This window comes from Thalassospira sp. (assembly GCF_048059015.1).
Classification (GTDB): Bacteria; Pseudomonadota; Alphaproteobacteria; order Rhodospirillales; family Thalassospiraceae; genus Thalassospira.
On the sequence record NZ_JBLLNT010000007.1, the window covers coordinates 57,672 to 252,668 of the forward strand.

179 protein-coding genes, 2 tRNA genes, 1 other RNA gene and 4 pseudogenes (1 of these 186 cut by a window edge) are annotated in these 194,997 nt (G+C 53.6%); 98 read left to right on the forward strand and 88 right to left on the reverse strand.

Annotation, left to right across the window (positions count from 1 at the left end; genetic code table 11):
• On the forward strand, positions 1-239 hold the 3' portion of the coding sequence (locus tag ACMZ66_RS11090) for a RidA family protein (protein ID WP_416937267.1). 226 nt of this gene lie to the left of the window's left edge; 239 of the gene's 465 nt are visible here — the last part of the coding sequence; the start codon falls outside the window, past its left edge; it ends in the stop codon at positions 237-239.
• 137 nt (positions 240-376) lie between these two features.
• Positions 377-1,285: an NAD-dependent epimerase/dehydratase family protein gene (locus ACMZ66_RS11095; protein WP_416937268.1), complete on the forward strand. Its 909-nt coding sequence runs from the start codon at positions 377-379 to the stop codon at positions 1,283-1,285.
• Between the two features lie 5 nt (positions 1,286-1,290).
• Here the strand turns inward: ACMZ66_RS11095 and ACMZ66_RS11100 are convergent, their stop codons facing one another.
• On the reverse strand, positions 1,291-1,617 hold the full coding sequence (locus tag ACMZ66_RS11100) for a DMT family transporter (protein ID WP_416937269.1): 327 nt from the start codon (positions 1,615-1,617) through the stop codon (positions 1,291-1,293).
• A 304-nt stretch (positions 1,618-1,921) separates the two neighbouring features.
• Between ACMZ66_RS11100 and ACMZ66_RS11105 the strand changes: the two genes are divergently transcribed.
• Positions 1,922-3,112 (forward strand): FAD-dependent oxidoreductase, encoded by a 1,191-nt coding sequence (locus ACMZ66_RS11105; protein WP_416937270.1) that lies wholly within the window; start codon positions 1,922-1,924, stop codon positions 3,110-3,112.
• An 82-nt stretch (positions 3,113-3,194) separates the two neighbouring features.
• Here the strand turns inward: ACMZ66_RS11105 and ACMZ66_RS11110 are convergent, their stop codons facing one another.
• The gene (locus ACMZ66_RS11110; RefSeq protein ID WP_416937271.1) at positions 3,195-4,583 is read right to left on the reverse strand and encodes an ATP-binding protein; all 1,389 of its coding nucleotides are present in this window, start codon (positions 4,581-4,583) and stop codon (positions 3,195-3,197) included.
• Positions 4,583-5,242, reverse strand: coding sequence for a response regulator (locus ACMZ66_RS11115; protein WP_416937272.1), 660 nt, complete (start codon positions 5,240-5,242; stop codon positions 4,583-4,585). Before ACMZ66_RS11115 ends, ACMZ66_RS11110 begins: the two co-directional genes overlap by 1 nt.
• A 206-nt stretch (positions 5,243-5,448) precedes the next feature.
• On the opposite strand from ACMZ66_RS11115, the gene ACMZ66_RS11120 reads away from it, so the two are divergent.
• A complete protein-coding gene (locus ACMZ66_RS11120) occupies positions 5,449-5,763 on the forward strand; it encodes a PepSY domain-containing protein (RefSeq protein WP_416937273.1) in 315 nt (104 codons plus the stop codon).
• An 80-nt stretch (positions 5,764-5,843) separates the two neighbouring features.
• A complete protein-coding gene (locus tag ACMZ66_RS11125) occupies positions 5,844-6,377 on the forward strand; it encodes a cytochrome b/b6 domain-containing protein (RefSeq protein WP_416937274.1) in 534 nt (177 codons plus the stop codon).
• Between the two features lie 100 nt (positions 6,378-6,477).
• On the opposite strand, the gene ACMZ66_RS11130 is transcribed toward ACMZ66_RS11125, so the two are convergent.
• The 3 genes from ACMZ66_RS11130 to ACMZ66_RS11140 form a co-directional block, all read right to left on the reverse strand.
• Positions 6,478-7,026, reverse strand: coding sequence for a sugar O-acetyltransferase (locus ACMZ66_RS11130; protein WP_416937275.1), 549 nt, complete (start codon positions 7,024-7,026; stop codon positions 6,478-6,480).
• Positions 7,027-7,126: 100 nt separating this feature from the next.
• Positions 7,127-8,203 (reverse strand): patatin-like phospholipase family protein, encoded by a 1,077-nt coding sequence (locus ACMZ66_RS11135; RefSeq protein WP_416937276.1) that lies wholly within the window; start codon positions 8,201-8,203, stop codon positions 7,127-7,129.
• 148 nt (positions 8,204-8,351) lie between these two features.
• Positions 8,352-9,320 (reverse strand): alpha/beta hydrolase family protein, encoded by a 969-nt coding sequence (locus ACMZ66_RS11140; protein WP_416937277.1) that lies wholly within the window; start codon positions 9,318-9,320, stop codon positions 8,352-8,354.
• A 166-nt stretch (positions 9,321-9,486) separates the two neighbouring features.
• Here ACMZ66_RS11140 and ACMZ66_RS11145 point away from each other — a divergent pair, with 166 nt between their 5' ends.
• Positions 9,487-10,071, forward strand: a complete 585-nt coding sequence (locus ACMZ66_RS11145; protein WP_416937278.1) for a TetR/AcrR family transcriptional regulator — start codon at positions 9,487-9,489, stop codon at positions 10,069-10,071.
• 32 nt (positions 10,072-10,103) lie between these two features.
• Here the strand turns inward: ACMZ66_RS11145 and ACMZ66_RS11150 are convergent, their stop codons facing one another.
• Positions 10,104-11,060, reverse strand: a complete 957-nt coding sequence (locus ACMZ66_RS11150; RefSeq protein ID WP_416937279.1) for a LysR family transcriptional regulator — start codon at positions 11,058-11,060, stop codon at positions 10,104-10,106.
• A 147-nt stretch (positions 11,061-11,207) separates the two neighbouring features.
• Here ACMZ66_RS11150 and ACMZ66_RS11155 point away from each other — a divergent pair, with 147 nt between their 5' ends.
• On the forward strand, positions 11,208-14,243 hold the full coding sequence (locus ACMZ66_RS11155; protein ID WP_416937280.1) for an FAD-binding and (Fe-S)-binding domain-containing protein: 3,036 nt from the start codon (positions 11,208-11,210) through the stop codon (positions 14,241-14,243).
• Positions 14,244-14,246: 3 nt separating this feature from the next.
• Here ACMZ66_RS11155 and ACMZ66_RS11160 read toward each other — a convergent pair whose 3' ends face one another.
• The 4 genes and pseudogenes from ACMZ66_RS11160 to ACMZ66_RS11175 all read right to left on the reverse strand — a co-directional run bounded on the left by ACMZ66_RS11160 (position 14,247) and on the right by ACMZ66_RS11175 (position 17,955).
• The gene (locus ACMZ66_RS11160; protein WP_416937281.1) at positions 14,247-14,696 is read right to left on the reverse strand and encodes a hypothetical protein; all 450 of its coding nucleotides are present in this window, start codon (positions 14,694-14,696) and stop codon (positions 14,247-14,249) included.
• Positions 14,680-15,669 (reverse strand): hypothetical protein, encoded by a 990-nt coding sequence (locus tag ACMZ66_RS11165; RefSeq protein ID WP_416937282.1) that lies wholly within the window; start codon positions 15,667-15,669, stop codon positions 14,680-14,682. Before ACMZ66_RS11165 ends, ACMZ66_RS11160 begins: the two co-directional genes overlap by 17 nt.
• Positions 15,670-15,839: 170 nt before the next feature.
• Positions 15,840-16,610, reverse strand: a pseudogene (locus ACMZ66_RS11170) (hypothetical protein); the annotation flags it as partial.
• A 457-nt stretch (positions 16,611-17,067) separates the two neighbouring features.
• Positions 17,068-17,955, reverse strand: a complete 888-nt coding sequence (locus ACMZ66_RS11175) for a LysR family transcriptional regulator (RefSeq protein ID WP_416937283.1) — start codon at positions 17,953-17,955, stop codon at positions 17,068-17,070.
• 119 nt (positions 17,956-18,074) lie between these two features.
• Here ACMZ66_RS11175 and ACMZ66_RS11180 point away from each other — a divergent pair, with 119 nt between their 5' ends.
• Complete coding sequence (locus tag ACMZ66_RS11180) at positions 18,075-19,379, forward strand: aspartate aminotransferase family protein (RefSeq protein WP_416937284.1); 1,305 nt, start codon at positions 18,075-18,077, stop codon at positions 19,377-19,379.
• A gap of 78 nt (positions 19,380-19,457) precedes the next feature.
• Entirely contained in the window at positions 19,458-19,766 is a 309-nt protein-coding gene (locus ACMZ66_RS11185) for a Dabb family protein (protein ID WP_416937285.1), read from the forward strand.
• Between the two features lie 59 nt (positions 19,767-19,825).
• Here the strand turns inward: ACMZ66_RS11185 and ACMZ66_RS11190 are convergent.
• Positions 19,826-19,902: transfer RNA gene (locus ACMZ66_RS11190), tRNA-Val, on the reverse strand.
• Between the two features lie 16 nt (positions 19,903-19,918).
• Positions 19,919-19,995, reverse strand: a tRNA-Val gene (locus ACMZ66_RS11195).
• Between the two features lie 224 nt (positions 19,996-20,219).
• On the opposite strand from ACMZ66_RS11195, the gene ACMZ66_RS11200 reads away from it, so the two are divergent.
• Positions 20,220-21,086, forward strand: a complete 867-nt coding sequence (locus ACMZ66_RS11200; protein ID WP_416937286.1) for an N-formylglutamate amidohydrolase — start codon at positions 20,220-20,222, stop codon at positions 21,084-21,086.
• The gene (locus ACMZ66_RS11205) at positions 21,086-21,661 is read left to right on the forward strand and encodes a GNAT family N-acetyltransferase (protein ID WP_416937287.1); all 576 of its coding nucleotides are present in this window, start codon (positions 21,086-21,088) and stop codon (positions 21,659-21,661) included. Before ACMZ66_RS11200 ends, ACMZ66_RS11205 begins: the two co-directional genes overlap by 1 nt.
• Before the next feature lie 718 nt (positions 21,662-22,379).
• On the opposite strand, the gene ACMZ66_RS11210 is transcribed toward ACMZ66_RS11205, so the two are convergent.
• From ACMZ66_RS11210 to dgcN, 3 genes are all read right to left on the reverse strand, one after another.
• Entirely contained in the window at positions 22,380-23,582 is a 1,203-nt protein-coding gene (locus ACMZ66_RS11210; protein ID WP_416937288.1) for a diguanylate cyclase, read from the reverse strand.
• 370 nt (positions 23,583-23,952) lie between these two features.
• On the reverse strand, positions 23,953-24,933 hold the full coding sequence (dgcA, locus tag ACMZ66_RS11215; protein WP_416937289.1) for an N-acetyl-D-Glu racemase DgcA: 981 nt from the start codon (positions 24,931-24,933) through the stop codon (positions 23,953-23,955).
• A gap of 1 nt (position 24,934) precedes the next feature.
• A complete protein-coding gene (dgcN, locus tag ACMZ66_RS11220; RefSeq protein ID WP_416937290.1) occupies positions 24,935-25,939 on the reverse strand; it encodes an N-acetyltransferase DgcN in 1,005 nt (334 codons plus the stop codon).
• A 270-nt stretch (positions 25,940-26,209) separates the two neighbouring features.
• Between dgcN and ACMZ66_RS11225 the strand changes: the two genes are divergently transcribed.
• The 5 genes from ACMZ66_RS11225 to ACMZ66_RS11245 all read left to right on the forward strand — a co-directional run bounded on the left by ACMZ66_RS11225 (position 26,210) and on the right by ACMZ66_RS11245 (position 32,224).
• Positions 26,210-27,559 carry a glutamine synthetase family protein gene (locus ACMZ66_RS11225; protein WP_416937291.1) on the forward strand — a complete coding sequence of 450 codons (1,350 nt, stop codon included), beginning with the start codon at positions 26,210-26,212 and terminating at the stop codon, positions 27,557-27,559.
• A gap of 215 nt (positions 27,560-27,774) precedes the next feature.
• On the forward strand, positions 27,775-28,899 hold the full coding sequence (locus ACMZ66_RS11230; RefSeq protein WP_416937292.1) for a polyamine ABC transporter substrate-binding protein: 1,125 nt from the start codon (positions 27,775-27,777) through the stop codon (positions 28,897-28,899).
• Between the two features lie 396 nt (positions 28,900-29,295).
• Positions 29,296-30,462 carry an ABC transporter ATP-binding protein gene (locus tag ACMZ66_RS11235; protein ID WP_416937293.1) on the forward strand — a complete coding sequence of 389 codons (1,167 nt, stop codon included), beginning with the start codon at positions 29,296-29,298 and terminating at the stop codon, positions 30,460-30,462.
• Positions 30,459-31,388, forward strand: a complete 930-nt coding sequence (locus ACMZ66_RS11240; protein WP_416937294.1) for an ABC transporter permease subunit — start codon at positions 30,459-30,461, stop codon at positions 31,386-31,388. The genes ACMZ66_RS11235 and ACMZ66_RS11240 overlap by 4 nt, the downstream gene beginning before the upstream one ends.
• Complete coding sequence (locus ACMZ66_RS11245) at positions 31,385-32,224, forward strand: ABC transporter permease subunit (RefSeq protein ID WP_416937295.1); 840 nt, start codon at positions 31,385-31,387, stop codon at positions 32,222-32,224. Before ACMZ66_RS11240 ends, ACMZ66_RS11245 begins: the two co-directional genes overlap by 4 nt.
• An 87-nt stretch (positions 32,225-32,311) precedes the next feature.
• Here the strand turns inward: ACMZ66_RS11245 and ACMZ66_RS11250 are convergent, their stop codons facing one another.
• On the reverse strand, positions 32,312-33,031 hold the full coding sequence (locus ACMZ66_RS11250; RefSeq protein WP_416937296.1) for a TetR family transcriptional regulator: 720 nt from the start codon (positions 33,029-33,031) through the stop codon (positions 32,312-32,314).
• Positions 33,032-33,312: 281 nt separating this feature from the next.
• Positions 33,313-33,771 carry an Lrp/AsnC family transcriptional regulator gene (locus ACMZ66_RS11255; protein WP_416937297.1) on the reverse strand — a complete coding sequence of 153 codons (459 nt, stop codon included), beginning with the start codon at positions 33,769-33,771 and terminating at the stop codon, positions 33,313-33,315.
• A 203-nt stretch (positions 33,772-33,974) separates the two neighbouring features.
• Between ACMZ66_RS11255 and ald the strand changes: the two genes are divergently transcribed.
• On the forward strand, positions 33,975-35,090 hold the full coding sequence (ald, locus tag ACMZ66_RS11260; RefSeq protein ID WP_416937298.1) for an alanine dehydrogenase: 1,116 nt from the start codon (positions 33,975-33,977) through the stop codon (positions 35,088-35,090).
• A 70-nt stretch (positions 35,091-35,160) separates the two neighbouring features.
• Here the strand turns inward: ald and ilvD are convergent, their stop codons facing one another.
• The gene (gene ilvD / locus ACMZ66_RS11265) at positions 35,161-37,014 is read right to left on the reverse strand and encodes a dihydroxy-acid dehydratase (RefSeq protein WP_416937299.1); all 1,854 of its coding nucleotides are present in this window, start codon (positions 37,012-37,014) and stop codon (positions 35,161-35,163) included.
• Positions 37,015-37,524: 510 nt separating this feature from the next.
• Between ilvD and ACMZ66_RS11270 the strand changes: the two genes are divergently transcribed.
• Positions 37,525-39,597 carry a tetratricopeptide repeat protein gene (locus tag ACMZ66_RS11270; protein ID WP_416937300.1) on the forward strand — a complete coding sequence of 691 codons (2,073 nt, stop codon included), beginning with the start codon at positions 37,525-37,527 and terminating at the stop codon, positions 39,595-39,597.
• Between the two features lie 27 nt (positions 39,598-39,624).
• Here ACMZ66_RS11270 and ACMZ66_RS11275 read toward each other — a convergent pair whose 3' ends face one another.
• Complete coding sequence (locus ACMZ66_RS11275; protein WP_416937301.1) at positions 39,625-40,266, reverse strand: D-glycero-alpha-D-manno-heptose-1,7-bisphosphate 7-phosphatase; 642 nt, start codon at positions 40,264-40,266, stop codon at positions 39,625-39,627.
• Positions 40,267-40,458: 192 nt separating this feature from the next.
• Here ACMZ66_RS11275 and ACMZ66_RS11280 point away from each other — a divergent pair, with 192 nt between their 5' ends.
• Entirely contained in the window at positions 40,459-41,334 is an 876-nt protein-coding gene (locus ACMZ66_RS11280; protein ID WP_416937302.1) for an AEC family transporter, read from the forward strand.
• Between the two features lie 19 nt (positions 41,335-41,353).
• On the opposite strand, the gene ACMZ66_RS11285 is transcribed toward ACMZ66_RS11280, so the two are convergent.
• The 4 genes from ACMZ66_RS11285 to glmM form a co-directional block, all read right to left on the reverse strand.
• A complete protein-coding gene (locus tag ACMZ66_RS11285; protein WP_416937303.1) occupies positions 41,354-41,704 on the reverse strand; it encodes a hypothetical protein in 351 nt (116 codons plus the stop codon).
• A gap of 9 nt (positions 41,705-41,713) precedes the next feature.
• On the reverse strand, positions 41,714-42,256 hold the full coding sequence (locus tag ACMZ66_RS11290) for a DinB family protein (RefSeq protein WP_416937304.1): 543 nt from the start codon (positions 42,254-42,256) through the stop codon (positions 41,714-41,716).
• A 121-nt stretch (positions 42,257-42,377) separates the two neighbouring features.
• A complete protein-coding gene (gene thiD, locus ACMZ66_RS11295) occupies positions 42,378-43,103 on the reverse strand; it encodes a bifunctional hydroxymethylpyrimidine kinase/phosphomethylpyrimidine kinase (RefSeq protein WP_416937305.1) in 726 nt (241 codons plus the stop codon).
• Between the two features lie 12 nt (positions 43,104-43,115).
• Positions 43,116-44,465, reverse strand: a complete 1,350-nt coding sequence (gene glmM, locus ACMZ66_RS11300; RefSeq protein WP_416937306.1) for a phosphoglucosamine mutase — start codon at positions 44,463-44,465, stop codon at positions 43,116-43,118.
• Positions 44,466-44,719: 254 nt separating this feature from the next.
• Between glmM and ACMZ66_RS11305 the strand changes: the two genes are divergently transcribed.
• Positions 44,720-46,738, forward strand: coding sequence for an ATP-binding protein (locus ACMZ66_RS11305; protein ID WP_416937307.1), 2,019 nt, complete (start codon positions 44,720-44,722; stop codon positions 46,736-46,738).
• A gap of 2 nt (positions 46,739-46,740) precedes the next feature.
• Positions 46,741-48,738: a 7TM-DISM domain-containing protein gene (locus ACMZ66_RS11310; protein WP_416937308.1), complete on the forward strand. Its 1,998-nt coding sequence runs from the start codon at positions 46,741-46,743 to the stop codon at positions 48,736-48,738.
• A 4-nt stretch (positions 48,739-48,742) separates the two neighbouring features.
• Here the strand turns inward: ACMZ66_RS11310 and ACMZ66_RS11315 are convergent, their stop codons facing one another.
• From ACMZ66_RS11315 to ACMZ66_RS11385, 15 genes and pseudogenes are all read right to left on the reverse strand, one after another.
• Positions 48,743-49,576, reverse strand: coding sequence for a response regulator transcription factor (locus ACMZ66_RS11315; protein WP_416937309.1), 834 nt, complete (start codon positions 49,574-49,576; stop codon positions 48,743-48,745).
• Positions 49,577-49,805: 229 nt separating this feature from the next.
• Positions 49,806-50,921 carry a dihydropteroate synthase gene (folP, locus tag ACMZ66_RS11320; RefSeq protein ID WP_416937310.1) on the reverse strand — a complete coding sequence of 372 codons (1,116 nt, stop codon included), beginning with the start codon at positions 50,919-50,921 and terminating at the stop codon, positions 49,806-49,808.
• Positions 50,922-50,934: 13 nt separating this feature from the next.
• Positions 50,935-52,878, reverse strand: a complete 1,944-nt coding sequence (gene ftsH / locus ACMZ66_RS11325; protein ID WP_416937311.1) for an ATP-dependent zinc metalloprotease FtsH — start codon at positions 52,876-52,878, stop codon at positions 50,935-50,937.
• Between the two features lie 85 nt (positions 52,879-52,963).
• Positions 52,964-54,334, reverse strand: coding sequence for a tRNA lysidine(34) synthetase TilS (gene tilS, locus ACMZ66_RS11330; RefSeq protein WP_416937312.1), 1,371 nt, complete (start codon positions 54,332-54,334; stop codon positions 52,964-52,966).
• 104 nt (positions 54,335-54,438) lie between these two features.
• Positions 54,439-55,554: a tol-pal system protein YbgF gene (gene ybgF, locus ACMZ66_RS11335; RefSeq protein WP_416937313.1), complete on the reverse strand. Its 1,116-nt coding sequence runs from the start codon at positions 55,552-55,554 to the stop codon at positions 54,439-54,441.
• A 154-nt stretch (positions 55,555-55,708) separates the two neighbouring features.
• On the reverse strand, positions 55,709-56,203 hold the full coding sequence (gene pal / locus ACMZ66_RS11340) for a peptidoglycan-associated lipoprotein Pal (protein ID WP_416937314.1): 495 nt from the start codon (positions 56,201-56,203) through the stop codon (positions 55,709-55,711).
• A 129-nt stretch (positions 56,204-56,332) separates the two neighbouring features.
• Positions 56,333-57,703 (reverse strand): Tol-Pal system beta propeller repeat protein TolB, encoded by a 1,371-nt coding sequence (gene tolB, locus ACMZ66_RS11345; RefSeq protein ID WP_416937315.1) that lies wholly within the window; start codon positions 57,701-57,703, stop codon positions 56,333-56,335.
• A 63-nt stretch (positions 57,704-57,766) separates the two neighbouring features.
• Positions 57,767-58,729, reverse strand: a complete 963-nt coding sequence (locus ACMZ66_RS11350; RefSeq protein ID WP_416937316.1) for an energy transducer TonB — start codon at positions 58,727-58,729, stop codon at positions 57,767-57,769.
• A gap of 6 nt (positions 58,730-58,735) precedes the next feature.
• Entirely contained in the window at positions 58,736-59,191 is a 456-nt protein-coding gene (gene tolR / locus ACMZ66_RS11355) for a protein TolR (RefSeq protein ID WP_416937317.1), read from the reverse strand.
• A gap of 2 nt (positions 59,192-59,193) precedes the next feature.
• A complete protein-coding gene (tolQ, locus tag ACMZ66_RS11360; protein ID WP_416937318.1) occupies positions 59,194-59,925 on the reverse strand; it encodes a protein TolQ in 732 nt (243 codons plus the stop codon).
• 7 nt (positions 59,926-59,932) lie between these two features.
• On the reverse strand, positions 59,933-60,394 hold the full coding sequence (locus ACMZ66_RS11365; protein ID WP_416937319.1) for a YbgC/FadM family acyl-CoA thioesterase: 462 nt from the start codon (positions 60,392-60,394) through the stop codon (positions 59,933-59,935).
• Positions 60,394-61,467 (reverse strand): Holliday junction branch migration DNA helicase RuvB, encoded by a 1,074-nt coding sequence (ruvB, locus tag ACMZ66_RS11370; RefSeq protein ID WP_416937320.1) that lies wholly within the window; start codon positions 61,465-61,467, stop codon positions 60,394-60,396. The genes ACMZ66_RS11365 and ruvB overlap by 1 nt, the downstream gene beginning before the upstream one ends.
• Positions 61,464-62,159 carry a Holliday junction branch migration protein RuvA gene (ruvA, locus tag ACMZ66_RS11375; RefSeq protein WP_416937321.1) on the reverse strand — a complete coding sequence of 232 codons (696 nt, stop codon included), beginning with the start codon at positions 62,157-62,159 and terminating at the stop codon, positions 61,464-61,466. Before ruvA ends, ruvB begins: the two co-directional genes overlap by 4 nt.
• Positions 62,156-62,686 carry a crossover junction endodeoxyribonuclease RuvC gene (gene ruvC / locus ACMZ66_RS11380; RefSeq protein WP_416937322.1) on the reverse strand — a complete coding sequence of 177 codons (531 nt, stop codon included), beginning with the start codon at positions 62,684-62,686 and terminating at the stop codon, positions 62,156-62,158. Before ruvC ends, ruvA begins: the two co-directional genes overlap by 4 nt.
• 92 nt (positions 62,687-62,778) lie before the next feature.
• Positions 62,779-63,526 (reverse strand): annotated as a pseudogene (locus ACMZ66_RS11385) (YebC/PmpR family DNA-binding transcriptional regulator).
• Positions 63,527-64,012: 486 nt separating this feature from the next.
• Between ACMZ66_RS11385 and ACMZ66_RS11390 the strand changes: the two are divergent.
• The 3 genes from ACMZ66_RS11390 to ACMZ66_RS11400 all read left to right on the forward strand — a co-directional run bounded on the left by ACMZ66_RS11390 (position 64,013) and on the right by ACMZ66_RS11400 (position 71,367).
• The gene (locus tag ACMZ66_RS11390) at positions 64,013-65,971 is read left to right on the forward strand and encodes a methyl-accepting chemotaxis protein (protein WP_416937323.1); all 1,959 of its coding nucleotides are present in this window, start codon (positions 64,013-64,015) and stop codon (positions 65,969-65,971) included.
• Between the two features lie 589 nt (positions 65,972-66,560).
• Positions 66,561-68,783, forward strand: a complete 2,223-nt coding sequence (locus ACMZ66_RS11395) for a methyl-accepting chemotaxis protein (RefSeq protein ID WP_416937324.1) — start codon at positions 66,561-66,563, stop codon at positions 68,781-68,783.
• A gap of 361 nt (positions 68,784-69,144) precedes the next feature.
• Positions 69,145-71,367: a methyl-accepting chemotaxis protein gene (locus tag ACMZ66_RS11400; protein WP_416937325.1), complete on the forward strand. Its 2,223-nt coding sequence runs from the start codon at positions 69,145-69,147 to the stop codon at positions 71,365-71,367.
• Between the two features lie 72 nt (positions 71,368-71,439).
• On the opposite strand, the gene ACMZ66_RS11405 is transcribed toward ACMZ66_RS11400, so the two are convergent.
• The 4 genes from ACMZ66_RS11405 to ACMZ66_RS11420 form a co-directional block, all read right to left on the reverse strand.
• A complete protein-coding gene (locus ACMZ66_RS11405) occupies positions 71,440-72,255 on the reverse strand; it encodes a TIGR00282 family metallophosphoesterase (RefSeq protein ID WP_416937326.1) in 816 nt (271 codons plus the stop codon).
• A gap of 123 nt (positions 72,256-72,378) precedes the next feature.
• Positions 72,379-72,539: non-coding RNA, 6S RNA (ssrS, locus tag ACMZ66_RS11410), on the reverse strand.
• A gap of 168 nt (positions 72,540-72,707) precedes the next feature.
• Positions 72,708-73,046, reverse strand: coding sequence for a cell division protein ZapA (locus tag ACMZ66_RS11415; RefSeq protein ID WP_416937327.1), 339 nt, complete (start codon positions 73,044-73,046; stop codon positions 72,708-72,710).
• Between the two features lie 3 nt (positions 73,047-73,049).
• On the reverse strand, positions 73,050-73,316 hold the full coding sequence (locus ACMZ66_RS11420; RefSeq protein ID WP_416937328.1) for a hypothetical protein: 267 nt from the start codon (positions 73,314-73,316) through the stop codon (positions 73,050-73,052).
• Between the two features lie 412 nt (positions 73,317-73,728).
• On the opposite strand from ACMZ66_RS11420, the gene tkt reads away from it, so the two are divergent.
• From tkt to ACMZ66_RS11475, 11 genes are all read left to right on the forward strand, one after another.
• Complete coding sequence (gene tkt / locus ACMZ66_RS11425) at positions 73,729-75,711, forward strand: transketolase (protein WP_416937329.1); 1,983 nt, start codon at positions 73,729-73,731, stop codon at positions 75,709-75,711.
• Between the two features lie 113 nt (positions 75,712-75,824).
• Positions 75,825-76,832, forward strand: coding sequence for a type I glyceraldehyde-3-phosphate dehydrogenase (gene gap / locus ACMZ66_RS11430; RefSeq protein ID WP_416937330.1), 1,008 nt, complete (start codon positions 75,825-75,827; stop codon positions 76,830-76,832).
• Between the two features lie 119 nt (positions 76,833-76,951).
• Positions 76,952-77,674: a spermidine synthase gene (locus ACMZ66_RS11435; RefSeq protein ID WP_416937331.1), complete on the forward strand. Its 723-nt coding sequence runs from the start codon at positions 76,952-76,954 to the stop codon at positions 77,672-77,674.
• A 12-nt stretch (positions 77,675-77,686) separates the two neighbouring features.
• Positions 77,687-78,121 (forward strand): hypothetical protein, encoded by a 435-nt coding sequence (locus ACMZ66_RS11440; RefSeq protein ID WP_416937332.1) that lies wholly within the window; start codon positions 77,687-77,689, stop codon positions 78,119-78,121.
• 63 nt (positions 78,122-78,184) lie between these two features.
• Positions 78,185-78,826 carry a thiamine phosphate synthase gene (gene thiE / locus ACMZ66_RS11445; protein WP_416937333.1) on the forward strand — a complete coding sequence of 214 codons (642 nt, stop codon included), beginning with the start codon at positions 78,185-78,187 and terminating at the stop codon, positions 78,824-78,826.
• A 197-nt stretch (positions 78,827-79,023) separates the two neighbouring features.
• On the forward strand, positions 79,024-79,590 hold the full coding sequence (gene efp, locus ACMZ66_RS11450; RefSeq protein ID WP_416937334.1) for an elongation factor P: 567 nt from the start codon (positions 79,024-79,026) through the stop codon (positions 79,588-79,590).
• A 56-nt stretch (positions 79,591-79,646) separates the two neighbouring features.
• A complete protein-coding gene (locus ACMZ66_RS11455) occupies positions 79,647-80,456 on the forward strand; it encodes an inositol monophosphatase family protein (protein WP_416937335.1) in 810 nt (269 codons plus the stop codon).
• Positions 80,457-80,721: 265 nt separating this feature from the next.
• Positions 80,722-81,939, forward strand: coding sequence for an OmpA family protein (locus ACMZ66_RS11460; protein ID WP_416937336.1), 1,218 nt, complete (start codon positions 80,722-80,724; stop codon positions 81,937-81,939).
• A 12-nt stretch (positions 81,940-81,951) separates the two neighbouring features.
• On the forward strand, positions 81,952-83,136 hold the full coding sequence (locus ACMZ66_RS11465) for a flagellar motor protein MotA (protein WP_416937337.1): 1,185 nt from the start codon (positions 81,952-81,954) through the stop codon (positions 83,134-83,136).
• A 4-nt stretch (positions 83,137-83,140) separates the two neighbouring features.
• Positions 83,141-84,304, forward strand: coding sequence for a peptidoglycan -binding protein (locus tag ACMZ66_RS11470; RefSeq protein ID WP_416937338.1), 1,164 nt, complete (start codon positions 83,141-83,143; stop codon positions 84,302-84,304).
• 142 nt (positions 84,305-84,446) lie between these two features.
• On the forward strand, positions 84,447-85,622 hold the full coding sequence (locus ACMZ66_RS11475; protein ID WP_416937339.1) for a benzoate/H(+) symporter BenE family transporter: 1,176 nt from the start codon (positions 84,447-84,449) through the stop codon (positions 85,620-85,622).
• A gap of 58 nt (positions 85,623-85,680) precedes the next feature.
• On the opposite strand, the gene ACMZ66_RS11480 is transcribed toward ACMZ66_RS11475, so the two are convergent.
• The 4 genes from ACMZ66_RS11480 to ACMZ66_RS11495 all read right to left on the reverse strand — a co-directional run bounded on the left by ACMZ66_RS11480 (position 85,681) and on the right by ACMZ66_RS11495 (position 89,825).
• A complete protein-coding gene (locus ACMZ66_RS11480) occupies positions 85,681-87,489 on the reverse strand; it encodes a SulP family inorganic anion transporter (RefSeq protein ID WP_416937340.1) in 1,809 nt (602 codons plus the stop codon).
• Between the two features lie 12 nt (positions 87,490-87,501).
• Entirely contained in the window at positions 87,502-88,365 is an 864-nt protein-coding gene (locus ACMZ66_RS11485) for an MBL fold metallo-hydrolase (protein ID WP_416937445.1), read from the reverse strand.
• Positions 88,366-88,567: 202 nt separating this feature from the next.
• The gene (locus ACMZ66_RS11490) at positions 88,568-89,230 is read right to left on the reverse strand and encodes a Crp/Fnr family transcriptional regulator (RefSeq protein ID WP_416937341.1); all 663 of its coding nucleotides are present in this window, start codon (positions 89,228-89,230) and stop codon (positions 88,568-88,570) included.
• Positions 89,231-89,381: 151 nt separating this feature from the next.
• Positions 89,382-89,825 carry a VOC family protein gene (locus tag ACMZ66_RS11495; RefSeq protein ID WP_416937342.1) on the reverse strand — a complete coding sequence of 148 codons (444 nt, stop codon included), beginning with the start codon at positions 89,823-89,825 and terminating at the stop codon, positions 89,382-89,384.
• Positions 89,826-90,222: 397 nt separating this feature from the next.
• Here ACMZ66_RS11495 and ACMZ66_RS11500 point away from each other — a divergent pair, with 397 nt between their 5' ends.
• Positions 90,223-93,705: an indolepyruvate ferredoxin oxidoreductase family protein gene (locus ACMZ66_RS11500; RefSeq protein WP_416937343.1), complete on the forward strand. Its 3,483-nt coding sequence runs from the start codon at positions 90,223-90,225 to the stop codon at positions 93,703-93,705.
• A 68-nt stretch (positions 93,706-93,773) separates the two neighbouring features.
• On the opposite strand, the gene ACMZ66_RS11505 is transcribed toward ACMZ66_RS11500, so the two are convergent.
• Positions 93,774-94,214 carry an MmcB family DNA repair protein gene (locus ACMZ66_RS11505; protein WP_416937344.1) on the reverse strand — a complete coding sequence of 147 codons (441 nt, stop codon included), beginning with the start codon at positions 94,212-94,214 and terminating at the stop codon, positions 93,774-93,776.
• 106 nt (positions 94,215-94,320) lie between these two features.
• Here ACMZ66_RS11505 and ACMZ66_RS11510 point away from each other — a divergent pair, with 106 nt between their 5' ends.
• From ACMZ66_RS11510 to ACMZ66_RS11520, 3 genes are read left to right on the forward strand one after another with little or no spacing between them, the layout of a single operon-like run.
• Entirely contained in the window at positions 94,321-95,754 is a 1,434-nt protein-coding gene (locus tag ACMZ66_RS11510; RefSeq protein WP_416937345.1) for a hypothetical protein, read from the forward strand.
• Positions 95,693-96,736, forward strand: coding sequence for a glycosyltransferase (locus tag ACMZ66_RS11515; RefSeq protein WP_416937346.1), 1,044 nt, complete (start codon positions 95,693-95,695; stop codon positions 96,734-96,736). Before ACMZ66_RS11510 ends, ACMZ66_RS11515 begins: the two co-directional genes overlap by 62 nt.
• Positions 96,733-97,131: a GtrA family protein gene (locus ACMZ66_RS11520; protein ID WP_416937347.1), complete on the forward strand. Its 399-nt coding sequence runs from the start codon at positions 96,733-96,735 to the stop codon at positions 97,129-97,131. The genes ACMZ66_RS11515 and ACMZ66_RS11520 overlap by 4 nt, the downstream gene beginning before the upstream one ends.
• Before the next feature lie 51 nt (positions 97,132-97,182).
• Here the strand turns inward: ACMZ66_RS11520 and ACMZ66_RS11525 are convergent, their stop codons facing one another.
• From ACMZ66_RS11525 to ACMZ66_RS11535, 3 genes are all read right to left on the reverse strand, one after another.
• Positions 97,183-97,428 (reverse strand): DUF2312 domain-containing protein, encoded by a 246-nt coding sequence (locus ACMZ66_RS11525; protein ID WP_007090950.1) that lies wholly within the window; start codon positions 97,426-97,428, stop codon positions 97,183-97,185.
• Between the two features lie 101 nt (positions 97,429-97,529).
• Positions 97,530-98,699 carry a carboxylate-amine ligase gene (locus ACMZ66_RS11530; protein ID WP_416937348.1) on the reverse strand — a complete coding sequence of 390 codons (1,170 nt, stop codon included), beginning with the start codon at positions 98,697-98,699 and terminating at the stop codon, positions 97,530-97,532.
• Position 98,700: 1 nt separating this feature from the next.
• Positions 98,701-99,501, reverse strand: coding sequence for an N-formylglutamate amidohydrolase (locus tag ACMZ66_RS11535; RefSeq protein ID WP_416937349.1), 801 nt, complete (start codon positions 99,499-99,501; stop codon positions 98,701-98,703).
• 263 nt (positions 99,502-99,764) lie between these two features.
• Between ACMZ66_RS11535 and ACMZ66_RS11540 the strand changes: the two genes are divergently transcribed.
• Both ACMZ66_RS11540 and ACMZ66_RS11545 read left to right on the forward strand, forming a co-directional pair.
• Entirely contained in the window at positions 99,765-100,514 is a 750-nt protein-coding gene (locus ACMZ66_RS11540) for a FadR/GntR family transcriptional regulator (protein WP_416937350.1), read from the forward strand.
• A 50-nt stretch (positions 100,515-100,564) separates the two neighbouring features.
• A complete protein-coding gene (locus tag ACMZ66_RS11545) occupies positions 100,565-101,827 on the forward strand; it encodes a glycerate kinase type-2 family protein (protein WP_416937351.1) in 1,263 nt (420 codons plus the stop codon).
• A 33-nt stretch (positions 101,828-101,860) separates the two neighbouring features.
• On the opposite strand, the gene otnI is transcribed toward ACMZ66_RS11545, so the two are convergent.
• Both otnI and gcvA read right to left on the reverse strand, forming a co-directional pair.
• Positions 101,861-102,652 (reverse strand): 2-oxo-tetronate isomerase, encoded by a 792-nt coding sequence (gene otnI, locus ACMZ66_RS11550; protein ID WP_416937352.1) that lies wholly within the window; start codon positions 102,650-102,652, stop codon positions 101,861-101,863.
• A 64-nt stretch (positions 102,653-102,716) separates the two neighbouring features.
• The gene (gcvA, locus tag ACMZ66_RS11555; RefSeq protein ID WP_416937353.1) at positions 102,717-103,625 is read right to left on the reverse strand and encodes a transcriptional regulator GcvA; all 909 of its coding nucleotides are present in this window, start codon (positions 103,623-103,625) and stop codon (positions 102,717-102,719) included.
• A 123-nt stretch (positions 103,626-103,748) separates the two neighbouring features.
• Between gcvA and ACMZ66_RS11560 the strand changes: the two genes are divergently transcribed.
• Positions 103,749-104,438: an FMN-dependent NADH-azoreductase gene (locus tag ACMZ66_RS11560; RefSeq protein WP_416937354.1), complete on the forward strand. Its 690-nt coding sequence runs from the start codon at positions 103,749-103,751 to the stop codon at positions 104,436-104,438.
• A gap of 49 nt (positions 104,439-104,487) precedes the next feature.
• On the opposite strand, the gene ACMZ66_RS11565 is transcribed toward ACMZ66_RS11560, so the two are convergent.
• On the reverse strand, positions 104,488-105,402 hold the full coding sequence (locus ACMZ66_RS11565) for a LysR family transcriptional regulator (protein WP_416937355.1): 915 nt from the start codon (positions 105,400-105,402) through the stop codon (positions 104,488-104,490).
• A 95-nt stretch (positions 105,403-105,497) separates the two neighbouring features.
• On the opposite strand from ACMZ66_RS11565, the gene ACMZ66_RS11570 reads away from it, so the two are divergent.
• From ACMZ66_RS11570 to hemN, 3 genes are all read left to right on the forward strand, one after another.
• Positions 105,498-106,514, forward strand: a complete 1,017-nt coding sequence (locus ACMZ66_RS11570; RefSeq protein WP_416937356.1) for an NAD-dependent epimerase/dehydratase family protein — start codon at positions 105,498-105,500, stop codon at positions 106,512-106,514.
• A gap of 69 nt (positions 106,515-106,583) precedes the next feature.
• Positions 106,584-107,012 carry an HIT family protein gene (locus ACMZ66_RS11575; protein ID WP_416937357.1) on the forward strand — a complete coding sequence of 143 codons (429 nt, stop codon included), beginning with the start codon at positions 106,584-106,586 and terminating at the stop codon, positions 107,010-107,012.
• Between the two features lie 92 nt (positions 107,013-107,104).
• A complete protein-coding gene (gene hemN, locus ACMZ66_RS11580; RefSeq protein WP_416937358.1) occupies positions 107,105-108,547 on the forward strand; it encodes an oxygen-independent coproporphyrinogen III oxidase in 1,443 nt (480 codons plus the stop codon).
• On the opposite strand, the gene ACMZ66_RS11585 is transcribed toward hemN, so the two are convergent.
• Together ACMZ66_RS11585 and ACMZ66_RS11590 are read right to left on the reverse strand one after the other, a co-directional pair.
• The gene (locus ACMZ66_RS11585) at positions 108,513-109,337 is read right to left on the reverse strand and encodes an aldo/keto reductase (RefSeq protein ID WP_416937359.1); all 825 of its coding nucleotides are present in this window, start codon (positions 109,335-109,337) and stop codon (positions 108,513-108,515) included. The two genes, hemN and ACMZ66_RS11585, sit on opposite strands and share 35 nt — an antisense overlap.
• Before the next feature lie 91 nt (positions 109,338-109,428).
• On the reverse strand, positions 109,429-110,613 hold the full coding sequence (locus ACMZ66_RS11590; RefSeq protein ID WP_416937360.1) for an MFS transporter: 1,185 nt from the start codon (positions 110,611-110,613) through the stop codon (positions 109,429-109,431).
• 147 nt (positions 110,614-110,760) lie between these two features.
• Here ACMZ66_RS11590 and ACMZ66_RS11595 point away from each other — a divergent pair, with 147 nt between their 5' ends.
• A complete protein-coding gene (locus tag ACMZ66_RS11595) occupies positions 110,761-111,330 on the forward strand; it encodes a LysR family transcriptional regulator (protein WP_416937361.1) in 570 nt (189 codons plus the stop codon).
• Positions 111,290-111,676: a LysR substrate-binding domain-containing protein gene (locus ACMZ66_RS11600; RefSeq protein WP_416937362.1), complete on the forward strand. Its 387-nt coding sequence runs from the start codon at positions 111,290-111,292 to the stop codon at positions 111,674-111,676. Before ACMZ66_RS11595 ends, ACMZ66_RS11600 begins: the two co-directional genes overlap by 41 nt.
• Positions 111,677-111,683: 7 nt before the next feature.
• Here the strand turns inward: ACMZ66_RS11600 and ACMZ66_RS11605 are convergent, their stop codons facing one another.
• Together ACMZ66_RS11605 and ACMZ66_RS11610 are read right to left on the reverse strand one after the other, a co-directional pair.
• On the reverse strand, positions 111,684-112,634 hold the full coding sequence (locus tag ACMZ66_RS11605; RefSeq protein WP_416937363.1) for an EamA family transporter: 951 nt from the start codon (positions 112,632-112,634) through the stop codon (positions 111,684-111,686).
• A gap of 66 nt (positions 112,635-112,700) precedes the next feature.
• Positions 112,701-113,708, reverse strand: a complete 1,008-nt coding sequence (locus tag ACMZ66_RS11610; protein WP_416937364.1) for a mitochondrial fission ELM1 family protein — start codon at positions 113,706-113,708, stop codon at positions 112,701-112,703.
• Between the two features lie 350 nt (positions 113,709-114,058).
• Here ACMZ66_RS11610 and ACMZ66_RS11615 point away from each other — a divergent pair, with 350 nt between their 5' ends.
• The 7 genes from ACMZ66_RS11615 to ACMZ66_RS11645 all read left to right on the forward strand — a co-directional run bounded on the left by ACMZ66_RS11615 (position 114,059) and on the right by ACMZ66_RS11645 (position 122,920).
• The gene (locus ACMZ66_RS11615) at positions 114,059-115,996 is read left to right on the forward strand and encodes a sensor histidine kinase (RefSeq protein ID WP_416937365.1); all 1,938 of its coding nucleotides are present in this window, start codon (positions 114,059-114,061) and stop codon (positions 115,994-115,996) included.
• A 47-nt stretch (positions 115,997-116,043) separates the two neighbouring features.
• Entirely contained in the window at positions 116,044-117,426 is a 1,383-nt protein-coding gene (locus tag ACMZ66_RS11620) for a sigma-54-dependent transcriptional regulator (protein ID WP_416937366.1), read from the forward strand.
• A gap of 286 nt (positions 117,427-117,712) precedes the next feature.
• Positions 117,713-118,702 (forward strand): TRAP transporter substrate-binding protein, encoded by a 990-nt coding sequence (locus ACMZ66_RS11625; RefSeq protein WP_416937367.1) that lies wholly within the window; start codon positions 117,713-117,715, stop codon positions 118,700-118,702.
• 43 nt (positions 118,703-118,745) lie between these two features.
• A complete protein-coding gene (locus tag ACMZ66_RS11630; RefSeq protein ID WP_416937368.1) occupies positions 118,746-119,327 on the forward strand; it encodes a TRAP transporter small permease in 582 nt (193 codons plus the stop codon).
• A 22-nt stretch (positions 119,328-119,349) separates the two neighbouring features.
• Positions 119,350-120,759 carry a TRAP transporter large permease gene (locus ACMZ66_RS11635; RefSeq protein WP_416937369.1) on the forward strand — a complete coding sequence of 470 codons (1,410 nt, stop codon included), beginning with the start codon at positions 119,350-119,352 and terminating at the stop codon, positions 120,757-120,759.
• 372 nt (positions 120,760-121,131) lie between these two features.
• On the forward strand, positions 121,132-122,385 hold the full coding sequence (locus tag ACMZ66_RS11640; protein ID WP_416937370.1) for a multidrug effflux MFS transporter: 1,254 nt from the start codon (positions 121,132-121,134) through the stop codon (positions 122,383-122,385).
• 25 nt (positions 122,386-122,410) lie between these two features.
• The gene (locus ACMZ66_RS11645; RefSeq protein ID WP_416937371.1) at positions 122,411-122,920 is read left to right on the forward strand and encodes a DinB family protein; all 510 of its coding nucleotides are present in this window, start codon (positions 122,411-122,413) and stop codon (positions 122,918-122,920) included.
• A 9-nt stretch (positions 122,921-122,929) separates the two neighbouring features.
• On the opposite strand, the gene ACMZ66_RS11650 is transcribed toward ACMZ66_RS11645, so the two are convergent.
• Both ACMZ66_RS11650 and ACMZ66_RS11655 read right to left on the reverse strand, forming a co-directional pair.
• Positions 122,930-123,715 (reverse strand): enoyl-CoA hydratase/isomerase family protein, encoded by a 786-nt coding sequence (locus ACMZ66_RS11650; protein WP_416937372.1) that lies wholly within the window; start codon positions 123,713-123,715, stop codon positions 122,930-122,932.
• 93 nt (positions 123,716-123,808) lie between these two features.
• Complete coding sequence (locus ACMZ66_RS11655) at positions 123,809-124,522, reverse strand: YoaK family protein (protein ID WP_416937373.1); 714 nt, start codon at positions 124,520-124,522, stop codon at positions 123,809-123,811.
• Between the two features lie 223 nt (positions 124,523-124,745).
• Here ACMZ66_RS11655 and ACMZ66_RS11660 point away from each other — a divergent pair, with 223 nt between their 5' ends.
• The 7 genes from ACMZ66_RS11660 to ACMZ66_RS11690 all read left to right on the forward strand — a co-directional run bounded on the left by ACMZ66_RS11660 (position 124,746) and on the right by ACMZ66_RS11690 (position 132,018).
• Positions 124,746-125,435: an orotate phosphoribosyltransferase gene (locus ACMZ66_RS11660; protein ID WP_416937374.1), complete on the forward strand. Its 690-nt coding sequence runs from the start codon at positions 124,746-124,748 to the stop codon at positions 125,433-125,435.
• Positions 125,436-125,670: 235 nt separating this feature from the next.
• A complete protein-coding gene (locus ACMZ66_RS11665) occupies positions 125,671-126,276 on the forward strand; it encodes a hypothetical protein (protein WP_416937375.1) in 606 nt (201 codons plus the stop codon).
• 163 nt (positions 126,277-126,439) lie between these two features.
• Positions 126,440-127,282: a universal stress protein gene (locus ACMZ66_RS11670; RefSeq protein WP_416937376.1), complete on the forward strand. Its 843-nt coding sequence runs from the start codon at positions 126,440-126,442 to the stop codon at positions 127,280-127,282.
• Between the two features lie 192 nt (positions 127,283-127,474).
• A complete protein-coding gene (locus ACMZ66_RS11675; protein WP_416937377.1) occupies positions 127,475-128,866 on the forward strand; it encodes an aspartate aminotransferase family protein in 1,392 nt (463 codons plus the stop codon).
• 568 nt (positions 128,867-129,434) lie between these two features.
• The gene (hemA, locus tag ACMZ66_RS11680) at positions 129,435-130,652 is read left to right on the forward strand and encodes a 5-aminolevulinate synthase (protein ID WP_416937378.1); all 1,218 of its coding nucleotides are present in this window, start codon (positions 129,435-129,437) and stop codon (positions 130,650-130,652) included.
• A gap of 265 nt (positions 130,653-130,917) precedes the next feature.
• The gene (locus ACMZ66_RS11685) at positions 130,918-131,439 is read left to right on the forward strand and encodes a hypothetical protein (protein ID WP_416937379.1); all 522 of its coding nucleotides are present in this window, start codon (positions 130,918-130,920) and stop codon (positions 131,437-131,439) included.
• 72 nt (positions 131,440-131,511) lie between these two features.
• Positions 131,512-132,018 carry a GNAT family N-acetyltransferase gene (locus ACMZ66_RS11690; RefSeq protein ID WP_416937380.1) on the forward strand — a complete coding sequence of 169 codons (507 nt, stop codon included), beginning with the start codon at positions 131,512-131,514 and terminating at the stop codon, positions 132,016-132,018.
• Positions 132,019-132,075: 57 nt separating this feature from the next.
• On the opposite strand, the gene ACMZ66_RS11695 is transcribed toward ACMZ66_RS11690, so the two are convergent.
• Positions 132,076-132,819 carry an SDR family NAD(P)-dependent oxidoreductase gene (locus ACMZ66_RS11695; protein WP_416937381.1) on the reverse strand — a complete coding sequence of 248 codons (744 nt, stop codon included), beginning with the start codon at positions 132,817-132,819 and terminating at the stop codon, positions 132,076-132,078.
• Between the two features lie 200 nt (positions 132,820-133,019).
• On the opposite strand from ACMZ66_RS11695, the gene ACMZ66_RS11700 reads away from it, so the two are divergent.
• A complete protein-coding gene (locus ACMZ66_RS11700) occupies positions 133,020-133,709 on the forward strand; it encodes an SOS response-associated peptidase (protein WP_416937382.1) in 690 nt (229 codons plus the stop codon).
• Between the two features lie 28 nt (positions 133,710-133,737).
• Here the strand turns inward: ACMZ66_RS11700 and ACMZ66_RS11705 are convergent, their stop codons facing one another.
• From ACMZ66_RS11705 to ACMZ66_RS11715, 3 genes are all read right to left on the reverse strand, one after another.
• Positions 133,738-133,923 carry a hypothetical protein gene (locus ACMZ66_RS11705; protein WP_416937383.1) on the reverse strand — a complete coding sequence of 62 codons (186 nt, stop codon included), beginning with the start codon at positions 133,921-133,923 and terminating at the stop codon, positions 133,738-133,740.
• 206 nt (positions 133,924-134,129) lie between these two features.
• Positions 134,130-134,309 carry a universal stress protein gene (locus ACMZ66_RS11710; RefSeq protein ID WP_416937384.1) on the reverse strand — a complete coding sequence of 60 codons (180 nt, stop codon included), beginning with the start codon at positions 134,307-134,309 and terminating at the stop codon, positions 134,130-134,132.
• Positions 134,302-134,988: a universal stress protein gene (locus tag ACMZ66_RS11715; protein ID WP_416937385.1), complete on the reverse strand. Its 687-nt coding sequence runs from the start codon at positions 134,986-134,988 to the stop codon at positions 134,302-134,304. Before ACMZ66_RS11715 ends, ACMZ66_RS11710 begins: the two co-directional genes overlap by 8 nt.
• A gap of 326 nt (positions 134,989-135,314) precedes the next feature.
• Here ACMZ66_RS11715 and ACMZ66_RS11720 point away from each other — a divergent pair, with 326 nt between their 5' ends.
• On the forward strand, positions 135,315-135,623 hold the full coding sequence (locus tag ACMZ66_RS11720) for an ArsR/SmtB family transcription factor (protein WP_416937386.1): 309 nt from the start codon (positions 135,315-135,317) through the stop codon (positions 135,621-135,623).
• An 86-nt stretch (positions 135,624-135,709) separates the two neighbouring features.
• Here the strand turns inward: ACMZ66_RS11720 and pdxH are convergent, their stop codons facing one another.
• Complete coding sequence (gene pdxH, locus ACMZ66_RS11725) at positions 135,710-136,330, reverse strand: pyridoxamine 5'-phosphate oxidase (protein ID WP_416937387.1); 621 nt, start codon at positions 136,328-136,330, stop codon at positions 135,710-135,712.
• A 147-nt stretch (positions 136,331-136,477) separates the two neighbouring features.
• Between pdxH and ACMZ66_RS11730 the strand changes: the two genes are divergently transcribed.
• The 3 genes from ACMZ66_RS11730 (at position 136,478) to ACMZ66_RS11740 (ending at position 139,594) form a co-directional block, all read left to right on the forward strand.
• Positions 136,478-136,954: an RT0821/Lpp0805 family surface protein gene (locus ACMZ66_RS11730; RefSeq protein ID WP_416937388.1), complete on the forward strand. Its 477-nt coding sequence runs from the start codon at positions 136,478-136,480 to the stop codon at positions 136,952-136,954.
• 181 nt (positions 136,955-137,135) lie between these two features.
• Complete coding sequence (locus ACMZ66_RS11735) at positions 137,136-138,068, forward strand: DnaJ C-terminal domain-containing protein (protein WP_416937389.1); 933 nt, start codon at positions 137,136-137,138, stop codon at positions 138,066-138,068.
• A 191-nt stretch (positions 138,069-138,259) separates the two neighbouring features.
• Positions 138,260-139,594, forward strand: a complete 1,335-nt coding sequence (locus tag ACMZ66_RS11740; protein ID WP_416937390.1) for a mechanosensitive ion channel family protein — start codon at positions 138,260-138,262, stop codon at positions 139,592-139,594.
• A 73-nt stretch (positions 139,595-139,667) separates the two neighbouring features.
• Here ACMZ66_RS11740 and ACMZ66_RS11745 read toward each other — a convergent pair whose 3' ends face one another.
• On the reverse strand, positions 139,668-141,026 hold the full coding sequence (locus ACMZ66_RS11745; protein WP_416937391.1) for a YihY family inner membrane protein: 1,359 nt from the start codon (positions 141,024-141,026) through the stop codon (positions 139,668-139,670).
• A gap of 202 nt (positions 141,027-141,228) precedes the next feature.
• Between ACMZ66_RS11745 and fabI the strand changes: the two genes are divergently transcribed.
• The 6 genes from fabI (at position 141,229) to ACMZ66_RS11775 (ending at position 146,406) form a co-directional block, all read left to right on the forward strand.
• On the forward strand, positions 141,229-142,059 hold the full coding sequence (gene fabI / locus ACMZ66_RS11750; protein ID WP_416937392.1) for an enoyl-ACP reductase FabI: 831 nt from the start codon (positions 141,229-141,231) through the stop codon (positions 142,057-142,059).
• An 83-nt stretch (positions 142,060-142,142) separates the two neighbouring features.
• Entirely contained in the window at positions 142,143-143,246 is a 1,104-nt protein-coding gene (aroC, locus tag ACMZ66_RS11755; RefSeq protein WP_416937393.1) for a chorismate synthase, read from the forward strand.
• Positions 143,247-143,300: 54 nt separating this feature from the next.
• Entirely contained in the window at positions 143,301-144,365 is a 1,065-nt protein-coding gene (locus tag ACMZ66_RS11760) for a hypothetical protein (protein ID WP_416937394.1), read from the forward strand.
• A 144-nt stretch (positions 144,366-144,509) separates the two neighbouring features.
• On the forward strand, positions 144,510-145,124 hold the full coding sequence (locus ACMZ66_RS11765) for an intradiol ring-cleavage dioxygenase (RefSeq protein ID WP_416937395.1): 615 nt from the start codon (positions 144,510-144,512) through the stop codon (positions 145,122-145,124).
• Between the two features lie 167 nt (positions 145,125-145,291).
• On the forward strand, positions 145,292-145,894 hold the full coding sequence (locus ACMZ66_RS11770; RefSeq protein WP_416937396.1) for a TetR/AcrR family transcriptional regulator: 603 nt from the start codon (positions 145,292-145,294) through the stop codon (positions 145,892-145,894).
• A 44-nt stretch (positions 145,895-145,938) separates the two neighbouring features.
• Entirely contained in the window at positions 145,939-146,406 is a 468-nt protein-coding gene (locus tag ACMZ66_RS11775) for a DUF2269 family protein (protein ID WP_416937397.1), read from the forward strand.
• Here the strand turns inward: ACMZ66_RS11775 and ACMZ66_RS11780 are convergent.
• Positions 146,390-147,382, reverse strand: a complete 993-nt coding sequence (locus ACMZ66_RS11780) for a DMT family transporter (RefSeq protein ID WP_416937398.1) — start codon at positions 147,380-147,382, stop codon at positions 146,390-146,392. The two genes, ACMZ66_RS11775 and ACMZ66_RS11780, sit on opposite strands and share 17 nt — an antisense overlap.
• A gap of 149 nt (positions 147,383-147,531) precedes the next feature.
• Between ACMZ66_RS11780 and ACMZ66_RS11785 the strand changes: the two genes are divergently transcribed.
• The gene (locus ACMZ66_RS11785; RefSeq protein WP_416937399.1) at positions 147,532-148,398 is read left to right on the forward strand and encodes a LysR substrate-binding domain-containing protein; all 867 of its coding nucleotides are present in this window, start codon (positions 147,532-147,534) and stop codon (positions 148,396-148,398) included.
• Positions 148,399-148,499: 101 nt separating this feature from the next.
• Positions 148,500-148,928: a GlcG/HbpS family heme-binding protein gene (locus ACMZ66_RS11790; protein WP_416937400.1), complete on the forward strand. Its 429-nt coding sequence runs from the start codon at positions 148,500-148,502 to the stop codon at positions 148,926-148,928.
• Between the two features lie 33 nt (positions 148,929-148,961).
• Here ACMZ66_RS11790 and ACMZ66_RS11795 read toward each other — a convergent pair whose 3' ends face one another.
• Both ACMZ66_RS11795 and ACMZ66_RS11800 read right to left on the reverse strand, forming a co-directional pair.
• Positions 148,962-149,702 (reverse strand): TlyA family RNA methyltransferase, encoded by a 741-nt coding sequence (locus ACMZ66_RS11795; RefSeq protein ID WP_416937401.1) that lies wholly within the window; start codon positions 149,700-149,702, stop codon positions 148,962-148,964.
• Positions 149,703-149,768: 66 nt separating this feature from the next.
• Entirely contained in the window at positions 149,769-150,446 is a 678-nt protein-coding gene (locus tag ACMZ66_RS11800) for a GntR family transcriptional regulator (RefSeq protein WP_416937402.1), read from the reverse strand.
• Positions 150,447-150,763: 317 nt separating this feature from the next.
• Here ACMZ66_RS11800 and dctP point away from each other — a divergent pair, with 317 nt between their 5' ends.
• The 7 genes and pseudogenes from dctP (at position 150,764) to ACMZ66_RS11835 (ending at position 158,602) form a co-directional block, all read left to right on the forward strand.
• A complete protein-coding gene (gene dctP, locus ACMZ66_RS11805; protein WP_416937403.1) occupies positions 150,764-151,771 on the forward strand; it encodes a TRAP transporter substrate-binding protein DctP in 1,008 nt (335 codons plus the stop codon).
• Between the two features lie 81 nt (positions 151,772-151,852).
• Positions 151,853-152,551: a TRAP transporter small permease gene (locus ACMZ66_RS11810; protein ID WP_416937404.1), complete on the forward strand. Its 699-nt coding sequence runs from the start codon at positions 151,853-151,855 to the stop codon at positions 152,549-152,551.
• Positions 152,552-152,563: 12 nt separating this feature from the next.
• Positions 152,564-153,881 (forward strand): annotated as a pseudogene (locus ACMZ66_RS11815) (TRAP transporter large permease).
• Entirely contained in the window at positions 153,881-155,197 is a 1,317-nt protein-coding gene (locus tag ACMZ66_RS11820; protein WP_416937405.1) for a malonyl-CoA decarboxylase, read from the forward strand. The pseudogene ACMZ66_RS11815 and the gene ACMZ66_RS11820 overlap by 1 nt, the downstream one beginning before the upstream one ends.
• Before the next feature lie 12 nt (positions 155,198-155,209).
• Complete coding sequence (locus tag ACMZ66_RS11825) at positions 155,210-156,733, forward strand: malonate--CoA ligase (protein WP_416937406.1); 1,524 nt, start codon at positions 155,210-155,212, stop codon at positions 156,731-156,733.
• A 254-nt stretch (positions 156,734-156,987) separates the two neighbouring features.
• On the forward strand, positions 156,988-157,683 hold the full coding sequence (locus ACMZ66_RS11830) for a YkgJ family cysteine cluster protein (RefSeq protein ID WP_416937407.1): 696 nt from the start codon (positions 156,988-156,990) through the stop codon (positions 157,681-157,683).
• 136 nt (positions 157,684-157,819) lie between these two features.
• Positions 157,820-158,602 carry a glucose 1-dehydrogenase gene (locus tag ACMZ66_RS11835; protein WP_416937408.1) on the forward strand — a complete coding sequence of 261 codons (783 nt, stop codon included), beginning with the start codon at positions 157,820-157,822 and terminating at the stop codon, positions 158,600-158,602.
• Between the two features lie 72 nt (positions 158,603-158,674).
• Here ACMZ66_RS11835 and dxs read toward each other — a convergent pair whose 3' ends face one another.
• The 5 genes from dxs to ACMZ66_RS11860 all read right to left on the reverse strand — a co-directional run bounded on the left by dxs (position 158,675) and on the right by ACMZ66_RS11860 (position 163,935).
• Positions 158,675-160,594: a 1-deoxy-D-xylulose-5-phosphate synthase gene (dxs, locus tag ACMZ66_RS11840; RefSeq protein ID WP_416937409.1), complete on the reverse strand. Its 1,920-nt coding sequence runs from the start codon at positions 160,592-160,594 to the stop codon at positions 158,675-158,677.
• A 101-nt stretch (positions 160,595-160,695) separates the two neighbouring features.
• Positions 160,696-161,664, reverse strand: coding sequence for an alpha/beta hydrolase family protein (locus ACMZ66_RS11845; protein ID WP_416937410.1), 969 nt, complete (start codon positions 161,662-161,664; stop codon positions 160,696-160,698).
• Positions 161,665-161,687: 23 nt separating this feature from the next.
• On the reverse strand, positions 161,688-162,584 hold the full coding sequence (locus ACMZ66_RS11850; RefSeq protein WP_416937411.1) for a polyprenyl synthetase family protein: 897 nt from the start codon (positions 162,582-162,584) through the stop codon (positions 161,688-161,690).
• Positions 162,585-162,595: 11 nt separating this feature from the next.
• Positions 162,596-162,859 carry an exodeoxyribonuclease VII small subunit gene (locus ACMZ66_RS11855; protein ID WP_416937412.1) on the reverse strand — a complete coding sequence of 88 codons (264 nt, stop codon included), beginning with the start codon at positions 162,857-162,859 and terminating at the stop codon, positions 162,596-162,598.
• A 146-nt stretch (positions 162,860-163,005) separates the two neighbouring features.
• Positions 163,006-163,935 (reverse strand): histone deacetylase family protein, encoded by a 930-nt coding sequence (locus ACMZ66_RS11860; protein ID WP_416937413.1) that lies wholly within the window; start codon positions 163,933-163,935, stop codon positions 163,006-163,008.
• A 686-nt stretch (positions 163,936-164,621) separates the two neighbouring features.
• Between ACMZ66_RS11860 and ACMZ66_RS11865 the strand changes: the two genes are divergently transcribed.
• Positions 164,622-164,936, forward strand: coding sequence for an ArsR/SmtB family transcription factor (locus ACMZ66_RS11865; protein WP_416937414.1), 315 nt, complete (start codon positions 164,622-164,624; stop codon positions 164,934-164,936).
• An 82-nt stretch (positions 164,937-165,018) separates the two neighbouring features.
• On the opposite strand, the gene ACMZ66_RS11870 is transcribed toward ACMZ66_RS11865, so the two are convergent.
• Complete coding sequence (locus ACMZ66_RS11870) at positions 165,019-165,867, reverse strand: EipB family protein (RefSeq protein ID WP_416937415.1); 849 nt, start codon at positions 165,865-165,867, stop codon at positions 165,019-165,021.
• Between the two features lie 3 nt (positions 165,868-165,870).
• The gene (locus ACMZ66_RS11875; protein ID WP_416937416.1) at positions 165,871-166,836 is read right to left on the reverse strand and encodes an SPOR domain-containing protein; all 966 of its coding nucleotides are present in this window, start codon (positions 166,834-166,836) and stop codon (positions 165,871-165,873) included.
• Between the two features lie 218 nt (positions 166,837-167,054).
• On the opposite strand from ACMZ66_RS11875, the gene ACMZ66_RS11880 reads away from it, so the two are divergent.
• Positions 167,055-168,224 carry a linear amide C-N hydrolase gene (locus tag ACMZ66_RS11880; protein ID WP_416937417.1) on the forward strand — a complete coding sequence of 390 codons (1,170 nt, stop codon included), beginning with the start codon at positions 167,055-167,057 and terminating at the stop codon, positions 168,222-168,224.
• 67 nt (positions 168,225-168,291) lie between these two features.
• On the opposite strand, the gene aspS is transcribed toward ACMZ66_RS11880, so the two are convergent.
• Together aspS and ACMZ66_RS11890 are read right to left on the reverse strand one after the other, a co-directional pair.
• Complete coding sequence (gene aspS, locus ACMZ66_RS11885; RefSeq protein WP_416937418.1) at positions 168,292-170,079, reverse strand: aspartate--tRNA ligase; 1,788 nt, start codon at positions 170,077-170,079, stop codon at positions 168,292-168,294.
• Between the two features lie 227 nt (positions 170,080-170,306).
• A complete protein-coding gene (locus ACMZ66_RS11890; RefSeq protein WP_416937419.1) occupies positions 170,307-170,843 on the reverse strand; it encodes a SixA phosphatase family protein in 537 nt (178 codons plus the stop codon).
• A 243-nt stretch (positions 170,844-171,086) separates the two neighbouring features.
• On the opposite strand from ACMZ66_RS11890, the gene ACMZ66_RS11895 reads away from it, so the two are divergent.
• From ACMZ66_RS11895 to ACMZ66_RS11945, 11 genes are all read left to right on the forward strand, one after another.
• Positions 171,087-173,189: an RNA degradosome polyphosphate kinase gene (locus tag ACMZ66_RS11895; protein WP_416937420.1), complete on the forward strand. Its 2,103-nt coding sequence runs from the start codon at positions 171,087-171,089 to the stop codon at positions 173,187-173,189.
• 45 nt (positions 173,190-173,234) lie between these two features.
• A complete protein-coding gene (ppx, locus tag ACMZ66_RS11900) occupies positions 173,235-174,713 on the forward strand; it encodes an exopolyphosphatase (RefSeq protein WP_416937421.1) in 1,479 nt (492 codons plus the stop codon).
• A 185-nt stretch (positions 174,714-174,898) separates the two neighbouring features.
• A complete protein-coding gene (locus ACMZ66_RS11905) occupies positions 174,899-176,167 on the forward strand; it encodes a DUF1835 domain-containing protein (protein ID WP_416937422.1) in 1,269 nt (422 codons plus the stop codon).
• Positions 176,168-176,318: 151 nt separating this feature from the next.
• Positions 176,319-177,212 carry a glycosyltransferase family 2 protein gene (locus ACMZ66_RS11910; RefSeq protein WP_416937423.1) on the forward strand — a complete coding sequence of 298 codons (894 nt, stop codon included), beginning with the start codon at positions 176,319-176,321 and terminating at the stop codon, positions 177,210-177,212.
• Between the two features lie 41 nt (positions 177,213-177,253).
• Positions 177,254-178,024: a glucose-1-phosphate cytidylyltransferase gene (rfbF, locus tag ACMZ66_RS11915; RefSeq protein WP_416937424.1), complete on the forward strand. Its 771-nt coding sequence runs from the start codon at positions 177,254-177,256 to the stop codon at positions 178,022-178,024.
• On the forward strand, positions 178,009-178,869 hold the full coding sequence (gene rfbG, locus ACMZ66_RS11920) for a CDP-glucose 4,6-dehydratase (RefSeq protein ID WP_416937425.1): 861 nt from the start codon (positions 178,009-178,011) through the stop codon (positions 178,867-178,869). Before rfbF ends, rfbG begins: the two co-directional genes overlap by 16 nt.
• Positions 178,860-179,111, forward strand: coding sequence for a hypothetical protein (locus tag ACMZ66_RS11925; RefSeq protein ID WP_416937426.1), 252 nt, complete (start codon positions 178,860-178,862; stop codon positions 179,109-179,111). The genes rfbG and ACMZ66_RS11925 overlap by 10 nt, the downstream gene beginning before the upstream one ends.
• On the forward strand, positions 179,111-180,343 hold the full coding sequence (locus ACMZ66_RS11930) for a methyltransferase domain-containing protein (protein ID WP_416937427.1): 1,233 nt from the start codon (positions 179,111-179,113) through the stop codon (positions 180,341-180,343). Before ACMZ66_RS11925 ends, ACMZ66_RS11930 begins: the two co-directional genes overlap by 1 nt.
• Positions 180,340-180,876, forward strand: a complete 537-nt coding sequence (gene rfbC, locus ACMZ66_RS11935; RefSeq protein WP_416937428.1) for a dTDP-4-dehydrorhamnose 3,5-epimerase — start codon at positions 180,340-180,342, stop codon at positions 180,874-180,876. The genes ACMZ66_RS11930 and rfbC overlap by 4 nt, the downstream gene beginning before the upstream one ends.
• Positions 180,873-181,775, forward strand: a complete 903-nt coding sequence (locus ACMZ66_RS11940) for an NAD-dependent epimerase/dehydratase family protein (RefSeq protein WP_416937429.1) — start codon at positions 180,873-180,875, stop codon at positions 181,773-181,775. The genes rfbC and ACMZ66_RS11940 overlap by 4 nt, the downstream gene beginning before the upstream one ends.
• A complete protein-coding gene (locus tag ACMZ66_RS11945) occupies positions 181,765-182,340 on the forward strand; it encodes a CatB-related O-acetyltransferase (RefSeq protein ID WP_416937430.1) in 576 nt (191 codons plus the stop codon). Before ACMZ66_RS11940 ends, ACMZ66_RS11945 begins: the two co-directional genes overlap by 11 nt.
• Here ACMZ66_RS11945 and ACMZ66_RS11950 read toward each other — a convergent pair.
• The gene (locus tag ACMZ66_RS11950) at positions 182,337-183,260 is read right to left on the reverse strand and encodes a LysR family transcriptional regulator (protein WP_416937431.1); all 924 of its coding nucleotides are present in this window, start codon (positions 183,258-183,260) and stop codon (positions 182,337-182,339) included. The two genes, ACMZ66_RS11945 and ACMZ66_RS11950, sit on opposite strands and share 4 nt — an antisense overlap.
• Before the next feature lie 103 nt (positions 183,261-183,363).
• Between ACMZ66_RS11950 and ACMZ66_RS11955 the strand changes: the two genes are divergently transcribed.
• Positions 183,364-184,230: an SDR family oxidoreductase gene (locus tag ACMZ66_RS11955; protein ID WP_416937432.1), complete on the forward strand. Its 867-nt coding sequence runs from the start codon at positions 183,364-183,366 to the stop codon at positions 184,228-184,230.
• Between the two features lie 291 nt (positions 184,231-184,521).
• Here ACMZ66_RS11955 and ACMZ66_RS11960 read toward each other — a convergent pair whose 3' ends face one another.
• Positions 184,522-184,986, reverse strand: coding sequence for a DUF1348 family protein (locus tag ACMZ66_RS11960; RefSeq protein WP_416937433.1), 465 nt, complete (start codon positions 184,984-184,986; stop codon positions 184,522-184,524).
• 98 nt (positions 184,987-185,084) lie between these two features.
• Complete coding sequence (locus ACMZ66_RS11965) at positions 185,085-185,633, reverse strand: carboxymuconolactone decarboxylase family protein (protein ID WP_416937434.1); 549 nt, start codon at positions 185,631-185,633, stop codon at positions 185,085-185,087.
• A 177-nt stretch (positions 185,634-185,810) separates the two neighbouring features.
• Here ACMZ66_RS11965 and ACMZ66_RS11970 point away from each other — a divergent pair, with 177 nt between their 5' ends.
• Positions 185,811-186,386 carry a TetR/AcrR family transcriptional regulator gene (locus ACMZ66_RS11970; protein ID WP_416937435.1) on the forward strand — a complete coding sequence of 192 codons (576 nt, stop codon included), beginning with the start codon at positions 185,811-185,813 and terminating at the stop codon, positions 186,384-186,386.
• 67 nt (positions 186,387-186,453) lie between these two features.
• On the opposite strand, the pseudogene rnd reads toward ACMZ66_RS11970, so the two are convergent.
• The 7 genes and pseudogenes from rnd to ACMZ66_RS12005 form a co-directional block, all read right to left on the reverse strand.
• Positions 186,454-187,618: pseudogene (gene rnd / locus ACMZ66_RS11975) on the reverse strand (ribonuclease D).
• A 103-nt stretch (positions 187,619-187,721) separates the two neighbouring features.
• Entirely contained in the window at positions 187,722-188,801 is a 1,080-nt protein-coding gene (locus ACMZ66_RS11980; protein WP_416937436.1) for a succinylglutamate desuccinylase/aspartoacylase family protein, read from the reverse strand.
• 4 nt (positions 188,802-188,805) lie between these two features.
• Complete coding sequence (rimK, locus tag ACMZ66_RS11985) at positions 188,806-189,711, reverse strand: 30S ribosomal protein S6--L-glutamate ligase (protein ID WP_416937437.1); 906 nt, start codon at positions 189,709-189,711, stop codon at positions 188,806-188,808.
• 137 nt (positions 189,712-189,848) lie between these two features.
• Positions 189,849-190,349, reverse strand: a complete 501-nt coding sequence (locus ACMZ66_RS11990; protein ID WP_416937438.1) for an ATP-dependent zinc protease — start codon at positions 190,347-190,349, stop codon at positions 189,849-189,851.
• Positions 190,350-190,432: 83 nt separating this feature from the next.
• On the reverse strand, positions 190,433-191,224 hold the full coding sequence (locus tag ACMZ66_RS11995; protein ID WP_416937439.1) for an HdaA/DnaA family protein: 792 nt from the start codon (positions 191,222-191,224) through the stop codon (positions 190,433-190,435).
• Positions 191,225-191,231: 7 nt separating this feature from the next.
• Positions 191,232-192,329: an AI-2E family transporter gene (locus tag ACMZ66_RS12000; protein WP_416937440.1), complete on the reverse strand. Its 1,098-nt coding sequence runs from the start codon at positions 192,327-192,329 to the stop codon at positions 191,232-191,234.
• A 64-nt stretch (positions 192,330-192,393) separates the two neighbouring features.
• On the reverse strand, positions 192,394-193,518 hold the full coding sequence (locus ACMZ66_RS12005) for a DUF2066 domain-containing protein (RefSeq protein WP_416937441.1): 1,125 nt from the start codon (positions 193,516-193,518) through the stop codon (positions 192,394-192,396).
• A gap of 51 nt (positions 193,519-193,569) precedes the next feature.
• Here ACMZ66_RS12005 and ACMZ66_RS12010 point away from each other — a divergent pair, with 51 nt between their 5' ends.
• The gene (locus ACMZ66_RS12010) at positions 193,570-193,896 is read left to right on the forward strand and encodes a hypothetical protein (protein ID WP_416937442.1); all 327 of its coding nucleotides are present in this window, start codon (positions 193,570-193,572) and stop codon (positions 193,894-193,896) included.
• A complete protein-coding gene (gene purM, locus ACMZ66_RS12015; protein WP_416937443.1) occupies positions 193,883-194,956 on the forward strand; it encodes a phosphoribosylformylglycinamidine cyclo-ligase in 1,074 nt (357 codons plus the stop codon). The genes ACMZ66_RS12010 and purM overlap by 14 nt, the downstream gene beginning before the upstream one ends.
• Positions 194,957-194,997 lie beyond the last annotated feature (41 nt).

Here is a 194,997-nt window from a genome sequence, read left to right on the forward strand (position 1 = left end):
TCGCGCAGCTGAAATCTGCCATCGGTGATCTTGATAAGGTGACCCGCGTTGTCAAATTGAACGCGTTTGTGAACTCAGCCCCGGAATTCACCGATCAGCCGAAAGTCGTTAATGGCGCATCTGATACCATGGTTGAAGTCTTCGGCGAAGTTGGCAAGCACGCCCGTTCTGCGGTTGGCGTTGCGTCCCTTCCGCTGGGTGTTGCGGTTGAGATTGACGGCATCTTCGAGTTCGCCTGATCATCGACAAACCAAAAATTCAAAGCCGGGCAATCGCCCGGCTTTTTTATTGCCCAATTATCACATGATCACGCTTGACCTGAACTGCGGTTGAGGTTGGATAACCATACGCATTAAATTCGATTTGGAGAAAACAGATGCGTGTATTTGTCACTGGCGGCACCGGTCTAATTGGTGCGGCAATTGTTCAAAACCTGATCAGCCATGGCTATCAGGTTCTTGGCCTTGCACGGTCGCCCGCCAGTCAGAACCGCCTTGAAGAATTGGGTGCCAAAGCCTTCATCGGCGATATCACAACACCCGATTTTTGGTGTGATGACCTGCCCGACATCGATGCGGTCATTCACGCGGCATGTGACTTTTCCGATCAGAAGGCCAAGATCGACTGTAATCTTCTTGATCACTTGATCCCGGCCCTTCATCGCATGTCCGGCAAAACCAGGATCATCTATACCGGCGGCACCTGGTTATTTCCGAAATCCGCGTCAGGCGGCTTCATCTCCGAAGACAATGCCCTTGATCCGCTGCCCGAATTCAGCTGGATGCGTGATGGGATTGCCCGCGTCATGGGTGATGATCAACTCCATAGCGTGGTTGTTCATCCAGCCTGCGTTTATGGCGGAGATCACAACAGTCACACAGGCCTTTTGGCGCGCGACATTGAAACGGCGCAGACTGAAAATCGGGTGTCGGTGATCGGTGGGGATAACATCACCCTTCCAATGATCCATGCCGATGATCTGGCTGATCTTTATCGGTTGGCGCTCGAACGTGCCGAGACCAGTTCAAGCTATCTTGGCGTTGGCATCAATGGGGTGACCAACAGGCAGGTGTCCGAATTGATTGCCAAGCGATTTGGCCGTGAGAACTGCGAAATCACGAGGGTATCAGTTGAAGCTACGATGAAAGAACTTGGCGACTGGGCCCTTGGTCTTGCCCATCATCAGGTCATGAGCAGTGCGAAGGCGACCCATGAGTTGGGTTGGCAGGCAAAACACACCGATATATCAGCCGATATCAGGTCCCTTTCACCCGCCAAGAGTTAACGCCATTAACTTTCTGTGCTGATGGCCTTGAGGCCAACGACACCGCCAATGATCATCAGCAGGAAAACAGCCTTAAGTGCTGTCATCGGTTCTTTAAGGAACAACCAGCCGATGATCGCGACTGTTGCTGTACCAAGGCCCGCCCACACCGCATAGGCCGTGCCAACCGGGATGATGCGAAGCGTCAGCGACAAGACCCAGAAGCTTAGTCCATAGACGCTTAAGCTCAGCAGCGTGAAACGCCAGTCCGAGAAACCATTGGAAAATTTAAGCGAAATGGTCCCGATAACCTCAAGGCTGATGGCAACCATGAGATACACCCACGCAAGCATGGCGATATCCTTGTTCTGAAGTTGGTGGCGCAAGGTTCTGGATCATGGATCGGACCTTAACCCGTTCAAAATGGCTGATTTTGATTTATGGGGCAATCCCCACGTCCGCATGGCCGATGCCCAGCCCTTTCATGATCCAGTCGCGCAAGATTGAAATTGGTCGGCAACAAATTCTCGCGCGTCTAATCTGGATCAATCCGAATTGCAAAACCGTTGCGTATAGTTCCCCAACAAGGCACATTGCCCGACATCAAATGCGGGCGGTAAACTCGGCATTTAAGCGTGAAGACAGGAAAGAACAGTCATGATCGAAACCGATATTCTCATTGCAGGTGGCGGGATCGCCGGAATGAGTGCTGCGGCCCGCTTTGCAGCAGACGGCCACAAGATCGTGATAGTTGATCCGGCCCCTGCCGATATTGGCGAAGGAACCGATCTGCGCACCACGGCATTTTTGGAGCCGGGGATTGAGACGCTTAAGAAAGCTGGCGTTTGGGATGCGATCAAACCAACCGGTGCGGAATTGCGCGTCATGCGGATTGTCGATGCCGGTGGCGCAGAACGCACCCCGCGCGAAACGGCGGACTTTGATGGTGCAGAAACATCCCAAGGCTTCTTTGGCTGGAACGTATCGAACAAGGCAGCGCGCGTATCCCTGATGGCAAAGCTGGCCAAGCTTGATAATGTCGACTTCCGGTTTTCAACCACCGTTACCGGGTTCAAAAACACAGCACGATATGCCGATGTGACATTGTCTGATGATGAAACCGTGCGGGCAAAAGTTGTGATCGCCGCCGATGGGCGCAATTCATCGCTTCGCGACATGGCTGGCATCAAGCATAAATGCTGGGCTTATGATCAAAGTGCGATTGTCTTTGTCGTCACCCACGATAAGCCGCATGACAATATCTCGACCGAAATTCATCGTACGGGTGGCCCGCTGACACTGGTGCCGATGCCCGATCTTGATGGCAAGCCCTGCTCATCCGTTGTCTGGATGACGCCAGCCAAACGCGCAGATGAGCTCAACGCCATGAGTGACAATGCCCTGTCGGCTGAAATCACGCACGACACCATGAACCTGTTCGGCCCGCTTACCGTCGCATCCCCGCGCGCGGTTTGGCCGATGATTGCCCAAGTCCCCAATCGCCTTATTGCCGCCCGCCTTGCCCTGATCGCCGAGGCGGCCCATGTTGTGCCGCCAATTGGCGCACAGGGGCTTAACATGAGCCTGCATGACATCGAAACACTGGCGGAATTGATGGCCAAGGCAAAGCTGCATGGCGAGGATATTGGTGCGACCCCGCTTTTGAAATCCTATGAACGCCGTCAGTTGCCCAAAACAGTCATGCGGGTTGGTGGTATTGATCTTCTGAACCGCGCATCAATGCTGGAACCAAAGCCACTGCGTGATCTGCGCTATGCAGGGCTTTCGGCAATCAACCGCATCAGCCCGCTTCGCAAACTTGCGATCAAGGTTGGCGTAGGCAAGTAAGCCTGCTGAAATCAGACCCAGACATAAAGAAAAGGCCCCGAAACATCGCTCGGGGCCTTTGTCGTTTTTGCTGCAATATGTCCTAGCTTTGATGCAGTTTAAGTTCTGCGACAAAGCCATCCGGCTTACCCGGCCTTGGTGAAAACAGGCCAAGCTCACCATTGGTGTTGCGCACAATCGCCTCAACAATCGCAAGACCAAGCCCCGATCCATCCGCCTTGCTGTTGGACCGCTTGAAGCGTGCCTTAAGCTCGGACAGGTCTTCGGGCGTTACGGGCGCGCCGCCATTCGAAACGCGGATCGTGTCACTACCGATAATCGTGATCTCGACCGGTTCGTCCTCGCCACCATGTTTCAGCGCATTTTCAATCAGGTTCCGCACGCAGATCGCAAAGGCGTCATGATCGATATTGGCTTCAAGCATTTCGGCGGTGTTTGGATCAAAACTGATCAAGCCACTACCGACACTGGCACGTTTCAGATCATCAATCACCAGTCCAAGTGTCGCGCCGAGTTTCTGATTTTCACCGGTCGGGCTGGTGCCAACACCGGCCTCGGCACGGGCCAATTGCAAAAGCTTTTCCGACAGGCGCGACAGACGTTTAAGTGATGCTTCGGTCTGGCTCGCGCGTTTGCGGCCTTCATGATCCTCGGGCAGCTCAAGAACCAGACGCTGGGTCTGCGCCAAGGCGGCGGCAATTGGCGTGCGCAGTTCATGCGCGCTGTTGGCGGTAAAGGTTCGCTCGACACTTAAGGCCGCTTCAAGCTTGCTCATCAGGCGGTTTACCGCCGTAACGATGGTGCTGATTTCTTCGATCGCCTCGTCTTGTTCAATCGGCTTAAGATTACCTTCACCACGCATTTCGATTTCATCGCGCACCTGACGCACGGGCGTCAATGCGCGTGACACACCGTAAACGATCGCAAGGATCGTGACCGGGATCAAAAAGATCAACGGAGTGAATTGCGACAAGACGGTCTCAAGGATTGCTTCATTGCGATGGCCAGTTGTTTCCGCCACCTGCATGAACAGCCCCCCATCATTGGTCGCACTGGTATAGACGCGCATGTTGTTCGCATCCGAGAAGCCCGGCTCAAGCGGCGCATCAAACGGCTCAACCGATGCGTTTTGCGAACGCAGCAAAACATCCCCGTCCGCATTGCGCAGCTGATAGAGCATGAAGTCGCCAATTGCGTCATCATCATCGTCATCTTCTTCAAGGACGATTTCAAATGCCGGTTCCGGCATGATCAGGATTTCACCTGGCACCTGATGATTATAAAGATAATCAAGAACCAGTGTTGCCGTCCGGCGCGATGTTTCCACCAGCGCGGTATCTGCCCCTTCTTCCATCTCATGATGGACGGTATATGCACCAAACCCTGCACCAACGATCCAGAACAGCACGACGATCATCGTAAGCTGCTTGGTCAGGCGGAACTGAAGGCTGTTTTGTTGTTTGATATTCATTATGCCTCAACCCGATAGCCGACACCGCGCACGGTCTTAATTATATCCTTGCCAAGCTTGCGACGCAGACGGCTTACATAGACTTCAACCGTGTTGCTTTCGATCTCGGCCCCAAATTCATAAAGCGCTTCTTCAAGCTGACGTTTTGAAAGCGTCTGACCGGGCCTTTTTACCATCTGATCAAACAGCGCCCATTCACGCGATGTCAGGTCGGTCTGAACCCCGTCAATAAGGATCACGCGCCCGGCAAGATCAACTTCAATCCCGCCAGCCAATTCGACAAACGGGTTGGGATTGCCGCTATAGCGGCGCGAAACCGCGGCTAAACGTGCAGAAAGCTCATTAAGGTCAAACGGTTTGACAAGATAATCATCGGCACCGGCATTAAGGCCTTCGATACGGTCTGAAATCTGGTCCTGGGCGGTCAGGATGATGCAAGGTGTTGCCGAACCTTTGCGTCTGAGATCGCGCAAAAGATCAAGTCCCTTGCCATCTGGCAGGTTCAGATCAAGCAGCAACACATCATAGTTTGTGCCGCGCATCATGATCTCTGCATCGATCACGCCTTCGCTGTGATCCACCGCCTCCCCATCGGCCAGCAGGTGGTCCTTGATGGCATCGGCCAGCATTACCTCATCTTCGACCAGAAGAATTCGCACTGTTCCCTCACTTGTCCCATTCGCACGAAGCGATCTGAGTATCCCTTCAACCTGACATCCACCTGAACGGTCATGTTCGCGCCATTCAGTTAGGCGTCAGGAAACAGGCGCAATCTCTGCCTCGTTCGACGCACTCCACGTCACCACGGACGGCGTGATTTCAACCGCGCTGTTTGTGCCACTGCTACTTATGAAGGAACCGAGCCATGAAAAGAACTGTTTTCCCCTACGCAATCGTCGGCGCAGTTGCCATCACCATGCTGGCTGGCACATCTGTTGCGCTTTATTCCACCGGCGCACTTGCCGATGACGATTATTGCAATGTTCCGTCTGCTGACTGGAAAACCACCGACGAGCTCAAGGCAAAGCTGACCGCCGAAGGTTGGGACGTTCGCAAGATCAAGGAAGATGATGGCTGCTTTGAAGCATATGCCATCACGGCAGACGGCAAGAAGGTCGAAGCCTATTTCAATCCGGCGACCTTTGAACTCGCGAAGCTTGAAGAAGAAGACGACGATTAATTGCCCATCCCGGTTCCCTGGCGGCGAGCAGATTGACCTCCCGCCAGAACCGACTTCTACCCTGACAAGGAGTTTTCACCATGCAAGTCAAAGTATGGGACCCGTTCGTTCGCCTGTTTCACTGGGGACTGGCAGCCAGTTTCGTTATTGCCTGGATCACCGCTGATGAATGGGACAGCTTGCATCACTGGGCGGGCTATGCCGCTGCCAGTCTGATTGCGCTGCGCCTTGTCTGGGGTCTGATTGGCACACATTACTCCCGCTTTAGCCAGTTCATCAAAGGGCCAAGCGCCACGGTCCACTATCTGAGTGATATCGCCAAGGGCCGCGAAAGCCGTTATGTCGGGCACAATCCAGCCGGTGCTGCAATGATCGTCATGCTGCTGCTTGCGATGTCGGGCTGTGCCTTTACCGGTTGGCTTTACACGACTGACGCCTTCTGGGGATCAGACTGGGTGGAAGAAACCCATGAGTTATTGGCCAATGGCCTGCTGGCACTTGTGCTGCTTCATGTCGGCGGTGTGTTGCTTGCAAGTGTTCGCCATCATGAAAACTTGATCCGCTCCATGATTACCGGCCGCAAACGCCGTCCCTATCCGAATGACATCTCCTGATACCTGACACCCTCATCTATGTGGGTCTCCACCCACAACTTGCGGCGGCCGTTTTCTACCCCTAACGGCCGCCGTCTTTTTTGGGCTCAGAAATTCTTGATCAGATAGGCCGTGCCGGATTGCCAACAACTGTGGCACCCGCCGCAACATCCTTGGTCACAACCGATCCGGCGCCAATGATTGCGTTATCACCAACACTGATTCCAGGTAGAATAATCGCCCCACCGCCAATCCAGACATTCTCGCCAATCGTCACGGGCTTTGCGATTTCAAGATGCTGCTTGCGAAGCTCCGGATCTCGATGATGATCGGCACAGTAGATCTGCACATTCGGGCCCAGCATCGAATGCGGACCGATATGAACCGGTGCCGTATCAAGGATCACGCAGCCGACATTCAAAAACACGTCTTCTGCCAGATGGATGTTAAAGCCATAGGCACAATGAAACCGTGCTTCGATCCGGACATCTTCCGCGCATTCCGCAAACAACGCACGCAAGGACGGGCCGATATTGCCCCGTTCGGACGGATAGAGATGGCTGTGTTCGTGGGTGGCTTCGAGTGCGCGGCGGCGCATAACAGTCAAGTCGGGATCAAGGCAGCTATACCATTCCCCGCTTTGCATTTTTTCAAGTTCGGTTCTGGACATTTCTGGAGGCGCTTTGCTGTTTGTTCTTATCGGACGCTGGCAAAATCTTACGCCCTTGCCCTCCGATACGCAATCCAGCCAAACGTCAAATCAGCGGTGCTTAAGTGTAATCGGGTGCAAACAAATCCAGATCGAGCGACGGCCGGACGCCAATATCGCCGCGATGTTTTTTTAAGAAATTACCAGCCGCATCACGCCCCATATCACGTAACATGTTCATGAAGTCCCATTCCGCATTCAGCTTGGATGTGTGATCCAGCTCCAGCATCGCTTCGCTGGCGATACAATGCATACGCATCGCGCCCCATTTACTCGCTTCGCAGACATGTTCCGGGGCATCCTTGCGCAGGATCGATATCATCCGAAGTTCTTTCATCAGGCTGCTGTTAAACGATACTTCGTTCAATCGATTGGCAATGTCGCGCGATGATTTGGGAACACCGGATCGCTTGACCGGATTGATCTGCACCAGAACCGTATCATCCGCCCCGCATTCCCGTACAAGCGGGCCAAGGCTAGGATTGCCGGAATATCCGCCATCCCAATAGGGCACACCATCAATCTCGATCGCCTTATAGATCGTTGGCAAACAGGCCGATGCCAACAACACATCCACTGTGATGTCGGGATTACGAAACACTCGACCCTGCCCGGTTTCAACATTTGTCGCCGTGATGAAAAGCTTGGCCGGGCTTTCATTCAGCGCCCTGAAATCCACAACGTCATTAAGGATCGCGGCCAACGGATTATCGCCAGCCGGGTTAAGGTCATAAGGCGAGAACATCTTGGCACTCATGTCCAGCCACATGTAGGCCAGCGAGTTTTCCAGCGACCAGTTGCCAAACAGGATATCAATCGGGCTTCGTTGCAATGGGCTAAACCGCGCGGCATCCGAAACCGCGCGCCAGAAAACCTCAAGATCCTCACGCGCCTGATCATAGCCGCCCTTGGCAAAACCCGACGTCACCACCGCCGCATTCATCGCGCCGGCAGACGTGCCCGAAATCGCCTCAATCGTTATTTCCTCATCCTCAAGCAAGCGATCGAGAACACCCCAGGTAAACGCACCATGTGATCCGCCGCCCTGAAGGGCGAGGCTGATATGTTTGCGCGGTTTTTTGGAAGCACTGCTGCTTTTAGATTTGGTGGTTGTGGTTTTCTTCCCGCTCTCGGTCATGCCATCTCCTGCTGCGCATTGAACTTGCGGGCCGAAACCATCCTACATTAATGACCCTACCTTGATGATATGTCGTGTCTTTTGCGATTTACCAGTTTGGAAAGATTAAAAGACACGCCCAACACCACGCATTGCCCGTCAGAAGCGTTTACTTGCTTTGCACATGGGCAAGCTCATTGGCATGACTTCTCAATGCTGCGCAGGCAAGGTCCCAAGCCGGATCCCCGGCATACAGGGCAGATCGAAGGTAAGCCCATGTCATGCGCTGCGTGATCGCCAGACGGTCAGGATCTTCGTCATCGGTCTCCTTCGCGTCAAATCCGGCGATGCCGCCAAGCCCGTGCTTGCCACCAACCAAGGTCAGCAGATATTGCGCACCTGGTGCGCAATGAAACGGGTCGGTATGCCAGGCTGCACCGCGCGTGGTTAGATGTGGATTATCATCGCAGTCACCGGCCACGACCAATGTCGGAAGTGTCATATGTGCGAAATCAGGGTTGAGTGCTGTGTAATTCTGACGCGCATGTTCGCTCAGACTATCACCACCATTACCCGGTGCTGCCAGCAGCACGCCCGCCTTAATTCGCGGCTCGATTAAACTGACATCTCGCGCATTTGGGTCGGCAGTATCGGTCAAACGCGCACCAAGCAACATCCCGACAGTCTGCCCGCCCAATGAATGCCCGATGGCTGCAACACTGTCGTGATCCAGACGCCCGTCAAGGATCGGGCTGCTTTTCTCAATATCAGAAAGATGATCGAGGATGAATTTGAAGTCCTCAACACGGGATCGCCAGAAAAAAGGTGCGCCCTCTGCATCCGGGCCAAATCCGGCTGCTTTCGAATTCCCATGCGTCGGCTGAATGACGGCAAAACCATGTTGGGCATAAAAGTTCGCAAGCGGCGTGTAGCCATTCATCGAAGAGATGTAAAGCGACGGCCCATGCCCATGCGACAGGAATATGATCGGCAAATCGCGACCTTGCGCTGGCACCGTAATGCGCATTTCAAGCGGACGGGGGCGGCCGGGAACTTGAAAAACCACAGGACTGACAGAAATGGTTGAAACCGCATCATTAACCGGAATGAACCGTGCCTTGGTGATCAGATCATTCATGAGACACCCTTTTCGGATTGGAGAAAGCCATTGCCTCGTCTATGCTTAGATAAACGGAACGTTGATCCATATAAATGGAACATTGTTCCGTTTATCAAGTGCAATTTTGTGAGCAATGGATCTCAATCACTCCGTTCCTCAGTAAATCAGATGGAATATCAAAGGGATGCCTGAGAACATTCAGAGCAAAAAAAAGCACATCCGTGCGGATGCCGCGCGGAACGAAGACGCCATCCTCGAAGCTGCCAAGACAGTTTTTGCAGAATCCGGCGTAGACGCACCTGTGCGCGAAATTGCGAAAATGGCGGGTGTTGGCATCGGCACACTTTATCGCCGTTTTCCTGCCCGCAGTGATTTGGTGGTCGCCGTTTTCAAGCGTGAGGTCGATGCTTGTGCCGCAACGGCCAAAACCTTTGCCGCCCAATACAAACCGGCTGACGCCCTGTCACAGTGGTTGCACCGATATTCCCAATTCATTGTCACGAAAAAGGGATTGGCTGCCGCCCTGCATTCCGGTGACCCGGCCTTTGCCCCCCTTCCCGACTATTTCCGCGCCAAGTTCGAACCAACCCTGCAGGCTTTGCTGGCAAAGGCTGTCTCTGCCGGTGACGTTCGCGGCGATATCGACGCCTATGACCTGTTGCGCGCGATCGGCAATCTGGCAAGTGCGGGTGGCCCTGATGGGGCTGAGCACACTCGACGCATGTTGTCTCTTCTGATTGACGGCCTCCGCGTTACGACACCGACTTAAACCGGTCACAGCACTTGCCACCTCCCCCCTTTTCAATGCCAGGTAATGGCCGCAGGAAGATCAAGCATCGGCGCATCGCGCAGAACATCGGCCAAAAACATCTGGGCAATCGGCGACAGACTTTTGCTTTTACGCGTGATGATGCCGATATGGCGTTTGCGGATGGGTTCACAGAGCGGCACGAATGAAAGGCCGTTGGGGATCGTCATGTCCGACACGCGCGCGGCCAATTCCGGCAGGACTGTAATCCCGACCCCTTGGGCGACCATTGCCGCCAAGGTAATGGTGTTGGATGTCTCGACAATCGGGCGGAGTGCCCCGCCCGTTTCGAGCGCCCCCTCTGCCCCCAAAAGGGATGGTTGCGCGATCATGGCACCGGTGCCGGATTCTGGTCCGAGCCCAACAAAATCCTGTCCCGAAAGGTCCGCCCATTTAACCTTCTTGCGCTTGGCAAAATCATGATCGGATCGACACAGCACTCCGAACCGATCTGAAAACAACGGGCTGAACTGGATATCGGGCAAGGCCTGCCATTCCCCGGCAATGCCAAAGTCGGCTCCGTTGTTCGCCACCGCTTCATGCACTTCACCGGCATTCATTTCATCCAGGCGCAGGCGCGCATCGGGATGGTCCGCGACAAAGCGCGAAATAATTGATGGCAGAATGCGGGTCAGGACTGAGGGTGCCGCGGCAATATTGATCTTGCCACCCACCCCTTTTGATAATGCATCAAGATCGCCAAGGGCCTCTTCAAAATCACCGATCAGTCGGCGGGCGACCGGTAAAAAGCGCTCCCCCGTCGCGGTCAAGGATACCTGCCGCGTGGTGCGATCAAAAAGGGCTGTACCCGTTACATCCTCAAACTGGCGGATGGTGGCGGTCAGGCTGGGTGGGGTTACGCCAAGCACCCCGGCCGCAGCCGTAAACGACCCGTGATCGGCGATGGCCACAAAGGCCCGCATATGGCGTAAACTGACCGAGGACAGCATGGGTTTTCAATCACCATCATTATTCATCCATAACAAATAATAATTCAGAATTTTCAATTTGTATATGCAATCACATTCAGGTCAAATAGCGCAAAACCGCCATATACCGGCCAAAAGTGCCGGACCAGGACGAGAGAGAGACCAAAGATGCCTTCGACTTCGAGCGTGATTTCAAAACTGCCGCGCCTGACCCCGGACAGATCGCTGGACAGTTTGACGCTAAGCTTCCTCAAAACCCTTGAGGCAGAAGGCAAATTTAGCGGCGAAATCCATGCCGATTTCCCGACCCGTTTGATCCATGCCACCGATAACAGTGTCTATCAGGTGATGCCGACGGCTGTTTTGCAGCCCAAAACGCGCGAAGACATCAATGTCGTGATGGAAATGGCGGGGCGCGAGAAATTTAGCGACGTCAAAATCACCCCGCGTGGTGGCGGCACCGGCACCAATGGTCAATCACTGAACAACACCATCATTCTTGATACCTCCAAGCATCTGAACCGCATCCTTGGCTTTGATGCGGAAAAGGGCCTTGTTCATGTTGAACCGGGCGTGGTGCTGGATCAGCTTAATGCCTGGCTGAAGCCACATGGCTATTTCTTCCCGCCTGCCGTTTCGACCGCAAGCCGCGCCACCGTAGGGGGCATGATCGGATCGGATAGTTCCGGCAAGGGATCGCGCATTTACGGTAAAACCAGCCACTATATTCATGACATGACCACGGTTCTGATCGATGGCACGGATTTCAATACCCGTGCGATGACGGCAGATGAGGCCAAGGACATCATGGCGCGCGATGACCGGACCGGGAAACTCTATCGCACAATCCATGATGAAATTGCCCCGCGCCGCGATCAGATCAACGCGACCTTCCCGGAGATGAACCGGGGTCTGACGGGCTATAACCTTAAGGAGGCGGTGTCGGATACAGGCGATATGAACCTTTCGTTCCTGATCGCCGGATCGGAAGGCAGCCTTGGCATGGTCAAGGAAATCACCTTCCGCGTTATTCCACTTCCCAAGCACAAGGCGATCACGGTTGTCCGTTATGACAGCTTTGACAGTGCCCTTCGCCATGTTGGCGCACTCGTGCAATTTGATCCGGTCGCGATTGAAAGCATCGATGACAAGGTCATGAAACTGGCCGAGCAGGATGAAAGCTGGCACATGCTGGGCAAGTTGCTGGGAACCGAAAACAGCAGCACACCCACGCGCGGTTTTAACGTGGTTGAGTTCGTTGGCGAAACCGCCGATGAGGTGAGCGCAAAGCAGGAAGAACTGCGCGCTTACCTTGATGCCAATCCGAATGCGGATTACGCGCCGATTGGCTTTGTGCAGGCAACTGACCCTACGCAGATCGCAGCAATCTGGTCGATCCGGGCGAAATCGGTTGGCCTTCTTGGCAATCTTGAAGGCAAACGCCGCGCAACACCGTTTGTTGAAGACACCGCCGTTCCGCCGGAAAACCTTGCCGATTTCATCGCCGAGTTTCGCGCGTTACTCGACAAGGAAGGCCTTGATTACGGCATGTTTGGCCATGTTGATGTCGGCTGCCTGCATGTCCGCCCGCTTCTGGACATGATGGATGAAGAAGACGAGGCCCGCATTCGCCGGGTATCGGATGCGGTTGCCGATGTTACCAAACGCTATAACGGCCTGATCTGGGGCGAACATGGCAAGGGATTTCGCGGTGAATATTCCCCGATCTATTTTGGGCCGGAGCTTTACGATGTTCTGCGCCGCATCAAAGAGGCGTTTGATCCCGAAGGGCAGCTTAACCCCGGCAAGATCGCATCGCCCTATTCCAAAAACATGCCGATCACGGCGATTGACGAGGCGCCGATGCGTGGTCAGCTCGATCGTCAGATCGAAGATGCTTTGCGTGATGAATATCTCAATGCTTCGCGCTGTAACGGGAATGGGGCCTGCTTTAACTGGGATCTGATGGATGCGATGTGCCCGTCCTATAAGGTCACACGATCGCGCGTGCATTCGCCCAAGGGGCGTGCCGGTATGCTGCGCGAATGGATCCGCCAGATTTCGGTCGGCACCGATCCGATGAACCAGGATCTGGCTGTGGTCAATGCCCGCGATTTTTCCCATGATGTCTATAAATCCATGGCCGGTTGCCTGTCCTGCAAGGCATGTGCGGGACAATGTCCGGTCAAGGTCGATATCCCGGAAATGAAATCGCGTTTCCTTGAAACCTATCACACGCGCTACAAACGGCCGGTGAAGGATTACGTGATCGCCAAGCTGGAATATCTGGCCCCACTTATGGCAATGGCACCTAGCCTGTTTAACGCGCTGCAATCCATCCCGCCGATGCCATGGGTTTTCAAACGCTTCATTGGCCTGACGGACTTGCCGAAACTTCACACCCAAAGCCTGAAAGCGGCCTTACGCGCACGTGGCATTGGCAAATTCAAGCAATCCGATCTTGATGCGCTGAGTGCTGATGAAAAGGCCAAGTCGGTGATCATCGTCCAGGATTGCTTCACGACCCATTACGACACAGATGTGTTTCTTGCCCATGTTGATCTGGCCCAACGCCTTGGCTACCGCGTTTTCGTGCCGCCCTATCGTGCCAACGGCAAGGCCATGCATGTCAAAGGCTTCTTGAAGAAGTTTGATTATCAGGCCAAACAAAACGACATCGTTTATGGCCGCATTGCGAAGTCCGGCGTTGCCATGGTCGGGATCGAGGCCAGCGTCACCCTGACCTATCGCCAAGAATACGCCCAGCGCCTTTCAGACCGCCCGGATTACCGCGTGCATCTGTTCCATGAATGGCTGGCGGCTGAGCTTTCCGAGGGCCGTGTGACCGCCCCGAAACTTGACGCCACCAATGCATCGGCAAACCTGTTCCCCCATTGCACGGAAAAGACCTCGATCCCGGATGTTGGCGTGAAATGGCAGAAAATCTTTGACGCGTTCGGATTAAAACTCACGACTGAGAAAACCGGATGTTGTGGGATGGCCGGCGTCTATGGCCACGAAACCCGCCATCAGGAAACCTCGCGCGAGCTTTATGATCTGAGCTGGAAAAAGAAGGTCGATGCGACGGGGGCCGAGAACATGCTGGTGACCGGCTATTCGTGTCGCTGTCAGGTCAAACGCTATGAAGGGGTTAAGCCGCAGCATCCGGTGGAGTATTTGTCGAAAGCGATCAGAAAGCAATGAGCGTTACGCGCACTTTGGAGCTAAGGCTGTTTGAAAGTAAGACAACTCTGGACCGCTCGCATTCAAACGCTTGAAGAATTGTGGAGGCTGGAATGCTCCTACTTTGGACCGAATTGACGATAGAGAGAGGCTTGATCCGAGAGGAAATACATCTTCGAAAACAATTGCATAGCCCTTGGCCGCACCAGAAAAATACTCTTTAAACTCACGCTCACTAACGCCACTGACGTCAGAAAACTCCTCCCAAATTCCATCCGGACTTGCAGCAGCAACACGTTCAACTACTCCAAGCGCACAAACTTCACCTTTTGGAAGCTTGCTGTATATCCAAACGTGCGTTCCTGGCACAAGATTGAGGGCTTTACGGCGCAACTCTACTCTTTTTTCTCCCCGAAGCATTCGACGTACATATCGGTCTTCAACTGAGATAAGAATGTTATCGGTTCGCGCCATTCAATCCCCCTGCAGAAACTACTTTGAGTAGCTCGTTATGACTAATACGAGTTGCAGTCACAAACCGCGCACCGTTATTGCATCCAAGCTTACATAGCTTACTGTATGGCACGATATCGTTAAATTTCACTATACTGCTGCACATCAAGGTTAGCTTGCGAGCACTTTTCCCAATGCTCTTAAGTTCCGAGTACCTCACCACACCAAATCTGTTTGTTTCAACAGCAATCTGTGCAGAAGTTAGCTCTCTCACCTGTGTCGCATTCGCGATAGCAACTGCGCTACTTCTCCCATTTCCAGCAGAAAACTCATAAAAAATTATCACGCTATTGGGCTGAATAGTCTTGTTCGGCTTACAGTAATAAACGCGTGAACTATAAATCGATGCCGAATGCTCACCCAACAAAGAAAATTGATCAGAAGTGCCAAGAAGCTCATCCGCATAAGTTCTTCGGATTGGTACGATGACGCCATCTCGATCTGGCAACAGAAGAATTAGTGGAGACAAAAGCGCCTCAAGCTCAGCAAGGGAAACCTGCTTTCTCTTATCTTCAGCGTCGCGGTACTCAATGATCTGAATTGGACTTTCATACTTCGGTGGCTGATCTGGTAGTTTTATCTTTGCTAGAGCGATTAAATCAGCTCTAAATTCAGGCCAAAGCTTATTTGTGATGACTTTGCCATACGCGATTTTATGGAAGACTGTTCTAGAGATTCTATGTTCGTCGTCAGGGCGAAAACCCAGTGAAAGAACGACTTCTCGTGTTTTGGCATGCCCTACAGGTATTTCCAGCTCGACAATGGCTGGCGCAACCCGAGATAAGTTTTCACACAGCTTTCCCAGTAGGCCATCAACTACAGTTTTTGTATTTCCTGAGGTTTCACTTGCAACCAACTTGACTAATGTGGCAGGTCGCCCTCGCCGCTCAGTTTTCCAGGTCATCATTGCGACAAGATTATCGCCTTCTTTCACTGCTTGACAGTACGCTCCCGCAAGTCCCGCCCACCCCTTTAGCAAGACCGAACGCAGTTCGTCACTTAACAAGACTATATCAAAGAAACTCTCTACTTCCGCCTTCGTAACAGTTTTAGCATCAACGATAGAGATGTCGACAGTAGTGATCTCGTCTGAACGAAACTCTTTTACGCGATTATGTTCATCATCATAGCTCTCAGCAAAATCGCTGAACTCAAAACGTCCAAGTGATAATTTTCCAGAAGGCGATCTCGCGCTCTCAGAATTGCTTTCTCACTAGTGATAAAGCCGTTAGCAGCGTGAATAATACATAGTGATAAATGTCGAAGATCAGAAATATCCTGCTTGGTTAAAGCTGCAGATCGGGCACGATCTGGAAAAACTACCCTTGCAAGCTCCTTCTGAAGGACTTCCAGCTTCTTTAAATCGTCTTTATCCTTCACATCCGGAATTGTAGAAAACAAGCTGCATAGTTCCAGCATGGTATCATCGTTTGGATTGTAGCTTGTGCGCAAAAGCTCTTTCGAAAATTCATCTGTCAAAGCAGCCTGAAATTCATGATTTAGTGCGGCTTTGAGAACTTCCCTTGCCTCTTTCTCGCGAGGACGCTTCTTGCTGAAATCGAAAAGAACGTTCAAGTCTATTGCATAAAGAGGCGTTGCTCCCGAAAAAGCACTTTTCAACCCAAGACTTGGGACCGGAGCTTGACGTTGATCTCCCATTAGATCGAATAAGTTAGGAGTATCTAGGTCTCGTACTTTCGTTAGGATAGTACGCTTACGAACCTTACCTCCTCGATCTGATCGAACTGTTTGGAAACCAGAGCTTTCGTAAAACTTGTTTGCAGTAACGAGATCCGCAGCCACTCGAGCCGTAATACTCAGATACCCTCTGTTTTCCGCCCAAGACACAAGAGTACTAATCAAAGATTTTCCGACACCTAAATGGCGACTTTAGCCACGCAATAGGTTTGCATAACTCGGGCATAAGGGAAAACGCCTCCGAACATCAAGTGGCCGAGGTAGGCTCCACTGGGGGAAACAGCTACTAATAGTTTTCCCTGCTCTGCTGCTTGTTGGTATGCAACTTCGGGCAAAAAACCTAGTGCAGACCTCTCAGTATCAGCCGCTTCCTGGCAATCGGTCACAAACTTAAATACGTCGACAGCCCTTGATAGAACTGAGAACCCAATACCCAACAGAGCCCCCCCCTCCTTAATTCAACACCTACTAATTCGTATAATATTGAGCAGGCCAACCACACAAGCACTAGTTAAAGTAGAACTTCATTTTTCTCACTAGAGGCTAAATTGACAATTCGTTTAGCGTTTGCCTAAAACCGCAACCAAAGAGAAGTCCGAGAGCGAGCTCATTGAGGCGAAATGCACGCAACTCCTTACAAAAACGGCAGCATGTTTTTCACGTGGTCGGTAAAGGCAATGATGGCAGGGCTGTCGCTCCCCTCACCACGCAAAACCTTAAGACCAAGCCGAGGCAAAATCGGCAAAGGTGCTTTGAGGATGAACAGGTCATTGGGCACTGCCTTTTGCATCATGACACTGATAGCAAGACCTGATCGTGCCACCGCGATCAAGCCGGTCAGGCTGCTACTGGCATATGCAATCTTATAAGGTATACCCGCCGCGTCCATCGCATCACAAGCGGCCCTGTGATCAAGTGCGTTGGAAGCTGGCAGGGCCAGCGGGATGGGCGATGGACCTGTGGCACTATCCCCCGCATCCATTTTGAAATCATGCAGATCAAGGGTTGGTTTGCTGCCGACCCAGGCGAGTTGTTCGGTTCGCACGAGGTCGGTCTCGGCATTCGGGTCCGCCACCGAGACCAATGCCAGATCGATCTGACGGGCACGCAGCATTTTATGCAGTTCGGGCGTCGGCGCCGACACCACCTTGATCTCGACATCCGGATAGATCGTCCCGAAGCTTTTAAGCAGTGCCGGGAAAAACGCGATCAGGTAATCCTCCGGGCAGCCAAACACCATGGATCCACGAAGCCCCTTGTCGGAGAAGGCAAAAACGGCCTCGTCATGCAGTTTTAAAATTCGTTCGGCATAACCAAGGAACCGTTCACCACTTCCGGTCAGGGTAACGCCACTGCCACTGCGGTGAAACAGCGTCTGGCCAAGGGTCTCTTCCAGACGCTGGATCTGCATGGTGACGGTCGATTGCGTGCGACCGACCTGAATGGCGGTGGCGCTTAACGTGCCGGAATGGGCCGCGCGGACGAAGGTTGTCAGGGTTTTGAGATCAAGCAATGTCTGCATGGCGTGCCCGCATTATCAATATTTCCGATACCAGAATACAAGAACTATCAATTTTACGAAAATCCCGCCAGCCGATAAGCTTTGCTCATCAAACGGCACATGCTTGCAGGGAGCTTTTCATGTCACACAACACTGATCCAAAATTCTGGGATGCTGCGAAAAAACATCTGATCCGCTATGGCGGCACGTTTGAGCCTGCCATAATCGAACGTGCAAAGGGTTCGTTTGTGTATGACGCCGACGGGCGCGCGATCCTTGATTTCACATCCGGTCAGATGAGTGCGGTTTTGGGGCATGGCCACCCAAAAATCGTCGAGACCGTGCAGCGCCAGGTCGAAACCGTCGCCCATCTGTTTAGCGGTATGCTGACCCGCCCGGTGGTGACATTGGCTGAGCGGCTGGCCGCCCTTGCGCCAGGACTTGATCGTGTGCTTTTGCTGTCGACCGGGGCTGAAAGCAACGAGGCCGCCATTCGCATGGCAAAGCTTGTGACGGGCAAGCATGAGATCGTCGCATTTTCCAAAAGCTGGCACGGCATGACGGGTGTTGCGGCATCGGCAACCTATAGTGCAGGGCGCAAGGGATATGGGCCGGCCGCCGTCGGGTCGCTAGCCATTCCGGCGCCCAATGCGTTTCGTCCGCGTTTCAAGAATGCCGACGGGTCGCTTGACTGGCAGACGGAACTTGATGACGCCTTTAACCTGATTGACGCACAGTCGACCGGCAATCTGGCGGCGTTCGTTGCCGAACCAATCCTATCGAGCGGCGGGATGTTGGAGCTTCCCAAAGGGTACCTCGTAGCCCTTAAGCAGAAGTGCCAGGAACGCGGGATGCTTTTGATTTTGGACGAAGCACAAACCGGGATTGGCCGCACAGGCACCATGTTTGCCTTTGAACGCGACGGGGTGACACCCGACATTCTTACGCTTTCAAAAACCATCGGTGCCGGCTTGCCGCTTTCGGCCGTGATGACTACGCCGGAAATCGAAGATGCCGCCCATGAAAAAGGCTTCCTGTTCTATACGACCCATGTATCCGATCCCCTACCCGCTGCGGTTGGTGTTACGGTTCTTGATGTGGTCGCGGAAGAAAACCTCGTCGCACGGGCGGGCACCATGGGTAAGAAGCTGTTTGATGGCTTGTCGGGCCTGAAGGACCAATATAGCTGCATTGGCGATGTTCGTGGTCGCGGATTAATGCTGGGCATGGAGATCGTCAAGGATGGCGGTGCATCCGACCATGAATTGGGTGCTGCGATTGCCGCCGAGGCCTTCAAACGCGGGCTTAGCATGAATATCGTCAAGCTTCCGGGCATGGGTGGCGTGTTCCGCATTGCCCCACCGTTGACGATTAGCGAAGAAGAACTTGATCAGGGTATTTCGATCATCAAAGACAGCATTGCGGCAAGCATCAAGTCCGCCTGATCAGGCTTGAAAACATTGACAGAACGGGTCGATCAAAGGTGATATCGGGCTTTGCCCCAATCATCACAAAGGTCCCCCATGATCCGCCACATCGTTCTGGTCAAATTCCAATCTGGCGTCAAACAGGATGAAATCAACAGCCTGTTTGACGCCCTTTCTGATTTAGGTACCCTCATGCCCGGCATGCGCCGGTTTGATGGCGGGATATCGGTCAGCCCGGAAAACCTTGAACAAGGTTTCCGTCACGGGTTCTGCATTGATTTTGATGACGAAGCCGCACGAGATGCCTATCTCGAACATCCCGAACACAAGAAACTCGGTGGGCAGCTGGTTGGCTTGGCCGAGGGCGGATTGGCAGGCTTGATCGTCGTTGATCTGGCAATGTAGCCAAACCTTGGGGCCAGGAAACACAAAACCCCGTGAGCGGACCGCTTACGGGGTGGGAATGGTGGGCCTAACAAAACTCGAACTTGTGACCTCTCGCATGTCAAGCGAACGCTCTAACCAACTGAGCTATAGGCCCCTATGGGTGGGAAAGATGGTGGGCCTAACAAGACTCGAACTTGTGACCTCTCGCATGTCAAGCGAACGCTCTAACCAACTGAGCTATAGGCCCGCAAATCCATCTTTCAAATGACCGCCTCTTTCGCTGTGAAAGGATTGGTCAGCGCCGTTTGCGTCGGCGAGGCGGTATTTAGCCCAAGGCAGACAAAGGTGCAACCCCAGAAATGGTTTTTTGACAAAAAATCTTCATCAATTCTGCTCCAATTACCATATGCTAGAGAAAGGATCGCGGGATAATCAACACACCGTCATCAGGGATGGACATTACGAAAGACAATGAACCAGTTGCCTTCGGAAATCACCTCAACCGGCCCAGCTACTGTTATCCTGCCACCACGGCAAACTCTGCCCGTGGTGTTTGCATCACCACATTCCGGCCGCCAATACCCCCAGGACCTGATCGAAAGCGCGCGCATTGGTTCGTTTGAACTGCGCGCATCAGAGGATGCCTTTGTCGATCAGCTGTTTACCGCCGCCCCGAAATTGGGTGCGCCATTGCTGTGCGCGACATTCCCGCGCGCCTATGTGGATGTAAACCGCGCAGCGATGGAACTTGATCCGCGCATGTTTGACGGCGAACTGCCGCGCGATGCGGAGGTCAATTCGATGCGGGCCCTTTCTGGGCTTGGATCGATCCCGCGCGTCGTTAGTGGCGGGGTTGAGATCTACAAGAGCCGCCTGCCCGTCGAAGAAGCGTTCGAGCGAATTGACACCTATTACCGGCCCTATCACAGCGCGCTTCAGAAATTGATCGACCAGACGCGCGATGAATTTGGCTACTGCATTCTTATTGATTGCCATTCCATGCCCGGTGATTCGTGCGACAGCACAAAAAACCGCGTTGATCTGGTGCTTGGCGATTGCTATGGAAGTTCGTGCCACCCGTCACTGACGCGGTTTGTGGATGACTGTGTTCGCGAAATGGGCTTTGCCCCCTCGCATAATGATCCATATGCCGGGGGTTACTGCACACGCCATTACGGTCGCCCGCAAGAACATGTGCACAGCCTTCAGATCGAGCTTTCCCGCTCGTTATATATGGACGAAGCCACGATCACCCCGCATCGCGGATTTGACGTCCTGCGTGACCAGATGACCAATCTGATCGCGCGCTTCCATGATCTCGACGGGAACCCGTTTTAATGACCGATACCGATACCAGTGAAGTCCTCCACGATCTGGTGATCCGTGATGCCGAACCAGAAGACTTCGAACGCATCACCGAAATCTATGGCCATCACGTCCTTCATGGCTTGGCCTCGTTCGAAGAACGCGCCCCGGAAATCGCCGAGCTGACGTCGCGCTGGCAGCATGTCCGTGAACGCGGTCTGCCCTATCTGGTGGCTGATGTTGATGGCCGTGTCGAGGGCTTTGCCTATGCCGGTGCATATCGTACGCGCCCGGCCTATCGCTTCACGGTCGAAGACACGATTTACATCGCCCCGGATGTTGTCGGCAAAGGTGCCGGTCGAGCCCTCTTGTCGGAACTGATCAAACGCTGCACAGCATTGGGATACCGTCAGATGGTTGCCGTTATTGGTGATAGTGCCAATGTCGCCTCCATCGGCCTGCATGCGCGCCTAGGCTTCCGGGTTGCTGGCACCCTTCAGTCGGCGGGCTTTAAGCTTGGCCGCTGGGTCGATAGCGTGATCATGCAGCGCGGGCTTGGTGATGGTGACAGCAATGAACCGCAAGGCAATCCGACACGCGAGAAATAGCTGACTGTCCAATAGTCATCTCAAATATCAAAGGCGCGGTCACAAGACTGCGCCTTTTGTATTTACAAAGCATCTGTTTCGCGGCAAATCCCCGGAACTCAGCGACTTACTTGGACAATCGCATACCGCCCTTATGGATAGCACAACACATATCCCTATCGGCGATTGATTTGCACCGCACCATTTCCCCAAAACCATAAACATCCATTATGATCAGGCGCGGAGCATATGCTCAAATCGCGTTAAATGGCTGAATTTAGGCAAAAAGAAGGCCGCCTGTGACAGCGGCCCAAGTCTAGGGAGGAAACGTCCAAGAAACGAGCGACAAGTCGCTCGCCGGAATGCACTGCGTCCTACCGCAGCGCACAAATGGAGATTACCCATTTGATGGGGGGGATGCAATAGCTTTTTGACTATTTTTTCGCCAAAAAATTTACTGCATCTTTTTTCATCACAATTTCATGACAATGACGCTGAATCGCCCTCATTTTTCTCAGATCTAGGCTATTTTTTGATCATCGAAGAAAAACGAATTTTCAGGACCGAACGAAAACTCGCCGCGAATCCGAGCGAATCAATCGCACCCCATGCGTGCTAAACGTGCCTGAGTCGCCGCTCAGATGCGATGTCGCAAAGTTATGCACGTCAGGAAGGATAAAATTCAGAGGATTGAAGCGCGCCAAGCAGACATCACCTACGTCGCCTGGCGGCAAAAGAATTAGTTTACGCTTTGATCTGCAGATTGGACCTTGGATGCCGCACAAGGTGCAACCGATTTACGCGCAGGATGACGACGCCCAGAAAGACCGGCCGCGACCATGTCCTCGTGGTCACGACGCTTCTTGGCCTCATACATGCGCCGGTCCGCCAGATCGATCAGGTTATGTGGCAAGGCTATGGCATCGGCAATGCGCTCAGACAGGCCCACACTGGCCTTTTGCACCTGACCATTTTCAAGCGCTGCCAATCCGGGCGCCATCACACGATCAAGCACCTCGGCAGCCTTGACCATATCAAGCTCGGGCAGCAGGACAAGGAACTCCTCCCCGCCCCAGCGCACCACCAGATCTGACCGACGGAATCGATTGATCAGACTTTCACCAACTTCGGTCAGGATGCGGTCACCGTAATCATGCCCGTAACGGTCATTGATCTGCTTGAAATCATCCAAATCAATGAAGGCCACCGTAAAAGGCGCCTTCTTGCGCATGGCGCCATCGAAGCTGACCTTGATCATCTCCATGCCAAAAGCCCGCGTGTAGCAGCCTGTCAGTGGATCGATGGCGATCTCGTGGGCCGCCGTCACAGTACGATAGAGCTGCACCAGGGCCGAGAAGATTGCAAGCGGCACAAGGACAGCCAAAATCATTTCAAGCGGGATCAGTCCGGTCTCAAGCCCGCCCTGAAGGCCAATGACCATAAGCCCGACAATCGGAAGCGCAAGCACACCTGCCTCGGCCAAGGTTACCGGCATGATCGCAATCATGACGACCAGGCCTAGCACCAGGAAGCTGTGCGATGAATGCATTCGATCTGTCGCCAGCGGATCATTACCGCCAAACACGCACAAAAGCGCACTGGCAACAATCAACATCAACATCGGCAAATAAGGGAATCGCCGACGCCAGCGGCTACTTACCGCGCGATTGGCGATCACGGCCGCTGCCACGCCTGCAACAAGCAAGCGCATCATAAAGGTCTGGGACGACCACATTTCGACATGGAAAGAACCATCCCAGAATGGGACAGCAAACATCAGAACAAGAACGAAAAGACCGGCGAAGCGTGCGGAAAGCTGGATCGACTCCTTGCGCCTCAGATGCAGAAGTTCTGCATGTCTGGGCGTATAGAAGAAGTCGCGATAGCAGCACCGCAATACACCCGCAGTGCGCTTACTATCTCTGAGGGGACCAGACAGCACGCAGATCAGCTCCAACATCAATCTTTTCAGGAGCCTACTTGCCCCAGCGTTATGGAGCATCATGGTTCCCTTATTTAACCAAAGATACAACTATCCATTAGAGGTGGAAACAGCCGGAAATCCACCACAACAGCCACGCCGCGCCCCCAAAACCAATGCAACCAATTGAAATATATGCGAAAAATTAACCATTTTTCACAATTGGGCAAAACTTAAAAATTTGAACTTTTTTCAAAGCGCAATCACGACCTGACCAATTCTGGGTTAAAGCCCACAAATGCAAAACGGCGCGCCGGGGTTCGGCGCGCCGTTTCATCATTTCTGCAATCTGATCAGACCCAAAGGTTTGTCAGAGAACTCAAAGCTACGATCAGCCCCACAATTCGCGATCAGGCAATCCCATCACACCATTAGTGAAGCGAAGCGCATGATCGCGGTCCTTGGCCATCCAGATCGGACCATCCAAATCGACAATCCGCGACATAGCACCCGTGATCATCGCAGGCGCCATCGCAAGCGAGGTACCCACCATGCAGCCGGTCATGATCTGCATTCCGGCCTTGGACGCGGCTTCGGCCAGCTCCAAGGCACCGGTGAGGCCACCGGTCTTATCAAGCTTGATATTGATCATGTCATACAGATTGGCCAGACGTGGAATGTCGGCGACCGTATGAATTGATTCGTCCGCACACAGAAGAACCGGGCAATCGATATCGATCAAACCATCATCCTGACCGGCAGGAAGCGGCTGTTCGATCATCTCGACACCAAGCCCGTCAAGTTCGGCACCAATATCGTCAAGCAGATCAAGCGACCAGGCCTCATTGGCATCGACAATGATGCGTGCCCTAGGCGAACCTTCACGCACCGCACGAACCGACTCCAGAACGTTTTCGCCATTCAGCTTAACCTTCAGAAGCGGCGCATGCGCGATCTTGGCTGCTGCAATCCGCATATTGTCTGGCGTATCAATGCTGAGCGTCTCGGCCGTCACAAGGCCTTCTGGTGCCTTATGACCGATCATTTCCCAGACACGACGACCAGAACGCTTGGCCTCCAGATCCCAGTAGGCACAGTCGACAGCATTACGCGCCGCACCTGCCTTCATGGCATCCTGAAGCTCCTTGCGGGTCATGCCGCGTGCAAGGGCATCGGACTGCGCATTGATATCGGCAATAACACCATCAACGGTCTCGCCGTACCGGGCGTAGGGAACGCATTCCCCGTACCCGGTATGCTCGCCATCCGTCAGGGTCACCTTGACCACATGTGCCTCGGTCCGTGCCCCGCGCGAGATTTTAAAAACCTGCGCCAGAGGAAAGACTTCGGAAATCACACTTAGCTTTGGCAACTCAGATCTCCTGGAGTTTGTCGACGATCGACACAACGCCGGTACGAACCGGGTCAACTGCCGGCAGACCGAATTCTTCTTCGATCTCGGCCAGAAGTTTGGTCGCGGCCGCGTCATCAAGCGCTTTGGTGTTGATCGCAAAACCGACAACCTTGCAATCCGGGTTGGTCAGCTTGGCATGCATCAGGTTCACTTCCATGCAGGTCTTGAGATCCGGAAGTTTGTAGCCCGGAAGACCACGCATATGCGCACGGGTCGGCTCATGACAAATCACAAGCGCATCCGCCTGCGAGCCGTGGATCAGCCCCATCGTCACACCAGAGAAGGATGCATGGAACAGGCTGCCCTGACCTTCGATCACGTCCCAATGATCTGCATCATTGGCCGGAGCAATGGTTTCAACGGCACCGGAAATAAAGTCGGAAATCACCGCATCGACCGAGATACCCTCGCCCGCGATGAAAATGCCGGTCTGGCCGGTGGCACGGAAGTCAGACTTCATGCCGCGCTTTTTCATTTCCGCGTCAATCGCAAGGGTGGTGTACATCTTGCCGACCGAGCAATCGGTGCCAACAGCAAGAACACGCTTACCGGAACGCTTTTCACCGTTACCAACCGGGACTTTGCCGTCAAAATGACGAACGTCAAACAGGCTGACACCTTTGGCAGCAGCAGCTTCGACCAGTTCAGGGATCGTTGAAAGACGGGTGTGAAGGCCGTTGGCGATGTCCATGCCCGCATCAATTGCAGCAAGAAGCGTTTCCATCCAAGCCGGGCCAATGATGCCGCCACGGTTGGCAACACCAAGAACCAGTGTCTTGACACCAGCTGCCTTTGCTTCGGCAATCGACATTTCGGTCAAACCGAGATCCGCTTGACAACCCGGCAGGCTCAGCTGTCCAACGCACCATTCCGGGCGCCATTGTTTGATGCCAATTGCGGTTTTTGCGGCCAGTTCGTCCGGCGCGTCACCAAGAAACATAAGATAGGGATGTGCGATTTTCATATTACCTCCTTGACCAGCGTCCAAACGCTGCCCTTATAATCTGGAGCGACTATAGCGCAATATGGTGGACCCGTTCCAGATATATGAATTGATATCTTCGACGATATCACCAATATTTCGACTATAATTCGAAAAACAAGATCAATAATAAAATTAAATACAAAACTCTTTGAAGACCAACATCCTTTCTTGTGAAATTTGTCGGGAATGGCCCGAAAAACGCAAGAAAATGCAATTTTGAAGGACTGGCGTGAAAGCGCCCGACTACACATGAGCACCGATCTCAAGAAGTGGCTATCTGAGCGAAAAATCGAAGAAGTCGAATGCATTGTACCGGACATGTCAGGGGTGGCCCGGGGCAAGGTTCTGCCAACGCAGAAATTCCTGAAGGGATTGGAGGCCCAAAGCCTTGCTATCCCGGAGGCCATTTTCTGCCTGACTGTGACTGGCGGATACCCCGAAGAAACCGATGCATTCCTTGATCCGGCGGAAAAAGACGTTGCCATGGTTCCCGATCCGGAAACCGTGCGCGTTGTTCCCTGGTACGAGGAGCCGACAGCACAGATCATCTGCGACTGCTATCACTTCTCTGGCGAGGAAGTTTCCACCTCGCCGCGCGGAGTCCTCAAGCGCGTTCTCAAGGCTTTTGAAGACCGCGGCATGAAGCCCGTGATTGCGCCGGAACTTGAATTCTATCTGGTTGCCAAGAACACCGACCCGGATAACCCGCTGGAGCCGCCAATTGGCCGTTCCGGACGTCCGGAACGCGCATCCAACGCGTTTGGGATCGACGCAATCAACGAATTCGACCCGTTGATCGAAGACCTTTATGACTATTGCGAGGCCATGGATATCGACGCCGATACCATGAGCCACGAGTCTGGCCCCGCCCAGCTTGAAATGAACTTCAACCATGGTGACCCGCTTGAACTGGCCGATCAGGCCTTCCTGTTCAAGCGCACGCTGCGCGAAACAGCACTCAAGCACGGAGTCTATGGGACATTCATGGCAAAGCCGATGGGCAACCTGCCCGGAAGTTCCATGCATATTCACCAGAGTCTTCTGAACATCGACACCGGCAAGAACCTGTTTGCCGATGACGACGGCGAAAACTCCAAGCTGTTCCTGAACTATATTGGTGGCCTGCAGCGTTACCTTCCGGCAGCCATGCCGCTCCTGGCACCGAACATGAACAGCTATCGCCGACTGCAACCGTGGTCCGATGCACCGATCAACATGCATTGGTCCCTTGATAACCGCACGGTTGGCCTGCGCCAGCCAAACGGCCCGCCCGCAGCACGTCGTATCGAAAACCGTCTGCCGGGTGCCGATGCAAACCCGTATCTGGCGGTTGCGGCGTCACTTGCTTGTGGTCTTTTGGGTATCTTAGAGGAAGTCGAACCGACGGCACCGATCGAAGGATCGGGTTATGACCGGGCGCATTCCCTGCCCCGCCATATCCACGAGGCACTGGCCAAATTCCAGCGTTGCAAACCGCTTAAAGAACTTCTCGGCGAAGAGTTCGCAGCAGCGGTTATCGCTGTGAAGGAAGCGGAATGGGATGCATACCAGACCGTGATCAGCGCGTGGGAACGTGAGCATCTTCTGCTCAACGTCTAAATACCTATGATCGAATTTTGCGCCGGGAGACGTAACCCGGCGCAAGATTCTTGCATCACTGATGCCTAATTTTTCACTTGATGCGAAAAATGCACAAATTTCCATCTTGTGTTTGACAATATCCTGATGCATTCGAAGGATATTAGGGACTGTGGGCAAACTAAAAAACACGGCCCCGAACTTTTCAAACGCTGCCACATGGGAGGCTCAGCGAAATGAAATCTCTTCTTAAATCTTCAAGCCTTGTTGTGCTTGCAACCTTCGGCCTTGCCGGTGCGGCGCATGCAGAAGGTGTCCTGAACATCTACAACTGGTCGGACTATATTGGCGAAGAAACCATCGCCAACTTCGAAAAAGAGACCGGCATCAAGGTCAACTACGACGTCTATGACAGCAACCAGGTTGTCGAAGCAAAGCTTCTGGCTGGCAATTCAGGTTATGACATCGTTGTTCCGACCCTGGCCGATGCCGAACGTCTGATCCGCGCGAAAATCTTCCAGCCGATCGACAAGTCGAAACTGTCGAACTACGGCAATCTTGATCCGGTCATCCTGCAGCAGCAGGCAAAGTACGACCCGGACAACACCTATGCTGTTCCGTATTTCTGGGGTACGAACGGCTTTGGCTACAACGTCGCGAAGGTCCAGGAAGTTCTGGGCGATGACGCGCCGGTCGATAGCTGGGCGATGATCTTTGATCCGAAATATGCGGAACCGCTGTCGAAATGCGGCCTTTCCCTGCTGGACGATCCGGGCGAAATCGTACCGCTCGTGAACTTCTATCTCGGCAATGTGCCGGATGGCGCACCGACCAGCGAGTCGATTGAAAGTGCCTTTGCCGAGCTCGATAAAATTCGTCCGCACGTGACCTATTTCCACAGCTCGCAATACATCAACGACCTGGCAAACGGTAACACCTGTATTTCTGTTGGTTGGTCGGGCGATGTCGGCATGGCAGCGCTTCGTGCTGAAGAAGCTGGCAACGGCAACGAGATCAAGTATGTCATTCCGAAGGAAGGCACCCTGATCTGGTTCGATGCCATGATGATCCCGGAAGATGCTCCGAACCCGGAACTGGCACACAAGTTCATCGATTACGTTCTGCGTGCTGATGTAGAAGCAGACATCGCAAACTATGTTGCCTATGCAACTCCGAACCTTGCAGCCATGGAAATGGTTGACGAAGCACTCCTGAACGATCCGGGCATCTACCCGCCGCAGGAAGTTAAAGAACGTCTTCGTTCCAAGGTCAACCGGATTCACGCCTTCTGCGTACCCGTACCCGTATGTGGACGAAACTCAAAACCGGTCAGTAAGAAATCATCCCAATTGATCTCGTGATCATCGGGTTTTCAGACCAGCAAGGGCGCGATTACGATCGCGCCCTTTTGCGTTACTGGCACACACCAGCAGAACAAAGACGCCATGGCTTGTGACTCGCAATAAGACCTGTAATCAACATCACATGCCTTGGCGAAAACCCGACCCGCACCGTTATCGAATAATGCACATTTTCTGAACACCCAAAGGTCATTTTCTGCCGTTTTCGGTGGCAAAAACTAATTGTTGTTCAAAATATCGCACACCCCTCTTTACAGATTGTAGAATTGCTTCATCCTGTTAATCAGAACGAACCGACCTATCAGCACAGGCGCAACAAACAACGATTGCGCAGCAGGTCATCAGGGACTGTCGTCTGATCTATTTCGGTTCATCGTGACATTGACAAAGGGGAGAATGCTGGTGCCAGAGGCGGTTTTGGATCGCGCGCATGAGGACGTGCACAAGACGCAACCTTGGAACAATCCAGACGCGGTTCCCTATATCCGCTTCGAGAATGTGACCAAGAAATTCGGCGACTTCTATGCCGTTGATGATGTTTCCCTTGATATTTATCGCCACGAACTTTTTGCCCTTCTGGGTGGTTCGGGCTGCGGGAAAACAACATTGCTGCGCATGCTCGCCGGGTTCGAAGAACCCACATCCGGTAAAATCTATATCGACGGGATCGATATGGCAGGTGTTCCGGCCTATGAGCGCCCAACCAACATGATGTTCCAGTCCTATGCCCTCTTCCCGCATATGAGTGTTGAGCAAAACGTTGCTTTCGGTCTTGTTCAAGACGGCGTTTCCCGACGAGAAATCAAGGAACTGGTCGCCGAGATGCTGGGCCTGGTTCAAATGAGCAAGTTTGCCAAACGCAAACCTCATCAGCTTTCCGGTGGTCAGCGTCAGCGTGTTGCCCTTGCCCGCTCCCTGATCAAACGCCCGAAGGTGTTGTTGCTTGATGAGCCGCTGGGCGCACTTGATAAAAAGCTTCGTGAACAAACCCAGTTCGAGCTGGTCAATATTCAGGAAAAGGTCGGCACCACCTTTGTCATGGTAACCCATGACCAGGAAGAAGCCATGACCATGGCATCGCGCATTGCGGTGATGAATGAAGGTGTCATCAATCAGACCGGCACACCGTTCGAACTTTATGAATATCCCAACAGCCGCTATACCGCGAACTTCCTTGGCCAGGTCAATCTGATCGAAGGTGTTCTGGTCGATGACGACGAAAAATACGCAGTCATCAAATCCGATGAAGCCGATTGCGATATTTACATCGATCACGCTGTTCAGGGCCATCGCGGCATGACTTTCTGGGCCGCCATCCGTCCGGAACGCCTGCGCATTACCAAAGAAGCCCCCGAAGACAGCAAATATAACTGCGTATCGGGCAAGGTTGAGGAGATCGGATATCTTGGTGGTATCTCGACCTATCACGTGCGCCTTGCCAGCGGTAAACGCATCAAGGTGACAGAGCCGAACTCAACCCGACAGATCGAACCACGCTACACGTGGGAAGACAGTGTTTGGGTATCGTGGGAGGCCGGGGCTGCTTCGGTTCTGAACAAATGAGCAGTGACAAGTTAAGCCTAAAGCAAAAATTTGATCGCTGGATGATCAAACATGGCCGTGTTCTGGTCATTGGCATCCCGTATTTCTGGCTCTTTTTGTTTTTCCTCGTGCCATTCCTGATCGTTCTCAAGATCAGTTTTTCCATGGCCGAGTATGCTCAACCACCCTATACCTCGTTGTTTGAGTGGATTGATGAAGGCATTACGATAACTCTGAACTTCGGGAACTATTTGTTCCTGTTATCTGACAGCCTTTATGCCACCGCCTATTTGAATTCGATCCGGATCGCGGCGATTTCGACCGTCATCACCCTTCTGATCGGCTACCCGATGGCCTACGGCATTGCCCGTGCTCGTGGCTCGATCAGAAGCGTTTTGTTGATGTTGGTGATCCTGCCGTTCTGGACCAGCTTCCTGATCCGCGTTTATGCCTGGATCGGCATTCTCGACCGTGAAGGACTGATCAATGCCTTCCTGCTTTGGACCGGGATCATTTCCGAACCGCTGATCATGCGCCAGACCGAATTCGCGGTATATGTCGGCATTGTTTACACCTACCTGCCCTTCATGATCCTGCCGCTTTATTCGACACTTGAGAAGATGGATGTCAGCCTGATTGAAGCGGCCCTCGACCTTGGTTGCAAACCATGGCAAGCCTTCGTCAAGGTGACCCTTCCGCTGTCTCTTCCGGGGATTTTGGCGGGCTCGCTTCTGGTCTTTATTCCGGCTGTTGGTGAATTCGTCATTCCGGAACTTCTGGGTGGTCCGAACACATTGATGATTGGCCGGACATTGTGGAACGAATTCTTTGCCAACCGTGACTGGCCAATTGCATCAAGTGTTGCGATTGCCATGTTGCTGTTCCTTGTTGTTCCAATCATGTGGTTCCAGCACATCCAGTCCAAGCAGGAGGAAGGCAACCAATGAGCAACAAACGTTCAACCTTCCTGATTTCTGCCCTCGTATTTGGCTTTGCGTTCCTGTATGTGCCGATCCTGCTTGTCATGATCTACTCGTTTAACGAGGGCAAGCTGGTCACCGTTTGGGCCGGTTTTTCGACCAAATGGTATGTGTCGTTGTTTTCCAATGACGGCATGATTGATGCAGCATGGAACAGCCTGCGCATTGGCGTGATGTCGGCGACGCTGGCACTTGCATTGGGCACCCCTGCCGGACTTGTGATGTCTCGCTTTGGCCGGTTCAAGGGACGCACCCTGTTTTCGGGCATGATCGCAGCACCGCTTGTGATGCCAGAAGTCATCACCGGTCTGTCCTTGCTGCTCTTGTTTGTAACCCTTGAACAAATGGTTGGCTGGCCTGCAGGCCGTGGCATTTCGACCATCACCATTGCCCACACGACCTTCTGTGCGGCCTATGTTGCGGTTGTCGTGCAGTCACGTCTATCAGGCATGGATATCTCGGTCGAAGAAGCGGCTATGGATCTGGGTGCAAAACCGGCAAAGATCTTCTTTGTCATCACGCTTCCAATGATCCTTCCGGCCCTTCTGGCCGGCTGGCTTCTGTCCTTCACGCTGTCACTCGATGACCTTGTGATTGCAAGCTTTGTCGCAGGTCCTGGCTCAACGACCCTTCCGATGAAGGTCTTCTCATCTGTAAGACTTGGTGTCTCGCCAGAGATCAATGCGCTTGCCACCCTGATCATTTTGGCAGTGTCACTTATGATCGTGATCGCCAGCATCTTGATCCTGCGTTCGGAACGGATGCGCAACCGCGCATCCGCCGAGGCGGAAACACAACACTGATCAGCGCGAGCAACTGATACCAATAAAAAAACAGCGCCGGACATATCATCCGGCGCTGTTTTTATTTCGAAAAACTCAATCGATTGATCAGCTTTCGCCGCACTCGCCCGCTGCAACACGGCGCATCATTTCACGGCATTTCATGCCGGGTGCCGATACCTGCCAATAATGTACAACGGCCTCTTCGGCAGCGTCTTCGAAATCAATAATCAGATTGTTGAGCGCGTTCTGTTCCATCAGCTTTTTGACGCGATCAGGTAGCTGCGACATCTGCCACAGGCCAATCACAAGCGCATAGGATGACCGCATAAGCTTACTGGCATCATCAGGCGTGATTTCATAAAGCTCGGCCAAGGCATCGGCAGTACGTTTGACCATGGATGCCAGAAAACGGCGCTGGCCGACGACCATTTCGTCATCAGACCCGGATTCCAACACGCCTTGTGCTAGCGATGCGAGATACAGAAACTTCTCATTTTTCACCAGATACTGAACGAACTCACGCGCCACACGGGTTGAATCCCGCTCTTCTGGACGACGCAGTGCTTCCTGATCGATGATATCGAGATTATTCTCAAACCAGCCCTTCTGAAAGTGGCGCAGCACTTCGAGAAACAGTGCCTCTTTGCTTGAGAAATAAAGATAAAGCGTGCCTTTGGCGAGATTGGCTTTACGCGCGACCTCGGCAGCCGACGGCAACGTTCCATCGCCTTCCAAATACAGTTCACGTGCAGCATCAAGGATATCAGCACGTCGCTTTAATTTTTGCTCGTGGCTACGCGCACGAACAAGGTTCTCTTGTTCCATAAATTAACTTTCCCCCAGCGTTTTTCCCCACGCATATTATTGCATGTTAATTCACCTAAAAGTCAAATCGCTGCGGCAATTTAAATAGACAAAATTTATGACACCTTGAAAAAACAGACATTTTCCCTGTCAAACCCACATTGCAATAGATGAATAACGGTCACATACGCTCAACCGAAAAAAGCCATTCCGAACAAATTGCGCGAATCTGTACAGTTTCGACGCCGATTCGCGCTTCGCCGAAACCACGGCAAAGCCAATGGCCATCCCGTCGCGCAGGATCAAACAGGCAATTCCGTCGTGCGTTTGACTTCGCGCAGCGTAATGACCGTCTGCACACGCTCAACACCGGGCAGTTGGGTCAGAACTTCGCTGTGGATGCGCTCATAGTCAGCAGTGTCGCTATAGACGACATGCACCAGATAATCGCTTTGCCCGGCAAGCAGATAACATTCGACAACTTCGGGAACTTTTTGAATTTCCTTCTCGAACGTCTCCAAAGCTTCGCGGGTCTGGCGGGTAATCGCGATATTAACAAACGCATTGCCAGGCTTGCCAATACGAGCCGGGTTCAGAAGCATGGTATAATGGTCAATAAAACCGGCTTCTTCGAGCAAGCGCACGCGACGCAAACACGCCGATGCTGAAAGGTTCACCTTTTCGGCAAGCTCAGCGTTGCTGATGCGGCCATCTTTTTGCAGCAATCGCAATATCATGCGATCACGTTCGTCCATCTGCATTCGAATAATCCTCCGAGATCAAGCTATTTCTTTTGAATTATCTAGCAATGATACCATCAATCCGCCCTTGAATTGAAGATTAATTGCCCAATTTTTAGGGTATCATGCACAAACAATAAGAAAATGGGCACGAACTGCCCGGGAATCACCGGAAAACACCGGTAGATGTCCCGATAGCCACCACCTTCGTCGGGAGAAACGAAATGCTGATTGGTGTTCCAAAGGAAATTAAAAACCACGAATATCGTGTCGGACTGACCCCAAGCTCGGTCCGTGAACTTGTTGCCCATGGGCACAAGGTCAAAATCGAAACCATGGCCGGTGCGGGCATCGGCTGTGCGGATGAAGATTATATCGCCGCAGGTGCGGAAATCACCGATACCGCTGCCAACATCTTCGCCACCGCTGAAATGGTTGTAAAGGTCAAGGAACCGCAGAAGGTTGAATATGAACAGCTGCGCGAAGGCCAACTTCTGTTCACTTACCTCCACCTGGCCCCGGATCCCGATCAGACCGCAGGTCTGGTAAAATCGGGCGTGACCGCAATTGCCTATGAAACCGTAACGGACCGCAATGGTGGCTTGCCGCTTCTGGCACCAATGTCAGAAGTTGCTGGTCGCATGGCACCGCAGGTTGGCGCAGCCGCACTCCAGAAGGCCAATGGCGGCCGTGGCATGCTTTTGGGTGGTGTACCCGGTGTCGCCCCGGCAAGGGTTGTTGTCATTGGCGGCGGCGTTGTTGGAACCAATGCGGCGCGCATTGCTGCTGGCATGGGCGCAGACGTCACCATTCTTGATAAGAATGTCAAACGCCTGACCTATCTTGATGACGTGTTTGGCCCGCGCATCAAAACCCAGTACGCCACCATCGATGACACCGAAGCACTGGTCTACGAAGCAGACATGGTTGTTGGTGCTGTCTTGATCCCGGGTGCTGCAGCCCCGAAACTGATCCGCAAGGAACAGCTTTCCAAGATGAAGCCGGGCTCTGTCATCGTTGATGTCGCTATTGATCAGGGCGGTTGCTTTGAAACGTCAAAGGCCACCACCCATGCCGATCCGACCTATATCGTTGATGATGTTGTGCATTACTGCGTTGCCAACATGCCAGGTGCTGTTGCGCGCACATCAACCTTCGCATTGAACAACGCCACCCTGCCCTTCGCCTTGGCACTGGCCAACAAGGGCTGGCAGCAGGCCTGCAAGGATGACGAACATCTTGCAGCGGGCCTCAATGTTCACAATGGCAAGATCACCTATAAGGCCGTTGCCGACGCATTGGGTTATGACCATCTGCCACTGGCGAGTGCTCTTTCCTAAGCGCTGCACATGACTAAACAAAAAGGGCGCCGAATGGCGCCCTTTTCTTTTTTGTGTCTGATCGGGTTGATCAGAATTCAACCTGCGTCACATCACGCACAGCACCTTGGTCCGCACTGGTTGCCATGGCGGCATAGGCGCGCAGGGCAGTTGAGACTTTGCGTTTGCGCGGCTTGGCCGGACGCCAGGCTTCCGGGCCCTTGGCTTCCATCGCCTGACGGCGTGCAGCAAGGGTTGCGTCATCAACCGCGATTTTGATCGAACGGTTCGGGATGTCGATTTCGATCATGTCACCCGGCTCGACCAGTGCGATGTCGCCACCAGAAGCAGCTTCGGGCGAAACGTGACCGATCGAAAGACCAGACGTACCGCCAGAGAAGCGACCATCAGTGATCAGCGCGCAAGCCTTTCCAAGTCCCATCGATTTCAGATAGCTGGTCGGATAGAGCATTTCCTGCATACCCGGGCCACCTTTCGGGCCTTCGTAACGGATAACGACAACGTCGCCTTCCTTGACTTCACCGCCAAGAACCTTGGCAACGGCTTCGTCCTGGCTTTCGCAAATCACGGCCGGACCGGTGAATTTCAGGATGCTTGCATCCACGCCACCGGTCTTAACCACGCAGCCATTGGCCGCAAGGTTGCCAAACAGAACCGCAAGACCACCATCCTGACTGTAGGCGTGCTTGATATCACGGATGCAGCCTTCTTTTTCGTCAAGATCAAGATCGTCCCAATAACGCTCCTGGCTAAATGCCGTTTGCGACGGGACGCCACCTGGCATCGCACGGAAGAATTTGTGCACAGCTTCGTTATTGGTGCGTTTGATGTCCCACTTCTCAAGGGCATCGGCCATCGTTTTTGTATGTACGGTCGATACATCCGTGTGCAGCAGACCAGCACGGTCCAGCTCGCCCAGAATACGCATGATACCGCCCGCACGATGGACATCTTCCATGTGGAACATCGGGTGGTTCGGTGCGACTTTGGACAGATACGGAATCTTGCGCGACAGGCGATCCATGTCAGCCATGGTGAAGTCTACTTCGGCTTCCTTGGCGATGGCAAGCAAGTGCAGAACCGTATTGGTCGAACCGCCCATTGCGATATCAAGCGCCATGGCGTTCTCAAACGCCTTAAAGGTCGCGATACCGCGCGGGGTCGCACCTTCGTCTTCTTCTTCGTAATAACGACGTGCGAGCTTGACCGACGTGCGTGCCGCTTCAAGGAACAACTCCTTACGCGCAGCATGGGTCGCCAGCACCGAGCCATTGCCCGGAAGCGCTAGGCCAAGCGCCTCAGCCAGGCAGTTCATTGAGTTGGCAGTGAACATGCCAGAGCATGAACCACAAGTCGGGCATGCGGAACGTTCAACGGTTTTGACCTGCTCGTCCGAGATGTTCGGATCAGCCGCCTGAACCATCGCATCAACCAGATCAAGGTGATGCTCTTTGCCATCCAGAATGACTTTACCGGCTTCCATCGGGCCACCGGACACAAAGACCGCCGGAATGTTCAGGCGCATTGCCGCCATCAACATACCCGGGGTAATCTTGTCGCAGTTGGAAATGCACACCATCGCATCGGCGCAATGGGCATTGACCATATATTCAACGGAATCGGCAATGATTTCGCGCGATGGCAAGCTATAGAGCATGCCGTCATGGCCCATCGCAATGCCGTCATCGACTGCGATGGTGTTAAATTCCTTGGCGACACCGCCAGCGGCCTCAATCTCGCGTGCGACCATCTGACCGAGGTCTTTAAGATGCACGTGACCGGGCACAAATTGGGTGAAGCTGTTAACGACCGCGATGATCGGCTTGTCGAAGTCTTCATCTGTCATACCAGTGGCGCGCCAAAGGCCGCGCGCACCGGCCATGTTACGGCCATGGGTTGTTGTACGAGACCGATATTCCGGCATGGAAGGAACCTCTCTTCTTCGCGGGGTAGTGTTTCTTTAATATAGTGGCGTTCTAGCACAGTATTCGCGCCGGTTGACAGTTTTTTGCCTGAAAATTTCACCACATTCCATCATACGGTACGATTGCTACCCGATGGTTGTTCAACGTGCTGTTTGATGAAGTAGTGTTAGCGCTAACACCACGCACCCGAAAAAAGTGATCAACTTCACAGATTTCAGTGAGTCCCGTGCGGGAACCTACCCCAAATACCAAAAATACTATTCCCTTGGATAGGCGACCTTAGCCCGTACTGCTCATATCTTAATAGGTGATTATCGCCGCCAGGCGATTCTCCCACTCCCATTCTCGCCCCGGACCCTTCCAGGTTCGGGGTTTTTTTTATCCCAATTCCGGGATGTTGCAGATCAAAGCGCAACTGCATGCTTTAAAGGTCACGCCGAACCCTTTAATGTCAGGGGGCATTTACCGGTTAGCGGCCAAAAGACTTTACGGCGGAGAAACGCACATCCATGTCCGACGAACTCAAGACACTGTTGCGACGCGGACTGAGTGCGCATGAGGGCAACCGCCCTGAAGAGGCCGAGAAGATATACCGTCAGGCGCTTGATATCGCGCCGGGTAATGCCGAGGCAGAACATCTTCTGGCAACACTTCTGACCGGGCTTGGCCGCCATGGTGAGGCCATTGATCTTTTTGAAAGCTGCTTGGCAAGCTTTGGCGCCAACCCTGCTGCGCGCTGCAACTATGCCATCGCACTTGAAAGCTCGGGCCAGATCGACAAGGCGATTGATCAGTTCAAACAAGCGATCAGCTATCATGGCGATTTCCCCACCGCCCTTTATCATCTTGCCCGCCTTGAAATGCCGCGCGGGCATTTGGGTCAGGCCGTTGATCTTTTGGGACGATTGCTGGGCCTTAAACCCGACCACTATGAAGGCCTTCTTTTGTTTGGCAATGCGCTTCATGCACTGGGCCAAGAAGAAGCCGCCCTTAAGTCACTTGAGCACGCAGCAGAAGCCGCAGGCATTTCCCCGGAACTGATTTGCCGCGTCGGAACTGCATTGCTGCGCTTGGGCTATCCCAAACCTGCACAGGGACTTTATCAGCGCGCGCTTAGTATCGATGCCAAGTTCGTTCCGGGCCTGCGGGGTCTTGGTCAATCATTGGCTCATCAGGGGGCCTATGCCAAAGCCATCGCCCTTTTGAAAACCGCACGGCAGTTCACCAAGGATACCGACGATATCGATCTGGTGATGGCCGACATCACACTTAAATGCGGTGATGTTACCCAAACCATCGAAATTCTTGAAGCCGTTCTAAAAGCCAATCCGGGTAATGCGACCGCAGATGCATTGTTGCTCAGGACTACGGCCAAGCTTGTCGCGACAGATGCAGCAAGCCATGCCAAGGCTGCCAAAACCTGGGCCAAGGAACATATGCCGATCGCGGCAAAGCCCGCCTTTGTCAATATCCGGCAATCTGACAAACGATTGCGCATCGGCTGGATATCACCGTTCTTTTGCGAACATCCGTCCTTTGGGTTGCTGTCACAATTGGCACGGCATCTGAACCGTCACGAGGTTGAACTGTTTTTATATTCAGCCACCCCGCGACCGGATGATGTGACGCGTTCTTGGCAAGTCATGGCAGATGGTTGGCGCGAAGTATTTGGTCAGGACCCGATGCAAATTGCGGATCGCATCCGCAAGGACAAGGTCGATATCTTGATTGATCTGTGCGGGGTGCACCCCACCCAACAAATCGAAGTCTTTGCCCTTCATGCAGCGCCCGTTCAGGCAAGCTTTTCTGCCACCACCACAGGCATCAGCCAGATCGATTATCTGATCGGGCATAAGGATGTGTTTGGCGGAAAGCTCTCGAGCAACAAGATGCTGTCAGAACAACCGCAAAAACTGGCCATTGGTCCCTATGTTCCGGAACTGCCCGATGGCGGCATGCCCGTCAGCACTCTACCCGCCGCATTTGGCGAAGACATCATTCGGTTTGGCTGCATTGATAAGCTCGCCAATATCAGTGACGAGACGCTTAACTGCTTTGCCAGAATATTGAATAAAGTCGCAAACAGCCGGATCGTCATTCAGGATGATGTTCTGGAAGATTCCTACGCCGCCAAAACGTTTCTGGATCGCACCCGGCAAGCCGGGATTAAGCGCGATCGCCTTGATCTGGCGGGCAAGGTCAAACCCGAAGACCGCACAGCACTATTTGCGCAAATTGATATCGGCCTTGCACCGTTTCCGGCCATCAGCCTTGAGAATTACTACGAGATGCTTTGGCACGGCATTCCATTCATATCGCTAGCGTACGACATGCCAAGCTCCCGACAGGGTTTGGCACTGCTTGATGATATCGGACTTGAGGCACTCTGTGCTGAAACCGAAAAGGGTTATGTCGATAAATGCATCATGCTGAGTTCGGATCTTAAGGCACTGGCCAGCATCCGCGAAAACATGCGCGACCGCATCATCAGCAGCAAGGCCTTTCATGGCCCGGCCGTCGCGCGCGAGTTCGAAGAAGCCTGTCGCGAGATGTGGCAGAACTGGTGCCTGTCAAAGGCGTAACCAACCCAAATCACCATCTAGATTGGATCAGTTCGCGATCATCGATCCCAAAATATGATCGACGGCGGCAGCAAGATCATCGGCAATGAAATCGGCTTCTTGCGCGTCCGGTAGTTGAGTTTCCTTTGCGCCGTGCCCGGTACGGACCATGATCGCCCGCGTTCCAGCGGCATGCCCGGCACGGATATCATTTATGCGGTCGCCGACCAGAACACTCTCGGACAACGTGATCGCAAATTCATCGGCCGCGGCCAACAACATACCTGCCTCAGGCTTACGGCATGTGCTGTCGCGGCGATAGGCACCCTCCCCATCCGGATGATACGGCGAATAATAGATCCCCTGAACCGATGCCTTTTCGCGCGCCAACAAACCAGCCATTGCCTGATGAATTTCAAACAGTCCGTCTTCGGTAAGGTATCCGCGCGCGACCGCTGACTGATTGGTTACGACGATCACCGGGATGCCCGCCTCGTTAAGGCGGCGAATGGCGCTTGCCGTACCCGCAATCAATTTCAGCTCGTCGACATGCGACAGATAATGGACTTCTTCATTGATCACACCATCACGATCAAGGAACACAGCCGGTCTCGGCGAACGGCGATCGCGAAATCTTGGTGCTGGATCAATAAGATGTCGTTTGACGGTATCGGTGGGCTGCGCAGTCATGGACGGCCTTTATGCGGTATCAGATTGTGCCAACAATGTTGCATATCCATGCAATATGACAAGGCGATTGGAAAAACAAACCTGCATTCCGCAGCGCGAAAAACAAATTGGTATTACCATTATTCACTTGCAGGGGGGATAGCTAACGTGACAATTTCGTCCCCAAGGGAATAATCAAGGAACAAATATCCAATGTTTGCCGATATTTTTGCAATTCTGGCGCCGGTCTTTGTCACCACTGGACTGGGCTATTTCTGGGCCCGTGCCGGCAAACATTTTGATACCAACCTTGTCACATCCATCGTTACCTATTTTGCAACACCGTGCCTGACCTTTGCCGCACTTGCGACGGTTGAGCTCGGTGGTGATACGCTGATTTTGATGGGCACCGCGGCCCTTGCTGCCAACGTCATCTTTGCCCTGATCGGTTGGCCGGTGCTTAAGGTGTTTAACCTGTCACCGCGCACTTATCTGCAATCTCTGACTTGGCCGAATGTCGGCAATGTGGGCCTGCCTCTTTGTATGCTGGCATATGGCCAGGAAGGCTTGGCACTTTCTGTGGCGTTCTTTGCAGCTTACGTCGTCTTGCAGCTGACCATTGGTGTTGCCTTTGTATCTGGCAGCTTCTCTTTGAAGTCACTTGCCAAGATGCCGATCATTCCCGCAACCCTGATTGCCACCGCATTCCTAGCCACCGATACCGAAGTACCAGCATGGCTTTACAACACCACCAACCTGATCGGCCAGCTGACCATTCCGCTGATGCTGTTCACGCTTGGTGTGTCACTGGCCAAACTGCGCCCGGTTAGCCTTGCACGTAGTACTGCCCTTAGCATTCTTCGTCTTGGCATGGGCTTTGGCGTTGGCTTGGGCCTGTCGGAAGTGATGGGGCTTGAGGGCATGGAACGCGGTGTTGTGATCTTGCAATGTTCGATGCCGGTTGCTGTGTTCTGCTATTTGTTTGCGCAGCTTTACAACCGCGAACCAGAAGAAGTAGCAGGCGTTGTTATCAGCTCAAGCTTCCTTGCGGCCATCGCCCTGCCAGCACTTCTTTGGTACGTGCTTTAACGCTGCCGTGTGGGCCAGCTTATTTGACGATCAGTCGATAGTTGCCTTCCGGATCATCGTCATTGACCGGATAGAAGCCCACCGCACATTCAAAGCTTCCTTTTTCAAGGTTGGGATCGCCGCGTTCTGCCGCCATCGCCAAAACATGCTCGCGGCATGCGGTCAAATCGGCAAAGATCGCATCGGAAATTTCGATCTTGTTGGGTTTGGTGATGTCAGGCGTATAGACCGCTGTCACCTTTTCCCACGGCGCAGCATCACCTGACCAAAGCGCATTGGCGATATAACGTTCCGGACTTCCGTAACTGACCGCTGCCAGAACAGCAATCCCGCCAGCAAGCGCAGCACGGCGCAGCATTCTTTTATTCATGTGTGTCCCTTACGCCCCTTTGCCGCCCAGGGCTGAAAAATCAACCCTTGGAAACGGAGCATCATATTCAAGATGGTAGTCATCAAGTGGCGGCGGTGACTGGCTTGTATTGGCCAAATGCGCATGCACCTGCCCGCGTTGATGGGTTTGATAAACAAACAGGTGCGACAAAATATCGGCAACCGTTTCAAAGCTTGTCTGTTTGTCTTTTCGTTCCAGTTCGACGGCGCGAATGGCATCTTTTTCATCGATCTGATCGCAAAACGACATCAGCTTTAAATCCTGATCACGCTGCGCATTGGCCAGTTTCCTGATATCGGCAAACGGCATGTCGTTGGCAAGGCAATCAAGTCCCCTGCCACCACACACCATCGCATCCAGATAATACCAATCCACCGTCAGGATGTGGTTCAGGATCTCAAGGATCGTCGATGAAAAGGCCGCTCGCCTGATCGTGAGTTCGTCAGAAGTCAGTTTCTGGCAAACGTCATACAGTCGTTGGTTTGACGCCGCTTTGTTGCGCGCCTGATGGAAAAAAGAAGTGCCCGGCATACCGCAAGTGTCCCAACTTTTAGCGCCCGTGACATTCCGTTGATCACATCAACCGGTCACAGGATGCGCATGGTTTAGCGGACCGTTTCCTTTGCCGTAATTTGGTGCGGTTCGGATGGCTTCACGGACATATGCCCGCGCACGGGCAACAGAAGTCACTCAACCCCATGCCCTGTGCCAGCCCGGTTGCAATCGAACTTGCAAGCGAGCAGCCCGTACCATGATTATTCTCGGACGGAATGCGCGAACCTTCAAAGCCCTCTACATCACCGTCACAGCGCCACAAGATATCGACGATTTTGTCACCCTCGGCGTGACCACCTTTTATCAAAACAGCCTCAGCACCAAGCTCGCCAATTTTGTGCGCCGCAGCAATCATATCACCTTCGCTGGTGATTTTCATGCCTGACAGTACTTCTGCTTCGGGAATATTTGGTGTCAGCACCGTCGCAAGCGGGATCATCTGTTCAATCAATGCCGTTACAGCATCTTCCTGAAGTAGCCTTGAACCGCTTTGAGAAACCATCACAGGGTCAACAACAACTGGAATACCGTTTGCTTTCTGTTTGATAAATTCCGCCACAGCGTTGATTACAGGCACAGAATGCAGCATGCCCGTTTTAATGGAATCAGCACCGATATCGTCAATTGTAACGGTCGCCTGATGGACGATCATTTCCGGATCGATGCCCAAAACGTCAAAGACTCCGGTGGTATTTTGTACCGTCAAAGCCGTAATCGCAGTTGCAGCATAACCACCAAGCGCGGTCACCGATTTGATATCGGCCTGAATACCTGCTCCGCCCGAACAATCGGACCCGGCAATGATCAAGACACGACCCTTCATAATCTACCTTCCTTAGCCTGCAACTGCGGTGATTTCAGCGACAATACCGTCAACGATCTGTTCGACTTTTACCGCGTCATCGCCTTCGGCCATCACGCGGATCAACGGCTCGGTCCCTGATTTACGGATCAGAACACGGCCATCGCCGTTAAACGCCTTCTCTGCGGTTGAGATAGCCTCGATAACGCTGCTTTCTGATAGCGGGTCGGCCCCCGCCGCATAGCGCACGTTTTTAAGAATCTGGGGCAGCGGTTCGAACACGCGGCTCATTTCCGACACGCGACCTTCACGGCTGGCAAGAACTGCCAGCACCTGAAGCGCTGCCAGAAGGCCATCACCGGTCGATGCAAAGTCAGACAGAACAATATGTCCGGACTGCTCGCCACCAACGTTACAATCAAGGGCGCGCATCTGTTCAACCACATAGCGGTCACCGACCTTGGTACGGATCAGACGAACATCATTGCGTTCCAGATAACGTTCCAGACCAAGGTTGGACATAACCGTTGCGACAAGCGCATTGCCGCGCAACTGACCGGTCCGTTTCCAATGGGTCGTCACAAGGCCCATCAGCTGATCACCATCAATCAGCTGGCCTTTTTCATCACACATCTGAACACGGTCGGCATCACCATCAAGCGCGATCCCCACATCGGCCTTTTCGGCCAGCACGCGGTCACACATTGTTTTGGTGTAGGTCGAGCCACATTTGTCATTAATGTTCAGACCATTGGGGCTGGTACCAATTTCGATAACGTCAGCACCCAATTCACGCAGAACCTTGGGGGCGACGGAATAACCCGCACCATGCGCGCAATCGAGAACGATGCGAAGCCCTTCAAGCGTAACCGATCCCGGAAGCGATGATTTAACCGCCTCAATATAACGGCCCGGTGCGTCATCAATACGTTTTGCACGGCCCAATGCATTGGCTGGAACCAGTTTGCTGGAAAGATCGCTTTCCATCAGGTTTTCGATTTCAAGCTCGACCTCGTCAGACAGCTTGAAGCCATCCGGACCAAAAAGCTTGATCCCGTTATCCTGAAACGGATTGTGCGAGGCAGAGATCATCACACCAATATCAGCGCGCATGGATTTGGTCAGCATGGCGACGGCCGGGGTCGGCATCGGACCGACCAGCATCACATCCATCCCCATCGAGGTAAAACCAGACACCAATGCCGGCTCAAGCATATAACCCGAAAGACGGGTATCCTTGCCGATCACGACCTTATGACGGTGATTGCCGCGTGTGAAATAATGTCCGGCGGCCATACCGACTTTAAGGGCGACTTCAGCGGTCATCGGTGCTGTGTTTGCCGTTCCGCGAATGCCATCAGTGCCAAAATATTTGCGGCTCATGTTCCATGTCTCTGTCTGCAGCGCGGGCTTGCTTGCCCGGTAATTGAATTCTGACTGCCGGTTATATCAAAGTGGTGCAGCAATACTACCGGCAAGTGGGCATTTTAGCGTCTTTAAGACAACCAATCCGTTAACGAGATTACATGCCTTCATGCTGATAAAAGCAATGACCTGCTTTGGAAAAACCGCTATCACAATCAGACGTCGTTTAAAGGATTAGTACCGGGGTAACTTTGCACAAAATCCGCCCACAAATGGCACTGATTTTGGTGTTGGCAGTGATCACTGGCGGGCTTTGGGCTCTGTACCCTGCCAAAGCACTTGCCCTTGACGATCAGGCACACTTTGTTATCAGTGGTTCTGGACCGCGAAACGACATTGATCTGGCCTATTTCCTGACCCGTCTGACCACCGATCGCAACCTGATCATCCCCGCTGATCTGATCAACATTCCCGAAAGCGAGTTCGAGGAAGTCCTTGGCTCCAGGGGACCTGGCTATACCGACAAGACGATCTGGTACCGTGCACCGTTTTTTGTTGAAACCCGTAACAGCCCGGACGGCGGTATGGCGTTTCTTGAAATGGGTGCGGCCTATCTTAACGACATTACCCTTGCCATCGTTTCAAGCGATACCGGACAGACCGTTTGGCGCGACCGGGTCGGTGATCACATACCGTCAAGTCCTGAGCAGATTGTCAGCCTGTATCATACCGCCCAATGGCCGCAGCTTGCGCCGGGGCACTATTGGCTAACCATCGGGGTCAAAACCAACAGTGCGCACGTGTTTGAGGCCCGTCTCCTGACAGAAGAAAGTGTCATCGCCAATACCGGCAGTAACAGCTACATCAAAGGGGTCTACCTTGGCATCCTGCTGGTGGCATTTGGCATCTACCTGACCTTCGGTGTGCTATCGCGTGATAAAGCTGTCTGTTGGTACGCGATTTACATTGTTGCACTTTTCTTGGTCAATCTTGGCGTCTCCGGTTATGCGCAATTGATATTCAAATCACTCTGGCCACTTGCCAGCGATGCCATCACAGGGGCCGGATCGGCACTTTCAATCGGAAGCAGCCTGATCATGTGGGGCTATCTCATCCGGTTGGATGTGTATTTCCCGAGAGTGTTCGGCGCAATAGCCGGCTTTGCGGCACTTACGATACTTGGTTTCGTCACGTCGACATCTGATTGGTATATTCTCTATGCCAAGATGTTCTTCGTCCCAAGTATCATCGTGCTGGTCATACTTCTCACATTTCTCGTCTATATCGGCTACCGCGAGCGTCAGCTTTTTGCGCACAGCTACTTGATGGTCGCACTTGGCCTCCCCACCATTGGCGCAATTGTAAATTTGATGATGTTAATTGGTGTGATGCCGATCAATGCATTCACCAAAAACATCTATTCAGTAAGTTCCACTTTTCATCTGGTGATGATCGCAATTGCCATGGGGTTTCGAACCTTCCGATTGGCAAAAACTCGCGTCGAAGCCTTTGCCACCAGTCAGCGCGCAACGCAGCTTGCTGGTGAGCAACGCGCCTTTATCACGATGCTTTCGCACGAGTTCCGCACACCTTTAGCGATCATTCAGCGCTCAGCGGAAATTCTTGGACTGCATCTGCGCGGCGAACCCGAAACAATCCATAGCCGTCTGACCACTATCCGCAGCAATGCCGGACAGTTGTCCGGGCTTGTCGATGCGTTTCTGACCAAGGAAACGCTTGATAGCGCAACCTTCACCACCTCGCGCGAACCCGTCGCCATTGATCAATTCCTGAGCGATCTGATTGCCCGACGAAACCGCGAAGTTCAGGAACAGAATGTCAATCTGATCAATTCCGAATTCGCCGTCGTTGATATCGACCGCATTCTGCTGGAACGCGCGATCGTCAACCTAATCGAAAATGCGCGTAAATATGCACCGGGGGCCCCGGTTTGGGTCGCATGCAATCGTTCGGCCAATGGGTTTGTCTATATTCGTGTGGTTGATGAAGGCCCCGGTATCCCGTCCGAGGATCTGAGCAAGGTTTTAAACGCGTTTTATCGCGGCAAAGAATCATCTGTGACCCAGGGTGTGGGCCTTGGCCTGCATATCACCAATCGCATCATCCTGGCCCATGGCGGCACAATGGCAATCAGCGTGGGGGAGCGTGGCGGTACCACCGTACTGCTCAAGCTTCCCTATAATCTTGATGAAACGGTTCTCAGCACGAATGAAGCACATCTGCGCGCGTTAAGCGGATTGCGCGGCAAGTCCAAAGATGGGGATCGCTAGACATGCTTTTCCCCATTTCATGCAGGCAAGCCATTCACGACATCCTTCGCCCCGCACGGTTATTCTGTGCCGTGCTGTTGGTGACGTTGCTTGCCTTCAACCAGTTAACCAACCCCGCACATGGCCAAACCGCGCAAAGCCCAACGACACTGCGGCTGTCTGGTGAACTGGAAAGCCAGATTAATATCACCCCGTTTATCGCATCGTTTGTTGATACATCGCGCGAAATGGGGCTGACCAATATTCGCGCCCTGCCCGATAGCAGCTTTACCCATACCGATGCCATTCCATCGTTTGGCTATACCAACGACATCATCTGGCACCTTGTTGATTTCGAAGTCGAAGCGGACCTGACCAAGAACCACCTTCTTGAAATTCAGCCAACCTATCTGAATTTCATTGATGTGTTCCTTTATCGTGATGAAGCACCCGAACCCTTCTGGCGCACTAACCTTGGCGATAACGTGCCGACCAGTTTGCGCGACTTCAATGGGGGAACCCATGTGACCGCCCTGCCATTGTTGTCATCTGGCAAATACCGGATCTATATCCGGGTGGAAAGCAACAGCACCAATTTCATTCAGGCAAAGCTTTGGCCGACAAAAGAGCTTATTTCGTCACTCACGGTTCGAAATCTTGCGACCAATGTATTCTTCGGCCTGATTGTGACGCTTGGCATTGCCTACTTCACGCTTGGCCTGATTGCCCGTGATGCAGTCGTTGTCATCTATGGCATTTGGGTTGTCACCGTCGGGGCCGTTGTTGCGATTGTAAATGGATTGGCCCTAAGCGAGCTCCAACCTGAAACACCTTGGCTGAATGACTTTTTGCTTGGTGAAAGCAATGTGATTTCTCACGCGGCGACAGCTTTCCTTTGGTTATACATTGCGGGCATAAAACCCCGCCATCCTTGGTTATTCAAAGCAGGTTGCGCATACGTCGTCCTGATACTGTTTTTTACGGTCGGCTCGACAAACGGCCTTTATACTGTGTTTGGCTCCTACATTGTGCCAAGCCATTCACTGTTCATGGCCAGCATGTGCCTGTTCCTTGTCGCGCGCTTGTTTGAGGATGTCAGAAACTGGCTGATATGGTCCTATCTGATTGTGCTGGCCTTCCCAACCACGTCTGCCATTGCCTTACAGCTCGCCCATTCGGGGATCATCGCGGTCACCCCCATGCGACTGGCCATGCATCAGTTCACCCTGTTGTTCCATATCATCGGCATGGGTATCCTTATGGCAGTCCGCCTGTCGCATATGGATAAAGAACGCCTTTCGATCTCCCAGCAGGCAGAAGAAACAACCAACCTTGTTGAAGAACAGCGCAAGCTGATCTCGATGCTGTCCCACGAGTTCCGCACGCCGCTGGCTGTCATTCAACGGTCCGCCGAGATGTTGATGCTGCGCCTAAAGGATCACGCCGGGGACGTTCAGGAACGCCTGATACGTATCCAGTTGCAGGCACGAAAGCTTGCACGGCTGGTTGATATTTTCCTGAGTAAAGATGGCATTGAAAACCAGGAGTTCTCGCTTGCGCGCGAACTGGTGTTGCTCAACGACTTCATGGAAGATTTCGTTGCCCATACCTCGCGCGAGGGGGCTGAAATCAAACTGACCTGCCATGACACAGAAACGTTTGAGGCCTATATCGACGAAACCCTGATCGGCCTTGCGATCACCAATCTGATCGAAACATCACGCCGCTTCGCTCATGGTGAGCCGATCCATATCGAACTTTACCGCCATACCAGTTGGCTGGTCGAAATTGCCATTCCCTGCCAGGGTAAAGAACTTGATGATGACGAGATCCGCCTGATCGGCGATGCGCTGTTCCGTCGTGATATGGAAGCCAAATCTCTGCGCAGTGCCCTTGGCCTGCATATCTCACAGCGCATTGTTGATGCGCATGGCGGATCGATCAAACTGCGGGATCGCGGCATTCATGGGATTGAGCTTTGCCTGCTGCTTCCATGCGAAGAAACAACGGTCGAACGATAAGAAATCAGGACGCTTCGACGCTGCCAGCCACCACAGCAGATGAGGTAAAGGCATAGCCACGGCCATAGGCCGTACGCACCGGCAATTCTTCGCCAATTTCTTTCATGATCTTCTGTCGTACGCGACGAATGGCGGTATCAAGGTTGCGGCAGTTTTCCGCCGTGTCGGCCTTGCCCAATGCTTCAACGATTTCCGGGCGGGTCAGCCAGGCACCATTGGCTTCGATCAGAAGCTTGATGATGGTGCGTTCGGTTGCGGTCAGGCTTGCTTCATCGCCCGCTGGATTGCGAAGCGTCCAGTTGAGCATATCAAGCACCCAGCTATCTTCCGGGATCACTTGTGGTTCTGGGCCTGCTGCGATGTCGACATCATTGCGTGACGAACGTCGCAGCAATGGCTGCAAGGCAGCCTCAATCACGGAAAGCGGACTGTCTTTGGTCAGATAAACATCGGCACCGGACTTATAGCCGGTCAGGTGATTATCCATCCCCGACAACGACGTCAGCATCATGATCCCGCAATCAATGTTCTGACGAACATGCTTTGCCAGCTCATAGCCGTCCGCGTCGGGCAACATGATATCAAGGATAACCGCATCTGGTTTCTGTTCGTTCAGCGCACGGTAAAACGCCGCACCGGTTTCACAACCGATAACGTCAAACCCACACATTTCGAGATACTCACACAGATCCTTGTTCAGATCCGTGTTGTCCTCGACGACAAAAACACAATGCGCCATATCATCCCGGCCGGATGGAGCACGCCCGATTTCTCGTCGTGCCAGGCCGCCAATACCGTTCATACAAAGACCTTCGCGTTTGCTTTTTACCAACCACAAATCGTGACTTTTCCGCCACTTGTATTTGTTCAATTACTGGTATGTGTCTCTCGCGCAGTTTCTGCAAGCTCCAACCGCAGAAGGTCAGAAAATGCCAAATTCCGGACAAGAAAAAAGCAAGACTGGAACTCGTCTAAAGTGGCCCTTTACAACGGGTTACATGTCTTGCTTTTAATCAAAGCAGCAGAAATGACAAGCTATACGGCTAGTATGGCCAGCACCTCTTCAACTATACGATGGACGTAGAACTGGCGATAGAAATGGCCTGAACCGTTTCTGGAACGTCATGCACACGGATCATCTGAACCCCGTGTCGCCATCCATTCACAGCTGATGCAATCGATCCACCCAGCCGCTGTTTCGGATCGGCTTTCGGATCAATCTTGCCAATGAAGGATTTACGTGACGTTCCAAGCAGGATCGGACAACCAAGCCCGTGGAAGATCGCCAGACGCGACAGAAGTTCGAGGTTGTGCGACAGCGTCTTGCCAAAACCGATGCCCGGATCAATGCAAATACGATCGCGTGAGATACCTGCACGTTCGCAACTTTCGATGCGATCGAGCAAGTAGTCATAGATATCAAGCACCGCGCAATCATACTGCGGGTCGGCCTGCATCGTGCCCGGCTCACCCTGCATATGCATCAACATCACCGGCTTGCCAGACGCGGCGGCGACTTCCATTGACCGTTCGTCACCCTCAAGACCCGTGACGTCGTTGATAATCGCGGCACCAGCTTCGACAGCGGCTTCCATAACCGATGCATGACGGGTATCGATCGAAATGACATGACCTTCAGCTGCCAGTTCACGAATAACCGGCACAACACGTGCGATCTCATCGGCCTCGGATACGTCTTCGGCACCCGGGCGGGTCAATTCACCACCGATATCAAGGATCGATGCACCGGCCTCTATCATCGCTCGACCGCGTGCAACTGCCGCATCGGTCGTGTTATAGTCCCCACCGTCCGAGAAGCTGTCAGGGGTCACATTGATGATGCCCATCACATGGCAGGACGCCATATCAAGGCCTGCAAACTCCGGACGCTTGGCCATCAGGCGATCAAGCACAGCATTGATCTCGTCCACGCGTCCGCTGTTTTGAACCCACCCTTCAAGGGCGAGCAACGGCAGGATCATGCTTTCGGCCCCGCCACCTTCACGGCGACGGATGATCTCAAGTGCTGAAAACCCGCGGCGTGATCCGGCCAGCGGGAGCGTATTGGGATCATCGGCATGGTCGATGAAACCCGTAGGTGCGTAATAAAGCGGTCCATCAAAATCGGCAAAGCCCCGCACATCGGCGGGGCTTCGCAGGACCGATCTTTTGATCTCGTCCATCAGTCTCTTTCGTTTAGCTGCCCGGCTGCGGTTCCGGGGACAGATCCCCGCCACCTTCACCCGGGTTTTCCTTGCGGGCGCCACCGGTGCTTGGCACCGTGGAACGACGTCCGCCACCTGCATCCTTGCCGCCACCAGAAGAATGTCCCGGACGGCTGATTTCCTCGCCGCGCAGCAGTGCGTCGATTTCCTTGCCTGACAGGGTTTCATATTCCAGAAGACCTTTGGCAAGCTTGTGCAGGTCATCAAGATGTTCGGTCAGAACGCGCTTGGCGAATTCATAAGCCTCGTCGGAATAACGACGGACTTCTTCATCAATGAGTTGCGCGGTTTTTTCCGAAACATTCTTGTGCTGGGCAACGCTGTGACCAAGGAACACTTCTTCCTGGTTATCAACATATTTGACGTTACCAAGCTTGTCGGAGAAGCCCCACTCGGTCACCATCTTGCGCGCATACTGGGTCACCATATTGATGTCCGAAGAAGCACCCGTGGTGACCTTGTCCTTGCCAAAGATGATTTCCTCGGCAACGCGGCCCCCCATGGCAACAGCCAGATCCGAGATCAGCTGTTCATAGGATTTGGAAACCTGATCACGTTCCGGTAGACGCATGACCATACCCAGTGCGCGACCGCGCGGGATAATGGTCGCCTTATGGATCGGATCAGACGCCGGGGTATGAAGGGCTACCAGTGCGTGACCACCTTCGTGATACGCTGTCAGCTTCTTCTCGTCGTCGGTCATGATCATGGAACGGCGTTCTGCGCCCATCATCACCTTGTCCTTGGCGTTCTCGAAATCGGCCATGGTGACGACACGCTTGCCAAGACGGGCAGCAAGAAGGGCTGCTTCGTTGACAAGGTTTGCCAGATCGGCACCCGAGAAGCCCGGTGTACCACGTGCAACAGTTCGCAGATCAACATCCGGACCCAGCGGAACTTTGCGCGCGTGAACACCAAGAATGTGCTCACGGCCTTCAAGATCCGGGTTCGGTACAACCACCTGACGGTCAAAACGACCAGGACGAAGCAACGCCGGATCCAGAACGTCCGGACGGTTGGTTGCAGCAACAAGGATGACACCTTCGTTTGCTTCAAAGCCATCCATCTCGACCAAGAGCTGGTTGAGCGTCTGTTCGCGTTCGTCGTTACCGCCGCCAAGACCGGCACCACGATGACGACCAACTGCATCAATCTCATCGATGAAGATGATGCAAGGTGCATTCTTCTTGCCCTGTTCGAACATGTCACGCACACGCGATGCACCGACACCAACAAACATCTCGACAAAGTCAGAACCCGAAATGGTGAAGAACGGTACGTTTGCTTCGCCGGCAATCGCACGGGCCAGAAGCGTCTTACCAGTACCCGGAGGACCAACAAGCAGCATGCCTTTGGGGATTTTGCCGCCAAGACGCTGGAATTTCTGCGGGTCGCGCAGGAAGTCGACGACTTCTTCAAGCTCGCCCTTGGCTTCTTCGATGCCTGCAACGTCTTCAAACGTTACGCGACCGGACTTTTCGGTCAGCATTTTGGCCTTGGATTTGCCAAAGCCCATGGCTTTGCCGCCACCGCCCTGCATCTGGCGCATGAAGAAGATCCACACACCGATAATCAGAAGCATCGGGAACCAGCTGATCAGCGCGCTCATCAGCGGCGACAGGCTTTCTTCCGGCTGTGCGATGATGCGCACGCCCTTGTCATTCAGACGTTCGACAAGGTTCGGATAATCCGGGGTGTAAACATTAACAGAGCGACCATCGCGCGTTTCTGCAATCAGGGTGTTGCCCTGGATGGTGACTTCCGAAATCTGGCCGGTATCAACTTCGGCCAGGAAGTCCGAGAACGCCAGCGACGACTGGCCGGACCGTCCTGAGGGCGACTGGAACAGGTTAAACAAAGCCACCAAAAGGATGGCGATGATAACCCACAGTGCGAGATTTTTTCCCATATTCATTCCAAGCTACTGGTCGCAATTTATGTGTGCCGTGACGCAAAACTTCCTGCGCAAGGCTTGATCATCAAATAGTCACAAGCCCTGCTTACGCAAGTAGGCTGTCGGGTTTCTTCGGCAATTTGAAGCCACATTCCCATAAAGGTACGCGCGGCGCAAACTGCCATCGCCCGCCAATTGCAATTTGCCCCCTGCCCAGAGGCCGCTCACAATCGGCGGCGGATAATACGTCGGAAAGCACCGAAACCTCAAGCCCGCCAACGGATCGCAAGCCTTCTTTATCGTAGAGAGACGGCATTGATGCAAGGGCTGCGCGCGGTAAATTACCAATAAATGGCACTATTTCGCGCAATGCCGTCCGAAATGCTTTCGTGTGAAACACATCACAAAGCCCAAGCGGACCAATCCAAAGCACCTCGTCACCAGAAACATGACCGCCATCAGGATGCCATTCGAACCGGTTATCCCAATAAAAACAGCTGCTTTCTGGCATGCTTCCCAGCTCAACCCGCATTGGCGCCTGATCCATCCGCCCCAGTTCGCGATAAACACAAATGGCGCCCTTGCGCCCATGCAGAATGCAGCCACCCAGACTGATCCGGGCAGTCGCATTGTTGGTCAATCGCGCCAGTGCATCCGACAATCGATCAAGTGCTGGCATATAGCCTGCCCCGCCGACCGTTCGCACCACCTGCCCCAGCGCGTAGATGGCACCATCCGATGGCACATCAGCCACAAGGAAAGAATCACGTCTGATTAGTGCGACACCATTTGTATGCAGGGTTACAGACTTGGCCAGAAGATCGCCGATCTCGCACTCAAGCCTGAGGCGAACGTCGATTGCAGCAGCATTTTCGATTGCAGACGCAGTACTCTCGGAAATCTTTTTGCGCGTACGAACACGTTCGAACTTTTCATTGATGTTGGAAGGGTCTTCAATCCACGCCTGTCCGCGTGATTGAAGCGTTGCCACCAAGTCGCTTTTGGAAACAGACAAAAGTGGCCGCAGAACACGCCCATAACGCAAATAACGCCGGGCCGACATCCCCGCCTGCCCCAGTCCGCCCGCTCCACGCGCGGCGCGCATAGCAATCGTTTCATCCTGATCACCCGCATGATGGGCAATCAGCAGATGTAAGACGCCATTGGCTGCCATGAAAGCATCCAAGATGTCATAGCGGGCATTGCGTGCCTGCTCCTGAACTGCACCGGTCGGCTTTTCCCCGATCCATGGCAGGATGGCATGATCAATCCCGTATTTGCCAAGTTCTTGGCCAACCCATTTCGCTTCTTCAGCAGATGCAGCACGCAATCCATGATCGACGGTCGCGGCAATGACGCGGCCCTCTCTGTCTTGGCACCAATCATGGGCAAGTAGTGCCAAGGCCATGCTGTCTGCACCGCCGGAAACACCGACCAGCAGTTTTGGCGCCGCCTCAAACGGTGCGAACGCAGCCATCAGTTGTTCAAAGACAACGGCGTCCAATGGAGTTCCATTGGACGCCGTGTGTAATGTGGTCGATGAAGTGACGTTATCCGTCATGACATGCCTGTGGTTTGGCCCTATTGGGCGCAACCGCGACTTTTGCGTTCCTGACGCGCGCGGTCGAGAACAACATTCGACGCATTCGGGAAATTATCAATCAAATGACCGAATGCCGTGCAGGCATCTTCATTCTTGCCAAGATTTGCCAGCGACATACCAAGCTTCAGAAGGTTATCCGGTGCCTTGGTGCTATCGGGGTAAGTCTGGAAGCCTTCGGTAAAGGCGATGGCGGCATTTTCAAACTGGCCACGAACATAATAGGTCTCGCCCAACCAATATTGTGCGTTACCCGCCAGTGGATCATTCGGATGGCTTGAAACAAAACTGCTCAGCGCCTGTTCGGCAGCCGGGAAATCCTGTTTGCGCAACAAACCAAATGCTTCGCGATACTGTTCTTCGGGCGTGCCAGAAGCAACCGCTGCGGTCTGGGTCGGCGCTGCAGATGACGTTGCGGCTGCACCAGACGGAATCTGCGGCGGCTGGCCCTCGCTTTCGATCACACCAAACAGTTTGGTGCCACGATCATTCAGCGCCTCGCCGGAATTAGCACCACCTGCTGGCGCGGTCGCGGCGATATTGCCGGTCGGTGCGCTCTCGCCACTTGCTTGCGCCTGGGGTGCGCCCATTCCTGAAACGGCACCGCCTTCAAGCTGCCCAAGACGGAAATCGATGTCAGCAACCAAACGTTCAAGACGTTCTTCCATCTTGCGAATTCGGAAATCAAATTGTTCAAGCTGACCGGTAAGCTGGGTCGCAGACCGTTGCAGATCATTGATCTGAACCTGCTGACGTGCGGCAGCCGGGCTTGAAGCATCGGCACCGGATGGTGCCGCCGAGGCAGCCGTGCCCGCAGCACCGGTACCCTCGCGGTAAACATAGCGCTGCAGAAGATCAAGATCCTTGCGCAGCTGTTCGACCTGACGGGTCGTGTTGGCATCTTGTGCATGAACGGGCATAGACCCAAGCGAAGTCATCGCAAATACGGTTCCGATGGCAAACGCAAACAGAACTTTCCGGCCTTTGCGCAAAGTTACGGCCCCTTTTTCGCCAAGACGCGCCGTGCCGGTCTGGCAGGCATGGCTGGTTGCAGATGCAACAGTTTGCGGTTCAGTGGCGGGTCGAACTCGGATCATTGTCGGGTCCTTTGTCGTCAATGCAATCAGTGATGGGTCACTATGAACAAGACACCATGTCACTTTCAAACATTTTCAGGCGGCAAAAATAAGGCGCCTGCCCCAAACGGGACAGGCGCCTTTATATTCAAGTCAGGCTTTCACCTGCACGCGCTTAACGGATAACCGATACAGCGCGGCGGTTTTTCGCCCAGCTTTCGTCGTCATGGCCAAGAGCAACCGGGCGCTCTTTACCATAAGAAATGGTTTCGACGCGCGACGGGTCGATGCCCAGAGCGATCAGGTAATCTTTAACCGAGTTCGCACGGCGTTCGCCGAGTGCAAGGTTGTATTCACGGGTGCCGCGTTCGTCGGCATGGCCTTCAACAACAACTTTGTACTGCGGGTATTTCTTCAGCCAAGCGGCCTGCAGTTCGAGGGTGCGGCGAGCTTCACCGGCCAGATCGTATTTATCGAAGCCAAAGAAGACGCGGTCACCAACGTTTACAGCGAACCACTCAGGGCTGCTTTCGGACAACGAGGTGCTGGTGGACGGCTGGTTTACAGTCGATACACCTTCGCCACCAGTGGTTGCCGAGCTATCAGGTGCAGTTTCACATGCAGCCAGAAGAGCGGCAGCAGCAAAAACGCTGAGAATACGAAGTTTCATTTAAGTTTTCCCCTTAACACCGGACGCATTCGCCCGAGGTTGGTGTTTTCCATGTCTCGCGACACCGAAAATGCCCGCGATTAAAGCGAATCGCATTCAGTGCTTCGCGATGACTATACTCTTGAGATATCAGGGAATCAAGGGCGACCATGCCGGATCCGACCCATCCGCAGGTGTAACGATCTCTCGCTCGTTATAACCTGTCAGATCTATCGAATACAGACGATAGCGATCCTTGGTCCCGTCCCTGGACGGGTGCTGGCGGTGATACATCAACACTCTTCCGTTCGGAGCCCATGTTGGTCCCTCAACGAGGAACCCTTCGGCCAACAGCCTTTCTCCACTGCCGTCTGGCCGCATGACACCGATATAGAACCGACCTCCTTGCGATTTGGTGAATGCGATCAGGTCTCCGCGTGGCGACCAGACCGGCGTGGCATAAAGTCCACCACCGAAACTGATGCGCTGCACGCCGCCACCGTCGGCATTCATCACATAAATTTGCTGAGACCCGCTGCGATCGGAGTTGAAAGCAACGCGAGACCCATCTGGCGAGTAAGAAGGCGAGGTATCTACAGCGGGATGACGCGTAAGTTGTTTCTTTTCACGCGTGCGCAGGTCCAGTTCATAGATTTCACTGTTCCCGTCAAGCGCTTGCGACATCACAACCGAGTTCCCGTCTGGCGCGAATCGGGGCGCAAACGTCATCCCCGGAAAATCACCCAGCAATTCCAACTCGCCAGTATCAATATCCAAAACATAAACACGTGGCTTGTCGTTGAAATACGACATGTAAACCACTTCCTGTGCCGTCGGCGAGAAGCGCGGGTTCAGCACAAGGAACCGTCCGTCCGACAGGAACCGATGGTTTGCACCATCCTGATCCATAATCGCCAAACGTTTTACGCGTTTGTCGGCCGGGCCGGATTCAGAAACATAAACAATCCGCGTATCGAAATATCCGGTTTCGCCTGTGATGCGCTTATAGATCTCGTCTGCGATCTTATGCGCAATCCGGCGCCAGTTATTGGGCTGTGTGCGATAGGCAACACCAGACATCTGGGTTTCTGCCAACACATCCCAAAGACGGAATTCGACGCGAAGCAATCCATTTGGTTCCGTAACAACGCGTCCATTGACCAATGCCTGGGCATTGATGGCGCGCCATTCGGCGAAGTTCGGGTTTACCGCCAGCGAAGCCGCACTCTGGATGAATGCTTTTTCATTGATCGGTGAAAACAGCCCCGAACGTTCAAGGTCTGCGGCAATCACCTGGGTCAGGTTCTGGCCAATTTCAGTCTCGGCAACGCCCTCACCCGGGAAACGGGTAACGGCGATCGGCATCGGTTTATGTTCACCCCGGGTAATATCAATCCGGAGTTCCGCCTTTGCCGGCGAAATGAATCCGACATTCAGGCCAGCGACAACGGCAAGGGCACACAGTGTCGCAACACCGCTTCTTACCCAAAATCGTTTTCGTGCGTTGGTCTTGATCGTCATCCTGCCTCGCTATTTTCCACGCGTGTTCAAGAACTTATCATAGATTCTATTGTTAGTCAGACTCTAAAGGCCCAGCATTTCACGCATGTCAAAATTGAACGTGAATGTGCGCCACATTTCATATTTATCCAGCGGCAGTTTTAGAGGACTGCATTGCGGATTTAGCACAGCTCGCAGTGCACTTTCTGCAATTGTACGGCGCGATGCATCACCCTGAATGTCGTTCAGGTTGCTGATCCGCGCCTGCCGGACGGTTCCGTCCGGGTTGGCACTGACGTGAATCTCAACAGCAAAGCTGCCTGCTTCCTTCGCGCCCGCCGGCGGGCTCCAGCATTTTTCAATCTGACGTTTGACCGCATCAAGCTCGCTCATGGTCAGATTGGCGTCCAGTCTGGTCGCAACGACCTCGCTGGCGTTTTCCTCCGGTGCTTCGTCCGGTTGCGGTTCAGGCGTGCTTTCTGCCGTCTCCTTTAACTTACTTACGTCCTTAAGAACGCTCATAAGGTCGCGTTTCTTCGGCTCTTCCTTCTTCGGTTCCGGCTTTTTGACCGGTTCCGGTTTCGGCGGCGTCGGTTTGCTTACCGGTTTCACAGCCGCAAGTTCGGTCGGTTGTGGCTCCGGCTTGGGCTCTGGTTCCTTTTTCACCTCGGGCGTTGGGACCGGTTCCGGTTTAGGAACTGGTTTTGGCTCGGGCTTGGGTTCCGGCTTGGGTTCTGGTTTCGGCTCAGGCTTGGGCTCCGGTTTTGGTTCGGGCTTCGGCTCTGGCTTGGGTTCTGGTTTCGGCTCGGGTTTTGGCTCTGGCTTGGGTTCCGGCTTGGGCGTCGGCTTTGGCTTCGGTTCCTCTTTGGGTTCCGGTTTTGGCAAAGCCTTGGTCGGGGCCGCGGAAAATTCATCCACGGTCACGACTTCAACCGAAATGGACTGCAGATCAAGCGGCGTTTCTTCAAACAGGTCGGGCAATCCCAACCATGCCACCAGAAACAGCACCAGATGCAAACCAAGCGATATGAGAGCGTAGCGAAACATCTTTCGTTACGAACCCTTTGCCGGCAATTCGGCAATCAGCGCCACCTTGGTGAAACCGGCGTCCTTGATCAGGCCCATGACTTCCATCACCCGGCCATAATCAATTGCCTTGTCACCGCGCACGAAAATGCGGGTGTCGGCCTTATTGTCGGTAATCGCACCGAGCTTTTCAGTAAGCGTATCCTGTGCGATTTCGCTATCCATGATATAGATCGTGCCTTCGCGTGATACCGATACAACAAGCGGCTCATCCTGTCCGGTCATCGGGGCAGCACTTGTTTCTGGCAGATCCACCTCAACGCCAACCGTCATCAGCGGGGCAGCGACCATGAAGATCACAAGCAGCACCAGCATGACGTCAACCATTGGCGTGACGTTGATGTCACTCATGGCAGCGCGACGACCACTCCGACGCCCGCGACGGCGACCTCCGCCAGATCGTGATGCGAGTTGAGCACCCATAATCAATCTCTCGTATCGTCAAGTTGGCGCGAGAGGATCGAGCTGAACTCGTCCACGAAAGCTTCCAGACGGTTGTTGTAGCGGTTCAAATCACTGGAAATCTTGTTATAGGCAACAACAGCCGGGATAGCCGCAACAAGGCCCATCGCCGTTGCAAACAGTGCCTCGGCAATGCCAGGTGCAACAACCGCAAGGGATGTATTTTTGGAAGCTGCGATCGACTGGAACGACACCATGATGCCCCAGACGGTCCCAAACAGACCGACGAACGGCGCGGTCGAACCGACAGATGCCAGGAACGTCATGTAACGTTCAACACGGTCCATCTCACGACCCAGCGTGATTTCCATGGATTTTTCAAGACGCTGCTGCATGCGGGCGCGCATCGTGTCGCCATGAACGCCACGTGCGTTCGAACGGCGCCATTCGCGCATGGCCGATACAAATATCGCCGACATCGGATCGCGCGGTTGATCTGCGATGCGATCATAAAGGTCTTCAAGTGATCCGCCCGACCAGAAAGCTTCTTCAAAGGTGGCAGCCTGTGCGCGCAACTTGCGAAGGCGCAAAATCTTTTCAATTACGATGGCCCATACCCAGACAGAAGCCAGCAAAAGCCCGATCATCACCGTTTTGACGACCAGTCCAGCCTGCATGAAAAGTCCCCACAGAGACATGTCATGCGCCATGACCGACTGCCCCAGCGTTACCGCGTCGACCACTTGATTTTCCATATTCTCTTTAGTCCTTGTTCACATCCAGATAGTGACTAAACACCGTTCGTAGTTCTTCAGGCAGTCTTTGTGCCCGAAGTTCTTCAAGCGACATGCAAGCGAGATATATCTCGATTACCACCAGCTCCTGACCGTCCCGCATTACCTTTTGCTCGAAACCAAGTGATGCGCCCCCAAGCTTAATCACCCTGCTTTCAACGGTAAGACGGTCTTCCAACTGAGCCGCTCGACGAAAATCGACGGTACAGTGTCTAACGGCTATGGCAACTTTGTGGCGTTCTGCAACAATTCGATTGGTAAAGCCTAACAGGTTAAGCATCGCTGAACGCGCGCGCTCGGCAAAAGCCAGATAATTGGCGTGATAGACGATCCCGCCAGCATCCGTATCCTCATAATATACGACCAAAGGATATATGTGCTTTTTGCCATCTAGACGGCCCAGCAAGGCGTCGTGATCGGTTTGCGACATCAAGAATCGCTCCCCGATGATCCGTTAGCCTGACTGTCAAACAGGTCGGTCATCGGTACCCCACCCGCTTCGCGCGGCGGTGTCAGCCCCAGATGGCGGAAGCCTTTTACGCCCAACATGCGCCCACGCGGGGTGCGCTGGATCAGCCCCTGCTGAAGCAGATACGGCTCAATCACGTCTTCGATGGTATCGCGTTCTTCGGAAAGCGCGGCGGCAAGCGTATCGACGCCAACCGGACCACCGCCATAGTTTCCAGCGATACAATTAAGGTAACGGCGATCCTGGCTATCAAGGCCAAGATTATCAACCTCAAGCCGGGTCAATGCCGCATCGGCAATGAACTTATCGACCGGGGATTTTTCCGCAACGGCAGCAAAGTCACGTACACGGCGCAACAAACGTCCGGCGATACGCGGCGTACCACGCGACCGACGGGCAATTTCCATTGCCCCTTCTTCGGTCATGTCGAAATTAAGCAAGCGCGCACCGCGCGAAACAATGCTGACCAGTTCTTCCGGTTCATAAAAACGCAGACGCAGCGGAATACCAAAACGATCACGAAGCGGCGTTGTCAGAAGACCCGAACGCGTTGTCGCCCCAACCAAGGTAAAGGGCGGCAAGTCAATGCGCACAGAACGCGCAGCCGGACCTTCACCAATGATCAGATCAAGCTGGAAGTCTTCCATCGCCGGATAGAGAATTTCTTCGACTGCCGGGTTCAAACGATGGATTTCATCGATGAACAAGACATCGCGCGGCTGAAGGTTCGTCAAAAGGGCTGCAAGATCACCGGCCTTGGCAATCACCGGCCCCGATGTTGCGCGGAACCCGACACCAAGTTCACTTGCGACAATCTGCGACAACGTGGTTTTACCCAAGCCCGGCGGACCAAAGAACAGGACATGGTCCATCGCTTCTTCGCGTGCTCGGGCCGCTTTGATAAAGACATCAAGGTTTTCGCGCACTTCTTTCTGGCCGGTGAAATCATCCAACCGGCGCGGACGCAGCGATCCATCCTGATGGTCTTCTTCGCGACGCTCCCCACTGAGCAGGCGATCTTCTTCTTCGCTCACGCGCTAAGCTCCTTTAGTCCCAGACGGATCAGGGTATCGATCGATTTATCATCACCAGCCAGCTGGGCCGCCTTGCCCACCGCGCCAAAGGCCTCGGATCGGCCATAGCCCAGATTGACCAGTGCCGATACGGCGTCTGACATTATGACGCTATCATCTACAACCGGTTCAGCCGGGGCTGTGTCGACACTCACATCAGAAGCCGCTTTTGCCGATTTCTTTGTTTTTGTGGCGGGTGCAGCAGCATCTGCTGCCGGGGCTGCGGGTGCTGCAACCGGACCAAGATTAAGTTTGGCGGCCTTGTTTTTAAGCTCGCTAACGATACGGGTTGCGACTTTCGGGCCAATGCCCGGCGCACGACAAAGGGCCGTTGTGTCCTGGGCTGCCAATGCACGCAGCAAGTCGGTCGGACTAAGTACTGACAGCAATGCCAAGGCAACCTTGGCGCCAACGCCCTGGACCGTGGTCAGAAGCGTGAACCATTGCTTTTCAGCATTATCCGCAAAACCAAACAGGTGAATGTGATCTTCGCGCACATGGGTTTCGATCATCAACCCGGCGTCACCACCCTTTTGCGGCAGCATCGAAAGTGTACGGCGCGATGCGAAAACCAGATAACCGACACCATTCACATCAATGATGACGCTGTCTTCGCCGATGAAATCGACAATTCCACGCAGTTTCGCGATCACCTGTATCTTCTCCCGTTTCCTGTTGGTTTCGCAGCCAAGCTGTTGGCAAGCGACCGGTTCCCGGCATGTTGCGCGTGACAGATCGCAACCGCAAGCGCATCGGCTGCATCCGCACCGGCAATTTTGCATCCCGGAAGCAGGGTCGAAACCATCATCTCAACCTGTTGCTTGGCGGCGTGACCGGCACCCACCACAGTCTTTTTGACGGCATTGGGTGTATATTCCGTTACCGGAATACCATTGCGGGCAGGTGCCAGAAGCGCAACGCCACGTGCCTGTCCAAGTTTAAGGGTAGATACCGGGTTTTTATTTACAAAGGTTTCTTCGACCGCGGCTTCGTCCGGGGTCCAGATCTCGATCACTTCGATCAGACCGGTATGAAGCTGATCAAGGCGTTCGGCCAGGGTCAGTGTTTGGGTGGATGTGACAATACCGTTGGCCACATGGCGCATACGGTTGTCTTCGAGGTCGATTACGCCCCAGCCCGTTCGTTGAAGTCCGGGATCAATCCCGAGCACTCTGACCACAGCGTCACCCTATAATTCGGATATTCCAGAAACCAGATACAAAACACCCGCCATTCAAAAGCGAAAGGCGGGTGTAATCAAGATTAATAGTCTTAGTTGTCGAGGCCAGCGACGATTTCGTCGGTCCAGGCAACGTTGGTCCAGACATTCTGGACATCATCGTTGTCTTCAAGCACATCAACAAGCTTCATGATGCTCTGTGCCTGCTCGACATTGATCTCGGCTTCGGTAACCGCACGGAAGACCATTTTGGCGCTTTCCGGATCGCCGAACTTTTCACCAAGCGCTTCACGAACAGCGTTCAGGTCTTCAAGTTCGGTATCAACAACATGGCTGTTTTCATCCGAACTCAACGTTTGACGCCCCTGCTTCAAGCGCTGCTTCAAAGATTTCGTCTGCATTGGCAGCATCTGCCGGATAGACGATCTCGCCAAGACGGTTGAACATGAAGCCAACCGAACCGGTTTCGCCAAGGTTACCACCGCTTTTAGCAAAGGCAGCACGAACTTCCGAAGCGGTACGGTTACGGTTATCGGTCAGTGCTTCGACGATAACGGCGACACCTGCGGTGCCATAACCTTCGTAACGGACTTCTTCGTAGTTATCGCCCTCGCCTGCACCGGTCGCCTTTTTGATGGCGCGTTCGATGTTGTCCTTGGGCATGTTCTGACCACGTGCGGCAACGATGGCTGCGCGCAGACGCGGGTTGCTGTCAATGTCTTCGCTGATTTTGGCCGCAACGGTAATCTCGCGGGCAAGCTTGGTGAAGATCTTGGCGCGCTTTTTATCCTGCGCACCTTTGCGGTGCATGATGTTCTTAAATTGGGAATGGCCGGCCATAACCTAAAACCTGTATTCATTGAACTCGATGTGGAACGGTATCGGGTGATACCACGCCGGTCATGCGGGAGTTCCCTGTCAGACCAGCCCGTTCGCACAGATGCAGACCGGCTTCGTCAGATCTGCGATAAGTGCGAACGAAAATTTCGACCGCTCCTATAGCCTGTTTACCTTTGAAGGTCCAGCCAAGCTTAGCAGAGCAATAAAATCACCGACCTATACTGTAATAAGAACCGGCCAACCCTAAATGCTTCCAAGGAGCAATTTTCGTTCATTTTGAGGTCGAAATTCGGTTAGATGTTGCAGAGGCTCGGATATTCTTTCATTAATACTACAGTCGCTACCCAATTAAACTAAAGAACAACACTCTCAGGGGTCCAACGTACCGTCCAATAAAAAATCAGGTCATCGATACCAGACGGTCGGAACAGCTTGAATGGACAAAGAAGCCATTTGAGTTCAGTCAGGAAACAAAGGTTAGATAGAATGGGAACTAAATTCGGGGTCCAAAGCAAACTTTTGATTTCATTTGCTTTGGTTGGATTGATGGCGGTTATTGCCGCTGTCGTCGGTGCTGTGTCTTTCAATAAATTCGGTGATGCCCTTACCACGATTACCGAAGAAAAACTTCCACCTATTGCTGCTGCACAAGCACTTGCTACCGGCAGTGCTGAAATTGTTGCAATCGCACCGCGTATTGTTGCGTCAGCCAATCCGGAAGAAGAAAACGCAATTAACGATGAACTCGCAGTTCGTCTGGAAGAACTTGTCGCCAAGATCGCCGAGATCGAAGCAACCGGCTTCATGCCCGAAGTCATTGCAAGCATCAATGACAACCGCGCATTGCTGGCTGACAACCTCGCCCAGCTTCACGCTGTGACGCAGGAACGCTTCCAGATCACGGATGAAAAATCCGAAAAACTGACAGAATTCCAGAACCTGGCGAAGCGTTATGCTGATACGCTCAAGCCGGTTCTGTCATACACCCAGAACGATATTTCGCAGGGCGGCCAATACGCTGCTTCCTTCAAGGAAGACACTTCGCGTCAATACAGCGAAGACAAGGCCAAGATCCTCGAGGCGTTCCAGAAATTTTCTGACGCCATCGAAACCCGCACCCCGATCCTTGAGATCGAACGTCTGGGCTCGGCTGCGTCAAACATGATCATTTCGAGCACCACCGAAACGCAGGCCGTGCGTCTGTCGATCATTCCGGTGCGTATTCGTGGCACTTATGCCGACGCACTTTCCAAACTGGACTCGATTGGCAACGATCGCCTCAAGGCGTTCTATGTTGATCTGATCGAAAACATGCAGAAGCTCTCGGTTGGCGATGGCAGCCTTCCGGATCTGCGTAAGCGTGAGCTTGAAGCAACCGAGCAAAGCCAGGCACTGGTTGTGCAGAGTGGCGAATATGCCAATGCCATGCGTAACAGCGTTGCCGAACTGGTTGCGGGTCTGAATGAAGAAGTCAACGAAGCTGCGGCACAGGCCAAAGTGGTCGAGAAACAAAGCCTGACCGCCCTGTTCGTTGTGGCTGCGGCTGCAATCGTGATCTCGCTTCTGATCTATGTGCTGTATGTTCGCGGCAACGTTCTGCGCCGTCTTGGCGGTCTGCAGAAAACCATGGTTCAGCTTGCGGATGGCAATCTTGATGTCGTCGTCCCGTCCAAGGGCAATGACGAAATCAGCGCCATGGGCCGTGCCGTTGATGTCTTTAAGGACAACGCGCTTAAGGTTCAGGCCATGCAGGCCGAAGAAGAACGCCTTAACCGTGAACGTAACGAAGCCCTTCGTGACGAGCTTCTTGGTCTGGCTGATACCCTGCAGAACGAAGTTGAAAGTGCAGTGAATGAAATCGCTGCCCTTGGTAACCAGCTTCAGGGTGTTTCGGGTCAGATGACCTCAAGTGCGGAACTTGTTTCGGGTCAGACCGAAGAAGTTGCCAACTCGGCACAGGAAGCAACCGGTAACGTTGAAACCGTTGCTGCTGCGACCGAACAGCTTTCGGCATCGAATGCCGAAATCAATCGTCAGATGGCGGAATCAACCCGCATTTCGAGCGAAGCTTCGACCCGTGCACAGGAAACCAACGACCTTGTCGTTAGCCTGTCGCAGTCTGCTGATCGTATCGGCGAAGTCATCGCGTTGATTACCGACATTGCCGAACAGACCAACTTGCTGGCTCTGAACGCAACGATCGAAGCCGCACGTGCAGGCGATGCTGGCAAGGGCTTTGCGGTTGTTGCCGCCGAGGTCAAAAACCTTGCCAACCAGACCGAAAAAGCGACCGAGGAAATCTCGGGTCAGATTGCCGGTATTCAGAAAGCAACCGGTGAGTTTGTTAACGCGATTGGTGACATTGGCCGCATCATTGAAAACATCAATGAAATTGCCACCACCATTTCGGCTGCAGTTGAAGAACAGGGTGCCGCAACTGACTAGATCACGCGTAACGTTCGCGGTGCGGCTGATCGTACCCGTTCGGTATCCGCATCGATCACGGAAGTTGCCAGCGAAACCGGCAAGACAGGCGAACTGTCCGGTCAGGTCTTTGCAACCGCGCAGAATGCTTCCGAGAAGGTCGAAAACCTTCGTTCCCGGATTAATGGCATTCTCGATGATCTGCGCAAACAGGCGCACGATCGCGCGGCTTCCTGATCCATCTCACGATCTAAATCCTGACTGCAAAGGCCCGCCATCTGGCGGGCCTTTTTTCGTCTGCCTATCCCCGCATCAAACCACCCACTCGGCACAGTTGCACGCCGATAGAAAACACAAATACCGCGTAATGCAACCTATGGTAATTTAATACTACAAAAGTTCGTTCTGAGTTTGTGCAATCTATGTTATAGGGGCGCTAACTATAACATATAAGCCACTTTTTTCGGTGATGCCGCCCCACAACCTGGCAGACCGGAACTCCCCAAAAGCGGCACTACCGGGAAGCTACATCTGAGAGACCCGCAGAAACGTGCACCGATGCAGGAATGCGTCAGCACTCGACTTATTCGTCTATGGGGTAACATGAACTATGGGACATCTACTTAAACGCGGCACCTCCCCGTCGTCGTCACAAACAACAAAAACAAGTGGACTTGGGGTTCGCGAAAAACTGGCCGGTGCGTTCTTTCTGGTCGGTCTGATTGCCGTACTGGCAGCATCAGTATCGGTATTTTCATTCAGCAAATTTGGCGGACAGCTCGACAAGATTGCCTATGAGCAGCTTCCACCAATGTTCACGGCACAACAGCTTGCAACGGAAAGCGTCAAGGTTGTCGCATCCGCCCCGCGGATCGTAGCCGCCACGACCCTTGAAGAAGAACAGGTCGTCAAGATCGAGCTTGATATGCTCCTTGATAGCCTGCGTGAGAAGCTTGCCCTTCTGGCAAGTTCGGGTCTGCCGTCAGCATCGCTGTCGCATATCGAAACCAACGGTAAAAATCTGGCTGACAATCTTGAGACACTGCATCAAACGACGATCTCGCGTTTCGAGGCCGCGGCAAAACTGACCGAAAGCCTGGCAAAGTTTCAGCAACTCGATAACCGCTTTGCTTCGATGCTAAAGCCGCTTTTGTCCATGTCACAAAACCAGATTTCCGGCATTGCAGCACAGGTCGAAGACATCCGCAAAAGCGCCGGCTACCTGACGCAGGATGAACTGACCCATAGCAATGATCTTTTGATCAAGCTTGATCAAACCATCGCGGATCGCGCACCAATTTCTGAACTGTCCAAGCTGGGTGGCGAGATGACCAATATCTTGTTATCGGCCGCATCCACCAGCGACGAAACCCGCCTTAAAATCGTAAGCGTTCAGGTCAATGGGAAGATCAACGAGATCGAAACCCTGATCAAAGGTCTTGAGAACAAAAAGCTTCAGGCCTTCTATGCCGATCTGATTGCTGAAATCAAAACGCTTGCGGTTGGTGATCAAAGCATCCCGTCCCAACGCATGGCTGAACTGGCCCTTGTTCGTGATCAGGCAGCAGCAGTTGTCGCCAGTGCCGAGTTTGCCACCGCCATGGAAAATGGCGTGAATGCGTTGGTCGAGGCATTGCAAACTGGTGTCGATCGATCTGCCGGTGCAGCCAAAACACTGAACAATCAAAGCACCTATGTGATGTATGCAGTGGGGGCTGCTGCAATCCTGATCCCGCTTTTGATTTTTGTGGTGTATGTGCGTGGCAATCTCCTGCGCCGCCTTGCCGGATTGCAAAAAACCATGGTGTCACTGGCCCAAGGCGATCTTGAAGTTGATGTTCCGTCACAAGGCGTTGATGAAATCTCGGCCATGGGTCGCGCGGTTGACGTGTTTAAGGAAAACGCGATCAAGGTCCGTGACATGCAGGCCGAAGAAGAACGCCTGAACCGTGAACGCAACGAAGCATTGCGCGATGAATTGCTAAGCCTTGCCGATACGTTGCAGGGCGAAGTTGAAACAGCGGTAAACGAAATCGCTGCCCTCGGCGAACAGCTTCAGGGGGTTTCGGGTCAAATGTCGGAAAGTGCTGAGCTGGTATCTGGTCAAAGTGATGAGGTTTCCAAATCTGCCCAAGAAGCCACCGGCAATGTCGAAACCGTTGCCGCCGCGACCGAGCAACTTTCAAGCTCGAACGCGGAAATCAATCGTCAAATGGCAGAAACCACGCGTATCTCCAACGAAGCCGCACAGCGTGCCCAACACACCAATGAGCTGGTCCATAGCCTGTCGCAATCTGCTGGTCGTATCGGGGAAGTCATCGCACTTATCACCGATATTGCCGAACAGACCAACCTGCTTGCACTGAACGCCACCATCGAGGCCGCCCGTGCCGGTGATGCAGGCAAAGGCTTTGCTGTGGTTGCGGCCGAGGTCAAAAACCTTGCCAATCAGACAGAAAAGGCGACCGAGGAAATCGCCGGTCAGATTTCCGGTATCCAGAAGGCAACCGGTGAGTCTGTAACCGCAATCGGCGAGATCGGTGCGATCATTGATAACCTCAATGAAATCGCCACCACCATCTCGGCCGCGGTTGAGGAACAGGGTGCCGCAACCGATGAAATCACGCGCAATGTGCGTGGTGCGGCGGATCGTACCCGCGCGGTATCCTCGTCGATTACCGAGATCGCCAATGAGACCGGCCGTACTGGCCAGCTCTCTGGCGAAGTTCTGACGACGTCACGGACAGCATCGCAAAAGGTCAGCGAGATGCGCACGCGTATTTCAGCCATCCTTGATGATTTGCGCCAGCAGGCGCGTGACAGGGCTGCGTAAACCGCCCTGCTCTATATTCCTGCCAAAGGCCCGCCAGTTTGACTGGTGGGCCTTTTTCTTGATGGTTGCGGAATGCCCATCCCCTGAAATGGCGCATATCTTCGTGGCAAACGACGCAAACCGACTATACCCGCACAGGCCACCGCCGGAAAATCCATGATTGTCGTGCGGTTCCTGTGCTATAGATGACCATAAGAACAATAACACAAGCCCCATCTCAACTTTGTCTGTCCGAATTCAGGGCGGCAGGCAAAATCCCCAAAGAGGCTTGAACGGGATACGACGTCCGGACGACGCGACTAACAGCGTCGGCACGATGATGTGTCGGTGCTCGGTTCTTTGGTCTACGGGGTACCTAAAAATGGCTTTAAAACTAAAGCGCGGCGTTAAGCCGTCATCGTCGAAAAAATCGACGAAATCTGGGATTGGTGTTCGTGGGAAATTGGCTGGCGCATTCTTTCTTGTAGGATTGATCGCAATCCTTGCAGCGGCTGTTTCCGTCTTTTCATTCACAAAATTTGGTAATGAGCTTGGCAAGATCGCCTATGAGCAGTTGCCACCAATGTTCGCGGCCCAACAGCTTGCCGCAAACAGCGCAAAGATCGTTGCATCAGCACCACGATTTGTTGCGACCTCAAAGGTTGAAGAAGAACAGGTTGTCAAAGCCGAAGTCGATGAACTTCTGGCCAAGTTGAACGAGAACCTTGAAGCTCTTCGCCAGGCGGGACTGCCCGAAGAAACACTGGCTTTGGTTGAAACCAACACGCAAAGCCTTGCCGAAAGTCTCGAAGAACTTCACGAAACCACGATTGAACGGTTTGAAGTTGCAGCAGAACTTTCAGACTCCCTAAGTCAGTTCCAACAGGTTTCTGGCCGCTTCAATTCCATGATCCAACCGATCCTGTCTGCGTCACAGACCAAAATTACCGGTGTGACCGCCCAAGTTCAGGAACTGCGCAACGCGGGTGATGCTCTTACCCCGGAACAACAGGCCTCCACCAAGGATCTTCTGTTTCAGCTTGAAGAGCTGATGGCATCCCAGGCGCCTATCCTTGCCCTTTCCAATAGTGGGGCAGAGATTTCCAACACCGTTCTGTCGGCCGCCTCATCAGATGACCGCATGCAGCTTCGCATCATGGGTGTTCAGGTGCGCGGCGCGGTTGGTGTTGTTGGCAACACCGTGAACGAGCTTGAGAACGCAAAGCTCAAGAAATTCTATGATGGCTTGCTGGGCGATATCAAAAAGCTCGCCATGGGCCGCAACAGCATCCCGTCATTGCGCTCCAAGGAACTCAAACTGGCCGACGAGCAGCTTGAGATCGTCGAAGAAAGTGCTGAATTCGCCGCCGCAATGGAAGGTGTAGTTACCGAAATCGTTGAATCCCTGCAAACCGGGGTCAACACATCGGCCGATGCTGCAAATACGCTTACCAAGCAAAGCTCGGTCGTGATGTATGGGGTTGGCGGTGCAGCCATCGTCATCCCGCTTCTGATCTTTGTTATTTATGTTCGTGGTAATCTGCTGCGTCGTTTGGCTGGCCTTCAGAAATCAATGGTCGCCCTTGCCGGTGGTGATCTTGATGCTGCTGTCCCATCTGCTGGCAATGACGAGATTTCCGCCATGGGCCGTGCGGTTGATGTGTTTAAGGAAAATGCGATCAAAGTCCGCGACATGCAGGCCGAAGAAGAACGCCTTAACCGTGAACGCAACGAAGCACTACGTGACGAGTTGCTAAGCCTTGCCGACACCCTTCAAAGCGAAGTCGAAACCGCGGTCAATGAAATCGCATCGCTGGGCGATCAACTTCAAGGCGTGTCTGGTCAAATGACTGAAAGCGCAGAACTGGTTTCGGGTCAAACCGAAGAAGTCGCCAATTCGGCCCAGGAAGCTACCGGCAATGTCGAAACCGTGGCGTCTGCGACCGAGCAACTTTCAAGCTCGAACGCAGAAATTAACCGTCAGATGGCGGAAACCACGCGTATCTCAAACGAAGCCGCACAGCGGGCCCAGCACACCAACGAGCTGGTCCATAGCCTGTCGCAATCTGCTGGTCGTATCGGTGAAGTCATCGCACTGATCACCGACATTGCCGAGCAGACCAACCTTCTGGCACTGAACGCCACCATCGAGGCGGCCCGCGCCGGTGATGCCGGCAAAGGCTTTGCCGTTGTTGCGGCCGAGGTCAAAAACCTTGCCAATCAGACCGAAAAGGCGACCGAGGAAATCTCGGGACAGATTTCTGACATCCAGAAGGCAACAGGTGAATCAGTAAGTGCGATTGGTGAAATCGGATCGATCATTGATAGCCTCAATGAAATCGCGACCACCATTTCGGCTGCGGTCGAGGAACAAGGTGCCGCAACCGATGAAATCACGCGCAATGTGCGTGGGGCGGCGGATCGTACCCGTGCGGTATCGGCATCGATTACCGAGGTCGCCAATGAAACCGGCCGAACTGGTCAGTTGTCTGGCGAAGTTCTGACGACATCGCGCGCGGCATCAGAAAAGGTAAGCGAAATGCGCACCCGTATTTCCGCCATCCTTGATGATCTGCGCCAACAGGCACGTGACAGGGCAGCCTGATCGCCCGACCCGATCTGAAACGACAAAGGCCCGCCAATTGGCGGGCCTTTTTGCATCGTAACACCTGATCAATTAGGCGCTTGGCCAGCTGCCCTTAAGACGACCACCGATGCGTACCGATTCAATACGCTTGGCAAGGCCGGTCTTGTCATCAGTTTCCACAAAGACACCGCATACCGTTGCCGGACCATCTGCTGGCTCAAACCGGCCGGACGGCATCTTGGTCAGGAATTTGCGGACCGAGTTTTCCTTTTTCATGCCGATCACGGAATCAAAGTCACCGCACATGCCAACATCGGTCTGATATCCGGTGCCATTCGGCAGTATCTGCGCATCCGCGGTCGGAACGTGGGTATGCGTGCCCAAAACAAGCGATGCACGACCGTCGCAATGATGGCCAAACGCCATTTTCTCTGACGTGGTTTCGGCGTGGAAATCGATGATGATCGCATCGACATTCTTGCCAAGCTTGTGTTTGGAGAAAAGCTTGTCCGCACCTTGGAACGGGCAAGACAGCGGGTCCATAAACAGACGCCCCATCATATTGATGACGCAGACTTTTTTGCCCGACCTGGTTTTGAAAACGTAATCGCCATTGCCCGGCGTGCCATCAGGAAAGTTCCAGGGACGCAGCAATTTGTCGTCTTCATCGATATAGGCGATGATTTCGCGCTGATCCCAGACATGGTTGCCTGTCGTCAGGACATCTGCGCCCGCGTCATAGAATTCCTTGCAGATTTTCGCAGTGACACCGAAACCATGCGCAGAGTTTTCAACATTCACCACAGCGATATCAACAGACAAACGATCGCGGAGCATCGGCAATGCTTCAAGTGCCGCCTTGCGACCGGTTTGGCCCAGAACGTCGCCAAGATGAAGTAAACGCATATTCTTTCCTGTGTCTTTTTACATACCTCGATATGCAGGCATGGCTTTACGAATGCACCCTGATCCGGGACGCACCGCATACTGCATTACGCAAAGGAGAAGGGATTTGTTCAAATAAGATAAGCGGGAGCCACCACTGCCGTTGGCCATTTGGTAATTCCTCGTGACCTGCAGGTGCAGGTGGGCGCCGTATAACTAGACCACGGCCTAGCAAGGGACAGCTCCCTAGAGAAATAAGCATCGGCCCCGGGAATTAGCGGACCTGACGAACAGGGCAGCCCCCTTCAATGCTGGGTCCTTGATCGCCGCGAACGGCGCATCGCAAACTGTCAGCGACCGGAACTTAGTCCCGGCATGTGTGAATTTCAAGTAGATTGCACGTAAAGAAGGCCCGCAAACAGCAGCCATGCATTGAAGGAATGCGCCGCAGGTGCTTACAAAAATCTGCCTGATCAGTTCTTGGCGAGTTTCTCAGCCAGGAACTCGACGCGATCGGCCATGCTTTCGATATTTTCTGCCAAGGCATCGCTTTCAGCAGCGGAAAGACTGCCAGCTTCCTTGATCTGGCCCTGACGATCTTCAAGCTTCTCCTGTGCTGTGCCCAGTTCATCAGCAATCAGAAGGCTCGTCATTACCAGCAAACGCTGTTCGCCAATCTGGCCAACCGCACCGGCAATTTCCTTGACCCGTTCGTCGACATAGCTTGCAAGCGCGTGAATGCGTTCTTCCTGCCCGTCGTCGCAGGCGATGTCATAGCTGCGCCCGTTAATGCGAATGGATACCTGTGCCATGGGTTATGCCTGCTTCTTTACCGGTTCATCTTCAAGGACGAGCTTGAGCTGATCCACAGCACCATCAAGACGCCGCGATACGGTTTCTGTCGTCTCGGTCAAACGGTCATAATCGGCACGCATTGCGGCAAGCTGACCACGAAGGGCTTCAACTTCCTCGGTATCGGACGCGCTGTTCTGGCTTTTCTGTTCGATTGCCGACTCCGCAACCATTTCCAGACGTTCCAATGCTGCTTTCAGCCGTTCACTTGCTTGGTGCAACCGCGACATGAACCATTTCCCGAAATTGTCGTTTTTACCCGATACGCCCAGATCAAATTGATCTGTAACGAATCACCTTACAGGCCAATAAGCCCATCGAAGATGTCATGATCATGGCTGATTTAACATCGCCCATTCTGATCAACAACAGTTTTGCCCGAAGCGCGCATAAATCCACGCGGTTTATTAATCGAGCTAACCTTATGAAAACATAGAAGCCCCAAGGCACCAAGGTCAACATGACCTGCACCAGCCATGCGCAAACGGAACATCTGTTAGCTTGATTCCGGGTAACAGGCGTAGTTTTTCGACAGAAGCGGTTGACGTATGCCCCCCGTAAGGGCATCTTCCGCGCGAATTCCGTTATATATGGAAAAGTGTTTTCATCGCCCGACCGCGAAACCCCCAGGAACCGCATCACATGACGACGCAAGTAGAACACAACCGCATGGCCAATGCCATCCGCTTCCTCTCGGCCGACGCTGTCGAGAAAGCCAAATCCGGTCACCCGGGCATGCCGATGGGCATGGCAGATGTTGCGACTGTTCTTTATACCAAATTCTTGAAATTCGATCCGAAGCACCCGAACTGGCCGGACCGCGACCGTTTCATCCTGTCCGCAGGTCACGGTTCGATGCTTCTTTATTCACTGCTGCACCTGACCGGTTACGCAGACTTCGATCTTGATCAGATCAAGAATTTCCGTCAGATGGGCTTCCGCACTGCGGGTCACCCTGAATTCGGTCACGGCGAAGGCATCGAAACCACCACTGGCCCGCTGGGTCAGGGTATTGCAACCTCGGTTGGTTTTGCCCTTGGCGAGCGCATCATGAATGCCCGTTTTGGCAATGATGTTGTTGACCACTTCACCTACGTGATTGCTGGCGACGGCTGCCTGATGGAAGGCATCTCGCAGGAAGCCATTTCGATGGCTGGTCACATGAAACTGTCGAAACTCGTCGTTCTGTTCGATGACAACGGCATTTCGATTGATGGCCCGACCTCGCTTTCGACCTCTGAAGACCACACCAAGCGCTTTGAAGCAGCTGGTTGGGACGTTCAGGAAATCGACGGCCACGATCCGGTCGCGATTGAAGCAGCGATTGCCAAAGCGAAAACCACCAACACCCCGTCGATGATCGCTTGCAAAACCCAGATCGGTTTTGGCGCACCGACCAAAGCTGGCACCTCGGCAACGCACGGTGCTGCACTTGGTACCGAAGAACTTGCTGGCATGCGCAAGAAACTCGAATGGGACAACGAACCGTTCGACATCCCGGCTGACATCCGTGACGCATGGCTTGCAGCTGGCGCACGTGGCGCTGACGACTTCAATGCTTGGGGCGCTCGTTTTGACGGTCTCGAAGCTGGTCTGAAAGACGAGTTCGAACGTCGCGTCGAAGGCAAGCTTCCGGAAAACTGGATCGAAGCTTTCAACGACTACAAAAAGCAGATCACCGAAGACAAGCCGAAGGTCGCAACCCGTAAGGCGTCCGAGAACGTTCTTGAAGTTCTGACCAAAGCGATCCCGGAAATGATCGGCGGCTCTGCCGACCTGACCGGTTCGAACAACACCAAGACCAGCTCGCAGGCGCCAATCACCGCAGCAGGCGGCTACGAAGGTGCTTACATTTACTACGGTATCCGCGAGCACGGCATGGCAGCAGCCATGAACGGCCTGGCGCTGCATGGTGGTGTTCTGCCATATGGCGGCACCTTCCTGGTCTTTACCGATTATTGCCGTCCGTCGATCCGTCTTTCGGCTCTGATGAACCAGCGCGTTGTTTACGTCATGACCCATGATTCCATCGGTCTTGGCGAAGACGGCCCGACCCATCAGCCGGTCGAACATGTCGCATCGCTGCGCGCAATGCCGAACGTGACCGTGATCCGTCCGGCCGATGCGGTTGAAACCGCAGAAGCATGGGCAATGTCGATCACCAACGAAAGCGGCCCGACCGTTCTGGCCCTTACCCGTCAGAACCTTCCGGTTCTGCGTACCGAATATCGTGAAGACAACCTTGTCGCACGCGGCGGTTACGTGATTTCCGATTGCGATGGTGATCGTCAGGTCACCCTGATCGCAACCGGTTCGGAAGTCGAGATCGCAGTTGACGCACAGGCAAAGCTGAAAGCAGACGGCATCAATGCTGCTGTTGTTTCGCTGCCGAGCTGGGAACTGTTTGACGCTCAGTCGCCGGAATACCGCAAAGAAGTTCTGGGCAGCGCACCGCGCGTTGCCATCGAAGCGCTTTCGGTCTTCGGTTGGGAAAAATATGTTGGCGATAACGGCAAAGTTATCGGCATGCACGGTTTTGGTGCTTCGGCACCTGCCCCGGTTCTTTACGAGCATTTCGGCATCACTGCTGACGCGCTGGTTAAAGCAGCCAAGGAACTGGTTTAATTTACAGGGCCGGATCGGTAACATGCCGATCCGGCCTTTTTTCTATGGGTTTGAAACCCTAAGCCGTGATTGATACTCCCCAGGTACCAATCATTATAATTTTGGAGGGATGAATGGCTATTCGCGTAGCGATTAATGGTTTTGGTCGTATCGGCCGTCTGGTTCTGCGTTCTATCGTTGAAAGCGGTCGCACCGACGTTGAAGTTGTTGCCATCAACGACCTGGGTAACGTCAACACCAATGCGCATCTTCTGAAATACGATTCCGTTCATGGCGTTCTGGCCAATGACGTCAAAGCCGAAGGCGACGATCTGGTCATTGACGGCAAAGCAATCAAAGTTTGCTCCGAGCGTGACCCGGCGAACCTGCCGTGGGCAGCTCTGAACGTTGATATCGCATTCGAGTGCACCGGTATCTTCCTTGACGAAGCGGGCGCAGGCAAACACCTGACTGCCGGCGCAAAGCGCGTTCTGATTTCTGCCCCCGCAAAGGGCGACATCAAAACCGTTGTTTACGGTGTTAACTCTGACACCCTGACCGCTGACGATGTCATCGTTTCGAACGCATCCTGCACCACCAACTGCCTTGCACCGGTTGCAGACGTTCTGAACAAAACCGTTGGTATCACCAAAGGCTTCATGACCACCGTTCACGCCTTCACCGGCGACCAGAACACCGTGGACAGCCTGCATTCTGACCTGCGTCGTGCACGTTCGGCATCGCTTTCGATGATCCCGACCTCGACCGGTGCAGCAAAGGCTGTTGGCCTGGTTCTTCCGGAACTCAAAGGCAAACTCGACGGTACCGCAATCCGCGTCCCGACCCCGAACGTCTCGATGGTCGATCTGACCTTCGTTGCTGGTCGTGACACCACCGTTGAAGAAGTCAACGCAGCAATCAAAGAAGCAGCAAACGGCCCGCTCAAAGGCGTTCTTGGCGTTTGCGAAGCACCGCTGGTTTCGGTTGACTTCAACCACAACCCGAACAGCTCGACCTTCGATGCGACCCAGACCCAGGTTATGGACGGCAACTTCGTTCGTATCCTGTCTTGGTATGACAACGAGTGGGGCTTCTCCAACCGTATGAGCGACACCGCTGTCGCTATGGCGAAGTTCCTCTAAGCATCGCTTGGATCTGAATTTGAGAAGTGCCCGAAGTTCTGCTTCGGGCACTTTTCTTTTGTCTATCTTTCGGTCACTGTTGAGCCACCAACACATCAAGACAAACAGGAGCCCGACCCGTGAGCCTTCTTTTCAAGGAACTTGATTATCGCCCGACACCGATGGGAGTTTTAAGCCTGCGCCGCCGGCGCGAGCTGAGCCTTGATATCGATGTCTACGAGATCAAGCTTGATGAAGAATACCTGATGTCGAGCCTGTTTACCGACGCCGAGATCGCCCTGTCCGACCTTGGACTGGCAGAACTTGATCGCGACAACCTTGACGTGGTCGTTGGCGGCTTGGGGCTTGGCTACACCGCCAAGGCGGCACTGGACAATCCCAAGACGGGTAAGCTCACCGTGCTTGATACCCTGCCCGAAGTCATCGAATGGCATCAGCAAGGGTTGCTTCCGCTGGGCGAACAGCTGTCAAATGACCCGCGTTGCCATCTTGTGCATGGTGATTTCTTCGGCGCGTCATTGTCTGATACGCCGGGCATGTCGCCAAGTGCCCCCAATGTTAAGCACGATGCTATCCTGCTTGATGTTGATCATTCACCATCAAACGTCCTGCATGACGATCACAAGAAGCTCTATACCAAAGACGGCTTGAAGAAGCTTGCAGCTCACCTTGTGCCGGACGGTATCTTTGCGCTGTGGTCGACCGAATTGCCCGAACCGTGGTTTGAGGAAAACCTGGCATCTGCCTTTGCGGAAATCCGGGCTGATGTCATCACATTCAAGCATCCCCTGATTGACCGCGAAGATATCAACACGGTCTATGTCGCCCGAACCCATTCGTAATCGGGCAATTCCATGACGCAATCCCACCCGATCATCCGCATTCACGGTATCAAAGGCGCACAATCCGCCTGCCGGGTTCTGGGCGATCGTCGGTTTGACCTGCTGTCACCGGAACATGCCGGAATGACACATGGGGCGCAGTGGCTCACCGATCTGGTCCGGATCACCCGCGCCGAATTTTCCGACGCACAGTTTGCCGCCATCCTTGATTGCCGCGGCCGTGTTTCAAGTGCCCTTGCCGCGATTGAAAACGGGTTGGACGGTATCATTGTTGATGCCTTGCCCCGCGATCAGCGTGAACGCCTTGGTGATATGGCACGACAGATGAATTGCCAGGTCATGACAGAAGCGCCATCTGCCAATACGGTTTATGGGATGGATGACCATCGCCTCCCCGACCACGAACTTGACCGCAGGCTTTTGGCGCAGCTTGGCAACTGGTCCTAGGCAATTGCCAAAACCTCCGTCAGGGTTTACATAACACGCAGGAAATCATCAGGAATTATCATCGTGAACTCTGACGAACTTGCCGGTCTTTATCTTCTGACCCCGCCGAAAATCGAACTCGCAACCTTTGGCAACAAGCTGAAGTCGGTTCTTGATACCGGTGCGGTTGATTGCCTGCAATTGCGCTTGAAAGACGTCAGCGACGATGAAATCCGCAAGGCCATCGACGTCATTCTGCCGATGTGCAGTGAACGCGATATTCCCCTGATCCTCAATGACCGACCCGACATTGCCAAGAAATCTGGCTGCGACGGCGTTCATGTTGGCGAAGAAGATGCAAGCTACGACGAAGCGCGCGCGATCATGGGCGAAGAACATATCGTTGGTGTGTCCTGCTATGACAGTCGTCATCGCGCGATGATCCTTGGTGACAAGGGTGCGGATTATGTCGCCTTTGGCGCGTTCTATCCGACCGAAACCAAAGAAGCCAAAACCAGCGTTACGCCCGAAATTCTTGAAATCTGGACGACCTTTACCACGGTCCCATGTGTTGCCATTGGCGGCATCACGGCTGAAAATGTCGCCCCGATCGTTTTGGCTGGTGCGGACTTCGTTGCGGTGACGGGTGGTGTCTGGAACCATCCCGATGGCCCCGAAGCCGGGGCAAAGGCGATCAAGGCTGCGATTGCAGCGTGCGATATCTGATCGACGGATTGATCCGAATATCCTTGACTGACAAGTGCTTGGTCCAAGCCATGCGGGAATGACGGGGTGATATGCGTATCAACCCTGATCAATCTGCTTGCAGCAAAAACGCCAAGCTGGTAGTTAACGCTCCTTAAATGGGGCAAGTGCCCCCTCTTTGCATTGTGAATCTGTGATCTGAAAGAACGGTTGGTGCCATGAAAATCAACGGCAACGAAATCCGTCCGGGTAACCTTATCGAACATAAAGGTGCCCTGTGGCGTGCAGTAAAATGCCAGGCTGTTAAGCCGGGTAAAGGCGGTGCTTTTAACCAGGTTGAACTCAAAGACATTCGTACCGGCACCAAGCTGAACGAACGTTTCCGTGCTTCGGAAACCGTCGAAAAGGTTCGCCTCGAGCAGAAAGAATACAGCTATCTGTTCTCCGATGGTGACATGATCACCTTCATGGACATCGAAACCTACGACCAGATCACAGTAAATTCCGACCTTGTTGGCGAACCGGCTGTTTATCTTCAGGATGGTATGGTTGTGACCATTGAATCCTTCGAAGGCGAGCCGCTTGGCGTGACCCTGCCGGAACATGTTGTGTTCCAGATCGTCGAAGCAGATGCCGTCGTCAAAGGTCAGACCCAGTCTTCTTCTTTCAAACCGGCTGTTCTTGAAAACGGTGTTCGTGTGATGGTGCCCCCGCATATTGAATCGGGTACGCGCATTGTCGTGAACACTGTTGAAGGCACCTATCTTGAGCGTGCCAAGGACTAAGGGCTGCCAAGCAGCCCTCTGGTTTTCTTTTTAATTCCAATACCGGGAGATATGCCGTGCGAGGCGCCGCCCGTCGTTCTGCGAATATCAACGTTATGTACAAGGCTGTTGAAAAAGCAGCCTATGGACTGAAACGCGACTTCGGTGAAGTCGAAAACCTTCAGGTTTCGATGAAAGGCCCGGCAGATTTCGTATCTGCTGCCGATCACCGTGCCGAGAAACGCCTGCGTGAAGAGCTTGAGCGTGCCCGTCCGGGCTATGGCTTCCTTCTTGAAGAAGGTGGCGAGGTCAAGGGTACTGATCCGGAACATCGTTGGATCATCGATCCGCTCGATGGCACCACCAACTTCCTGCATGGCATCCCGCATTTTGCCATTTCTGTTGCCCTTCAGAAGGGTACGGAAATCATTGCGGCGATGGTCTATGACGTTGCCAAGGACGAATGCTTCTGGGCCGAAAAAGGCCTTGGCGCGTTCCTTGACAACCGTCGTCTGCGCGTTTCGGGCCGTCGTCGTTTGAACGAATGTGTTCTGGCGTGTGGCGTTCCCCATATCGGTCACGGCGACCATGCATCGTTTGAAAAGCAGCTTCACACGGTCATGGACCGTTGCGCAGGTGTGCGTCGCATGGGCGCAGCTTCGCTTGATCTGGCATATGTTGCAGCAGGTCGTTACGACGGTTACTGGGAAGAGCACCTCAATGCGTGGGATATCGCAGCAGGTCTACTGATCATTACCGAAGCTGGCGGCTATGTCCGTGACGCCAAAGGCGGTACCAACATGCTTGGCACCGGCAGCGTCGTTGCAGCCAACGACTATATCCAGCCGGTTCTGGCCAAAACGCTTAAAAAGGCAATCGCGGACTAACCTACCGCTTTTGTTACTGTTTTTTGAAAGGGGCGCTTCGGAAATTACCGAAGCGCCCCTTTTGCTTTATCGGTCAAAGCGGTTGTCCATTACCTGTCTCTAAGCTATGGTGTTGCGTGCTGAGTGACCCGATAGTGGAACACCAGCCAACAGGGGTGGCATTCGGAAAGTTTGCGGGTGCCTAACGATCGACACAAAACTGTGTGAAAGAGAAAAACGTTATAAAACGCTTTCAAACACAGGGTATTAAGGGGCCTGCGATTTGATGAAGGGGTATTCCAAGATTTCGGTGCTTGCGATGACGGCTGCGCTGGGAACCACAGTGTTCTTTGGCGGCACGGCATCCGCACAGATGTACTCCCCCGTCTCGGTTGACGATAGCGTTCAGGTAAATTGGGACGTCGCAGACGGTTTTGGCGGTCAGCCAACCGTTCCGCAATATCTGTCACCCAGCGTTTCGCGCGAACATATCGTGATGCCCGGTGGCGATCTGATCTACCCGGAAACCAAACCAAGATCCGAATTTCTTGCAGCTGAGCAGTTCGCTGCTGCTGGAAGCTCAGACGGGTTTGATGGTGGATATGAAACCGTTGTGATTGATGGCGCCGGAAGCGGTGCCGCCTTCCCGACCAAATCAGAATTTTACGGTGTACCGGGTGTAAGCCCGCGCGAGACGGCGGCAATGGATGATGGCGCAAACCAGACCATCGCCCTTCGCCAGCCAGAGCCGACTTCGGCCCCGCGCAGCAAACCTGCCGCACCGACCATGTCTTCAAGTAGTGCCGCACCTGAAAGTGCGCCGACGCCCTTGACCAAACCGGCACCTGCGCCGGTTGTCGCGCAGGCAGAACCGACCCCGACACCAGCACCCGCCCCGGCAACCGAAACCGCCGAAGTGGTTGAAACGCCAAAAGCACCGGTGGTTCAGGCCGAAGAAAACACCGCCCCGGCAGCACCTGCTGCGCCAGCGGTTGCGCCGATCGCTTCTTCGAATGAAGTTCCGCCTGCTCCGGCCCCGGCACCAGATACCACGCAGCCAGCAACCAGCATGGCCGCCAATGCCCCGGTCGCACCGGCCCCTGCTGCGCCCGCAGCAACACCGGCACCGGCGGCTGAAGAAGCAGCAATTCCGCCATCGACCAGTGCATCTGAACCGATGCCATCGCTTGGTGCGGATGAATACAGCCTTGCCTTTGGCGCAGACAGCTTCGAGCTCAGCGACAATGCCCGTCGTCAGCTTGATCAGGTGATCGCCGCCATGGGCCGCGATGACAGCCTGCGTATTCAGCTTCAGGCCTATGCACAGGGTGATGGCGCAAACGCATCAAAAGCACGTCGTTTGTCGCTTTCGCGTGCGCTTCAGGTTCGTTCCTATCTGATCGACCAAGGTGTGCGTTCCACACGCATTGATGTTCGGGCTCTTGGCTCGAATGTTCCGTCCGGCCCGGCAGATCGCGTCGATATCAAAACCGTTCAACGCTAGGATTAATCCGTCATGAGCAGTAATTCGGCAAATGGCGTAGGGACATCCCTGCCCATTACCAAACCAGGAAGTTATCTGACACGTATGGCAATCTTCGTTGCCATCATTGCCGGGGTTGGCGCCCTGCTGTTCCCGGCCCTGTCTGATGCCTTTATGGCCAATGCTGTTCTCAATGGCCTGATCCTTGGCGTGTTCGTTGTTGGTGTGATTTACACCTTCCGCATGGCTGCCAGCCTGTCACCGGAAGTCACCTGGATCGAAGATTTCCGTCGTTCGCGTCCGGGTCTGACGTCGCAAGTTCCACCGAAGCTTCTGGCACCGATGGCCAGCATGATGGCCGAACAGCGCCGCGATCGCCCGCAGCTTTCGACCACATCGACCCGTACCATTCTGGACTCGATCCGTTCGCGTTTGGATGAAAGCCGCGAATTGTCGCGCTATGTGGTTGGGCTTTTGGTGTTCCTTGGTCTGCTCGGTACCTTCTGGGGCCTGCTTCAGACCGTGAACTCGGTCGCCAACGTCATTGGCAACGTCAATGTCGGCAGTGGCTCGAACATGGATCTATGGTTCTCCGAGCTTAAAGAAGGCCTGTCCGAACCACTGAGCGGCATGGGTACGGCATTCTCGTCCTCGCTGTTTGGTCTTGCAGGCTCGCTTGCCCTTGGCCTTCTCGACATGCAGGCAGGACAGGCGCAGAACCGGTTCTTTAACGATCTTGAAGAATGGCTTTCAAGCTTTACCCGTCTTGGTTCGGGCAGCGCGCTTTCTGATGGTGAACAGTCGGTTCCGGCATATCTTTCGGCCCTGATCGAGCAAATGGCGGACAATATGGAAGGGTTGCAAAACTCTATCCAGCGTTCGGAAAGCTCGCAGATCAAATCGCACAACACGTTGATTGATCTGGCGGACAAGCTTTCGACCCTGACCGATCAGATGAAGGCCGAACAGCAATTGATGGTCAAGCTGGCCGAAAACCAGATGCATCTGAAGCCGGTCCTTGATCAGTTGGCTGACTCCATGAAAATGGGCAGCTTTGGCATTGATGATAACACCCGTGCGCATATCCGTTCGCTTGACAATACGCTGGGCCGTATTGGCGAAGAACTGACCATGGGCCGCCAGCAATCGACACAGGAAATCAGAAGCGAGATCAAGCTTCTCGCCCGTACCATCGCCGCCATCGCCGAGGAGGGCTGATCGCATGATCGGGCTTTCGCGCCGTCGTAACCGCGATGTAAATACTTGGCCGGGCTTTGTTGATGCGCTGGCAACGCTTTTGATGGTGATCATCTTTCTTCTGATGATCTTCGTCATAGCGCAGGTCTATCTGGGTGCGGCTCTGTCAGGTCGTGATGAAGCGCTGAGCGATTTGACCGCGCAGGTCAACGAACTCACCAATCTTCTCTCGCTTGAGCGTGGCAATAACCAGCGTATGGAACTTGAGCTGACCCAGCTCACGACCGAGCTTTCCAATACCGCTGATCAACGCGATGAGCTTAAAAACCGTGCAGCCGCATTGGCAACCCAACTTGCCAATGCGGAACTCTCGGCCGAGGAAATCGAAAAGCGCCTTCTTGCCGCGCTGGCTTCACTTGAAGACAAAGAAGCCGAGCTGTCCCAGCTGCAAACCAGCAGCGATGAAAAGATCGCCGATCAGGATACCCGCATCGAAGAGCTTTCTGCCCTTCTGGCATCCCGAGCTGCTGAACTTGAAGAGCAGAAAAATCTGAGCGATGAGGCAAAGGCACAGGTCGCAGCCCTTAATCAGCAGATGCTGGCCCTTCGCCAACAGCTCGCCCGGATTGAAGCTGCCCTTGAAGCATCCGAACGCGAGAACGAAGAAAAAAGTGCGCAGATCGTCAATCTTGGTAACCGCCTGAATGCGGCACTTGCCACCAAGGTCGCCGAGCTGCAGCGTTATCGTTCCGAGTTCTTTGGGCGCCTGCGCGAAGTGCTTGGTGATCGTCAGGACATACGCGTTGTTGGTGATCGCTTTGTCTTCCAGTCCGAAGTTCTGTTTGGCTCTGGTTCAGCCGACCTTGGCCTTGAAGGTCAGGAACAATTGGCGAAACTGGGTGAAACCCTGACTGCAATCGCATCGGAAATTCCCGATGACATCGATTGGGTGATGCGCGTTGATGGTCACACCGACAAGGTTCCGATCAGAAACCTGCAATTCGCGTCGAACTGGGAACTGTCCGCCGCGCGTGCAATTTCAGTGGTCAAGTTCCTGATTGATCAGGGTGTTCCGCCCAATCGTTTGGTTGCAGCAGGCTTTGGTGAGTACCAGCCGCTTGACAACCGCGATGACGAAATCGCTTATCGCCGCAACCGGCGTATCGAGTTCAAGATCACCGAACGCTGATCAAATAGTGATATCTCTTCAAAGCCCCGCTAGCTCACGCCTGCGGGGCTTTTCCTTTTTGCTGGTTCAATCAAGGACTTCGGGCTAGGGTCGCTTCGTCGCCACCGCGATTTCCATTAAAAACATCACGTTCGGAGCTCCCATGCTGCGCGATATTTCGCCCCAAAGCATCTTCATGGGCCTGTTGGCAGGCTTTGTCGGGACAGCAAGTTCCTTTGCCGTTGTATTGCAAGGACTGACATCCGTTGGCGCTAGCCCGGAACAGGCGGCATCGGGCCTTATGGCGCTATCGGTTTCCATGGGGCTTTGTGCGATTGTCCTATCGCTTAAAACCAAAATGCCAATCAGTATTGCCTGGTCCACGCCGGGTGCTGCGTTGCTCGCCACATCAGGTCCGATTGAGGGTGGATTTGGCGTTGCTGTTGGGGCCTTCATTGTTTGCGCGGCACTGATCATTATCAGTGGCGTTTGGCGCCCATTGGGGCGTGCGGTTGCAGCCATCCCTGCCCCGCTTGCCAATGCGATGCTGGCGGGTGTGCTGTTGGGATTGTGTCTGGCACCAGTGAAAGCCGTTGCCTTTGACCCGATCCTTGGTTTGCCGATTGCGATTGCCTGGCTGGTGGTTGGGCGGTTTAACCGTCTGCTTGCGGTGCCAGCCGCCCTTCTGGCGTTTATTGCGGTTCTGATCTTTGGCGTTGATTTTCCGGACGGTGCGTTGGCCGACCTTGGCAGTTCCATCGCCCCACCCGTTGAATTCGTGATGCCCTCCTTCACGCTGGCAGGTTTGATTGGCATTGCCTTGCCGCTGTTCATTGTGACGATGGCATCCCAAAACATTCCCGGCACAGCAGTGCTCCGCGCCAATGATTATGACACGCCGCCAAGCCCGCTCTTTACCTGGACCGGTGTATTCTCGCTCTTGTCCGCGCCATTTGGCGGGCATGCGGTAAACCTTGCTGCGATTACCGCTGCACTCTGTGCAGGCAAGGACGCCCATCCTGATCCTTCGAAACGCTATTGGGCCGCCATTTCAAGCGGGGTTTTCTATATCGTCTTTGGATTGTTGGCAGGCCTTGTCACCGCCTTTATCAGCTTGGCACCGGGCATCCTGATCGAAGCAGTTGCCGGTCTTGCCCTGATCGGTGCTTTTGCCGGATCCGCGGTTGCCGCGTTTAAAGAAGAAGACGCGCGCGAAGCAGCCGCCGTCACCTTTATCGTCACTGCAGCAGGATTGACCTTTTACGGGATATCCGGGGCGTTCTGGGGATTGCTGGCTGGCGGGTTGATCTATGTTTTGACCCACCTTCGAAATCGCTGAGCAAAACAGAAACAAAAAGGCCGGAAAATCCCGGCCTTTCTTTTGATTGGTACTAAGTTTAGCTGGCCTTTGTTTCGGCGGTATCAGGCGCATCCTCGACCGATAAAGAAACAGCCGGGACTTTGAGCAATTCCGTCATCGCATCATATTGCGACAGGAACACCTTACCTGTCAGATCATCAAGGAAGTGCGCACATTTCAAACGATCCATCACCGGCCCCTTGACCTCGGACAGGTGCAAGGCAATGCCCATTTCATCAAGCCGATGATTGATCGCTTCAAGCGATTTAAGCGCACTTAGATCAATCTCGTTAATCGCCGAACACATCAAAATGACGTGCCTAAGTTCCGTTTCACCTACCACCCGATCGAGCACGTAATCCTCAAGAAAACGGGCATTGGCGAAATAGAGGCTTTCATCAATCCGGATGGTCAGAACACTTGGGTCCGTAATCACCTTATGGCGTTTGATATTACGGAAATGCTGTGTGCTGGGCACCAGGCCGACTTCGGCGATATGCGGGCGCGACGTACGATACAGGAACAACCCAATCGACAGGATCACGCCCGACGTCACCCCGACCTCCACCCCGAAGCCAAGCGTTAAAAGCACCGTTGCCGATACTGCAACAAAGTCAGCCTTTGAATAGCGCCAACTGGTTTTCAGGATGCTAAAATCGACCAGTGAAAGCACAGCAACGATAATCGTCGCGGCCAATGTCGCCTTTGGCAGGAAATAGACCAACGGCGTTAGGGCAATCGCGGCAATCGCAAGTCCGATGGCGGTAAATGCCCCGGCCGCAGGTGTCTGCGCCCCCGCATCAAAATTCACCACCGAACGGGCAAATCCGCCCGTCACCGGATACCCACCGGTGAAGGCTGCACCAAGGTTTGCTGCTCCCAACCCGATCAATTCCTGATCCGGGTTAATCCGCTGACGACGTTTTGCTGCCAATGTCTGGGCGACAGAGATCGATTTAACAAAGCCGATTACGGAAATAAGGATGGCTGGCACCAAAAGATCAGAAATCAAACTGACCGAGAAATCCGGCATGGTCAGGGGCGGCAAGCTTTGCGGTACGTCACCAACAATCTTCACCCCACCATCGGCAAGGCCCAGTCCCCAAACAACAAGGGTCGTTGCAATAACCGCGGCAACCGGCCCCGCCTTTGTAATGACATCGGCCATGCGCGGACCAACACCAATCGCACGCAAGGCGGGCTTAAGCCCCTTTCGCACCCAAAACAGAAACCCGGTGGCAAGCACACCAATAGCAAGTGTCGTCATGTTGGTTTCAGGCACATGCGCAATCAATGATGACACAATTTCCCAAAGATTATGCCCACCGGCATCAACACCCAGAATGTGTTTGAGCTGACTTGCGGCAATCAGAATGCCCGATGCGGTAATGAAGCCGGCAATCACGGGATGCGACAGGAAATTGGCCAAAAAGCCAAGCCTGAACACGCCCATCGCCAAAAGGATCGCACCAGACAACGCCGCCAGTGTCAGGGCCGCCACCGCATAGCCCATCGTGCCAGTTTCAGCGACATTGCCAATGGCCGCAGCCGTCATCAGCGACACAACCGCAACCGGTCCAACCGCCAAGGCCCGACTTGTGCCAAAAATCGCATAAAGAATAATCGGCACGATCGAGGCATATAACCCAGCCTCTGGCGGCAGTCCGGCCAAAAGCGCATAGGCCAAGGATTGCGGGATCAACATGATCGTTACAATGATCGCAGCAACCATATCGTTGCCAAAGGCCGTGCGATCATAACTGCGTCCCCAATCAAGGATCGGCACATAGCGACGGACGCGCTTCCAGGTCAGACTTGATGATTTCGGGTCAATATGAACAGTCATCTGACAGCTCCATCAAAGCCCGTTCAACGGCACTTTGAGCATCGGTCGCCCGCTTTCATCGCGTGGCAATTTCCCCGCACGCATATTGACTTGCAATGACGGCAGGATCAGACGCGGCATATCAAGCTGTGCATCGCGTTCGGTACGAAAGGCAATGAACTCGTCGCGCGATTTGCCTGCACCAACGTGAATGTTGGCCTGGCGTTCTTCACCAACTGTCGTTTCCCATTTAATGTCCCGCCCGTTTGGTGCGTAATCGTGACACATGAACAGGCGCATATCGTCTGGAAGTGTGAGGACTTTCTGGATGCTGTCATAAAGCACCCCAGCATCCCCACCGGGGAAATCTGCGCGTGCCGACCCGCCATCTGGCATAAACAGCGTATCACCGACAAAAGCCGCATCGCCCATGACATGCACCATGCACGCTGGCGTATGGCCCGGTGTAAACATGGCAAAGCAGGTCATCTCGCCAACCTGATAGCAATCACCGTCTTCGAACAGTTTATCGAATTGGCTGCCGTCACGCTGGAACTCGGTTCCTTCGTTGAAAATCTTGCCAAAGGTTTCCTGAACAATCTTGATGTTCGCGCCAATGCCAAGCTTCCCGCCAAGCTTTTCCTGAATATAGGGTGCCGCAGAAAGGTGATCGGCATGAACATGGGTTTCAATGATCCATTGAAGATCAAGCCCGCGCTCGGAAATGTCGGCAATAATCGCATCGGCATGATCAAGGCTGATCCGTCCGGCGGCATAGTCGATATCCATCACAGAATCCACGACGGCGCACGCATCGCTTTTCGGGTCTTTGACCACATAGCTGATGGTGTTGGTCGCCTTGTCAAAGAAGGCGCGAACATAGGGGCTCACCGACATATTTACCGGATATGAGGACATGTTAACTCCTGCGCTTCGGCGCGGCACATAGCGCGCAATTTTTCACTGTTAAGGAGAGTTTAAAGCAGGCGCCGTAACCGCGTCTGTGACCAAGTCACCAAACAAGGACCCTTTTATTTTAACATCATAATTTTATGGACTTGAAGACACACACTGCCCTGTGTAAGGCTCAGATTGGAATTTAGTTCTCCGCCAATCCCTGAATTGCTCCGCGATCAAGAATGCGGATAACCCCGCGCGCAAGCTCGATCCAACCGCGACGCTGAAACTCCGAAAGCTGTCTGGAAACCACTTCGCGTGCCGTACCAAGCTCGACCGCAAGCTTCTGATGCGTTGCCTGAATGCTCTCTTCGGACGCTGAAAGCTCAATAATTTTTTGCGCCAAGCGGATGTCGAGCCTGCGGAAAGCAATTTCTTCGACCACGGTGAACAGGTCGGTCATCCGCCGGGAATAAGCCGTGAAGACGAACTGACGAAACTCTGATGAGTCCGCTACCATCCTGTCAAAGACTTCACGTGGAATTGCCACCGCACGAAGACCGGTTTCAGCAATCCCCTCGGCCGAATAATCCTCATAGGCCATCAGACATGCGGTTGTCAGAACACAGCTTTCACCGGCATGCACCCGATACAAAACAATCTCGCGGCCTTCTTCCGATGTTTTCTGAACCCGCACAGTCCCGCTTAACAGCAACAAAAGTTGTTCTGGCGGTTTACCCGGTCCGAAAATAACAGTGTCCGCCGGGATATCAATCACCTTGCTCTGGGCGTGCAAATAGTCACGGATGTTCTGGGGCAGTCGTGAAAGACCCGGAAACTGCATGATCCAGTCTGACTGCGTCATCCGTTACTCCTGATGGTTTGAATTCAATGCATTAAATCTACAAGAACCTGATGTGTTTTGAAATGCCTATCACATTCATCCAGGCCGATTTACCCCACAAAAACCAAAAGCCCCGATCCATCGACCGGGGCTTTGACACAAACGTTTTTGATTACGATTTGGCGGGCGGAATGTTCAGGTTGCCCGTGGCATCAATTTCCCAGAACGGGTTAAACGCCACTTCCCACGCATGTCCGTCCGGGTCTCGGAAATAGCCGGAATACCCGCCCCAGAAAACCTTCTCTGCGGCTTTCTGTATTTTCGCACCGGCCTTTTCGGCCTCCGCCATCACTTGATCGACTTCCTCTTCGCTGCGCGCGTTATAGGCCAATGTCAGTCCGGCAAAAGTCGCACCATTATCGTCATCGAACTGTCCGTCTTTGATCAGATCTTTGCGGCCAAACAGCCCCAAAGCCAAACCATTGGACAATTGATAAAACACGACCTGGCCTTCGACCATTTCGGTCATCTGCCAGCCAAGGCCCTGTTCATAAAAACGGCGTGAACGATCCAGATCGGCCACACCCAAAGTAATCAGCGAAACACGCTGTTCCATAATTTGCTCCTGCTCAGATCAGAGCACCCAAAACCCGACCAACCGTAACACGTTGTTTTTTAGGTTCCGAGCACAGACTCGACCGTCATTGAAATATCGCACCGCAACACCGACGCAATTATATTGCGCGCAAATTGGTACCGGAATAAGTAAATAATAAGTTGACCCAACGTCAACCGATGCAATCAGGCGTTTTACACTTTGCGATGCGAGTTCGTTTTGAAAAAAGGTCAGCATTCATTACCATTCTAATGTCCGATCACGGCCCCGCAGCCACCATCGGACGAAATAGATACAGGTCATACCGAAACGCTGCAGCAACCCCCATATCAATAAATGCAGTGCATACGGCCCAAATTGACCCCGCATTTCAGAGAGATCCCGAGGGAGACCGGTCATGGCACAATTGGCGGCAATTAGTCTGGACGACAAATATACCCTTGAAGAAGGTCGGGTTTACCTGACAGGTATTCAGGCACTGGTTCGCCTGCCCCTGATGCAGCGCCAGCTTGACGCACGCGCAGGGCTCAACACAGCCGGTTGCATTTCAGGCTATCGCGGATCGCCGCTTGGCGGACTGGATCAACAGCTTTGGCGCGCCAAGAAATTCCTGACCAAACAGCAGATCGAATTTCAGGCTGGTGTAAACGAAGACCTTGCCGCCACCGTCGTTTGGGGCAGCCAGCAGGTCAATATGTATAAAGACGCCAAATATGATGGCGTCTTTGGCATGTGGTACGGCAAGGGACCGGGTGTTGACCGGTCCGGTGACGTTTTCAAACACGCCAACCACGCCGGTACGTCCCAGCATGGTGGTGTTCTGGTCTTGGCCGGTGATGACCATTCTTGCAAATCATCGACCCTTCCCCACCAGACTGAATATGCCTTTATTGATGCGCAGATCCCGGTTCTGAACCCGTCAGGTGTGCAAGACATCCTTGATTTCGGTATCCACGGCTGGGCCATGAGCCGCTATTCCGGGTGCTGGGTCGCGATGAAGACCATTGCCGAAACCGTTGAAAGCTCGGCCGCGGTTGATGTTGCCCCCGATCGCATCACGCCAATCATTCCGGCCGATTTCGCCATGCCCGAAGGCGGCCTGCATATCCGCTGGCCCGATACGCCCAAGGAACAAGAACATCGCCTGATGAAATACAAGCTATATGCCGCACTGGCATATGCACGGGCGAACAAGCTGAATAAAACCGTGATCGATAGCCCGAATGCACGTCTTGGCATCATCACCACGGGTAAGGCCTATCTTGATGTTATGCAGGCCTTTGATGACCTTGGCATTTCCGAGGAAGACGCCGCAAAAATCGGTATCAAGGTTCTGAAAGTTGGCATGAGCTGGCCGCTTAACCGTGATGACGTGCGCGAATTCGCCATGGGGCTCGAGGAAATCATCGTCGTTGAAGAAAAACGCGCGGTGATGGAAAACCAGGTCAAGGAACAGCTTTACAACTGGCGCGAAGATGTCCGCCCCACGGTCATTGGCAAATTCGATGAAAAAGGCGAATGGATCCTGCCATCCATGGATGAACTGACCCCGGCACGGATTGCCGTGGTTTTGGCTGAACGCATCAAACGTTTCTATGACAGCCCGGCCATCCATGAACGCCTTGACTGGCTTGCCGAAAAAGAAAAAGAAATCGCCGAGCCACGCCCGGATGTCGCGCGCATTCCGTGGTTCTGCCCGGGCTGCCCGCATAATAGCTCGACCAAGGTGCCAGAAGGCAGCCGCGCCATGGCCGGTATTGGTTGCCATTACATGGTCAACTGGATGGACCGTTCGACCGAAACCTTTACTCATATGGGCGGCGAAGGTGTCACCTGGATCGGTCAGGCACCGTTTACCAACGAAAAGCACGTCTTCCAGAACCTTGGTGATGGCACCTATTACCATTCCGGTTCGTTGGCCGTGCGTGCCGCCGTCGCGTCGGGTGTGAACATCACCTATAAAATTCTGTTTAACGATGCGGTCGCCATGACGGGTGGCCAGCCGGTTGACGGACCGCTGACCGTGCCGCAGATCACGCGCCAGATGTTTGACGAAGGTGCCAAACGCATCATCGTTCTGTCTGATGAACCTGATAAATACCCGATGGGTGCGGACTTTGCGCCGGGTGTTGATATCCGCCATCGTGACGAGCTTGAAAACACCCAGAAAGAACTGCGTGAGATTGAAGGCGTCACGATCCTGATCTTTGATCAGACCTGTGCGGCGGAAAAACGCCGTCGTCGTAAACGCAAACTGATGGTTGATCCGCCCAAGCGCGTCTTCATCAACGATCTTGTCTGCGAAGGTTGTGGCGATTGCGGTGAAAAATCAAACTGCCTTGCCGTGGTTCCGGTTGAAACCGAATTTGGCCGCAAGCGCGCAATTGATCAGTCTGCATGTAACAAGGACTTCTCCTGTCTGAACGGCTTCTGCCCAAGCTTTGTCACCATCGAAGGTGGCTCCTTGCGCAAGCCCGAAGCCGCCGCCAAAGGCGACAATAGCGGCGATGCCGTTTTTGCCAGCCTGCCGCGCCCGGCCTTGCCCGACATTGACGAACCTTGGTCGGTTCTGATCACGGGTGTTGGTGGTACCGGTGTTGTCACGATTGGTGCCCTTCTTGGTATGGCAGCCCATATCGAAGGCAAGGGTATTGTTGGACTTGATATGGCGGGTCTTGCGCAAAAAGGTGGTGCTGTTGTCAGCCACATCCGTTTTGCCAATGACCAGAACAAGCTCCATGCCGCACGTATCCCGGCGGGCGAAGCCAATGTGGTTCTGGGGTGTGACCTTTTGGTTGCGGCAAGCTTCGAAGGTCTGGCCAAGATGCGCCGGAACTTTACCCAGGCCGTGATCAATACCCATGAAACCGTGACGGGTGCCTTTACCCGCAATCCTGACTTCCAGCTCAAAACCAACGAGCATATGAAGGTCATCAATGATGCCTGTGGTTCGGATGCGGTGCATTTCGTTGAAGGAAGCGATATCGCAACCCGCCTGATGGGTAACTCGATCGCGACCAACCTGTTTATGCTGGGCGTTGCTTGGCAGCGTGGCCTGATCCCGATCACCGAAGAAGCATTGATGCAGGCGATCGAACTTAATGGGGTTGCTGTCGATATGAACAAGCAGTCCTTCTATTGGGGCCGCCTGTTCGCGCACGATCCGAAACGCGTGATTGATGTGGTTGGTCCGAACGAGACCGAAGCTCATCCGATCGCAACCGAGCTTTCCGAGATCGTCGCAAAACGCCGTGCCTTCCTGACCGATTATCAGAATGCGGCTTATGCGGAACGTTTCACCCAGCTTGTTGATCAGGTTGCCGCTGCTGAAAAACGTCTTGGTGGCGATGATGATCTGGCCCGTACAGTTGCGAAATACTACTTCAAACTCCTTGCCTATAAGGACGAGTATGAAGTGGCCCGTCTCTATACGGACCCGGCATTCCTCAAGAAGGTCGCAAAGAACTTTACGGGCGATTACAAAATCCACTTCCACCTTGCCCCGCCGGCAATTGCCGACAAGGATCCAGAAAACGGCCAACTCAAGAAATCGGTCTATGGCCCGTGGATGATGAATGCGTTCCGAATGCTCGCGAAATTCAAGTTCCTGCGTGGCACCAAACTTGATCCGTTTGGCCGCACCCATGAACGCAAAATGGAGCGCCAACTGATTGCCGATTACGAGAAACTCGTGACCGAAGTGATCGACGGCCTCAATGCGGACAATGCCCGCATCGCCAATGCCTTGCTCGCCCTGCCCGAGCAGATCCGTGGCTATGGCCATGTGAAGGACGGCAATATCGACAAGGTCAAAAAGCGCGAGCTTGAACTGATCGAACAGTTCCGCAATCCGCCAGAACATCTCAAAGCTGCCGAATAATCTCGACAGCACAAAACAAAAAGGCCCCGCCAAAACGCGGGGCCTTTTTCATAGCGCGACAAAGTACATCACGAAACAAAGATGGCATCCCCGGAATTTCCAGCCAATCGCGAAGCCGCCGTTTGCCCAAACGAAATCAGAAGCTTCTTACGCCGCGCTGCTGACAGCTTTCGTTCTTCACACGGACGAATAATCGCCGCCTCAAACCGGTCCGCGACAAACAAGCCAACATCAACCGGGATCAGTTCCTTGGGAAACTGCATCGGCACCGCAAAAAAGAACCGATCACAATAATCGAGATAGCTTTCCCACTTATGGTCAGCTTTGAAATCCTCAACCGACGACTTCACCTCAACCGCCCAAAGCTCCCCTTTAGCGCCAAGCGCCAAAACATCCAGCCGTCGCCCGCTAGCAAGACGCAGCTCCGTTAGGCATGCCATCTTATGATGAAACAACAAACGGCAAACGCCATCGGTAACTTCAGATGTAATCTCGGGGCGGGAAACCATGAATTCTGCTCATCACAATAAATGTCGGGTTCTCAACACTAAAAAATTTACCTCCAAATTCAATGCCATTATGCTGCGCCCACAGAATTTTGGGGGTAGATGACTAATGCTGCGCAACATCCTTGCGACATTAAAGCCACTTGGAAAATCACAGATTTTCTGGTGCACACTCGGTGCAATAATCTGTCTTATTTGGATGGGAACACTTCGGCCTGCGCAACATCCCGATTATGCTGACGCGCGACAATACATCGGTATCGCTGTCAATTTGGCAAAGTTTGGCACCGTTAACGAGAACATCAATTCCACGCAGGATACCATAGCTCCCTCGATTTCTAGAGAACCCGGTTATCCTCTACTGCTATCTCAAATCCTCAAGTTAAACGGCAGTATTTCTCAGATCACTGGTGATTGTCTGATAGAAAAAGGCTGTGGGCTAGAACCTTACGTATTGGGCAAGTGGACCAACCGAATACTGATCGTTGCAGCTGGCTTTGCGATGTTTTTTGCCGTCCGTGGCATTACCGGCAGTCCGTTCGCCGCAGTTATGGGTGGCATGCACATTTGGCTGAACCATCAAGCACACAAGAATCATGACTACATGATTTCTGATCCATTGGCCTTGTTCCTTGCAAGCCTGCTTGTGATGACCGTTGTATGGGCTTGGAAGAAACAAAACCCACTGGCATGGATTTTCCCGGGCGCTACATTCGTGTGGCTTGCCTTTACCAAAGCGATCTACATTTACTTCCTCCCGGTTGCTCTGATCGTAGGCTTCCTGCTCGTTATCCTCAGTAAATCGGCATGGCGCTCATCGCTCTCGAAACTGGCTGTTTTCTTGATAATTGCGACGACGCCCATTGCGTTGTGGATGGATCGTAACCACGACATCACCGGCCGCTATCAGTTCACTGATAGTCGAGGCGGCATTGCGCTTAGCACGCGTGTCGTCTTTAATGAAATGGACTTAGTCGATTATCTTGCAGCCTTCACATATTGGACCCGTGGCGCAGGTGACGGTTGGGCAGAAGATCTGTTTCCTGCCGAAGTCGTCAAGCCATTTGGCTGGTATGAAGAAGATGGATACTATCTTCGAGGGCAACTGGGCTTTGGCAAGCGTGCCAACGAGATCGTCGCGACAGAAGGACTAAGCAGTGTTGAGGCATCCGACAAAGCAGAGCAAGAGCTCAAAGACGCAATTTTGTCTCACCCAATCAAACACCTTGTTACGACCTTGCCGTTGACATACCGCGGCATTTGGATTGACGAATTCGCTGTAATTACATTTCCCGCATTTATAGCCTTGCTAGTTTATGCGTTACGGCGCAGGCAGGCACTGCTGATAGCTGTGCTATTGCCATCATTGTTCTCGTTGGTGTTCTACGCAGCATTTAGCTTAAACTTGGCACGCTACCAAATGACGGCACTGCCAGGCTTTGCAATTGCCTTTGCATTTTTTGCACTTTGGGCTCGCGAACGTGTACGGGATTGGCGAGAAAAACGTCGACCAACTGCGGCCGAGGGGAACGACAATGTCTGATCACCAGTCAAACGACATCTATGAAAGCGCGCGGATCGCGATTTTGCTTCCTTGCTATAACGAAGGCAAAGCGATCACGCATGTGATTGCCTCGTTCCGAGAAATCATCCCGTCCGCGCAAATTGTCGTAATCGATAATGCATCAACGGATGACACCGCAGAAAAGGCACTGTCGGTTGGCGCGACCGTAATAGGAGAAACACTTCCGGGTAAAGGGAACGCTGTACGGCGAGGCTTTTCGGAAGTAGAGGCTGACATCTATGTGATGGCGGACGGAGATGGCACATACGACGCCACAGCCCTGCCCCAACTTATCAATAAACTCGTTACTGATCGCCTTGATATGGTTGTCGGTACGCGTGCGGAAAAAGAACAGGCAGCCTATCGAAGCGGACATCGCATGGGCAATCGCCTATTCAACACCGTATTCGCCAAGCTATTTGGTGAGCGGTTTACCGATATTTTCTCAGGGTATCGGGTGTTTTCACGACGCTTCGTCAAAACCTTCCCGGCAATTTCGACGGGGTTTGAGATCGAGACCGAGATTTCCGTCCACGCCATTATGCTCCGTGCACCTGTTGCGGAAATTCCGACATCTTACGGAGCTCGTCACGAAGGCACCGAAAGCAAACTTCGGACATACCGGGACGGTGCACGTATCCTGTCCCGCATCCTTTTATTCACAGCAACCCACAAACCATTTGTATTTTACGGTTTGGTCGCAGCATTCCTTTCTGTCTTCTCCGTACTGCTCGGTTTGCCTTTGGTCATTGAGTATCTTGAAACCGGCTTGGTCACACGTCTTCCTACTGCGATTTTGACAGTCGGCGTGATGCTTGCCGGAATACTTAGCTTCATGACAGGACTGATCCTGTCAAATACTGGCATTGGGCAATGGGAAGTTAAAAGGCTTGCCTATTTGCTGCATGCAGATCAATTGAAAACCCTGCGCTTAGAATTAAAAGCAGAGAGCAACAAGTGATCAACAGGTCATTACTTAGAAAAGGGGCTCGTTTCATTGCCGTTGGAGTGGTTGGATTTGCCACCGATGCAGGACTACTATGGATCACAACAACCCAAGCAAATATCGACCCTTACAGCGCGAGACTGATGTCGTTCTCATCAGCCTTGATCATCACCTGGATCCTAAACAGCTCCATAACGTTTGAGGCCAGCAAAACGAACAAAAGAAGGCAGTTCAATTCATACCTAACTGTGCAAGTGTTATCGTTTGGTTTGAACTATTCTATTTACAGTGGGATTGTGTGGTTAAACTGGTCAGCTCCGCTTGTCGCCCTTGTAGTTGCAGCACTTGTTTCGATGGTTTTTAGCTTCTGCGCCATGAACCTCTGGGTATTCAGAGATACTGCGCAATAAAAAAGGGCCCCGATGGGGCCCTTAAATCTATTGAAGTCCACTCAAAGCAGATCAGCTCATGCCAAGGGCACGCTTGTAGACTTCAAGAATTTCTTCCTGTTCGGTGCGCTCGTGGTCTTCCATTTTACGCAGACGGATGATCTGGCGCAGGATTTTCACGTCGTAACCAAGGGCCTTGGCTTCGCCATAGACTTCCTTGATGTCAGCCATCAGGTTGGCTTTTTCTTCTTCAAGGCGTTCGATACGCTCGACATAACTCGCAAGCTGATCGGCTGCGATACCACCGACTTCGGTCATCAATTCTTCTCCGATGATGGATTGCACAGCGGATATCCGGTGCGCGAAAATTTTAAATGCGGCGCGACGATACTCAATGCACTTCGCGCTGACAAGTGCCGTTACGACGCAGAACTTGATCCGGGCAATGTTTGATCAATCAGCATATCGGCCACCGCTACCAACGCATCCTGCGTGTTGGCACCGGTTTCGATCGCAGCGTTGAAAACTTCACGCTGGCGACGTGCGCTGGTGCCGCGATGAACAATCGTGCGGGCATGTTCGACTTCGGCAACGCAATCAAAGAACTCCGCATCCGGTCGGATCAGCTCAAGGATTTCTTCGACCAGGTCGGCATAAGGCATGATCTCGCCCCGGCCAAAATCAATCAGTCCGGCCTTGTCCCCCGCATCACTGCCATAACGACACGCCCGCCAGCGGTTTTCACGCACCAGCATGTTCGAATAGATCCGCCAACGTTGATTATTGCGGCGCAGACGATACAGCATCCGCATCACGCAACGCGTAATCGACGCCACACAAATGGCATCTTCAAGATCGGTGCAGACATCGGCAATCCGCATTTCAAGCGTCGGCCAACGATCACTCGGTCGCAAATCCCACCATAGCTTTGTGCCGTCTTCGATTACGCCAGCATTGATCAGCATATCGACATGACGACGATATTCAGCCCAGGAACCGAACACTTCAGGCAACCCGGTACGCGGCAAGTTATCAAACACAGATAGACGGAATGTCTGAAGCCCGGTGTCCCTGCCCCGCCAGAATGGGGAGCTGGTGGTAAGTGCCAGAAGATGCGGCAAGAAATAGCTCGCCTGTGCCATCAACTCGATCCGAAGATCATCATCCTCGATGCCGATATGCACATGCATGCCACAGATCAGAAGACGGTCCACGACGGTGCGCAAATCGCGCGCAATCGTGTTGTAACGTTCGCCGTCAGTATGTTTTTGATTGTCCCACTGCGCAAACGGGTGGGTCGATGCCGCGAGCAACGCCATGTCATATTTCGCCGCTACCTCTGACAGGCTGGTGCGCATATGAATAAGCTGCTCGCGTGCTTCTGAGGCCGAGTTGCAGACCTTGCTGCCGGTTTCGATCTGACAGCGCATGAACTCGCTGGAAACCTGATCGCCCAGCTTGGCCTTGGCGTCTTTAAGAAACTCGGGGGGCGGGTCCTTTGCAAGATCGCGGCTTTGGCGATCAACCAGCCAGAATTCTTCTTCTATGCCGATGGAAAATCCCGGCTCTTGCGCGCTGGCCCCTGCCAAATCAGTCTCTCCTGATCTTGTAAAGGTTTGGGTCGGCAAGAATGTCGACAAAGGCATCACCAAGGATCTTTGCCCATTTCTCGCAACCTTCATCAGTATCAATCAGATCCTGACGGATTTCAATCGACACACAGGGCAAACCACCGGCTTCACCGTGATGATCGATGGTGTAATCGGCCATATGCTGACCCGAATAAGGTTCGTTATCACCAATGGTCAAATCCGGGTTCTGTTCACGCAATTTGGCCAGAAGCGGCACCGGAATACGATCATCCTGATCCCAAAGAATGCCGATCTCCCACGGGCGTTCAAAGCCCTGGAATACCGGGGTGAAGCTGTGGATCGCGATCAAGGCCGGGACGATTTTATGGGCATGGAAATTCGCAATGCGTTCTTCGATTGCGCCGTGATAGGGCAGGAAAATCTCGCGAATACGTTTCATATGCTCCGTCGGCGAGACGTTCTTGTTGCCCGGAACAACGGTTTGATCGGCAATTTCGGGCATGCCGGTCGGGTCCCAAAGTTGACGGTTGCAGTCAATGACAAGGCGTGAATAGCCGCCCAGAACCGCCGGGCAATCAAACCGTTCAACCAGAATTTCGGTGACCTTGCGCGCGCCAATGTCCCAGCCGATATGACGTTTGCGCTCTTCCTCGGGCAGGCCAAGGGTGCCAAGGTTTTTCGGAATGGTGCGTGACGCATGATCACAAACAAAAAGCGAATGCCCCTTGCCTTCTTCGTTCAAAACTTCAAACGGGGCGGGATCATCTTGGCCCAACAAGGGCCCTGCCTGGTTACGCACGCGTATTCTCCTGAAATTCGGTGGTGTTGGTGACGGCGGGTATGGCCGAATGCGCGAACTGGTCATTTGTAGAACAGATGCAGCAATTTCGGCTTCTGTTGAACTATCAATTTATCTGCAATTAGACAAGATTGCCCTGCAATAAGCGCGAACTTGATGCATCACGCTTTGCGTATGGGTCAAACATCCCGTAAACTGGTATGACCATTATCGGGTTTCACCCGCAGCCTTGGCACAGAAAGAACGATTGGAGACAACCCAACATGCCGTCTGCCAAATCACTCTCGGCACAAGAGATCGAAGACGCCAAACGTCCCAAGCGCATTGCCGATCAGGTTGCCGACCAAATTCTTGAAAAGATTTCAGACGGAATATTCCTGCCCGGTGATCGCCTGCCTGGTGAACGCCAGCTTGCCGAAAGCATGAAGGTCAGTCGGGTTTCTGTACGCGCGGCCCTGCAAAAGCTTAAAACGCGCGGATACCTGCGCGCGGTTCAAGGCGGCGGCACCGAAATCCTGTCATCTACCGGGATTGATATGGATACCGCGATGACCGATCTGGTGCGCGATTCGATCAACAACCTGCGCGATCTTCAGGAAATCCGCTGCACGCTTGAAACCTGGGCGGCACGTCGGGCCGCAATTAATGCCAGTGACGAAGATATCAAACTTCTGCGCCTTGCCTTCCGTCAGGCGCATGATCCGCGACGTGCGGCAAAATACCGCGCGGATGATGACCATCGACTGCATATGATGATCGGCCGTGCGACCGGTTCGATCATCTATTACCACGTCATGAAAATGCTCCATGACGTGTTGCAAGCAGCCCTTACCGAAATCCGGTTCAATTCCATGACCGGTCCATCGTTTGATCGCATGGTGCAAGACCACCACCGCGACATCATCGAAGCAATTGCCGCACGTGATCCGGATGCCGCCGAAAAGGCAATGTCCAATCACCTTCAGGCGGTCCTCGACTTCTTTAAAACGGCCTCAGACAAACAGGCGACGTAATCGCCAAATCATAACGGCCGAGACCATAAATACATTCAGGGAAACCCAACATGACGACCTCGCGCGAGAAACTTTTGGCCTTGATGGATGCCGCCCTTAAGGCAGCAGACCCCGGGGTTCAAATCCCGCAAAACATGCCAAAACCGCCCAAGGGCAAAACCATTGTCATTGGCGCAGGCAAGGCATCGGCCAATATGGCGCGTGCGTTCGAACAAGCATGGCAAGGAGATCTCGAAGGTCTGGTAGTCACCCGCTATGGCCATGCCGTACCGTGCGAAAAGATCGAAATCGTCGAAGCATCCCACCCGGTTCCGGATGCCGCGGGCGAACAGGCCGCCAAACGCATCCTTGAAATCGTTAAAACCGCCGGCCCCGATGATCTTGTGGTTTGCATGATTTCCGGTGGGGGTTCAGCCCTTTTGGCCCTGCCCGGTCCGGGACTGACACTGGATGACAAGCAGGCCATCAACAAGGCCCTGCTGCGCAGTGGTGCGACGATTTCGGAAATGAACTGTGTGCGCAAACATCTTTCTGCGATCAAGGGCGGCCGACTGGCAAAGGCCGCGGCCCCCGCGCGTATGGTGACCTATCTGGTGTCCGATGTGCCCGGTGATGATCCGGCAATCATTGCGTCCGGTCCGACGGTTGCCGATCCGACCACGGGTCTGGAAGCACTTGAGATCATCCGTCACTATCAAATCGATATCCCACAGGCCGCCGAAGACCTTTTGCGCAGCACGGCAGATGAGACGGTAAAGCCTGACGATGCCTGCTTTGACGGACACGAAACCATTATGTTATCGCGCCCGCAAGACAGCCTTGAGGCCGCCGCATCCGTTGCCCGCAACATGGGTCTGACCCCGGTCATTCTGGGCGATGCCATCGAAGGCGAATCACGCGAAGTCGCCATCATGCATGCCGGGATCGCCCATCAGGTTGCCAATCATGGGCAACCTGCGCCCAAGCCCTGTGTGTTGTTATCGGGCGGGGAAACCACCGTCACGGTCCGTGGCAAAGGTGGCCGTGGCGGCCGCAATAGTGAGTTTCTTTTGGGCTTGTTGTTGCAGCTTCGAGATCAACCGGGCTTTAGCGCGCTTGCAATTGATACTGACGGCATTGATGGCAGCGAAGACAATGCCGGAGCCATCATTGATGGTACGAGCTGGGGCAAGGCTCAGAAACTTGGCATCGATCTTCGCGAATATCTTGCCAATAACGACGCCTATAGCGCCTTTGCCCGCATAGACGATCTCCTGATCACCGGGCCGACGTTGACCAATGTGAATGATTTCCGCGCGATCCTGATCGAGTAGAACGTACGTTTCGAGGTAAGAAAACCGACGGGCTTAGGCACCGGGTTTTGGCATCCAAGGCCGAACCCAGCCAAGCCCGTCTTCGGTTTTGCCATGCGGCTTGTATTCGCAGCCAATCCATCCCTCATATCCTATGCGATCGAGCATATAGAACAGGAATGGGTAATTGAGCTCGCCACTGTCGGGTTCATGACGGCCCGGTGCGCCGGCAACCTGTACATGGGCAATGCTATCAAGATGCTTGTCCAGACGCGCAGCAATATTCCCGCCAACAATCTGCGCATGATAGATATCGAACTGAAGCTTTAAGCGCGGATGATCAAGCTGATCGAGAATCACAGCCGCTTGCTCGATAGAATTCAGAAGGTAACCCGGCATATCAACCGGATTGATCGGCTCAATCAGGATATCGACACCGGCCTGATCGGCAAGATCGGCAGCATATAGCAAATTGTCGCAATAAAGCCTTGCGAGTTCGCCCGGGTCCTCATCCTTGCCCATCACGCCCGCCATGCAATGAAGCATCTTGCAATCGGTTGCTGCGGCATAATCAAGGGCCGTGACGACAGAATCGCGAAACTCATCTTCGCGTCCCGGACGGCACGCCAATCCACGATCGCCGGTTTCCCAATTCCCCGCTGGCAGGTTGAACAGGACCTGTTCCAAGCCATTATCGCTGAGCAGTGATTTTACAGTCGAAAGCGGCATGTCATAGGCGCCTATATATTCCACACCGACAAAGCCTGCCTCTGCCGCAGCAGCAAATCGCTTCTCAAACGGAAGATCGGCAAACAGAAATGAAAGATTGGCTGCAAAACGAGGCATGACACACCAGGAACAAGAATGAAGGGGCGCACATGGTTTCCCATGCAAGCCAGCAGGTCAATCGTCAATCGCTGGAAATCGCAAGTCTTTGAACCGTCGCCGCAATTTCTTCTGTGATCCATGCACCAAATGCCGCGACTTCGCGCGCATTCTGACCACGCCCCGTATGCACGAAATGATACTGATGGCCCGATATTTCCGGACCAAAGGGAACGGTCAAAAGCCCCGTCTCGATCTCGGTTTTTACCATTTCCGGACTGGCAAGAACCACACCCTGCCCGGCAATTGCCGCCTGAATGGCGTGCGTGTCATCAGAAAAGGTGATGCCATTTGAGGGCAGCCGACCAGTCATACCTGCTTCTTCCGCCCATCTTTGCCATGTCGGGGTCGCTTCATCACGCCGCAGCCAATCAAGATGCAGCAGCGTCGTCCGAGCAAGGTCTTCGGGCCGCTTCAATCCTAACGCGGGACTACAAAGCGGCACAAAGCTGTCGCAAAACATCGGCTCCGCCACAAGACCGGGATATGAACCCCGCCCATAGCGAATGGCGGCATCGGCAACACCACTTGCCAGATCAACCGCCTCGGTCGACGCGTGCAGGCGCAGATGGATATCCGGGTGCTTTTCCTGAAACCTTGCCAGTCTGGGCATCAACCATTTCGCAGCAAAGGACGGCAGGACCGAAACGGTCACACTGCGGGACGTCTTTTGATGTCGAACCCGATCAATCGCCGTGGCAAAGGATACAAATCCGTCGCGCAAGACCGGATAAAGCTCCTGCCCGGCGGCGGTCAGCACGACCTTGCGCGGCTGACGATCAAACAACCGCACGCCCAATGTTTCTTCAAGCAACCGGATCTGATGACTGATCGCCGTTGGCGTTACCGCGATTTCGGCTGCGGCATTCTTGAAACTTTGATGTCGTGCCGCGGCCTCAAAGGCACGCAGAGCAGCAAGGGGTGGTAAAGACATATGGATGAACTCAACTCATCTATTGGCTGAGGAATTCGATTTTGCCGGATCAGAAGAAACAGAGCAAACCTTATCTCCAGAACCGAAACACAGATGAACCATTTTCATCAGATGGAGAACAAGATGACCAAAATTCTTCATATCGACAGCAGCTCCCGCCCTGGACGCTCTGATCAAAAAGCGCATGGGTCCCACACGCGTCGACTAACCGCGCAATTCATGCAGAACTGGCTGGCAAAGCGCCCGAATACCGAAATCATCTATCGCGATGTCGGCGCAACCCCGCCGCAACCCACCACCGGCGACTGGGTGCATGCTGCCTTCACCAAACCCGACGACCGCGAAGACTGGATGCATGAAGCTTTGCTTGAAAGCGATCAGCTGGTTGACGAGCTTCTTTCTGCTGACATCATTGTCGCCGGGGTGCCGATGTATAACTTCGGCATGCCTGCACAGATGAAGGCTTGGGTCGATAACATCGTCCGCGTTGGCCGAACGTTCGGCTTTGACCGGTCGCGTGATGGTGTGCCCTATTGGCCAATGATCACCGATAACAAATCCATCGTCGTTTTATCTGCGCGCGGTGATTACGGCTACGACAAGGGTGGTCGAATTGATCATCTGAACTTTGTCGAACGCGGTGTATTCACCCCGCTTCAATATATCGGCATCACCGACCAGTACGGTGCGGCAATCGAATATGACGAGTTCGCAGATGACCGCACCCAAACATCGATCAAGCTCGCCGAACAAAAGGTTGGCGATCTTGTGGATCAGCTGATCGCCAAGCATGCCGCGATCAAGGTTGCCTGAAATTTGCGGCGGGATGGCCCAATCCTGTCCCGCCGTAACAAACCAATGTTCAGGCGTTCAAACTTTCGCGCCGATAAGCCTGCATACCGGCGACAAGTGCATCAAACACAACACGACACCGCAAATGATCGCGCAAGCCTTCATGCATGGTGACCCAGGTATCCAGTGCCATCGTGAAATCGGGCATAAGCCTTACACAGCCCGGTGTGCGCCGCGCCAAACCCAATTGACACAAAACGATCCCGAAACCTGCCCGCATCATGGCAAGTTGGGCGATATTGCTATCAACCCGCAGGGCAAAATGGGCATTAATTTCAGGCATGCGATCGACCATCGCCCGTACATCAGCACTCGCCGTATCAAAGCCGATCAGATCAAGCTGGCCCAATTCATGCCAACCGATTTCACCTTCTCTGCCCTGCCACCCGGTATGGGCAAGGTAATCTGTCATCGCATGAAAGCCGAGATCGATATTGCCAATATGCTTGCCAATCAATGCATCCTGATCTGGCGCAACCATGCGGACCGCGATATCGGCGTCACGCCGCAAAAGGTTCTCGACACGGTTTGACAGAACAAGTTCAATCTCAAGATCGGGATGATCGCGGCGAAGCTTTGTTATGATCGGTGGCAGGATTTCAACGCCAACAATTTCGGCTGCCGTCACCCTGACAGTTCCGCGTACAGAACCGATATCACCTCTTGCCGCGCGTCGAAGCCCGCGCGCCGCCGACTGAACCGCTGTTGCATGGGGTAACAAGGATATCGCCGTATCGGTTGGCACAAGACCCGCCTGTGATCGGGTAAACAGGACCACACCCAACTGATCTTGCAGCTCATCCGCATGCCGCCCGACCGTTGGCTGCGTCAGGCCAAGCACACGTGCAGCACCCGATAAGGAGCCACACTCCATCACCGCCATAAAGGTCCGATACAGGTTCCAGTCGGGTTCATTTCTATCCATACATTTTTGTATAGCATGAAAACACATTTATAGAATGTTGTTTTATCCGACCCGCTTCTATCCTTCGCCCATCACACATGTCGGAGGATTGAGCCATGTCGAAAAATGAAACCAGAACCGCATTGGTCATCGGCGCCAATGGCGGGATCGGAAGCGAAGTTTCCGCCGCATTGCTGCGGCGTGGGTGGAACATCCGTGCACTGGTTCGCACTGCTCCAAAACCAAAGGCCCATGTGCCGCGTGATCGGATTGACTGGCGTATGGGTGATGCAATGTCTTCCGATGACGTCTTGAATGCCGCGCGCGGTGTTGATACCATCATCCATGCTGTGAACCCGCCCGGATATCGCAACTGGCAACAACTGGTTTTGCCAATGCTTGATAACACCATCCGGGCCGCCATCGTGAACAAGGCACGCATCGTCCTTCCCGGCACGGTCTATAACTTCGCCCCGGAGACACTGGAAAATGTGACCGAAGACAGCCCGCAACATCCAAGAACCCGCAAAGGCGCCATTCGGGCCGAAATGGAACGGCGCTTGGAGAACGCGACGACGAACGGTGCAAAAGCACTGATTGTCCGCGCCGGGGATTATTTCGGCGCCAATGCGGGCAACAACTGGTTTTCGCAGTGCCTTGTCAAACCGGGCAAGAAAGTCTCGGCAATCACTTATCCCGGCAAAGCGGGCATCGGCCATCAATGGGCCTATTTGCCAGATGTCGCGGAAACCATGGCACGGTTGCTTGATCATGAAACCGAAATCGAACCATTTGCGCTCTTCCATATGGAAGGCCATTGGGACCATGACGGCACACAAATGATCAATGCCATGCAGCACTGCGTCGGGCGAAAGCTTTCAATCCGCCGTCTGCCCTGGCCCCTGATCAATCTGTTGCGACCGATCTCGTCGTTCTGTCAGGAGGCATCAGAAGTCCGGTATCTGTGGCAACATGGCTACAAGATGGACAATCACGCATTGATCTCCATCCTTGGTGAAGAGCCCCGCACGGATCTGATCACTGCTGTAGGCACCAGTCTGAACGCCCTTGGCTGTATTGAAGATGTGGACAGTTATGAGCTCAACGAAACATCTCGCACCCAAACCGCATAAGGATTTCAAGACATTCAAAGGCGTTGTCGCTATAACGTCTTCGCGACTTTTTCAGGAACGAGGATATCGATGAACAACGCCTTTACCCTTCATCCGCAACTTGCCGCTGATACGACATTGGTGACCGATGGCCCGCTATCGCATGTTCTTTTGATGAATGATGCGCGTTATCCGTGGCTGATCCTGGTGCCCAAGCGCCACGATCTTGTTGATTATGATGACCTGAGTGCCGAGGACCGCGTCACCCTTGGCAACGAAGCCGCCGCTGTTTCAAAGGTCATCAAGCGCCGCTTTGAAGCCTATAAAACCAATGTCGCCATGCTGGGTAATATGGTGCCGCAACTCCATTGCCATGTGGTCGGCCGTTTCAAGGATGATCCGGCGTGGCCGGGCCCGATCTGGGGCGTTGGCACGGCTGAACCCTATGAAGAAGATGCCGGGCGTGATCGACTGGCCACCCTGCGTGCCGATCTGATTTCGGCCTTCAAACATCTTTGATGGGCTAAATTTGCGCGCTTGAGGCAAATCAAGGCGCGCTAAATTGGAATAATGCAAAAGACGGACAGAACGAATTATTCGGGATGTCCGTCATGCAGCTTGCGCTCTACGAAAAATACGATCTACGACTGCCGCGCTATACCAGCTACCCCACCGCACCGCATTTCCATGCAGGTGTTAATGGATCGGTATTTGAAGGCTGGCTTGGTGACCTTGATCCCGAACAGCCCCTATCGCTTTATCTGCATGTCCCCTATTGCGAGGAAATGTGCTGGTTCTGCGGCTGTAACACCAAAATCACCAAGCATTACAAACCGATTATCAATTATGTCGACGCGCTACTGACCGAGATTAAAAGCACGCTTGGCAAATTGCCTGCTGGCAGACGGTTTGGCGTATCGCACATCCATTTTGGCGGCGGCAGCCCGACCATCCTTAAGGCTGATGATCTGCGCAAGATCATGAACACCATCCGTGAATGGCTTGAGATCCGCCCTGATGCCGAAATCGCCATTGAAATGGATCCGCGCACGGCGACAGACGAATTCATGGATGCCATGATCGAATGCGGCTTTAACCGTGCCAGCATCGGCATTCAGGACTTTAACAGTGACGTTCAGCGATCCGTTAATCGCATTCAAAGCTTCGAACTTGTGCGCGATGTGATCGCCAAACTGCGTGATCGCGGTATTCGCGGCATCAATGTTGATTTGATGTATGGCCTGCCCAATCAGACCCTGAAAACACTTCGCGAAACCGTTGATCAGACCGTATCGCTGTGCCCGGATCGCTTGTCGGTCTTTGGCTATGCTCATGTGCCCTGGATGAAAAAGCACCAGCAACTAATCCCGACCGAAACCCTACCCAACACGCAGGAACGCTGGGCACAATACGAAGAAATCCAAACCCGCCTTGCCAAGCACGGTTATGCCGCAATCGGCCTTGATCACTTCGCCCATCAGGCCGACAGCATGGCGATTGCGCTCAAGGACGGAAAACTGCACCGCAACTTCCAAGGCTACACGACCGATCGCGCCGACGCCCTGATCGGCTTTGGCCCATCGGCGATCTCATCCCTGCCACAGGGCTACGCACAAAACGATCCTGCCCTTGCCCGCTGGCAACGCGCAGTCGAGGACGGCAAATGTGCGATTGAAAAGGGCATCGAACTGTCAGCCGAAGACAAACTTCGCCGGGCAATCATCAATGAGCTGATGTGCAATCTGGCTGTGAACCTTGATGATATATGCGCTGAACATAACACATCAGCAGATCGCTTCGCCCCCGGCCTTGATCGCATCCGCGCGATGAGCAGTGATAATATCGCCAATGTTAACGGCAGTCACATTGAATTGACTGAATTGGGGCGTCCGTTGGTCCGCGCGGTATGTGCCGCCTTTGACTATATCTTGACCCGCAGCACGGCCGACATTCACAAGCAGTCTGAATCTCCACACCCAAAAAGGGGCCGATTGGCCCCTTTCTCGTGTGATCACTGCGTCAGTCCCAGTCGGGTGCGAGACCATCCGGGCTGACAATCCGGCCATTTTCATCGGCCAGATCATGAATGGCCTGCATCTGTTCGCCGGTCAGTTCAAAATCAAAGATGTCAAAGTTTTCAAGGACGCGTGCATCGCCAACGGTTTTGGAAAGCGCGATGACGTTGTTCTGCTCAATCACCCAGCGCAAAACAATCTGCGCGACGGATTTACCCTGATCCGCGGCAATTGCCTTGAGTGTATCATTCTCAAACACCTTGCCATCGGCCATCGCATAATAGCCCGTCAGGGACATACCAAGTTGATTGGCGGCCTTCATGACAACCGACTGATCAAGGAACGGGTGATACTCGACCTGGTTGGTCACAATCGGCGCATCTGAAAGCGATACGGCTTCACTCATCAGGGCCGTATTGAAATTACTGACACCGATATGACGTGTTTTACCGGCCTTCTGGACCTCGTTCAGCGCACCGATTTGCTCTGCCAAAGGCACATCATTGTTCGGCCAATGCAGAAGCAACAAATCAACATGGTCGGTCCGAAGCTTGCGCAGGCTTTCATCAACAGAGGTGATGAATTCATCATGTCGATAATTGCTGACCCAGACTTTGGTGGTCAGGAAAATGTCCTTGCGTGGCACGTCAGACATCTCGATTGCTTCGCCAACCGCGGCTTCGTTTTCATAGATCTGCGCGGTATCGATGTGGCGAAACCCGGTTTCAAGTGCCTTCGGAACGATCCGTTTCACATCGTCTTCGGCGATACGAAACGTCCCAAATCCAAGGGCTGGAATGGTTGCACCATTTGTTTTCACATCAAACATTGTTCAAACCTTTTGTTCAAGGGTCTGTTTTCGAAACATCACACGGATGATTTCGTTCCAAAAAAGTTGAGGTTTCTTTGGAGGCAGTTGCTCATTCGGCAGGTTGCAAGCGGCCAACATCACGACGCTCAAGCGATCCGCTTAGCCGCGTCAGTCCAAGGGCAATAACAACCAGAATGGCACCGATCCAAGGCGTTGCACCAAGACCAAGGCTTGATGCGACAACTTGCCCGCCAATCCACGCGCCCAGCGCAATGCCCAGATTGAAAGCGGCAATGTTAAGCGCAGAGGCAACATCAACGCCGCCCGGTCGGTGTTGCTTGGCAAGTTGCACGACATAAAGCTGAAGCCCCGGGACATTGGCAAATTGCAGGAAACCAAGGGCTCCGAGTGTCATGATTGCTGCAACCGGCGAAATCGCGGTAAAGCTGAACAGGACAAGGACAGCGGCCTGCAGAACAAACAGGATGCTAAGCGCACGGACCGGATTACGGTTGGCAAGTTTGCCGCCAACAATGTTGCCGATTGCAATCGCAACACCATAGAAAATCAGGATCAGACTGACCGAGCTTTCAGCAAAACCGCTGATTTCCTGAAGAATCGCAGACAGATAGGTAAAGGCAACAAAGGTCCCGCCATATCCAAGGGCGGTCATGCCATAGACAATCAACAACCGTGAACTGCCCAGGACACGGACCTGTTCCATGATGGTGGTTGCCTCGCCGCGTTTAAGGTTACCGGGCAACAAGGCCGCGATCCCGACAAAGGAAATCAGCCCCAGCAGAGAGACACCCCAAAATGTCGCACGCCAGCCAAACATCTGACCGATGAAGGTTCCCAAAGGCACACCTGTCACGATGGCAACAGTAAGCCCCATGAACATCATGGCAATGGCGGACGCCCGACGGTCTTCCGGCACAAGATCAGCAGCAATTGTCGCCCCGACGGAAAAGAACACACCATGGGCAAACGCTGCAATCACACGCGCAACCAGCAGCATCTCGTAAGTCGGGCTGATCGCAGCAACGCCATTCCCGATCACAAACAGCCCCATCAATCCCAGCATCAGGGATTTTCGGTTCATTCCGCCGGTAAGGGCTGTCAGAATTGGTGCGCCAAACGTCACACCAAGCGCATAGACACTGACAATTAAACCTGCCATCGGCAGGGTCACAGCAAGATCGTTTGCAACAGTTGGCAAAAGCCCGACAATCACAAACTCCGTTGTGCCGATTGCATAAGCTGCAATCGTCAACGCAAACAAGGCAAGTGGCATTCAAATTCTCCTTCCGCGCACAGGGCGGATCATGGTTTTCATCGGGATGACCCCGGAATTTGAAGCGACTATGCCAAGCTAATCCTTGCGCGATAATCCAGATTGCGCGACAACCATATGTGAATTCAATTCAAAGAAGAGGCCACATTGGATAACCGTGCGGGTGAAATGGAGACCTTTATCAAGGTCGTCGAACATGGGAGCTTTTCCATGGCCGGGCGGGATTTGCACATGTCGCCATCTGCGGTCAGCAAACTCGTCACCCGCATTGAAGACCGATTGGGCACACGGCTGATCGTACGATCGACCCGGCAATTACAACTCACCCCGGAAGGTGAGCTTTACCTTCATCGGGCGCGCACCATCCTTGATCAGATTGACGAGACGGACCGACTGATCGCTGGTGGTGGCCATGTCGCGCCACGTGGCAGACTTTGCATCAATGCATCTGTTGCCTTTTCCGAGGTCTTCATTGTGCCGATCCTGCCCGATTTCTTGCGCGAATATCCCGACATCGAAGTCGACCTGACCCAGACAGACGGCATTGTCGATCTGCTGGAAGAACGTGCTGACATCGCGATCAGATCGGGCGGACTTCCCGACTCAAACCTGATGGCGCGCAAGCTTCTTGAAACCAAACGCATGATCGTGGCCGCCCCGTCCTATCTGGAGGAATTTGGCACGCCAGAAGTCTCCGTCAGACCTGGGCAATCATAATTGCCTGCGGTTTAACTTTATCAAGGGACGCAATTTCTGGCCGTTCACCGATCCTGATACAGGTCGTCAGTTCGACCAGACAATCAAGGGCGAGTTCCTGGGCAATAGTGGCCCCTTGGTCAAGGCGATGGCAGTTGCTGGCATTGGCATTGCCAGGATTGGCGCCTTTCACGTTAACGATGAAATCAAGCGCGGTGAGCTTGTCGAAATCCTGCCTGAATGGACCAGCACAGATATGGAAACGGTTCATGCCGTTTGGGCAGGCCACGAACATCTGGCAACCCGTATTCGCGCCTTTATCGATTTTCTTGCCAAAAACATGAAGACAGCCAATCAGTCAGACTGAGAAGCCATCAAGCACTCTTGCGCAGCGTCAGGATGACGATCCCGCAAATCACGATTGCCCCGCCGACCATCTGGATCGGGCTGATCATTTGGCCAAGCACGACCCAGCCAAACAGCAATGTGGCAATCGGTTCCATATTCATCACCGATGCGTTGCGCGCCATATTCAGGCGCGGCACGGTGATGAACAGAACGGAAAACGCCCCGCCATAAAGCAACACCAGAACCGCCAAACCGATCCAGCCCGGCACAGCTTGTGGCAATGCCATCCCGCCTGGCAGGACTTCGCCAATACCGGCAATGATCATGGCGATGAAGACCACCAGCATGGTGAACATCGATCGGACCGATCCGTTTAACGTCGCCAGTTTGTGATCGGTCACCCAGAACGCCACAGACAATGCAGTTGCCGCCATCAGGGCAAAACCGATCCCAAGCCACCAGTCATCGGTAACCGTAACGCCCCCGCCAAGAATTCCCGGCAGATCAAGTGCCAGAACAAGCCCCGACAGGATAAACAGCATCAAGGCGGTTGCCTTTAATGTCGGGCGCGGCCCACCCAGCCCCCAAGTCAGAAGGGCCAGAATGATCGGGAAGCTATTGGCGGTCAGTAGTGCCAAGGCCACCGGCACACGCGCCACCGCCGAATAAAGACACAGGCTCTGGATCGTGATCATCAATCCTAAAACAAACTGCCACCGCCGCGATCCGCTGGGCAAACGAATGGAATGACGCTGGATACTGACAATCACGGCAAGGATCGCAAGTGCCACACCCGACCGGCATAGGACGGCGAGCAACAACCCGGTCCCGTTTTCAAATGCCAGACGGGCGGCCACATGATTGCCCGCAAAGCAGCAAGCAACCGTCGCCAAAATCATCACGGCAATCTGACGTGGGAAATGTTGGGGGCTATTGTCCGTATGACCTGATGTCAGGTTGGAACGGGGCGCAGACATGGATATGGATCCCATATGAAGTGGAGCCATCCGAATAGACCCCAGAACATCATGGGAAACAAGAACTTATGCACTATCCTGATGTGCAGGTGCGCTTAGCAATTCAAGACAGCGTTGCGCGACAAGACGGGCTGGCTGTAGCGATTCATGTTTGAACGGCACCAGTTCGGTATTGGTCAAAATCGGCCGGGCATACTCGCCCTCATAAAGCGATTGATGCAATCGCTTGTGCCGTTCATTTGCCAATCCTTCGGGCGCATAGATGTAAACACCACCGGGTGCCGCCGCAGCTTCGCAGCACATCGAAACGGAATCACCCGTGACAACCAAAACATCCGCCAACGCAAGATACCCGAAATACGGGTTCTCGTCCTGCCCCATCCAGTCATGCAGATGATAAGGAAGGCCCGAATTTGCCAAACGATCGGCAATCAGCTCTTCGTTTTCCTGACCGGTTCGGCGGCTTGTGGTCACCAAAAGGCTCCCGTCCACCGCACGCGCCGCATCAATCGCGCGCGTGATCAGCTCGTCCGCCATATCCTTGGTAAAGGTCGTTTTCTTGGTGCTGCCACCAATGATCAGCGCGATCTTTGGTCCGGGCAGACCTTTGAAATGCGGGCGCCATGTATCGGCCTCGACCAGCAATCTGGTTTCGGTCACGCGGTGCGGGGCGCCGGGAATTTCAAGGATGTTTTCGCGGATCGACATCTGGTCATGGGCCGGAACGGCGATCAGATCAAAGGCGCTTTCGCCGCTATCGGGGCGCATGATTTGACAAATGCGGGTGTGCCCACGGCTTTGTTTTTTGATCCAGCGCGCCACGGGTGCGGTCCTGCGTCCGGCTGAAATCACAAGATCGGGCCAGGGTGCAACAAGCCTTGCGCGCGATGCCTCATCAACACCCAAAAGGCTGGCACGACGGATGATGTTTGGAAGACGGACAAACTTGGTATAACCGATATCAACCCGTTTGAAGGGTTGTGCCAATGCCTCTGCGACACCAATTGCCTGATTGATATTTCCGGCGCGATCATCGGCCAGAACCCAGATCAGATGTGTGTCTTGGTCGGTCATTCAGGGCGCTTTCCTGATTTGATTATTGCTTTTGACAGTGACCGGTATCAGATCAAGGCCAAGGAATGCACCAAGCTCTATGGTCCCTTCCCTGATAGGTACAATCAGACGAGGTGATTATCAAGCATGCGACGAAAGTCTCCATGCAAAACAGTCCCAGCACACGCAAATTTAAGCTGGGCATTGAAATAGTTTTGTAATCTAATCGCGAAGCACCACCTATCCTTTAGTGTGGGTCGATACCAAATCCAGCGTGGACACAAATGCTAAGTACTTCGGTTTCGGTCAAAAGAGCATCTCGGATTGTCCTGTGCGCTTTGCTTGCCCTCCTGCCAGTCACAGTCTGGCTGGTGACGGAGTTTTGGCGTGAAGCCAAACTTGTCGACATCACCGAAGATGGCCGCAACAAGCTTGAACTCTATCGCTCCAACCTTCAGGGCGCGATCAAGGAACACGAATATCTGCCGATCACGCTGGCATCTGACAAACGCATCATTGATCTTGCCCTTTATGCCGATCCGGCCAATGCCGCGGCGGTAAATGTCTATCTGGAAAAACTTGCTGCCGACAGCGGCGCATCAGACATTTATTTCATGGATGGATCCGGCACGACGATTGCTGCAAGCAACTGGAACAGTCAGGCATCCTTTATCGGGCGGAACTTTTCCTTCCGTCCCTATTTCCAGCAGGCACGAAGCGGCGTCACTGGTCATTACTTTGCCTTTGGCATCACATCTAACGTTCCGGGCTATTATATCTCTCACCCGGTCCGCCCGGATGGATCGACCTTCGCCGGTGCGGTGATTGTCAAAACCCATCTGGAAACACTGGTGCAACGCTGGACGCGCGGCAGCGAAAGCGTTCTGGTCACCGACCAGAACGGTATTGTCATCATCGCATCCCATCCGGAATGGCGGTTCCGTGATCTGGCCGGGCTGACACCAAAGGATCGCCCGCGCATCATCGCATCGCGCAAATATGGCGACTACCCGCTTGATCCGATGCCGTTGCTTGATGGCACATGGCCGATGGATGACGATCTTGGCGTACTCAGCCTCAGCGGATCGCAAAAAAGCGCAACGGGCGAAGTATCGCCAACCGTGATTGACGATGCCAATCCAATTTCTGGCACCCGCGAGGCCGCAAGACCCGAACAAGCAAAGACCACCTATCTTGTCACCGGAAGCACCCTGCCAGCCCAAGGTTGGCGGATGTATCTGTTGACCGACAAGTCATCGCTTGATCGATCGGTGATCTCTGCCGGATTGATGGGCGGTGCGGCCCACATCATCCTGACCGGCCTGATTTTCATCATCCTGCAGCGTCGCCGCGCGATGCTTGAACAGCTTGAAATCCGTGACTGGTCACAACGCGAACTTGAACGTCAGGTTCGGTTGCGTACTACCGACCTTATGAGCACCAACTTGCGTCTGGCACAGGAAATCACCGAACGTTCGCGCACCGAAGATGCTCTTCGATCTGCCCAGGCGGAACTGGTTCAAACCAGCAAGCTTGCCGCCCTTGGTCAGATGTCGGCCGGGATCGCGCATGAAATCAACCAACCCCTGACCGCCATTCGAAGCTATGCGGAAAACGCGCTTAAATTCATCGAGCGCGGCAACAGCGATACCGCCAATCGCAACCTGCAGCGCATTTCGGAACTGACCGACCGCATGGGGCGGATCACCAACAACCTCAAAACATTCTCGCGCCGGCCTGAACGCGATATTCAGCCAGTTGATGTGCCCAAGCAAATGCAAAAGGCCATCGATCTTGTGCTCGAAACCGGGCGTGCGGGGCTGACCAACATCACCCTAACCCATGATGACGATCTTAAACCCGTCATTGCCGAAGCCAACCAGCTGACCCAGGTCTTTACCAACCTGATCAACAATGCCGCTGATGCCTGCCAGAATGTTGAAAATGCGCAGATTGATGTCGGAATCACCGCGCGCGAAGACCGCGTTCTGGTCAAGGTCAATGATAACGGCCACGGCATTCTGCCAGATAACCTACCGAAATTGTTTGATCCGTTCTTTACTACAAAGCCATTTGGCGATGGCTTGGGACTAGGTCTTTCGATTTGTTATGGCATCATCCGAAGCTTCGGCGGAACCATACGTGCGGAAAACCGCCCAAATGGTGGCGCGTCCTTCATCATCGAGTTGCGCCAGGAAGGTGCCAATGATGATGAGGCTGAAAACAGTAGCTCGACGGGGCTTGATGTGCCTGTTACAACATTTGGTAAAACCGCCTCATACGTTGAGGCCCATAAGGATCAGGCATAAGTGGCTTTATGACACCCTGATCCGGTTCAGGGTCAAAGGAATAGCCAGTGCCGACAACATCCGATAGCGTTCTGTTTGTTGATGATGACGCAGATGTGCGTGAAGCCGCACAGCAAACGCTTGAACTTGCCGATATCCATGTTGAAGCCTATCCCGATGCTGCCTCGGCCCTTGGTCGCCTGCGCAAAGGATGGGCGGGCGTTGTTATTTCTGACATTCGCATGCCCAGGATGGATGGCCTGGAATTCCTGACCGAAGCCAAAAAGATCGATCCGGAAATGCCGATCATCATGGTTACCGGCCATGGCGATGTTGCAACCGCGGTCAAGGCAATGCATGCCGGTGCGTTTGATTTCATCGAAAAGCCCTATGCCCCGGATCTGTTTGTCGACATTACCAAGCGGGCGATGGCCCATCGCAAGCTGATCCTGGAAAATCGCACGCTTAAGATCGAACTTGCAAAACACAGCAAGAACGCATCGGACTTCATTGGCCGCAACCCGGCGATGGAAAAGCTCCGCACCCTGATTGGCAACATCGCCAGCACCAATGCCCACGTCCTGATCAATGGCGAAACCGGATCGGGCAAGGAAGTGATTGCGCGCAACCTCCATGAAATGTCGGGCCGCACCGGCCCGTTCGTTGCAGTCAATTGCGGCGGCATGCCTGAACACCTGATTGAGTCCGAGTTGTTTGGTCACGAAGCCGGGGCCTTTACCGGGGCGGATCATAAACGCATTGGCAAGTTCGAATTCGCCGACAAAGGCACGATTTTCCTCGATGAAATCGAAAGCATGCCCTTGGCATTGCAGATCAAGCTTCTGCGTGTCTTGCAGGAACGTGCGCTGGAACGGTTGGGATCAAACAGGCTGCAGCCGATTGACCTTCGGGTGGTTGCCGCGACCAAAACCGACCTTCGCGAAGCCTCATCACGCGGCGCGTTCCGCGAAGACCTTTATTATCGCCTCAATGTCGTACAGCTGCATATCCCGCCCTTGCGCGATCGCAAGGATGATATCCCGCTGCTTTTGGAATATTTCACCCGCGATGCCGCCAAACGGTTTGAACGTAGTGTCAATCCGGTGACACCGGCCGAGATGGCGCAATTCACCGCCCATGATTGGCCCGGCAATGTGCGCGAGTTGCGCAATGCTGCTGAACGGCGTGTTCTGGGTCTTGATCCGCTGGCAAGTGGATCGGACACCCCCGGCCCATCTGCCATGCCCCTGCCCCAACAGGTTGAGGCATTTGAAAAAAGCCTGATTATCGAGGCCCTTCGTGAGTATGGCGGCAATGTCACCGCCACAGTCAGCGCACTTGGTGTGCCGCGCAAGACCTTCTATGACAAGCTGACCAAATACGAAATCACCCCCGCAGAATTCCGGCGATCACGCAGTGCCACGGACAACGATCCAGAGCCCGTCAGTTAGACGGGCTTTTTTCTTATCTGCGCAGGAAAACACGTTCGAACATTGTGCGGACAACCACACATCGCGTGAAATTTTATGTGTGGAACAGGCGACAAATCAGCATTTTATGCTGCATCGCAGCAACCGGAAAACCCCATCAAACCACTGATATTAAACAACAAATATACATTCTTCAAAACTGGCCCACGCCTTGCTGATTACGGCACAGCGCCATAAGGCGTTTTACAACGACGCCACAAAAGGCGCGCTTACGGGAAAACGCATAATCAAAAAGGGAGACATTTTGATGCGTCCGATTACCAAACATATCCTCGCAGCAGGCGTAGCAGCAGCAGCCCTCATGGGCACCAACATGGCATCCGCACAGGAAATCATTAAATTCGCGCACGTCGTTGCTCCGAACACCCCGAAGGGCCAGGGTGCGGAATACTTCAAGAAACGTGCAGAAGAAATTCTTGGCGACAAGGTTGTCGTTGAAGTTTACCCGAACTCGCAGCTGTTTGATGACGACAAGGTTCTTGCCGCCATCCTGCGTGGTGACGTTCAGTTTGGCGCACCGTCGCTTGCGAAATTTGGCAAATGGACCAAAAAACTGCAGGTCTATGATCTTCCGTTCCTGTTCAAGGACATGGATGCGGTTACCTGCTTCCAGGACGGTGCCAAAGGTCAGGAACTTCTGAATGCGATGTCGTCCAAAGGCCTTACCGGTGTTGGTTACTGGCACAACGGTCTGAAGCAGCTGTCGGCGAACAAGCCGCTGCGCGCACCGGCAGATGCTGCTGGTCAGAAATTCCGTATTCAGTCTTCTGACGTGATTGCCGCACAGTTCGAAGCCATCGATGCTGTTCCGCAGAAAATGGCGTTCTCTGAAACCTATTCGGCGCTGCAGACCGGCGTTGTTGATGGTCAGGAAAACACCTGGTCGAACATCTATTCGAAGAAATTCTTCGAAGTTCAGGATTACATCACTGAATCCAACCACGGCCTGCTCGACTACATGGTCGTCACCTCGACCAAATGGTGGGACGGTCTGGACCCGGAAATCCGCGCTGGTCTGAGCCAGGCAATGAAAGAAGCATCAGAATTTGCCAACAACCTGTCGGCAGATCTGACCGCGGAACAGCGTCAGGCAGTTATTGATTCTGGCGAAACCGAAATCCTGCAGCTGTCAGGCGAAGAATTCGCAAAATGGCAGACCGCAATGAAGCCGGTTTGGGATGAGTTCTCTGGCGATATCGGCCAGGACATCATCGAAGCCGCTGCTGCGTGCAACTGATCCGTTCTTTTTTCCCAACATCATCGGAAAAGGGCCGTTCAAGATGATCTCAACGGTCGTTAACCGGCTGGAGGAGGGCATTATTGCCCTCCTACTCGCCTCTATGACGTCGCTTACCTTTGTGAACGTCGTCATGCGTTACGTGTTCAATTCCGGCCTGACATGGGCGCTGGAAATCACGGAATTCCTTTTTGCCTGGCTGATCCTGTTTGGCATGTCCTACGGGGTCAAGGTCGGCTCGCACATTGGTGTGGACGCCCTTGTGCGTCTGTTCCCGGCACGCGTTCAACGCGTTATCGGCCTGATCGTCGTTGCAGCAGGCCTTCTTTATTCAAGCTGGTTGGTTATTGGCGGCTGGGAGCTCGTCAGCTTCAACCACATGCTTGAGATGGAAGCCGAAGACAGCCCGATCATGCTGTGGTTCGTCTATCTGATCATGCCGGTTGGTGCCGCACTTTTGGCATTCCGCCTGGCACAGGTTGGCTGGCGCATCGTCACGGGCAAACAGGTCGGCTTTAATCTGGCTGACGAAGCACGCGAAGCCATTGACCAGCTTGCACAGGCTGGCAGTGCTGCCGCAGCGGATCATGATAAATCCGCCAACGCTTCAACGCCGAAATCGTAAGCCGGACGGGGGGAACATTTAAATGACTATCGCATTCCTGTTTATCCTGCTGTTTGGCTTGATGGCACTTGGCGCACCTATCGCCATTTCGCTCGGTGTTGCGTCGCTTTCAACCATTCTGATGTTTGGCGATGACAGCCTTGCCACGCTGGCAGAGAAACTTTTCGGCGGGATGGAGCATTATACACTTCTTGCCATTCCATACTTCATTCTGGCATCCGCCTTCCTGTCGACCGGTGGCGTTGCCCGCCGCCTGATCCGCTTTGCCATTGATACCGTGGGCTGGTTCCCGGGTGGCCTTGCCATGGCATCGGTTCTGGCATGTATGCTGTTCGCAGCTGTTTCCGGCTCAAGCCCGGCAACGGTTGTTGCCATCGGTTCCATCGTGATTGCCGGTATGGTGCGCGCGGGCTATCCACAAAGCTTTGCCGCGGGCGTGATCTGTAACGCGGGGACCCTTGGTATTCTGATCCCGCCTTCCATCGTCATGGTGGTCTATGCGGCCGCGACCGAGGTTTCGGTTGGTCGTATGTTCCTGGCAGGCGTTATTCCGGGGATCATGGTTGGCCTGATGTTGATGATTGCGATCTATATCGTCGCACGCATCAAAAAACTGCCAAGTCAGCCGCGCCCGACCCTTGGCGAATGGGGTGGTGCACTGTTTTCCGCGTCCGGTGGTTTGCTTCTGGTACTGCTGATCATGGGTGGCATTTATGGCGGGGTCTTCACCCCGACCGAGGCGGCCGCTGTTGCAGCGTTCTATGCCATGTTTGTCGCAGTCTTGTTTTACCGTGACATGGGCCCGATCAAGGAACAGTCATGGGTGCCGGAAAACGGCAATACCGGCGTTGGCAGTATTCTTGCCTACAACCTTCCGAAAATGGGCAAGGCGCTGGTCCTGATCCCGTTTGACAAGGAAGTCCGCCACGTCTTGCTTGATGCCGGTAAAGTCACGATCATGCTGATGTTCATCATCGCCAACGCGATGCTGTTCGCCCATGTTCTGACGTCTGAACGCATCCCGCACACCATTGCCGAAACCATCATTGGATGGGGCCTTCCGGCATGGGGCTTCCTGATTGTTGTGAACATTGTTCTTCTAATTGCCGGTAACTTTATGGAACCGTCGGCAATCCTTCTGATCATGGCGCCGATCCTGTTCCCGATTGCCATGCAGCTTGGCATCGATCCGATCCATCTGGGCATCATCATGGTGGTCAACATGGAAATCGGCATGATCACGCCACCTGTCGGATTGAACCTGTTTGTGACATCCGGGATCACCGGCATGCCGTTGCTCAAGGTTGTTAAGGCCGCCTTCCCGTGGCTTCTGATCCTGCTGGGCTTCCTGGTGCTGATTACCTATGTACCGGCGATATCGACTTGGCTTCCGACCAGCCTGATGGGTCCGGAACGGATCATGACCCACTAGATCGGTTGATCCACACATCATCACGCAAAGGGCGGCATTCCAACGAATGTCGCCCTTTGTGCATTTGAACGCATAGCTGCCATACCAACAAAATCACGCCACAGGATTGGAAACCCCAAGAAATTTGTGGATAATGGGCTTTCTTAAATCGTTTCAGGTTGCTGTCCCCGATGACGCGGATTGTTATCGCGCCCAAATCCAGCTTTCCGACTGACGCCACCAAACTTGCCCAATCTGCCTTTGCCGCGTTCATCATTGTGCGCGGATTTTTGTGCCCCACTCACCGGCATATATTGGCAAGCACTGTCATCGTGATCTGGTAATCGGCGGACATGCGCCCCACCTGCCACCAATGAAACGGAACGCAGACCTATGGCCCAGAACGCTCCCAATACCCTGCCAGATCCAAAGCGTCTGGCGATCCTGCTTGCAGCGCTGATTGCAACAGCACCGTTTGCAATTGACACCTATCTGCCTGCCATTCCGGCAATGGCGGCTGATTTTGGTGCGCAAACCCATGCGGTCGAAGTTTCCATCAGCACGTTCCTGATCGGCTTTGCCCTTGGTCAGTTGATTGGCGGACCGCTGTCTGACCGCATTGGAAGACGCCCCGTCGCCATGACCGGGCTTGTCATCTACATCATAACAAGCGCGATCATCACCACGGTTGACAGTGCGCTGTCACTTAATGTCATGCGCTTTGTTCAGGCGATTGGCGGCGGCTTTGCCCTTGTTGTTGTCGGTGCATCGGTGCGCGATCTTTATGACGGCAAGGAAGCCGCACGCATGTTTGCGCTAATAGCCGTGATCATGATGATTGCACCGTTGGCCGCCCCCACGGTCGGATCGATCTTGCTGGTCTGGTTTAACTGGCAGGCGATCTTTGTACTTCTGATCGTCTATGGCAGCGTGATGCTGTTTGTCGTCTGGTACAAGATGCCGGAAACCACAAAGCTTCGGCCGCGCTATGCAGGCCCGGCGCGTCGTGTCTGGTGGACTTATCTTGAGGTCCTTCGCACGCGCAAGGCAGTTGGCTTTATGCTAACCCATACCGGGGCCAGTGCGGTGATGTTCAGTTTCCTGACCGATAGCCCGTTTATGTATATCGATTTCTTTGGCATCACACCGGCACAGTTCCCCTATCTGTTCGGGGCCAATATTGCGGTTATCGTCATTTGCAACCGTTTGAACAGCCCGCTTCTGGCGCGTTACGAATTGCACCAGATCTTGAAGGTCGGCATTGCCATTCAATTCGCGGCCGTTGCCGGACTGTTTTTGGCAGTCAACGTGTTTGAGCCAAGCCTTTATTCGGTTGTGCCGCTTGTTATGGTCTCTGTTGGCATGATCGGCTTGACTGCCCCGTGCGCAACGGCATCCTTCATGCAGTATTTCCCGCATATCGGCGGAACCGCGACCGCACTGATGGGAACCATCCAGTTTGCCACAGGCGCCGTTGCCGGCATGGTGATTGGCCATTTCCATGATGGCACGCTTTTGCCTGTGACACTTTCCATGCTTGGTTTTGCGATCTTTGCCAATGTGATGGTGCATTTCGTTGCCGAAGCAAAGTCACCTGAAGTAGCATCACCCATGCACGACGCCACCGCCACGCAAGGCGCCCAGTAATCGGGTTTTTTCAGGAGTTCCCATCATGTCGAAAATGAACTTCAACGATTACGGTCGCTGCATGGCGACCTATAACAGTTGGCAAAACGCCGTTCTGTTTGATCTTTGTGCCGAGATTGGCGATGAGGCGCGCCGCCTGGATCGCGGTATGTTCTTTGGCGCGATCCACAATACGCTAAACCATCTGATCTATATCGATCTGCGTATTCTTGGCATCTTACGTACTGGCGAGGCCGAGGCGTTTGATGCCCGCACCATTGTCGAGGACGATTTTGATCTGCTTTCCGCCAAACGCACCGAGGTCGATCGCGACATCATGGCGTTTGTAAACGGTTCCGATCATGCATGGCAGGACGGCATTCGTGAGTTACAGGGGCTTGATGGCGTCGTGCGCAAGTTGCCGCGTCAGCTTTTCCTGATGCAGCTGTTTAACCATCAAACCCATCACAGATCGCAGATCACTGCGGAACTGCACAAGATGGGCATTGATTACGGCATCACGGATGTCCCGCTGACACCTGATCTGCCGCTCTAATCAACATGCTTATTTGCCGGTAAAGACCGCTTTGCGCTTTTCAAGGAACGCGGTGTAGCCTTCCTTGAAATCCGCACTTTCAAAGGCGCGGTATCCTTCATCAAATTCACGGGCGTCAATCGCCCCGCCCTGACGCAGGCGGTTGATCATTTTCTTATGCAGGCGCTGGGTCAATGGCGCGCCACCGGCAATACGGCTGGCGGTCTTGGCAATTTCCGCATCAAAATCCGCAATCGGCACATGACGTGCGACAAAGCCGATTTCACGTGCGCGTTCGGCATCAAACACCTGCCCTTCAAGCAGGATTTCAAACAGTGCCGCCTCGCCCAACAAATCCAGCATGATCTCAAGTTCCGGATAACCAAGCGTCGCGCCAAGCTTCATCGGAGGCACGGCAAACTTGGCATTATCTGCGGCAATTCGTAGATCACAGGCAGATGCCAACACAAATGATGCCCCCATGCACGGCCCGTCAATTGCGGCAATCACCGGATGGGTGCAGTTCTGAATGGTTTGTAGTGCTTCGGCATGCAAAAGACCATAATCACGTGCCTTTTCAAACCCGGCGCGTTCTCGAACAAATTCATGAATGTCAGCACCCGCACCAAAACCAACACCCTCGCCACCGCGGATCACAACGCAGCGGAGCTCCAGATCATCGGACAGCTTCTGCGCGATATTGGCAAGCTCACCCCACATCGGCTTGGTCAGCGCGTTTTTACGGTCCGGCTGGCAAATGGTGATGGTGGCAATGCGATCATCAATGGCGACATTCAATCCGCTTTGGTCAGTCATGACATTTCCTTTGGGGCTTGCTGTTTGGGCACAGCTTAAATCGGTATAACTATACCGAATAAACCCAAATGACGGATTTGCCAATGGGCTCTGTTATTTACGCCGGGGAACAGGACTGCCCGATGGGGCGATATATCTTGCTTGCCAACGATTGGGCACCCAAAGTGCAAATGCCGATACCGCCCCGCATCCGCCAGCTACAAACCAGATCGCATCCTGCCCGATCCGAAGGGTCAAAAGACTTCCAATCACGGCCCCGACAATCATGCCAATCCACGGCACGACCTGAAATAACCAGTCACCACGGCGATCCCCGGTCAACCAGCGACCAATGCCGCGCCCAAACCGCGACAGCGCACCGGTCACATAAGTCAAACCGATCGGCAATCCTTCGATATGCTCGACCGTCGCATTGATCATGCCCATCGCCAGAACCACAAGGTAAAACCCGCTCGATCCACGCATTTCAAGCGGCAGGAGTGCCGAAAGGCACAGCACCAAGGCAACAATCCCCAGAAGCCCCGCAAGCCTTTTGCGAAACCGGCTTGCAATCACCACACCCAGCGTATTGCCGAGAATAAAGCAACCCACCGCACCGAGCAGGATAAACGCCCCGGACCAGTCCCCTTCGCCAATCGCAATGGCCGCGCGCGTGGTGTTGCCCGACATGAAGGACACAAAATCCCCTGCCATGATCAAACCGATCGCATCGGTCATCCCGGCAACCATGGAAATCGCCATAACAAAGATCAGGCCAATGCCCGTACGGCGAACCTTGATCAGGCGACGGCGTTTTTGCTGGTTCATTCAAGTTGCTCCTGGGCGGGGCTTTGGCCGGGTAACGTGCACTGATTAAACAGTATTTCTGATGGAAAACGCTACAACTCTTAGCGGACGGATCAAACACACCTGCAATAGTGCACAGACTCCGCACAAACCTGACCAACTGGTCAGCGGCTTTTCTTTGCGCTTTCGGACCAAAAGCGTTAAGAGGTGCGCAAATATTCGATCCGGAGAAGGTAAAGCCGCCATGACCAATGACAAACCGACCGCGCATTGCAGCTACGCTGCCAAAACCGTCGCCAAGATTCTGCTCGACATCGGAGCGGTGAATTTCCGCCCGGAAGAAGCTTACATTCTGACGTCTGGCTGGGCGAGCCCGGTCTATATTGACTGCCGCAAGCTGATCTCTTTCCCGCGCGCACGTCGCAAGGTCATCGAACTTGCCGCCCGTCAGGTTTCTGACGCAGCCGGTTACGAGGCATTTGATGCCGTCGCTGGTGGCGAGACCGCTGGTATTCCTTATTCGGCATGGCTTGCTGATGCTCTGGACCTGCCGATGCAGTATGTCCGCAAAAAGCCGAAAGGCTTTGGCCGCAAAGCACGCATCGAAGGTGACATCCACGAAGGTCAGCGCGTTCTTCTGGTCGAAGATCTGGCAACCGATGGTGCATCGAAAGTCAATTTCGTCAATGCGATCCGCGAAGCCGGTGCCGAGTGCAAACACGCATTCGTCATCTTCTTCTATGACATCTTCGAAGGTGCGCTTGACGAACTGCGCAAGGACGACATCGAAATGCACTATCTGGCAACCTGGGCGGATGTTCTCGCCGTTGCCGAAGAAGGTGAATATTTCAGCAAGGACGCCATCGAAGGCGTTCGCGCCTTCCTGAACGACCCGATTGGCTGGTCCAAAGCCAACGGCGGCAAGCACGACTAAGTGCTCGTCCCGATTGCCACGATGATGGCAATCTCAAAGCTTCAAACGCCTGTCGATGTTTTCGGCAGGCGTTTTTTGTTTCATCGACTTGTCATCCGGCCTTTTCTGGACAGAAAGTTCAACTCGGTTCAATATGTTCCCAAGCAAAAGCAAAGTCATAGCACCAACTATGATGATCCACGGGACAACAAACTGACGTGACCACGGCACCCGCCACCGGTCCGAGGAGCACTGCATGTCACTGCACAAGACTGCCAAATGCCTGCCGGTTCTTGCACTGGCCTTTGCCATGTCTGGCTGTTTGCACAGTACCGAGGAACCCGTCACGGTCGCCAACAGCTCCCAAACCATCGTCACCCCGTGGGGGCCGCCGGCCAATGGTGCCGCCGCTGCCCCATCCACGACGGCACAAGGCACAACCACCAGCAATCTTGTGATGATGGAAGATCCGTCTCGCAAAGTGCTGGCATTGATCCAGCAACAGCAGATCGATGAAGCGCGCATTGCGCTTGGCATTCTTGATCGCATGGCGCAGCGCTGCGTTCAGGACGGGGATGCTGCCGCCTGCGCCACCCTTCAAACCAATTGGAGCACGCTTTCACAGCAGCTTCATAAGACGCTGACGATGATCTCGGCAGATACGACGATGGAATCATTCATGAGCAATCCGTCATCAACCGCGCCGATGCCATCAATGTCAGATGACGCGCAACCAATGGTCCAACCCATCATGCCCGCACCTGTCACGAATACCCCGGCCATGCCGGCACCGGCCACCAATGGCACCGAACCATCGATGGAAAAAGTCATCCCGATGACGGAACCCGGTGCGGACGGCTAAACACCTGTATTTCGATAGAAATACAACTTTGAATAATTCCATTTGAGATAGAGCAAAGAAACCCGTCCACCAGCGGCGTAAGGTTTGTTCATGACGTTATGGCCTGCAGTGCTTTGCACCAAAGGGGTCTGCGCCACGTCCCTTACCCACTGGAGAACGGCTTATGTATCGGGATATTCTTGTTCACATCGACACCACATCTGCCTGCAAGGAACGTCTTTCGGTTGCGCTGAAAATTGCCAAGGCGCAGAACGCCCATCTGACGGGTTTGTATCTGCTGCCCTATCCTGAAATCCCGCGTTTCATGGAAGTGCAGATCACCGAAGAAATCATTTCCCAGCAGCGTGCCGCGATGGCCGAAACGGCCGCAGGTGCGCGCAAGGAATTCGAAAGCGCCTGTGAAGCTGCTGGTATCACCTTTAGCTGGCAGCAGACATCTTGTGCGGCTTCCGCCACCGCAGACACGGCTGCGATGTATGCCCGCCATCATGATCTGACCATCATGGGTCAATATGATCCGGAAAGCAGCGATCCGTGCTCGATGTCGGAAATGCCAGACAAAGTCATTCTGACATCCGGCGCGCCGGTTCTGGTGGTGCCCTATGTTGGTCGGTTCGATAAGGTTGGCGAACGCGTCATGATTGCCTGGAAACCATATCGCGAGGCCGTCCGTGCAGTGAATGACAGCATGCCGCTTCTGGAAAATGCCAAATCCGCACTGGTTCTGTGTGCTGATCCGAACAAGGCAGCACGCGACACCATGCCGGTTCCGGGCGTTGATATTGCCGAACGCCTTGATCGCCACGGCATCAAAGTCCGCAAGGAAAGCATGAATGCGACGGGCATCGGCGTTGGTGATTTGCTGCTATCGCGCGCTGCGGATGAAAGCATTGATCTGATTGTCTGTGGTGCCTATGGCCGACCGCGCCTGCGCGAATTGATGATGGGCGGTGTTACGCAACACCTTCTGCGTCACATGACGGTGCCGGTTTTGATGTCGCACTAATCGCGATATCCACCGCAAAATCCAACACAAAACCGGTCAGGAATTCTGGCCGGTTTTGGCTTTTGGGCTGTGTCTCATTGGCAAAGATTACGTAAGCCGCAGGAAATGATTGCGCCCGCCTGTCTTGGGCTTAAAGTGCGAAGATAATCAAACGGGTTTCAGGGCCCCACTTCCAGAATTTTGAGGTTCGACATGACCATCGACGCCACCAACGTCAATCCGACCATCCCCAGCAATTCCGATGCAAGTCGGGATGTTTCAAGCTATCTGCATCCCTATACCAACCATGCGGTTCACGAAAAAACCGGCCCGCATATCATCACTGGCGGTGATGGTATCTATGTCATCGATGACCAAGGCCGCAAACTGACCGAGGGCATGGCAGGTCTTTGGTGTGCATCCCTTGGTTTTAGTGAAAAGCGCCTGGTTGAGGCCGCGACGAAGCAGATGAACACACTGCCGTTTTACCATACCTTTGCATCGAAAAGCACAAACCCGTCAATTGATCTGGCGGAGAAGCTTCTGGAAATCGTGCCGGTGCCGATGTCAAAGGTCTTCTTTGCCAATAGCGGGTCAGAAGCAACCGATACTGCGGTGAAGATGGTCTGGTACTATCACAACGCAATCGGTCAGCCCGAGAAGAAGAAGATCATTTCGCGCAAAAAAGGCTATCACGGCGTTACGGTTGCAGCGGCTTCGATGACCGGCCTTCCGGGCAATCACAAACTGTTTGATCTGCCGATTGATCGCATCCTTCATACCGACACCCCGCATTACTGGCGCGAAGCGCTTCCGGGTGAGGAAGAAGAAGATTTCGCCACCCGTCTGGCTGAGCAGCTTGAAGACCTGATCCAGGCAGAAGGCCCGGAAACGGTTGGTGCCTTCATCGCCGAACCGATTATGGGGGCCGGTGGCGTGATCGTTCCGCCGCGAACCTATTTCGAAAAGGTGCAGGAAGTCCTTAATCGCTATGACATTCTGTTCATTGCCGATGAAGTGATCTGCGGTTTTGGCCGTACCGGTCGGATGTTCGCCACCGAGACCTTTAACCTGAAACCCGACATGATCACGGTCGCCAAGCAACTGTCATCGGCCTATCAGCCGATTTCGGCCTTGTTCATCAATGACAAGATTTATCAAGCCGTCAAAAAGGGCTCGAACGAAGTTGGCACCTTCGGCCATGGCTTTACCTATTCCGGCCATCCGGTTGCGGCTGCGGTTGCACTTGAGACGCTCAAGATTTACGAAGAAGACGGCATTATCGAACATGTCCGTACCGTCATGTCGCCGTTCCAGAAACGCCTTAAAGACTTGAACAAGTTCGAACATGTCGGTGAAACCCGTGGACGCGGCCTGATTGGTGCGTTTGAATTGGTAGCAGATAAATGCGCGAAAACGCCGTTTGAGCCATATGGCGCGACTGGCAAAGCGGTTGTTGAAGCTTGCCTTGCCAAGGGTGTGATCTTGCGCGCCTTGGGCGACACCGTGGCCTTCTGCCCGCCGTTGATCATCACCGAAACGCAGATCCATGAAATGTTTGATGCGGTTGAAGCCGCCCTGACCGAATGGGAAGCTTCACTTTAACGATCACTACATAATTCAGTGACATTCAAAACCCGCGCGGCCGAAATGCTGTGCGGGTTTCGTTTTTTTAGCCCAGTGAACACCGCTGATCGCAGCTAAACCGGGCCAAACAGTAGTCATCTGCCGGTATGTGAGGAACATTCACATCGCAGTACTCGACCTAAAGATAGATTTAAACACAACAATTACACCAATTAATCGATTTTAACTATAAACGAAATCGATATTATTGCGGTCTTTCTGGCGCGGGAATCCTTGCCAAATGAAACCAATAGGGCCAAATTGGGAATTAAGTATCGGCGACGTTCGCCACAAACGAGATCGACAAACGAAAGATGGAACGCCTTCTCTGATCTAACGGTTCCAAAGAATTCTGGAATCGCTTTAATTTTTGACAAGGGTCAATGCCTTATCGGTTGCCATGACCGATAAGGGAACAAGAAAGACCCGGTCAAACCGGAGGATATGTCCAGGATCAGACCGCTGATCTGGACGAGACCAGAGCTTTGTAGCGACGCGGATGTTAAAACAGAAGTGGCGCGCAAAGAGACAGGCGAAAGAAACAAGTATGAATTACAATAACTTCTTCAAAGACGCGTTGTCCGGACTCAAGGCTGAGGGCCGTTATCGCGTATTCGCCAATCTCGAACGTATTGTCGGCAAATTCCCCAAGGCCCTTTACCATCCCGGTAACGGTGAAGCCGCCCGTGAAATCACGGTATGGTGCTCCAACGATTATTTGGGCATGGGCCAACACCCGAAGGTCCTTGATGCCATGCAAAGCGCTATCACCGGTCAAGGTGGTGGTGCGGGTGGCACACGTAATATTTCCGGCTCCAACCATTTGCATGTCGCGCTTGAGCGTGAGCTCGCCGATCTGCATGGCAAGGAAGCTGCCCTTCTGATGACGTCCGGCTATGTTGCAAACTGGACGACGCTTTCAACGCTTGGTTCCAAGCTGCCTGATTGCGTGATCATTTCGGACGCCCAGAACCACAATTCAATGATTGAAGGCATGCGCCATTCCAAGGCCGAACGCCGAATCTGGAACCATAATGATGTCGAACATCTTGAAGCGATCCTCAAGGATTTGGGCCCCGCACGCGCCAAGATCGTCGCATTTGAGTCGGTTTATTCGATGGATGGCGATATTGCGCCAATCGGACAGATCCTTGATCTGTGTGAAAAATACAACGCGATTTCCTATCTTGATGAAGTCCATGCGGTTGGCATGTACGGCCCGCGTGGCGGCGGAGTTGCCGAACGCGACGGCGTGATGGACCGGGTTGATATCGTTCAGGGCACACTAGCCAAGGCATTCGGTGTCATTGGCGGCTATATCGCTGCCAAACCGGAAATTGTCGATTTTGTGCGTAGCTTCGGCAATGGCTTTATCTTCACAAGCTCCCATCCGCCAAGCATTGCCGCTGGTGCGCTGGCCTCTGTCCGCCATCTTAAGGAAAGCGATGCAGAGCGTGCCGCCCAAAAGGAACGTGCAGATACCCTTCGTGCGCGCATGCGGGCTGCTGACCTTCCGGTCATGGATGCACCAAGCCATATCGTGCCGTTGATGGTTGGCGATGCCGCGATGTGCAAGGAAGCAAGTGACCGCCTTTTGTTTGAACATGACATCTATGTTCAGCCGATCAACTACCCGACCGTCCCGCGCGGCACCGAACGCCTGCGCTTTACCCCTGGCCCGCTCCATAATGACGAGTTGATGGATCATTTGATCAACTCCCTCCTTGCGGTCTGGAGCCAGTTGGGCATTTCCAAGGTCGCGTAATACCACCAAATCCGAATTCAAAAGGCCGGGGTCATTTGCCCCGGCCTTTTTCGTGATCCCATTTCATGATCTGTGGACTTTTTATCGGCGTATCAGGGAGTAACTGACACCCGAGAATTGCTTTCGCGGGCATGCGTTCTATATTGAAGGCTGTCTTGATCGATCAGAATGGTCGGTGAAGATTAATATTTGCAATTAAGAACCGTTCGCGTTAACGTCGGGCCCGTCACCACATCAGGGACCGCCCATGTATTCGGATAGAACCTTGCTTCCCAAAGAATGTCTGCGCCTGTGCGCGCTTGGCACCCTCGCCCTTTCCGACAAGCCGATCAGCTATGCTGACCTGGCCAATTCGGTGCGTCATTTCATGTCCCATATCATGGGGCCGTCACTTGATATGATGGGAAGCTCGCTTCAGCTGCTCAAGCTTGAAGGCCTGGTCAAGGAAGATACCGCCCAGGGGTCGTTTTCCGACGCGCAGCTTAGCCTGACCAAGGCCGGGCATGAGAAATTCATCGAACTGATGCAGGGCAATTTGCGCGATACATCCGGTGAACTTTCGCGTCTGATCATGGCGCTTAAAATGCGGTTCCTGCATTTGCTGGATGATGACATCCGCGCTGAACAGGTCGAAATCCTTCAGGACGTTTGTGAGCTTGATCTGGAACGTGTTCTGGCCCTTCGCGAAGAACATTCCAATGAGGCCGCGAACTTTACTGGCTGGCTTGAAATGGAAGTCAAACGCCTCGAACAAAAGCGCGACTGGCTTAAAAGTCTGTTGGCCTGAGATATTTTCCCGTTATAGTCGAGACAGAAGGCCAGCAGGAAGCCGGTCCAACGTCACAGGCAGGGACGGAAGATGCTCATACGTGAAGAAACCGAAAATGACTTCGCGGCGATAACTGCGCTATTGGCCAGTGCGTTTGAAACAGCACCCCATAGTCAGCAGACTGAACATCTGATTGTTGATGCGCTGCGCAAAAGTGGCCAGCTCACCCTTTCGCTTATTGCAGAACAAGACAACGAACTTGTTGGCTGCATTGCCTTTTCCCCGGTGAAGATCAACGGAAAGCATTGTGACTGGTATGGGCTCGGTCCGGTTGCGGTTAATCCTGATCGTCAGGGGATGGGGATCGGGTCCGAACTGATCCAAAGCGGCATTCGTCACTTACGCGCCGAAGATGCACATGGCTGCGTCGTTCTGGGGGAGCCGGACTATTACAGCCGTTTTGGCTTTGCCCCCCTGCCCGATCTCAAGCTTGAAGGTGTGCCTGATCAGTATTTCATGGCCCGCCCGCTCATCGATGAAATACCGTCTGGCAAAGTTGATTACGATCCGGCCTTTTACATCGAACCAAACGCATAAGGCAGCCACGACGGGCTGCCTTGATCGTCTTATAACACCCAAGAAATCGCTGCCTGCTTAATACAGGTGCTGCCCACCGGTTACGAAAATTTCAGTGCCGGTGACATAGCTGCTGTCTTCACCGACCAGATAATGCACAGCCGCAGCAACGTCTTCGGGTGTTCCCATGCGGTTCATCGGGATACGCGGTACCAGTGCCTCATATTCCGGGGAAATCATGTCTGTCTTGATCTCGCCCGGTGCGACCGCATTAACCCGCACACCAAGTTCGGCAAACTCGACCGCCATTTCGCGGGTCAGTCCCGAAAGGGCTGCTTTTGACGTTGAATAAGCAGATCCGGCAAAGGGATGGACATAATGGCCCGCGATTGAGGTGATGTTACAAATCGCGCCTTTGCCACGATGCAAGGCCGACGCAAATCCACGCGCAAGTGTTAACGGGGTAAAGAAGTTCAGCTCGAACACATCACGCCAGGCATCGATATCGCCATTCAGACAACCAAGGCGCTCCTTATAGGGCGTTTTGGGCGACACACCGGCATTATTGACCAGCGCATGAAGCGGATCATCGCCCAGGATTTCATTGGCCTTGGCGATAAAATTCTCAACATCTGCGGGCTTGGACAGATCAGCAGAAATGTGAATGCCCTGTGCCGGATCGCGCGGGCAGCTGGGCGGCGGCGCTTCACGTGAGCAACAAATCACCCGCCAGCCACGTTTGGCAAAATATCCAACGGTGACGTGACCAATGCCACGACTGGCACCTGTCAGGACGACTGTTTTTGGGGCGTTGCTGGTCATTTAGTTTGCTCACTTCGCGACATATGCACGCTATCGTGCCTTGATCGGTTTGTTATAGCACTGCCATGCCAAACCATTGAAGGAAAAGCCCTGTTTAAGGTAAAATTTTCGGGCCTTCTTCCCAACAGATACGCCAGCCATTTAAATTGGCAAGGTCTGGCAAGGTTGAAGAGCACCGCAAGATAACTTTGGGCAAACGCATGTGCAGCCGATTTGACCTTAACAGCGATATCCGTGCCTTTCAGGTGCAGTTGGGTCTGGAGATGGATGATATTCGCCGTATGGCCATGCCCGATGGCTTTGATGCGGCACGCACATCTGACGATATTGGCGAAGATGATTTTGACACAGCCTTTGAAAGCCTGACCGGAACGCGCCGCCCGACCGATCCGATTGCAGTCATTCTGCCCCACCACAAGGCAGCGATCCGTAATTGGGGGCTTAGTGTTTCCGGGCTTAATGCGCCGATGATCAATGCCCGTGCCGAGACTTTTACGGAAAAGCCAACCTTTCGTCCCCTACTGGAACGGCGTTGCCTGATCCCGGCAACCGGCTGGTATGAATGGCGCAAAGACGGCAATGCCAAGCACAAGAACCAGATCACGCTTCCCGATCATCAACCATTCTTGTTTGCCGGACTGGAAAACGGACGAGAAGCCACCATCATCACCTGCGCCCCATCGCGATCGATTGCCCATATCCATAACCGCATGCCAGCAGTCATTGGCCCCAATCATCTAAATGACTGGCTTGATCCGGGACATGGCTTTGGGGATGTGCGTTACATGCTGGGCCCTCTGCCCGATCATGTCTTGGCGTGGGAAGAAGAAGCACCGGCATCAAACAAGGCCGATGGCAACAAGGATCAGATTGATCTGTTTTCGAAATAGGGAATTTGCGGCGAAATGCCAGTTGGCGTTAGTCGCCGTCACAATCATTGGCAGCACACGGTGTTGCACCGCATCCACGCATGGCAGCAGCAAAACCGGATTGCCCAGCAACCACGGCGCCAAGATCAGGCAGCCCTACTTTCGGGTTATTGAGTTCATGTGCCAGGTCTTCGGACATGGCCGCGAAATCAATGATATCGCGTAATGACAACATGGGACTTCCCCTGTCAGACGTTTCTTTCCTCGGTGCGAAACGCCTCGTTTTTCGGGGTTTCGTCTTTGTAAGATTTCCGTAACCCTGTCGTGAATTATTCGCGGATGCAACAGAAAAAAGGCGCACGAAAGTGCGCCTTTTCAGCAATATACATTCGGATAGGTAATTTAATTACGCGATATCATGTGCTTATCGTGACCTTGAGGTCAGTGCATTATCCATAGCGGCAAGCTGCATTTTGCCAGCATATCCTGCGTCACACCGCCAAGGATCATCTCCTTGAACCTTGAATGGCTATAGGCACCAAGAACGATGGTATCGGCCCCGCATTTTTCCGCCTCGGATATCAAGGCATTAGCAACATTGCCGCTGTCGGTATTATCCACGACTGCTGCTTCGAACTCCATGCCAGCGGAACTGTTCGGCCAAGGCTTTGCCGCATGCGCGGCCATAAGGAACGTCGCCAATGCTAACAATTGTGACTTCCTTGGCGGTGCGCAGAAGCGGCATGGCCGATGTTACGGCACGCGCGGCTTCCACCCCACCGTTCCAGGCAATCATAACTTTTTCACCGACGGTGGTTGGTGCGACTTCTGGTGCGACCAAAATCGGGCGGCCCGTTTCCATCAAGGCCGCGTCAAAGGTAAGCGACGCAGATGCTTCTTTGGGATCGCGGCCAATGACGACCAGATCAAACAACCGTCCCCGCCGTGCGACGGTTTCATCTTCGCGGCCATTATCCTTGCGCCAAGCGCAGGTGGGTTTGGCTTCTGCCGTTGGGGCATCGCTTGCATCTATGCCCGCATTGTCGAATGCAGCCTGATAGGCTGCCTTGCCGCTGACCTCGCGTTTTTCGGTCTCGCTCTCAGCGGCACGGATCATTTCTTCGATGATCAGGCCAGACATGCCTTCGCCAACGATCGGAATGGCGTCCTGAGGTTCGGCAGCAACAAACAAAGCTTCAAGATGGGCATCGAACCGCTTGGCCATTTTAAAGGCCATAGCCAGGACACGCTGATCAATCGCCGTTCCTGCCACTGGTGCCAGTATTGTACGTATTGCCATGATACTCACTCCCGCCTGTCAGTTTTGCACTGAGCGTGATCCAAATCGGACATATTCAATACAGGTTTGCAACCAATATGCGTTCTTCAATCGCCAAGGTCTTTGTTCAGGATCAATTTTTTGGCAGTTGCGATGAATTTTACGCACCGCAACACAAAGATAATCCCAGTTTTCCGTAAGAGTAACACATAAAATGATTGTATCATCTATGGTTGTGATTACGATGTCGGCTTGGCGATCTGGGTCGATCGCCGTGGGAGAGGATACCAACTATTGGCTGCGTTTCGCAGACTAAAGAGTGGGAAAAGAAACGAGGTTTCTGGCGGATGGATTATGAAGCACTGCATGAAAATGCACGTGAAGCAGCTGAATTTTTAAAGACGCTCGGCAACGAGTGGCGTCTTATGATCCTGTGTTCGCTTGGCGATTTGGAAAAATCTGTCGGCACGCTTGAAAATGAATTGGGCATTAAACAATCAGCCCTGTCACAGCATCTGGCACGCCTTCGCCGCGAGGGGTTGGTTAAAACCCGTCGCGACGCTCAGACGATTTATTATTCGCTGGCTAATCCCGATATCATGAAGATCATTGCCGTACTTCAGGAAACATTTTGTCCCCCTGAAGACGACGCTTAATCGGGTACAACACAAAAAACAAAACGCACAAAGTCATCTGACCTTGTGCGTTTTGTTTTTTAGGAGTTCAGCCCCGTTCCGCTGTCTTACGGGAACAGCTTTGCAGTGTCCCAGCCTTCATCGTTCGCATCACGCGTGAAAAGTTTGCGATCATGCAGGCGGAATTTGCCTTCGGACCAGAATTCAATCCGATCAGGCACAAGACGGAACCCGCCCCAGTGATCAGGACGCGGCACTTTGCCAAGTCCAAACTTGGCGGTGAATTCCGCGACACGTTTTTCCAGATCGAACCGGCCACTCATCGGGCGGGACTGGATCGATGCCCAAGCACCAAGCTGGCTGCCGCGCGGACGCGATGCGAAATATTCATCAGATTCCGCATCATCCACCTTGGCAACCTTGCCTTCGATGCGAACGCATTTTTCAAGCGTCTTCCAGTGGAAACAAAGTGCTGCATAGCCGTTTTCGCCCAACTGATCGCCCTTGCGGCTTTCATAGTTGGTGTAAAACACAAACCCGCGCGGATCAAATTCCTTAAGCAGCACGATACGGGCCGACGGACGACCTTGCGCGTCTGCTGTCGCAAGCGTCATGGCATCGGGATAGGCCTTTTCGCTCGATTTGGCTTCTTCAAACCAGCTATCGAACATCTCAAATGGGGCATTGTGGGGTTCATGCCCCAATTTTGGCGTATTTTTTTCGTCCATTGGGAACAGGATTCCTTTGGCTGATTGAATTTTGTTGCCGTTACGATCAACTAATTCGGAACTACGGTGGCAGCTTCAACGTTGGATCAATATATATATCCAAAGCATATCGGTTGGGACTGTAAAGACAAGATGGGCAAAACAAACATGAAATTCCGTCATATCGTAATTCCGGTCGTCATGACCGCATTCATCGCCGGCTGCGCCCAGGATCAGGGCCAGAAGCAAACCGCAGGTACCCTTCTTGGTGCCGTTGGTGGTGCTGTTGCCGGTGCACAATTTGGCAAAGGCAGTGGCCAGCTTGTTGGTGTTGCCCTTGGTACATTGGCTGGTGCATTCATCGGTAGCGAAGTCGGCAGATCGCTTGATAACGCGGACCGTGCGATCATGGCCAACAGCACCCAGCGCACCCTTGAAGCCACACCGACCGGCCAGACAACCACTTGGAACAACCCGGACACTGGCGTTCAGGGTACGGTGACGCCAACCCGCACCTATCAGGAACCGAAAACCCAGGAATATTGCCGTGAGTACCAGCAAACGGTGATGATCGGTGGCCAGGAAGAAACCGCCTATGGCACCGCATGCCGCCAGCCTGATGGCAGCTGGAAAGTTGTGAACTGATCTGATGACTTTGCGGCCTTGGCCGCACCATTAAAAATGCGGTGCGATCCTTGCGATCTGCACCGCTTTTTCATATCTCGGATCTGGTCACGACATACTTCGCGCAAATGTGGTTCATCTTTTGCGGTTCATGATCTAATAATGAACCAACGTGCTTTTTGTTTAGACAACCGGTCGGTACATGCAGGATCCCTACAAGACACTCGGCGTTTCCAAAACCGCCAGCCAGGATGAAATCAAGAAAGCCTATCGCAAACTGGCGCGAGAGCTCCATCCAGACGTAAACCCCGGCGATGCCAAAATCGAAGAACGCTTCAAAAAGGTTTCAAGCGCCTATCACCTTTTGGGTGACGCTGAACGCCGCAAGAAGTTCGACAATGGCGAGATTGACGCCGATGGCCGCGAAACAGGCCCGTTTGGGCGTGGAGGTGGTGCTGGCCGTGGTGGATTTGGCGGTGGCGGCGGTGATCCGTTTGGCTTTTCCGGTGCCAATGCCGAGGACATCTTTGACGAGATCTTTGGCAAGGGGCGCAGCGGCCGTGGCGGCGGCGGATTTGGGGGCTTTGGCGGTGAACGCAAACCGCAAAAGGTCAAAGGCCCGAACATCTCCTATGAACTCAGCCTTGATTTTGCCGAAGCCATCCTTGGCACGACCAAACGCATCAACCTTGCCAGTGGCAAAAGCCTTGAGGTCCGCATTCCGCCCGGAAGCGAAGATGAACAGACCCTTCGCCTGAAAGGTCAGGGCATGGCGGGCATGAATGGCGGCGAAGCAGGCGATGCGCTGATCAAGCTTCATGTCCATCCGGACAAGACCTTCCGCCGCGAAGGCAATGACATTCATTGCGATCTGGCGATCAGCCTTGGTGAAGCCATCCTTGGCGGCTCCATCGAAGTGCCGATTGTCGATGGCAAGGTGAATATGAAGCTTCCGGCCAATGCCAATAGCGGCACCAAGCTTCGCCTGCGTGGGAAGGGTGCACCTTATGACCGGGGCAACAAGCGCGGTGATCAATATGTTCACCTGACCGTCAAACTGCCCGACGACCGCGATGATGAGCTGGTCGAGTTCATCAAGAAATGGTCGGACAAGCATCCTTATAAAACGCGCTGATCAGCACCATCAAAGCCGGCAATCGCCGGCTTTTTTGTTGTCAGAACAAACCATAGCCCCCTCGCCCCCGTACTAAACCCCATCACCCGCCAGAGTTGATCAACACGACTGCCTGTAAATATGGTTTCGTGTTACCATATGGTTTTAAAGGGTTTTGCACCCGACAAGACCAACCAAATGTCAGGGGAAAGATGGAACAGCTTACAAATCCGGATCAGTATATTGCGTGGATTGAACAGGCGATCGAATGGCTTTCGGCCAATGTGTTGCTGGTTCCCATCCTGATCCAGATTGCAGCTTGCGCGATTGCAACAATCCCCGCCTTTTTGCTGCGATCCCAATTGGCGTCGCTTTTATCACGTTTACAGAACTGGAAGCCGCTTCTCCATTATGCGGGGTTTCGGCGCCTTGCAACGGTCCTGCCCGACCTTGCCTTTCCACTGATATTGGTCGTCACGGTCTGGTTGATTGATGCCATCGCCATTCAGGCGGGGTACCGCCATAACGTCGTGCGGCTTGTCGCAAGTTTGCTGAATGCCTGGATCGTGATCCGCTTGGCCGCGGCTATTGTTAATGACCCGGTCTGGTCACGCACGATTGCCACCATCGCCTGGACGTTGGCCGCACTCAATATCGTTGGCTGGCTTGAACCGGGCATCGAAATCCTGGATGGCCTTGCCCTTCAGGTCGGTGACTTCCGTGTTTCGGTCTATGGGATCATCAAGGCCGTTTTGTCCTTGGCGGTTCTTCTTTGGGTCGCGTCCTTTGCGTCGCGCCTGTTTGAACAACGCATCCAGAAAGTCCACCGCCTGACGCCATCGGTTCAGGTTCTTATGTCCAAGCTGCTTAAGCTTGTGTTGCTGTCTGTCGCGGTTCTGTTTGCACTTTCGACCATCGGCGTTGATCTGACCGCCCTTGCGGTTTTTGGTGGTGCAGTTGGTGTTGGTATCGGCCTTGGCCTGCAGCGCATTGTCGCCAACCTGATCAGTGGCGTGATCCTGCTTTTGGATCGGTCGATCAAACCGGGTGATGTGATTGCGATTGGTGAAACATTTGGCTGGATCCAGTCGCTTGGCGCACGCTACACCGCCGTTCGCACCCGTGATGGCACCGAATTCCTGATCCCGAATGAAGACCTGATCACAACCCAGGTTGAAAACTGGAGCCATTCCGACGTCAAACTGCGCCTGAAAATCCCGGTTGGCATTGCCTATAGCTGTGATCCGCATTTCGCGATCAAGCTTTGTAACGAGGCGGCGGCAAAATGTTCACGTGTGCTCGATAATCCTGGCCCCAATACACTGTTGCGCGGATTTGGCGATAACTCCGTCGATCTTGAAATCCGCTTCTGGATCAATGATCCGCAAAATGGCCGTGGCAATATCATGAGCGAGATTTTGCTTAATGTCTGGGATGCGTTCAAGGAACACGATATCGAAATTCCGTTCCCGCAACGCGATCTGCACCTGCGCAGTGGCGACGCGCCGATCAAAATCGAAATGAGCCAAGCTGCCAGCGAGACCTAAACAAACTCAACGCGCAAAAACAAAAGGCCGGACACTCTGTCCGGCCTTTTGTTTTGTTTCACAGATGGGTCACTCAGTTCATCGTATCTGTCATGTCGTTTTGATCGATCTGATTGCCTCTGATCTGATGTGCTTCCGGTGTGACTTTTTCCGGGATCTTGTCCTCGGGGCGCGGCATATCAAGCAAATCACCAACTTTGACATCCAGAACCGTCTGACGCTTTTTCTCAAGCTCGATCAAGCGATCACGCATGACGATCGGCCAGCCGCCTTCGGTCTGAACCACCAACAGACGATCATAATCCAGAAACAGCCCAAGCCGCGTCATCAGTTCCATCAGTGTGATGCGTGACAAATCCCCACATAAAAGCCAGCGGTGATTATCTGATCGGTTGATAAGCTTTTCACGACGCAATGCCGCCAACGCCCAATTAAGGTCGCGCCCGCCAAGTTTAAGCTCGCGCATCATCTTGCGGTATGTTGGCGGCTGAGCAGCGACATGGAAGCGATCCTGCAGATATTCCAGAACCCGAAGAACGGCGATGATGCGTTCCATATTGCCAGGAACAGCACCACGCGGATCGGGGATAAGCCCCGCCGCCCGCGCGGCCCGCCATTCTGATCTGGCAGCCGCCACCTGCGCGCCCAACAAAATCACAATCCAAGTCAGATACATCCATAGCAGGAAGATCGGTACAATTGCGACCGCACCATAGATCGTCTGATAGGTCGGGAATGTGGTGACGTAAAAACCGAATCCTTTTTTTAGCGCTTCAAACAAAGCAGCCGAAACCACCCCGCCTGCAAGCCCGTCAACGATCTCGATTGATCGGTTGGGCATACCAATGAAAAGCAGCGAGAACGCCGCACTCGATAGGATAAAGGGCACAAGGAAGGTCAGTTGGCCAATATGATTACCCAGGTTTTCGGCCCCCACCGTATGGCGCATGGCAAAAATATAGGATGCGATCGACAGACTAAGACCAAGCAACATCGGGCCGATGGTCAAAAGCGTCCAGAAAACGACAAGGCGGGACAGAAATTTGCGCGGGCTTGTGACCCGAAAGACTTCATTCATCGCCCCTTCGATCGAGCCCAGCAACATGATCGCTGTCATGGCCAAGATGATGGTGCCAATTGCCGTCATCTGCCCGGTATTTTGCAGGAAGCTGCCAAGATATTCGACAACCTGCTCCCCAGTTTCGGGCAGGAAGTTTCGAAAGATCACATCCATGATCTGGTCTTTGAACTGATCAAAGACGGGGAACGCCGACAAAATCGTAAGGGCCACGGCAAGAAGCGGCACCAACGCCAGAAGCGTGGTATAGGACAGACCCGCCGCGCGCTGGATCGATTTATCATAGACAAATCGCATAATCGCGTAGCGCCAGAATGCCGTGCGATCGAGGATCAATTTCCGTATTTCGACCATTAAACGCTTATCCCTACGCATTTTCCGGTTATACTGCACGTGATCAACAGGATAGCGTGCCTGCACACGTTATGACAGGTCAGATTGACCTTGGCCGCGCTTTGTGTAGGATGCGCCAAATGTCTAATGCCTTCTGTGCCGGTCGCGGCTTTTTTTGAATGCCTCCACCTGCCAGAGAGAGATCGTGGGAACGAGAGGGAATATGAGCCTGTCCACCGAAAACATTTCGGGCCTGATGGCCGGTAAGCGTGGCCTGATTATGGGCGTCGCCAATGACAAGTCCATCGCCTGGGGTATCGCACGTGCCGCCGCCGCTGCTGGCGCCGAAGTGGCCTTTACCTTCCAGGGCGAAGCACTCGAAAAACGTGTGCGTCCGTTGGCGGAGTCTGTTGGCAGTGACATCGTCCTGCCATGTGACGTGACCGATGCAGCCAGCATCGACGCGGTTTTTGACACGCTCAAGGAAAAATGGGGCAAGCTTGACTTTGTCGTGCATGCCATCGGTTTCTCCGACAAGAATGAGCTGCGTGGTCGCTATGTCGATACCTCGCCGGAAAACTTCGCACTTTCGATGAACATTTCTGTTTATTCGTTCACCGCTGTTGCACAGCGTGCGGAAAAGCTGATGTCCGCGGGCGGATCGCTTCTGACCCTGTCCTACTACGGCGCAGAAAAAGTCATGCCGCATTACAACGTCATGGGCGTTGCCAAAGCGGCCCTTGAAGCAAGCGTGAAATATCTTGCCAATGACCTTGGCCCGGATGGCATTCGTGTGAATGCGATTTCCGCAGGCCCGATGAAGACGCTTGCGGCGTCCGGTATTGGTGATTTCCGCTATATCCTGAAATGGAACGAATACAACTCGCCGATGCGCCGCAACGTCACGCTTGATGATGTTGGTGGTTCGGGTCTGTATTTCCTTTCGGATCTGTCGACCGGTGTTACGGGCGAAACCCATCATGTCGATTGCGGCTACCACACCGTTGGCATGAAGCAGGCAGACGCACCTGACATCAATGTTCAGAAAGCCTGATCTGAGCATGATCTGATTTTGCGGGCTGCCCTGTGGGGCGGCCCGTTTTGTCTCTTAAATATTTGAATTCTGGATTTTCGGTTATGGCTGGCAACAGTTTTGGAACACTCTTTCGCTTCACCACCTTTGGCGAAAGCCACGGCCCGGCAATCGGGTGTGTTGTTGATGGCGTCCCACCGCTGCTTGAACTCTCAGAAGCCGATATTCAGGATTACCTTGAAAAACGCAAACCCGGTCAGTCGCGCTTTACCACACAGCGCCGCGAACCTGATCAGGTCAAAATTCTGTCTGGTGTGTTTGAAGGTAAAACCACGGGCACCCCGATCGGGCTTCTGATCGAAAACGTTGATCAGCGTTCCAAGGATTATGGCGAGATCAAAAACCAGTTCCGCCCGGGCCATGCCGATTACACCTATTGGGAGAAATACGGCACGCGCGATTACCGCGGTGGTGGACGTTCATCAGCGCGTGAAACCGCGATGCGCGTTGCGGCCGGTGCCATTGCGCGCAAGGTTCTGGGTGATGACATCCAGATCCGTGGCGCATTGGTCAAAATGGGCACCAAGGAAATCAATCGCGATAACTGGAACTGGAACGAAGTTGATAACAACCCGTTCTTCTGCCCCGATCCCGAAGCCGTTCCGGTATTCGAAGAATATCTTGATGGCCTGCGCAAAGACGGATCATCGGTCGGTGCGGTGATTGAGGTTGTTTGTTCGGGCGTTCCGGTTGGCCTGGGCGATCCGGTCTATGACAAGCTTGATGCAGATCTGGCCAAGGCAATGATGACGATCAACGCGGTCAAGGGTGTCGAGATTGGCAATGGCTTTGAAGCAGCCGAACTGACCGGCATTGAAAATGCTGATGAAATGCGTCTTGGCAATGATGGCAAGCCGGTCTTTGGCTCCAACCATGCGGGCGGTATTCTGGGTGGTATTTCATCTGGTCAGGACATCGTCGTGCGCTTTGCGGTCAAACCGACCAGCTCGATCCTGACCCCGCGCAAAAGCATCGATATCTATGGCAAGGAAGTCGATGTCGTGACCAAGGGTCGACATGACCCCTGCGTTGGCATTCGCGGCGTTCCGGTTGGCGAAGCCATGGCGGCAATCGTTCTGGCTGATCACCTTCTGCGCCATCGTGCGCAATGCGAAGGCTGGAACGTGAACAAGCATTTCCCGAGCTGATTTAGCGACCCGGATTTTCTTGTCACAACCGGGTTCGTGCCACGTCTGTATTGCATGAACCCGATATTGCTCAAAACCCTGATCACACTTGCAGCATCCAACAACAAGTCCGCCAAAGGCGGAACCGTTGGCACGGATGCGCAACTGAAAAACCGCACCGTCCTTTATCCGGACGAAGCCGTTGATTTGCCCGAATGGGGCATATCGGGATTGCCTGCCATGATCCTTGGCGCAGCACCGCAGACCTGTTTGTTTGTCAGTGACCTTAGCACAGATGGCGAAACTGAAGACGCGCCATCTGGTGATGCGGACAGTGGCGACGATGATGCAACCGCCCCTTCCCCGGAAATCGCATCATTCTCACTCACACTGAAATGCCCGCCAGAGGCCGATAGCACGCTTCATGCCCGCACCATCGTTTGGCAGCTTTCCGTACCGATTGCGGGTTACAGAGATGTTCAAACCAGCAGCAACAGCGCCAGCGTCCATGCGCCGGTTATCAAGACCCGAATGGTGCTGCGCGGGGTTGAGCGGGTTGTGAATATCGGCCTGCTTGAAATGGCGGGACTTGATCAACCGCTTTTGGTCGGTCAGGACGCCTTGGCCGACAAATTCCTGATCCGCCCGGATCGCCCTGCCTCGGACAAATCCCCCAAGGCACCAAGTGTTGATCTCAATGCCGATGTGAAATCCGATGATGAGGCGAAAGCCAAGACATCGGACACGTCATCAGCAGGCAACGACGACGAGCCTGAAACCTCTGATACACCGTCCGACGCACAAGAAGCCCCAAACCAAGAGGATGCTGCAGCAAGCACCGAAACAGAAGATGCGACCACAGACGAACCGTCCGCCCAAGCAACCACTGCATCAAGCGAAGCCACCGCACCAGATAGCTCTGCGGCAGAAACAAACGCCAACACAACCGATGGCAAACCTGGAAACACAGAAGTCGCTTCTCAAGATGCACCGCCGTCAGAACCTGATGCACAACCGGCATCGGCCGATGCCGAAGCAAAGCCTACTTCAACTGACGAAACTGCCACGCCCCCAACGACGACAGACTCCGCACAGCCAACAGATGCAACACCGCCGACGAATGACGACACGAACAAGTAACACTTAAAGCCGCCGCCCATATTCTGGCGGCGAGTTGCTTTGTCCTTGTTCATAAATGATTTTTCGACTTCAGCCCTTGTCGAATGGCGGATCAATCATATCTCTAATGCATCATGATCGATTGAGCTGCGAGTAGCCCCACTGATGTCAGCCACCAATAACCTGTCTTCGCTATCGCGCCGAACTGTTCTTAAGGGATGGTTGGCGGCGGGTTCTGCTGTGCTTGGCAATGCGGTTCTGGCCCCGATTGCCCAAGGCGATGAAGCAATTTTGCCCACAACACCATCATGCGGACCTGATGATGGCCCGACACGTTCCAGTACCGAAGGTCCGTTCTATACTGATAATCCGCCGGAAAAGCGCGATTTCCGATCCGATGCGAACGGGAGCCCGATCACGCTGATTGGCTATGTTCTTGGCAGTGATTGCAAACCGATTGCCGGGGCGACGGTTGATTTGTGGCATGCCAACCAGGACGGTGAGTACGATAATCGCGGCTTCAAACTGCGCGGTTATCAGACGACCGATGCGCAGGGCCGCTATTACTTTGAAACGATCCGCCCTGCCGAATATGCCGGACGCACCCCGCACTACCATATCAAGATCACACCGCCCAATGGCCGTACACTGACAACACAGCTCTATTTCCCGAACGAGCCACGCAACGAGCTTGATCATCTTTACGACAGCGCGCTTTTAATGAAGCTGCAATCCGCCAGCGACGGCGACATTGCCCGGTTTGACTTCGTGCTTGCCTGACACACGCCATTTCCCGGCATTCACCATTCATCACATTAAGTAAGCTGATCCCGTCTTGGACTGCGGCGGCTTTAAACCTGACCATTTTCTGACATTTGGTCTTGAAATCAGGCTTGCCCCGCGATAATGTTAACAAAGTTAACATAAGAAAAACGAGATGCGAGCTTATGGGGAAATATCACCACGGTGACGTCCGCAATGTTCTTTTACAGCAAGCCGAAAAAATCCTGATCGATGAAGGCCCCACTGGTCTTTCGCTGCGCCGACTGGCGCGCATGACCGGTGTTTCGGAAGCCGCCCCCTATCGTCATTTTGACGGTAAGGATGGCATTTTGGCGGCAGTGGCGATCAATGCGTTTGAACGCTTTGCCGAGCAGCTTGAAGAAGTTGCAGGCGGCTCTGACAAACACGAAGAACGCATCATGGCGCTTGGTGCGGCCTATGTCCGGTTTGCCGTCGAAAACCCGCAGCATTTCCGTTTGATATTCGGGCGCGAACGCCCGCCACTTGATCAATATCCGGAATTGCGCGACGCCGCTGATAACGCATTTGATGTATTGCAGCGCGCGGTCACATCGGTTGATCGCAAGGCTGAAATGACCCTGACCGAGGCCGCCACCGCCTATAACCGCGCACTCGCCGCCTGGAGCCGTGCGCACGGCATCGCCATGCTGGTGATTGACGGCATGATCGTCCCGCCGGTTGATCAGGATCTTTCAAGCTTTGTTCTGGGTCTTCTCGCCGAAGATTTGAACGCGCCCGCCAACTGATACCAAACCAATCACATCCCAGCCCCAACCAATCGGAAAATCTGATGGAATATTTCGCAGTTAAGTTCGTTCACGTCCTTGGCGTGGTTCTTTTCCTTGGCAACATCATTGTTTCCGCTGTTTGGAAAACCCAGGCCGATCGCACCGGCAATCCGGTTGTCATCGCCTTTGCATGTCGGTTGGTGAATATGACCGACCTTTTGTTTACTGCATTTGGTTCTGCATTGATTGTGATTGGCGGGATCGGACTTTTCCACGCGACAGGCATTTCAATTTCTGACAGCCCGCATCTGACGATTGGCATCGGCCTGTTTGGTATGGCCGCGATGTTGTGGGTCACCGGCCTTTTGCCGCTTCAGATCTATATGTCGAAACTGGCCGCTCAAACCGTCAGTGTTGGCGAAACAGAAATGCCTGCCAAATATGAAAGATCGCGCAAGCTTTGGAACATCATTGGCGGGATTGCAGTTCTGCTGCCGCTTGGTGCACTTTACTTCATGATTTTCCGCTGATGGTTTGATTGCGACGTGACCGCGTCGCAATCACCAATGCCGCAATGACGGCAATATTGCCAAACATGTGCCACTGGTTCAGCACATCCCCCAACAGCAACGCCCCCAAAAGGGTCGCGATGAAGGGCTGAATAAGCAGGATCATGGAGCCGGTCGCCTCATCAATCGCCTTAAGCCCGATGGAAACAAGGCCCTGACCGGTGGCATGAACGACAATGCCAAGGGCAATGATGGCACCCCACCCGGTCCAATTGCCCGGAAGCTCAAACGTCCCCTGCCACAATGCGTAGCAGCCAATGAGAACCGCTGTGACCAAAGTTGATCCAGCCATTGTTGACGCAGCCCCAAGGTCACGGCGAAGCTTGCCAATCGAAATCAGGTAACCCGCATAAAACGCAGCCGCCAGCAATGCCAGCGCATCACCCTGCACATTGCCCGAACCGGCTTCGCTTCCCCGAAACAGAAAATAGGCCCCAAGCCCGGCAAACGGCAAACCGATCCAGAACAGCTTTCCCGGACGCCGCGCGATCCCGACCAGCCCAAGCACGCCGATAATCACAGGTGCCAGATTGGCAAGCAGGATGGCATTCCCTGCTGTCGTCAGCTCAATCGCCGCATGACAGGCGATCAGGTCTGCGGCAAAGAACCCGCCCGCAAGTAACATCCACATTGCTCGCCGTGAGTTCGACCTACGAACTTGGGGCTGTTCGTTTGGCTTCGCACGCGTGGGAACCATGATCGCAACGGCAGACAGCAATGGCAGCGCCATCGCGACGCGCCAAAAAGCGGATGCGTCGGCCGAAATACCGCTAAACCGAACCAATACCGGCGAGAGACCCAGCAAAATGCCCGCAGCAACCAGGGCAACAATACCCCATAACCGTTCCGAGGAAACGAGCCGGGCAACATCGGCAGCTTCTATTCCAGGCGTTGGTGGCGCGAGGAGTGATCCGCAATCAGGGGGCGAAGTGGTCATGGCATCATTCCGTGGGGTATTGATCCGTGGGGCATGGGCAACGCATCAAAGAACGACCCGTTGCCCGTCGTTGTTAACTGGACGAACAATGCCCGATTGGGATATCGAAGTGAAACTGCTTCGATTAATCCTGCCGATAAGGGGCGCTTATGACGCTGCTCAATGTTGATATTGATCTGCTTCGAACCTTTCTGACGGTTCTTGAAACGCAAAGTTTCACAAGAACCGCAGAGAAGCTTTTGCGCACCCAGCCCGCCATCAGTCAGCAGATGAAAAAGCTTGAAGACACGGTCGGCACGCCATTGATCGCGCGCGACCGCAAGGGCATCACGCCAACCACCACCGGATTGGTCGTGAAATCCTATGCCGAGAGCATTATTGGCCTGAATGACAAAATGGTCGCGGACCTTGTTGATCAGGCACCTTCAACCATTCGCATAGGCCTGCCCGATGATTACGCGGCGGTTTATTTGCCTGAAATTCTTCGGATTGCGGCAATGCGCTTCCCCAAGACCGAGATCGTTTGCCAGTCAGACCTGTCGCGCAATCTGTCAAAACGGGTGGCGTCAGGTGATATCGATCTGGCCATTCTGACAGCAGATCAGGATACGCCATCCCTGCATGTATCATCACAACCCTTGGTCTGGGCCAGTGCAACTGATTTCGATCTGGCACGCAGGCCCTTGCCCCTCGCCCTGTTTGAGAATGGCTGCATCATTCGCAAGCATACCAAAGATGCGCTTACCAAAGCTGGCATCCCCCATCACATAAGCCATAGCAGCAACGCGAACACCCTGATCATCACGGTGGTCAAGGAAGGTCACGCGCTTGGTGCAATGCCACGATGCACGGCGGAATATTCCGATCTTACGATTGTTGAAAGCGACACCTTGCCGACCTTGCCACATATCGATGTCAGCCTGATGGTGCGCGATCACGCAAGCCCGGCGATCCGTGAACTGGCGCTTGGCGCGATTGACGCGTTGGGTGCGATTGATGCCGAAACGCATGCGTGACTTCCACCATACGAAATTCCGTTTTATGTGATTGATCGGCTTTTGGCCCCGCCCATAAGATGCGCCAGCTGATTAACCATAATTCCCCTGGGAGAAGTCCTATGCTGACCATCAAACGCCTGTCGATCGAAGACGCCTATATCCTGATTGAAGGTGCACGTAACCGCGCCAATGAAATCGGGGTACCGATGTGCATTGCCATCACCGACGAATTAGGTGTCTTGATCGCGTTTGAACGCATGGATGGCGGCAAGGTCACCAGTGCGACCATCGCACAGGACAAATCATTCACCGCATCGGGTGCACGCAAGGGCACGCATGAATATGCCGCCGCCGCACAGCCGGGCAAACCAGCCTATGGCATCGATAGTGAAATTGGCGGTCGCCTGTCGATCGTTGCCGGCGGCCTGCCGGTCTTTGTTGATGGCGAATGCGTTGGTGGCATCGGAGTAAGTTCCGGCACGCCTCCGCAGGATCAGGATTGCGCACAGGCCGGCATTGATTTCTTCATGAAGAAAATCGGCAAGTAATCCAAAAAATGCATGCGGAAATTGGCCTGTTGATCAGGCTGATTTCCGCCCGCAGATCAGAAATTCAACATTGCCTTCGGGCCCGGTGATCGGACTTTCGGTCAGGCCCAGAACTTCCCAACCCGGCAGATTGGCAAGCCAGTCTGAAATGGTGTCGCAGACTTCCTTGTGAAGTTCGGGTTCGCGAACGACACCCTTTTTGCCAACACGCTCCTTGCCGACTTCAAATTGCGGTTTGATCAGCGCAATCAGATATCCGCCCGCCTTGACCCGTTCCATACTTGCCGGAAGAACCGTGCGCAGGCCAATGAAGCTTGCGTCACAGACAACGATATCAATGTCATCGGGGATCTCTTCGGCAGTCAGGTGACGGGCATTGGTTTTTTCCATGACAACCACGCGGTCATCATTGCGAAGCTTCCAGTCAAGCTGCCCCTGCCCGACATCAACCGCATAGACCTTGGCGGCATTGTTTTGCAGCAAGACATCGGTAAATCCGCCCGTAGACGCACCAACATCCACCCCGATGAAATCGGTGACATCAATTGCGAATTCGGCCAGACCTTTTTCAAGCTTAAGCCCACCGCGCGACACCCATGGATGGGGTTGCCCGCGAAGCGTGATTGAAATGTCTTCCTTGCACTGCATGCCCGGCTTATCAAGCCGCTGCTCACCGCTAAAGACATTGCCTGCCATGATGAAAGCTTGTGCCTTGGACCGGCTTTCCACCAATCCGCGTTCCACAAGCAACTGATCTAAACGTTTCTTTGCCATGGCTGCGTTTTAGCGCACCCCAACAAAAAGGTCACGTGCTTTGGGCAGGGGAAACGCCAATCGCGATCAGCTCGCCAACGGCTCCAGATAACCGCGCGGGACGATAGCCAGAAGGTCATTCAATGCCTCGCCCTGAACGGCGACATGCTGCTGCATGATCTTTCCGGCCAGATCGGCTTCGCCATTGGAAATCGCATCAAGGATTTCGGCATGTTCGTTATTGGACCGCTTTACGCGGCCCGGCCGATGGAGCTGAAGCCTGCGATACGGTGCCAAGCGGTTACGCACATTCTTGGTCTGACGCTCCAAGAAACTGTTGCGGCATCCGGCATAGATCGCCTCGTGGAAGCGCACATTGGCTTCGTAATAGGCATCTGCGTCGGAATGTTCCTGAAGCGCGCTGCATTCATCAGACAGGGCGATCAGATTATCAATATCCACACGTGGCATACGACGGGCAGCAAGGCGCGCGCACATGGCTTCAAGTTCGGCCATGACTTCGAACATTTCGATCAGTTCGCCAACCGTAATCGACGCAACAATGGTACCGCGTCTGGGCATGGTTGCCACAAGCCCGGAACCGGCAAGGGTTTGCAATGCTTCGCGGACCGGTGTGCGCGATACGCCAAATCGCTCGCTTAAGGATCGCTCATCAAGCTTGTCGCCCGGCTTAAGAACACCGGTGACAATATCGCGTTCAAGTTTCTGCACCAAATCGGCGGCAAGCTTTCCGTTTTGCGCCATAAAGGCCCTCATTTATCCATCAATCACTGGTATACCAGAACACATAATCTGGTACTAATCAAAGTGTTTTCTACGCTGCTTTGCACGGTTTTTGTATTGCACCGCAAAAGTTAATTGGCAGTTTTACTATATTTTCAGGCAAATACTAGCGAGCGGGTTTGTGGCACCGCAAAACGCACTTCTGGTATACAAAATTGCATAGACAGAATGCCAGAAATCTGTAACGCTTTCCTCCAATGCGAAAACCGCATCAATAAAAAGACGCTTAAAAGTCGCTAAAATGCATCCAAAACGCATGCTTCATCCGGGAGGAAAAGATGAAGATTTTCAAGAAGACCCTTTCGGCGTCCGTCGCCGCCATCACCCTGTCTGTTGCCGCCTTTGGCATGTCCACCTCTGCTGATGCAGAGACGCTGAAACTGTCGCACCAGTGGTCGACCAGCGACATCCGTCACAAAGTCGCACAGATCGTTGCGGATGAAGTCAAAGCTGCCAATGTTGATCTGGAGATCCAGATCTTCCCGTCCGGTTCCCTGTTCAAAGCAAACGAACAATGGACCCCGATGGAACGCGGTCAGCTCGATATGATTGTCTATCCGCTGGCATATGCCGGTGGTCGTATTCCGGCAACCAACCTGACCCTGATGCCGGCACTGGTTAAAAACCATGACCATGCAAACCGCATCAACGAATCTGCCTTCATGGGCAAGATCGAAGAACTCCTGAACGAAAATGGCGTTGTTACCGTTGCCAAAGGTTGGCTTGCAGGAGGCTTCGCTTCGACCAAGGGCTGCATCCGTCTTCCTGAAGACGTAAAAGGCCTGCAGATCCGTGCTGCTGGTAAGTCGTTCGAACAGATGCTTCAGGGTGCAGGCGCATCCATCGCTGCCATGCCGAGCTCGGAAATCTATCCGGCAATGCAGACCGGCGTTCTTGATGCGACCAATACCAGCTCGTCGAGCTTCGTATCCTATCGTATCTATGAACAGGTCAAATGCTACACCCCGGCAGGCGCAAACGCCCTGTGGTTCATGTATCAGCCTGTCCTGATGTCGAAAAAGACCTATGACGGTCTGAATGACGCACAGAAAGCAGCCCTGGCTGCTGCTGCGAAAAAAGCTGAAGCCTATTACACCGAAGAAGGCCGCAAAGAGGACGCAACCAGCGTTCAGGTCTTCAAGGATGCCGGCGTTGAGATCGTTGATCTGACCGATGCCGACTTCAAGGCGTGGCAGGATATCGCCAAACAGACTTCGTACGCGAAGTTCGTTGAAGAAACCCCGGGCGGTCAAGAACTGCTCGATATGGCGCTTGCTGTCGAATAATGGCGTCGTGGCGCCGGATGCATGCCGGCGCCACCCCTTTTCCGATTTTTTGCGACGACCTTGATCTGCAGGAGTTCCAGCGTGGCGAACGCAGCTTTTCCCTCTTCTCTTCCGATCGACCTGCCTGATGAGGGCAGCGCTGCCCCGCGCAACCGGTCGAACCATAACAGTTTCCCGCCGCCGCCCGATGTCGAGCCGCTGCCAGAAAAGGCTGACGATGCGTCAAATGGCGCAAATCCGTCGCCGATGGCGCCGCGCGGGCCGCTTGATCATGTGGTCAATGTCATCCATCTGCTATCAAAGGCCTGTGGAATTGCCGCGGCATCGATGTTCTTCATTGCGATGCTGTTGATCTGCCAGCTGGTCTTTATCCGTTATATCCTGAACGCATCAACTGTCTGGCAAACCGAAGCCGTCATTTACCTGATGATCGGCGGTACTTTGATCGGCCTTCCCTATGTTCAGTTGCTGCGCGGTCACGTCAACGTTGATTTGCTGCCGATGTATCTTAAAAGCGGCGCGCGCAAGCTGCTTGCGATTGCAACGCTGGCCTGTGGCATAGCGATCAGCGCCCTGTTTGCCTTCTATGGCATCGAGCTGGTGATTGAGGCCTATCAGGGTGGTTGGAAATCCCCGACCATCTGGGCACCGGCCCTTTGGAAGCCCTATCTGATGTTGCCAATCGGCTTTGGCCTTCTGTTCCTTCAATTCCTCGCCGATCTGATGTGCCTTCTGACCAACCGGTCGAAAGCCTTCCATATCGAAGACAACCCGTTTTAAGGAGCTGGTGCTATGGATCCGCTTTCTTTGGCAGCCCTTGTCGGCATTGTCACGACCCTGATTTTGTTTTCTGGCATTCCGGTTGGCATCGGTCTTCTGATGGTTGGTGTTGGCTTTATCTGGATTTTCGACGGTGCTGGCGCATTGCCGCTTCTGCCTGAAATCCTGTTCTCCAAGCTTGAAAGCTTTGAAGTTCTTGCCATCCCGATGTTCATCCTGATGGGTGCCGTTGTCGCATCATCGCGTGCCGGTGGTGACCTTTATTCCGTACTTGATCGCTGGTTGACCCGTGTTCCGGGCGGGCTTGTGATTTCAAACCTTGGTGCCTGTGCGATCTTCTCAGCCCTTTCGGGTTCGTCGCCTGCGACCTGTGCCGCGATCGGCAAAATGGGCATCCCGGCCATGCGTGAGCGCGGTTTCCCAAGCTCTGTCGCGGCTGGTTCGATTGCAGCGGGCGGTACGCTTGGCATTCTGATCCCGCCAAGTGTCACCATGATTGTCTATGGTATCTCGACCGACACCTCGATCGGGCGTCTGTTCCTTGCCGGTCTTCTGCCGGGCTTGATGCTGACCGTTTTGTTCATGGCATGGTCGCTGTTTTCAACCTGGCGTCAGGGCAATGCATCGGTCGCACTTGCATCGGTCACCTATAGCTGGAAGGAAAAGTTTGAAATCCTTCCGCGTGTTCTGCCCTTCATTCTGATCATTTGTGCGGTTCTGTTTGCGCTTTATGGCGGTGTCGCAACCCCTTCCGAGACAGCCGGTGTGGGTGCGCTGTTCTGTCTGATTGTTGCGATGATCATTTATCGCATGTGGCAGCCGGGCAAGCTTTGGAACATCATGCGCGACACGACCAAAGAGTTCGGTCATGATCCTTCTGATCATTGGTGCAGCGGGTCTGTTCAGCTACATGCTGTCGTCGCTGTTCATCACCCAGTCGATCGCACAATGGATCACCGCCCTTGAGGTCAACCGCTGGGTTCTGATGGGCTTCATCAACGTGTTCCTGCTGATCAGTGGCTTCTTCCTGCCGCCGGTTGCTGTGATCCTGATGAGCGCGCCGATCCTTCTGCCGGTGATCGTCAATGCTGGTTTCGACCCGTACTGGTTTGCTGTGATCCTGACGATCAACATGGAAATCGGCCTGATTACGCCGCCGGTTGGTTTGAACCTTTATGTAATCAATGGCATTGCACCTGACATCCGTCTGCAGACCATCCTTAAAGGTGCAATGCCCTACGTGCTTTGCATGGTGGTTGCGATCATCATCCTTTGCTTCTTCCCGGAAATCGCCACCTGGCTTCCAGAAACGGTAATCGGAGGACGTTAATGTCAGGCATCTCTGTCAGAAGCTGGATTTCATCCATTGCTGACCGTGGGCGGGAATTGCTTGATTTGCCAATTTCCACCCCGCAGGCCCCGTTCGACCAGCTTAGTGCCATGTGCAAGGACCTTGTTTCGCAAAAGGGCGAGGCACGTGGCACCGCGGTCGCCCGCGAGGTGGTCCGTCTTTGGGAAAACCTGCCGGAAGTCGATCATCTGCGTTTCTTCCAGATGATGCAAAACGACTTCAGCGCAGACCGGACCAAGGTCACCAAGGCGGCCGACGCCTTTGCCAAGGATCCGTCTGAAAGCAATCTGGCGACCCTGACGCAGGCATCAGAACCCGCGCGTCAGGAACTTCTGCGCCGGATCAATATGGCACCGGGTGGCACGCGTGCGATTGTCGATATGCGTGAAACCCTGATCGGGCTTTTGAAAACCAACCGTGATCTGGAACCACTAAATGCGGATATGCAGCATCTGCTGACCAGCTGGTTTAACCGCGGTTTTCTTGAGCTTCGCCACATTGATTGGGACACCTCGGCCGCCGTTCTTGAAAAACTGATCCGCTATGAGGCAGTTCATGAAATCAAGGGCTGGGATGATCTTCGCCGTCGTCTGGCAACGGATCGAAAATGCTTTGCCTTCTTCCATCCGGCCATTCCCGATGACCCGCTGATTTTCGTTGAGGTCGCATTGGTGCATGGTCTGGCCGATAGTGTTCAGGCCCTGCTCGCGCCAGAAATCGACGAAAAGGCGCCCGATACCGCCAAAACAGCGATCTTCTATTCGATCAGCAACTGTCAGGCCGGACTTAAGGGCATTTCGTTTGGCAACTTCCTGATCAAACAGGTTGTCGAGGAACTCAAACGTGAATTCCCTCAGCTGAAACAGTTCGCCACCCTGTCGCCCATTCCAGGCTTCATGGGATGGCTGCGCACCCGCCAGAAAAGCAAGGCCGAAGATGCCGACCTTGCCGGTGAAGTCCTTGAAGGGCTCAGCGAAGAAGGCTGGATCGATGATCCGGCCAAGGTCGAAGCATTGCGCAAACCAACCATTGCGCTGTGTGCGACCTATCTTGCGACCTGCAAACGGGGCAAATCGCCGCTTGATCCCACCGCGCGGTTCCATCTTGGCAATGGCGCACAGCTTGAACGGCTCAATTGGCTGGGTGACACATCGGACAAGGGGCTGCGCCAAGCGGGCAGCATGATGGTGAACTATGCCTATCACCTTGACGATATTGAGAAAAACCACGAAGCGCTGATGAATGACGGAAAGATCGCAACATCGAAATCCGTCGCACAGCTTGCCGGCATTTAAGTAGGTATGACCATGTCAGATAATCTTTTTCAAACTTTCCTGGACCGCTTTCCGGCCGACAAGTCCCGTACCTTCCTGATCGAGCGTGACGGAACGGAGCGAAGCTTTGCCTGGTTGCTTGATCGTACCGGCCGCTATGCCACGGTTCTTGCCAATCATGGTGTGGTCAAAGGCGACCGTGTCGCAGCTCAGGTGGACAAATCATCCGACGTGATTGCCCTTTACCTTGCCTGCCTGCAGCTTGGTGCCATTCACCTGCCGCTCAACACCGCTTATACCGGTGATGAGATCGCGTATTTCCTGGGTGATGCGGCACCGCGCGTCTTTGTATGCCGCCCGACACATATCGATGCAGCCAAGGAACTTGGCAGCCAAAATAATGTTGCAGCGGTTCTTTCCCTTGGTTCAAACGGCGATGGCAGCCTGAATGTCGAGGCAGCCAGTGCTTCGGCCATGACCGACGTCGTTGCAGCGGACAAGGACGATGTTGCAGCGATCCTTTACACGTCTGGCACCACCGGCCGGTCCAAGGGCGCGATGCTGACGCACAACAACCTGGGTTCCAACGCCAAGACACTTCATTCCGCATGGGGCTTCAAGCCGGGCGATACGCTTTTGCATGCCTTGCCACTGTTCCATACCCATGGGCTGTTTGTTGCGATCAACATCATGTTGATGAATGGCGGCAAGGTGATCCTGCTTTCGAAATTTGATGCTGATGACGTGATTGAACGTCTGCCGCAATCAACCGTGCTGATGGGCGTTCCGACCTTCTATACCCGCCTGCTGTCCCATCCGAAATTCACCAAGGACGTAACAGCAAACATGCGTCTGTTCGTTTCGGGATCGGCCCCGCTCTTGGCGGAAACCCATGATGCGTTCTTCGAGCGTACCGGGCACAAGATCCTTGAGCGTTACGGCATGACCGAAACCTGCATGAACACGTCAAACCCCCTTGATGGTGAACGCCGTCCGGGCGCGGTTGGCCCCACCCTTCCGGGGATTGAGGCCCGTGTGTGTGACAAGGATGGCAATGTCCTTGGTGCGGGCGAGATCGGTGTGCTTGAAGTACGTGGCCCGAACGTTTTCAAGGGCTACTGGCAGATGCCGGAAAAAACCGCGTCCGAATTCCGCTCTGATGGTTTCTTTATCACCGGCGACCTCGCCACCATCGGTGAAGACGGTTATGTCACCATCGTTGGCCGTGACAAGGACCTGATTATTTCCGGTGGCTTTAACGTCTATCCAAAAGAAGTCGAAGAAGTCATCGCCGAGTATGACGAAGTTGATGAAGTCGCGATCTTTGGACTGCCGCATCCTGATTTCGGCGAAGCGGTTGCTGGTGTGATCGTTGCGGCAACTGGTGATGCAGATACCGATGAAATCATCAAACGCACCCAGGACAAGCTTGCCAAGTTCAAGGTCCCCAAACGCATTTGGGTGATCAAGGAACTGCCGCGCAACACCATGGGCAAAATTCAGAAGGCAGAATTGCGCAAGCTTTATGCCGACACCTTTACCTCCCCTGCTGCATGACAACTTATAGCTGATACTCCCGCTGCCTAACCAGCAGCACCCACAGGGTCTTTTGACCCAACCTTCCGGTCAGAGCCGATCTGGCCGGAATTTTTTTTGTTTGATCAGAAGCCACATTCCGGCGGCGGTCACCCGTCGGTCACGCCAGTTAGCCCTATATTAGGAATTCGACCTGCATGCTGTTAAATTAGAAACCGCAATTTTAAAGCCATCAGCACAGCTCAAAGCGACAGCCAAAAAGGCGCGAAGGGTGAATGACCAAGCTTGACGATGCACTCGACCGGATATCACAAGACATCGCACAGACCGGTGCTTTGACGAGCGAGGCATCACGCCGCTACGAGGAAATGTTTGCAGTCTTTCGCGCTGAGCTTGAAGACGCCCTTGATACCTGCCCATCCATGGAAGATGCCGCCAGAACCACCTTTGCGATGGTCGAGGGTGCGGCAAATGCCCTTCAATCAAGCTTTCCCAATCCGCATCCCCGTGCGTGCCGCGATCAATGCAGCGCCTGTTGTCATTTATTCGTAAGCACCCCGCCCGGTGTTGCCCGCCTGATCGCGCAACATATCCGCGAAACCTTTGATGCCGAAGCGCAAGCAACACTTCTGGATCACATCAAAACAGCGGCGACAGAGATCGAACAGGCAAGCTCAACGACCGAAGTCCGTGTGCGCTGCCCACTTCTTGGCGATGATGAGCGCTGCACGATCTATGAAGTTCGCCCGCTTTCCTGTCGTGCTTTCACCTCAAGTGATGCATCACTGTGTCATGCGATGGTGTTTGGCGATGAGCTGCAACAAAAGATCCGCATTGATCAGGATGCCGGGCATTATCGGCTGCATGTCGAGGCAACCGATGCCCTGCAACAGCTGGCAGCCAAGCGAAACCTTGATCCGCGCCAACGCGGTTTTGTCCATGGGTTGCTTGATCACCTCACCAAAGAATAAGCCCCCTTCCCGACACCATATGCAAGGCAGCGACCCGGCCATCAACATTGCAATTGCGCTGATTTCATCCCACTTTGCGAAAGGTCGCAATAGCGCCGATCCAACCTGACCGCACATCAAAGCACACAGGAAGTCCATGACCGTCTCCGCACAGAACCATGTTGCCTTTGTCACCGGTGCCGCACAGGGCCTTGGCCTTGGTATCTCCATGCATCTTCTGGAACTCGGTTGGCGGGTAACCCTGTTTGACCGTGATCAGGAAGCGGGCGACGAAGCGATGATTGCGATGAGTGACGCGCAACGTGACCGCGCACTTTTCATTTCTGGCGATGTTGCCAATGAAGCCGATGTAAAACTCGCGATCCAACAAACAGTGGATCGCTTTGGTCGGATTGATGGCGTGGTGAATAATGCCGGGATCGCAAATCCGCATTCCGGCAGCGTTGAGACACTTGAATGGGATCAGTGGCAGCGCGTGATCAATGTAAATCTTGGTGGTGCGTTCCTTGTGACCAAACACGCGACGCAGCATCTTCGCGAGCACAAAGGTGCGATCGTCAACATCACCTCCACCCGCGCATTTCAGTCAGAGGCCAATACAGAATCCTATGCAGCCTCCAAGGGCGGTGTGGTTGCCTTGACCCATGCACTGGCGGTTAGCCTTGCAGGTGATGTGCGCGTCAACGCTGTGGCACCGGGCTGGATTGAAGTTGGTGATTGGCAGAAATCCGCGAACAAATCCCAACCTCACCACAGCGAGATCGACAAATCCCAACATCCGGTGGGACGTGTGGGCACACCAAACGATATCGCCCAAGCTGTCAGCTTCTTGCTTGATGCGGAAAAATCCGGCTTCATGACCGGCGAAACCATCCGCATTGATGGCGGCATGACGCACAAGATGATCTACGCCGAGTAAGCCATCCAAAACAAAACAGCGCAGAAGTTTCCCTCTGCGCTGTTTGCGTAAGCTTATTGATCTGGCCTGCTGCTATGCCCGTGCCTTGCTTTCACTCATGCCAAGAGCGCCAAGGGCGGTTTTGACGATGGCCGCGGCATCAAGGCCAGCCTTCTGATACTGAATTTCCGGCTTATCGTGATCGATCAGCGTATCAGGCAGTGCCATGGTGCGGATCTTAAGGCCGTTATCAAGAAGGCCCTGTCCCGCCATATGCTGCAGAACCATCGCGCCAAAACCGTTGATTGAACCTTCTTCAATCGTGATCAGGACTTCGTGGTTACGCGCCAGATTGGCAATCAGCTGATGATCAAGCGGTTTGGCAAAGCGTGCATCGGCAACCGTCGCCGGAAGGCCACGTGCAGCCAAGTCTTCGGCCGCCAGAAGTGCCTCGGCCAAACGGGTTCCGTATGACAGGATCGCGATCTTGCCACCTTCGCGCAGTATACGGCCCTTGCCGATCTCAAGAACCTGGCCCTCTGCTGGCATTTCAACACCAACGCCTTCGCCACGCGGATAACGGAACGCACTTGGGCGATCATCGATTGCCCAAGCGGTCGTGGTCATATGAACCAGTTCCGCCTCATCAGCGGCCGCCATCAGAACAAAGTTCGGAAGACAACCAAGATAGGCAATGTCATAGGCCCCGGCATGGGTTGCACCATCAGCCCCGACCAAACCGGCACGGTCCATAGCGAAACGGACCGGAAGGTTTTGAATGGCGACGTCATGAACAACCTGGTCATAGCCGCGCTGCAGGAAGGTCGAATAAAGCGTGCAGAACGGTTTGTACCCTTCGCATGCCATACCAGCAGCAAAGGTCACCGCATGCTGTTCGGCAATCCCGACATCAAACGCACGGTCCGGAAAATGATCGGCAAAGATGTTCACACCCGTACCAGACGGCATGGCGGCGGTAATGGCCGTTACTTTTTCGTCCTTCTCGGCCAGCTTCACCAGCGTTTCGCCATACACCTTGGTGTAGCTTGGCGCATTCGGGGTCGGCTTGGCCTGCTTGCCGGTGACGACATCAAACTTGGCAACGCCGTGATATTTATCCGCGGCACTTTCGGCCGGGCCATAACCCTTGCCCTTTTGCGTCACCGCATGGATCAGGATCGGGCCATCGACGTCGGCATCGCGCACGTTTTTCAGAACCGGCAGCAGATGATCCATGTTGTGACCATCAATCGGCCCGACATAGAAGAAACCCATTTCTTCAAACAAGGTCCCGCCGGTGACCATGCCACGGGTATATTCTTCAAGCTTGCGCGCAGCTTCTTCGATCTGACGCGGCAGATGCTTGGTCAGGCCCTTGGCCGCATTGCGCAGGCCCTGATAGCCTTTTCCAGAAATCAGGCGCGACAAATAACCCGACATGGAACCCACCGGCGGGGCAATCGACATGTCGTTATCATTCAAGATGACAATCAGGCGCTGATCGGTGGCAGCAGCATTGTTCATCGCCTCATAGGCCATGCCCGCACTCATCGATCCATCACCAATCACGGCAATAACGTTTTTGCGTTTATCGTCGGAAAGCTGGTTGGCAACCGCCATCCCAAGACCAGCCGAGATCGAGGTGGAGCTATGACCTGCCCCAAACGGATCATATTCAGATTCGGACCGCTTGGTGAAACCGGAGAGACCGCCACCCTGACGAAGGGTCCGGATACGATCACGACGTCCGGTCAGAATTTTGTGCGGATAGCACTGATGCCCCACGTCCCAGATCACACGATCATAAGGCGTATCAAACAGGTAATGGATTGCTACGGTCAACTCGACCACACCAAGGCCAGCGCCAAGGTGGCCGCCGGTTACAGATACGGCATCAATCACCTCGGCGCGCAATTCATCTGCCACCTGCTTCATCTGGGCAGGCTGCAATTTGCGCAGCTCGTCAGGCGTATTAATCGTATCCAATAGCGGGGTCTTGGAGGTCGTGCTCATACCGATCTCGATTTTCAATTTTTTATATGGCGTAGATTACAACAGGGTGACGTTTCCAAGTCCATGTTGCAAGCTGCGTAAAATAGCGGGGTTCAATCGAATTAGCGACCCTGAATTTCACCCAATTTTACGCGTTCGAGAAAGCCATGGATGACTTGTTCAACAGTCCGATGAATGGCATCCCGATCCCGGCCGAAATCCCGGCATAAATAGCCAAAGTTTTCAGCAATATACGGGGTACATTTGGGCAAAAACGAATAATGCCCAGCCCCCTTCACTCGAACAAATTTTGCCCGTCCATGCAACAGTTTGCGGAAATGCGCTGCATTAACATGGTCATGCAGGATTTCATCGGTGTCTGCTTCGACAAAAAGCATCGGGATATTCACATCCTCCAACCCATCATCGGTCGCAGCCACCCCGAATGCCGGGGTAACGGCAATGATTGCTGCAATCCGCTCATCGCGTTCCGAAACAATCGGCCCACCATAAATGCCATGCAGACGGTCCAGATGATCATCGGTCGGGGAATATTGGCAAATGACGCGGTCGGTTTCGGAATTTAGCTCGCAATAGCTTTGCCAGGCACGGGCATCAAAATCCCATCCGGCCAGTTTCAGGACTGTCGCCCCGCCTGCCGAATGGCCCAGCGCATAAATGCGGTCCTGATCGATATGATCAGCGATTTCGTCATGCTCAAGAAGCAGGTCAAGTGCCAAGCGCATTTCACGCGGGCGGCGTTCCATGATCGTCAGTTGGCGGGCATCTGATGCATCAAGGTAGTTATCGCCTTCATGCTGCGGGGCTGCGACGATATAGCCGCGCCGTGCCAGATATTCTGCCAGCCAAAACTGATTGAACCGGTGCCCTTCGGACCCGTGCGAAAACATCACGATTGGAAACGGCCCGTCATCGGCAAAGGGGGCATTGCGCGCGGCACTTGATACCACGCCCATATGGCGCACCGGTGTTTCGGCATCCGTCGCCGGATACCAGATCGCCAATGGAAACGGGTCTTTGTCAAACAGCCGGTCACGAAAACCGGCAGTGTATTTTGGCTGTTCAGTCATGTGGGGCGCTGTGACTGTGTGGCTTATCGACCGCGTTCAACAACAAAGCGGGCCACTGCGCGCAGCGGTTCGGCTTCATCGTCAAAGCAGCTAAGGTGATTGATCGCCTGATCACACAGCATGCTTGCCTGATCGCGCGCCTGCTCAAGACCAAGCAATTTCACAAAGGTCGATTTGTCCTGATCAATGTCCTTGCCTGCGGTCTTGCCGAGTTCCTCGGAACTTGCTTCGACATCAAGCAGGTCATCCTTGATCTGGAATGCAAGGCCCATGTCATGGGCATAAGCCCGAAGTGCCATGCGAATGCTTTTGGGCGCCTTGCCCAAGATCGCACCGGCTTCGCAAGCAAAGGCAAACATCCGACCGGTTTTAAGCAGATGCAGGTGCGTGACCTGTGCCTGATCAAAGGACTGACCTTCGCCTGCCAAATCGATCATCTGACCTCCGACCATGCCATGTGGTCCTGCCGCACGGGCCAATGCACGCACAAGATCGGTACATACGCGCGGATCAGCATGGGTATCTTCATCGGCCAGAACTTCAAATGCCTGGGTTAGAAGCGCATCACCGGCAAGGATTGCGGTCGCCTCGTCAAACTGCTTGTGGCAGCTTGGCTTGCCACGGCGCAGATCATCATCATCCATCGCCGGCAGATCGTCATGGATCAGCGAATAGCTGTGCACCATTTCAACGGCTGCAGCCACACGAAGGGCTGAACGACGCGACACCTTGAACAGGCCAGCCGAGCTCAGAACCAGAAACGGGCGCAAACGTTTGCCTTCGCCCAGCGTGGAATAGCGCATCGCCTGATACAGGCGCTGCTCAATCTGGCCATTGGCACGTGGCAGAATATCATCAAGAGTCTCGCCCAAATCAGCAGACGCAGTACTCAGTCCGGCAAGCAGATCGTAACTCACCACGGTCTCCGCAATTATTCGATTTCAGTCGGGGTTGCCGACGGGCGGCCATCCGCATTCAGGGTGATTTTTTCAATGCGTTCTTCGGCAGCACGCAGTTTATCCGCGCAATGGCGTTTCAGGGCTGCGCCGCGCTCATAGGATGCAATCGCATCATCAAGTCCGACCTGCCCCTGCTCAAGCTGACGTACAAGGGCCTCAAGCTGACCCAACGCCTCTTCGAAGCTGAGTTTTGCGATATCCTCGGGGATGGCGGAAGATGAAGTAGCCTCGGACATGTAAGCTCCATTAGTTTGATGGCGCGGAGTTTACGCGCAAGTCCGGATCAGGGCAACCAGCCAGAACGGAAATTCGTCGAACCGAAATGATCCCGCTTCACGGCAAGTCGCCCCGAAAACAATCGACTATCAGAGGGTGAAATACCTTACGCGCCCATCAGGGTACGGACATGCTGAACCACACTGCTGGCAAGTGATGGCAGGTCATAGCCCCCTTCAAGAAGCGACACGACCCGGCCTTCGCAATGTTCATCGGCAAGTGCCATCAACTGACGCGTCATCCAGACGAAATCTTCGGCTTCAAAGCAAAGCCCGGCCAACGGATCGCTTTTATGCGCATCAAAGCCGGCTGAAATGATCAGAAGTTCCGGTTTGAACGCAGCAATGCCCGGCAACACAGTTGAAGTGAAGGCTGATTGAAGCTCGGCCGTGCCAGATCCTGCTGCCAATCCGACATTGAGGATATTGTTGGCACATCCGCGTTCGGCTTCATCCCCCGTTCCCGGATAAAGCGGCCATTGATGGGTGGAGCAATAAAACAGGTCGGGGTCGTTCCAGAACAGATCCTGCGTGCCATTGCCGTGATGAACGTCAAAATCCATCACCGCTACACGTTTGATGCCATAACGATCGCGGGCATAGCGCGCAGCAATGGCAGCGTTGTTAAAAAGACAAAACCCCATCGCGCGATCATATTCCGCGTGGTGCCCCGGCGGGCGCGTGGCGACAAAGGCATTGCGTTCATGCCCGTCCATCACCGCATCAACCGCAACACAAGCCCCGCCTGCGGCCCGCAATGCGGCCTTTCCCGATCCGGGCGAGACATAGGTATCGCCATCAAGGGCTGCGATGCCACTTTTAGGGATTGAGGCCATGATTTTGTCGACATGGGCCGGATCATGGACCGCCTTGATCAGGTCGATATCGGCCAATGGGGCTTCTTCGCGGTGAAGGAACATGAATTCTTCGGCTTCAAGCACGCGCTGTATCACGCGCAGGCGATCAGCACATTCCGGATGTCCGGGGCCGGTATCATGTTCAACACAATCATGGTGGGTCACGAACAAAGTCGCCATTCGTCTGGGCCGCCTTCCTGAGTTACCAATTGGCTTGGTGTGGCTGCGAGATTATGCAACGCACTTCTCGCTTATTGGGTGATTACATTCTTTTTAACGCAGCCCTTTGCGTGCTGCTTTGTCCTAAATCAGCATATCGGGCGGATTAACTGCAAGTCCTTTGACCGATTCCACACGATTGGGGATGTTTTTTTTTGCTTATTCACCCTGCTGTGATGGTTTACACAGTTTCGCCGTTTTTGTGATGATAAAGGACTGCACGCGATCCGCGCATTACGTCACCCTTATAAATTTCGGGAAAAACGACGAATTGCCCATAAATTGGCGCAAAATTGCCTTTAAGCAATGCAACAAGGAAGGGTAGTCATGTATTCGGATTTATCAGATAGCCATCTGATATCTGGAAGAAAGCGCGACGGATTGAAGAGAATTTGGGCCTTTTTCTCATAAGAGGCAGCTTAGTTAAGAATAAACAGTATCTTGACAGAAACTGCATATACTTGAGAATAGGACCATCACTACGACAAATGTCGTAGTGTGTTCAGGAGCCACAGCCATTGGTTGTGAACGGAGTGAAAATTCGATCCTGGCAGTCACTGCAAAAAACAATCGCAGGACACCGGGGCTTTTCATTGAATTTTCATTGGGACAATGGCCGCTTGCGGCCAGGCTTATAAGGAAGCCAAATGGAACTTGACCATTTAGAACAAAAGGCCGAACAGGCGAGCACCCTGTTAAAGGCCATGAGCAATCAGAGCAGACTGCTTATTCTTTGCCAGCTTAATGACGGTGAAAAGTCGGTTGGTGAACTCGAACGCATTGTCGGGTTGAGCCAGTCCGCTCTCTCGCAGCATCTCGCACGACTTCGTCGTGACAAGCTTGTCCAGACACGCCGCGAAGCACAGACCATCTTCTATTCGCTGAACGGTGATGAAGCACTTCGTGTCATCAAGACATTGTATGCGCTTTACTGCGACACCAGCAACGCCGCTGCTGCGTGAACCTGATCAGGGTACATTCCCCACAAAAAAAGCCTGCCATTTCCGGCAGGCTTTTTTTGTGGCTAAACGGCATCGAATAAGCTCACGAACCGCATTTCGGCTGCGGCAACATCGTGACCTTATCAAGTGTTCCTGATACTTCGAAATCGCCATAGTCAAAGCGCATGCCGTGTGCGACACCGTTGGCGCCAAAATCAACCGCCATCTCGGTCGACGGTCCATTTTCCGCCTCACCCAGCGGATAAAACGCCAGGTTCATGCGATGGAATGGCGTGCGGGCAATCTGATCGGGGTCATCGGCGCTATTTTCGGCATTTTTCTGCGCTGAAATCACAACAGCAATTCGGTTGGTCGGTGTTTCGCCACTGCCATCAAACACCAGATCATTGCCAAATCGCTCACCCGCTTCGGCACGTTCAAGCAGCATGGCTGAATGCTGGGTCGGGAACATGGTATCGGCTGGCAGTTCTTCGACGACTTCAACCGGGATTTCATAGGTCACACGCACCGCATCGCTGTCACGCACTGCCTCACCAACGATTTCATCGACCTTGGTGCCATCAAGATAATCGCGCATGCGGAACCGATATTTGCTGCCGGCGAAATCTTCCCACTGGGTCATCGAATAGGCGGAATTGATTGGCGTGCCTTCGGCACCTTGCAGGATCATGATCTGCTGCATTTCCGTAACCCAGCCATCGCACATTTTTTCAAAGCGATAGCCAAGAACACCCGATGCATCAACAACCGAGCTTCCCTGCTCTGCATGGGTCAGCTTGAATTGATATTCAGCAACATGGGGCACCATAGCCGTTTCAATGCTTGAAACGCTGCCAGCTTGTGCTGCACATCCGCTTAGCCCCAAACACAGGATCAGCGTTCCTGACAAGGAACGCCGATGCTCTTTAACCTTCAAAAACAAACCAGACAACGATCACTCTCCGGTGGCGGAAACTCCGACAATCCAGGGATCCTTGATCCCCTTTTTGGCAGCAAGAAGGCGCAGATCATTTGCATGCTCGGCTGAAAGCGGTCCAACGGCAACGCGCAGATAATCGCGCCCTTTGACCTGTGCATTCAACAAACGCGGCTGATATTCATGATAAATCTCAAGCGCCTTTTGCGCACGGACTTCATCAGAAAAGCTTGCCAATACCACATAATCACCGGGAAGCGGCGCTGCAAGCACTTCACCCGCCAAAGCATCCCCATCGGCCTTGGTATCAACTGGGGTTACAACACGTTCGACATTGTCACTCATCACCGTTGTGTCGACCAATGCTGCGGTTACGACTTCGGTTTGCACTTCAACCGGTTTGGCTTCTGCGTCTGGAATATAACCGGCAATCGCAGCATCCGCTTCGGATTGCGGATCAAGCGGGCCGGTTTCCGAACCATAGGCCACAGCTTCATCTGACGTGAACTGATCGCTGGCAGCAGCAACTTCGATCGTCTTTGGCCCAGCCGGAAGTGCGCTGGTCTCAATTAAGGATGATCCATCATCCTTGACGGTACGAGGCGGCAAATCGGCGGTCACAACTTTGGCTGCGGGGTCCTTGACGCTCGGGCGCGCCCAGTTTTCCGCCGGTGCGTTTACCGCATAGATTTCAGGACGTGCAGCGCGGATTTCCTGTTTGATATCGGGCTCGCCCAGAACAGCCAGTGCCGAGGCCTCTTCTTCGAGCAGAACATCTTCATCCTTGCAGATATCCTGATCAAGCAGCGGTCGATGCAGGGCGCAGTCTTGCTCCGCGACCAATGAAACGGCGTGATCGGTCGTGCTTTTGCCTGTCGTGACATAGCTGATCAAATCACCGGCCAGCTTGGCAACGGTAAGCTCAACCGGCCCACCGCACGCACCAAGAACCAACGGTGCTGCTACCACGAGTATCTTCTTCACAAGGCCATCCCCCGACGGATCAAATTTGTTATCTGATCGCTAGAGTGCGCCCGTGGCGGTTAATATTAGGTAAGCGCCTGTTTAGAAAAGCACTCGCGACGTTCCTTTCCTGATTTTGCCCACCAAGCAACCCTTACGAGTAACTTTACATAAGACCACCACAGGTAGAAATTCTTGTACTGGTTCTCTTGGGGTTAATTAAAACGCGAGGCTTTCCGATGTGTACCGACTTTCAAATTCATGTCGAAAATCAGGGTTATGTTTCAGGTCGTTCTATGGAATTTGCGCTGAACCTGAATTCAAAATTCTTCTTCCGCAAAGCTGGCCACAAATTCACGCAGGAACTGTGGGGCAAAGAGTTCGGCTTTAGCTGGACCGGAACATATGGCTTTGTTGGCATGAATAGCTTTGACCTGCCAATTGTGACAGATGGCATCAATACCGCAGGCCTTTCAACCGGCACGCTGTGGCTGCCGGGTAGCCAGTATCAGACGATCACAGATCCAAGCAAAGGCCTATGCATCGATAACTTCGCGGCCTGGATTTTAAGTTCATTTGCGACCTGCGCTGACGTAAAGGCAGCATTGAAAGACAATGTTGTCGAAGTCGGCGCATCAACTGTTGTGACGAACATGCTGCCCCTGCACTTCCCCGTCCATGACAGCGATGGCAACTGCATTGTCATCGAGTTTACTGGCGGCAAAGTCATGATCTATGACAACCCGGTTGGGACCCTGACCAACCAGCCGGAATTCCCATGGCAGCTCAACAACCTCCGCAACTACACCTCGCTATCACCCTATGACGTCGATGAAGTCACCTTCAACGGCCTTGAAGTCACCCAAACCGGTCACGGCACGGGCCTTTCCAACATTCCGGGCGATCCGACGCCACCTAGCCGGTTTGTGCGCGCAACGGTCATGACCAGCTTTGCCGATCCCGTCAAGACGATGGACGAAGGCAACAATCTTGCATTTCATGTCCTGAACACCGTCGATATTCCAAAAGGGATCGTTGCTGAAAAGCCCAAGGGAAGCATGTCCAAGCAGGAGTTTCTTGCGAAACTACCAAAAGAGCTCTCCAGCCTCATTCCTGAAGAGCTTATCTCCAAGCTGCCTGATGATGTTTCGTCAATCATGCCGACGAAAGACTACACGCAGTGGGTGGTCGTACGCGATGCAGTGCGGAAAACCTATTCTGCACGGTTCTACGGTTCCCAACAGGTCCGTACCGTAAACCTGATGGAGCTAGAGAAATCCGGGATGCTAGAGAAACTCGATGGCATGCTGGTTCCGTTTGAACCAAACGGCTTCGGTGACATGACCGAAACCGAACTGTCCAAGACCGAGCAGCCCAAAAGCATCGGCGAACTTCCACGTGTCAATTGACGCTGAGCAACAAAAAAAACGGCCCGGAAAACTCCGGGCCGTTTTGCAATCTGCCAGATGACAGAAATCAGTCTTTTTTCGCTTTCGGCGGAAGCTGAACACGCAGGTGAAGTTCTTTCAGCTGCTTGTCTTCAACATTCGACGGCGCGTTCATCATAAGGTCCTGTGCCTGCTGGTTCAGCGGGAAGGCAATGACTTCGCGAATGTTTGGCTCATCAGCCAGAAGCATGACGATACGGTCAACACCCGGTGCGGAACCACCGTGCGGCGGTGCGCCGAATTTGAATGCGTTCAGCATGCCACCGAACTGCTCTTCGACCACGTCTTTGCCGTAACCGGCAATTTCGAACGCCTTGTACATGATGTCCGGACGGTGGTTACGAATAGCACCGGATGACAGCTCGATACCGTTACAAACGATGTCATACTGCCACGCCTTGATGTCGAGCGGGTTCTGGGTTTCCAGCGCCTCAAGCTCGCCCTGCGGCATGGAGAACGGGTTGTGGCTGAATTCGATCTTGCCGTCGTCGTCTTCTTCATACATCGGGAAGTCAACGATCCAGCAGAACTTGAACATGCCTTCTTCGCGCAGTTCGAGTTCGTCACAAACCTTGTCACGAACTTTACCGGCGAACTTGGCTGCTGCCAGTTCCTTGTCACAGGCAAAGAAGACCGCATCGCCATTGGCAACGCCGGTGATTTCCTTGATCTGTGCGATACGATCAGCATCGAGGTTCTTCGCAATCGGGCCTTTTGCTTCGCCGTCTTCACCGTAAACGATGTAACCAAGACCAGCCGCACCTTCATCACGTGCCCAGCTATTGAGCTTGTCAAAGAAGCTTCGCGGACGACCAGCAGCACCGGTTGCCGGGATTGCACGAACAACCGAACCTTTTTCGATGTTGGATGCAAAGATACCGAAGCTCGAACCACGGAACGGCTCGGTCACGTCAGAAATGATCAGCGGGTTGCGCAGGTCCGGCTTGTCAGATCCGTATTTCGCCATCGATTTATCAAACGGAATGCGCGGGAACGGATACGGGGTCACATCACGACCACCGCCGAATTCGACAAAGATGTCATGCAGGACCGGTTCGATCGCAGCAAAAACGTCTTCCTGGGTGGCAAACGCCATCTCGAAGTCGAGCTGATAGAATTCACCCGGCGAACGGTCAGCACGGGCATCTTCATCACGGAAGCACGGTGCGATCTGGAAGTAACGGTCAAAGCCCGAAACCATCAGAAGCTGTTTGAACTGCTGCGGTGCCTGCGGCAACGCATAGAACTTGCCCGGATGCATACGCGACGGAACCAGGAAGTCACGCGCACCTTCCGGCGAGCTTGCCGTCAGGATCGGGGTCTGGATTTCCAGGAAGCCCTGCGCAGTCATTTTCTGGCGCATTGCCGAAATGACTTTGGAACGCAGAACGATGTTCGAATGCACGCTTTCGCGACGCAAATCGAGGTAACGGTGACGCAGGCGGATTTCCTCGCCATATTCGACATCACCAAAGACCGGCATCGGCAGAACTTCGGCCGAAGACTGAACTTCGACGTTCGATGCGTAAACTTCGATCTCACCGGTCGGTAGATTCGGGTTGATGGTCTCAGCCGTACGTTTAACAACCTTGCCATCGACCGTGATCACGCTTTCCGCACGCGCCTTGTCGAACGTCTCGAACAGCGGGCTGGAAATGTCGATAACGACCTGGGTGATGCCGTAATGGTCGCGCAGGTCAACGAACAGCAGGTTGCCGTGGTCGCGCTTGCGGTGAATCCAGCCAGACAGGCGTACTTCCGCATCGGCGTCAGTCGCGCGCAGAGCATTACAATTATGTGAGCGATAAGGATGCATGGTCTTTCCAGGTTGCTTTATATCTTGGGCCGCAAATTTGGCCGCAAAGGTGCATGCCAGACCCGCGCTGTCAAACAAAAAACGCACCACAACATGCGCGCCACGGTCATATCCGGGCGTTGGTTTGTGATGTGTTCAGTGCCGATTGTGCACGGCGTCCAAAATTTCAGCGGTATAAAACGCTTTGCGCGCCCACTCGTCAAGTGCCCGTCGCAATGATCTGCTATTCACTCTGTGCCGATCTTGATCGCCTGAAGGTCCTTGACCTTGATGAAATTCATCAACCGCCCGGTTTCAAACCCGATCTCGCGCCAGTCATCGACATCAAATTCGAAATGCGCCAAGCCACATGTGGGATATTTGCGCGCCATGGTTTCGCGTGCTTCGACATTGCCTGAACCAAATAGCGCCTCGGCAAACATCTCCATCCCGGGATTATGGCCGATCATCATGACCGATTTGGCTTCTTCGTGGGTGTGATGCAGACTTTCAAGCAGGACCCGTTCACTCGCCATATAAAGGTCTTCGCTATAGATCACATCGGCATGCCCGGCAAAATCACGGCCGAGTAACCCCAATGTTTGCACAGCACGGGCCGCGGTTGAGCACCAGATAAGATCGGGGATCAGGGCCTGTTCGCGCAAATGGCGTCCCATCAAGGGTGCCGCCTTTTCACCGCGACGGTTCAGTTCCCTGTCATGGTCGGCGCGACCGGGGTCGGCCCAGCTTGATTTGGCGTGCCGGAGCAGCAGCAACGTCTTCATGTCTTCGGTCTTTTCAGTCGCGAATGATGATCAAACGGTGTTCTTCCATGCCATAACGTGCGCGCCAAAGCCATCAGAAAAACTGACACATAAATTTAAGAAAATTGCACCGCCGCAAACAGTTATCCTATACTCCATTTGCAACCGGGAACTGTCGCATAAATTCAAAGACATTCCCTCAATCCGCAGGAGGCATAGCGTGACACACGCCGCTGCAGTTCAATCAAGCGCGATCACCATTGATTGGAAAGTCGCTTTATCAACCGCGAACTTTCGTGGCTGGCTTTCAACAATCGCGTTCTTGAAGAAGCCCAGAATAGCGGGCACCCGCTGCTTGAACGGCTACGCTTTCTGTCGATCTCGGCCAGCAACCTTGACGAATTTTACATGGTGCGCGTCGCAGGTCTGGTCGGGCAGCTTCGTGCTGGCATGACCAAGGTCAGTCAGGATGGCATGAGTTCGTCCGAACAGCTGCGCGCCATTACCTTTGATGCCAACCAGCTGATGCAGGATCAGCAGCGCGTCTGGCGACAGCTCAGCAGCGAGATGGAAAAACAGGGCATCTCGGTCATTGATCAGTCCGATCTGACCCAAACGGACCGAAAATGGCTTGATGGCTATTTCATGCGGGAAATTTACCCGACCCTGACCCCGCTTGCGATTGATCCGTCCCACCCGTTCCCGTTCATCCCGAACCTTGGCTTTGCCATCGTGATGCAGCTGTTTGATCCGGCTGACGGGCACAATATGCGCGGCCTTATTCCGGTACCGCAGAAGATTGGTCGTTTCCTTCGCCTTCCGGGCAGAACGGAACGTTATCTTCCGGTCGAACAGGCGATCTTGCTGTATCTCGGCAAGCTGTTCCCGGGATTTGATATGATCGAACATGGTTTCTTCCGCGTTATCCGTGACTCGGACGTTGAGATCGAAGAAGAAGCCGAAGATCTGGTCCGCGTCTTCAAAACCGCGCTGAAACGCCGTCGTCGTGGCAGCATCATCCGCCTTAAGGTCAATGCGGGCATGCCCGAAGACCTTCTGGATTTCGTGATTGATGAACTTGATGTCGCCCTTGAGGAAGTCGTTAAGGTCGATGGCCTTTTGGGTGTTGTGGATGTCAAACAGCTGATCGATTCCGATCTGCATCATGATTTGTTATTTGCGCCCTATGCGGCGCGCTATCCGGAACGTGTTCGCGATTTTGGCGGTGATTGCTTTGCTGCGATCAGCAAGAAGGACCTTGTGGTTCACCACCCGTTCGAAGATTTCGATGTGGTTGTGCAGTTCCTGCTCCAGGCCGCGCGCGACCCTGATGTGGTTACCATCAAGCAAACGCTGTACCGTACATCTGAAAACAGCCCGATCGTCAAAGCCCTGATCGCAGCAGCCGAAGCTGGCAAATCGGTCACCGCGATGGTCGAGCTTAAAGCCCGCTTTGACGAAGAAGCCAACCTGCGCTGGGCCGCTGACCTTGAACGTGCCGGCTGTCAGGTGGTTTATGGCTTCCTTGATTGGAAAACACACGCCAAGGTCTCACTCGTGGTGCGCCGTGAGACCCATGGTCTTAAAACCTATGTCCATTTCGGCACCGGCAACTATCACCCGATCACGGCAAAGTTCTATACCGACATTTCGTTCTTCTCCTGCGATCCGGCATTGGGGCGTGATGCGTCCAGCATCTTTAACTTCATGACCGGTTATGCGACCCCGCGTTCGCTTGAGAAAATCGCGATTGCACCGCATACCCTGCGCCCGACCCTTCTTGCCCATATCGATCAGGAGATCGAAAACAAGAAGGCAGGAAAGCCGTGCGGCATCTGGGCAAAGATGAACAGCCTTGTTGATCCGGTGGTGATTGATGCGCTTTATCGCGCAAGTCAGGCTGGTGTGCATGTCGAACTGGTTGTGCGTGGCATTTGCTGTCTGCGTCCGGGTGTTCCGGGATTGTCGGAAAACATTCGCGTCAAATCGATTGTCGGCCGGTTCCTTGAACATTCGCGCATTGTTGTTTTTGCCAACGGGGCAAAGCTTCCATCGCGCAAGGCAAAGGCATTCATCTCGTCTGCTGACTGGATGCCGCGTAATTTGAACCGCCGTGTGGAAACCCTTGTTCCGGTTGAAAATCCGACCTGTCAGCGCCAGATTGTTGAACAGATCATGATTGCAAACCTGAAAGATACCGCGCAGGCTTGGCTCCTGCAGCCGGACGGCTCCTATGAGCGGTGTGAAGTCGATGCCAAGGCATTCTCGTCACACCAATATTTCATGACCAACCCGTCCTTGTCAGGCCGCGGCAGCGCGCTTAACGAGGCGGATCCAAATGTTCCCGTTCTGCAGCTTGATGACTAACGTCCTCACCCCGCAGACAGAAGACCAACAGGTGCCATCAACAGTATGCTGACTGACCAACGGGCTTCCAACCGCATCGCGATCATTGATGTTGGCTCCAACTCTGTGCGCCTTGTCATATTTGATGGCATGACCCGCGCCCCCGTCCCGATTTTCAACGAGAAAGTCATGTGCGGACTGGGCCGCGACCCAGAAGACACCGGCAAGCTCAACCCGGAAGGGGTGGAGCTTGCCGTGGTGGCCATGCATCGATTTGCCACCTTACTTCGCGCCATGAAGGTGAACCATGTCGATGTGCTTGCCACCGCGGCCGTTCGCGCGGCCAGTGACGGCAAGGAATTCTGTGATCGCGTTGCCAAGGAAACCGGTCTTACGGTCAAGGTGATTGATGGCCTTGAAGAAGCGCGCCTGTCGGCACTTGGCATCATTTCCGGCGATCCGCTGGCGACCGGTATCATGGGCGATATCGGTGGCGGATCGCTTGAACTTGTTTTGCTTGATAAGGGCGAGATCAAAAAACGCGTCAGCCTGCCGCTGGGTGCGATGCGCCTTCAGGCTGTCTTTTCCTCTGACCGTGCACGTCTGACCGCTGAAATCACCCGTCATCTTGATAGTGTTGATTGGCTGGCGGAGGCTGCTGGTCAGCAGCTTTTTGCTGTTGGTGGCTCTTGGCGCTCCATCGCCAAGCTGTTTATTGCGCAGGAAAACTATCCGATTTCGGTCGTGCATAACCTTGCCATGCCGCGATCGGAAATGGATGAACTTACCCATATCATTTCCCAGCAAAGCCGGGTGTCGCTTGAAAAGGTTGGCGGGGTTTCCAAACGCCGTATCGACAGCCTGCCCCACGCGGCCCTGGTAATGAATATGCTGATGGCGCGCATGCGTCCCAAAGAAGTTGTCTTCTCCGGCCATGGGTTGCGTGAAGGCTGGATGTATGAAGTCCTGCCGGAAGATTTGCGGCAGCGCGACCCGTTGCTGGATGCCTGTCTTAGCTTTGCCGAAGACGGTGAACGCTTCCATCAGCACGGCGAAGAAGTCGCGCGTTGGTGTGCACCGATTTTCTCCGACCTTCCGGCAAATATCGAGCGCCTGCGTCTGGCTGCCTGCATTATTGGGGATATCGGCTGGAACGAGCATCCTGATTACCGCGCGATCCAGAGCTATAACCGCATCATTCGCCATCCCTATCTTGATTTGAACCATCATGATCGCGTGTTCCTCGCCTATACGCTGGGCTCGCGCTATACGGGGAATTTCAAGGGGGATGAATCAAGTGACCGCATCCTTGACGATGACACCCGCTTGATGGGGCGGCTGTTTGGCCATGTTATCCGCTTGGGTCATACGCTTTCGGGCGGGGTTGAGGGCATTTTGCCGCAGACCGAACTGCTGCTTGAAGACAACAAACTGATCCTGCAATTCCAAAAGCAGGCATCTGCCCTTTACGGCGAAGTTGTCGAACAGCGTCTTTCCAAGCTGGCAAAATTGATGAACCGCGAAAGTGAAGTGCGCCTAGCCTAAAGCATGTTGCCTTAAACCGACGCACAGCTTTCGGATAGTTTGCAATCACATCCAATTCCGCTATTTTGGGGATGCTTTTCCAAGCACCCCGTCCGCGGAAAGGGCTGCGCCCGGTTTATCGCATATGAAACACACGGTTTCCTTGCCTGTTTGGCGGACACAGGCGGCATGAACAGGGGAATCGTATGTCTGCGTCACGCACATCGAAATCCAATCACACGCAAAATGCGCCAAAGCCAATCTTTGATGGCCGCCTGAACCTTGAACAGCAGCGCAAACGCGCCAAGGAACTGTTGCGCGACATCCGTGCGGAAAATCCGGATGCCCAGAGCCGCGCCAGCCAAGCCGGGCACAAATTCACATCTGAGAATGCACAGTTAGCTGATGCGCAACTGATCATCGCACGTGAAAACGGCTTTGCCAGTTGGCCGAAAATGAAGAGCCATATCGACCACATCACTGAGCGCAACCGCCAGATCGCAAACGGCAAACCACCCGTCCTTGATACCCAAAACACACTGCATCTTCGCTGCGGTTCTGACATTCGTCATGGACTTGAGATTGCGGGCTTCGTCGGAGAATTTCTGGAATTCGCTGATCCGTTTTGTCAGGGGCCTGTACCCGACCTTCCGCTGAATCAGTTCATCGAAATCCGCGCGAAATTCATCGCCGAAGATTATTTAATCGCGCCAAATGATGCGCTTGCCCGCGCCAAACGGGAATATGGTGCACTTACGACTTTGGGCGATTTTGACCATGTGGTCCTGTGGTTCGAGCATGACAGCTACGACCAACTGATCCTGGCCTTCCTGATGGACTTCTTCAACGCGATCCGACCAAACACGACCATCGAGGTGATTTCAGTTGGCGAGGTCCCCGGCATTGATCGTTTCATAGGCCTAGGCCAACTCTCGCCAGAACTCCTCATCTGGTGCTGGGAAAGCCACCGTCGCCCACTTACCGACGCGATGCTTGAGTTTGGCAGCAAAGCCTGGCACGCGATCAGATCGCCTGATCCAAAATCGCTCGAAACCTTCATCACCTCAGCACAGGGCACAACCGCACCCCTACCCCACATGATCAAGGCGCTCGAACGCCATCATGCGGAGCTGCCCGATCCGAAAACCGGCCTTGGCCTAACCCAAAAAATCACCCTGCAAATACTCAAGGATCACGGCCCTATCACGGCAGGCAAAGTCTTTGGTCACTTGATGCGCAGCTACGACCCACTGCCATTTTTGGGCGACCTGATGTTCTGGGCCGATATCAAAGGCATGATGCAATGCCACGAACCACTTTTGACCATCACGCCAAACCCGGAAAACCCAATCTGGGCCGAACGCATCCTCGCACTCACCGAAACCGGCGATGACACGCTGACAGGAAATCGGAACTTTCTGGATAACTTCACAGGTATCCGTTGGGTTGGAGGCGTTCGAGTTCTTGCAAAGTGAGCAGCCAATCGAAGACGCCGGTTTATTCCGGCCCTGTCGCGGCCAAATTTGGTTAGGATTTTTCCTGAAATGCAAATCTGTCGTTGGACATTATGGACTGATTGAATATGTTCAGCGGCAAAGGGACAGCATTACTTTTCAGGGACGTTAGATGGCGGCAAGAACGACCGTAATTACGATCACGCACAACGGGGGCCTCGTTATTCGAGGGCTGCTTGAATCACTGCCAAAGGATCTGCCCTTGATCGTTGTCGACAATGCGTCGAGAGACGACACATTGGAGATCGTCAACAGCGTCCGCCCTGATGCAAAGATCATTCGGAATTCCAGTGGCTTGGGCTATGGCGCTGCAGCCAGTCAGGGACTTTCGGAAGTAAAAACCGAATTCGCTCTGTTAGCGAACCCTGATTCATTGATGACCAAGGACGCAATCGACGCATTGATCGAAGCTGCAGATCAGTTTCCAGAAGCCGCAATGTTCGGCCCAATCCATAAAGATGGGAACGGTCATATCGAACCGAGCCATGATGTAGAATTGTGGAAGCGCCGCGATTTCGGAAAGCTCGCCTACCATCAGGTTCCTGAAGGTCCACTTTGCGTCGAGTTCCTATCGGGCGCTGTCAATCTGGTCCGTATGGGGGTAATGAAGGAAGTCGGTTTCTACGATCCGGAAATTTACCTTTATTACGAAGACGATGACATGTGCATGCGTATTCGGCGTGCTGGTCACGGTCTTATCCTAGTTGCATCATCGGTTGTGACGCACCTGAATGGCGGCTCGGTCCGTCCAAACCGGGCTTATTACTGGGAAAAGTTCTGGAACATTGCTTGGTCAAGAATATACTTTGAAACCAAATACAAAGGTCGCTTTGCAGGAAGCTGCTTGGGTTTGAAATATGCATTGCGATATGCAGGAAAGGCAATCGCCCATGGCATCGCAATGAAGCGTTCCAAAGGGTGGCGCGATCTTGCCCGCTCTGCTGGATCGTTTGCCGCGGTTATTGGTGTGAGAGCCTCAAAACTTCCTCACAAACCCGTTCGCTAAGAGACTGACACTAAAACCTGTTTGATTGGATACCAGTACTAATGAAGGCAGTAATCCTTGCTGGTGGCTATGGCAGCCGACTGAGCGAAGAAACTTCGGTCAAGCCAAAGCCAATGGTCGAAATCGGTGGCAAACCGATCCTTTGGCATTTGATGAAAATCTATTCTGCACATGGCGTAAATGAATTCATTATCTGCCTTGGCTACAAGGGTTATGTCATCAAGGAATACTTCGCCAATTACTTCCTTCACCATGCTGATGTGACGATCGATATGGTTTCCAACCAGCTTGAATATCACAATGCAAATGCCGAACCATGGAAAGTGACCTTAGTCGATACCGGCATGGCAAGCATGACCGGTGGCCGTATCAAACGAATCAGTGAATATTTGGCTGACGATGAACCATTTTGCCTGACCTATGGTGACGGTTTGGGAAATGTCGACATTTCAGCCAGTATTGAGTTCCACAAGAAACAGGGCCGCAAAGCAACCATGACGGTCGTCTCCCCACCGGGTCGCTTTGGCGCGACGGTGCTTGATGGGGACAAGGTATCCGCGTTTCAGGAAAAGCCACTGGGTGACGGTGCGCGCATCAATGCAGGTTTCTTCGTCTGCGAGAAATCTGTTCTTACCGAAATCAAGGATGATCAGACGGTCTGGGAAGCAGAACCGCTGCGGAGCCTATCAGAGCAAAATGAGCTGTCAGCATGGCGCCATGATGGTTTTTGGCAGCCAATGGATACGCTTCGCGAAAAACAGATGCTGGAATCTCTGTGGTCCAGTGGTGACGCACCATGGAAGGTTTGGTAACCGCCATGGCTCAAAGCGAGAAACTTCGCAATTTCTGGTCGGGAAAACGTGTTCTGCTTACCGGACATACTGGTTTCAAAGGCAGTTGGACTGCGGCTTGGCTGATGCGCATGGGCGCAGAAGTACACGGTTTTGCACTCGCCCCGGAAACAACCCCATCGCTTCACGGCATCCTTGAGCTTGATTACGCCTCGGAAATGATTGCTGATCTGCGCGATCGCGAAGACGTGCGAGCGATGGTTCAAACGGTCCAGCCTGAACTTGTTCTGCATATGGCTGCTCAACCTTTGGTCCGTCGCGGTTATCGCGAACCCGTGGAAACCATGGCAACCAACATCATGGGTACAGCCCATCTGCTTGATGCGTTGCGGGACTGTGACACCGTAAAAGGCATTCTCGTCGTTACCAGCGACAAAGCCTATGACAATGACAGCTATGACCAAGCCAAAGGTGAAGTCATTTTCCGCGAAGGAGACCCACTTGGTGGTCGAGACCCTTATAGTGCATCAAAAGGCTGTCAGGAAATCGTCGCACGCAGCTTCGAACAAAGCTATTTCCGGGCCCGCGGGATCCCACTTGTAACGGCACGTGCCGGGAATGTGGTCGGCGGAGGCGATTGGTCCGAAGATCGCCTGATGACAGATATCATTCGCGCAGCGTCCGAAGGCAAACCTGTTGAGCTTCGCAACCCGAACACGACACGTCCGTGGCAGCACGTTATTGAGCCGGTGGCCGGGTACCTGATGTATCTGCAAGCAGCTGTAGAAGGCAGGACGTCAGTTTCTGCACTCAACTTTGGGCCAAAAGATCTCACACTGTTGCTAACGTCACTGACTTGGTTCTAAAGGCTTGGGGAAGCGAAGCAGGTGTTAAAAAGCAAGACACAGCTGGCACTAGCAAAGAAGCTCTGACCCTTGCCCTTGATTCCAGTCTGGCGGTCAAAACGCTGGGATGGGAACCACGGCTTGACCTTACAACATGTGTTAGCTGGATTGTTGACTGGCACAAAGACCAACTCGACGGCAAAAACATGCGCGACGTAACAGACGCACAGATTACCTCGTTTGAAGTGATGATGGACAAATAATGACAACGCCAACTTGCCGCGCCTGCGGCACCGACCTTAAGCATACGCTGGTAGATTTGGGCCTTAGTCCGCTTGCCAATTCATATGTTCCGCTGGATCATGAAAGTGCAACCGACAAAGGGTATCCCCTTCACGCACGTGTTTGCAGTGAGTGCTTCCTTGTGCAAGTCGACGATGTCGTTCCGCCATCAGATATTTTCAGCCACTACGCTTACTTTTCAAGCTATTCCAGCAGTTGGGTGGAGCATGCGCGCAAATATGCAGAATATGCGACAGAACGCCTTGCATTGACCAAAAGCTCACTGGTAGTCGAAGTTGCGTCCAATGACGGCTATTTGCTCCAGCATTTTGTTGCCAAAGATATTCCTGTTCTGGGCGTTGAACCCGCTGCAAATGTCGCGGCTGAGGCTGAGAAAAAGGGCGTACGCAGTCTGGTCGCGTTCTTTGGCAAAGAGACGGCGCAAAAGATTGTATCTGATCTTGGCCATGCCAACTTGACTGCAGCAAACAACGTTTTGGCGCACGTTCCAGACATCAATGATTTCGTTGCCGGTTTTGCCGAGGTTCTTGCGGACGATGGGGTTGCAACCTTTGAGTTCCCTCACCTCATGAACCTTCTTGAGAAGACGCAATTTGATACGATCTATCATGAGCACTTCTCGTACCTGTCGCTTTACGCTGTTGAGAAGTGCTTCGTTGCAAACGGCTTGAAGGTTTTTGATGTCGAAGAGCTCCCGACACATGGCGGAAGCCTGCGTGTTTGGGCGCAAAAAGCGTCGGGAATTCGCCAAGAGACCGAAGCACTGAAAAACTTGCGCGGCAAGGAAGAGGCTGCTGGCATCAATACCCTCGCTTGTTACGAAGGCTTTGAAACCAAGGTCCAAACCATTCGCGATGATCTACTTTCATTCCTGAAGAAGGCCAAGGCGGGAGGTAAAACGGTTGCTGCATATGGTGCAGCAGCGAAAGGCAACACTCTTCTTAATTACTGCGCGATCAACTCCGATCTGATTGATTTTGTCGTTGATGCAAACCCGCACAAGCAAAACACCCTTCTCCCCGGTAGCCGTATTCCAGTACATGCACCAGAGAAGCTCAAGGAAGCCAAACCAGATTACGTTCTGATCCTGCCGTGGAACTTGAAGAATGAAATCATGAAAGATGTAGACTATGTCCACCAATGGGGCGGCCAATTTGTTGTCGCCGTTCCAGAAGTCGCAGTGATTGGATGAAACTCACAAAGACCAAGATTGCGGGCGTTGACCTGATTGAATGGGAAAAGCACGAAGATGATCGCGGCTTTTTTGCCCGATCTTTTTGCGCCGAAGAACTTGGCGAAAACGGCCATCCATTCGACATTCATCAAGCGAACCTGTCATACAACCACCGCGCAGCAACACTGCGCGGCATGCACTATCAGCGCACTCCGGTTGGCGATCCGAAAATTGTTCGGTGTATTTCGGGCAGCATCTTTGATGTTGTAATCGATTTGCGTACGGGTTCGCCAACTTATTGCCAGTGGACTGGGGCGGAACTATCTTCCGAAAACCGTAAATCCCTTATCATTCCAGAGGGATGCGCGCATGGTTTCGTCACACTCATGGATAATAGCGAAGTTCTATATTTGATGGGGGCGCCGTTCGTCCCTGAGCTGGCAGCAGGGGTCAGGTGGAATGATCCCGCCTTCGCAATCAACTGGCCAATTACACCCACGATTATCAACGAACGAGATGCAACCTATCCTGATTTTGAGCCTGTGAAATGAGAGTTCTCGTAACCGGTGCGAACGGACTGATTGGACCTTATGCCTGCAGAACCCTGAAGTCTGCCGGATACGAGGTCATGACGTGCGGCCGATCAGAAATCATGCCCGGCATCTCCGATCATCATATCATTGGTGACTTGTTGGACCCTGCGTTTCGATCAAGCTTATTGAATGAAACGCGCCCGACAAAGCTGATCCATCTGGCTTGGCAAACAAAGCATGGCTATTTCTGGAACGCGCCAGACAACCCAGATTGGCGAATTGCCTCAATTGACCTGCTGAACCGCTTTCTTGATTTGGGTGGAACGCGTGCGGTTCTGGCGGGAAGCTGTGCTGAATATGATTGGCAGAATATTGGCGTTGGAGAAAAACTATCGGAAGTCGCATCTTGTGTGCCCGCAACACTTTATGGCCAGGAAAAACTGAAGCTCTCGGAATATTGCGACACCCTTAACGCTCAAGGTGCCTCAATTGCTTGGGGAAGGCTTTTCCTATTGTGTGGCCCCCGTGAAAATACTGCACGCTTTGTTCCGGCGATTACACGCGCATTGTTGGCTGACGACGAAGCAAAGATGAGCTCCGGCGACCAGGTTCGTGACTTTATGCATGTCGAAGACGCGGGGAACGCGTTTGCTGATATCCTTGATAGTAACTTCCGCGGGACCGTGAATGTGGCAAGCGGTGAAGGTGCAAGCTTACTTTCAGTCGCAAACCAGCTTCATCAACTGATTGGTCGAGGCACCCTATCGCCTGGCAGTTTTCCTGACCGCCCGGATGATCCGCCTTACCTTGTGGCGAAGACCAATTTGCTTGGTGAAACAATTGGTTTCTCCCCGAAGCATAACCTCGCATCCGCACTGGAAAACTGTGTTGAATGGTGGAGAAACAATGAAACTTAAAGATCGTCTCCGCAAACTACTCGGTATCACACCGAAATCAGCCAAGCTCCCGACATTTGTTACAACCGGACGTCACTCTTACGGCTTACGGAAAAACATGGTTGCTGGTGCTTCAGCGGATGCACGTTTGACCGTAGGGTCTTTTTGTTCAATCGGACCAGATGTCCTGTTTCTTTGCAAAGTAGACCACAGGCTCGACCTTCCAAGTACATATCCATTCAAAACACTTATCTGGAATAAAGATCAGGCAAATCAGGACGCTATAACCAAAGGGCCAATCACCCTTGGTCATGATGTCTGGATTGGTGCACGAGCAATTGTTCTCTCCGGGGTCAATATCGGCACAGGTGCTGTTGTTGCCGCTGGCGCCGTCGTGACCAAAGACGTACCGCCTTATGCAATTGTTGGCGGCAATCCTGCCCGCGTAATCAAGAAGCGATTTAACGATGCGCAAATCGAAAAACTGCTTCAAAGCAAGTGGTGGGAATTAGGCGATGAGGAACTCAAGGAAAAAGCCACATTGCTATATGGAAATATTGATGAGTTTACAAAGAGCTTTGACTAACTCCCAAATGGCAGAGATCGCGAAATCCTGAAAATCTCACTCCGCAGCCATTTATGCGCGGCATTCGCGGCGTTTCGGACGTGCCAGTATTGAGCGAAGCTGTAATCGGGGAAGTCGAGTGGCATTTCACATTGGGCGAAGCCCGACATCATGCATTCAGACAGGCGTGATGGCATGGTGGCGATGACGTCGGTGCCGCGGATCAGGTTAGCGATGCTGGCAAATGTTGGGACCTGAAGGACTGTGCGGCGAGATCGGCCCAAGCTTTGGAGCATTTCGTCGACGGCGGAGGTTTCGTTTACGCCCAGCATCACACGTGCATGATTGACCGCGCAATAACGATCCAGGTTATCTGGCGGGGCATCATGAAAAGCTGGATCATAGAAGCAGCGCATGTCTTCAGAGAACAGCTTTTGCATGGCGATGTCGCCATGGCGCCCTTGGGTTTCCAGACTGATCCCATGATCAATCTTGCCATCACGCAGCCAAGTGATGGCCTGATCCACGCCCGTGATTGAAACCACCTTTATGCGGATGTTTGCTTTGCATTTCTGAAGGCGTTGCATTAAGGCAGGCAAAATCACGGCGACTTCATAATCATTGGTGCCAATGATAAATTTCGCACTGTGTTCCGCATTGTCCGGATCAAAGGTCACCACCCGGGCCAAGTTCCGCATACCAAGCAAAAGCCCACGAATTTGCGGGGCGATTTGTTCGGCATGGGCGGTTGGAGAAACCGACCGTCCCGAACGCACAAACAGCGGGTCACCGATCATTTGGCGCAAGCGATCAAGCCCGTGGCTGACGGTCGGTTGCCCGACGCCAAGGCGATTGGCTGCCGCCGTGACCGATCCTTCGTCATAGATGGTCAGGAACAGGCGTAACAAACGATAGTCAAGATCCAATTCATCGATTTTCATGCATGATTATTATCATATCCATCGAATTGATCATATGGATTAATCACGTCACATTTTCCCCATGAACAGGCGATGGCCTGATACCCCATAAGGAGAATTTGAGATGAAAACACTGATTACCGGCGCAACCGGCCAGCTTGGAAGCCTTGTCCTTGATCATCTTCTGACCCGCCTTTCGGCGACCGAGATCGCGGTCAGCGTCCGCACCCCGGCGAAGGCCGATGCGATTGCCGCCAAGGGCGTTGAAGTCCGCCATGGTGATTTTGATGATCTGGCCTTGATGACCAAAGCGTTTGCCGGTGTTGAAACCGCCCTTATCATTTCGGCCGAAGCAGATAACGCCACCCGTATTGCCCAGCATCGCACGGCGGTTGATGCGGCGAAGGCCGCAGGCGTTAAACATGTGATTTACACCAGCATTGTTGATCCGCGCGTTGATGCCGACTTCACCTATTCCGCCATTCACCTTGATACCGAAAACTACATCAAGCAGAGCGGCCTGAAATACACCCTGCTGCGCAACAGCTTCTATGCCGACCTTCTGATGGCCGGTGTCCCCCATGCACTTGAAACCGGTGATTTTGGTGCACCGGCTGGTGATGCGAAAATCACCTATGTAACGCGTAACGATCTGGCCGAAGCTGCTGCCATCGTTCTGGCCAATCCCGCCGCGCATGAAAACGCGGTCTATGAGCTTACCGGCGCCAAAGCCGTCACGCATGCCGAGATCGCGGGTTATATCGCCGACGCAACCGGCAAGCCGGTCAAGTTTGCTGATCTTCCAGCAGACGTGCATGTCGGCATTCTAAACAGCATCGGTCTTCCGGGTCATTTGGTTGAAGCGCTAGCCGGTCTTTATGTCGGCGCGAAGAAAGGTGACTATGCGGTTGTCAGCAATGATCTGGAAAAGATCCTTGGCCGTCCGTCGCAATCGGTTGAAGATTTCCTGACCAAGGCGCTGGCAGCTTAAACCCTGACATAACGTCAAATGCAAAACGGGGCCTTCGGGCCCCGTTTTTCTTTCAATACTCGACTGATCAGACGACGGTTAGGGCACAAAAATCAGAAGTGTCGAGAAGAACAACACAGCCGTCGAAACCAGCGAGAAGACAGTATATTGAACAATCATGATCGATATCCTTTGCGGGTGGCAGAAGGAAGTCGCAGCAAAATTGCGAAACAACGCCTGCCTATGTGAGCAATGCTCACGGAGTTACTACTATCCCCCTAAATCGGGATAGCTGTTGGATAGAAGCCCGGGTTAAAGCCCAAGGTCCGAAAGTCCCGGATGATCATCCGGACGACGTCCCTGGGGCCAATGGAAAAGGCGTTCTTCGGCCGTAATTGGCTTGTCATTGATCGATGCGACGCGATGACGCATCAGGCCATGCTCATCAAATTCCCAGTTCTCATTGCCATAGGCGCGGAACCAGTTGCCGCTGTCATCGGAATATTCATAGGCAAAGCGCACAGCGATGCGGTTTTCGTGAAACGCCCAAAGTTCCTTGATCAGGCGATAGTTGATTTCCTTCTGCCACTTGCGGGTCAGGAAGGCGACAATCTGATCACGTCCTTCAAAGATCTCCGCACGGTTGCGCCAGCGGCTATCGACTGTGTAGGCCAGTGAGATTTTCTCGGCATCGCGGCTGTTCCAGCCGTCTTCTGCCATGCGAACTTTCTGTTTGGCGGTTTCTTCGTTAAAGGGCGGCAATGGTGGTCGTGACATGGCTGTAATCCTTTGTCTTGAAAATCAGAAAAGAAATCCCGGTCGACGCAGGGGAGCTTATGCGGATTGGGGGACCGCCGACCGGGGACGCCCAAGGATCAGGCTGCAGCAGCACTGACCACCGGGAAGTCGATCGGCGTTTGAAACGCTTCGTTGAGGTAATTGGTCAGGGTATTAAGCGCGACATGGGCAACAATCTCGACCAGCTCGGCATCGCCATAGCCAGCAGCCTTAACAGCCGCTACATCATCAGAGCCCACCTGCCCGCGGTTACGCACAAGGGCGACCGCGAAACGCACAGCGGCATCTGCCTTTGCATCGGTTGAGGCGCCATTGCGGTTCGCCACAATTTCAGCGTCATCAAGTTTGGCGAGGTTTTTGCCAAGATAGGTATGGGCAGACAGGCAATAGTCACAACCATTGATCTGCGCGACCGCAAGGGCAATGCGTTCACGCGTTTGCGGATCAAGGGCGCCTTTGGACAGCGCACCATTCAAGCCAAGATAGCCTTCAAGGGCCGCCGGGCTGTTTGCGGTCAGACGAAACAGGTTGGGCACAGAGCCCAGCAGTTTATTCACGCCTTCAAGAAGCGGTTGCGAAGCAGTTGGTGCAGCATCGATTGATGCAGGAAGTGAAATACGGGTCATGGGATTTCTCCAAAATCTGGTTGACTTCATCAGTTGTTGAAATCAGATATACAGACAGGTCTGTCTATTTGTCAAATACATTTTTGGATCGATCATTCTGGAATCCAGAAACGCTTGCAATTCCGGGCATTTCCGACGACAAAAAGACAGACCGGTCTGACTATTGGAGTATGAGAATTGAGATCAAAACGCAACGACCTTGTCGATACCGCCCTGCGTCTTTTCTACACACAGGGCTTTAATGCGACCGGAATCGACAAAATCCTTGCCGAGTCCGGCGTCGCCAAAATGACGATGTACAAGCATTTCAAATCCAAGGATGAACTGATCCTGGCCGCCCTTGAACGGCGCGATGAGGATTTCCGCGTATGGCTGACGACCGAAATGGAAAAAGCATCCGGTCCGCGCGCCAAGCTGCTTGCGATGTTTGATGCGCTTGAAGACTGGTTTAATGGACGTGCGTTCAAGGGGCTTGGCTTTGCCGGATGTGCGTTCATCAACGCATCAAGCGAGTTTTCCAACCTTGACCACCCGGCCCATCAGATTGCCGCCAGCCACAAGAAACGCATCCTAGAGTATCTTGAAGATCTTTGCCGCGAAGCAGGTGCACCCGATGCCCCTGCCCTTGCCGAGCAGCTTGCCCTGTTGAAGGAAGGTGCGATTGTCACCGCCCAAGTGCGCGGATTGACCAGCGCCGCGCAAATCGCAAAGTCGATTGCCGAGGGGCTTTTGAAAACGTCGCTTCCTGATTAGGCCGACGTCAGCGCAAAAAAAGCGGAGCCAAAAGGCTCCGTCTTTTTTGTGTCGGCTTTGAAGTGTGTCAGTCGTCGAGATCGACCAAAACGACTTCACCGTTCTTAAGCTTCAGACCAAGCTGGCCATGCTTGAGCTTCAACGCATATTGGCCAAACAACTCGCGACGCCAGCCATGCATGGCCGCAACATCGGCATTATCATCGGCCGCGATGTTTTGAAGATCGTCACCCGATGCAACAAGGCGCTGAGCAACACCGCGTTCTTCGGCACACAGCTTCAAAAGAACCTTAAGCAGCTCAACCGTCGGCCCGATGCCAGCAGGCAGTTCAATGCGCTGCTTGGGCTTTGGCCATTCATCTTGCGGCAGGGCCAAAGCCCCTTTAATGGCCTCAATAATCGCCTGGCCCGGTTTGGAGGTACCAAAATTGCGACCAACGCCACGGGTTTTATCAAGATCCGCTTCTGACATCGGCTGACGCGCGGCGATATCAAGCAGCGTATCATCACGCAAAACGCGGTTACGTGGCAGGTTCTTACGCTGGGCTTCGGTTTCACGCCATTCGCCAAGCGCACGCGCGACCGCCAAAAACTTCGGGCTGTTGGAGCGGGTTTTAAGCCGCAGCCATGCTTCGGCCGGATCAATCGAATAGATCGACGGATCGGTCAGACGTTCCATTTCCTCATTAAGCCAAACAGCACGGCCATTGGCTTCGAGGCGTTCGTGGAAGTCTTCAAAAATCACCCGAAGATGGGTTACATCCGAAAGCGCGTAGCTGATCTGTTTGGTCGAAAGCGGGCGACGGGACCAGTCGGTGAAGCGCATGGATTTATCAATGCTCTTGCGCGCAACCTTGTTGACCAAGGTTTCATAGCCAACCTGATCACCATAGCCCAGCACCATGGCCGCCACCTGGGTATCAAATACTGGATGGGGGACCTTGCCAGACAGATGAACGAAAATCTCGATATCCTGACGGGCAGCGTGAAACACTTTGATCACGCTTTCGTCCTGCATCAGCTCGAAAAGCGGTGACAGGTCAATGCCTTCGGCCAGCGGATCAACCGCAACGCCGTTGTCGGAATTTTCCGGACTCGCAAGCTGCACAAGACACAATTGCGGCCAATAGGTCGAGTTCCCGCATAAATTCGGTATCGACCGTTACATATTCGAACTTGCGCAAGCTTTCACAAATTACGCGAAGTTCTTCTGTAGTTGTAATTGGTTCCATGTCGATTGCTATAGCATTGCCCGCCACAATTCGCCAGTGGCTTCGATGCAATGCTGATCATCGGCTTGATCAGATGGCAGCACGCCGTAAAGCACCACACACATTAAATAATCTCGTCCTCATCAAGCAGCGGATCTGACTGCAGATGGGTTTCAATGGCGTCCATGCGTTCCTGAACTTCGGAATGGCGTTTAATCGATGCGATATGAAACAGTGCATCGCCCTGGTTCACAATCGGATGGTTGGTCCGCCCAATGATCAGGCCATCTTCACGCGCAACCACCTCTTCATCCATCTGACCAAACGGATCGGCCACCGCGGCGACGACATCACCGGCATGGACGAACTCACCCGCCAGCTTGAAGGTGCGCAAAATCCCGCCTTCAGGTGCACGGAGCCAATGGCTGTTGGCGGATTTGAACGATGGGACGCGCGGGGCCCGTACCGTGCGCTCGGAAATCATGCCTAGTTTGCGCATGACACGCAAAACGCCCGATACACCGGCACGGATCGACATTTCATCAAAACGGAGCCCCTCGCCCGCTTCATAGAGCAAGATCGGCACACCGATTTCGCGTGCGGCCTGACGAAGCGATCCTTCGCGAAGTGGGCTGGTCAGAATGATCGGCGCGCCAAATGCCTCGGCATATTCCATGATCTGCGGGTCGTCTTCATTCACCCTGATCTGGGGCAAGTTAACACGGTTAACTGCCGCCGAATGAAGATCGATGCCAAAGTCGGCCCGCTCGACAATTTCCTTAAGAAACAGATGGGCCAGCTGTGCCGCCAACGATCCGCGCGAATGTCCCGGGAAACAGCGGTTCAAATCGCGACGGTCCGGTAAATATCGTGTGTGGTTCAAAAAGCCGAACGCATTAACCACAGGCACCGCCAAAAGCGTTCCGCGCATACCGCGCAGTGCCGGGGATTTTAAAACGCGGCGGATAACCTCCACACCGACGATCTCATCACCATGCACGGCCCCGCTGACAAAAATGACAGGACCGGGGCGTTTGCCATGAACAACATTAACCGTGAGATTGACCGGCGTGTGGTTTGAAAGAAGTGAAATCGGGATATCGACAATCTTGCGCGTCCCCGGAGCAACCTTTTTCCCACCAATTTCGAAATCAGGGGTCTTGGGAGTTTTAGCTTTTCCCTTGGTCGATCCGGTTTCGCTCATGCCGTCATCCTTTGCCTTTGGTCCGAACCTTGCCCGGACGGAAATCTTTTTCCAGGAAGTCGATAATCATCCCGGCAATGTCCTTGCCGGTTGCGTTTTCAATCCCTTCGAGGCCCGGAGAAGAGTTCACTTCCATCACGACAGGCCCGTGGTTTGAACGCAAAATATCGACGCCACAGACATTTAGCCCCATTGCCTTGGCGGCTTCAACTGCTGTTGCGCGTTCCTGCGGGGTAATGCGCACAGAACGTGCCGAACCACCACGGTGAATGTTGGAACGGAAATCCCCTTCCGCCCCTTTGCGTTCCATGCTGGCGACGACCTTGCCACCAATCACAAAGCAGCGAATGTCGGTGTTGCCCGCTTCCTTGATGAATTCCTGAACCATGATGTCGACGCTTGCACCACGGAAGGCCTCGATAACGGACTTTGCTGATTTCTCGGTCTCGCCAAGAACCACACCAATGCCCTGGGTTCCTTCCAGAAGCTTGATCACCACCGGTGCGCCACCAACGATCGACAGAACTTCGTCAGTCTTCTTCGGGTCATGGGCAAATGCCGTCACCGGCAGGCCAACGCCACGGCGCGACAGGATCTGCAGCGAACGCAATTTGTCGCGCGAACGGCCGATCGCGACTGATTCGTTCAGCGGATAAACACCCATCATTTCAAACTGACGCAGAACCGCCAGACCGAACGAGGTCACCGACACACCGATACGCGGAATAACCGCTTCATAGCCCAGAAGCTTGGTGCCACCGTAATAAATCTCGGGCTTGAGCGAGGTGATGTTCATCGTTACGCGCAGCGTGCTGATGATGTCGATCTCGTGCCCACGTGCTTCGGCAGCCTCAACCAACCGTTTGTGGGAGTAAAGATTAGGGTTGCGAGCAAGCATCGCGATTTTCATAAAATGAACTCCCGTGGTCGGCATAGACAAGCCCGCGCACGATCAAAATACCGTCTGCTTGCTTGCGATGATTTGTCAGAAAGAAAAAACGATCCTGTCCGGATTATGTTCCAGACCATGATCGTTCTTCTGCGCATCTAACTCTGTTCGGGCTTCCCTGCAAGATAAGATTTTGATGGCAGCACCAAAAATCTTCCTGCCTTCATTGCGGTTCGGCCCAAAAGCATGGGAAAGCCCATGATTGACCGGTTCGCCAAAGAAACTTCTACTTTCAATCTGTGATGTCCAACCATGATATGTGTCGATATCACAAACCGTTCTTCGGCATTTCCGTTTGAACTGCGAATCTCGCGAAGCCCGACCAAGGGTGCAAGACACTTTATCCGGCCATGCCCGTCACCCCGATAATGTGGCAAGGTGAACTGAACATATTCACGCCCGTCCTGTTCGACCTTTTTCGGGTTGATGGCATGCAGAGATGAGGTCCGCGCCCCAGTATCAACCTTGGCCTTGATCAGTGGAACGTCAAGGTCGGGAAGTCCAATCCATTCCCGCCATCCCAAAATATGCCCATCAGCAATCAGGGCATCTGTTTTGGATTTCAGTGACGGTTTTGCTTTAACGCGTTGTGGGCTCACATGCACTTTCCGCTAATTGATAGTGCCTTGAATATAGCCTGTAATCGGCTGATTGGCCTACGATTTTAACGCATGCAGCCTATTCAGGTCTTGGCATCGCCAGACGATGGTGACACGGATGCCTGCAATTCTTCAAGCACGGCACGCACCAATGGCAGCGTTACGGCACGCTTTTGCGCCAGCGCACTGCGATCGATTGCGGCAACCAATTCGGTCAATGACGCAAAGGACCGCTCAATCCGGGGCAGGATGTAGCTTATGATTTGCGGGTTGGCCTGAATTTGCCGATCCGCAAACAGTTTAAGCAACAAGCCAACAATCAGATCATCATCGGGCGGCGAAATCTCGCACACCAATGCCGCACCCAAGCGGGATTTAAGATCCGCCAAGGCGATCTTCCAGCGCGCAGGCGGTTGCGTTGCGGTTAGCAACAAATGCCCGTTGCGTTCTTTCAGAAGATTATAAAGATGGAAGCAGGCCTTCTCATCAATGCCGCTATCGGCATCTTCGATAACCAGTCCCTTTGCATCGCCAAGGATTTCGTAAGGGTCTTTGTCGGCAATATCGCATGCTGCGACACTAAGGGCTGCTGATCGTGCCCGCCACACTTCTGCAAGGTGGCTTTTGCCACATCCCTTGGGACCATAAAGACATAATGCCGGTGCGGGCCATTTCGGCCATTGGTCGATCCAGGCCACCGCTTCGCGGTTACATTGCGCGACCATGAAATCATCACGTCCAAGTGCTGGACGCAGTTCAAGTGCCAATGGCAATTGCTGTGGCGCGACATCGGCCGATACGGCATCGGAGTCGCTTACAGCATCAGCATTCGCGGCTTTGATTTCGCTGGCCGGTATGTCTTTTGCCCGGGTCAAAACGGTCTCAATTCTCGGTATCGCTGGCCGCTTCACCACGCGGGTGTTCGGGTCCATGGTCATATAATCGACTATTGAGATACTGCCTTAGGCCATAACGCACAAGTACACCAATGACTGCCGCCACCGGAACGGCCAGCATCACACCAAGCAATCCAAACACCGCACCACCGGCAAGCAAGGCAAACATCACCCAAACCGCATGCAGCCCGACCTTGTCACCGACAAGCTTCGGCGTCAGGAAATTGCCCTCAAGCACCTGACCAACCAGGAACACAAGTGCGACCAGACCAAGATCAAGCCCGATCCCGAATTGGGCCACGGCGACACCCATGCCAACTGCAAATCCGGCAATCATCCCGAAATACGGAACAAAGGATACAAGACCGGTCATAAGGCCGATGACAAAGCCGAACTCCAAGCCAGCCAGCGTCAATCCAAGCCCGTAAAACAGACCAAGCAGCATGCAAACGGTTGCTTGCCCGCGCACAAAGCCAGCCAGGGTTTGATCAATCTCGCTGACACATTGGCGAATATCGGTGGCAGATCGGCGCGGAAGATAACTATCGACCTTGGCAACGATCCGGTCCCAGTCCCGCAGCAAATAGAACGACACAACCGGGGTAATGAACAGCAAGCTCAGGAAGTTCAAAAGGGCCAGACCACCCGACAGGACATTGGTCAGAAGGTTGCCGACCCATTTAAGCGCATTGGCACTTTGCCCCTTGATCGAGTCAGACACGCTTTGCAGCGTTTCCGGTGCGACACGATCCAAAATGTGCTGCAGATACGGTGCGACGTTGGTGCGCAGCGCATCGACATAACCCGGCAGTCGTTCAAGGAAGCCTGCAAGCTGGCTTCCGATCATCGGCACGATCAGCAACAGCACCAGAATGAAGACAAGGAAGAACAGCACCGTAATGATGCTGGTCGCAAAGGTCCGGCTGGCCCCGCGTGCTTCAAGCTTGTCAGCCAGCGGATCAAGGAAATAGGCGATCGCCATCCCGGCAACGAACGGCAGAAGGATGCTGGAAAACAGCCAAACCAGGAAAAAGAATCCTATGACAAAGATCAGCCAGAATCGTGCCTGCTGTCGTAACGTCATGTCTGGTTCCCCTTACGAGCGTCTCGCTCCAAACTGTCGGCGTTTTGATCGCTATCTGATGGGCTTAGCCGCCCAGCGATAATCCCTGCAGGCGGTCCGAACCGCTTGGCTGAATGAACCACAGTTCGCCCATCCGGCTCAAATTAAGGTTCTGTTGATTGAGCGCTGTTTGCAGCTGATCCGTCGATCCCACGAAATCAAGTGACAGCTGAACTTCACGGCGCGACATCGCGACAACACGTGAATTGCGCACAACCGGCAAACCAATCAGCTTGTCTTCGATCTTGGCCCAGTCCTGTAGACCGGTGATCGGGATAAACACCATCAGGCTGCCGCCCGTGCTATAATTAATCAGGTTGGCACGTTTCCACCCATCAGCGAGTTGGTCCTGAACCGACTTTGCCGCACGCACCAGCGTTTCATTTAACGTTTCATTGGGCAGGGTATTTTCCTGCACACCAAAAATCTGCGGTGCACCGTTGGGATCATAACGTGTGACCGTGACATTGACACTTTCACCACCAACCGGGCCGGTGACATCGGCGCTTGCAACAACTGCGACATCAGCACCGTAGCGACGCGCAAGCTGGGCAAGCTTGTCCATCGCGCCATTTTCTGCCTGCTCGGCCGAAACGGTGCTGATATCGGTCAGATCACCAATCGGTGCCTTGATCGGAACAAGGCCGGACGTTGCGATATTGCGTGACCAGACTTCGCGCCACGGGTTTGGATCATCCCACAGGCTGACATAGCCGGACGTGCGATAGACCGGAACAATCATGACCGGTTTGGATTGCAGCTCGGCAAAGGACACGTCACGGAACCGAAGATAACGGCGAAGCTCGTCATCCTTGAAGCGCACGGTCATGTCCGCGATATAGCGCACAGACGAGGTTTTCTCGTTAGAGACCCCGAAATCGCGCACCATATTGGTGATCTCAGACGTGTCAGGGGTCTGAAGACCAGCACGATCTTCTGGCAAAGTCAGGCGGGCCACAACTTCTTCAAACGCAAGACGCTGACCGATTTCAAGCGCACGGTCACGTGCAGCAGCCGCCGTCTCGGCACTTTCATCGACACGCACGCCGGTGACAGTGAAAATGTCCTGAGCCATGGCAGGAAAGGCCAACAGCGCAGAAACCGTTACAGCGCCAGCCAACATCTTGATGTTTTTCAATGAAGTAAGCACGTATGCCTCTTTGCCCTAATCGTGTCTTGTCGGATTCTTTTAGAATGCTCTTTGTGGCATGTTGCAGGCATTCTGCAAAGAAAACTCTGTCATGCGCAGGTGATCATTGCATATTGCCCGCGTTTGAGTATTTTCGGCCCAGCGGAAATTATCAAGCCCGCGTTTTTTATCAGTAGGACACGAAAGCGTTTCTTGCATCTGATTAAAGGCGTCAGTAAGGCGGATTGGTCAAACAGTAGCAGTTTTGCTGCGACCCGGACCGCACATGCGCAAAGTACAACGCTTGAAAGTCAGTACGTACTGATGAAAAACGCGGGTTATGCCGCCCTTTTTTCACGCATGTTTGATGCCAAGGATCACCAAAATGACCGCCTCTAACGGCCTTACCTATAAGGACTCCGGTGTCGATATCGATGCTGGCAATGCCCTTGTCGATCGAATCAAACCGCTTGCAAAAGCAACCTCGCGCTCCGGTGTTTCAGGTAGTCTTGGCGGTTTCGGCGCTTTGTTCGACCTTAAAGCTGCCGGTTACAACGATCCGGTGCTGGTTTCCTGCACCGATGGTGTTGGCACGAAGCTTAAAGTCGCCTTCCTTGCTGACAAGCACGACACCGTTGGTATCGACCTTGTCGCCATGAGCGTGAATGACCTGGTTGTTCAGGGTGCAGAGCCGCTTCTGTTCCTTGACTATTTCGCAACCGGCAAGCTTTCCGTTGATAACGCCGCAAGCGTTGTTGCAGGTATCGCCGAAGGCTGCAAACAGGCTGGCTGTGCATTGATCGGTGGTGAAACCGCCGAAATGCCGGGCATGTATGCCGATGGCGAATACGATCTGGCCGGTTTCGCGGTTGGCGCGGCCGAGCGCGGCGAACTTCTGGATGGCAGCACCGTTGCCGAAGGCGACGTAATCCTTGGTCTGGCATCCAGTGGTGTGCATTCCAATGGTTATTCGCTGGTCCGCAAGGTCGTTGAAAAGGCTGGTCTTGGTTACGCCGACGACGCGCCGTTTGCACCGGGCAAAACTGTTGGCGAAGCGCTTCTTGAACCGACCAAGGTTTATGTCAGAAGCTGCCTGGCTGCGCACAAAGCAGGTCTGGTCAAAGCCCTTGCCCACATCACGGGTGGCGGCCTGACCGAAAACGTTCCGCGCGTTCTGCCGGAAAACTTGACTGCTGTATTTGATGCCAGCACCTGGGAATATCTTCCGATCTTCAAATGGCTTGCCAAAGAAGGCGGTATTCCGGGCGTTGAAATGGCGCGCACCTTTAACTGTGGCATTGGCATGTGCGTTGTGGTTCCGGCTGACAAAGCTGACGAAGCCGAAGCATTGCTGCGCGAACATGGTGAAACTGTTAGCCAGATTGGCGTGATTGGTCCGCGCGCTGGTGACGGCCCGCAGGTCGTCATCAAGAACATGGGCCCTTCATGGGAAAAGTAAGCAAGCTTAAACTCGCCGTTCTGATTTCAGGCGGCGGGTCC

Coding starts and splice junctions, on each gene's coding strand:
- ACMZ66_RS11095 (WP_416937268.1), top strand. CDS start 377: ATGCGTGTATTTGTCACTGGCGGCACCGGTCTAATTGGTGCGGCAATT.
- ACMZ66_RS11100 (WP_416937269.1), bottom strand. CDS start 1,617: ATGCTTGCGTGGGTGTATCTCATGGTTGCCATCAGCCTTGAGGTTATC.
- ACMZ66_RS11105 (WP_416937270.1), top strand. CDS start 1,922: ATGATCGAAACCGATATTCTCATTGCAGGTGGCGGGATCGCCGGAATG.
- ACMZ66_RS11110 (WP_416937271.1), bottom strand. CDS start 4,583: ATGAATATCAAACAACAAAACAGCCTTCAGTTCCGCCTGACCAAGCAG.
- ACMZ66_RS11120 (WP_416937273.1), top strand. CDS start 5,449: ATGAAAAGAACTGTTTTCCCCTACGCAATCGTCGGCGCAGTTGCCATC.
- ACMZ66_RS11125 (WP_416937274.1), top strand. CDS start 5,844: ATGCAAGTCAAAGTATGGGACCCGTTCGTTCGCCTGTTTCACTGGGGA.
- ACMZ66_RS11130 (WP_416937275.1), bottom strand. CDS start 7,026: ATGTCCAGAACCGAACTTGAAAAAATGCAAAGCGGGGAATGGTATAGC.
- ACMZ66_RS11135 (WP_416937276.1), bottom strand. CDS start 8,203: ATGACCGAGAGCGGGAAGAAAACCACAACCACCAAATCTAAAAGCAGC.
- ACMZ66_RS11140 (WP_416937277.1), bottom strand. CDS start 9,320: ATGAATGATCTGATCACCAAGGCACGGTTCATTCCGGTTAATGATGCG.
- ACMZ66_RS11145 (WP_416937278.1), top strand. CDS start 9,487: ATGCCTGAGAACATTCAGAGCAAAAAAAAGCACATCCGTGCGGATGCC.
- ACMZ66_RS11150 (WP_416937279.1), bottom strand. CDS start 11,060: ATGCTGTCCTCGGTCAGTTTACGCCATATGCGGGCCTTTGTGGCCATC.
- ACMZ66_RS11155 (WP_416937280.1), top strand. CDS start 11,208: ATGCCTTCGACTTCGAGCGTGATTTCAAAACTGCCGCGCCTGACCCCG.
- ACMZ66_RS11160 (WP_416937281.1), bottom strand. CDS start 14,696: ATGGCGCGAACCGATAACATTCTTATCTCAGTTGAAGACCGATATGTA.
- ACMZ66_RS11175 (WP_416937283.1), bottom strand. CDS start 17,955: ATGCAGACATTGCTTGATCTCAAAACCCTGACAACCTTCGTCCGCGCG.
- ACMZ66_RS11180 (WP_416937284.1), top strand. CDS start 18,075: ATGTCACACAACACTGATCCAAAATTCTGGGATGCTGCGAAAAAACAT.
- ACMZ66_RS11185 (WP_416937285.1), top strand. CDS start 19,458: ATGATCCGCCACATCGTTCTGGTCAAATTCCAATCTGGCGTCAAACAG.
- ACMZ66_RS11200 (WP_416937286.1), top strand. CDS start 20,220: ATGAACCAGTTGCCTTCGGAAATCACCTCAACCGGCCCAGCTACTGTT.
- ACMZ66_RS11205 (WP_416937287.1), top strand. CDS start 21,086: ATGACCGATACCGATACCAGTGAAGTCCTCCACGATCTGGTGATCCGT.
- dgcN (WP_416937290.1), bottom strand. CDS start 25,939: ATGAAAATCGCACATCCCTATCTTATGTTTCTTGGTGACGCGCCGGAC.
- ACMZ66_RS11225 (WP_416937291.1), top strand. CDS start 26,210: ATGAGCACCGATCTCAAGAAGTGGCTATCTGAGCGAAAAATCGAAGAA.
- ACMZ66_RS11230 (WP_416937292.1), top strand. CDS start 27,775: ATGAAATCTCTTCTTAAATCTTCAAGCCTTGTTGTGCTTGCAACCTTC.
- ACMZ66_RS11235 (WP_416937293.1), top strand. CDS start 29,296: ATGCTGGTGCCAGAGGCGGTTTTGGATCGCGCGCATGAGGACGTGCAC.
- ACMZ66_RS11240 (WP_416937294.1), top strand. CDS start 30,459: ATGAGCAGTGACAAGTTAAGCCTAAAGCAAAAATTTGATCGCTGGATG.
- ACMZ66_RS11245 (WP_416937295.1), top strand. CDS start 31,385: ATGAGCAACAAACGTTCAACCTTCCTGATTTCTGCCCTCGTATTTGGC.
- ACMZ66_RS11250 (WP_416937296.1), bottom strand. CDS start 33,031: ATGGAACAAGAGAACCTTGTTCGTGCGCGTAGCCACGAGCAAAAATTA.
- ACMZ66_RS11255 (WP_416937297.1), bottom strand. CDS start 33,771: ATGCAGATGGACGAACGTGATCGCATGATATTGCGATTGCTGCAAAAA.
- ald (WP_416937298.1), top strand. CDS start 33,975: ATGCTGATTGGTGTTCCAAAGGAAATTAAAAACCACGAATATCGTGTC.
- ilvD (WP_416937299.1), bottom strand. CDS start 37,014: ATGCCGGAATATCGGTCTCGTACAACAACCCATGGCCGTAACATGGCC.
- ACMZ66_RS11270 (WP_416937300.1), top strand. CDS start 37,525: ATGTCCGACGAACTCAAGACACTGTTGCGACGCGGACTGAGTGCGCAT.
- ACMZ66_RS11275 (WP_416937301.1), bottom strand. CDS start 40,266: ATGACTGCGCAGCCCACCGATACCGTCAAACGACATCTTATTGATCCA.
- ACMZ66_RS11280 (WP_416937302.1), top strand. CDS start 40,459: ATGTTTGCCGATATTTTTGCAATTCTGGCGCCGGTCTTTGTCACCACT.
- ACMZ66_RS11285 (WP_416937303.1), bottom strand. CDS start 41,704: ATGAATAAAAGAATGCTGCGCCGTGCTGCGCTTGCTGGCGGGATTGCT.
- ACMZ66_RS11290 (WP_416937304.1), bottom strand. CDS start 42,256: ATGCCGGGCACTTCTTTTTTCCATCAGGCGCGCAACAAAGCGGCGTCA.
- thiD (WP_416937305.1), bottom strand. CDS start 43,103: ATGAAGGGTCGTGTCTTGATCATTGCCGGGTCCGATTGTTCGGGCGGA.
- glmM (WP_416937306.1), bottom strand. CDS start 44,465: ATGAGCCGCAAATATTTTGGCACTGATGGCATTCGCGGAACGGCAAAC.
- ACMZ66_RS11305 (WP_416937307.1), top strand. CDS start 44,720: ATGGCACTGATTTTGGTGTTGGCAGTGATCACTGGCGGGCTTTGGGCT.
- ACMZ66_RS11310 (WP_416937308.1), top strand. CDS start 46,741: ATGCTTTTCCCCATTTCATGCAGGCAAGCCATTCACGACATCCTTCGC.
- folP (WP_416937310.1), bottom strand. CDS start 50,921: ATGGACGAGATCAAAAGATCGGTCCTGCGAAGCCCCGCCGATGTGCGG.
- ftsH (WP_416937311.1), bottom strand. CDS start 52,878: ATGAATATGGGAAAAAATCTCGCACTGTGGGTTATCATCGCCATCCTT.
- tilS (WP_416937312.1), bottom strand. CDS start 54,334: ATGGCTGCGTTCGCACCGTTTGAGGCGGCGCCAAAACTGCTGGTCGGT.
- ybgF (WP_416937313.1), bottom strand. CDS start 55,554: ATGATCCGAGTTCGACCCGCCACTGAACCGCAAACTGTTGCATCTGCA.
- pal (WP_416937314.1), bottom strand. CDS start 56,203: ATGAAACTTCGTATTCTCAGCGTTTTTGCTGCTGCCGCTCTTCTGGCT.
- tolB (WP_416937315.1), bottom strand. CDS start 57,703: ATGACGATCAAGACCAACGCACGAAAACGATTTTGGGTAAGAAGCGGT.
- ACMZ66_RS11350 (WP_416937316.1), bottom strand. CDS start 58,729: ATGTTTCGCTACGCTCTCATATCGCTTGGTTTGCATCTGGTGCTGTTT.
- tolR (WP_416937317.1), bottom strand. CDS start 59,191: ATGGGTGCTCAACTCGCATCACGATCTGGCGGAGGTCGCCGTCGCGGG.
- tolQ (WP_416937318.1), bottom strand. CDS start 59,925: ATGGAAAATCAAGTGGTCGACGCGGTAACGCTGGGGCAGTCGGTCATG.
- ACMZ66_RS11365 (WP_416937319.1), bottom strand. CDS start 60,394: ATGTCGCAAACCGATCACGACGCCTTGCTGGGCCGTCTAGATGGCAAA.
- ACMZ66_RS11390 (WP_416937323.1), top strand. CDS start 64,013: ATGGGAACTAAATTCGGGGTCCAAAGCAAACTTTTGATTTCATTTGCT.
- ACMZ66_RS11395 (WP_416937324.1), top strand. CDS start 66,561: ATGGGACATCTACTTAAACGCGGCACCTCCCCGTCGTCGTCACAAACA.
- ACMZ66_RS11400 (WP_416937325.1), top strand. CDS start 69,145: ATGGCTTTAAAACTAAAGCGCGGCGTTAAGCCGTCATCGTCGAAAAAA.
- ACMZ66_RS11405 (WP_416937326.1), bottom strand. CDS start 72,255: ATGCGTTTACTTCATCTTGGCGACGTTCTGGGCCAAACCGGTCGCAAG.
- ACMZ66_RS11415 (WP_416937327.1), bottom strand. CDS start 73,046: ATGGCACAGGTATCCATTCGCATTAACGGGCGCAGCTATGACATCGCC.
- ACMZ66_RS11420 (WP_416937328.1), bottom strand. CDS start 73,316: ATGTCGCGGTTGCACCAAGCAAGTGAACGGCTGAAAGCAGCATTGGAA.
- tkt (WP_416937329.1), top strand. CDS start 73,729: ATGACGACGCAAGTAGAACACAACCGCATGGCCAATGCCATCCGCTTC.
- gap (WP_416937330.1), top strand. CDS start 75,825: ATGGCTATTCGCGTAGCGATTAATGGTTTTGGTCGTATCGGCCGTCTG.
- ACMZ66_RS11440 (WP_416937332.1), top strand. CDS start 77,687: ATGACGCAATCCCACCCGATCATCCGCATTCACGGTATCAAAGGCGCA.
- efp (WP_416937334.1), top strand. CDS start 79,024: ATGAAAATCAACGGCAACGAAATCCGTCCGGGTAACCTTATCGAACAT.
- ACMZ66_RS11460 (WP_416937336.1), top strand. CDS start 80,722: ATGAAGGGGTATTCCAAGATTTCGGTGCTTGCGATGACGGCTGCGCTG.
- ACMZ66_RS11465 (WP_416937337.1), top strand. CDS start 81,952: ATGAGCAGTAATTCGGCAAATGGCGTAGGGACATCCCTGCCCATTACC.
- ACMZ66_RS11470 (WP_416937338.1), top strand. CDS start 83,141: ATGATCGGGCTTTCGCGCCGTCGTAACCGCGATGTAAATACTTGGCCG.
- ACMZ66_RS11475 (WP_416937339.1), top strand. CDS start 84,447: ATGCTGCGCGATATTTCGCCCCAAAGCATCTTCATGGGCCTGTTGGCA.
- ACMZ66_RS11480 (WP_416937340.1), bottom strand. CDS start 87,489: ATGACTGTTCATATTGACCCGAAATCATCAAGTCTGACCTGGAAGCGC.
- ACMZ66_RS11485 (WP_416937445.1), bottom strand. CDS start 88,365: ATGTCGGTGAGCCCCTATGTTCGCGCCTTCTTTGACAAGGCGACCAAC.
- ACMZ66_RS11490 (WP_416937341.1), bottom strand. CDS start 89,230: ATGACGCAGTCAGACTGGATCATGCAGTTTCCGGGTCTTTCACGACTG.
- ACMZ66_RS11495 (WP_416937342.1), bottom strand. CDS start 89,825: ATGGAACAGCGTGTTTCGCTGATTACTTTGGGTGTGGCCGATCTGGAT.
- ACMZ66_RS11500 (WP_416937343.1), top strand. CDS start 90,223: ATGGCACAATTGGCGGCAATTAGTCTGGACGACAAATATACCCTTGAA.
- ACMZ66_RS11505 (WP_416937344.1), bottom strand. CDS start 94,214: ATGGTTTCCCGCCCCGAGATTACATCTGAAGTTACCGATGGCGTTTGC.
- ACMZ66_RS11510 (WP_416937345.1), top strand. CDS start 94,321: ATGCTGCGCAACATCCTTGCGACATTAAAGCCACTTGGAAAATCACAG.
- ACMZ66_RS11525 (WP_007090950.1), bottom strand. CDS start 97,428: ATGACCGAAGTCGGTGGTATCGCAGCCGATCAGCTTGCGAGTTATGTC.
- ACMZ66_RS11540 (WP_416937350.1), top strand. CDS start 99,765: ATGCCGTCTGCCAAATCACTCTCGGCACAAGAGATCGAAGACGCCAAA.
- ACMZ66_RS11545 (WP_416937351.1), top strand. CDS start 100,565: ATGACGACCTCGCGCGAGAAACTTTTGGCCTTGATGGATGCCGCCCTT.
- otnI (WP_416937352.1), bottom strand. CDS start 102,652: ATGCCTCGTTTTGCAGCCAATCTTTCATTTCTGTTTGCCGATCTTCCG.
- gcvA (WP_416937353.1), bottom strand. CDS start 103,625: ATGTCTTTACCACCCCTTGCTGCTCTGCGTGCCTTTGAGGCCGCGGCA.
- ACMZ66_RS11560 (WP_416937354.1), top strand. CDS start 103,749: ATGACCAAAATTCTTCATATCGACAGCAGCTCCCGCCCTGGACGCTCT.
- ACMZ66_RS11565 (WP_416937355.1), bottom strand. CDS start 105,402: ATGGATAGAAATGAACCCGACTGGAACCTGTATCGGACCTTTATGGCG.
- ACMZ66_RS11570 (WP_416937356.1), top strand. CDS start 105,498: ATGTCGAAAAATGAAACCAGAACCGCATTGGTCATCGGCGCCAATGGC.
- ACMZ66_RS11575 (WP_416937357.1), top strand. CDS start 106,584: ATGAACAACGCCTTTACCCTTCATCCGCAACTTGCCGCTGATACGACA.
- hemN (WP_416937358.1), top strand. CDS start 107,105: ATGCAGCTTGCGCTCTACGAAAAATACGATCTACGACTGCCGCGCTAT.
- ACMZ66_RS11585 (WP_416937359.1), bottom strand. CDS start 109,337: ATGTTTGATGTGAAAACAAATGGTGCAACCATTCCAGCCCTTGGATTT.
- ACMZ66_RS11590 (WP_416937360.1), bottom strand. CDS start 110,613: ATGCCACTTGCCTTGTTTGCGTTGACGATTGCAGCTTATGCAATCGGC.
- ACMZ66_RS11605 (WP_416937363.1), bottom strand. CDS start 112,634: ATGTCTGCGCCCCGTTCCAACCTGACATCAGGTCATACGGACAATAGC.
- ACMZ66_RS11610 (WP_416937364.1), bottom strand. CDS start 113,708: ATGACCGACCAAGACACACATCTGATCTGGGTTCTGGCCGATGATCGC.
- ACMZ66_RS11625 (WP_416937367.1), top strand. CDS start 117,713: ATGCGTCCGATTACCAAACATATCCTCGCAGCAGGCGTAGCAGCAGCA.
- ACMZ66_RS11630 (WP_416937368.1), top strand. CDS start 118,746: ATGATCTCAACGGTCGTTAACCGGCTGGAGGAGGGCATTATTGCCCTC.
- ACMZ66_RS11635 (WP_416937369.1), top strand. CDS start 119,350: ATGACTATCGCATTCCTGTTTATCCTGCTGTTTGGCTTGATGGCACTT.
- ACMZ66_RS11640 (WP_416937370.1), top strand. CDS start 121,132: ATGGCCCAGAACGCTCCCAATACCCTGCCAGATCCAAAGCGTCTGGCG.
- ACMZ66_RS11645 (WP_416937371.1), top strand. CDS start 122,411: ATGTCGAAAATGAACTTCAACGATTACGGTCGCTGCATGGCGACCTAT.
- ACMZ66_RS11650 (WP_416937372.1), bottom strand. CDS start 123,715: ATGACTGACCAAAGCGGATTGAATGTCGCCATTGATGATCGCATTGCC.
- ACMZ66_RS11655 (WP_416937373.1), bottom strand. CDS start 124,522: ATGAACCAGCAAAAACGCCGTCGCCTGATCAAGGTTCGCCGTACGGGC.
- ACMZ66_RS11660 (WP_416937374.1), top strand. CDS start 124,746: ATGACCAATGACAAACCGACCGCGCATTGCAGCTACGCTGCCAAAACC.
- ACMZ66_RS11665 (WP_416937375.1), top strand. CDS start 125,671: ATGTCACTGCACAAGACTGCCAAATGCCTGCCGGTTCTTGCACTGGCC.
- ACMZ66_RS11670 (WP_416937376.1), top strand. CDS start 126,440: ATGTATCGGGATATTCTTGTTCACATCGACACCACATCTGCCTGCAAG.
- ACMZ66_RS11675 (WP_416937377.1), top strand. CDS start 127,475: ATGACCATCGACGCCACCAACGTCAATCCGACCATCCCCAGCAATTCC.
- hemA (WP_416937378.1), top strand. CDS start 129,435: ATGAATTACAATAACTTCTTCAAAGACGCGTTGTCCGGACTCAAGGCT.
- ACMZ66_RS11690 (WP_416937380.1), top strand. CDS start 131,512: ATGCTCATACGTGAAGAAACCGAAAATGACTTCGCGGCGATAACTGCG.
- ACMZ66_RS11695 (WP_416937381.1), bottom strand. CDS start 132,819: ATGACCAGCAACGCCCCAAAAACAGTCGTCCTGACAGGTGCCAGTCGT.
- ACMZ66_RS11700 (WP_416937382.1), top strand. CDS start 133,020: ATGTGCAGCCGATTTGACCTTAACAGCGATATCCGTGCCTTTCAGGTG.
- ACMZ66_RS11705 (WP_416937383.1), bottom strand. CDS start 133,923: ATGTTGTCATTACGCGATATCATTGATTTCGCGGCCATGTCCGAAGAC.
- ACMZ66_RS11715 (WP_416937385.1), bottom strand. CDS start 134,988: ATGGCAATACGTACAATACTGGCACCAGTGGCAGGAACGGCGATTGAT.
- ACMZ66_RS11720 (WP_416937386.1), top strand. CDS start 135,315: ATGGATTATGAAGCACTGCATGAAAATGCACGTGAAGCAGCTGAATTT.
- pdxH (WP_416937387.1), bottom strand. CDS start 136,330: ATGGACGAAAAAAATACGCCAAAATTGGGGCATGAACCCCACAATGCC.
- ACMZ66_RS11730 (WP_416937388.1), top strand. CDS start 136,478: ATGAAATTCCGTCATATCGTAATTCCGGTCGTCATGACCGCATTCATC.
- ACMZ66_RS11735 (WP_416937389.1), top strand. CDS start 137,136: ATGCAGGATCCCTACAAGACACTCGGCGTTTCCAAAACCGCCAGCCAG.
- ACMZ66_RS11740 (WP_416937390.1), top strand. CDS start 138,260: ATGGAACAGCTTACAAATCCGGATCAGTATATTGCGTGGATTGAACAG.
- ACMZ66_RS11745 (WP_416937391.1), bottom strand. CDS start 141,026: ATGGTCGAAATACGGAAATTGATCCTCGATCGCACGGCATTCTGGCGC.
- fabI (WP_416937392.1), top strand. CDS start 141,229: ATGAGCCTGTCCACCGAAAACATTTCGGGCCTGATGGCCGGTAAGCGT.
- aroC (WP_416937393.1), top strand. CDS start 142,143: ATGGCTGGCAACAGTTTTGGAACACTCTTTCGCTTCACCACCTTTGGC.
- ACMZ66_RS11760 (WP_416937394.1), top strand. CDS start 143,301: ATGAACCCGATATTGCTCAAAACCCTGATCACACTTGCAGCATCCAAC.
- ACMZ66_RS11765 (WP_416937395.1), top strand. CDS start 144,510: ATGTCAGCCACCAATAACCTGTCTTCGCTATCGCGCCGAACTGTTCTT.
- ACMZ66_RS11770 (WP_416937396.1), top strand. CDS start 145,292: ATGGGGAAATATCACCACGGTGACGTCCGCAATGTTCTTTTACAGCAA.
- ACMZ66_RS11775 (WP_416937397.1), top strand. CDS start 145,939: ATGGAATATTTCGCAGTTAAGTTCGTTCACGTCCTTGGCGTGGTTCTT.
- ACMZ66_RS11780 (WP_416937398.1), bottom strand. CDS start 147,382: ATGACCACTTCGCCCCCTGATTGCGGATCACTCCTCGCGCCACCAACG.
- ACMZ66_RS11785 (WP_416937399.1), top strand. CDS start 147,532: ATGACGCTGCTCAATGTTGATATTGATCTGCTTCGAACCTTTCTGACG.
- ACMZ66_RS11790 (WP_416937400.1), top strand. CDS start 148,500: ATGCTGACCATCAAACGCCTGTCGATCGAAGACGCCTATATCCTGATT.
- ACMZ66_RS11795 (WP_416937401.1), bottom strand. CDS start 149,702: ATGGCAAAGAAACGTTTAGATCAGTTGCTTGTGGAACGCGGATTGGTG.
- ACMZ66_RS11800 (WP_416937402.1), bottom strand. CDS start 150,446: ATGGCGCAAAACGGAAAGCTTGCCGCCGATTTGGTGCAGAAACTTGAA.
- dctP (WP_416937403.1), top strand. CDS start 150,764: ATGAAGATTTTCAAGAAGACCCTTTCGGCGTCCGTCGCCGCCATCACC.
- ACMZ66_RS11820 (WP_416937405.1), top strand. CDS start 153,881: ATGTCAGGCATCTCTGTCAGAAGCTGGATTTCATCCATTGCTGACCGT.
- ACMZ66_RS11825 (WP_416937406.1), top strand. CDS start 155,210: ATGTCAGATAATCTTTTTCAAACTTTCCTGGACCGCTTTCCGGCCGAC.
- ACMZ66_RS11830 (WP_416937407.1), top strand. CDS start 156,988: ATGACCAAGCTTGACGATGCACTCGACCGGATATCACAAGACATCGCA.
- ACMZ66_RS11835 (WP_416937408.1), top strand. CDS start 157,820: ATGACCGTCTCCGCACAGAACCATGTTGCCTTTGTCACCGGTGCCGCA.
- dxs (WP_416937409.1), bottom strand. CDS start 160,594: ATGAGCACGACCTCCAAGACCCCGCTATTGGATACGATTAATACGCCT.
- ACMZ66_RS11845 (WP_416937410.1), bottom strand. CDS start 161,664: ATGACTGAACAGCCAAAATACACTGCCGGTTTTCGTGACCGGCTGTTT.
- ACMZ66_RS11855 (WP_416937412.1), bottom strand. CDS start 162,859: ATGTCCGAGGCTACTTCATCTTCCGCCATCCCCGAGGATATCGCAAAA.
- ACMZ66_RS11860 (WP_416937413.1), bottom strand. CDS start 163,935: ATGGCGACTTTGTTCGTGACCCACCATGATTGTGTTGAACATGATACC.
- ACMZ66_RS11865 (WP_416937414.1), top strand. CDS start 164,622: ATGGAACTTGACCATTTAGAACAAAAGGCCGAACAGGCGAGCACCCTG.
- ACMZ66_RS11880 (WP_416937417.1), top strand. CDS start 167,055: ATGTGTACCGACTTTCAAATTCATGTCGAAAATCAGGGTTATGTTTCA.
- aspS (WP_416937418.1), bottom strand. CDS start 170,079: ATGCATCCTTATCGCTCACATAATTGTAATGCTCTGCGCGCGACTGAC.
- ACMZ66_RS11890 (WP_416937419.1), bottom strand. CDS start 170,843: ATGAAGACGTTGCTGCTGCTCCGGCACGCCAAATCAAGCTGGGCCGAC.
- ppx (WP_416937421.1), top strand. CDS start 173,235: ATGCTGACTGACCAACGGGCTTCCAACCGCATCGCGATCATTGATGTT.
- ACMZ66_RS11905 (WP_416937422.1), top strand. CDS start 174,899: ATGTCTGCGTCACGCACATCGAAATCCAATCACACGCAAAATGCGCCA.
- ACMZ66_RS11910 (WP_416937423.1), top strand. CDS start 176,319: ATGGCGGCAAGAACGACCGTAATTACGATCACGCACAACGGGGGCCTC.
- rfbF (WP_416937424.1), top strand. CDS start 177,254: ATGAAGGCAGTAATCCTTGCTGGTGGCTATGGCAGCCGACTGAGCGAA.
- rfbG (WP_416937425.1), top strand. CDS start 178,009: ATGGAAGGTTTGGTAACCGCCATGGCTCAAAGCGAGAAACTTCGCAAT.
- ACMZ66_RS11930 (WP_416937427.1), top strand. CDS start 179,111: ATGACAACGCCAACTTGCCGCGCCTGCGGCACCGACCTTAAGCATACG.
- rfbC (WP_416937428.1), top strand. CDS start 180,340: ATGAAACTCACAAAGACCAAGATTGCGGGCGTTGACCTGATTGAATGG.
- ACMZ66_RS11940 (WP_416937429.1), top strand. CDS start 180,873: ATGAGAGTTCTCGTAACCGGTGCGAACGGACTGATTGGACCTTATGCC.
- ACMZ66_RS11945 (WP_416937430.1), top strand. CDS start 181,765: ATGAAACTTAAAGATCGTCTCCGCAAACTACTCGGTATCACACCGAAA.
- ACMZ66_RS11950 (WP_416937431.1), bottom strand. CDS start 183,260: ATGAAAATCGATGAATTGGATCTTGACTATCGTTTGTTACGCCTGTTC.
- ACMZ66_RS11955 (WP_416937432.1), top strand. CDS start 183,364: ATGAAAACACTGATTACCGGCGCAACCGGCCAGCTTGGAAGCCTTGTC.
- ACMZ66_RS11960 (WP_416937433.1), bottom strand. CDS start 184,986: ATGTCACGACCACCATTGCCGCCCTTTAACGAAGAAACCGCCAAACAG.
- ACMZ66_RS11965 (WP_416937434.1), bottom strand. CDS start 185,633: ATGACCCGTATTTCACTTCCTGCATCAATCGATGCTGCACCAACTGCT.
- ACMZ66_RS11980 (WP_416937436.1), bottom strand. CDS start 188,801: ATGAGCGAAACCGGATCGACCAAGGGAAAAGCTAAAACTCCCAAGACC.
- rimK (WP_416937437.1), bottom strand. CDS start 189,711: ATGAAAATCGCGATGCTTGCTCGCAACCCTAATCTTTACTCCCACAAA.
- ACMZ66_RS12000 (WP_416937440.1), bottom strand. CDS start 192,329: ATGACGTTACGACAGCAGGCACGATTCTGGCTGATCTTTGTCATAGGA.
- purM (WP_416937443.1), top strand. CDS start 193,883: ATGACCGCCTCTAACGGCCTTACCTATAAGGACTCCGGTGTCGATATC.